This is a genomic window from Cupriavidus sp. C2SS-8b (genome assembly GCF_057073745.1).
This window is the reverse complement of sequence record NZ_CP172716.1, coordinates 507981-736355: the sequence shown is the minus strand read 5'-3', so window position 1 is coordinate 736355 and position 228375 is coordinate 507981. Positions and strand designations below refer to the sequence as shown.

The following is a 228375-nucleotide window of genomic DNA, read 5'->3' as shown; positions in this document are numbered from 1 at the left end:
GCCCAGCGGGTAGACATGCGTCTGGTTCAGCGTACGGGCGCGGAATTTCAGCATCTCGACCAGGCCGGGCTCATCCAGCACGGGATCTGTGTCAGGCGGGCAGAGCAGACTGGTCACGCCACCGGCGGCCGCCGCTGCAACTTCGGATTCGAGCGTGGCCCGGTGTTCGGAGCCGGGCTCGCGCAACCGCGCCGAGAGGTCGACCAGACCCGGGCACACGATCAGGCCGCGGGCGTCGATGGTCTTGTTGGCGGTGAAATCCGCCGGCGCGCTGCCAACGCCGACGATCTTTCCGGCGGCGATATAGAGGTCCTGCTGGGCGTCGAGGTTCGCGGCCGGGTCGATCAGGCGGCCGCCCTGGATGTGAATCTTCATAGCTTGGCTTGTCGTGTCGCTGGGCGTGTTCGTGAGGTTCGGGCTCGAAGTCGGCATCGCGCGGTCAGTCACTGTTTCCTGCCACGATTCCCATCACCGCCATGCGCACGGCAATGCCGAACGTCACCTGGTTCAGGATCACCGATTGCGGGCCATCCGCCACGGCGGAGTCGATCTCCACGCCACGGTTCATCGGCCCCGGATGCATCACGATGGCATCGGGCGCGGCCAGCGCCAGGCGCTCCGGCGTCAGGCCGAAGGCCTTGAAGTACTCCTGCGCCGACGGCAGCAACGCCCCGCTCATGCGCTCATTCTGCAGCCGCAGCATGATGACCACGTCCACCCCCTTGAGGCCCTCTTCCATGTTGTGGAAGACGCGCACACCCATCTGCTCCAGGCCGGACGGCAGCAGCGTGCGCGGGCCGATGGCGCGCACTTCCGGCACGCCCAGCGTGGTGAGCGCGTGGATATCCGAACGCGCCACGCGCGAGTGCAGGATGTCGCCGACGATCGCCACGCGCAGTTGCGTGAAGTCCTTCTTGAAGTGCCGGATCGTGTACATGTCCAGCAGCCCCTGCGTCGGGTGCGCATGGCGGCCATCACCCGCATTGATCACGTGCACGTGGGGCGCCACATGCTCGGCGATCAGGTACGGCGCGCCGGAACTGGCGTGGCGGACCACGAACATGTCGGCCGACATGGCCGACAGGTTGTTGATCGTGTCGAGCAGCGACTCGCCCTTGCTGGTCGACGAGGCGTTGATGTTCAGGTTCAGCACGTCCGCCGACAGCCGCTTGGCGGCGATCTCGAAGGTGGTGCGGGTGCGCGTGGAGTTCTCGAAGAACAGGTTGAACACGCTCTTGCCGCGCAGCAGCGGCACCTTCTTCACATCGCGGTCGGAGTCGGACAGCGACACGAACTGGCTGGCGGTATCCAGGATGTGCGTGATCATGTCACGCGACAAGCCCTCGATTGACAGCAGGTGCTTCAGTTCGCCGTTCTTGGTCAGCTGCGGGTTGCGGAACGTCTTGGTCATGGGTGGTCAGGCGCGGGCAGAAATCGGGGTGTTATGGGTCTCGGGGTCTCGGGGTCTCGCGGTCTCGGGGCCGGTGAACGAAAAATTGGCCGGTTCAACCGGCCGAGGATTCGGTGGAGAAAGCAAAGGTCGCCTGCGCGCCCTCGCCCTGGCGCGACAGCACGAGCGTGGCCTCGCGCGGCAGCTCGGTCTGCAGCGCGACCAGGTCCGCCGCGATCGGCAGCTCACGGCCGCCGCGGTCCACCAGCACACCCAGCGCGACACGCGCCGGGCGGCCATAGTCGAACAGTTCATTGACCGCCGCACGGATGGTGCGGCCGGTGGCCAGCACGTCGTCGATCAACAGGATCTTGCGGTCCTGCACGTCGAACGGCAGCGTGCTCGGCTGGGCCTGGCTGTGCAGGCCCTTCTTGGCATAGTCGTCGCGGTGAAAGGCAACGTTGATGACGCCATGGTCGGGCAGTCCCAGGTCCGCCGCCAGCCGCTGTGCAATCCAGGCGCCGCCGGAGTGGATGCCGGCGACGGACCACTGCGCACGATCGGCCTGGATCAGCGCCTGGGCCTGGTCGAGCAATGCGCGGTAAAGCGCCTCGGCGTCGGGATTGGTAGTTCGGGTCATAGCGGAAGCTGGTCGAAATACTGTTGCAGGATGATGCGCGCGGCCTCGGCATCGAGTTCGCCGCGGCGCGCGCCGGCCATGGCGGCCATGCGCGAGGAATAGCGTTCGTCGACCCACTCCACCGGCAGACTGAAGCGTCCGTTGAGCTGGTTGCCAAAGCGGCGCGCAAGCCGCATGGAAGGTTGCTCGCCGCCTTCAGGGTTGACCGGCATGCCGACAATCAGCTGCACCGGGTTCCATTCGCGGATCAACTCGCCCACGACCTGGAAGCGGCCCTCGACGGACAGGTTCGGAAGAATGGTCAGCGCGGCGGCGTGGCGCGTGACGAAGTTGCCCAGGGCAACGCCGATTTTTTTCTCGCCGTAGTCGAATGCCAGGACCGTGCCGTCGCGGGGCAGTTCGCGCCCCACGCCGTCAGGCATGCCCGGCCTCGCCGGAAAGCATGGTGAAGTCGATGCCCAGCAGGCGCACGGCCGCCGCAAACCGTTCTTCCGGCGGCACGCTGAAGATGATCTCGGGATCGGCCTGGACAGTGAGCCAGCCGTTGCGCGAAAGCTCTTCTTCCAGCTGACCGGCGCCCCAGCCGGAGTAACCCAGCGTCAGCAGGAAACGGTGCGGGCCGCTGCCGTTGGCCACGGCTTCCAGGACATCCTTGGAGGTGGTCATCTCCAGTCCGCCGGGCACCGCGAGCGATGACACGTAGATGCCCACGGGGTCATGCAGCACAAAACCGCGCTCGGTCTGCACCGGACCGCCGAAATAAACGGGCTGATGGGCCACGGGCTGGATTTCCAGCTTGAGGTCGATCTTGTCGAACAGCGTGGCCATATCGATATCGATCGGGCGATTGATCACCAGCCCGAGCGCGCCGCGCTCATTGTGTTCGCAAAGGTAGACGACGGAGCCCGAAAAGGTCGGATCGGCCATGCCAGGCATGGCAATCAGGAACTGATTCGTCAGATTGATGGGTGCTTCGGGCTTGACCATATCTGGCATTTTATCAAATCGCAGGAGGGCTTCCGGAAAAGAATTGGACGACGCTGCAGTGCAGCAACCGTTTGCTCACTCCTTGCTGGTCAGGGCCGCCAGGTCCTCCGCGGTCAGCCAGCGCCACTCGCCTTCAGGAAGCTCCGGATCCAGCTTCAGGCCGCCCACCGCGCTGCGATGGAGAGCAGTCACATGGTTGCCGGCCGCGACCACCATGCGCTTCACCTGGTGGTACTTGCCCTGCACCAGCGTCAGCCGCAGGCTGTGTTCGCCGGTGATTTCGCAGTCTTCCGCGGCGATCGGCGCGGGTTCGTCGTCGAGTTGCACACCGGTTCGCAGAGCCTCGGCCTGTTCCGGCGTTACCGGCTCCGCCGTCGTGACTTCATACACCTTGGGCACCTTGCGCTTGGGCGAGGTGTGCGCGTGGATGAACTGGCCATCGTCGGTCAGCAGCAGCAGGCCGGTGGTGTCGTGATCCAGCCTTCCCACTGCCTGGACCTCGCGCTGGCGCAGCGGCACCGGCAGCAGGTTGTAGACGCTCGGATGGTTGCGCGGACGCTGCGAGCACTCGTAGCCGGCCGGCTTGTTCAGCATCAGGTAGGCCTTGGTGCAGGCCACCCACGCCTCGCCATCGACGGTCAGTTGCAGGCCGTCGACCTCGAACTGGGCGCGCGGGTCTTCGCAGAGTTCGCCGTTGACCTCCACCAGCCCGGCGCCGATCAGGTCGCCACAGTAGCGGCGCGTGCCGAAGCCCTGGGATTGGAGGATGCGATCAAGGGTCATGGAAATGGAATCGTCAGTGAAATGATTGTGGAGCGGCGCAGCCGTATCGCTATGGTAGGGTATCGCCCGGCTTTTCCCTTCCTCCAGGCACCATGCTAGTCGCAGACCCATCCGCCACAGGCCGTCCGCCCTACCGCATTGGCCGTCGGTTCGACAGCGGGCTCGTGTGGTTCCGCCGCGACCTGCGGGCCACGGACCACGCGGCGCTGCATTATGCCCTCAAGCACTGTGCCCGGGTGTGGTGCGTGTTCGTATTCGACCGGGATATCCTCGATCCACTGCTGGCTCGCGGCCTGAAAGCGGACCGCCGCGTCGCGTTCATCCGCGAGTCGCTGGCGGAGCTGGACGCCACGCTGCGCGCGGCCGGCGGCGGCCTGATCGTGCTGCACGAGGCTGCCACCACCGCCATCCCGGCGCTGGCACGCGAACTCGATGCCCAGGCCGTGTTCGCCAACCACGACTACGAGCCCGCCGCCGATACGCGCGACGCCGCCGTCCGCCACTCGCTGGCCTCCGACGCTCGCGCTTTCTTCACATTCAAGGATCAGGTGATCTTCGAGCGGGACGAGATCCTGACCGGCCAGGGCAAGCCCTTTTCCGTATTCACGCCGTACAAGAATGCCTGGCTCAGGACGGTACAACCGTTCGACCTGCGGCCCTACCCGATCGAGCCATACCTGGACGCGTTGGCGCCGCCGCCCGAACGACGGCAGGCGCCGATGCCATCGCTGGAAGCCCTCGGCTTCGCCCCGAGCAACCTGCCGGACATCGCCATGCCAACAGGCAGTTCGGGCGGATACGCATTGCTGGACGAGTTCACATCGCGCATCGGCGACTATGCCCGCCGGCGCGACTTCCCCGCCCTGCGCGGCCCGAGCTACCTGTCCGTGCACCTGCGGTTCGGCACGGTGTCGATCCGCACCCTCGCCCGCGCAGCGCACGAGGTAACGCTGCGCGGCGGCGCGGACAGCGCCGGCGCGGCCACGTGGTTATCGGAACTGATCTGGCGGGATTTCTATTTCATGATCCTGCACCACCATCCGCGCGTGGCTGCCGGCGCAGCCTTCCACGCCACCTATGACGTCATCCGCTGGCGCAGCGGCACGACCGGCGAGCGCTACTTCGAGGCATGGCGCAACGCCGCCACCGGCTATCCGCTCGTCGATGCCGCGATGCTGCAGATCCGGCAAAGCGGCTATATGCACAACCGGCTGCGGATGGTGACGGCCAGCTTCCTCGTCAAGGATTTGGGCGTGGACTGGCGCCGTGGCGAGCAGTATTTTGCCGACCAGCTCAACGACTACGACCTGGCGGCCAACAACGGCGGCTGGCAATGGGCCGCCTCGACGGGATGCGATGCGCAGCCGTGGTTCCGCATCTTCAACCCGGTGACGCAATCCGAGAAGTTTGACCCGCAAGGCCGCTTTATCCGCAAGTACCTGCCGCAACTGGCCGCGCTGCCGGACAAATACATCCATGCGCCGTGGACCGCCCCTGAAGACGTGCTGGCGACCGCGGGCGTGCGGCTTGGAGAAAACTATCCACGCCCGCTGGTGCAGCATGACGTGGCACGCAAGGAAACGCTGGAGCGTTATGCGGTGGTGAAGGCGGCTGCCGGCAAGATGAAGGCCGCGCAGGATTGATTCGCGGCAGCCCCGGCAGGCTGCCCGGGGTCGATCTCAGGCGGCCAGCATCGCGCTTTCGCGGTAGTGGCGCTGCGCTTCCTCGGGCCGCTCGGTTTCCTCGAACAGGCGGGCCAGCGCCAGGTGGGTACGCACGCGCAGACGGCCCTGGTGATTGCGGTCCGCATATTTCAAGGCGCGTTCGAAGCTCGACTGCGCCTTGCCCCAAAGCTGTTCGCCGAGGCAAAGCACGCCGAGTGTGTAGTAGAGATCCGCGTCCGCCGGATGCTCATTGATCCATTTTTCCGCCTGCTGGATCTGCGGCAGTGCCTGCCCGGCCTTGGCGCAGTCGGGATAGCGCAGCACCAGGCGGCTGTCCCAGTTGACCTTGAGTGCATCTTCAATGATGCGGCGTGCTTCGTCCTGCCGGCCGAGCGCGGCAAAGTAGCGCGCCGCCGGCTCGGCGATGCGCGCGGCACGACGCTCATCGGCTGAAAGCGTGCGCCAGAAGGCTGAGAGCGCCTCGGCATCGTGGCGGCGCTCGTCCAGCATGGCCTCGCAGGCCATTTGCTTGAGTCGCAGCGCGAGTACGGGATGCAGCGCGTTGCGTTTTTCCAGCGAACGGGCCAGGCGCAGCACCTCTGACCAGTTCTTCAGATGCTGGTGCGCGCGCAGCGCAATGCGCTGCACGTGAATCTGGCGTCCGCCCTGGGCCTGCAGTTGCGCGATGGTTTCCAGCGCGCCCTCTGCATCGCGCGCGTCGACCAGCAGTTCGGCCATCGATACCAGCCGGGCCTGCTCGCGCTCGGGGTCGGTGACCTGCGCCATCCAGGCGTCGCGGCGCTCGGTTTCCTGCATGCGATGCGCGGCGCGGGCGCCAACCAGCGCAGCGGTCTGCGCCTGCGCCTCCCACGACTGCGCTTCGCGTGCCGCGCGCTCGGCGCGGGCAAAGCGGCCGGCGAACAGGTTCTCGATCGATTCACGCAGCGCCGCCTGGGCCTTGTTCATGCGGCTGCGCTCGCGATAGGCCGCGGCGCGGCGCGGCATTTCCGACAGATGCCGCACCGTGGACAGCACGGTCCACACCACGAAGAACAGCAGCAGCAGCAACGCCAGCGCCAGGTTCAGCGACAGCTCAACCCGGTACGGCGGGTAGAACAGCACGACATTGCTGTGATTGAACTGCGTGAACAGAGCCAGTCCGACGGCCCCACCAAACAGCACCGCGACCCAGAACAGAAGGCGCATGCTTACTCCTTCTTCAGCGCGTGCAGCGCGCCAAGGCTTTCCGCCATGGTCGGCAGCTGCACCGTCACCGCGCCGGCCTGCGCCTGCTTGAGCAGCGTCAGCACGGTCTGCACGCGCCGCGATTTGGTGTCGAAATAACGGCCGATCATGGCCTGCGCCGCGGCCAGGTCATTGCGGAAGACCGGCTCGTTGCGCGACAGCAGCGCCAGACGCGCATTGAGCATGCGCAGCTTGACGTTCTCGCGCAGGAACCAGCCCTGGTCGCCCGACAGCAGCAAGGCCTCGGTGTCATCGACCTTGCGGATGCGGATGACCTGCGCCATTTCCTCGCGCATGTAGTCCCACAGCCGGGTGAACCAGTTTCCGGTCACAGCCGCTGCCTGCGCGGATCCCTTGGCTCCCTTGGCCGCACCACGGCTAGCATCCTGGCGGTCCCCCGCTTCGGTACGTTCGAGCATGCGTTCGCTTGACAGCAACGGCAGCGAATCGATCTGGTTGATGGCCTCGTCCAGCTTGATCGCCGCGCCGGTCAGGTCGGTGTCGGGCACCGCCTTCATGCGGGCGATATCGCGTGCCAGCGCGCGGCGCAGCAGGTTGTACTGCGGCTTGTCGGTACGGGCCAGGCGCGCATCGGCGCTCTGCAGCGCGGCCAGCGCGACCTGCACATTGCCGGTGAGCTGGAGCTGCTGGCCGGCGTTGGTCAGCAATTGCTGGATCTCTGCGATTTCCCAGTCGTCGCGGTTGCGCATCAGGTCCTGGTAGACCTGCTCGAGCGCGACCTGCTTGTCGCGGGTTTCGCCGACCTGGCCGTCCAGCGAGCCGACCTTGGCTTGCAGTTCCTTGACCGTGTCCTGCGCATTGCGCGACAGCACACGGGTCTCCTGCACCAGCGCGTCGTTGCTCTGCTGGCGCCGAGCCAGTTCTTCGGTCAGGCGGTCAACCCGCTGCTGCAGCCACCAGAAGCCGCCGGCAGTCGCTACCACCAGGACGGCTACCAGCGCCCACAATGCGGCGTTACGGCGCGGCGCGGTAAACGACGGGGCCGGCCCGGCCGAAACCGTGCCAGCGGGGGGAATGGTGGTTGAGGAGGACGTAGATTCTTGCGTCACGCGTTCGACCCTGTTTGTCATGGCGGGCGGCGGCTCGGGCTTTGGCGCCGGCGTTGCTGCGGGCGCCGTGGGCCTCGCAGGCACCGGTCCGGCATAAGCATCGGCCCACTGCTTGCATGCCGCAAGCAAGCCGGCATCGCCTGGCGCCGCACGAAGGATCCGTGTGAAGCCGAGCGCCTCCGCCTGTTCGGCGATTCTCGCATGCGGCGCGATGCACTGCACCTGTTTCAGGGCGTCCAGTTCCTGCGGCGACAGGTTCTGTCGCGCCAGCGTATCGAGGTTGCGTACGGCTTCGGAGCTGGTCAGCAGCCAGGCCTGCGGCGCAGCGCCCGCGCTCAGGCCTTCGCGCACGGCCTGCCATTGCATGGCGCCGGGCTCGGGCAAGGTGCGTTGATAGGCCTCGACCGCCGTGACGCTGGCGCCCGCTTCCCGCAGGCGGTCGCCCAGCCAGTCGCGGCCGCCGTTGCCACGCACGATCAGCACGGCGCGCCCATGCAGCGAGGCGGGGTCCAGCTGCGCCCACAGGGCTTCGGAATCGAATCGCGGCTCTTCGCCGGCGGCGCCACCGTTCGTGTCATGGCCGTTGCCGTCGGCGCCGGCCGGCGCGATCACGCGATGGTTGGGCGCGGCAATGCCGCGCTCGGCCAGGGCCGTGACGCTCGCGGGCCCGACCACGGCCACCGGCACGCCGGACGGCCACTGAGCCACCGCATTGCCCTGCACTGTCGCGAGCGCATCGAACGCGTACTGAATCGCATTGGGACTGACAAAGACCACCAGCGCGAATTCGCCCAGGCGCGCCAGCGCTGCGCGCAGCGGCGCGTCATCGTCGGCGGGACCAATCGCGAGCAGCGGAAAGCCCAGCACGTCCAGGCCCGCGGCCTGCAGGGCCTCGGTCAGTTGCCGGGACTGCCCGGCGGGTCGTGTGACAACGACAGTCGGGCGGGGCATGGGCCGGCCTCAGGCGGGAGCTTGGGGATCGGGTGTATCAGCCAGCGCGGCGAGGATATCGGCCGCACCTTGCGCCAGCAGGTCGCGCGCGACGGATTCGCCGAGGGCTTCAGCCGCCGCGACATCCGACGCGGGACCGGCCGCCGTGGCGCGCGTCTGGCGCGTGCCGTCGGGCATGGCCACGAAGGCGTCGAGCCGCAGCTGGTCGCCGTCCCAGCGCGCATGCGCGGCCAGCGGCACCTGGCACGATCCGCCCAGCATGCGCGACACGGTCCGTTCCGCGGTCACGGCGAGCGCCGTGGGCTGATGGTTCAGCGGCGCCAGCCATGCGGCGACGTCCGGACGCGTGGACAGGATCTCGATACCAAGCGCGCCCTGCCCTGCGGCAGGCAGCGAGGCCTCCGGCGCGATCAGCGCGCGGATGCGGTCGCCCAGGCCCAGGCGCTTCAGACCCGCCGCAGCCAGGATGATCGCCCCATATTCGCCGCGATCGAGCTTGCCCAGCCGGGTATCCAGGTTGCCGCGCAGCGGCTTGATAACCAGGTGCGGATAGCGTGAGCGCAGCGCGGCTTCGCGGCGCAGGCTCGAGGTGCCCACCACGGTGCCGGCCGGCATGTCGTCGAGCGACGCGAACGCCGACGACACCAGTGCATCGCGCGGGTCTTCACGCTCCATCACGGCCGTCAGGGCGAAACCTGCAGGCAGTTCCATCGGTACATCCTTGAGCGAATGCACCGCCAGGTCAGCCCGCCCTTCGGCGATCGCGAATTCCAGTTCTTTGACAAACAAACCCTTTCCGCCGACTTTCGACAAAGTCCGGTCTAGAATCTGGTCTCCGCGCGTGGTCATGCCAAGAATGGACACATCGCACGCGGGATAGTATTGTTGCAGTGCAGCACGCACATGTTCAGCCTGCCACATGGCCAGACGGCTCTCGCGAGAGGCAATGACAAGCTTGTGTGGAAGGCTGCTGGACACGGCGGTAGAAGAAGTCGGAAAGGCGGATGCTTGCATTCGTCAATGTTAGCACGCGACCCAATCGCCGCTCCGCACCATCGGACAGAGTAAAGCAAGAGGAGATTGCATGACGCAGCACGCTGCGCGCCCCGGCCGACGCACGGTCAATCGAGAAGTCCCCTCCCAGGCCTCAGGCCAGAGTGACGCAAACGGCGCCCCTACCCGCAAGACCGCTTCCAAAGCCACCCGTACCAAACAGATTACCAAGGCAAACCTGATGGTCGTGCCCGCCAATGGCGCCGTGAACACCAGCCCTGCCCGCCGCTCCGCCGCCGACAAGGACCTGCCGCTGCGCGAGGACATCCGCTTCCTTGGCCGCTTGCTGGGCGAATGCCTGCGCGAGCAGGAAGGCGACGCCACCTTCGAGGTGGTGGAGACCATCCGCCAGACCGCCGTGCGTTTCCGCCGCGAGAACGACCGCGCCGCCGGCACCGAGCTGGACCGCCTGCTCAAGCGCCTGTCGCGCGACCAGACCAACCAGGTCGTGCGCGCGTTCAGCTATTTCTCGCACCTGGCCAATATCGCCGAGGACCAGCACCACAACCGCCGCCGCCGCATCCACGCGCTGGCCGGCTCGCCGCCGCAGGACGGCAGCCTGCAGCATGCGCTGGAGAAGATCGACGCTGCCGGCGTCACCGGCAAGCAGCTGCGCAAGTTCCTGGACGAGGCGCTGATCGTCCCCGTGCTGACCGCGCACCCGACCGAAGTCCAGCGCAAGAGCATCCTGGACGCCGAGCGCGAGATCGCCCGCCTGCTGGCCGAGCGCGACCTGCCGATGACCGCGCGCGAGCGCGACCAGAACACCGCGCAGCTGCGCGCCAAGGTCACCACGCTGTGGCAGACCCGCATGCTGCGCGACTCGCGCCTGACGGTGGCGGACGAGATCGACAATGCGCTGTCCTACTACCGCACCACCTTCCTGCACGGCATCCCGCAACTGATGAGCGAGCTGGAAGAGGACATCGCCGCAATCTTCCCGGCCTCGCGCAAGGCCAAGGGCAGCGCGGCAGAGCCGGCGCCGCTCGCGCCGTTCATGCAGATGGGTTCGTGGATTGGCGGCGATCGCGACGGCAATCCGAACGTCACGGCAGAGACCCTCGATCACGCCGCCACCCAGCAATCGCAGATGATCTTGGGCTGGTATCTCGATGAAGTGCATGCACTCGGCGCCGAGCTGTCGATGTCGTCGCTGATGGTCGACGCGAGCCCCGAGCTGCTGGCACTGGCCGAGGCCTCTCCCGACCATTCCGCGCACCGCGCAGACGAGCCCTACCGTCGCGCGCTGATCGGCATCTACGCGCGCCTGGCCGCGACCAGCAAAGCGCTGACGGGCCACGCCGCACCGCTCCACCCAGTGGCCGAGGCCGAGCCGTACGGCAGCGCAGAAGCCTTCGCCGCCGATGTGCAAGTCGTGATCGATTCCCTGCGCGCGCATCATGGCCGCGCACTGGCCAGCACGCGCATCGATGCGCTGGTGCGCGCCATCGCCGTGTTCGGCTTCCACCTGGCATCGGTCGATATGCGCCAGGTCTCCGACGTGCACGAAGCCGTGGTGGCCGAGCTGTTCGCGGCGGCGGGCGTCGAGAAGGACTACGCCGCGCTGCCGGAGTCGCGCAAGCAGGAACTGCTGCTGGCCGAGCTGCGCCAGCCGCGCCTGCTGACGCTGCCCTGGCACGAGTACTCGGAACAGACGCGCAACGAACTTGCGATCCTGGCGACGGCGCGCGAACTGCGCGCGCGCTATGGCAAGCGCGTGGCGCGCAACTACATCATCTCGCACACGGAAACGTTGTCGGACCTGGTCGAGGTCATGCTGCTGCAGAAGGAATCCGGCATGCTGCAGGGCACGCTGGGCAGCAAGACCGACCCGGCGCGCATGGAGCTGATGGTCATTCCGCTGTTCGAGACCATCGAGGACTTGCAGAATGCCGCGGGCATCATGCAGTCGCTGCTGGACCTGCCCGGTTTCGACTCGGTGATCGAGCACCATGGCGTCGAGCAGGAGGTGATGCTCGGCTATTCCGACTCCAACAAGGACGGCGGCTTTCTGACCTCCACGTGGGAGCTGTACAAGGCCGAGCTGGCGCTGGTGCAGCTGTTCGAGCAGCGCAAGGTCAAGCTGCGCCTGTTCCACGGCCGCGGCGGCACGGTTGGCCGCGGCGGCGGCCCGACCTACCAGGCCATCCTGTCGCAGCCGCCGGGTACGGTGAACGGGCAGATCCGCCTGACCGAGCAGGGCGAGATCATCAACAGCAAGTTTGCCAATGGCGAGATCGGCCGGCGCAACCTGGAAACGGTGATCGCCGCCACGCTCGAAGCCTCGCTGCTGCCGCAGCAGAACGCACCGAAGGAGCTGAGCACCTTCGAGGGCATCATGCAGCAGCTGTCGGACCGTGCCTTCGGCGCCTACCGCAACCTGGTGTACGAGACCCCGGGCTTCAAGGACTACTTCTTCGCGACCACGCCGATCACCGAGATCGCCGACCTGAACCTGGGTTCGCGTCCGGCCTCGCGCAAGCTGATGGACAAGAAGAACCGCCGTATCGAAGACCTGCGCGCGATTCCCTGGGGCTTCTCGTGGGGCCAGTGCCGCCTGCTGCTGCCGGGCTGGTACGGTTTCGGCAGCGCGGTCAAGTCGCTGCTGGACACCGCGCCGGACGACAAGGCGCGCAAGGCGGCGGTGGCCACGCTGCGCAAGATGGTCAAGACCTGGCCGTTCTTCTCCACGCTGCTGTCCAACATGGACATGGTGCTGGCCAAGACCGACCTGGCCGTGGCCTCGCGCTACGCGCAGCTTTGCGATGACGCGGCGCTGCGCAAGAACGTGTTCGCGCGCATCAGCAAGGAATGGCACCTGACCTGCGAGATGCTGGCGCTCGTCACCGGCCACCAGGAGCGGCTGGCCGACAACCCGCTGCTGGCACGCTCGATCAAGAACCGCTTTGCCTACCTGGACCCGCTCAACCACTTGCAGGTCGAGCTGCTCAAGCGCTATCGCTCGGGCAAGGACGGGGACGATATCCGCGTTCGCCGCGGCATCCACCTGACCATCAACGGGGTGGCGGCGGGGCTCCGTAATACGGGTTGATCCCAGCCTGATCCACTGAGTCAGAAACGCCCGGACGGCTTGCCGTCCGGGCGTTTGTCCATCTGACCCTTGTTGCCTGGCTCAGCCCACAAACGCCCCCGGCACCGGATCTTCGCCGAGCGCATGCAGCAGCACGGCCCAGTGCATGGCCTCGTCGCCGAGGATGCTGCCCGCCGCCTTGGTCAGGTCACGGTTGTAGAAATTCGGCAGCACGCCGAGATACGCCGCGGTGGCGCCCTTTTCCAGTCCGGCGGCAAAGCGCAGCACGTCCGCCTGCGTCTTGAGCTGCGCGGTCGGGAACGAATACTCCGACGGCTTCTTCGCCATCACCGGCGACCCGCCGAGCTTCGATACCGTGCCGGCCAGCACCTGCGCATGCGCCTTGTGGTGGTTCTGGAACTTCACCGCCGTATCGAGCACGGGCTTCTGCAGCAACCCGCTTTCCGCCCCGACCTGGTAGGCCGCAATCGCCTGATACTCCAGCCCGAGCGCGACGTTCAGGATCCTGATGTCGTCCTTCGTGCTGCCCGACTCCGTCTGCGCCCAGGCCGGCATCGACTCGCCCAGGCTCAGCACGGCGAGCGACCCTAGCGCGAACAGGCCCGGCACCTTGAGCAGGCCGCGTCGGCGCTCGTCGGGCAACGTGACGATGGAAACGTCCGCGGATTGAACCAGCCGGCGGTCCGGCGTCTTGGGCATGCGTTCCATGGTGTTCTCCAGTGAGGGATCAAGGGGCAGCGTCCGCTGTGCGGCTTGCCTGACCCTTTTACGCAGGCACTGGACGATCGGATGCACCGGCGCTGCCTATAATCCGGCAGAGCCCTCCGTCGGAAGCCGCCGCGTGTCTGCCTCCCCTGAACCGTCCTTTGCCCCCTCGGCCGACAACGACCGACTGGCGGCGTGGCTGCAGGCCGTGGCGCTCGGCGACCGGCAGGCGCTGCGCGCGCTCTACGATCAGACCGCGACGAAACTGTTCGGCCTTGCGCTGCGTATCACTGGCAGGCGCGACTGGGCGGAGGACGTTGTGCAGGAAAGCTTTGTCAGCATCTGGCACCACGCCGTCGACTACCGGCCGCACCTGTCCGCGCCGATGACCTGGATGACCACCATCGTTCGCAACCGCGCGCTCGACTGCCTGCGCCGCGCGGCCGCCGCACGGCTGCCGCAGACCGTGGAGCTGGGCGAGGAACTGGGGGAATGGCTGGCCGACGAGGCCGCCGGACCGGCCGAACTCGCACTGGCCAGCCAGCAGGCGCGCGCGCTGAACCGCTGCCTGCAGCGACTGGAGCAGGCGCAGCGCCAGGCCATCGTGCTGGCCTACCTCCACGACCTGAGCCACGCCGAACTGGCGCAGCGGCTGAGCATGCCGCTGGGCACCGTCAAATCCTGGATCCGCCGCGGCCTGGAGCGCCTGCGCACGTGCCTGGAGAGCGCGCCATGAGGCTGAGCCGCCACCCCGACCTGCTCGATCGCATCGCCGCGCAATATGCGCTCGGCGTGCTGCGCGGCGGCGCGCGGCGCCGGATGGAGCAGCTTGCGCGCGAGGAACCCGCCGTGCGCGCCGCGATCGGCCACTGGCAGGTCAGGCTGTCCGGCATGGCCGAGCTGCAACCGTCCTCCGAGCCGGTGGAGGCGGTGTGGTGCGGCATCGAACAACGGCTCGGCTGGAAACCTGTGCCTTCGGCCAAGACAGCCGAGCCGCCATCGTGGCAAACGCTGTGGACGGCGCCGGCGTTCTGGCGCGGCGCAGCGGCGGCAATGGCCGTTGTCGCGGTGCTGGCCGTGGGCATTGGAAGGCAAATAGCGCAACGCCCGCTGGTCGAGACCGCGGTGGTCGCCGTGCTGAACAATGCACAGTCTCAACCCGCCCTGCTCGTGTCATGGGATGCCGCGGCCCGGCAGCTGGTCGTCCAGCGGCTCGACGACACGGTCGTGTCCGGACAGCAGGTCCTCCAACTGTGGGCGTTGCCCCAGGGCGGCAAGCCGCAATCGCTCGGCGTGATCGGCCGCGAGAGGGCTGCCCGGCTGGCACTGGACGGGTTCCCCGCAGCCGTGCCGGCCCTGGCGGTCAGCGTCGAACCGCCCGGCGGATCGCCGAATCCCGACGGCCCGAGCGGTCCTATCGTCTTCAAGGGACCCTTGATCCACTCGCCGCTCTGAAGCCCGCTCTCCCATCCCGCGCGGGCGATATAATCCACGTTTCCCCGAAATCCGCTCGCGCCCGCCCCGCATGGTCATGCACCGGCCGCACGCCGCGCGAGCCACAGCCCTGACGTCCATGACGACCTCCCAACTTGCCAAGAAAGGCGAAGCCTGGTCCGCCCGCTTCTCCGAACCGATGTCCGACCTGGTGAAGCGCTACACCGCCTCGGTGTTCTTCGACAAGCGCCTGGCCCTGTTCGACATCCAGGGTTCGCTGGCCCACGCGGCCATGCTGGCAAAGCAAGGCATCATCGCCGAGGCCGACCGCGCCGAGATCGCGCGCGGCATGGCGCAGATCCAGGGCGAGATCGAGGCCGGCAGCTTCGAGTGGAAGCTCGACCTGGAAGACGTCCACCTGAATATCGAGGCGCGCCTGACCGCGCTGGTCGGCGATGCCGGCAAGCGCCTGCACACCGGCCGCTCGCGCAATGACCAGGTCGCGACCGACATCCGCCTGTGGCTGCGCAGCGAGATCGATAACATCGTGGCCCTGCTCGGCGCGCTGCGCGTGTCGCTGCTCGACCTGGCTGACCAGAACGCCGACACCATCCTGCCCGGCTTCACGCACTTGCAGGTGGCGCAGCCGGTCACCTTCGGCCACCACCTGCTGGCCTACGTGGAAATGTTCACGCGCGATGCCGAGCGCATGGCCGACTGCCGCAAGCGCGTCAACCGCCTGCCGCTGGGCGCCGCCGCGCTGGCCGGCACGAGCTACCCGATCGACCGCGAATTCGTCGCGCAGCAGCTCGGCTTTGACGGCGTGTGCCGCAATTCGCTCGACGCCGTCTCGGACCGCGACTTCGCCATCGAATTCTGCGCCGCCGCCGCGCTGGTGATGACCCACGTGTCGCGCTTCTCGGAAGAGCTGGTGCTGTGGATGAGCCCGCGCGTCGGCTTCATCGACATCGCCGACCGCTTCTGCACCGGCAGCTCGATCATGCCGCAGAAGAAGAACCCCGACGTGCCCGAACTGGCGCGCGGCAAGACCGGCCGCGTCAACGGCCACCTGATCGGCCTGCTGACGCTGATGAAGGGCCAGCCGCTCGCGTACAACAAGGACAACCAGGAAGACAAGGAGCCGCTGTTCGACACGGTCGATACCGTGGTCGACACGCTGCGCATCTTCGCCGACATGGTGCCTGGCATCACGGTCAAGCCGGAAGCCATGCGCGCCGCCGCGCTGCAGGGCTACGCCACCGCCACCGACCTGGCCGACTACCTGGTCAAGAAGGGCCTGCCGTTCCGCGACGCGCACGAAGCCGTGGCCCACGCCGTGCGCGCCTGCGACAGCCGCCAGTGCGACCTGGCCGACCTGAGCGTGGCGGAGCTGCGCGACGTGTCCGGCCTGGGCGACAAGGCCGCGCTGATCGGCGACGACGTGCATGGCGTGCTGACGCTCGAAGGCTCGGTCGCCGCACGCAACCACATCGGCGGGACCGCACCGGACCAGGTGCGCGCCGCGATTGCGGTTGCACGCCAGGCGCTGGACAACTGACCCGGGGCCACCCCCCCTCCGTCAGGAGGGTAAAGGAAGCGGCGTTTCGCGACGAAGAAGGGGAGCACATGCTCCCCTTCTTCGTCGCCCAGGCTTGCGTACCCCCTTTTCTGGCACGGCGTGCCGGCGACCATGCCGCCGCCGGAAGTCCGTCCTCCGCATAGCCAGGGAAAGCCGGTAAATGTGACTTACTGGGGAATTACCCTAGCGATAGTGACGCACGAACACCGTAGACTATTGCGCCACCCCCGTATTCGCGAAATAGGACGATCACATGTCTTTCCTCATGAGGCTGTCACGGCTTATCGACGCCGTGAATGCGTTCATCGGGCAGTGGGCGAAATGGCTGATCCTGCTGGCCGTGCTGGTCTGCGCAGGCAACGCCATCGTCCGCTACACCTTCAGCATCAGTTCCAATGCATGGCTTGAACTGCAGTGGTATATGTTCGCCGGCGTGTTCCTGCTAGGCGCGCCTTATACACTGCGGCGCGACGAGCACGTACGCATCGACGTCGTCGCGGGCCGGTTCTCCGAACGCACGCAAGTGTGGATCGATATCTTCGGCATCCTGTTCTTCCTGCTGCCGATCAGCATCATCATCCTCCGCCTCTCCATTCCTTATTTCTGGCTGTCCTACGCTGGCCATGAAATGTCCGGCAATGCCGGCGGCCTGATCCGCTGGCCCGCCAAGTTCCTGATCGTCGCGGGATTCTTCCTGATGATCCTGCAGGGGTTGTCGGAGCTCATCAAGCGCTTTGCCTACCTGAGGGGTGAGCTGTCCTTCTCCGCGTTCCGCAAGCACGCCCACGACCCGGCGGAAGACGTTGCGGCCATTTTGATGGCCAACCAGTCCGATCCGACCAAAAAACAATAAGAGGCGCGCGAAATGACCCAATTCCTGATCGCGAACATGGCGCCAATCATGTTCGCCTCCCTGGTCGTATTCCTGTTGTCCGGGTTTCCGATCGCGTTCGCGCTGGCGGCAAACGGGCTGCTGTTCGCCTTCGTCGGCATTGAACTTGGCATGCTGCCGCCCGAACTGCTGCAGGCATTGCCCAACCGTCTGTTCGGCATCATCGAGAACGACACCCTGCTGGCCATCCCGTTCTTCACCTTCATGGGGCTGATCCTGGAGCGCTCGGGCATGGCCGAAGACCTGCTCGACACCATCGGACAGCTGTTCGGCCCGATCCGCGGCGGCCTGGCCTATGCGGTAATCTTTGTCGGCGCCCTGCTGGCGGCGACGACCGGCGTGGTCGCGGCATCGGTGATTTCGATGGGCCTGATCTCGCTGCCGCTGATGCTGAAGTACAAGTACGACAAGCGGCTAGCTTCGGGCGTCATCGCAGCATCCGGCACGCTGGCCCAGATCATTCCGCCTTCGCTGGTGCTGATCGTGCTGGCCGACCAGCTTGGCCGCTCGGTTGGCGACATGTACAAGGGCGCATTCCTGCCCGGCCTGATCCTCACCGGCATGTACATGGGCTATGTGCTGCTGATGACCTTGATCAAGCCCGCCGCTGCACCCGCCCTGCCGCCGGAAGCACGTGTCTTCCGCGAAGCGAGCGGCAAAAGCGGCGCCGCGTCGGTCCTGGTGCTGACCGCGCTGTCCGTGGCGGTAGGCGTGCTGGCGGACAAGTACTACAAGCCCGAGGCACCGCTCGACGAACGCCTGGTGATCTCGGTCGGTGCGGCCATCCTGTTTGCCTTCGTGGTGGCAGTCATCAACCGGACGCTCAAGCTTGGCTTGCTGTCCAAGATGGCCGAGAAGGTGACCTTCGTGCTGATTCCGCCGCTGGCGCTGATCTTCCTGGTCCTGGGCACGATCTTTCTCGGCGTGGCTACCCCGACCGAAGGTGGCGGCATGGGTGCACTGGGCGCCCTTATCCTGGCGATGATCAAGCGGCGCCTGAACCTGGACCTGACCAAGCAGGCCATGGAATCCACGCTGAAGCTGTCGGCCTTCGTGATCTTCATCCTGATCGGCGCCCGCGTGTTCTCCCTGACCTTCTACGGTGTCGACGGCCACCTCTGGGTGGAACACCTGCTGACCGCGCTGCCCGGCGGACAGACCGGCTTCCTGATCGCGGTAAACGTGCTGTTCTTCCTGCTGGCGTTTTTTCTGGATTTCTTCGAACTTGCGTTCATCCTCGTGCCGCTGGTCGGACCGGTGGCGGACAAGCTCGGCATCGACCTGATCTGGTTCGGGGTGCTGCTGGCCGTCAACATGCAGACGTCGTTCATGCACCCGCCTTTCGGCTTCTCGCTGTTCTACCTGCGCTCGGTCGCACCGCGCGAGATCAAGACAACCGATATCTATTGGGGATCGGTGCCCTTCGTGCTCATCCAGCTGCTCATGGTCGGGTTGATCATCCTCTTCCCTGGCGTCGTCAGCACAGGCACTGCCAAGCCACAGGCCGGCCAGGTGACGCGCGACCTCTCCCTCGACCTGCAACAGGAACGGCCTGCGGCAAGCGCCCCCGCAACCGCTCCGGGCAGTGCAACGCTGGAACTGCCCACGGCACCGGCCGACGCTGAGCCCGCCTCACCAACATTCGAGTTCGAGAAGAAGAAGTAAGCCACGGCGGCCAAAAGACCCTGCCAGGACCTGCCAGGACCTGCCAGGACCTGCCAGGATCTGCCAGGATCTGCTTCGAGGGGTAATGCCGTTCAGTTCGGTCTGGACGGCATTTTTCTTTGCAGGGTGGAAGTCGAACGCGTTCTGCACGCCCTCTCCGGGACCTTCCGCCGGGCTGCGCGACTCCCCTGTCCGGGCGCGGTCGTCACCATGGCCTAGTTCGTAGTCGTCACCAGCACATCCCCCCGCCGCGCCACCACGTTCACGACAACGCTGCTGCCCGAGCGCCGCAGCATCAGGTCGACGGACGCATCGCCAATGGACAGCCCTTGCAGCGCCAGGTCTTCCATGAAGGACGGCAGCGCCGGATAGTGGAAGCTGATCTCGCGCGCGCCCACGTTGAAGTCCAGGTTCAGGCACGTTTGCAATAGCGACAGCGGCGTGGCTGCCGCCCAGGCCTGCGGGATGCAGGCCACGGGATAGAGCGTCGGCCCACGGTTGCGCCGGCGCACGAAGCCGCAGAACAGCTCGGGCAGGCGCCGCAGGTCCATATGGGTGGACGCGGCGAAGAGGCCATCGAAGATGCGCAACGCCGCGTCGCGCAAGCCGTAACGAACCATCCCCGCGGCGATGAGGGCGTTGTCATGGGGCCAGACCGAACCATTGTGATAGCTCATCGGGTTGTAGCGGCTTTCGCTGGACGCAAGGGTCCGCACGCCCCAGCCCGAGAACGATGCGCTGCCCATCAGGGCCGCGGCCACCGCCGGCGCGCGCTCGGGCAGTGCGATGCCCGTATAGAGCGCGTGGCCCGCATTGGAGGACAGCACGCGGCATGGCCGCTTGCTGCCATCGAGCGCGATCACGTACGTGCCCAGCTCCTCGTCGAAGAACGCTTCGTCAAAGCGCTGCCGCAGCTGCGCGGCACGCGTTTCGAGTGCGGTGGCGCGCCCGTTGTGGCCCAGGTTGCGCGCCATCCGCGCGGCCGCCATCCAGGCCGCGTACACGTAACCCTGCACCTCCACCAGTGCGATCGGACCCTCGGCCAGGGTGCCGTCCGCATGGAAGATCGAATCGTGGCTGTCCTTCCAGCCCTGGTTGAGCAGCCCGTCGCTGGTGCGCCGGCCGTACTCGACAAAGCCGTCGCCGTCGCGGTCGCCGTACTTGTCGATCCAGCGCAGCGCCGCCTCGATGGCAGGCCACAACGATCGGATGGTCTCTACGTCATGCGTGCGGTCCAGGTAGGCGCCTGCGAGCATGACGAACAGCGGCGTGGAATCGATGCTGCCGTAGTAGCGGCGGAACGGCACCTCGCCAAGGTTTGCCATCTCGCCCTTGCGGCTTTCGTGCAGGATCTTGCCCGGCTCGGCATCGGCGGACGGGTCGGAAGTCGTCGCCTGGTTCGCTGCCAGGTAACCCAGCACACCGCGTGCGATGCCCGGATCCAGCCACAGGGTTTCCATCGCGGTGATCAGCGCATCGCGGCCGAAGAAGGTGCTGAACCACGGAATGCCGGCATAGGGATACGGACCGTAAGGGGTCTTCGTGATCAGCATGTAGAGATCGGACAGGCTGCGGCCCACGGCTTCATTGAAGATCTCGTTGGAGGTGGTCACACTGGCGGCCTCCGCGGACAGCGCCTGCAGCGAGCGGCGCGCGGCCCGCAGGGCCGACGGGAAAGCGCCGCGCGGCGGGCGCTTGTCGTGCCGCGCCTTGTCACAGCAGACTTCGACGTAGAGCAGGTGCGTCCGGTGCGGCATCAGCTCCAGCTCGAACACCGCCATGTCGCCACGCAGCTGCGTCGGCGCGGGATCGAACGTCAGGTGCGTGGTGCGCACGCAATCATCGAGCCCGGTGTAGGCGAGCTTCGCACCGTTGTCGGTCAGCTCGGGTGGATGCGTCTGACCGCGCTGCGCGCGCCTGGCCCCGCGCACCTCGAACAGGTCGGCAAAGTCCGCTTCGAACGCCAGCTCCAGGCTGATGTGCCGCGGCGTTTCGTCGAAATTGCGTACCGCCAGCCGTTCATAGCAGGTGCCCTCCCAAAGAAAGCGCGAACGGCGCACATGGATCACGTCGTGAGGCATGACCATCTCGCCCTGCGCATCGAACAGGTCCGGGTTGGTCAGGTCGCAGCTGAACGCGGCGTCGTCGTCGCGCAGGACCGAACTGAGCAGCACGGGGCGCCACCCGTTGATGGTCAGTTGGAAGTGCGACAGGTGCCGCGTGTCGCAACAAAAGATGCCGTCCGAGCCACTGGAACCGGCAATGGCGTCGCCATGCTGGTCGAACACGGCGAAGGTGTCGCCTTGCTTGAGCGTGCGGGGCTGGGTCAGACGCAGTGAGTGCGTCGCGGCGATGACGATGGGCGCGCCGGGTGTCGCGTCCGGCACCAGGCCGCGCCGGCCTTCGGGGGCGTCGAGCATTGTTTTTCTCCAGGTTCAGGCCGCGACGTGCAGGCCCGCATCCGCCTGGGCGGACGGGTCTGGATCCGCGCCACCGTCCGGCGACGATCTGCGCAGGCGGCCATAGAGTGCCAGGTAGTCGTGCGCCATGTGTTCGGCGCTGAAACGCGCCAGGAACGCACGGCGCACGGCGCGGCGGTCGATGTCACCGATGCGCCTGACTGCCGCCACGGCCTCGTCGACACTGTCGACGACAAAGCCGGTGACCCCGTCATCGATGACTTCCGGGACGGAACCGCATCGGAACGCGATCACCGGGGTGCCACAGGCCATGGCTTCGATCATCGCCAGGCCAAATGGCTCGGGCCAGTCAATCGGGAACAGCAGCGCACTTGCGCCACCGAGAAACCGTGCCTTTTCCCGCTCGCCGATTTCTCCAAGATACTCGATATTGGCGTGCCGGCTGACCAGCGGCGCGATGTCGGCATCCCAGTATGCGCGGTCGACGCGGTCGATCTTGGCGGCGATCTTCAACGGCATGCCGCTTCGCACGGCAATCTTGATGGCGCGGTCGGGGCGCTTCTCGGGCGAAATGCGTCCGAGGAAGGCGAGGTAGCCCCCGCGCGCCACCGCATGAAACGGCAGCAGCCGTGCGGGCAGGCCATGATAGACGTTGCCGAGCCAGTGGACTGGCGGCATGGGGTCGCGCTGCGCCAGCGAGATCGATACCAGCGGCACCTTTGCGAAGGCAGCATAGAACGCCGCCAGGTCCGGAAGGTCCTGCCTGCCATGCAGCGTCGTCACCGTGCGGTCGGCCAGGCGCCGCGCCAGCGGGAAATGCAGCAGGTCGGTGTGGAAATGCAGGACGTCGAAATCGTCCGCCTGCCGGGCCACTTCGTCGATCATCATCACGTGATACGGCACGATGTCGCGCACCGACGGGTCGGTGCGCAAGGCGCGCGGCGCGCAGCTGACCAGCCTGGCGGCAGTCGATGAGTCGCCGCTGGCAAACAGCGTGACGTCGTGCCCCTGCCGGACCAGTTCGTCCGTCAGGTACGCCACGACGCGCTCGGTACCGCCGTATTGCCGTGGCGGGCATGCTTCCATAAGCGGGGCAATTTGGGCGATTTTCATCGACAGGCTATGCCTTTGCAGAAAAGTTTGACCACCGGTTGCAAGGACCGCCTTCGCCGCGCAGCCGGCGCGATGCGCTGCTCCGTCCCATCGAAAGACAGCCCACGCCGGCAAGCAGATGCCGGCGCTGCCACGGCAGCCTTGACCGCCTCATTCCGTCGCGGCAAGAGAACTGGCTGTCGCTGGCGCCACCTCTGACAGGCTTATTGCTCACCGGGAACCCTGCCGCGCCGCCGCAGCAAGATTCCCTGCACCGGCTGTCCGGCAATCGATCTCAGGCCTGAACCCCTGACCTTGCAAACGCCATGCCCGGCAGCCTGCGCCGATTGCTATGCTAGGAATCGTCCACATCGAACGCTGTGGCGTTACCGAAAAAGGGAGCCTCGTGTCCAACCACCCCCTTAGCCCCCCGGCACGCAAGTCGGCGAAAGCCCCTTCCACTTCCGGCTGGCTGCACTGGCTGCCGGGCCTGCAGATGCTGCGCACGTATCAGGCTGCCTGGCTGCCGCGCGACCTGGCGGCGGGGCTGGTGCTCACGACCATGCTGGTGCCGGTCGGCATCGCCTATGCCGAGGCATCGGGCGTGCCAGGCATCTATGGCCTGTACGCCACCATCGTCCCGCTGCTCGCCTACGCGCTCTTCGGCCCGAGCCGCATCCTGGTGCTGGGGCCCGACTCAGCGCTGGCGGCGCCGATCCTCGCCGTGGTGGTGCAGCTGTCCGCCGGCGATCCGGCGCGCGCCATCACCATCGCCAGCATGATGGCGGTGGTATCAGGCGTGGTCTGCATCGCCGTCGGCCTGTTGCGGCTGGGCTTTATCACCGAGCTGCTGTCCAAGCCGATCCGCTATGGCTATATGAACGGCATCGCGTTCACCGTGCTCGTCAGCCAGTTGCCCAAGCTGTTCGGCATTTCGATCGAAGATGCGGGGCCGTTGCGGGAGCTATGGAGCCTGGGCACCGCCGTGGCGGCCGGCAAGGCCAACCTGTACAGCGTGGCCGTGGGCGGCGCGAGCCTGGTGCTGATCCTGCTGCTGAAACGGTTCGAGCGCGTGCCCGGCGTGCTGATCGCGGTGGTGCTGGCCACGCTTAGCGTGAGCCTGTTCGGTCTCGATGCACACGGAGTCAAAGTGCTTGGCAAGATGCCGCAAGGCCTGCCCGCCTTCGCCTTGCCGTACCTGAGCGGGGTCGATCTCACCCATATCGTGGTGGGCGGCTGTGCCGTCGCCCTGGTCGCGTTCGCCGATACCAGTGTGCTGTCGCGCACCTACGCGGCGCGCCTGAAATATCCGGTCGATCCGAACCAGGAAATGGTAGGGCTGGGCGCCGCCAACCTCGCTGCCGGATTGTTCCAGGGCTTTCCGATCAGCAGCAGCGCGTCACGCACGCCGGTGGCCGAAGCCGCCGGTGCGCGCACGCAGCTGACCGGCGTGGTCGGCGCGCTGGCGGTGGCGGCGTTGCTGCTGTTTGCGCCGGACCTGATGCGCTACCTGCCCAGCAGCGCACTGGCCGCCGTCGTCATCGCGGCGGCCATCGGCCTGTTCGAGTTTGCCGACCTCAAGCGGATCTACCGCATCCAGCAGTGGGAATTCTGGCTGGCGATGGCATGCTTTGCCGGCGTTGCGGTCTTCGGCGCGGTGCCGGGCATCGGCCTGGCCGTGGTCATCGCCATCATCGAGTTCCTGTGGGACGGCTGGCGTCCGCACCACGCGGTGCTCGGCCGCGCCGACGGCGTTCGCGGCTACCACGACGTGGAGCGCTACCCGAACGCGCGCCGCGTGCCGGGCCTGGTGCTGTTCCGCTGGGATGCGCCGCTGTTCTTCGCGAATGCCGAGCTGTTCCAGGAATGCGTACTGCGCGCCGTCGATGCCTCGCCCACGGCAGTGCGGCGCGTGGTGGTGGCAGCCGAGCCGGTGACCAGCGTCGACGTGACCTCGGCGGACATGCTGCGGGAACTCGACAAGACCCTGGACGAGCGCAGCATCGAACTCCACTTCGCGGAGATGAAGGATCCCGTCAAGGACAAGCTCAAGCGCTTCGAACTGTTCGACAACCTGGGTAAGGATGCTTTCCATCCCACGGTCGGCGCGGCAGTGGATGACTACCTGAGCGACTTCGGGGTGGACTGGAAGGCGTGACGAGCCAAATAGACATCAAAATTCCGACGCCCTGCTCCCCTCTCCCATAAATGGGCGAGGGGAGACAACCCTCGGAATGTCGACTGCCCCGCAAACGAAAGCGGCGGACCACCTGTTGGCAGTCCGCCGCTTTTGCGACGTCAGCGTAAAGCTCAGCTGCCCTGCTTCACGCAATCCACGAAGTAAGCCTTCTGGCCGTCGACCTCTTCCAGCACCAGCCCGTGCACGTCCGTCTCGAAGCCCGGGAAGAGCTTGTTGAACTCGCGCGCGAACTTCAGGTACTGGACGATGATGCGGTTGAAGCGCTCGCCCGGGATCAGCAGCGGGATGCCCGGCGGGTACGGCGTCAGCAGGATGGCGGTGACGCGGCCTTCCAGCTCGTCCACCGGCACGCGCTCGATCTCGCGGTGCGCCATCATGGCCCACGCATCCGACGGCTTCATCGCCGGCTCCATGTCCGACAGGTACATCTCGGTGGTCACGCGCGCCACGTCGTTGGCCTTGTAGACGCTGTGCACGGCGTCGCACAGGTCACGCAGGCCCATGCGCTCGTATTGCGGGTGCTTGCCGACGAACTCGGGCAGCACGCGCCACAGCGGCTGGTTCTGGTCGTAGTCGTCCTTGAACTGCTGCAGCTCGGTCACCAGCGAATTCCAGCGGCCCTTGGTGATGCCGATGGTGAACATGATGAAGAACGAGTACAAACCCGTCTTCTCGATGATGATGCCGTGCTCGGCCAGGTACTTGGTGACGATGGCCGCAGGGATGCCGCGCTCGCTGAACTCGCCGTCCACGTCCAGCCCCGGGGTGATGAGCGTTGCCTTGATCGGGTCGAGCAGGTTGAAGCCGTCGGCCAGGTCGCCGAAGCCGTGCCAGCGCTCGTTGGCCTTGAGCATCCATTCCTCGCGCTCCGGCATGCCCTCTTCGTTCAGCGTGTCGGGACCCCAGACCTTGAACCACCAGTCGCCGTTCTGCCCGGCGTCGTAGTCGCCCTCCACCTTGCGCATGGCGCGGCGGAAGTCCAGCGCTTCCTGGATGCTTTCTTCCACCAGCGCGGTGCCGCCCGGCGCTTCCATCATCGCCGCGGCCACGTCGCACGAGGCGATGATCGAATACTGCGGGCTGGTCGAGGTGTGCATCAGGTACGCCTCGTTGAAACGGTAGCGGTCCAGCTTGCGCGTCTCGGAATCCTGCACGAGGATCTGCGACGCCTGCGACAGCCCGGCGAGCAGCTTGTGCGTGGACTGCGTGGCGAACACCAGCGCGTCCTTGCTGCGCGGGCGGCCGCGGCCGATCGCGTGCATGTCGTGATAGAAGTCGTGGAACGCGGCGTGCGGCAGCCAGGCCTCATCGAAATGCAGCGTGTCGATTTCCGACGCCAGCATCTCCTTGATCTGCTCGGCGTTGTACAGCACGCCGTCATAGGTGCCCTGCGTGATCGTCAGGATGCGCGGCTTCTGGTTTTTCGCCTTGCTGGCAAACGGGTGGCTGGCGATCTTCCGGCGAATGGTCTCCGGATCGAACTCGCTCTTCGGGATCGGGCCGATGATGCCGTAGTGGTTGCGCGTGGGCATCAGGAACACCGGGATCGCGCCCGTCATCATGATCGCGTGCAGGATCGACTTGTGGCAGTTGCGGTCCACCACCACGATGTCGCCCGGCGCCACGTTGGCGTGCCACACCATCTTGTTCGATGTCGACGTGCCGTTGGTCACGAAGTACATGTGGTCCGAATTGAAGATGCGCGCGGCATTGCGCTCGGATGCCGCCACCGGGCCGGTGTGGTCCAGCAGCTGGCCAAGTTCATCGACCGCGTTGCAGACGTCGGCGCGCAGCATGTTCTCGCCGAAGAACTGGTGGAACACCTGGCCCACCGGGCTCTTCAGGAATGCCACGCCGCCCGAGTGGCCCGGGCAGTGCCACGAGTACGACGAATCCTGCGCGTAGTCGATCAGCGCCTTGAAGAACGGCGGCGCCAGCGTGTCGAGGTAGACCTTGGCTTCGCGGATGATGTGGCGTGCCACGAATTCGGGGGTGTCCTCGAACATGTGGATGAAGCCGTGCAGCTCGCGCAGGATATCGTTCGGGATATGGCGCGAGGTGCGGGTCTCGCCGTACAGGAAGATCGGCAGGTCGGTGTTGCGGCGGCGCACTTCGTTGACGAACGCGCGCAGCTTCTCGATGGCGGCCACTTCGGGACGGTCATCGGCGGTCACGAACTCGTCGTCGTCGATCGACACGATAAAGGTCGAGGCTCGGCTCGACTGCTGCGCGAACGAGGTCAGGTCCCCGTAGCTGGTGAGGCCCATGACCTCCATGCCTTCTTTCTCGATCGCTTCGGCCAGCGCGCGGATGCCCGAGCCGGAGATGTTCTCGGAGCGGAAGTCTTCGTCAATGATGATGACGGGGAAGCGGAATTTCATCGGGCATCCTTGATGGGAAAGCAGGACATAAAGGACTGAGCCACATGGCCGGCAGGGGTTCCCCTGCGACGGCGGCATGTGGCTCTCACGTCAGTTCTTGGCGCCCGCGCGTCGATCTATCGCGGGCCGTCCGTTCCGGCAAACGCCGGCATTGTAATGCGCTCAGGTCTTCGGCAGTGTGACGCCGTGCTGGCCCTGGTACTTGCCGCCCCGGTCGGCGTACGAGGTCTCGCAGACTTCGTCGCTTTCAAAGAACAGCACCTGGGCGCAACCTTCGCCGGCGTAGATCTTGGCGGGCAGCGGCGTGGTGTTGGAGAACTCCAGCGTCACATAGCCTTCCCATTCGGGCTCGAACGGCGTCACGTTGACGATGATGCCGCAGCGCGCATAGGTGCTCTTGCCCAGGCAGATGGTCAGCGTGCTGCGCGGGATGCGGAAATACTCCATCGTGCGCGCCAGGGCGAACGAGTTCGGCGGGATGATGCAGACGTCACCCTTGAAATCCACGAAAGATTTCTCGTCGAAGTTCTTCGGGTCGACGATGGTGCTGTTGATATTGGTGAAGATCTTGAATTCGTCGGCGCAGCGGATGTCGTAGCCGTAGCTCGACGTGCCGTACGAGACGATCTTGCGCCCGTCGGCCTCCCGCACCTGGCCGGGTTCGAACGGCTCGATCATGCCGTGCTGTTCCGCCATGCGGCGGATCCACTTGTCGGATTTGATGCTCATAGGGTCGGGAGGGTAAACGCTTAGGCAGAGTGCGCCGAATTGTACAACCAATCGGCCCGCGCGCCCCTCAATTGAAATGCTGCCTATGCGACCACTTCCTCGGACAGCCGGTGATGGAAGCGTTCGTTCCCGGTGTAAAGCAAAAAGTGCTTGCCCGTACACCTCGCGAAGAGCGTCAGGTTGACCCGCTGCGCCATCTGGTAGCCCATCTGCGTCACCCCCGAGCGCGACAGCAAGAACGGGATGCCCATCTGCGCGCCCTTGATCACCATTTCCGAGGTCAGGCGCCCGGTGGTGTAGAAGACCTTGTCGTCGCCGCGCATGTCTTCCAGCCACATGCGTCCCGCGATCGCATCGACCGCATTGTGGCGGCCCACGTCCTCCACGAACATCAGCAGCTCGCTGCCGCGGAACAGCGCGCAGCCATGCACCGAGCCCGCCTGCTTGTACACCGACTGCTGCAGGCGGATGGTGTCGATGATGCCGTACAAGGTGTCCTGGTCCAGCGTGGCCCCGGCCGGCAGCCGGACATTGTCGATCTCGTCGAGCAGCGAGCCAAATACCGTGCCCTGCCCGCAACCCGTGGTGACCACGCGGCGCGCGGTGCGTTCCTCGATGCGGTCAATGCCCGTCCGGGTGGTCACGGCAGCCGATTCGGTCTCCCAGTCCACCTGCACGGCGGCGATGTCCTCGATCGACTCGACCAGACGCTGGTTGCGCAGGTAGCCGAGCACCAGGTGTTCGGGCGCCCCGCCCAGCGTCATCAGCGTGACCAGTTCGCGCTTGTCGAGATAGACCGTGAGCGGGCGCTCCCCGGGCAGGTAAGCCGGGCGGGCGCGCCCCAGTTCATCGACGACCTCCACTTCTTCGATCAGGGGAACGGCCGCGTGGGTGAGTTCGGGACGCAGGGGCATGGGTGGCGAAGTCGGGCTGCTCAGGTTTGCCCCACGCCGGCTTTCAAGCGATGGGGCCAGGGTTAAGGCGCCTTTGCGGTCGATTGTACTGCCGCTGCGGCGGCCGGTGCCTGGGGCGCCGCGTACGGCCCGGGATCGGCACAAGCAGCGGTCTGCACGGGATCGTGCGTGGCATTGCCGCGGGCTTTCATGTCGCCGTAGTAGCGCGCCGCGATCCTGTCCTGCGACTTGCATAGCTGGAACGCCGCAACCTTGTCAGCCCAGGCCGTACGCGCCTTGGTTTCTGCGGCCTTGGCCTGCTGCGCATCGGTCGGCGGCGGCAGCTTGGCTAGCGCGCCCTGGGTACCCACGGCGCCGGCGGCCAGGGCAATCAGCATCAGCATGCGTTTCATGGTCTGTATTCGGTGAAAGGGTGCCATGCCGGTGCCTCAAGCTTCGCCGGGATTGCGCCGGCGCGCCGCCTTGGGCTCCGGCGTCGCCGAGCGCTGGACCGGGATCTTGCCGGCCTTGATGTCGTCATACCAGTGCTCGTGATGCTCCTTGGCCCAGGCCTCGTCGACCCAGCCGTCGCGCATGGCACGGTAGGCGCCTTCCATGCCGATGGTTCCCATGTAGATATGGCCCAGCGACATCGCGATCATCAGCACCGCGGCGATGCCGTGGATCACGTTGGCGATCTGCATGGTGGCCCGGTAGTACTCGAGCCCGGGCACGATCATGTCGAGCACCCAGCCGGATGCGGACAGGATCAGGCCGAAGATCACCAGGCCTGCCCAGAACCACATCTTCTCGCCGGCGTTGAAGCGGCCGCTCGGCACATGCTTGCCGCTTGCCAGGCCACCGAGGCTGGTCAGCCAGTGCAGGTCATCGCGGCTTGGCAGGTTGCTGCGCACAAAGATCACGAAGGCGACGATGATCGACAGCGTGAACACCGGGCCGGCCAGGTTATGGATGTTCTTCAGCAGGTAGGTGAGCCAGCCGAACAGCGTATGGCCCATCAACGGCAGCAGGAAATGCTTGCCGAACAGCATCACGATGCCCGACACCGCGAGCAGCACGAACGCGATCGCCATGGTCCAGTGGACGATGCGCTCGAACGGCGTAAAGCGTTCGATCATGCGTCCGGTGCGCGGCTCGCGCAGCGGAATGGTGCCGCGCCACAAAAAGAAGCCAAGAATCGCCAGCGGCACCACCACCAGCAGCCAGCCGCCCCACACCGTGATCACGCCATTGCGGAACAACCGCCACTGCTGCCCCGTGCGCTGGATCAGCACGCCGGCCTCCTTGTACGGCAGGCTGCTGTAGTGGGCCTGGTCGGAATTGACTTCGCGCCAGACCGGCGCATTGTTGCCGGGCTGCGTCAGCGTGCGCTCCTTCTGCGACCGCGCCTCATTGGCGATGTCGCGGCGCGGCACGTTGAAGATGTTCTCCGAGGCAATGCCGGCATACGGCTGCACAGGATGCGTGGCCGGATTGTTCGCGTCAGCCGCTTGTGTGGGCTGAACCTGCGGGGCCTGGGCGGCTTGCGGCGCGGAGGCGGGCGCCTGCGCGGCAGCGCCACCGCTGGCGAACGTCAACATGGCCAGGGCGCCTGCGGCAAGCCAGGCACGCCAGCCGCACATATTCTGCGTGGGCCTCATATGCGCTCCTTCGGGTCGTCACCCCGCCCTGCCTGCGGTGCAGTCATGGCGTGCGGTTGTATTCGTTCTGCAGCTGGTTGCGCTGTCGGATCTGGTTGGTCCAGCTGGTCTTGTCACCGGCGGTCCAGCCCTTGACGACGAACGGGTCGTCCGGCGCGCCCTGGTAGGCGACCGCATCCGACTTCTTGTGCGAGGCCGTCGTGGTCTGCGGCTTCTCGCCACAGCCGGCGAGCAGCAAGCCGGCCACGGCCAGCATGGCCGCCATCGGAATGCGCGTCATGATGGTTGCCCTCCGTTGCCGCTGGCAGGCGCCGGGTTGGCCGGTGCGGCAGGTGCCGCCGGTGCAGCGGGCGCCTGCTGGGCGCCAGCACGATTCCCGTATGCAGTGCCCCAGCCCCACACATCGCCGCCCTTGCCGCGCTTGATCACGCGGTTGCGCAGGATGTCGGCGATCACGTCGCCGTCGCCGCCGAGCAGCGCCTTGGTCGAGCACATTTCCGCGCACAGCGGCAGCTTGCCCTCGGCCAGCCGGTTGCGGCCGTACTTCTCGAACTCCGCTTCAGAGCCGTTCTTCTCGGGACCGCCCGCGCAGAAGGTGCACTTGTCCATCTTGCCGCGCACGCCGAAGGTGCCGGTGGACGGAAACTGCGGTGCGCCGAACGGGCACGCGTACGAGCAGTAGCCGCAGCCGATGCAGACGTCCTTGTCGTGCAGCACCACGCCGTCCTCGGTGCGGTAGAAGCAGTCGACCGGGCAGACCGCCATGCACGGCGCATCCGAGCAGTGCATGCAGGCCACGGAGATCGACTTCTCCGCGCCGACCATGCCGTCGTTGATGGTGACCACGCGGCGCCGGTTGACGCCCCATGGCACCTCGTTCTCGTTCTTGCAGGCGGTGACGCAGCTGTTGCACTCGATGCAGCGTTCGGCGTCACAGATAAATTTCATGCGTGCCATGGTTTCATCCTGCCCTTATGCAAAGCGTTCGATCTGGCAAATGGTGGTCTTGGTTTCCTGCATCATCGTGACCGAGTCATAGCCGTACGTGGTGGCCGTATTGACCGCCTCGCCGCGCACCACCGGCATCGCGCCATCCGGGTAGTACGCCTTCAGGTCCTTGCCCTGCCACCAGCCCGAGAAGTGGAACGGGATGAAGGCGGTATCGGGGCCCACGCGCTCGGTCACGAGCGCTCGTACCTTGATGGTGGCGCCCGTCGGCGTCTTGACCCAGCAGAAGTCGCCATTGCGGATGCCGCGCTGGGACGCGGCGACCGGATTGATCTCGACGAAGTTCTCCTGCTGCAGTTCGGCCAGCCACGGATTCGACCGGGTTTCCTCGCCGCCGCCCTCGTATTCCACCAGGCGGCCCGAAGTCAGGATGATCGGGAACTTCTCGTAGACCTTGTTCTCGACGTTGCGCTGCTGCACGGTCTTGTACAGCGTGGGCAGGCGCCAGAACGCCATCTTGTCGTCGTGGGTCGGGTACTTCGCGACCATGTCGGGCCGCGTCGAGTACAACGGCTCGCGGTGCTGCGGAATCGGGTCCGGGAAGTTCCACACCACGGCACGCGCCTTGGCGTTGCCGAACGGATGGCAGCCATGCACCTTGAGCACCACGCGCTGGATGCCGCCCGACAGGTCGGTCTTCCAGTTCTTGCCTTCGGCGGCTTTTTTCTCGGCGTCCGTCAGGTCGTCCCACCAGCCCAGCTTCTTGAGCAGCACGTGATCGAACTCGGGATAGCCCGTGGTGATCTCGGCCCCCTTCGAGTACGAACCGTCCTCGGCCAGCAGGTTGACGCCGTCGCGCTCCACGCCGAAGTTCGCGCGGAAATTGCCGCCGCCTTCCATCACATGCTTGCTGGTGTCGTACAGGTTGGGCGAGCCCGGATGCTTGAGTTCCGGGTTGCCGTAGCACGGCCACGGCAGGCCGAAGTAGTCGCCGGTCAGGTCATAACCGGTCTCGGCATCCTTGCCGCCCTTGCAGAGCAACGTCTTCACGTCGAACATCTGCATATTGCGCATATGCGCCTTGAGCCGTTCCGGCGACTGGCCGGTGTAGCCGATGGTCCAGTTGCTGCGGTTGATTTCGCGCAGGATCGACTCGATCTCCGGCTCCATCCACGTGCGGCCGGCGCGCTTCACCTCGATCATCTTGTAGTTCTTCGACAGCTCCTTGCCAAAGCCGAGCTTGTCCGCGAAGGCCTGCATGATGGTGTGGTCGGGCATCGATTCGAACAGCGGCTCGATCACCTTGTCGCGCCATTGCAGCGAACGGTTGGACGCCGTGCACGAACCCGAGGTCTCGAACTGCGTGCAGGCCGGCAGCAGGTAGACCGCGCGGTTCGGGTTGACCTTTTCGCCTTCGGCGCCCGGCATGTTGGCCATCGCCGCGGTGGCTGACGGATACGGGTCGACCACCACCAGCAGGTCGAGCTTGTCCATCGCCTTCTTCATTTCCAGGCCGCGCGTCTGCGAGTTCGGCGCATGGCCCCAGAAGAACACGCCGCGCACGTTGTTGTCCTGGTCGAGCAGTTCGTTCTTCTCGGTGACCAGGTCGATCCAGCGCGACACGGTCGAGCCGGACTTCTCCATCATGGCCTGCGAGACGAACTGCTTCTTGATCCATTCATAATCGACGTTCCACACCGCCGCATAGTGCTTCCACGCGCCGGTGGCCAGGCCGTAGTAGCCCGGCAGCGAATCGGGGTTGGGCCCGACGTCGGTGGCGCCCTGCACGTTGTCATGGCCGCGGAAGATATTGGCGCCGCCACCGGCGACGCCGATATTGCCCAGGGCAAGCTGCACGATGCACGACGCGCGCACGATCGCGTTGCCGATCGAGTGCTGGGTCTGGCCCATGCACCAGACCAGCGTGCTGGGCCGGTTCTTCGCCATGATCTCGGCGACCATCTTCACCTGCGCCTCGGGCACGCCGCAGACTTCCTCGACCTTGTCCGGCGACCACTTGGCCAGGATGTCTTCCTTGACCTTGTCCATGCCGTAGACGCGGTCGTGCACGAACTTCGGGTCGTCCCATCCATTCTGGAAGACGTGGTACAGCACGCCGAACAGGAAGGCGATGTCGGTGCCCGAGCGGATGCGCACGTAGTGGTCGGCCTTCGCGGCCGTGCGCGTGAAGCGCGGGTCCACCACGATCACCTTGCAGCCATTCTCCTTCGCATGCAGCAGGTGCAGCATCGACACCGGGTGCGCCTCGGCCGCGTTGGAGCCGATATACAGAGCCGCTTTCGAGTTCTGCATATCGTTGTACGAATTCGTCATCGCCCCGTAGCCCCAGGTGTTCGCCACGCCCGCCACGGTGGTGGAGTGGCAGATGCGCGCCTGGTGGTCGGTATTGTTGGTGCCGAAGAACGACACCCATTTGCGCATGAGGTAGGACTGCTCGTTGCTGTGCTTGGACGAGCCGATGAAGAACATGGAATCCGGTCCGGTCTGCTGGCGGATCTCCTTCATCTTCGCGGTGATCTCGTCGAGCGCCTGGTCCCAGCCGATACGCTGGTACTTGCCGTTGACCAGCTTCATCGGGTACTTCAGGCGATATTCGCCATGGCCGTGCTCGCGCAGCGCGGCGCCCTTGGCGCAGTGCGCGCCCATATTGATGGGCGAGTCGAACACCGGCTCCTGCCGCACCCAGACGCCGTTCTGCACCACGGCATCGACCGCGCAGCCCACCGAGCAGTGGCCGCACACGGTGCGCCTCACCACGATGCCGCCCTTGCCTTCGGCGGCGGCGACGGTCTTGTCGTCCGCGGCATCGGCCTTGCGCAGCAGCGTCAGTTGCGAGGCCGCCAGTCCGGCCCCGACACCAATGCCGGAGCGCTTGAGAAAACTGCGCCGGTCCATGGTCGGCATGGCGCCGGCCAGGCCCGCGGCAAGTCGAGTGGAAAGCCGGCCTGGTGTTGCCGGCGTATTCGTCTGTGCGAGGCTGTCAGCCAGCCGGGTAGATGTGCCCTGCGCCGCGCGCTTGCGGGTCAAGATCATGTCTCACCTCAACAGAGGAAAGCAGCAAATGCCAACTGGCGGTGCCGGATGGGCCGGCCCGCCCGCGTGCTCACACCAGCGTGGTGCGGTAGTACTTGCGAATGTGCTCGGACACCCGGTAGCCCGCTTGGTCCGACGGCACGTCGGTGGGCTCCGGGATCGCCGCGCCCTGGACCGGCACAGCCGGACCCCGCGCGGTCAGCGACGCTGCGCCGGCAGCGGCAGCGACAACTCCAGCGCCCGCAAGAAAGCTGCGGCGCGCGACCCTGGGTTGCGTCTCTTTCATGTGAGGCACTCCTCGGTTCGGCACGGGCATGCCGATGATTCAGCCGTTATGCGTTGTTATGCATATTCTAGGTGCAATATCGCTGAAAAACCATGGAGTTACCGGGTTAATCCCTATTACCGAAGACAATGCAATCAATGCATTTCGAGCGCCATGGCCTCGACATCTGCGAAGGCCTGCATCAATCCGGCAACGCTGCGATAGAAGCGCGCTTTCGGATGGCCGCTTAGTGCATCGCACAATTTCCCGATCCACGGCTGCAGGTGCTGCGCGTAGAAGCGCTGTTGTTCGCCGAGATTGGACACGGCGACATCATCGCCCGCCACGAGGAAACGCATCACCTCGCACAGCGCGGCGACGTGGTCCTCGGTTTCGCTGACATTGTCGTGCCGGACCAGCCCATAGCGGGCCAGGTCGTCGCGCAGGACCACCAGCGGCCGCTCGTTCAGGAAGCCGGTGAGGTAAAAGGAGCCGTACAGGAAGACCTCCTGACGCCCCACGCCGAGGAACAGTTCACGGTACTCGTCGGCGGCCTCGGCCTCGCTGGTGGTCGATGCCGCATCGCACAACGCATTCCACGCCTGGCCGAGTATCGTGCCCGAATTTTCGTCCGGCGCGCGGTTGGCGGCGATGTGGTGAAGCAGCGCCGCGTCCGGCGCGCGATAGAACAGCGTGGCCAGCAGGCCATACAAATCGGCGCGGGCAATGTCCTCGGTATCGTCTTCGGGCGCGGCGGTCAGCTGGATCGGCTGGAAATCTGTCATATCGTGATGTTTTTTGTCTGGGCGGAAACGCTTACCGGAGCGTGGCGCCGCTGATCGCCCCCGGGTCGCGCTCCATCATGTCGACGACCCGGCAATCGGGGCACATTTTGAGGCGCTCGGCGGCCGCGCCGGCAAACGCTGGATGTCCGGCCAGGCGCACCAGCATCGACTCCACCATCTGCGCGGTGCCGAACGGCTTGGCGCAGCGCACGCAGTGGAACGGCTGCGATTCATTGAGCGTGACGGCGCGCCGAGCGGCATCGCCGGCCAGCAGGCGCGGCACGAGCGTGATCGCGTTCTCCGGGCAGGTCTTCTCGCACAGGCCGCACTGCACGCAGTTGCGCTCCAGGAAGCCAAGCACCGGGCGCTCGGGGTTGTCGCGCAGGGCCTGGGTCGGGCACGCGCCCACGCAGGCCATGCACAGCGTGCAAGCCGCCGTGTCGACCGCCACCGCGCCGAACGGTGCCGCTGCAGGCAGCGGCACGATATCGGCCGGCACCGGCGCGTGCCGCACGAGGTGGTCGAGCGCGAACTCGAGCATCTCGCGCTTGGCGGCCACGGCACCGAATGGCGCAGGCGGCAACGCTTGCCGCGCGGGGCGCAGCGCGGCAAGCCCCTGGTCCAGCGACGCCGTATCGTTCGCCTCGACCAGCGACACGGCCTCGCCGTCGTAGCCGAGCCCGGCCAGCAGCGACCGCGCGACATCGATCTGCCCGATCAATGCGGTGCGGTACTGCGGCGCCTCGTCACCGGTCAGCAGCACCGCCACGCGCGCCGCGCCCCAGCACAGCGCCGCGAGCCAGAGTTCCAGCCCGGCCGAAGCCGGATGAAACACCTGCACCGGCATCACGTTCGGCGGCACGCCTTGCGCCTGCCCGGCGCGCGCGGCACGCCCCAGCGCCAGGATGGCCGGCGTGCCGGTCGCTTCCCCGTGCAGCAACACCACGGCATCGCGCCCGCCCGCTGAACGGTAGGCCGACAGCAGCGTGCGCAAGCGCGTGCCCAGCATCTCCGGCCCCGGATACGCGTAGCTGATCGCGCCGCTCGGGCAGACCGTGGTACATGCGCCGCAGCCCATGCAGAGATTGGGCGTGACCTCGATGCGGCCCTTGCCGTCATGCCATTGCGAGCGGATGGCCTGCGTCGAGCAGATGTCGATGCACGCGGTGCAGCCGGTGGTCTGGTTGCGGCCGTGGGCGCAGAGGCTTTCCTTGTAGCGGAAGAACTTGGGCTTCTCGAACTCGCCGACCAGTTGCGTCAGCGCCAGCGCCTGTTGCTGCTGGCGCAGCGCATCGGCGCCGGCATGCAGGTAGCCTTGCGGCGGCTCGTGCATGGTGAAGGCCGGTGCATCGTTGAGATCGAAGACGAGGTCGAAGCGGCCCTCGGAGATCGCCGGCGGCCGGTCGAAGTCGATTGCGGCCGCGGCGCCGCATGCCCGCACGCAATCGCGGTGCGCGCGGCAACGGTCCAGGTCGATCTGGTAGCTGAAGTCGATCGCCTGTTCCGGGCAGGCTTCGATGCAGGCATTGCACCGCGTGCAGAGATCGAGATCGATGGGATTCGCGCGGCCCGCACCGGTCTCCCAAGTGGCCGCAAAGGCGCCGAGCCAGCCGGCCAGGGTCTTCAGCGTGCCGCTGTGGACGGGGTAGGCGCGATCCGCGGGCGCGATACCCGGTTCCACGCGGCTATGTGGCGTGGCACCGGAAGGCAGCAGCACGGTGACTTCGAGCGCCATGGCCGCGAGACGCCCGGCCCACGGCAAGGCGCGGTCGGCGGGGCCCATCACGAGCACGGCGCCTTCGGAGCGGTAGTCCACCACCGGCACGGGATCCGGCTCGGGCAAGGCGGCCACGGCCAGCAAGGCGGCGATCTTCGCGTTGGCGGTTGCGGGATCGCGCTTCGCGCCCCGGGACCAGCCCCCAGTCTCGCGGATGTTCACGAAGCGCACGGGCGCTACCACCACGGCACGGCCATCGGCGCCGCGCGCAGCCTGGGCCGCGACTTCGGCGAACAGGTGTCGCTCCTGCGTGCAGGCGACGATCACATCGTCGGTGCCGTCGAGTGCGGCGGTGAAATCGCCGATTTCCCTGCGGCACAGCAGGCGGTGAACCTTCAGCGGCTCACCGTTGGCCTGGGACAGCGCCGCCCCGTCAAGCGGCATGGTGTCATTGCAATTGCAGATCAGCGTCGGCATGGCGAATGCGGCTGACCGGCCCGGGCACCCTTTCTTGCGAGGGTCTGCAGGCCGGGAATTGTGGGAGACCTATTGTAGGCCGGGCGTATGCCGGCGAGCTACGCGTGTTTGTCCGGGTCTGGTGCGGTCACTGGGACAGGTTGCGGGAGTACTCCGGCATCGTCCGATCCTTCGTCCGGCAAGGCCGCGGCGGCCTCTGCCGAGGGCCGCGGCAACGCCGGAGACTCCGCCGCGGCCGGCGCTTCCTCGTCATCGAACAGTCCCAGCGCCTTGGACTGGGTCAGGCGCCGCAGCACATCCGGCGGAATGGGGTCAGGCTTGCCGTAGTCGTCGATATAGGTGTCGAGGCCATCCATCACATTGAAGTGCGGATCGGCAAACAAGGTCTTGAGCGCGGCACGCTTGACGCCCTCGTCCACGCCGCGCGCGACAAAGCGCGCAATGTTGTCGCCGGGTCGCAGCAGCGCCACATCGGCCATGGTGGGGAGATCCACTGGCGCTTCGGTGGGCGTTGCTGGGACCTGAGCTTCGGCGGCGGGCAGCGGCCCGGGCTGAACCGGTTCAGCAACGGGCGGCTCGTCCGGCACGGAAGCGCCCTCCCGCACCGCGGCCTTGCGGCGCGACCAGCGTGACAGGAAGGACGATTCGCTCATGGCCGGCAGCCGTCAGTAGCGCGCGCGATCCTGCGGCGCCTTGAACGACTCGGGCCGGCGACGCTGCTTCGGTTCGGGACGGTAGTTCTGGTCGACGTAAGCCTGCAGCCATTCGCGCTGTTCGGGTGCAAGCGGCACGTTCTCCACGGTTTCGCCGGCATCGAGCCAGCGCCCCGCTTCGTTGTAGGACAGCGACACGGTGACGGGCACGGGCCGCGCCTCGTCCGCGGGAAGCTCTTCCTGCATGCGCCAGTGCACGAACCAGCAGGGCTGCGTCGAGGTCAGGTTGAGGTAGTAGCCTTCGCCCTGGTCATGGAACAGCGCGACCTCGAAACCGGGATAGAGCCAGCGCGCGCCGTGCTCGTCCTGTTCCAGGCACATGGGCGCGGCGCCGAACTCGCCCAGGTCGGGCCAGACCGCTTCGAGTTCCCATTTCCAGGACTGCCAGCGGCTTGCCAGCGCCACCCTTCGCATGACTACCGCCATGGTGACGGCGGGACGGGCTTGCGGCGCGGGCATGTCCATGGCGTTGGCCTCAGGTGTTCTGCACGACGATGCTGGGGAACTTGCTGGTCATGTCGCGCGCCTTGTCGGCCACCTTGATGGCCACCTTGCGCGCGATGCCGCGATACAGCTCCGCCACAGGGCTGTCCGGATCGGCCACCACCGTCGGGCGGCCCGAATCGGCCTGCTCGCGGATCGACAGGTTCAGCGGCAGGCTGCCCAGCAGGTCCACGCCGTAGTCGGCGCACATCTTCTCGCCGCCGCCCTGGCCAAAGATATGCTCGACATGGCCGCAGTTCGGGCAGCAGTAGACCGCCATGTTCTCGACGATGCCCAGGATGGGAATGCCCACCTTCTCGAACATCTTGAGGCCCTTCTTGGCGTCCAGCAGCGCGATGTCCTGCGGCGTGGTGACGATCACCGCGCCTGTCACGGGCACCTTCTGCGACAGCGTGAGCTGGATGTCGCCGGTGCCGGGGGGCATGTCGACGATCAGGTAATCCAGGTCATGCCAGTTGGTCTGGCGCAGCAGCTGTTCCAGCGCCGACGTGACCATCGGGCCGCGCCATACCATCGGGTTGTCCTGTTCGATCAGGAAGCCGATCGAGTTGGCCTGCAGGCCGTGGCCTTCCAGCGGCTCCATGGTCTGGCCGTCGGAAGACTCAGGGCGGCCGTCGATGCCCAGCATCATCGGCAGGCTGGGACCGTAGATGTCGGCATCGAGCATGCCCACGCGCGCGCCTTCAGCGGACAGGGCCAGTGCCAGGTTGACCGCCGTGGTCGATTTGCCGACACCGCCCTTGCCCGAGGCCACGGCGATCACGTTTTTCACGCCGCTCAGCAGCTTGACGCCGCGCTGCACCGCATGCGCGACGATCTTCATGCTGACGCTGACGCTCACATTGCTGACGCCGGGCAGTTGCCGCACGGCAGCGACCACCAGCTTGCGGATCGGCTCGACCTGGCTCTTGCCCGGGTAGCCCAGTTCCACCTCCAGCGACACGTCGCCGCCGTCGACGCGGATATTCCTGGCCGAGCGGGTGGACACCAGGTCCTTGCCCGTGTTGGGGTCGATGACCGTACGCAGGACTTCCGTGACCTGTTCAGTGCTGAGGCTCAAGACAAACTCCGCTGTGATGGTGAGGGGTGGGGACGAACTAATGTATCAAAGTATGCAGCAGCGGCCATCAGGACCGCGAATCGGCGCCCAAGCCCTTTCGGGCTTTGTGGGATTACAGACATTTACAAATCTCACAAGCTTGCACTTGTGCGCGCGCCGCCATATCCATATTGTAGTGCCGCAGTGTCTGCACAAGGCCCCGCCCTGCCTGTCCGCAACGGTGCCGGGGCACGTCGCGTGCGCCGGGCGTTACTATCAGCGTTACCATCCTCGTTGCAGCAATCCAAAATACTTCGGGAACATTCAGAAGGAGAAAGCATGAAATTCAAGTTCGCCACCATCTCGCTCGCCGCGGTCACGGTTCTGGCCGCCGGCTGTGCCACCGAACAACAGACCCACACGGCCGTCGGGACCGGCGTGGGCGCTGCGGTCGGCGCTGGCCTGGGCAACCTGATCGGCGGCAATACCACTGGCACGCTGGTCGGCGCGGCAGTGGGCGGCGCTCTCGGCGGTACTGCCGGCTACAACTGGAACGCCATCCGCGGCAAGCTGAACAAGGACACGGCCGGCACCGGGACGCAGATCACCGAACAGCCGGACGGCTCGCTCAAGGTCAATATCCCGAGCCAGGTCACGTTCGATACCGACAGCGCCACCATCAAGCCGTCGTTCCGCTCGGTGCTGGACCAAGTGGCCCAGACGCTGGGGCAGCACCAGGACGTCAGCGCCAACGTCGTCGGCCATACCGACAGCACCGGCAACGCGCAATACAACATGCAGCTGTCCCAGCGCCGCGCCCAGAGCGTGGCGGGATACCTGGGTGACCGCGGGGTCGCCCGCAACCGTCTCTCCGCCGAGGGCCGCGGCCAGACCCAGCCCGTGGCGGACAACGCCACCGAGGCGGGACGGGCACAAAATCGCCGCGTTGAAATTTTTTTGAAACCAATTCAGGGATGACCCGGTCATAGAAACAGGTACCGCTTGCCACCGTTGCTGGCTCGCGATGGGTGGCTGACCTCCCGGGCGGTACCTGATTTCTCCTCCTTTTCCGTTGTGGAAAGCTGCGCCGGCGCTGACCGGCGCTTTTTTTTGGCCGCAGCACATCAAGCGCCTCAGGCATCACCCTTCTGTCACCGCCAGTTTCACCATGCGCAATACCGGCCACGCCGTGCGGTGCTTGCTAGAATAGCCCTTTCGCGGCCGGCGCCCGGCCTCGCCGCGGCTGCCGTCGCAGATCGCTTCCCCGTCATTCCCACCGGCTCTTTTCCATGACCGCACGTCGTATCCTCGTTACATCTGCCCTGCCCTATGCAAACGGCCAGATCCATATCGGCCACCTGGTGGAGTACATCCAGACTGACATCTGGGTGCGCTTCCAGCGCATGATGGGCAACGAGGTCTACTACGTCGGCGCCGACGACACGCACGGCACGCCGGTGATGTTGCGGGCCGAGAAGGAAGGCATCACGCCGAAGCAGCTGATCGACCGCGTCTGGACCGAGCACAAGCGCGACTTCGACAGCTTCCTCGTGTCGTTCGACAACTACTACAGCACCGACGCCGAAGAAAACCGCGCGCTGTGCGAGAAGATCTACCTGGCCCTCAAGGCCGACGACCTGATCGCCGAGCGCGAGGTCGAGCAGTTCTTCGACCCGGTCAAGAACATGTTCCTGCCGGACCGCTTCATCAAGGGCGAGTGCCCGAAGTGCGGCGCCAAGGACCAGTACGGCGATTCGTGTGAAGTGTGCGGCACCACCTATGTGCCGACCGACCTGAAGAACCCGTACTCGGTGGTGTCCGGCGCCACGCCGGTGCGCAAGTCGTCGACGCACTTCTTCTTCAAGCTGTCCGACCCGCGCTGCGAGACCTTCCTGCGCGAGTGGGTGGCCGACCTGGCGCAGCCCGAAGCCGCCAACAAGATGCAGGAATGGCTGGGCAGCGAAGGCGAAGCCTCGACCCTGTCCGACTGGGACATCTCGCGCGATGCGCCCTACTTCGGCTTCGAAATCCCCGGCGCGCCGGGCAAGTACTTCTATGTGTGGCTGGATGCACCGATCGGCTACTACGCGAGCTTCAAGAACCTGGCCGAGAAGAAGGGTATCGACTTCGACGCCTGGGTCGGCCCGCACTCCACGGCCGAGCAGTACCACTTCATCGGCAAGGACATCCTGTATTTCCACACGCTGTTCTGGCCGGCCATGCTGCGCTTCTCGGGCTACCGCACGCCGACCAACGTGTTCGCGCATGGCTTCCTGACGGTGGATGGCGCCAAGATGAGCAAGTCGCGCGGCACCTTCATCACCGCGCAGAGCTATGTCGACACCGGCATGAACCCGGAGTGGCTGCGCTACTACTTCGCCGCCAAGCTCAATGCGAGCATGGAAGACCTGGACCTGAACCTGGACGACTTCATCGCCCGGGTCAACAGCGACCTGATCGGCAAGTACGTCAACATCGCCAGCCGCGCGGCCGGTTTCCTGGTCAAGCGCTTCGAAGGCAAGGTCGATGAAGCCGCGCTGGCCCACCCGCTGCTCAAGCAGCTGCGCGAAGCCGCGCCGCAGGTCGCCCAGCTGTATGAAGCGCGCGAGTACAGCAAGGCGCTGCGCCTGGTGATGGAACTGACCGCCGCTGTCAATGCCTTCGTCGATACTGAAAAGCCGTGGGAACTGGCCAAGGACGAAGCCAAGCGCGCCGCGCTGCACGCCGCATGCTCGGTGTCGCTGGAAGCGTTCCGCCTGCTGACGGTCTACCTGAAGCCGGTGGTGCCGGCGATGGCCGCCGGCGTCGAGCGCTTCCTCAACGTCGAGCCGCTCGACTGGCGCGCGATCGACAAGCAACTGTCGGCCGCGAGCCCGGTGCAGCCGTACCAGCACCTGATGACCCGTGTCGATGCCAAGCAGGTCGACGCGCTGCTGGCCGCGAACCGCGAATCGCTGCAGGCCACGGCGCCGGCCGCGGCGGCATCGGCCGCATCGATCGAGCCGGTCGCGGAGACCATCACGATCGACGATTTCGCGAAGATCGACTTGCGCGTGGCCAAGATCGTCGAATGCCAGAAGGTCGAAGGCTCCAGCAAGCTGCTGCAGCTCACGCTCGACCTGGGCGAAGGCCGCACGCGCAATGTGTTGTCGGGCATCCAGGCGGCCTACTCGCCGGAACAGCTGGTGGGCAAGCTGACCGTGGTGGTCGCCAACCTGGCGCCGCGCAAGATGAAATTCGGCGTGTCGGAAGGGATGGTGCTGGCCGCGTCGGCGGCGGATGAGAAGGCCAATCCGGGGCTTTACATTCTGGAACCGCACAGTGGCGCGGTGCCGGGAATGCGGATTGGGTGATTGGCTGATTGGCTGATCGATCTCGCGGAATGCAGAACGGCGGCGCCCTCGGGTAGCCGCTTTTTTTTTTGATTCCTCGGCAAGTTGCGGGGCCGTTGTGCTTGGCAGGCGCGGCTGTTTCGCAGGCGTAGCCTGCGAGTCACTTCTTGTCCAAGCGACAAGAAGTAACCAAGAAACGCGTTTTCCTGCGGGCATAAGCCCAAGCCCGTAGAACCCACCTCCTTCGAAATCGCTGATCTGGGAGTGGCGCCCCTCGTCGGCGCCTGAGTCATTCCGGTCTCTCCCCTTGGGGCCGCCCATTTCGGCAAAACGATTAAAATCCAGGATTCGCTTCCGCTACTGCCATGCCAGCTCCTTTCGACGCCATCCTCACCGCGCCCTTTGGCAAGGTCGGCGTACGTGCCGACGATGCGCAGATCCGCGAGATCTTTTATTTGCCCGCGAGCGTCGAAAGCGTAGCGCCGCGCAGTGGAATCATCCTTCGGCTGGCCGCGCAACTGGACGCCTATTACGACGATGCGGATGCGTCCTTTGACGTGCCGCTGGCCATTGCCGGTACGCCGTTCCAGCAGCAAGTGTGGCAGGCGATTTGCGCGGTGCCGCGCGGCGGGCTGACTACCTATGGCGATATCGCGCGCAAGCTCGGCGGCGTGGCGCGCGCGGTCGGCCAGGCCTGCGGGCAGAACCCGCTGCCGATCGTGATCCCCTGCCATCGTGTCGTGTCCGCAAGCGGCATCGGCGGCTTCTCCCATCATGCCGAGGACGGCTTCCACCTGGAAGTGAAACGCTGGCTGCTGCGCCATGAAGGCGCAATGCTGATATGAAGCGCCCCGCCGGGACCAGCCGGACGACACGCAAGCCGCGCGCGGTGCCCGCCGACGCGGAATCCGCCGCGCTCGATGCCGCCATCGCCCCCGAACTCGACCTGGTCAGCCGCTTCTGTGATGCCCTGTGGCTGGAAGACGGCCTGTCGCGCAACACCATGGACGCCTACCGGCGCGACCTCTCCCTGCTGGCGCGCTGGCTGCACCAAACCGGCAACGGTGGCCTACTCGGCGTCGGCGACACCGAACTAAACGCCTACTTCCTCGCGCGCCACCCCGAGACCCGCGCGTCGTCCTCGAACCGCCGCCTGGCCGTGTTCCGCCGCTTCTACCAGTGGGCGCTGCGCGAGCAGATGATCCAGGCTGATCCGTGCATCCTGCTGCGCCCCGCCAAGCAGCCGCCGCGCGTGCCCAAGACGCTGTCCGAAGCGCAGGTCGAGGCCCTGCTCGAAGCGCCCGATACCGGCACGCCGCTCGGCCTGCGCGACCGCACCATGCTGGAGCTGATGTATGCGAGCGGGCTGCGCGTGTCGGAACTGACCCAGATGAAGACCGTGGAGATCGGGCTGAACGAAGGCGTGGCGCGCGTGGTCGGCGGCAAGGGCGACAAGGAACGCCTGGTGCCGTTCGGCATGCAGGCCGGCGACTGGCTGCGCCGCTACCTGGCCACCGCGCGTCCCGCGCTGCTGGCCGGCCGCGCCTGCGACGCGCTGTTCGTCACGCAGCGCGGCGAAGGCATGACGCGCCAGGCCTTCTGGCACCTGATCAAGCGCCATGCGTTCGAAGCCGGCATCAACGTGCCGTTGTCGCCGCACACGCTGCGCCATGCATTTGCCACGCACCTGCTCAACCATGGCGCCGACCTGCGCGTGGTCCAGCTGCTGCTGGGCCACGCCGATATTTCCACGACACAGATCTACACCCACGTGGCGCGCGAGCGGCTGCGCGAACTGCACCAGCAGCACCATCCGCGCGGCTAACGTTCTGTTGCCCCGTCCTAGACATGAGCAAATCGAAACATATCTCGGAAACCCCGGCTACCCAGTTCCTGCGCCGGCAGGGCGCCGCCTTCGGCGAGCATCCGTATGAATACGTGGACCACGGCGGCACCGGCGAATCGGCGCGCCAGCTGGGCGTGCCCGAACATGACGTGGTCAAGACCCTGATCATGGAAGACGAGCGCGCGCAGCCGCTGGTGGTGCTGATGCACGGCGACTGCTCCGTCTCGACCAAGAACCTGGCGCGCCAGATCGGCTGCAAGAGCGTGCAGCCGTGCAAGCCCGAAGTCGCGCAGCGGCACAGCGGCTTCATGGTCGGCGGCACGTCGCCGTTCGGCACCAAGAAGCGCATGCCGGTGTACGTGGAGGCCACCGTGCTGGCGCTCGACAAGATCTATATCAACGGCGGCCGCCGCGGCTACCTGGTCAGCCTGGACCCGAAGCTGCTGACCACGCTGGTCGATGCCAAGCCCGTGGAATGCGCGCTGCCTGACTGACCCGCGCGCGCCCGTGGCGGATATTGGGGAAGTCACGCTCGTGGCGAACCCGCCGCCGCGCTACAATCCCGCCAATTCCAGACAAGGCAGCCACTGCCCGCGCATCCCCTCATGGCCAACCTGCTATTCGCCCTTGCCGCCTACCTGATCGGGTCGGTCTCCTTTGCGGTCGTCGTCAGCAAGGTCATGGGCCTGCCCGATCCGCACAGCTACGGGTCCGGCAACCCGGGCGCGACCAACGTGCTGCGCACCGGCAACAAGAAGGCGGCGATCCTCACGCTGATCGGCGACGCGCTCAAGGGCTGGCTCGCGGTCTGGCTGGCGACCCGTTTCGGGCCCGCCTACGGCGTCGATGACAACGGCCTCGCCATGGTGGCGCTGGCCGTATTCCTCGGCCACCTGTTCCCGGTATTCCACCGCTTTGCCGGCGGCAAGGGTGTCGCCACGGCGGCGGGCATCCTGCTTGCCATCAACCCGATTCTTGGGCTGGCCACGCTGGCCACCTGGGTCATCATCGCGTTCTTCTTCCGCTATTCGTCGCTGGCCGCGCTGGTCGCTGCGATCTTCGCGCCGTTCTTCTACGTGCTGATGGAAGGCATCGACACCATGGCCGGCGCGATCCTGGTCATCGGCATCCTGCTGATCGCGCGCCACCGCCAGAACATCACCAAGCTGCTCACCGGCAAGGAAAGCCGCATCGGCGAGAAGAAGAAAGTCTGAGCACCGCGCGGCTCTACTCCGCTACTCAGCCAGCGCCGGACCGAAATGCCGCCACGGATCAAATGGCGTCGCGGCTGACTGCCTGGCTGCAATGAAGATCATGCGCGAGCGTGCCGGCGACTGCGGCAGTGCCGGCGCCTCCAGCGTCCAGCGCTTGCCGCAGATCTGCAGTAGCCTCGGCGCATCCTCACCCTCCAGGAACACCATGCCCTTGCCGCGCAACACGTGCGCCGGCAAGGCGTCGAGCGCGCGCTCCAGCTCGGCACGCCGGAAGCGGATCGACGAGGCAAAGCTGCTGCCGGCGAACACGTCGGCATGGTCGGCCCCGATCGTCGCGGCTTCATTGCCGATACCGCCCGCCATCGCGATTGCGCCCAGGTCCGGCCCCAGGATCAGGCTCGGGTCGACTTCTCCATGCCGGCATGCGTGCACACGCGCATCCGGCACCTCCGCAGCGAGCCAGTTGCGCACGGCTTCCAGCGATGGCGCATCGACCAGATCCGCCTTGTTCAGCAGCACCAGGTCGGCCGCGCGCAGCTGCGCGCGCACCGTGTCGCCGACATAGCGGTCGGCAGCCAGGCGCCGCACGGCTTCGGCGTCCGCCACCGTCACCACGCCTTCGCAGCGAAAGCCGGCATTGGCACGGCCGATCTGTGCGATGCGGGCCGGATCGCCCACCCCGCTCGCTTCGACGAGTACGCGCGCGGGCGGGTCAGGCAGCTGCAGCACCTTCAGGAAGGCCTGCATCAGGTCGCCGCCGACTGCGCAGCACACGCAGCCGTTGGTCAGGCTGATGACGCCCTCGGGCATGCCCGGCGCACCACGGGCGATCAGTTCGGCGTCGATGTTGATGGCGCCGAAATCATTCACCATCACCAGCACGCGCTCGCGCTGCTGCGTGCGCAGCAGGTGGTTGAGCAAGCTGGTCTTGCCAGCGCCGAGAAAGCCGCCGAGCACCGTCAGCGCAATGTCCGGCCGCTGCATCAGGCATTCCCCGGCGCCGGAAAGACCTTGCCGCCCAGCACCGTGCCCCAGACGGGCACGTCGCGCAGGTTCGCTGGCGGCACCGCGAGTGGATCCTCTTCCAGCACCGCGAAATCGGCATGCTTGCCCACCTCGATGCTGCCCACCAGATGATCCATGCGCAGCGTATAGGCGGCGCCCAGGGTCATCGCGTGCAAGGCATCCTGCACCGAAATGCGCTCGCCCTCGCCCAGGACGCGGCCGCTCGCGGTCTGGCGATTGACCGCGCACCAGGCCGTGAACAGCGGCCCGATCGGCGTGATCGGCGCGTCCGAGTGCAGGGAGAACGGCACGCCGCTGCGCAGCGCGCTTTGGGCGGCGTTCATGCGGTTGGCGCGGTCCGGCCCGACCGTCATGGTGTAGTGCGCATCGCCCCAGTAGAACAGGTGGTTGGCGAACAGGTTGGCGCACAGGCCCAGTGCCGCCATGCGCCGGAACTGCGCGGGGGACGCAAGCTGGCAGTGCTGCAGCGTATGGCGGTGGTCCCAGCGCGGATGCTTGCGCAGCACGCCTTCGACCGCATCCATGGCCAGCTCGGTGGCTTCGTCGCCGTTGGTGTGGATATGCACCGTCAGGCCAGCGCGGTGATAAACGGCCAGCACCTCTTCTACCTGCTGCGGGGGCATCACCCACAAGCCGTTGGCGGCGCCGTTGTAGTAGCCAGGCCAGCTCATGCGCGCGGTAAAACCCTGGATCGATCCGTCGATCACAAGCTTGACCAAACCGAAGTGCAGCTTGTCGGTATTGCCCTCCATCGCCTGCGCCACGCGCTGCGCGCCACCGCCTTCCTGATCGCGCAGCGGCGCATAGGCCGGCACCATGCGCACGGGGAAGTCCGGGTCCGCGGTGACCCGGCCCAGGTTGAAGACCGCCTCCGCATCGAGGCTGTTGACCAGATCGGTCGCCGTGGTCACGCCGGCCTGCTGCGCCACGCGGCCGAAGTTGCGAATGCCCTCCTCGGTCTGCCCGGCATCGAAGAACACATTGCCGAGCAGCCTGAACACCAGGAACATCGCGGCGAATTCCTGCAGCTCGCCAGTCGGCAAGCCGTCGCCGTCCTTCGCGATGCCGTCCACCGGCGTCGCGGCATCGATGCCGGCCGCCTCCAGCATGGCGGTGTTGACGTTCATCAGGTGCATGCTGGCATGCATGACCACGATTCGGCGCGTGGCGGAGACCTGGTCCAGGTGCCGCGCGGTCATGCGCGCGCGGCCAAAGTGGATCGGATCGAAGCCCCATGCCAGCAGCGGCTGTTCGGCGTCCTGCAACTGTGCCTGCGCTTCTCGCAGGCGCTCCACCACGGTGTCAAAGTTCTTCAGGCCGGGCCATACGCGCCCGTCCGGGCCGCGCCGGTCGTAGTAGCCGACATAGACGAACTTCCACATGCCGCCTTCGAGCAAATGCGAATGCCCTTCGATCATCCCGGGCATCAGTACCTTGTCGGCAAAGCGCGTGTCGAGTGTCGCCGCACCCCAGCCGGCCAGGTCCTCGGCACAACCTACGCCCAGGATGCGGCCGTCGCGCAAGGCAACATGCGTGGCGACTGGCTGCATCGGATTCATGGTGAGGATCTTGCGCGCCGCGTAGACGGTGATGGGCGACTGGCTCATAGGGGTCTCCGTTTATTCGTGTTGAACGTGGTTGATGTCGTTGCGACTCACGCCGCGGCCAGCGCCGGCTTGCTTGCCGGCGCGCAGCCGGCCATTGGCGAACGCGGCATGCCCTGGACCAGCTCGACGCGGTGGCAGGCCACGGCATGGTCCGCGCCAAACTGGCGCAGCACCGGCGCCTCCGTCCGGCAACGGGCCTCCGCGACGGGGCAGCGTGTATGGAAGTGGCAGCCCGCAGGCGGATTCAGCGGGCTGGGCGGATCGCCCTCAAGCCGGATGCGCGCACGGCTGGCCCGTTGCGCCGGGTCCTTCACCGGCTCCGCGGACATCAGCGCATGCGTGTACGGATGCAGCGGCGCGCCGAACAGCCGCGCGCGGCTGCCGCGTTCGACGATGCGGCCCAGGTACATCACTGCCACCTCGTCGCACAGGTGCTGCACCACTGCCAGGTCATGCGAGATGAACACATAGGTCAGGTCGCGCTCGCGCTGGATGCGCGCGAGCAGGTTGATCACCTGCGCCTGGATCGCCACGTCGAGCGCCGATACCGGCTCGTCGCACACCACCAGCGACGGATTGACCGCCAGCGCGCGCGCAATGCCGATGCGCTGCCGCTGCCCGCCCGAGAACTGGTGCGGGAACAGTTGCTTCTGGTCTGGGCGCAGGCCGACCAGACCCATGAGTTCGTCGACGCGCGCATCGATTTCACGCGCATCCATGTTCGTCAGCTGGCGCATCGGCTTGGCGATGATGGCCTCGATGCGCTGGCGCGGATCGAGCGATGAGTAAGGATCCTGGAAAATCATCTGGACCCGCCGGCGCATTTCCATCTGTGCCGATCCGCGCTCGCGCAGCAGGTCGATGCCGTCGAGCGTGGCGTGGCCACCCGTGCTCTGGATCAGCTGCATCAATGCCAGCGCGGTGGTGGACTTGCCGCAGCCGGATTCCCCCACGATGCCAAACGCGCTGCCGCGCCGCACCTGGAAGCTGATGCCGTCGACGGCATGGACCTTGGGCACCCTGGCGAACGGATGCGGCCGGCGCAGGTTGTAGTGCACGCGCAAATCGCGCACGTCGAGCAGGACATCCTGGTTCGAAGGCAATGGCATGGTTCAACCCTCCGCGGCCACGGTGGCCGGTACAGCGCCGGCAGCTTCGCGCAGCCAGCAGGCAGCCAGGTGGCCGCCGTTGTCGAACATCGGTGGCCGATCGCCGCAGCGGCTGGCCGCGCGCGTGCAGCGCGGCGCAAAGGCGCAGCCGGCACCGAGCTGGTCCAGCGCCGGCACCACGCCCGGAATCTCCGGCAGCGGCGCGGGCCTGGCATCGCGCATCGCACTGGCGGCATCCACATGCAGCACGCAGTCGAGCAGCCCGCGCGTGTACGGATGCGAGGGCCGCGCCAGCACGGTATCGACGCGCCCTTCTTCGATCTTGCGGCCCGCGTACATCACCATCACGCGGTCGGCCAGTTCGGCAATCGCGCCCATGTTGTGGGTGATCAGGATGATGGCGGTGCCGAGCTGGCGCCGCACGTCGCGCAGCAGGTCGAAGATCTGCGCCTGCACGGTCACGTCCAGCGCGGTGGTGGGCTCGTCGGCGATCAGCACCTTGGGCTGGCCCGCCAGCGCCATGGCGATCATCGCGCGCTGGCGCATGCCGCCCGACAGCTCGTGCGCATACTGGTCGACGCGCCGGGCCGGCTCGGGAATCTTCACGGCGTCCAGCAGCGCCACCGCTTCGGCGCGCGCGGCGCGCGTGCCCATGCCACGATGGCGCACGATGGTCTCGACGATCTGCTGGCCGACGGTGAAGACCGGATTGAGCGCGGTCATCGGCTCCTGGAAGATCATGCCGATGTCCCGGCCGCGCACGTCGCGCATGCGTGCGGGCGGCAGCGCGAGCAGGTCCTGGCCGCCAAGGCGGATGGTGCCTGCGGTGATGCGGCCGGGCGCTGGCACCAGTTGCAGCAGCGACAGGCTGGTCATGCTTTTGCCACAGCCCGATTCGCCGACGATGCCCAGCACCTCGCCGGCATCCAGGTGGAATCCCACATCGTCCAGGACGCGCACGGGTCCCTTGGCGGTGCGGAACTCCACGCACAGCCCCTCCACTTCCAGCAACGGCTTGCGGTCTCTTTCCATGCGGGCTCCTTCAGCGCTGGCGCAGTTTCGGGTTGAGGGCATCGTTGAGGCCATCGCCCACGAGACAGATGGCCAGCACCGTGAAGAAGATGGCCATGCCGGGGAACATCACCGACCACCACGCTTCGAAGATCTGGTCGCGCGAGTTGCCGATCATGTAGCCCCAGCTGGTGATATCGGGATCGGACAGCCCGATGAACGCCAGACCGGACTCGAACAGGATGGCCACGCCGACGTTGAGCGCCAGCGCCACGATCAGCGGCGGCGAGGCATTCGGCAGGATCACGCGGAAGATGATGTTGGCGTTGCTGGTGCCGATGGCGCGCTCGGCACGGACGAACTCGCGCTCGCGCAGCTTGAGGAATTCGGCACGCGTCAGACGCGCCAGCGGCGGCCAGCTGACCAGCCCGATCACCACGATCACCGTGCCGATCTTCGCGCCGAACACCGCGACCAGCACCATGGCCAGCACGATGGGCGGCAGCACCTGGAAGAACTCGGTCACGCGCATCAGCACGGTGTCGACCCAGCCGCGGTGATAGCCGGCAAGCGCGCCCACCAGCACGCCAATTACCAGCGTGGTTGCAGTGGCAGCCAGGCCGATGGCCAGCGTCACGCCGGCGCCGTGGATCAGGCCGGCGAGCACGTCGCGGCCGAGGTAGTCGGCGCCCAGCGGCGCATCGGCCGATGGCGGCGACAGCGGCGCGGCCACCACGTCCTGCGGATTGACGGCGTACAGCGAGGGCCCGATCAGGCCGGCCAGCGCAATGGCCAGCAGCACCAGCGCGCCGAGCACCGCGCCACGGTTATGCAGGAACAGTTTCCATCCGGTGTTCATATCAGTCTCCGGTGCGAATGCGGGGGTCGAGCAGGCTGTACAGGTAGTCGGTCAGGATGTTGGCCACCACCACCATCGCGCTGGACATCAGCAGGATGCCGAGCATCAGCGGATAGTCGCGGTTGAGCACGGCGTCCGAGGCCAGGCGGCCCAGGCCGGGCCAGTTGAACACGGTCTCGACCAGCACCGCGCCGGCCAGCGCATGCGAGAACTGCAGCCCGGCCAGCGTGACGATCGGCAGCAGCGTGTTCTTGAGCGCATGGCGGTAGACCACCACGCGCTCGCTCATGCCCTTGGCGCGCGCGGTGCGGATATAGTCCGCGCCGAGCACGTCGAGCATCGTGGCGCGTGCCTGCCGGCTGTATTGCGCCAGGTAGATCATCGCCAGCGAAACGACCGGCAGCACCAGGTGGTGCAGCACGTCCGCGGCCAATGCCCAGCCCTCGGCGCGCTGGCCCATGGTGTACATGCCCGACGCCGGAAACACCGGCAGCCAGTAGGCGAAGGCGATCAGCAGCATCATGCCGCTCCAGAACACCGGCGCGGCAAAGCCTGCCAGCGACAGGAACGTCACCAGCCCGCTGACGGCGCCGCGCGGACGATGCGCCGACAGCGCGCCGAGCAAGGTGCCGATCACCACGGCGAGCAGCAGCGCGGGCAGCACCAGCATCAGGGTATTCGGCACGCGATCGAAGATCAGCGTGGTCACCGGCTGGTGGAAGAACAGCGAGTCGCCCAGGTGTCCGGACAGCACGTTGCCGACATAGGCCACCAGACGCTGGCCGAGCCCGGCATCCAGGCCCATCTGCGTGCGCAGGGCCGCGAGCTGCTCGGCGGTCGCGCCGCCGGACTGCGCCGCGATCACGTCCGCCACATCGCCGGGCGCGGCCGACAGCAACAGGAAATTGAGCACCACCACGGCCAGCACCATCAGGGCGCCGGCGCCGAGACGGCGCGAGAGGTAGATCAGGGTATGCATGCGGAGCGGCCCCTTGGTTGACGATCAACGTGAGCGACGTGAGCGACGTGAGCGGCCCGCCGCGCCCATGGCACGGCAGGTCCCTTATCCCTTCGGTACGGCCGGGCCTATTTGGCCCAGTACACTTCGTCGAACGGCGCGAATGCACCCCAGATGCTGTCCGGCAGCCCGCGCAGTTTCTTGTTGGCGACCGAACTCACCGGCGCGGTGTTGAGCCACGCGACCGGTACCTCGCTGTTGAGGATCTTCTGGAAGCGGTCGTACAGTACGGCGCGTTTGGTGGCGTCGGTCTCGGAGGCAGCCTCGGCAAGGATCTTGTCAACCTCGGCGTTGGCATAGCCCTGCGTGTTGGACCAGATCACGCCCTTCTTGATATTGCCCGACTGGTAGGTGCGCGCAACGCCGATCACCGGATCGCCCCAGTTGAAGACCGAGTCGGTGGTCATGTCGAAGTCCCAGCTGGCGATGCGCTGCGACCAGGTCGGGAAATCCGGCGAGGGGCGCAGTTGCGCCTGGATGCCGACCTTGGCCAGTTGCGGGCGCAGGTACTCGGCCACCAGTTGCGAGGTGTCCGGAGCGCCCGGCAGGAAGTCCAGGCGCAGCGCGAAGCGCGTGCCGTCCGCCTTCTTTGGATAGCCCGCCTCATCCAGCAGCTTGTTGGCGCGTGCCAGGTCCACCTTGTAGGGGTCCAGCGTCTTGCTGTAGAACGGGCTGGCCGGATGAACCGGTCCCCAGGCCGGCTGCGAGCGGCCGCGCTGCAGCTTCTGCGAGATGAAATCGCGGTCGATGGCGTAGGAGATGGCCTGGCGCACCTTCACGTTGGCAAGCGGACCCTGGCGCGTGTTGAAGGCCAGCCAGTTCAGCGAGCCCACGCCCTCGTAGCCGCTGCGGGTGACGGTGAGCTTCGGATCGGCCGCGAGGCGGTCCACATCGGCGATGCGGAATGGGGCGAAGGCAACGAAGTGAATGTCGCCGCGCTGCATGGCCAGCGCCGCCGCCGCGCGATCGGGCACGATGCTGTAGGTGATCTTGTCCAGATACGGCTTGCCCTTGCGGAAGTAGCCGTCAAAGCGCGCCAGCGTGAGGTATTCGCCGGGCTTGTACTCGACAAAGCGGAACGGACCCGAGCCGACCGGCGCGTTGTTCTTCGGGTTCTGGCGGATCGGGCCGTCGCTGTAGACATGCTTGGGCAGGATCGGCATCAGTGCCGGAGTCGAGCAGGCCAGCAGCAGCGCCGGATTGGGCTGCTTGAGCCGGAACACTGCAGTGTGAGCGTCCGGTGTCTCGACTTTGTCCAGCGCTGCCAGCATCGCGGGGCCGAACGGATGATTGGCCTTGACGGTCTCGGCCGAGAACGCGACGTCGGCAGAGGTGATCGGCTTGCCGTCGTGGAATTTTGCGTCCTTGTTGAGCTTGAAGGTGTAGGTCAGGCCGTCGGGCGACACGCTCCAGCTGTCGGCGAGATACGGGTGGAACTGCCATTTTGCGTCGGCCTGCAGCAGGCTGGCGAACAACTGCGATGCGGGCACACCCGTTGCCACACCCGACTGGATGGCCGGGTTCAGCGAGTTGATCGCGGTGATCGAAAGCACATTGAGACTGCCGCCGCGCGTGACTTCCTGGCTGTGCGCGTGGACAGCGGCGGACATCAGCAAGGCGGCGGTGCCGAGGCGCGCGCTGGCACGCACGATCTGTTTGAAGCTCGTCAACATCGGTTCTCCCTTCGTATCCGGCGTGCCGGCGCAAGGCGCCGTCCATGCCAGACCTGGCACGACCTAGAGGGTCCGTCCGCCCGGCAATGCGGCGGCGGGGATATCACTGACTTGAGGCGGGATCGAAGCGTGCTGATTTGCACCGGCCCTCTGGTCTTATAGGCGAGGCGGCGCTGGACTCGATAGGTCCAGTTAAGGGGATTCATTGGGGCCAGTGTCAGCGTGCCGTGAGCTATTCGTTGCAGGAGCGAGGCTGAGAGGAGATCGGCGGGTTGTCAATCGAGGAAATCCTGAGCCGCCTGTTTCTGCCCTGCTTCTTCTTCCGTCATATTCCGCTCGAAGCAACGGACACGAACTGAGTTCTTGCTTCGCGTCTTCCGCCAGGCACTGCAGAAATTCCTGCAGTGCAAATTCGAGTATTCCCCATCCATTTCGAAGCCGGTTTCGCCATTCTCGACCTGATGCGTGGCGCAGGCACTTGCTTGTTCACGCGCCCGACTAGTTCCCTGGCATCGAGACATGAACAAGAACGCCTTTCGCCTGGTCTTCAGCGTCGTGCGCGGCATGCTGGTGGCAGTACAGGAGACTGCGGTTGGACGCGGCAAAGGTCGCCAAGGCAGTGCCGACCGTCAACGGCAACGCACGATGTTCTATCACCCGTGCTGTGGCTGACGACCATCGCGGCATCGATGATGGGCTTGTCCCTGATCGTGGAGCCATCCGCGCATGCCCAGACCTTGCCGATCCAGGTAGACAAGAACGCGCCGGGCGCGCGTCCAGTGGTTGGCGTGGCTGCGAATGGCGTGCCCATCGTCAACATTGGCGCACCGAATCGCAATGGCGGCACCAGCGTCAATCACTTCATCCAATTCAACGTCGGACCTTCCGGCGTCGTGCTGAACAACTCTGGGCAAAACAGCCAGACGCAGATCGCGGGTTGGGTCTAGGGTGCGACGTGCGCATCGTGCCAGGCGCGCGGCTCCAGTCTCAAGGGGCCGCGACCGTTACCGGCATCGACAATGCAGGCACCGTCACGGCGCGCGGCGGCATGGTAGCCACCACGTCGGGCACGCTGACCAACAGCGGCTTGCTGTCGGCCGGCGGCGATGTGCTTGCGGAGGCGAGGCAGATCGTCAACAGCGGCACGATTGGCGCGGGCGTGGACGCCAGTGCCAACGTGACGCAGGCAGGCAATCGAACCTCGCGGCAACTATGCTGCACTCGTCTGTCCGCAACGCATTCGTGATCTGTTAGTCGAGCACTGCGTCACGGGAAATCGGTTTACCGCGGTGAGCTAGCGAAGCGGTCGTGGCTTGGAGCCCCCCTCCCCTACGCCACCGCGCCCCCAAACAACATCTCAACCCTAAACCCCCCATCCTCCGGATTCACAAGGTTAAGCTTCCCCCCCGCCTGCCGCACAAGCCGATCCACGATAGCCAGCCCCAGCCCCGAATGGGCATTCCCGCCACGCGCCGGATCCAGCCGCACGAATGGCAGCGTGACGCGTTCCTTGTCCGCTTCAGGAATCCCCGCCCCCTGGTCTTCCACCACCAGCAGATACCCGTCCGGCGTGCGCGTTGTCGCGATGCATACCGGCGGCTTGCCATATACATAGGCGTTATCGACCAGATTGCCGATTATCCGATCCAACTGCGTGGCGATCATTCGAAATCCATCACCCGCACCCAGCGACAGCACCACCTGCCGCTCCTGCTCCGCCAGCGAGGCGGCCAGTTCATTCACGCGACGGTCCACCGGCACCGGCCGCGCAGTCGGCTCACTCGTCTGTGCAAAGCTCAGAAACTGTTCCACGATAGCCGCCATCGAATCGACATCGCGCGTCACGCCCGCCGCGGCCTTCGGGTCGGACAACATCTCCGCGCGCAGCCGCAGCCGCGCCAGCGGTGTCTTCAAATCATGCGCAATGCCGGCCAGCATGGTGTTGCGCTCCTGGTCGATGCGCGTCAGGTCCGCCACCATGCGGTTGAATCGCTCGATCAACTGGCGTAGCTCATGCGGCCCGCGCTCGCGCAGCGGCGCTACCGGCTGCTGCCGGGACAACTGCTCCGCAGCCGCCGCCATGTCGCGCACCGGCCGCTGGATCTGCCACGCGATCAGCAGCGCAAAGATGATGGCCACGCCCACGACAAGCATCACGCCCGGCACGAGCCGGTTGTCGGGCGGAGGGTTGTGAACCCACAGGATCGGCATGGCGATCCAGTCCCCGCGCGTCGGCAGCTTGATCCACAGCCGCGGCGTGGCTTCATCCTCGACCCGGATCTCGGTGCCTTGCGGCAGGCGGGTGATGAACTGCTCCACCAGCCGCCGCGAGCGGCCCTTGGGCACGATGGTGTGTTCTTCGGCGCTGGCCTCGCTGGCCACTTCCACCAGGCTCGGCAGCGGCACGGGCGGGCGCGCATCGAGCGCGCGCTGGATGCTGGCGAACTGGAACAGCATCTGCTCGACCGAATAGTCCACCTGCTGCTGGCGCCGATCCATGCGCAAGATGGCAAGCCAGGAGAAATGGCTGATGACCAGCACGGCAGCGATCAGCAGCGCGATGCGGCCGAACAGGGTATCGATACGCAACTTCATGTCGGGGCTCGTCGTTGCCGCCATGCCGTCAGACCGACAGCCGAAGCGGCATGGGCGTCACTGCGGAATGTCTTCGGCTTCGTCGGGCACGAACGTGTAGCCGCGCCCGCGCACGGTCTGGATGTAGCGCGGCCGCTGCGCATCTTCGTCGAGCAGCCGGCGCAGGCGCCAGATCTGCACATCGATGCCGCGATCGCTGATGCCGCTGGCAGTGCCGTACATCAGCTCGACGATGCGCTCGCGCGAAAGCACTTCGAGCGGATGCATCAGCAGCAGCTTGAGCAGCGCGAACTCGGTATCGCTGATCGACAGCACCTGGCCCGCGCGCTGCAGCGAGCGCTGGCGGAAATTCACGCGGAACGGCCCGAAGGCGATCGACTCGCGGTCTTCCGGCGCGGCCGCCGGACGCGCCAGCTTGCGGCGCAGCACGGCATTGATGCGCGCCAGCAGTTCGCGCGGCGAGAACGGCTTGCCAAGGTAGTCGTCGGCGCCGATCTCCAGGCCGACGATGCGGTCGATCTCGTCGCTGCGCGCGGTCAGCAGGATCACCGGGATATCGTCGTTCTTGGCCCGCAGGTTGCGCAGTGCAGTCAGGCCATCGACCTTCGGCATCATCAGGTCGAGCACGATCAGCGCCGGGCGTTCGCGCTCCAGGCGCGCCTGCAGGCCGTCGCCGTCATGCAGCACCGAGACGGCAAAACCTTGCTGGGTCAGGTACTCGCGCAGCAGGTCGCGCAGTTCAGGGTCGTCGTCGACGACAAGGATCTGGGTGGGCTGGTTCGTTCGCATAGGCACATGATAGTCAGGCTGGCCGCTCTCCTGCCGGATCGGGCTTGCGGCTTTGTTTCCGGAGATTACACGGGAGGCGCTGGTAATCCTCTGTAATAAACCGGAGCCGCGCTGAAACACGTGCATCCGGCGTCTCACATTATCCTTGCGGCATGGCATGCCTTTGCGCTGCCCGGCCTACCCGCAGGCCGCTGCCCCACTTGGGCAGAACCCCACGCCAGATGGGGCTAGTGCCGCACCTGATGCGGCATACTGCCAGCATCGCCGCGCCCGAGACCGCGCGAAGAACGCCGGCGCATATCGCGCCGCTCCCAGGATTCCGGAAATGTCCCACCCCGAACAAGGCCAACAACCTAACCCGCCGTCCCCCCCCCCCCAGGACCCACGCTCGTCCCGCCGCAGGCTGATTGCCGCGGCGCTTGTCGTGCTGCTCGCTGGCGGCGGCTGGTACTGGTACAGCCACCGGGGCGCCAGCTCGGATGCGCAGGGGGCACCGGGCGCGCGCGGCCCCGGTGGCGGCGCGAGCGGCCCGGGTGCCGCGGGCCGCGGTGGTCCCGGCGGCCCCGGTGCGCCGCGCTCCCCGGTGGTGGTATCCACGGTGGCGCAGCGCGACATGGACGTGGTCCTGAACGGGCTAGGCAACGTCACGCCGGTGTCCAACGTCACCGTGCGCGCACAGGTGTCGGGCCCGCTGCTCAAGGTGCTGTTCAAGGAAGGCCAGATGGTCAAGGCCGGCGACGTGCTGGCCGAGATCGATCCGCGCCCGTTCCAGGCCGCAGTGGACCAGGCCGTCGGCCAGCTGGCGCGCGACCAGGCGCTGCTGCAGAACGCGCGTCTCGACCAGAAGCGCTACAAGACCCTGCTGCAGCAGGACTCGATCTCCAGCCAGCAGGTCGATACGCAGGATGCGCTGGTGCGCCAGTATGAAGGCGTGGTCAAGACCGACCAGGGCAATGTGGACAATGCGCGGTTGCAGCTGGGCTACACGAAGATCGTCGCGCCGGTGTCGGGCCGCATCGGCCTGCGCCAGGTGGACCCGGGCAATATCGTCAATACGTCCGACACCAACGGCATCGCGCTGATTACGCAGATCCAGCCGATTGCCGTGCTCTACACCATCCCCGAAGACAACCTGCCCGCGGTGCTGAAAAAGCTCAACACGGGCGAGAAAATGCCGGTGCAGGCGTGGGACCGCCAGATGCGCAACCAGCTCGGCGACGGCGCGCTGCTGACCACCGACAACCAGATCGACACCACCACCGGCACGGTCAAGCTCAAGGCGATCTTCCCGAACGCCGACGGCATGCTGTTCCCGAACCAGTTCGTCAATGTGCGCACGCGCGTCGACACCCTGAAGGACGCCACGGTCATTCCGGTGGCGGCCGTGCAGCGCGGCCAGCAAGGCACCTTCGTCTACGTGGTCGACGACAGCAGCAAGGTCAAGGTGCAAGTGGTCACGCTGGGGCCCGGCGACGGCACCCGCACCGCCGTGCTCAAGGGCGTGGAGCCCGGCCAGCGCGTGGTAGTCGATGGCGCCGACCGGCTCAAGGAAGGCATGACCGTGGAAGCCGTGGACCCGGCCGCACGCGCGGCCCAGTTGGTGCCGGCCAGCCAGCCGCGCGGACGCGGACGCCGCCGCGACGGCAGCGGTTGGGGCGGTGCGAGCGGGGCGCATGCCGAAGGCGGCGCGAGCGCACCGCAAGGCGAACACCGCCGCCAGCGTGAAGGTGCCGGTGCCAGCGGCGCGGCGGCCGAGGCCCCCGCCGCGCGCCGCCAGCCGTAAGGAACCCGCATGAACCCGTCACGCCTGTTCATCGAGCGCCCGGTAGCCACGGCGCTGCTGATGCTGGCCATCCTGCTCTCCGGGCTGGTGGCCTACCGGCTGCTGCCGCTGTCCGCGCTGCCCGAGGTGGACTACCCCACCATCCAGGTCACCACGCTTTATCCGGGCGCGAGCCCCGATGTGATGACCTCGTCGATCACCGCGCCGCTCGAACGCCAGTTCGGGCAGATGCCCGGGCTCAAGCAGATGTCGTCGTCCTCGTCGGGCGGCGCGTCGGTGATCACGCTGCAGTTCGAGCTGACGCTGCCGCTCGACGTGGCCGAGCAAGAGGTGCAGGCGGCCATCAATGCCGGCAGCAACCTGCTGCCGTCCGACCTGCCGATGCCACCGGTCTACAGCAAGGTCAACCCGGCCGACGCGCCGATCATGACCATTGCCATGACCTCCGACACGCTGCCGCTGCCCAAGCTGCAGGACATGGTCGACACGCGCGTGGCGGCCAAGATTTCGCAGATCCAGGGTGTGGGCCTGGTCACCATCAGCGGCGGCCAGCGCCCCGCGGTGCGCATCCAGGCCAACCCGACCGCGCTGGCGTCGCTGGGCATGTCGATCGACGACCTGCGCACCGCCATCGGGGCGGCCAACGTGAACGGCGCCAAGGGCAGCTTCGACGGCCCGGCGCGCGCGTCGACCATCGACGCCAACGACCAGCTGCGCTCGGCCGACGAGTACAAGCAGATCATCATCGCCTACCAGAACGGCGCGCCGATCCGCATCACCGACGTGGCGGACATCGTCGACGGGCCCGAGAACAGCCGCCTGGCAGCGTGGGCCGGCGGCAACCCCGCCATCATCCTCAACATCCAGCGCCAGCCCGGCGCCAATGTGATCGAGGTGGTGGACCGCATCAAGACGCTGCTCCCGCAGCTGCGTACCGCGCTGCCGGCGTCGGTGCACGTGCAGCTCATGACGGACCGCACCACCACCATCCGCGCGTCGGTGCACGATGTCCAGTTCGAACTGTTCCTGGCCATCGCGCTGGTGGTGATGGTCATCTTCGTGTTCCTGCGCAATGTCTCGGCCACGATCATCCCCGGCGTGGCGGTGCCGCTGTCGCTGGTTGGCACGTTCGGCGTGATGTACATGGCCGGCTTCTCGATCAACAACCTGACGCTGATGGCGCTGACCATCGCCACCGGTTTCGTGGTCGATGACGCCATCGTCATGATCGAGAACATCATGCGCTACATCGAGGAAGGCGATTCCCCGATGGCAGCCGCGCTCAAGGGCTCGAAGCAAATCGGCTTCACCATCATCTCGCTGACGTTTTCGCTGGTGGCCGTGCTGATCCCGCTGCTGTTCATGGGCGATGTGGTCGGCCGCCTGTTCCGCGAGTTCGCCATTACGCTGGCGGTATCGATCCTGATCTCCGCCGTAGTCTCGCTGACGCTCACGCCGATGATGTGCGCGCGTCTGCTGCGCCACGTGCCGGAGGCACAGCAATCGCGCTTCCACAAGGCCACCGGGCGCTTCTTCGACAACGTGATCCGCCGCTACGGCGTCGCGCTCGAGTGGGTGCTGGACCGCCAGAGGGCCACGCTGGTGGTGGCCATCGCCACGCTGGTGCTGACCGTGCTGCTGTACCTGCTGGTGCCCAAGGGCTTTTTCCCGGTGCAGGACACCGGCCTGATCCAGGGCATCACCGAAGCCGCGCAAACCACGTCGTTCCAGGCCATGGGACTCAAGCAGCAGGCCGCGGCCAAGGTGGTGGCCGAAGACCCGGCCGTGGCCAGCGTGTCTTCCTTCATCGGCGTCGATGGCTCCAACACCACGCTCAACGCCGGGCGCATGCTGATCAACCTCAAGCCCAAGGGCGAGCGCGAATCGATCGACGTGGTCTCGCAGCGACTGCAGCACGCGGTGGAGAAACTTGGCGGCATTTCGCTCTATACGCAGCCGGTGCAGGACCTGACGATCGAAGACCGCGTGTCGCGCACGCAATACCAGTTCACGGTGGAAGATCCCGATCCGAAGAACCTGTCAACCTGGGTGCCGCGCCTGGTCGAGCGCCTGCGCCAGGAGCCCGAACTGCGCGATGTGGTCAGCGACCAGCAGAACAACGGCCTGCGCGCCTATGTCGACATCGACCGCGATGCGGCCGCGCGCTTCGGCATCACCACGGCGGTGATCGACAGCGCGCTGTACAGCGCCTTCGGCCAGCGGCTGGTGTCGACCATCTTCACGCAGTCTAGCCAGTACCGCGTGGTGCTCGAAACCATGCCCGAATTCCGCAAGGACCCGCAGTCGCTCGCGGAACTGCGCCTGCCCTCCTCGTCCGGCGGACAGGTGCCGCTGGGCGCGTTCGCGCGCATCAGTGAACGCACGGGCCCGCTGGTGATCAACCACCAGGGGCAGTTCCCGGCCGCAACGATCTCGTTCAACCTGGCGCCGGGCGAATCGCTGGGTGCGGCGGTCGACAAGATCACCAAGGTCGAGCAGGAGCTTGGCCTGCCGATCTCGATGCAGACCGAGTTCCAGGGCGCCGCGCTGGCGTTCCGCGCCTCGCTGTCGAACACGCTGTGGCTGATCCTGGCCGCGGTGGTGACGATGTATATCGTGCTGGGCGTGCTGTATGAAAGCACCATCCACCCGGTGACCATCCTGTCGACGCTGCCGTCGGCGGGCGTGGGCGCACTGCTGGCGCTGCTGCTCGCCGGGCAGGACCTGGGCATCATCGCGATCATCGGCATCATCCTGCTGATCGGCATCGTCAAGAAGAACGCCATCATGATGATCGACTTCGCGCTCGAGGCCGAGCGCGAGGGCGGCATGGCGCCGCGCGACGCCATCTTCCAGGCCTGCCTGCTGCGCTTCCGCCCGATCCTGATGACCACCATGGCCGCGCTGCTGGCCGCGCTGCCGATGATGCTCGGCACCGGCATCGGCTCGGAACTGCGCCGCCCCCTGGGCGTGACCATGGTCGGCGGCCTGCTGGTGAGCCAGGTGCTGACGCTGTTCACCACGCCCGTTATCTACCTGGCCTTCGACCGCGTCGCCTATCGCCTCAAGGACTGGCGCAAGCGCCGCTTCGGCGATCCGGAAGAAGGCGGCACGGATGAAGGCGATCCGTCGGCAGCGGGGCCGCGATGAACCTGTCCGCCACGTTCATCCACCGGCCGGTCGCCACGGCGCTGCTCACCATCGGCATCCTGCTGGCAGGGCTGGCGGCGCTGCGGCTGCTGCCGGTGTCGCCGCTGCCGCAGGTGGATTTCCCGACCATCTCGGTCTCGGCCTCGCTGCCCGGAGCAAGCCCGGAGACCATGGCCGCCACGGTGGCCACGCCGCTGGAGCGCGCGTTGGGCACCATCGCCGGCGTGACGGAAATCACCTCCAGCAGCTCGCTTGGCTCGACCCGCGTGACGCTGCAGTTCAACCTGTCGCGCGATATCGACGGCGCCGCGCGCGACGTGCAGGCGGCCATCAATGCGTCGCGCGCCACGCTGCCGACCAGCCTGCCGAACAACCCGACCTACCGCAAGGTGAACCCCGCCGACGCGCCGATCATGATCATCGCGCTGACGTCGCCGACCATGACGCGCGGCCAGCTCTATGACGCGGCGTCGACGATCCTTTCGCAGAAACTGTCGCAGGTGGAAGGCGTGGGGCAAGTGACGATCGGCGGTTCGTCGTTGCCGGCGGTGCGCGTGGAATTGAACCCGACAGCGCTGAACAAGTACGGCATCTCGCTCGAGGACGTGCGCAATACCATCAGCGCCACCAATGCCAACCGGCCGCTGGGCACGCTGGAGAACCGCTCGAACAACTGGCAGGTCTACGCCAACGACCAGGCGATGAAGGCGAGCGACTACATGCCGCTCGTCATCCGCTATGCCACGCCGGGCACGTTCTCGTCGGCGTCGGCCGGCGCGCTGATCGCCAGCACCGCCAACGCCGCGGCCATGGGCGGCGTGAGCACGAAGGTGGTCAATGGCGTGACCGTGACCACGATCACCACCAGCAGCGGCACCACCACCGTGACCAGCGGCGCCACCGGCGGCAACAACGCCACCAAGGGCCCCAACGCCTTCGCCGTGCCCGTGCGCCTGCAGGACGTGGCCAGCGTGGTCGATTCCGTGCAGGACATCCGCAACGCGGGCTCCGCCAACGGCAAGCCGTCGGTGCTGCTGGTGCTCAACCGCTCGCCGGGCGCGAACATCATCGAGACCGTCGACCGCGTGCGCGACATGCTGCCCAAGCTGCAGAAGATGATCCCCGCAGCCATCTCGATGGACGTGATGATGGACCGCACCCCGACCATCCGCGCGTCGCTGCGCGAGGTCGAGCACACGCTGATGATCTCGGTGGCGCTGGTGATCATGGTGGTGTTCCTGTTCCTGCGCAATGTGCGCGCAACGTTCATCCCCAGCGTAGCCGTGCCGGTATCGCTGATCGGCACGTTCTCGGTGATGTACCTGGCCGGGTTCTCGCTGAACAACCTGTCATTGATGGCGCTGACCATTGCCACCGGCTTCGTGGTGGACGACGCCATCGTGGTGCTCGAGAACATCTCGCGCCATATCGAGGAAGGCATGAAGCCGCTCGCCGCCGCGCTGCGCGGCGCGCGCGAGGTCGGCTTCACGGTGCTGTCGATGAGCCTGTCGCTGATCGCGGTGTTCATTCCGCTGCTGATGATGGGCGGCATCGTCGGGCGCCTGTTCCAGGAGTTCGCCATCACGCTGTCGGTGGCCATCCTGGTGTCGCTGGTGGTGTCGCTGACCACCACGCCGATGATGTGCGCGCGACTGCTGCGCCCGGCGGTGCCCGAGGAAGAGCAAGGCCGCTTTTTCCGCGCCAGCGAACGCGTGTTCCGCTGGCTGCATGACAGTTATGCACGCACGCTGGCCGTGGCGCTGCGCTACAGCGCGGTGGTGTGGCTGGTGCTGCTGGCCACGGTGGCGCTCAATGTGTGGCTGTACGTGATCGTGCCCAAGGGCTTCTTCCCGCAGCAGGACACGGGCCGCCTGATCGGCTTCATCCGCGCCGACCAGGCCACCTCGTTCCAGGCCATGCAGCCGAAGCTGGACAACTTCATCCGCATCGTCCAGTCCGACCCGGCCGTGGAAAACGTCACCGGCTTCACCGGCGGTTCGCAGCGCAACACCGGGCAGATGTTCGTCACGCTCAAGCCGCTGTCGCAGCGCAAGGAGAGCGCGGACGCGATCGTCGCCCGGCTGCGCGTCAAGCTGGCGAAGGAGCCCGGCGCGAGCCTGTTCCTCACGCCCGTGCAGGACATCCGCGTCGGCGGCCGGCAGAGCAGCTCGCAGTACCAGTTCACGCTGCAGTCGGACGACCTGCAGGTGCTGCGCGACTGGGAACCGAAGATGCGCGCGGCCATCTCGAACATCAAGGGTATCGAGGACGTCGACACCGATACCAATGACAAGGGCCTGCAGACCTCGGTGATCATCGACCGCGATGCCGCATCGCGCCTGGGCGTCACGGCGCAGCAGGTCGATGCGGTGCTCAACGACGCGTTTGGCCAGCGGCTGGTGTCGACCATCTACAACCCGCTCAACCAGTACCGCGTGGTCATGGAACTGAGCCAGGAATACCTGCAGGGGCCGCACGCGCTGAACGACATCTACGTGGTCACCGGCAACGGCCGCCGCGTGCCGCTGTCGGCGTTCGCCACGGTCATGCCTACCAGCACGCCGCTGGGCGTGAACCACCAGGGGCAGTTCGCCGCGTCGACGATCTCGTTCAACCTGGCCGAAGGATTCTCGCTGTCGCAGGCGACCGATGCGGTCAAGCGCGCCATGGCCCAGATCGGCGCGCCAGAGACGCTGCAGGCCAACTTCCAGGGCGGCGCCAAGGCGTTCCAGGATTCGCTCAAGAGCCAGCCGATCCTGATCCTGGCGGCCATCATCACGATCTACATCGTGCTGGGCATCCTGTATGAAAGCTATGTCCACCCGCTGACGATCTTGTCGACGCTGCCGTCCGCGGGCGTGGGCGCGCTGCTGGCGCTGCTGGCGTTCAAGACGGAGTTCAGCATCATCGCGCTGATCGGCGTGATCCTGCTGATCGGCATCGTGAAGAAGAACGCGATCATGATGATCGACTTCGCCATCGATGCCGAGCGGCGCGACGGCCTGTCGCCGCGCGACGCCATCCACCGCGCCTGCCTGCTGCGTTTCCGCCCGATCCTGATGACCACCATGGCGGCGCTGCTGGGCGCAGTGCCGCTGGCCATCGGCCGCGGCGACGGCGCCGAGCTGCGCGCGCCGCTGGGCATCTCGATCGTGGGCGGGCTGGTGGTGAGCCAGTTGCTGACCCTGTACACCACGCCGGTGGTCTACCTGACGCTGGACCGCTGGCGCCTGAAAGTGAAGGCCTGGCGTGAACGCCGCCGCGGCGGCCCGCGCGATGCCGCGCCCGCTACCGGCACTGAATCATGAAGACGATGATGAACTCCCTCTCCCGCCTCCTCACCCTTGGCGCGCCGGTGCCGCTGGCGTGCGCGCTGCTGCTCGCCGGATGCGCCGTGGGTCCCGACTACAAGCGGCCCGATGCGCCGGTCTCGCCCGCGTTCAAGGAAGCGCCTGCCGACGCCGAAGCCTGGACCGGCGAGTGGAAGACCGCCGAACCGCAGGACGCCCACGCGCGGCCGCAGTGGTGGCAGGTGTTCGGTGACAGCCAGCTCGACGCGCTAATGTCGCAGGTGCAGATTTCCAACCAGAACATCAAGGCTGCGGAAGCGCAGTACCGGCAGGCGCTGGCCTCGCTGCAGGCCGCGCGGGCGGGCTTCTTCCCGACCGTGGATGCGCAAGCGGGCGTCTCTCGCGCGCGCGGCGCGAGCGGCAACACGCTCAATGGCCAGAGTGCGACGCTGGGCGCGACCTGGGAACTTGACGTCTGGGGCCGCGTGCGGCGGCAGGTGGAAAGCAGCGAAGCAACCGCGCAGGCCAGCCAGGCGGACCTGGCCTCGACCCTGCTGTCGACGCAGGCGACGCTGGCGCAGAGCTATTTCCTGCTGCGCATTGCGGATGCGCAGAAAGCGCTGCTGGACCGCACCGTGGCCGACTATGCGAAGTCGCTGCAGCTCGTGCAGAACCAGTACAAGGCCGGCACCGCGCAGCGCTCCGACGTGCTGCAGTCGGAAACGCAGCTCAAGAGCGCGCAGGCGCAGCAGCTCGATATCCAGATCACGCGTGCGCAGCTTGAGCATGCGATCGCCGTGCTGGTGGGCAAGCCGCCTGCGGACCTGACACTCGGGCAGGCCGATCTCGCCAACGCCCCGCCGCGCGTGCCGGCGGCGGTACCTTCGCAACTGCTTGAGCGGCGGCCCGACATTGGCGCAGCAGAGCGTCGCATGGCATCGGCCAACGCACAGATCGGCGTGGCGCAGGCCGCTTATTACCCGACGTTGTCGCTGTCGGCCAGCGGTGGGCTGACGGCCAGCACGCTGGCGCGCTGGATGTCACTGCCCGATCGCGTCTGGTCACTCGGCGCGGGGCTGGCCGGCACGCTGTTCGATGGTGGCCTGCGTAGCGCGGCCAAGGCGCAGGCCGTGGCCGCCTATGACCAGACCGTTGCCAATTACCGGCAGACCGTGTTGGGCGCGTTCCAGGAAGTCGAGGACAACCTCGCCGCGCAGCGGCTGCTCGAACAGGAATCGGTAGTGCAGAACGATGCGGTGCGGGCGGCGCGCGATGCGCTGGCGCTGGTCAATAATCGCTATCGGGCTGGGACGGCAAGCTTGCTTGATGTGCTGGTCGCACAGACTACGGCTTATACGGCTGAACGGACGGCGCTGACGTTGATGGGCAGGCAGTACACGGCTAGCGTGGTGCTGATCAAGGCGTTGGGAGGTGGGTGGCATCAGGAGGAATTGGGCGGTGGGGCGGCGGCCGCTACAGTTGGGCAAAGGTAAATGTAGCTGCCATCGGTAGGACGCCTACGGGGGCGCTGCGCGCGGCTCGGAGCCCGGATTTTTTGGCCGCGGGGGCCTGTCAGAAATTTTGTGTTTAGGGCATAACATGTCGCCAAGGAGCATGTCATGCCACGTAGAAACAAGACGAGTCAGGCCGCCGATCGTGAGCTGCCGATCATTCCCGAGGATCTGATCGCCCATTTCGTAAAGGGCCCGATGACTGCCGAGGCCGTGCAGGACGCCTCAATGGCATTCAAGAAGGCCCTGATCGAGCGGGCCTTGGGCGCTGAACTCGGTCATCATCTGGGCTACCCGGCTGGCGCTGAGCGCCCAGCCGGCACAGCCAATCAACGCAATGGCAAGAGTGCTAAGACGGTTTTGACCGAGGACGGGCCGCTGCGAGTGGATATTCCGCGCGACCGCGACGGCAGCTTCGATCCGATCCTGATTCCCAAGCACGAGCGGCGCTTCACCGGGTTCGACGACAAGATCGTCGCCATGTACGCCCGCGGCATGACCGTGCGCGAGATCCAGGCGTTTCTGGCCGAACAGTACGGCACCGAGGTGTCGCCAGAATTCATCAGTTCTGTAACTGATGCAGTCATGGACGAGGTCACCACCTGGCAAGCCCGCCCGCTGGAGGCGATGTACCCGGTGGTGTTCTTCGACGCGCTGCGGGTCAAGATGCGTGAGGACGGCGTGGTACGCAACAAGGCCGTCTATCTGGCCTTGGGCGTGCTGCCCGACGGCACGCGCGACATCCTGGGCCTGTGGATCGAGAGCACCGAAGGCGCCAAGTTCTGGATGAAGGTGTTCAACGACCTGAAGATCCGCGGCACGCAGGACATCCTGATTGCAGTGACCGACGGGCTCAAGGGCATGGAACAGGCCCTGAACGCGGTGTTCCCGGCCACGACGCTACAGACCTGCATCGTGCATCTGATCCGAAACAGCTTGAGCTACGCCGGTTGGAAAGAGCGCCGGACCGTGGCTGCGGCGCTTAAGCCCGTGTACACCGCGCCCACTGTTGAGGCGGCGCTGGCCGAACTGGCGGCGTTCGAGCAGAGCGAATGGGCTAAGAAGTACCCCCCGATCGCCGCGTCCTGGCGTCGCGCCTGGGATCAGGTGATCCCGTTCTTTACATTCCCACCGGCGATCCGCAAGATCATCTACACGACGAACGCGATCGAGAGCATCAACGCGCAACTACGTAAGATCATCAAGACCCGGGGGCACTTCCCCAGTGACGAGGCGGCAACGAAGCTGCTATGGCTGGCCCTGCGCAACATCACCGGTAAGTGGGGCAGCTCAACGCATGACTGGAAGGCTGCCATGAACCAGTTTGCGATTCTCTATGAGGAACGCTTTACCCACCCGCATCACTGAGATAATCCTGGCTCACCGGTTAAGTCGACGGTGCGCCTTTAACTGCCCTGAACACAAAAACGCTGACAGGCCCGGCATCTTTGTTCTGGACCTGCGCCAGCAGTTGATCGATCAGTTCATCAGGGAACAGCTTGGGTGCCTTCGGGCTCTTGCTCTTCTTGGTCACTGTTGTGTCGGTCATAGGACGTTTCCGTAATCGTCTCATGACCTCGTCACACTAAAAATCTGACAGGCTCGGCCGCGGCAATGCCTGCCCGCAAATCCTCTCCCGTAACCACCGCGCCGCCTTGCCAGGCGGGCGCTGCTTCTGCCACACCAGTTCCAGCGCCACCGGCCAGTCCTGTTCCTGGAACGCCAACGGCGGCGACACAAGCTGCGCCGCCGCCGGTGAATTGGCCACCACGTGCCACGGCACGAATGCCCATCCAAGCCCCCGTTTGACCAATTCGACAATCACCCACTGGCTTTCGACCCACCAGACGTCCGATGCCACGCGCAGCCGCATCTTCTCCTCACTATCGGTGCGCGTCGCGACCATGAGCTGGCGGTAGCGCTTCAGTTCTTCCCAGTCGACGCGCTGGCCGCCCGCCAGCGGATGATCGGGCGCGCACAGAATCTTCATCGGCACCCAGCCCAGCGCGTGGAAACCTAATGCCGGCGGCAAAATCTCCTGCCGCCACATGATGCCCAGATCCGCGCCGCCTTCAATCACCAGCCGGCTGACGTCCTCCATCAAGGGAAACAGCAACTCCAGCTCGACTGCGGGAAAGCGACCGGAAAATTCCTCAAGCAGCATGCCGAGCGTTTCTTCGGGATACAACTCGTCCACCGCCAGGACCAGCCGCGTCTCCACGCCCTCGCCCAGGCTCATGGCCACGCCACGGAAATGCTCGCAGCGCTCCAGGATCACGCGCGCCTCGACCAGCAGCCGTTCGCCGGCCGGGGTCAGCACCGGATAGCGGCCGGAACGGTCGAACAGCGCATTGCCAATATCGATCTCGAGATTCGCCACCGCCGCGCTGATCACCGACTGAGCCTTGCCCAGCCGACGCGCGGCGGCGGAAAAGGAACCCGTATCGGCGGCTGCGGCGAAGGCCTGAAGCTGTTCAAGGGAAAGGGACATGACAAGGGTCGGCGGTCGATGTATCGGTTTTGACGATACTACCTAACTTGGCATTCCCGGCAAAGCAGATAGACTCCAACCCCATCGCTTCATATGCAGGAGAGCCTTATGCGCAACACCCGTGACCGGATCCGCCACGCCGTCGGCTTTGAAGTCATCGGCCTGCTGGCGTTCGCGCCGCTTGCCAGCGTGGTGTTCGGCTACGAGTTGCACCAGATGGGACTGATCGGCGCGGTCGCGTCGCTGATCGCAGCGGGCTGGAACTACGTCTACAACGTGCTCTTCGACAAGGCCATGCTGCGGTTCACCGGGCAGCTGCGCAAATCGGTCTTCGTGCGCGTGCTGCACGCCGTGCTGTTCGAGCTTGGCCTGCTGGTGGTGTTCCTGCCGTCGGTGGCCTGGTACCTCGATATCAGCCTGGTCGACGCGCTGATCATGGACATTGCCGTGGCCGGCTTCTATATGGTCTATGCGCTGATCTACAACTGGCTCTACGACATCGTCTTCCCGGTGCCGTCGCTCAAGGCCGACAAGCGCGAAAGCGGCGCCGCGCTGGGCTGACGTCCCGCCCGCGCACGCGGGTATTTCCCGAGCCCGAGACGCCTTGTCCGGCCGGATCGAATAGTTATACTCCGTAACTAAATTCGAACCGGTCGGGCAAGGCGTCTTTTGCTTTGCCCCGCCGGCGCGCCATGACGGGGAATCCACATGAAGATCGCAATCGCCGGCGGGGGCATCGGCGGACTGACGCTGGCGCTGCTGTGCCACCAGCAAGGCATCGAGACTGAAGTCTGGGAAGCCAGCGAAAACCTGCGCCCGCTGGGCGTGGGCATCAACCTGCTGCCGCACGCGGTGCGCATCCTGTGCGCGCTGGGCCTGCGCGACGCGCTGGCCGGGATGGCGGTCGAGACCTCGTCGCTGTCCCATTTCAACAAGTTTGGCCAGCGCATCTGGCATGAGCCGCGCGGCCTTGCCGCCGGCTATGACTGGCCGCAGTTCTCGATCCATCGCGGCGAGTTCCAGATGCTGCTGCACCGCACCGCCGTCGAACGTCTCGGCGCGGATCGCGTGCATACCGGCCACGCGTTCGAGTCGGTACTGAGCACCGGCGCGCGCGCCGGCGAGCCGGTGCGCTTCAGCCTGCGGCGCCGGCACGACCAGGCCGAGGTGCAAGCCAGCGCCGACATCCTGGTCGGCGCGGACGGCATCCATTCGGCGGTGCGCCGGCAGTTCTATCCGACGGGCGACGCGCCGCGCTTTTCGCGCCGCATGCTGTGGCGCGCCGTCACCGAAGCGCCGCCTTATCTCGATGGCCGCTCGATGTTCATGGCGGGACACCAGGACCAGAAGTTCGTCGCGTATCCCATTTCCGAGCCGCTGCGCCGGCAGGGGCGCTCGCTGATCAACTGGATCGCCGAGCTGCGCGTTCCGGGCGATGTCTCCGACACGCCGCCGCGCAGCGACTGGAACCGCCAGGTCGACAAATCGGTGTTCCGCGACGCGTTCGCGGGCTGGCAGTGGGACTGGATCGACATTCCCGCGCTGATCGACGGCGCCGCCGCCATCTACGAATTCCCGATGGTCGACAAGGACCCGCTGCCGCGCTGGACTTTCGACCGCGTCACGCTGCTCGGCGATGCCGCGCACCCGATGTATCCGATCGGCTCGAACGGCAGCGCCCAGGCGATCCTCGATGCGCAGTACCTGCTGCAGAGCCTGCTCGGCACGCGCGACATGGCCTATGCGCTGCGCGAGTACGAGGCCGAGCGCCTGCCGCGCACCGCCGGCATCGTGCTGCGCAATCGCATGAACGGCCCCGAGCAGGTCATGCAGCTGGCAGAGGAACGTGCGCCGCAGGGCTTTGCCGAGATCGACCAGGTGATTCCGCGCGCCGAGCTGGAGGCGATCGCGCTGGGCTACAAGCAGCTCGCGGGCTTCGACCCGCAGTCACTGCAAGCGGCCCGGCGCTGAAGATCGATACAAGATTCACGAGCCATAACAACGAGAGGAGACACCCACCATGACGCCCCTGCGCCCGCGCATCCTTCCCCTGCTGATCCACTTGGCTGCGGCCGCGGCACTGTCCGGCGCGGCCGGCGTGGCGATGGCCGACGTGACCGTCGGCGTGAGCCTGTCGACGACCGGACCATCGGCGTCGCTGGGCATTCCGCAGAAGAACAGCATGGCCTACCTGCCGGAACGCATCGGCGGCGAAGCCATCCGCTACGTGGTGCTCGACGATGCGTCGGACCCCACGCAGGGCACCAAGGTGGCGCGGCGCTTCGTCACGGAGGACAAGGTCGACATCATCCTCGGCTCGTCGGCGGTGGCGCCATCGATCGCCATTGCGGAAGTGGCCGATGAGAGCCAGACCGTGCAACTCGCGTTCTCGCCGATCGAACTGAAGCCCGGACGCGGGGCCTGGACCTTCCGGCTGGCCCAGCCGGTGCGCCTGATGGCGGAAGCACTGGCCGCCACGGCAAAGGCCAATGGCGTGAAGACCATGGCCTTCATCGGCTTTGCCGACGCCTATGGCGAGACGTGGCTCAAGGACTTCACGACAGCCGCGAACGCGGCCGGCATCCGCCTGGTCGCCACCGAGCGCTACGGCCGGGCCGATACCAGCGTGACGGCCCAGGCCATCAAGCTGATCGCGGCCAAACCGGACGCCATCATGATTGCCGGCGCCGGCACCGGCGCGGCGCTGCCGCACACCACGCTGCGCGAGCGCGGCTACAACGGCCCGGTCTACCACACCCACGGCGCGGCCACCAAAGACCTGATCCGCATCGGCGGGCGCGCCGTCAATGGCGCCATCCTGCCGGCCGGGCCGGTGATCGTGCCGGAGCAGCTGCAAGCCGGCAATCCGGTACGGCAGCCGGGGCTGGACTATGTCGGCCGTTACGAAAAGCAGTACGGCGCGGAAAGCCGCACGCAGTTCGGCGCGCATGCCTATGACGCCGGACTGGTGCTGCAGCGGATCGTTCCGGTCGCGCTCAAATCCGGCAAGCCGGGCACGCCGGAATTCCGCCAGGCGCTGCGCAAGGCGCTGGAGACCGAGCGCGACATCGTGGTGTCGCACGGGGTACTTAACTACAGTGGGCAAGACCACTATGGCTTCGACCAGCGTGGGCGCGTTATGCTGATAATCGAGAACGGCAACTGGAAACTGCTCAAATGAGCCCTGAACCGTCAGACGCCCCCGTCGACATGGCACCGCATCCGGTCGCGACGGCCGCCGCCGAGCGCGGCACGCCAAAGCGCACGCGCGCCGCGGCCCCGCGGCGCAAACCCCGCGAGCCTCTGGCGCCCGATCCCGCAGCGCCCGGGACGGCGGCCGACAGCGGCTTCGACCCGCATGTGCCCGATATCGACTACGGCGTGCTCGACACCCTGGTCGGCTACGCGATCCGCCGCGCGCAGATCCGCATCTACGAGGACTTTGTCGCGTCGCTGGCGCATTGGCAGATCACGCCGCCGCGTTTCTCGGCACTGGTGATCATCTCCCGCAACCCGAAACTGAAGCTCACCGAACTGGCCCGCATCCTCGGTATCGCGCGCTCCGGGGCGGTGTTGCTGGTCGATGCGCTGGAAGAGATGGGCCTGGTCGCCCGCCGCCCCGCTCCCGAGGACCGCCGCGCCTACAGCCTGGTACTGACACCGACCGGCAAGCGCACGCTCGCGGCCGCGAAGCAGGCGGTCGTCGCCCATGACGCGCACGTGGCCTCGGCACTGACCGAGCAGGAGCAGGCCACGCTCAAGTCGCTGCTCGGACGCCTGGCGCCGCCGCGCGCGCAGTAATCGGGCCGATACCCGATGGCTGCCGGACGTGTCATCCGGCAGCCATCGGCCATGCGTTAACATGGCCGCCATGCCAAGAAGAATCACCGTATTTTGCGCGGCCGCCGCCCTGCTGCTTGCCGCCGCCCAGCCTTCCGTCCTCGCCCGTCCCGCCAAGGCCGCCAGAACTTCCGCCAGCACGCGGCCCGATGCCGCGCTGGTGCGCGCGGGCCTGCCGGCCCAGGTCGCCGCGGCGCTGCAACGCGCGCACGTGCCGGCCAGCGCGGCCAGCTTCTACGTGGTCAAGGTCGGTGCCCCATCGGCGCGCGCGAGCTGGAACGCGCAGCAGCCGATGAACCCGGCGTCGACCATGAAGCTGGTCACCACCTTTGCCGGCCTGCAGCTGCTTGGCCCCGACTACCGCTGGCAGACTTCGCTCTACGCCGACAGCCAGCCGGACGGCTACGGCACCGTCAACGGCAACGTCTACCTGCGCGGGCGCGGCGACCCGAAACTGGTGCCCGAGGAAATGGCCAAGCTCGTGGCCAGCGCGCGCGCGGGGGGCGCCACCACGATCAATGGCGACGTGGTCCTCGACCGCAGCTACTTCGCCGACGGCCTGAACGGCAACGGCACCATCGACGGCGAAGTGCAGCGCGCCTACAACGTCGGCCCCGACGCGTTGCTATACGCGTTCAAGACACTGTCGTTCACGCTGACGCCCGATGACGCGAACCGGTCCGTGGCAGTGACGGTCACGCCGGCCCTCGCGCAACTGCGATTGGACAATCGCCTGACGCTGACCAACGGCCGCTGCGGCGATTGGCAATCGAGCGCCACGCCGACCGTGGCGCCGCAAGGGGACGGCACGGTGGTGGCGTCGTTCTCGGGCGCCTATGCGAGCGATTGCGGCGAACACGTGCTCAATATCGCCGCGCTGTCGCACAGCGAATTCACCTGGGGTGGTTTCGTCGCCGAATGGCAGGCCGCGGGCGGGCGCTTCGCGCACCTGCCGGCGCTGCGCGGCGGCACGGTTCCGCGCGGCGCGGTGCTTCTGGCCCGGCACTACGGCCAGCCGCTGGGCGCGATCGTACGGGACATCAACAAGTACTCGAACAACGTGATGGCGCGCCAGCTGTTCCTGACCATCGGCGCCGAAATGGATCGCGGCGGCCCTGCCAGCACGGCCCGCTCCACGCGCGTGGTGCAGCGCTGGCTGAGCCGCCAGGGCCTGGACATGCCAGGGCTGGTGCTCGACAACGGCTCGGGCCTGTCGCGCGAGGAACGCATCAGCGCCTATGACATGGCGCGGCTGCTGCAGCAGGCGGTGGCCAGCAATGTCGGCCCGACGCTGCTCGATTCGCTGCCGATCCTCGGCGTCGATGGCACGCTGCGCAACCGGCTCACGCGCGCCAACGCGGCCGGCAATGCCTATCTGAAGACCGGCACGCTGCAGGACGTGCGCGCACTGGCCGGCTATGTGGATGCGCTCAACGGCGACCGCTATGTGGTGGTGAGCTTTATCAACCACCCAAATGCGTCGCAGGCGCAGGAAGCGCACGATGCGCTGATGCAGTGGGTGTATCGCGGCGCACCTTGACGCGTTGTCATCGCGTCCCCCATGGGTTACAGTGCCTGGCATGAACCCGCTTACGATCCTCCGCACCGATGCATTCATGGATTGGCTTGCCGGTCTGCGCGACAAGTTGGCCAAGGCGGCCATCGCCCTGCGCCTTGAGCGTGCCGCGCAGGGAAATCTCGGAAAACGTGAAACCGGTTGGCGAAGGCGTGTCTGAAATGAAGGTGGACGTAGGGCCGGCTACCGAGTGTATTTCGTGCAGCGCGGCGCGGTGCTGGTCGTCGTGCTTTGCGGTGGCGACAAGTCATCGCAACAGCGCGACATTGAGCGTGCCAAGCAACTGGCGAAGCAACTGGAGGACTGAACCGTGAAAATCAGCGAACTGAAGGAATTCGACGCCGCCGAAGTGCTCACGGATGAAGAAACGATCCGACATTACCTGGCACTGGCATTCGAGGAGGGCAATCCCCATGCTATCCAGGTGGCACTTGGCACCGTCGCTCGTGCGCGCGGCATGAGTGCGCTGGCGCGCGATGCCGGCGTGAAGCGCGAAGCACTGTACCGCGCGCTGTCGGGCACCGGCAATCCGGAATTCTCGACCATCATGAAGGTGCTCAGCGCGCTGGGACTGCACCTGACCATCGCGCCGCCCGGCACGCCAGCCGAACACGCCAGCGCATGAAATAGCTTGAGCGTGGCGGCGCCTTCCTTCATGGCTTGCACGCTCGCGTTTCCACTGCACCCCGATTCAGGGGCACGCGCCGTGGACAGATCCACGACCTCGCAGGCGAATGCCAGGGGCCAGTCAACGCTGGCCTAGATTTTCTTAAGCGCCCACTTACCAAACCGCCAAGCGCCCCTATAATGGCGCAATGCCGGCAGCCCCCGCTGCGCCGGCGCCCTCCGCGCAGTTTCCCCGACATTGCCCATGAATTCCCCACAACCCTCGGCCTGGTTGCGCCTCTGGCATCGCATTGCACCGGCCGAGCGCGCCTCGTTTATCGAAGGCGTGCGCTTCTTTGCACCGTCGCTGCCCGCCGTGTTCTCGTGGGGCCTGGTCACGGGCGTGGCGATGAGCAAGTCCGTGATGACGGTGCCCGAGGCCATCGGCATGTCGCTGCTGGTCTATGCCGGCTCGGCGCAGCTCGCGGTGCTGCCGCTGTTCGCGGCCGGACTGCCGTTGTGGACGGTGTGGCTGACCGCGGCCATCGTCAACCTGCGCTTCGTGATCTTCAGCGCGGGCCTGCAGCCCCATTTCAGCTATATGCCGCTGTGGCGCCGTACGCTGCTGGGCTCGTTCAACGGCGACCTGCATTTCGTCTATTTCATGCAGCGCTACAGCACGCCGGGCTACGAGCCCGGCAAGGAAGGCTATTTCTGGGGCATGGCGCTGGCCAACTTCGCCATGTGGCAGACCTCGTCGATCATCGGCATCGTGCTGGCGAGCCTGTTCCCGGACAGCTGGGGCCTGGGGCTGGCCGGCACCATGGCGCTGATCCCGGTGATGTTCGCCACCATCAATTCGCGCTCGACGCTGCTGGCCGTGGTGGTATCGGCCATCCTCGCGCTGCTGTGCTTCGACCTGCCCTACCGGTTGAGCCTGGTGGTGGCGGTGATCGGCGCCATTGCCGCCGGCATGGCCAGCGACGAGCTGGCCGCGCGCGCCACGCTGCGCCGCATCTACAGCCGCAAGACTTCGGCGCAGTCCTCGGGCGAGTCGGCGGTCACGCGGGCGGAACAGGGAGACCGGGCATGAGCCATACGGAAATCTGGATCGCGCTCGCCGGCATGGCGGTGGTCACCATCGTCACCCGCGCGCTGTTCCTCATGGCGGGCGAACACGTGACCGTGCCGGACCGGCTGCAGCGCGCGCTGCGTTATGCGCCGGCAGCCGCGCTCGCGGCCATCATCCTGCCCGACCTGATGACCTGGCACGGCCATTTCACGCTGGCGCCGTCCAACTACAAGCTCGTGGCCGGCATCAGCGCGGGCGTGTTCTACCTGTTCACGCGCCGCATGGTAGGCATGATCGCGGCGGGCATGGCGGTCTACACCGCACTACGCCTGCTCGCCTGACGGAGCCTGCCCGGCGCCGAGCACCACGCCAAGCCGCGTCAGCAGGTGCGCCAGTTGCGCCTGCGTGCCGGTGCCGGTCTTGGTGAAGATCGCCTTGAGCTGCGTGCGGCTGGTCTCGCGCCGGATGCCGAGCTGCTCGCAGGCCTCCGGCAGGCCGATGCCCGTGGTCAGCAGCATGGCCAGCCGGATCTCGGCGGGCGTGAGTCCGTACAGTTCGCGCAGCACGCCGGCAATGCCCATGGCCTGCGCGCCGGCCTCATGCACCGCAACCAGCACGGCCGGGTGCTGCCAGTCGACGGCAAGATGGTGGGCCACCGGCAGCGGCAGCACCACGACCTGGGCCTCGCGGCCGTCCGGGCCGGTCGCCCGCAGCGCCTGCGCCGGCTGCACGATGGCCGGATCGACGGCGGCGCGCAGCACCTCCGGGAACGGTCGCGACAGCCGCCATTCTTCGGCCTTGGTCGATCCACCGGCGGCGCCGGCCCCAAGCGCCGCAATGGGCAGCAGCCGGCGGCTCCACGCCTCGCCGGCCTGGTTCGCCAGCAGGACCTGGCCGTCCTCGGTAAAGACAATCACGGCAAAGGGCAGCCGCTCCAGCAACTCCGCCGAGACATGCGCGAGCGTCGACACCTGGCGCGTGCGGTCGCGCAGCGCGATGGCGTGGCGCACGTGCGGAATGGCCCAGTCCAGCGCACGGGCATCTTGCGTCGAATAGCGCGCACCGCCCTGTGGCCGCTGCAGCGACAGGAAAACCTCGTAGTGCGGCTGCCGCTCGATCAGGCAGGCCATCAGCGACGACAAGCCGTACTGCCGGAAGAATTCGCCATAGAACGGCAGGCTGCGCATGGCCTGCTCGCCCAGCTCGCGCGAGTCGATGTACCAGTCGCCCACGGTCAGCTGCGAGACGAACGGGATCGCCGGATCCAGCGCCTCGTAGTAGTCGCGGTAGGCGGCGACTTCTTCGGGCACCGGGTTGACCACCTGGTTGACCAGCACACGGTCGCGCACCGTATCGCGCACCACCAGCGCCGCGTGGATGCTGCCGCTGGACTGGCACAGCGCGGCCAGGCTGCGCTGCCAGGCATCGGCATCGAAGATGCCCTGGTAGAGCGCGCGAATGGTGTCGTGCATCTCGTCTTCGTTCATTGCCTTTCCTGCTTGTTCTTGTCAGGGCAATTGCCGGGCCGCGGCGGGTTCAGTCCCCTTCCAGTGCCGCCGCCAGCCGGGACAGCAGGTGCGAAAGCTGCGCCTGGCTGGTCGTGCCGGTCTTGTGGAATACGGCCTTGAGCTGGGTGCGGGCGGTCTCGTGACGGATGCGCAGCTGCTCGCTGGTTTCGGGCAGGCCCTGCCCGGTGACCAGGGCGGTGGCAAGGCGGGTCTCGGCGGGCGTGAGGCCGTACAGTTCGCGCAGCACCGTGCCGAGCTTCGGCGGCGTGGGGCCGTCTTCATGCACGACCACGAGCGCGGCCGGCTCCTGCCATTCTGAAGCGAAGGCGTGTGCCGGCGGCAGCGGCAGCACGATCACCTGTGCGCCATGGCCGTTGCCATCGGTGGCGCGCGCGGCCTGGGCCGCGGCGGCGCGCTGCGGATCGCAGGCGGCCTGCAGCATCTCGTCGAACGGGCGCGACAGCGTCCATTCCGATACCTTGCCGGCCGGGTGCAGGCGCCGCGCCCACTGCTCGCCGGCGCGATTGCCCATCAGCACCTGCCGCCGCGGCGACATGACCAGCAGCGCGAAGCTCAGGCGCTCCACCAGCTGCGACGACAGGCTGGCCAGCGTCGACAGGCTGTGCGTGCGGTCCCGCAGGGCCATGGCGCTGCGCATGTGCGGGACCACCCACGCCAGGCCGCGCGCATCGTCGCTCGAGAACACCGGCTGCGACATGGCGCGCTGCATCGAGAAATAGACCTCGTAGTGCGGCTGCCGCGCGACGAGGCAGGCCACGTAGGAACGCAGGTCGAAGCGGTTGAAGAAATCTCGGTAGAACGGATGGCGCGACATGGCACCCTCGCCCAGGTCGCGCGCATCGATATACCAGTCGCCCGGCTTCATGCGCGGCGCGAAATGCTTGGCCGGATCGATGGACTGGAAGTTGCTCTCGTATTCGCCGAACAGCTCCGCCACCGGATTGACGATCTCGTTGACGGTGACCTGGTCGCGCACCGTATCCCACACCATCATCGAGGCGTGCGCGGTACCTGCCATCTCGGTGAGGGTGCGCAGGCTCCCTTGCCACGCACCAGGGTCAAGAATGCCCTCGTACAAGCCACGGATCGCGCCATGCATGTCCGCTTCGTTCATCTGCTTCCCCTGCATTCACGACGAATTGTCCGCCCGGCAGGCTTGTGGCTTGCCCGGTGGCTTATTGTTGTTATGGCCGCTGTAGACCGGCTCTGTGCTCCTACGTGTCTGACATTGCAGACTTTGCATACATTACCGCACTCGGGGCAGGAGCACGATATACCCGGCACCCTGCTTTCGTGGGGAGCGATGTCGGCCAGCACACCCTCCAGACCCGGCTTGTGCATAAATAAGCACATCAAAGGTGCGGGTTGGTCCGGAATCGTCTAGGCAATGACCACGATCAGGTAAAATGCTTGTTTCCCCGAAATTTCAGCGAAATCTCGCGCCATCACACCGTCATGACCTCCGTCCTGCGTCTATCCGACCTCATCTCCCAAGGCAAACTCTCCGGCAAGCGTGTGTTCATCCGCGCCGACATGAATGTGCCGCAGGACGACGCCGGCAACATCACCGAGGACACCCGCATCCGCGCGTCGGTGCCGGCCATCGAGGCCTGCCTGGCCGCCGGCGCCGCGGTGATGGTCACGTCGCACCTGGGCCGTCCGACCGAGGGCGAATTCAAGCCGGCCGATTCGCTGGCGCCTATCGCCAAGCGCCTGTCGGAACTGCTCGGCAAGCCGGTGCAGCTGGTGCAGAACTGGGTCGATGGCGTCGAAGTCGCGCCGGGCCAGGTGGTGCTGCTGGAAAACTGCCGCGTGAACAAGGGCGAGAAGAAGAACAGCGACGAACTGGCACAGAAGATGGCCAAACTGTGCGACGTCTATGTCAATGACGCCTTCGGCACCGCCCACCGCGCCGAAGCCACCACGCACGGCATCGCCAAGTACGCACCGATCGCCTGCGCAGGCCCGCTGCTGGCCGCCGAGATCGACGCGCTGGGCAAGGCCCTGGGCCAGCCGGCGCGTCCGCTGGTGGCGATCGTGGCCGGCTCCAAGGTTTCGACCAAGCTGACCATCCTGAAGTCGCTGGCCAGCAAGGTGGACAACCTGATCGTCGGCGGCGGCATCGCCAATACTTTCCTGCTGGCCGCCGGCCTGAAGATCGGCAAGTCGCTGGCCGAGGCCGACCTGGTCGCAGACGCCAAGGCCATCATCGACATCATGGCCGCGCGTGGCGCCTCGGTGCCCATTCCCGTGGACGTGGTCTGCGCCAAGGAATTCAGCGCCACCGCCGCCGCCACGGTCAAGGACGTCAAGGACGTGGCCGATGACGACATGATCCTCGACATCGGTCCGAAGACCGCCGCGCAACTGGCCGAGCAACTGAAGGCCGCCGGCACCATCGTCTGGAACGGTCCGGTGGGCGTGTTCGAATTCGACCAGTTCGGCAACGGCACCAAGGTGCTGGCCGAGGCCATCGCTGATTCGAAGGGCTTCTCGATCGCCGGTGGCGGCGATACGCTGGCCGCCATCGCCAAGTACGGCATTGCCGACCGCGTGGGCTATATCTCGACCGGCGGCGGCGCGTTCCTGGAATTCCTGGAAGGCAAGAAGCTGCCCGCGTTCGAAGTGCTGGAGCAACGCGCGGCCGGCTGAGGCCAGATTCGCCCATGTCCGCACAAGGATCTCCGCCATGACCCGCTCGACCAAGATCGTTGCCACCATCGGCCCCGCCTCCAGCTCGCTGGAGGTGCTGACGCGCATGATCGCGGCCGGTGTCGACGTGGTGCGGCTGAACTTCTCGCACGGCACCGCGCAGGACCATATCGACCGCGCGAAGCTGGTGCGCGAAGCCGCGCAGGCGTGCGGGCGCGAGGTGGCCATCATGGCCGACCTGCAGGGCCCGAAGATCCGCGTCGGCAAGTTCGAGAATGGCAAGATCACGCTCAAGCCGGGCGATCCGTTCGTGCTCGATTCGGCCTGCCAGCTCGGCAATGAAGGGCGCGCCGGCCTGGATTACAAGGACCTGCCGCGCGACGTTGGCCCCGGCGACCTGCTGCTGCTCAACGACGGCCTGATCGTGCTGGTGGTGGACCGCGTGCTCGGCAACGAGATCTTTACCACGGTGCGCATCGGCGGCGAGCTGTCCAACAACAAGGGCATCAACCGCCAGGGCGGCGGGCTGTCGGCGCCAGCGCTGACGGCCAAGGACATGGACGACATCAAAACCGCCATGGCCCTGGGCGCGGACTATGTCGCGGTGAGCTTCCCCAAGAATGCCACCGACATGGAAATGGCCCGCCAGCTCGCGGCGGTGGCCGGCCAGCCGCACGGCCACAAGGCGCGCATGATCGCCAAGATCGAGCGCGCTGAGGCCATCAATCCGGGCGTGCTGGAAGAAATCCTGCTGGCTTCGGACGGCATCATGGTCGCCCGCGGCGACCTGGCCGTGGAAGTCGGCAATGCCGCCGTGCCGGCGTTGCAGAAGCGCATGATCAAGCTGGCGCGCGAGGCCAACAAGCTGACCATCACCGCCACGCAGATGATGGAAAGCATGATCGTGAACCCGGTGCCGACGCGCGCCGAGGTCTCCGACGTGGCTAATGCCGTGCTCGACGGCACCGACGCGGTGATGCTGTCGGCCGAGACCGCCGCGGGACGCTATCCGGTGGAAACCGTCGAGGCCATGGCCGCGGTCTGCATCGAGGCCGAGAAGTCCGAGGTGGTGCAGCTCGACACGGACTTCCTCAACCAGACCTTCTCGCGCATCGACCAGTCGGTGGCGATGGGCGCGCTGTTCACCGCCTATCACCTGCAGGTGAAGGCGATTGCCGCGCTGACCGATTCGGGCGCGACCGCGCTGTGGATGAGCCGGCACCGCATCCACGTGCCGATTTATGCGATGACGCCGAACGTGGCGTCGCAGCGCAAGATGCAGCTGTACCGCAACGTCGTGCCACTGCCGCTGCAGGCCAGCACTGACCGCGACACCGCGCTGGAGCAGGCCGAAGAGCTGCTGCTCGCGCAGGGCGTGGTGCAGCGCGGCGATTTCATCGTGCTGACTATTGGCGAGCCGATGGGCCAGCCCGGCGGTACCAACACCCTCAAGATCGTCAGGGTGGGAAGTTGAAGCCATGTGTGCGGCGGCAGGCAGAGGCACGGCGGCAAGCGGTTCAGAATGGCCTGTCCGGCAGCCGCGGTGAAACCCGCCAGCAGAACAAGATCCAGAGACACCCCATTTACCTTCAGGAGTTTTGACATGCCACTCGTATCGATGCGCCAGCTGCTCGACCACGCTGCCGAAAACGGCTATGGTCTGCCGGCATTCAACGTGAACAACCTCGAGCAGGTCCAGGCCATCATGCAGGCGGCCGACGAGGTCAATGCCCCGGTCATCATGCAGGCCTCGGCAGGCGCCCGCAAATACGCCGGCGAACACTTCCTGCGCCACCTGATCGAAGCCGCGGTCGAAGCCTACCCGCACATTCCGGTGGTGATGCACCAGGACCACGGCCAGTCGCCGGCGATCTGCCAGGCCGCGATCGACCTGGGCTTCTCGTCGGTGATGATGGACGGCTCGCTGCGCGAAGACGGCAAGACGCCGGCCGACTACGAGTACAACGTCGACGTGACCCGCAAGGTCGTGCAGCTGTCGCACGCAATCGGCGTGACCGTCGAAGGCGAACTGGGTTGCCTGGGCTCGCTGGAAACCGGCGAAGCCGGTGAAGAAGACGGCATCGGCGCCGAAGGCAAGCTGGACCACTCCATGCTGCTGACCGACCCCGAGCAGGCCGCCGACTTCGTCAAGGCCACCCAGCTCGACGCGCTGGCCATCGCCATCGGCACCTCGCACGGCGCCTACAAGTTCACGCGCAAGCCGACCGGCGACATCCTGGCAATCAACCGCATCAAGGAAATCCACGCGCGCATCCCCAACACCCACCTGGTGATGCACGGCTCGTCGTCGGTGCCGCAGGAACTGCTGGAAGAAATCCGCAAGTTCGGCGGCGACATGAAGGAAACCTACGGCGTGCCGGTCGAGGAAATCCAGGAAGCGATCAAGTACGGCGTGCGCAAGATCAACATCGACACCGACATCCGCCTGGCCATGACCGGCGCGATCCGCCGCTTCTTCGCCGAGAACCCGAGCAAGTTCGATCCGCGCGAATACCTGAAGCCGGCCCGCGAAGCCGCCAAGCAGGTTTGCAAGGCCCGCTACATCGCCTTCGGCTGCGAAGGCCAGGCCGGCAAGATCAAGCCTGTGTCGCTGACGGATATCGCCAGCCAGTACAAGTCGGGCAAGCTTGCCCAGGTTGTGCAGTAATGTCCCCTGACCGCCATCCGCGCATGTGGATGGCGGTTTGACGTTCCGGCCGCCGCGGCAGCATTCAGTGCCCGGCGGCTTCGCCGTTTTAACGGAACCACCATGCCTAACGCTCTCTACCAGTCCTCCATCCAATCGCTGCCGCTGCTTGGCCACGGCAAGGTGCGCGACAACTACGCCGTCGGCGAAGACAAGCTGCTGATCGTCACCACCGACCGCCTCTCGGCCTTCGACGTCATCATGGGCGAGCCGATTCCCGACAAGGGCCGCGTGCTGAACCAGATGGCGAACTTCTGGTTCCGCAAGCTCGCGCATATCGTGCCGAACCATGAGACCGATGTCGCCGCGGAAACCGTGGTGAAGCCGGAGGAAGTCGCGCAGGTGCAGGGCCGCGCCGTGGTGGTCAAGCGCCTGAAGCCGATCCTGGTAGAAGCCGTGGTGCGCGGCTACCTGGCCGGCAGCGGCTGGAAGGACTACCAGGCGACGGGCAAGGTGTGCGGCATCGAGCTGCCGGCCGGCCTGCAGAACGCGCAGAAGCTGCCCGAGCCGATCTTCACCCCTGCCGCCAAGGCCGAGATGGGCGAGCACGACGAGAACATCTCGTTCGGCGAAGTCGAGGAACGCATCGGCGTGGCACTGGCCCGCCAGATGCGCGACATCTCGATCCGCCTGTACAAGGAAGCGGCCGAGTACGCGGCCACGCGCGGCATCATCATCGCCGACACCAAGTTCGAATTCGGCCTGGACGAGAACGGCACGCTGACGCTGATGGACGAAGTGCTGACCGCCGATTCGTCGCGCTTCTGGCCGGCCGATTCGTACCAGGTCGGCACCAACCCGCCGTCGTTCGACAAGCAGTTCGTGCGCGACTGGCTCGAAGCCGTGCGCATCGACGGCAAGCCGTGGCCGAAGACCGCGCCCGCGCCGAAGCTGCCGGACGACGTGATCGAGAAGACGGCGGCGAAGTACCGTGAGGCGCTGACGCGTCTGACGGGCGAAGAACTGAAGTAAATCGGGCCACCGGCTCCGGTCAACCAACGGTGTTCTCCCTCTCCCCTCAGTGGGAGAGGGGAGCAGACAGGAAGGATCTAGAAGTGAGCAATACGCAAAAGCCGCTCGTCGGCGTCGTAATGGGCAGCAGTTCCGACTGGGACGTGATGCAGCACGCCGTGGCCATGCTGAAGGATTTCGGCGTGCCGTTCGAGGCGCAGGTGGTCTCAGCGCACCGCATGGCCGACGACATGTTTCGCTATGCCGAGACCGCGCGTGGCCGCGGCATCCGCGCGATCATCGCCGGTGCCGGCGGTGCCGCGCACCTGCCGGGCATGATCGCCGCCAAGACCATCGTGCCGGTGTTTGGCGTGCCGGTGCCGTCCAAGTACCTGCGCGGCGAGGACTCGCTGCTGTCGATCGTGCAGATGCCCAAGGGCGTGCCGGTGGCGACATTCGCGATCGGCGAAGCCGGTGCTGCCAATGCGGCGCTGCATGCCATCGCCACGCTGGCCACTACCGACGACGCGCTGGCCAGCGCGCTGGAAGCATTCCGCGCGAAGCAGACCGAAGCTGCGCGCGCCATGACGCTGCCGCTGTAATTCTCGCGCTGCCACCGCGCTGTCATCCCGGAAACCACGGAACCGAGCAATGCCGACCGATATCCACCCCTACCTCTCCGAAGCCCACACGCCGGAGTCGCGCGCCGAGTTCGGCGTCGACAACCCCAGCGCGCCCATCCTGCCCGGCGCCTGGCTCGGCATGCTCGGTGGCGGTCAGCTTGGCCGCATGTTCACGCATGCCGCGCAGAGCATGGGCTATCGCGTCTGCGTGCTCGACCCGGACCAAGAGAGCCCCGCCGGCTCCGTGGCCGACAAACATATCTGCGCGCCTTACACCGACGAGGCCGCGCTGACCGAGATGGCCAAGCTGTGCCAGGCCGTCAGCACGGAATTCGAGAACGTGCCGTCGCTGTCGCTGGATCGCCTGGAACAGCTCGGCTCGTTTGTCGCGCCGCGCGGCTATTGCGTGTCGATTGCGCAGAACCGCATCGGCGAGAAGAAGTTCTTTGCCTCGTGCGCCGAACGCACCGGCGTGCCGACCGCACCGCACTGGGTCATCCAGCATGATGCGGATGTGGACCAGCTGCCCGACACGGTGCTGCCCGGCATCCTGAAGACTGCCCGCATGGGCTACGACGGCAAGGGGCAGGCCCGCGTGAAGACGCGCGACGACGTGCGCGCCGCGTGGAAGGCCATGCAGCACGTGCCGTGCGTGCTGGAAAAGATGCTGCCGCTGGCCTACGAGGTCTCGGTGCTCGCCGCGCGTGCCGCCGATGGCAGCACCGCCACCTGGCCGCTGGCCGAGAACGTGCACCGTGACGGCATCCTGTTCTCGACGACAATGCCGTCGACCAGCGTATCGGCCGACATTGCCGACCGCGCCCGCGCCGCCGCTGCCACCATCGCGACCGAGATGGGCTATGTCGGCGTGCTGTGCATCGAGTTCTTCGTGCTGACCGATGGCTCGCTGATCGCCAACGAAATGGCGCCGCGCCCGCACAACTCCGGCCACATCACCATGGATGCCTGCGAGACCAGCCAGTTCGAGCAGCAGGTGCGCGCCATGGCCCGCCTGCCGCTGGGCAGCACGCGCCAGCATTCGGCCGGCAAGATGCTGAACCTGCTGGGCGATGTGTGGTTCGAGTTCGGCCTGGAGCGCACGCCGGCATGGAATGAAGTGCTGGCCCAGCCCGGCGCCAAGCTGCACCTGTACGGCAAGAGCGACGCGCGTCCGTCGCGCAAGATGGGCCACGTGAACTGCATCGGCGACAACGCCGAGGCTGCCGAGCAGGCTTTCCAGGTGGCCGAGCAAGCGCTGCATATCCCCGTCTGAACCACCCGCAACTCTGCCACGCAAGCTTTTAGGAATACGATGTCGCGCATGCCCACGGCCGCCGAACTGGATGAAGCGGTCCGCCTGCTGGAGGCCGGCCAGTTGGTCGCCTTTCCCACTGAGACCGTCTACGGGCTCGGCGCCGACGCCGAGAGCCCGGAAGCCGTGGCGCGCATCTTCGCGCTCAAGGGCCGGCCGTCGAACCATCCGGTCATCGTGCACGTGGTGGATGGCGCGGACATTGGCTATTGGGTCGACGAGGTGCCGGAAGCCGCGGAAAAGCTGATTGAAGCGTTCTGGCCCGGTCCGCTCACGCTGATCCTCAAGCGTGCCGCGCATATCGATGCGGCGGTGGCCGGCGGCCAGGACAGCATCGGCCTGCGCTGCCCTTCGCATCCTGTTGCACAAGCGCTGCTGTCGCGCTTCAAGCGCGGCCGTGGCGGCATTGCCGCACCCTCGGCCAACAAGTTCGGCCAGGTCAGCCCGACCACGGCGCAGCATGTGCGCGACGAGTTCGGCGATGCGGTCTATGTGCTCGAAGGCGATGGCGTGGAAGTTGGAATCGAATCCACCATCGTCGACCTGTCGCGGCTGGACCAGGGCATTGGCCCCGTGCTGCTGCGGCCGGGAGCGATCACGCCGGCGATGATGGCGCAGGTGTTGGGCGAAGCGCCCTTGCCTCCCGACGCTGCGGCACCGCGTGCGTCGGGAACGCTCAAGGCGCACTACGCGCCGCATACTCCTCTGATGCTTGCCGATGCGGCTGAACTGGCGGCACAACTGCCCTCGCTCGGCGCCGATACGCGCGTGGCATGGGTGGGGCGTGCGCCGATCGACGATGCGCGCTGCACGTGGGTGCAAGCGCCTGCAGATGCTACGGCCTATGCCCGCGAGCTATATCGGCTGCTGCGCAAGCTGGACAAGCAGGGGTACACGCGGCTGGTGTTTGAACCGCTGCCGGAAGGGCATGAATGGGCGGGGGTCAGGGATCGGTTGCAGAGGGCGGCAGCGGCGTTTGGGGGGTAGGACTGGAGAATCGGCAACGTGGCTCATCGCGAAACGCTTACGCTTGTGCCTGACCTGGAAGCAGCCTGCCTGGCAGCGCAGTCTACGTTTGAGGGTATGAAGCGTACGCTCATCGAAATGCTTCCATCTTCCGCCGAAATCCTTCATGTTGGCGCCACTGCCATCCCAGGCTGCTTGACGAAGGCGACCTCGACATTCTTATCCGAGTCAGTCAAGCCGAATTCGAGCGTTCCGATGGCATTCTCGCCGCGCGTTTTGCCCGAAATGCTGGCTCAGCTAGGACCCAGGAATTCTCGGCCTTCGAGGATTTGGCGCAAGCGTTACACGTTGGAATTCAATTGGTGGCCAGAGATGGTTCCTTCGATTTCTTCCACCGTTTTGTGGATGCGTTGCGAGCCAATCCAGATCTCGTCCGTCGTTACAACGCTCTCAAACTCGCCTTCGATGGCAAGTCGATGGCCGACTACCGCAAGGCGAAGGACGCCTTCATCGCGGACGCGTTCCGGTTTTAGCAGTTGTGCATTGCGGCCGAAGAGCCTCGCTCCCGTTAGAAATTCGTTCGCCCGCTTTGCGCGGGCGCTTCCTTCAAACCCCCATCAATCGATCGAAGCCCCCACCGTCTTCACCACCCCCGCCCACTTCTGCCGATCCGCCTTCACCGTCGCACGGAACTGATCCACGCTTTCCACGCGCGGCGAATTTCCCGCGTCGATCAGCTTCTGGCGGATAGCCGGCGTCTCCAGCGCGACCTTCACCGCATCGTTGATCTTGCGCGAAATCTTCGGGTCCAGTCCCTTCGGCCCGAAGAAGCCAAACCAAATCGTGCTGTTGAACCCGGGCACCCCGCTTTCCGCGATGGTCGGCACTTCAGGCACCACCGGCACACGCTTGCTCGTGGTTACGCCAAGCAAGCGGACTTTGCCCGCGCGATATTGCGGCAGCACGCTCTGGACCTGGTTGAAGATGCAGCAGACCTCGCCCTTGAGCACCGCCTGCAATGCATCGGGGCCGCCCTTGTACGGGACGTGGACCATATCGAGACCGGCGCGCGCGTTGAACTCGGCGAATGCCAGGTGCGTGCCAGTGCCGTTGCCCGTCGACGCATAGTTGTACTTGCCCGGGTTGGCCTTCACCTTCTCGATGAACTCCTTGACCGACTTCACGTCGATCACGGCCGGGTTGATGGTCAGCACGTTGGACACTTCGACCAGCGGCGCGATCGGCGTGAAATCGGCGTCGGCATCGAACGGCAGGCTCTTGTACAGCGCCGGGTTGATGCCGTGCGTGGCGGCCGTGCCCAGCAGCAGCGTGTAGCCGTCCGGCTTGGCATGGGCCACGACCTCCGAGGCCACGTTGCCGCCGGCGCCCGGACGGTAGTCATAGAGGATCGTGGTCTTCAGGGACTTCTGCAGCGATTCCTGCAGCGCGCGGCCCACCATGTCCACGCCGGATCCGGCGGTGAAACCCATCAGGATCGTTACCGGCTGGTTCGGCCATTCGCCTTGCGCCTGGGCGGGCGCCGCAATGGCGCAGGCGGCGGCCAGGCCGGCAGTCAGCTGGAGAGCGGAACGGAACGAGAAGCGCAAGGCGAGGCGGGACATAGGGGGCACCGTCGAAGGAAAGGAATGACAAGGGCGCCGGAACCAGCGCGACGCCGTCACGAGCCAGGGTCTTGGCGCCCTGGACCGAAAGCCACACGATAGCAATGTTCGGGCCAAAACCAAACGACCGAGTTCGCTTGAAGGTATGCCGAGCCGGCATATGGTCGTGCCTCAGCAACGCTCAGCGCCGCAGCAGCCCGACCAGCTCATCGACGTCAGGCAATGCCGCGCCGATGCCGGCTACGGCGTCCTCGTCAGCTTCCAGCACGCCATCGGCCAGCGCGCGCTTGTCCTTGTGCAGCTCGACAATGCGCTCTTCGATCGTCCCCGCCGTAATCAGCCGGTACACCGTGACGGGACGCAGCTGGCCGATGCGGTGGGCGCGGCCCATGGCCTGGTCGTCCGCCGCGGGGTTCCACCACGGGTCGGCGATGATCACGTAGTCGGCAGCCGTCAGGTTCAGGCCGAAACCGCCGGCCTTCAGGCTGATCAGGAAGACATCGCACTCGCCGGACTGGAAGGCCGCCACGCGCCGCGTGCGCTCCACGGCCGGCGTGGCGCCGTCCAGGTACTGCAGCGCCAGGCCCGCACGCTCCAGCCCCTGCTTGAGCAGACGCAGGAAGTCGACGAATTGGCTGAACACCAGCACCTTGTGCCCGTTGGCCGCGAGTTCGCCGGCCAGCTCGACGAAGGTGCGAAGCTTGGCGCCCTCCTGCCCGATCTCGGGCGTGACCAGCCGCGCATCGCAGGCGGCGCGGCGCAGCCGCATCAGTTGCGCCAGCACGTGGATGCGCGCCTGCGCCTGGAACTGTGCCTGCGCGACAGCCCGGGCCCGCGCGCCTTCCGGTGCGCCGCGCGTGGCCTTGCGCGCGGCTTCGACACGTGCCAGCGCGGCTTCGGCGTCGGACTGGGCCTGGCGGCGCAGCGCTTCGTAGTGGGCGGCCTCGACCGGCTCCGGCTCCACGCGGATGACGACCTCGGTGCGCGCCGGCAGATCGTCGAGCACCTGGGCCTTGGTCCGGCGCAGCACGAACGGCGCGATCATGCGCCGCAACCGCTGCCGGACTTCCAGCGCGCCGCTGCGCTCGATCGGATTGGCGAAATGCTCGTTGAAACGAGCCAGCGATCCGAGCAAGCCCGGATTGCAAAAGCGCATCACCGACCAGAGCTCCGACAGCCGGTTTTCCACGGGCGTGCCGGACAGCGCCATGCGAAAGCCCGACGGCAGCTCGAACAGCGCCCGCGCGCGGCGGGAAGCGGCATTCTTGATGGCCTGCGCCTCGTCGGCCACGACGGTGTGCCACTCGCGCGCACAGAACGCCTGGTGCGCCTGCTGCAGCAGCGTGTAGGAGACGATCACGAGGTCGCCGGCCCCGGCTTTGGCGAGCAGGGTCTCGCGCTCGCCCTCGGCATAGACATGCACATTCAGCGTCGGCGCGAAACGCCGCGCTTCGGCGGCCCAGTTGCCGCACACGGAGGTTGGTGCGACCACGAGCCCCGCACCACCGCCCGCGCGAGCCAGCAGCACCGCCAGGGCCTGCAGCGTCTTGCCCAGGCCCATGTCGTCGGCCAGGCAGGCGCCGAGCCCGGCCGCGGCCAGCGTCATGGCCCAGCGGAAGCCGTCATGCTGGTACGGGCGCAGTTCTGCTGCCAGGTTGGCCGGCACGGCGATGTCCGCCTCGCGCGCGGCGCGCAGCCGGGCGAGCCGCTGGCGGAAATGCGCATCGGGATCGACGCCCGCGCCGGCCAGCACGTCGTCCAGCCACGGCGTCGCCATCAGCGGCACGCGGATGCCGTCGGGCACACGGTCGGCCACGCTGGCCAGGTCGCGCAAGCGGCCGCGCAGAGTGCGGGTGAGTGCGATGTAGACGCCCTGCCCCATCGGCACGAAACGCCCGGCGTGGCTGCCGGTCCAGTCGATCAGCTTGCCGAGTTCGAGCACGAGCCCCTCGGCCACGCGCAGCTCGCCCACCAGCCGGTACCACGCATTGCGGGTTTCGACGGCCACGCTCAACTGCGGCAGGTCCGCGGCCACCACGCGCATCTCCTTGCCGCGCGGCCACTCCAGCGCCTGCACACCGGGCAGGCGCGGCAGCGCTTCGACGACGGCCAGTGCGTCTTCGGGATCGTCGAGCATCCAGTTGTACTCGCCGCCGGGCGGGGCCAGCGGCACCAGGAACGGCAGTTCGGCGAAGACCTCGGCCACGTGGGCCAGCTCCGCCTCCAGATCGCGCTGCGTGGCCAGCGTTTCGCCGCGCACGGTGGCCATCAGCCGCTCCCGTCCCGAACCGGGCGCCAGGCGCGGGCCAAGCGGCCCCAGCGGCGTGACCACCAGCCGCAGCGCGATGCCTTGGCCACGCGGCGCCACTTCGGCGCGCAGACGCGACTCGGGCTCCAGTTCGCGCACGGCGCCGGTCGGGTCCGCCTCGACCTGGAAATGCCCGGCCAGCGCGCGCAGCGTGCGATCCAGCTGCGCGCGGCCGGCTTCCGGGATGGCCAGGCCGTCGGCAATCAATCGTGCCGCGCCTTGTTGCGCGGGCGTGAAGCGAATCACGCGCAGCCGCTGCGGCCCATCGCGCAGCACCGTGATCTGCCGCAAGGCCTCGGCATCCTGTCGTGCCGCAGCGGGCAAGAAGGCGTCCATGTCTGGCGCTTCGCGCAGCGGGGGATAGATGCGCAGCACATAACGGCCATCGGTATGCACGGCCTCCAGCGCGGGCGATCCTTCGATCACCTCCAGCGACTGCTCTGGCGATCGGGCCAGCACCACGGCCGGATGTCCGATCAGTGCGACGATGGCCGCGGCCCGGTCCAGCACGTAGCGCCGGTTGTGCGACTGGTCGCGCCGGATGGCTTGCGCGACGCGGCCATCCCACGGCTGCAGTTGACCGTCCTCCGCCACGCGCGACAACGCTACCGGCCGGGGCTTGCCCCAGCCGCGCGCGCCGCGCGTCTGCTCCAGCGGCTCGATCGCGGCGACCGCGCCATCGGCATCCAGCGTCAATGCCCATAGCAAGCGGCGATCAGGCGCGTTGCCGACGGCGGCGCCGTCTCCGGCGAGCCCCTGGAGCGCTTCCAGCGCCTGTTGCCAGGCCGGCAAGCCGCTGTCGGGTCCTGCTGCGGGGCTGGGAGTGAGGGCGGATGGCACGGGAACGGGTTCGGACAGAGGAATTTGGGGAAGAACGACGGGAAAGCGGGCATTTTAGACCGCCTTTCCCCGCCTGCCGCGTTGGCACCCATGTCCCCGCAGCTTACAATGTGTGCTTTTGCCGCAGCCGGGTTTCCGGTGGGATCGGCAAACCAGACAAGAAGTGGCTGACGTTCCATCCGGCCTGGCCGGCACGGCGACAGCCCGACCCAATCCGAAGCACGACACCCCGCAACACCATGACGCAAACCGCCAACATCGTCGAAATCGGCGCTGAAGACATTCCGCTGCACTGCCCCACCGCCAACACGCCGGCCTGGAACTACCATCCGCGCGTCTTCCTGGATGTGGCCGATACCGGCGAAGCCAAGTGCCCGTACTGCGGCACGGTGTACAAGCTCAAGCCGGGCACCGTGCTGAAGGGCCACCACTGAGCGGCCCGCGCCGCTCCCGCAGCACCCCGACGCTCCGGGCCGCCTGGCGGCGCTCCGGGGCGTTGACGTTTCCGCCCGTCGCGCTCAGGCGCGGGCAAGCTTCGCCCCATTCATGAAAAAAGCCCTCGTCATCGCCCCCGACCGGATCAGCGACGCGCTGATGGCCCAACCGCTGCTGGCGCTGCTCAAGGCACGCCATCCCCGACTGGTCATCGATGCCCTTGCGCCCAAATGGGTCGGCCCCGTGCTGGCACGCATGCCGGAGATGGGCAGGGTCTTTCCGAGCGACCTGACGCACGGCAAGCTGCAGCTCTCAGCCCGCTTCATGTTTGCCCAGCAGCTCAAGAACGAAGGCTATGACATGGCCTACGTGCTGCCGGAGACGCTCAAGTCGGCGCTGATACCATGGCTCGCCGGCATCCCGCTGCGCGTCGGATACCGCGGCGAGGCGCGGTTCGGCATGCTGAACGTGAGCCACGCCAACCCGCCGCGCAACGGCCGCCCGGTCATGGCGGATCACTACGCGCGCCTGGCGCTGCGGCCCGGCGCCAAGCCGCCGGCGGAGTTGTCCGAGCCACACCTGCGCACCGACCCGACGCGCATTGCCGCCACCGCGCAGCGCTTCGGCATCCCGCCGCAGACGCGCCTGATCGCCTTCTGCCCAGGGGCCGGCTTCGGCCCCGCCCGGCGCTGGCCGGCCGCGCATTTCGCCAGGCTGGCGCAGATGCTGCGACGCTCGTACCCGTATGCCCAGATGATCACGCTGGGCGCGGCAGCCGACGCGGACGCCGCGGCCGAGATCACGAAAGAGGCGCCCTTCGTGCGCAACCTGTGCGGACAGACCTCGCTCGACGACGCCATCGACCTGCTTGCGCTGTCCGAGGCCGCGGTCTGCAACGATACCGGCCTGATGCACGTCGCCGCCGCGCTGAACCGGCCGCAGGTGGCCGTGTTCGGCTCCAGCGATCCGCGCCAGACGCCGCCCCTGTCACAGGCTGCGAGTATCATGTGGCTGCAACTTGAATGCAGTCCGTGCCTCAAACACGAGTGTCCGCTGGGACACCTGCGCTGCCTGAAGGACATCGAACCCGAGATGGTGTTCGTCGAGCTGCGCAAGCTGCTGCACCGGCCCTGACTCCTGACATCGCGACCATGCCCCGTTTTGCCCGTCTGTTCGATTCCGCGGAAGACATTGTCCAGGCCTTCCGCGAGGCCATGAAACTGCGCGATGCCGAGGGCGCGCTGCGGCTGTGGCTCGACGAAGACTCGATCACCTGCGTCATGCCTGACGGACAGCGCCTGATCGGCCATGAACACCTGCGCCAGGCGTTCTCGCAATTGCTGGAAGAACAGCCGGTGCTGATCGATGCCATCGAGACCAGCAGCCATGCGTCGCTGGGCGTGTCGATCTTCGACGTGACCGAGGCCCTGCGCTTCGGCGCGGACCGGGTCGAGGCCGACCTGTACGTGCACACCACCTACGTGCTGATGCAGAACCACGAGGGCTGGCGCCTGGCGCATATCCACTGCAGCCCGGCCAATGCCGTCCAGGTCGCCTCCGTGGCCGCCGCGCCGGGACAGGCGCTGCACTGAACGCCGCCACCAGCCGCGCGCCTGCGCGCGCGGTCCTTCGCATGATCCAGCCGGCATGACGCAGCTTCCGCACCATCGCCTGCCCTCCACCACCCAGGCCATCCCATCCGCCCACGCTTATGGCGATGGCATCGCCATGCCGTGGTGGCTGCGTGGCGGGCACGCCCAGACCATCATTCCCGCGCGCTTTACACAACGGCCGCCGCGCGTGCACTTTCGCCGGGAGCGCTGGGAAACGCCTGACCAGGACTTCATCGAGCTGGACTGGACCACGCACGCCGTGCGCGCCAACACGCCGCTGCTGGTGATGTTCCACGGGCTGGAGGGCGACTCCGGCAGCCACTACGCGCAGGCGCTGATGCACGCGCTGCAGCCGCGGGGCTGGCAGGGCGTGATCCCGCATTTCCGTGGCTGCTCGGGCGAGCTCAACCGCGCGCCGCGCTTCTATCATTCGGGCGATTCCGCCGAGATCCGCTGGGTACTTGAACGCCTGCGCCGGGAGCATTGCGCCGATGGCAGGCCGATGCTTGCGGTGGGCATCTCGCTGGGCGGCAACGCTTTGCTCCGTTACCTTGGCGAACAGGGCAGCGCGGCTGGGTATCTCGGCGCTGCCGCGGCCATCTCGGCGCCGCTGGACCTGGCTGCCGGCGGCGCGGCGCTGTCCGCCGGGTTCAACATGCTTTACACGCGCATGTTCCTGCAGACGCTCAAGCGCAAGTCTTTGGCCAAGCTGGAGCAGTTTCCCGGCCTGTTCGATCGCTACGCCATGATGGCAAGCCGCGACCTGTACGCGTTCGACAACATCGTGACCGCGCCGCTGCACGGCTTTCGCGATACCGACGACTATTGGAAACGCGCATCGAGCAAACCCGTGCTGGGCGAGATTGCCGTGCCCACGCTGGTGCTCAATGCGCGCAATGACCCGTTCCTGCCGGCACAGTATCTGCCGGGCCCTGCCGACGTCAGTCCGCAGGTCTGGCTGGAGCAGCCCGAGCACGGCGGGCACGTTGGCTTCATGACACCGCGCGCGGGCCTGCTGGGACAGTTACCGCTGCTGCCGTTCAGCGGGCATATCGAATGGCTGCCTGCACGGATCCTGCGCTTCTTCGACAGCGTGTCCTGAAGCCGGCAAGCAACGAGGAGACGATGATGGATGAATCCGTCCGCCAGGCGATGGCGCGCTGGCCCGATGTACCGAACTGCTACGGCTGGCTCGCACTGGACCGCCGTGGTCAATGGCGCCTGCGCAACGAGTTCGCGCAACAGCACGGGCTGTCCGGCGATCCGATCCGGCACGAAACGCTGGTGGCGTTCATCGAGCGCAACTACCTGCATGACGAGCGCGGCGCGTGGTACTTCCAGAACGGGCCGCAGCGCGTTTTTGTTTCGCTGGCCTATGCGCCGTGGATCGTCCGCCTGCATGAAGGCGGCCTGCGCACCACCTCGCAGGCCGCGTTTGCCGTGCAGAGCTGCTTTGCCGACGAGCAGGGCAATATCGTACTGGCGGGAAGGATTGAAGGCGAAGACGGCGATTCGCACGCAGCGCTGCTGCACGACCACGACCTTGACCTTTTCAGCAGCGCGTGTGACTGGCACGGGGACGCATGCGGCGCGGACTTCGGCATGTTCCACCACGATGGCCGCGACATCCCGATCGAACCGATCACCGCCGACGAGGTGCCGAAGCGTTTCGGCTTCATGCGGGATCCGCGCGCGCCGGCTGCCTGAACAAGCCAGCCCGACTCAGTTAGGCATGCCTTTGTTGTCCTGCCGTTCCTCGCGGTACTGGCGCTGGAGTTGGTGCAGCCGGGCATCGACCTCGGACAGCGTGTAGAAATCGCCGTCGCCGGCCTTGCGCGCAATCTGCAGCTGTTCGATCGCGGCCTGGTAGGCGCCATCCATCGCATATTTTTCCGCCAGCGCCTGGTGCTGCTGCACCCGCTTGCCTTGCCCGGCGTAGGCGCGCGCCAGCATGTCCCACCATTCGCTGCGCCCGGTCTCCTGGCGCGTGCGCTCGCGCAGGAACGTGACCGCCGCATCGTACTGGCCGGTGCCGAGCAGCGTGTCCGCATAGGCAAGCGCCACCGCGTGCGACAGCGGGAAGGCCTTCATCGATGCCGTGGCCTGGCTCATCGCCTCCGGCACGCGGCCCTGCTGGCGCGCGAGTTCGATCGCCATCACGTCTAGCATCGGGCTGCCCGAACTGGCGCCGGGAATGTTGCCGTACAGGCGGCGCGATTCGGCGAGTTCCTGCTCGGCGGCCGGGTAGCGGCCCAGGCGCTGTTCGATGAAGGCCAGGCCGTAGTGCAGCGCGGGCAAGCGCACCACGGAGGCGCTGGCCAGTTGGGCACGTATGGCAGTGCGCAGATTCTGCAGATCGCTGGGCGAGCGTTCCTGGATGACGCGGGCACGCACGCGCGCAAACTCGTAATCGGGCGTGTTGGATACCTTGCGGGCCATCACGTGGCTGACGCGATCCTGCATGTCGGCAATCCGCTCGGACGTAAGCGGGTGGGTGCGTACATAGGAGGGCACCGAATTCTCGGCCGTACCCGATGAGCGCTGCAGCCGCTGGAAGAAGTCGGGCATGCCCTGCGGATCGAACCCGGCCGCCGTCATGATCTGGAAGCCGACGCGATCGGCTTCGCGCTCGGCGCCGCGCGAGAAGGACAGCTGGTTGGCAATGGCCGCGCCCTGCCCGCCCATGGCGAGCGCGGCGGCGGCATCGGGACTGCGCGTGGCCGCCAGCCCGGCCAGCACCATCGAGGCCAGTGCGATCCACATCGACTGGTCCTGCTGGGTGATGCCGCGCGCGATATGGCGCTGCATCACGTGGCCGATTTCGTGGCCGAGCACCGACGCGAGTTCCGACTCGGTCTCTGACTGCACCAGCAGACCGGTATGCACGCCGACATAGCCGCCCGGCAGCGCGAAGGCGTTGATGCTGCGGTCGCGCACGGCAAACAGGTCGAAGCCGGTGGCGAAGGTCCCGGAGCCGTTCGAACCCGAGATGCTCTGGCGCCGCGCGGCCTGCACGAGCCGGTAGCCCAGCGCGTTCAGATAGTCGGACAGCAGTGGGTCGGCCACATAGGCCGGATCGCGCCGGATATCGCGGATGATGCGGTCGCCCAGGCGCTTTTCCATGTCCGGCGACAGCGCCGCCGTGGACGGATCGCCCATGTCCGGCAACTGGACGCCGCCCACATCGACTACCGGATTATTGGTGCGCAGCCCGAACTCGGATTTCTGCCCCGCCTTGACGCTGCGGTTGAGGTTGTCGTAGACCTGGTCGCTGGTTTCGACGGGGGGCGCGATCGCCACCTTGGCCGCGGCGCCCGACGCCCCTGCCGGCGCGCTGCCCTGCGGCCACGCGGGCGTGACCATGGTCAGCGCGATCAGCGCCACCAGCGAGCGGCGCCATGGCCTCGCATGCCGTGCCGGGACATGTGATGCCGGGCCGGCAGGCGCAGCGCCTGGCCGTCCGCAAAGGCCGGCGCGGCCGGGCCTGCGAAGCAATGGGGTCTTGGGCATGTTGCTATGATAGCGGCCTCCGCAACCCGTTCCCATTAGCGGTTTGCCGCACGTTGCCGTACAGGAACCCGCCATGACGCAGCTCACCCATTTCGATACCGCCGGACAGGCCCACATGGTCGATGTCGGCGACAAGGCCAGCACCCATCGCGTGGCGGTGGCCACCGGCACCATCACCATGCTGCCCGATACCTTTGCGCTCGTGCGCGACGGCACCGCGAAGAAAGGCGACGTGCTGGGCATCGCGCGGATCGCCGCGATCATGGCGACCAAGCGTACCGCCGACCTGATTCCGCTGTGCCACCCGATCGGCCTGACCAAGGTGGCGGTGGACTTTGCGCTGGACGAGGCGAACGCCAGCGTGACCTGCACGGTGCGCACCGAAACGCGCGGCCAGACCGGTGTGGAGATGGAGGCGCTGACCGGTGTACAGGTCGCGCTGCTGACCATCTACGACATGTGCAAGGCGGTGGACCGGGGGATGGTGATCGGCAATGTCCACCTGCTGGAAAAGCATGGCGGCAAATCCGGCGACTGGGCGGCGAACCCTTGATTCATAGGGCTTTCCAGACGTTTCCGCATGGCTTGGCCGTGCTGAACCGTGTTTCACCTGCGGCCCTTCTGATGCATCGATGTTAATGACAAAAAGGCACAAAAATTCGATCTTGCTCCAATCCTGCTCCACTGAGGACAGGAAATGGCTTCTATATCCCGCAGAGACGACCGATGGCAGGTACGTGTTCGTCGCAAAGGTTTCCCACTTGAAGTAAAGACATTCACCACTCGCCAAGATGCCGAACGGTGGGCGCGGTCCATCGAATTGGAGATGGACAGGGGAAATTACGTCAGCCGAAGCGAAGCCGAATCGACCACCCTTGGGGATGTTCTCCAACGGTACATCGTCGATGTATGCCCATCGATGCGCGGTGGCACTGAAGACACCATCAGGCTACGTGCGATGTGCCGAACCAGACTTGCCAAATTGAGCATGGCTGCATTGACCCCAATGGCAATCGCGGCGTATCGGGACGAACGACTGAAGCAAGTACAGCCGGGGACGGTGATCCGCGAACTGGCTTACCTGTCCGCCATCATCAACCACGCCCGGCGCGAATGGGGTATCAACATCACAAACCCTGTCGCATCTGTTCGCAAACCACCGTCACCACAGGGGCGAGACAGGGTACTGTCGGCAGAAGAAGAATGCCGACTGCTTGCCGCGTTGGCACCAACCGGTCGCAGGAATCCGTGGCTGCGACCAATGGCAATCCTTAGTCTGGAAACGGCAATGCGGCGTGGTGAACTTCTGCAACTGCGCTGGCAGAACATCGATCTCGTAAGCCAGACGGCGTTCCTGCCGATGACCAAGAACGGAGCATCACGAACTGTGCCGCTGTCCCGGAGGACAGTAGACCTGTTGAGAGAACTACCACGGTGCATTGATGGAAGCGTATTCCCGATAAATGCACCAGCGCACCATAAGGCGTTCGAACGGGCATGCAAACGGGCCGGACTGGTTGACTTGCACTGGCACGACCTTCGTCACACGGCCATCACCCGGCTGGCGACGAAGCTGCCAAACCTAATCGAACTGGCGGCAGTATCCGGGCATCGCAGCCTGACCATGCTGAAGCGGTACTACCATCCATCTGCTGCGGACTTGGCAAAGAAGATTGGCTAACCGTCCGGCCATCCATGTCGGCGAGACAATCGGTACACTGACGTCTCGCCCCGCCACCAGTTCCGCAGTGCCTGCCCGATATGACCGAAGAAAAACTACTCACTGCAATCGACCGGACTGCGCAGCTACATGAAGCAGTGGCGGCGCATGTGGACGGTCTCATCCCCTTCCCTGAAAAACGTTTCGTCGTCTCATTCCAAGCCGGACTGCTGTCACTGGACCACGCAAGGGGTGCGCTGATACTGATTGGCAACCGTCTGGGTACTTCCGCCTTATCCCTACTGCGCCCTCAGTACGAATCCCTTGTTCGTGGCATCTGGCTGCTTCATGCCGCCACCGACAATTGGGTGGACAAGCTCAGTGAACCGCTGACAGTGGAGAGTGCCCGCAGGGCGGACGAAGGCCCGATGTTGGCGGAAATGCTGAAGCAGTTGGATACCAGCGATGCCCCCGCGCATCTGATTGATCAACTGAAGCAATTCAAGGATGTGTCGTGGAAAGCACTGAGCAGCTACACTCACGGCGGGCTTCACCCGCTGGCAAGGACGCTCTCCGGCTTCCCTGTCCAGCTTGCAATTGACGCCATGCGGAACTCCAATACGCTTGTCTGCATCGCGGCACAATTGACCGCCATTCTCACTGGCGATCCGCAAAGGAACATGCCCGCCGTCCGCAAGTTGCACGTGGACTTTGCGGACTGCATACCGATCATCAAGCCCCACGTGGAAGCCTGATCCGGCACCCCTTCGAGTAATTTCGACAGCCCCAGAACGGTCCGCCCTTTCCGTCTCGCGCCACCAATTTCACACCGCAGGCCGCACAGGTCGGGGTCTGGTAATCACCTTCAAACGCCCGTGCCAGCAGCATTGCTTGTTTGTCGGCGTCCAAGGCACCGATGCGCTCAACAATGCCAGCGCCATCCAGCAACTGGATACCAGCTTCGGCGGCATAGGTCTGCACCGGCTGCCCGATAAAGCCTGCCAACGACCAGAAGACGCCCCGCTTCACTTTCGTTGAGTGCATGCTTCCACCAAGTGCACGGACCGGTTCCACCTTGACAGGCGACCGCCACGCCTTGCACTGGACGACGGCGATTGGGGCAGCCATCCCATCCTTGTACAGCGTGGCATCGATACCGCCATCGGCCCCATGCGGCACCGTCTTGACGGTGAACCCCATCGCCTCGTAGTACCACACGCATAGCATCTCAAATCGCTTCCATTCAAGTTGTCCAAGTGCATGAATGGTCCATTCCGTGGGCTTTGCGTGTGCAGTTTGTTGACCCGACGCCAAGACGGCTTCGTCAATTCGGTCTGTTGCCGCTGGATTGACCTTCGTGACTGGCGCACTGGTGCGGACAACACGGAGAGTGCGCTCTTTCCGCACAGGCCGTGCCCGGCCAGAGGCCGAACTGCCTTCCTCATGCCGCTTCCGGGTGCGAAGGTATGCCAGCAGCCCAAGGAAGCCGAACATTGTTGCCGGAACCCATGCGAGGGACCGACTTGTCATGGCAAGACCGATCAGAAATGGATTTCTGGCAAAGGCAGCCGGAACTACGGCGTGAAAGGCGATGTAGCTGCCCAACGCCAGCGCAGCCGAAACCCACCACGGTGCGTCCAACAGTATCTCGCTGAGAGACGGCTCCTTTCTTCTCCGACCCATTGACCCACCTCATTTTTTGTTCAAATCGTCTGGGTGTCGAATCTAACAGAAGAGATTCGATGTACCGGTTGCTGCAATCCAACACCCCACTGCCGGGCTACTACCGATGACTGGCATGATCCACAGCAGACGGCGTCATGCGACTGGCGTTCAATGTCGTCAATGCGGATCGGTCGCATCGCTGACGGGGGACCCCGCCAGTCTCGACTTGATTTTGCTGGGGTGCTGCCAATTGGAGAGCGCGAATGGAAGACCACACAGTCACCGGACTGAACATCACGCTAACTGCGATCAGTGCGTTCGCGGCCCTTTGGAATGCGTACTTGGTCCTTAGCCCGCGACGTGTTCGACTCAGCGTTGTCCCCGATATTCCACAGGGCACTGCCTATGCGGAAGACCCGAACAGTCATGAAATCCGTATACAGGTCACCAACCTTGGGATGTTTCCTGTGTATCTGACCGCAGTGGGGCTTTCATACCGCCAGAAACGCGCCGGTGACCTTGCATTTCCGGCCCCAGAAGGGAGTCCCTACCCAATCCTTCTGAATGTCCGCGAATCGGTACGGTTGCTACCGCGCCAAGACGACTACATGCGGGTCTCGACAGGTCGTTTTCGCAATGCATATGCACGGACCACGTGTGGCCGTGTGCGTCGTGGTACCAGCCCGACCTTGATACAGCAAGAACTGAATGTCTTAGAAGGCAAGAACCAGAACACTTGGGTCCGCCGCATTCTGTCGAGAGTATGGCTTCTGGGACTGACGATATCGGCACGCATCCGCAGCGTTTTCTGATCCTCGACCTCGCCTGCGCTCCCCAGAAAAACAAAAGGATGCCGCACAGGCATCCTTTATCGTTCGTGGGGCGGTCAGTTATGACGCCGACAGCTTCTGGATTCGATCCGCTGTAACCTTCAGCAGACAGGCCGAATCTGCACAGGCGTTTCTTTCATCTTTCATCCATTGCAACTGCTGTGCCTTCAGGACGTTGATGTCGGAGGACTTCGCTTTGGCGGCGCTGTAAGCGGATGCCAGTCGCTTGCCGGCAGCCGCAGTCTCCGGCGACGAACAGATCAACTTCTCTATCTTGGACGCCGCCTTGGCACAGTCAAACGATGCTTCGATGACAGTCTTCTCCGGGGTGAGTGATGCCGTGGCGGCGGTCGCCGGTACTTCCTTGGCTTCAGGCACTACCGGTGCCGGTGCTGCCGGTTCTTGAACAGCCGGTTGCTGTACCACCGTCTTCGCCATGTCGATCCAAGCCAGTGGCGATAAGATCATGGGCACCCATCCTCTTTCGAAGGCACCATGACGGACCGAATCCTCGAACAATTTGACCAAGCAATGCGTGGTATCTACGACGCCGCACTGAAACTGAAGCCGCCGTATCGAGCAACCTACTTCCTCGGTATGGTGAATAGGCATGGTGGGAAGGAGACTGCAAATCGGCTGCTGGCAACGAACAAGCCATCAGAAGGCTTCACCGAACTTTTTCTCCGAGGTCCTGAGAACCTTCGTCTCAGCGTGGAGTATCTGGTTCTTCAAGGTCCGTGGCGCGACCTGTTCACCACCGAACAGCTTGCGATTGCAAGGAAGCGACTGATCGAAGTCAAGTGTCCGCTGCCTGCGGACGATCAAGGCTAAGTACCGGGCTACGATCGAGTGATTGATCCGACACGCGACTTAGGCTATTGACAACGGAATGGGGCCATCGCCCCGACAGCTACATCAAACAAAAGAATATCTCACATCCATGCCCGGAGCCGAAGAATCTCAGCGCACATACAATATCCTAGCCTTGGGAATTGAAAGAAAGGGGCTAACTGCACCGGAGGAACCTCTTCGAACACGGAATTTTTCGATTTTCTTCGAGAAGTACAACACGCCTCGCCGTCTAAATGAGTACGACGGAGTAATTCTCTTTCAAGGAATATTTGAGAAATTTAAAAGCGAAAGTCATTATATGGGTTCCTACGTCACCCATACGTATGATCAGGATGAACTGGACAAGCGAAAAAAAGAAGCAGCCATCTTAGTCGCCCAAGGGGGGTTCATTTGCTTCCTTCTGACTGACCCATTTATTGATCGAAACGATAGGCAAGACCTTAGCAATACCGACCTTGCAAAGCACCATCTCAACTATGCTCATCTCTATCGTGAAAATTTCAGGAACCGCATCGCCCACGTCACTTGCCTCCTTGATGAGTTTAGGCGGTTTCTAGACATCTACGGGGCGGCAAACAGCCACATTAAGAATCATAATAACTCTCTCGAACTTCGCGTGATCGCAGAAGTGCAGGGAGCGCCGGTGGGTTACGTCATTGGTCGCCATGAGTATTTCATACCATCCCTTGTGCCTGATAATAGACCAAATAATATTAACGAATATTTTGAACTATTAACCGATGCGTTAACGGCATCCAACAATAAACTTCGGCAAGACTTACCAGAATGGATTTCCTCATTTCGATTTTCCGAGGAAAACGCCCTGCTTGGCGAACGCACCTCTCTAGACGAGAAAATTGAGATAATAAACAAGCAACTCGATAAACTCACTCAATATAAAGCTGCACTGATTCATACCGGGGTGGATCTGGTTGCCGACGTGAGCCGCATATTCGACAACGGACTTGGGATCAAGGTAGACGCAGTTGATGACTTCCGAGAAGACATCAAGCTACTTGATGAGAACGACCAGCCAATTTGCGTGTGCGAAGTGAAGGGCATAAATCGCGGGATCAAACGCGAAAATATTAATCAAACAGATTCACATCGCGAGCGATCCGGTTTCGATAGCAACTTCCCCGCACTACTCGTAGCAAACACAAATATCAAGGGCGCCCGATCAATCGAAGAGAAAGAGCAGGAAATTGCGGATGAGCAAGTGAGACACGCCGCTCACCTCAATGTGCTTGTAATGCGAACGATTGATTTACTAGGACTACTAGAACTCGTTCTGTCCGGGAAAATTTCGCGAGCAGAGGCACTTCGCTTACTGTTGTCCGGGAAGGGGTGGCTGCGTGTGCAAGGGGGGCAAGCCACCATATTGACGGGCGATTAGCGCCGGGGCATCCCCTTATACAGCGGTACCAGTTGGGATTTAACCAGTTGTGTAGGGGAGTGTAGGTAAATATCTATTTTCCAAGAAATCCTTATAGAACGAAAATGGAATAGAAATATCAAAATCATGGGTTCCCCTACACACCCTACACCGTTCAACCCGTCAACCCGTCAACCCGTCAACCCGTCAACCCGTCAACCGTCAACGTCAACCGGTCAGCTGTAGGTCGAGGTAAATCATCCCACGACCATCGCGCCGCGTGCGAAGGCCAGCACCAGCCAGTTTCCGTCCAAATGCCGAACTGTTCATACTGAAGAAACCGTTTTCTTCGGCCCACTTCTTGAACGAGTGATACAGAACATTGGCGCGAATCTCATTACCAGCCAGCGTTGCAGTACATTGCTGCTTCCACTGACCGACAATGTCCATCTCTTCGCGATATGCAAAAGATTCGCGTTCAACGACCTTCGGGATTACCAAGCCTTCGGCTTGGTAGATGCGCCAGCCTTCGAGCGCCCAATTCAAGATTCCGGGCAGTTCGCCCCCAAGTTTCCGGGTCAAACCAGTATCGGGATTATCTACATTTGCAAAGAACGGGACCATCAAGACACGACGCCAGAACCCGAAATCAGTACCCTTGACAATCGGCTTATGATTTCCCGTTACGGCAAGCTTCAGATTGGGATGAAATTCGAAATTTTCGCGGTATAGATACCGGGCAGTGATCTTATCCCCGCCCGTCAATTGCTTGATCAGATTCTCGTCAAACACGCGCCCTTCTTGTAGTTCGACCGAAGTTACCAACCGCGCCCCGGCAAGCCGTGCGATGTCATTGTTCGCACCGCCACCGCCCGATTTGAGCATCAGACTTTCGGGGTTCATCGTCATGGCGTAGTCTTTCAGCAGCGCGTTGATAATGTCGATAAACACGCTCTTGCCGTTACGACCACCGCCAAACAGGAACAGGAAATATTGCTGTTCCGTCAGCCCGGATAGGGTATAACCGACCCAGACCTGCAAAAACCGCGCCAGTTGGCGATCCCCGCATGACCAGTCCATGATCGATTTTTCCCACAAGGGGCAACGTGCATCTGCCACGTATTCCGCGCCAGCCAGCTTCGTCACCTTGTCCGTGGGAACAATATCGCGAATAGTCAATGTCTGTAGATCGGCACATTTGCCGCCATGAAAACCAATGACGTAAGGGTTCGCATCGAACTCACTCTTGGTAACCTGAATGCCTACCAGCGACTTCAGCAGCGACAGGGTTCCGTTGATGAAACCATTCCTTTCAGCTTTACGGACACCGGCCAGAATTTCCTGACCGTATTTGTATTGCCCCTGCCCGATCAAATCGGCAGCATACTCGGCCCGCCGCTGAATCTGTTCGAGTGCCCAGCGGTTTACCTGCCCGGTGGCATCTTCTTTCCAGACATTGGACGTGGGATCAAGCAGCATCCATTTTCCGGTTTCTGCCACGAAATGAAATTGGCCGCCGTGAAGCTGCGCCACTTCCTGCGCGAGGCTCAGTTCCGTAATGGTCGTCTCAACGCGGGCAAGGACGGTTGTTGATTTGTTTGACGGCACCAAGGCATTGCCTTGCGGATAACTGCATACAGATTTGACGATGCCCATAACTTCACCAACGTCGAGCGGCGGAACGCACAACTGCTCATTCTTCGCCAACAGTTCCGCCTTGATTTCATCGTCACCCAGGCCGCGACCACGCATCGCCGCACCAATTTGAAACAGGTCCTTATTGCGCGAACCCTTGGAGATCAGTGTCTGGGAATCGGATAACACTGCCGACCAATTGTACGGTTCGCCTTCTTGCCCCTCGAACTCAAAATGTTCGAGCTGGCCAGAAGGACAAGACGGGAAATACATAATTTGACTAGGGGAAAATCCCGCAGAATCGACGATACCTATCAACTTCACAAACCGCTTTGCGAAATTCGTTGCAACCATTTTGTATTGTGCTGCGGGAATAGGGGCGTGGATTGCGATGACGACCCGGAAGCGGTTACCCTTCCCCGGCATTTTGTGACTGTGTGTGCTGTAGGTGAAAGCAAGCAAGCCTGACACACAATCAAGCACGTCTTCAGCCATTATGTGGTCCGGCAGGTCGTCCAAATCGAACGCCAGAAAATGGCATTCTTGGGCATTCTTGCTGTTGCGATAGGCAGGTGCAAAGGTAGCCGGACAGAATGCCGGACCGTTTTTGTCTTCGCGAATAATAGGTTCGCAGCACCGCTCTGCCAGCGAATAGAACGATTCAGTAACCCGCTCTGCGATAGTATCAGTGTAACTTTCGAACCGCGAATAAGTGACCAGCGAAGCAGACTGCTCAGCAAACGGTTGAAGCGGGAGAGGGGTTGCTACAGTCCTATCGACTTGTTGAATGATTTTCAAGGTGAATTCCTTGTTCGTTGTTGGAATTCACATTTTCTCGCCGATTACTGATTTTCCCGATACGGGCGTGCCTTAGCGTGTCTTGGCGTGCCGTAGCGTGGCTTACCGTGCCGCTGCACGCCGCAGACGTTCACGAAGGCTACGTTTCTTAAAGAAGGCAACTGTTCCGCTTGCATCGTATTTCACATCACCTTCAGCGACCCCAAGCAAGCATCCTCTCCGTGCATCTGCTAGTTTGAGGAGTTCTGCCCACACGCTGTTTGCGTCGTTCGGGTCAAGCGCTGCCCTTCTTGCCATCTCGATTTCCACGTCGAGAACCTGCACACGGTCTTTCAGCTTGTTCTGGACAGTCCGAAGTTCATTGGGTGCAGACTCCTGACAGACTCCATTTTCATCCTCATAGCGTTCGATTTCCGGCCACACAAACCGGAATCGTTTCCAGTCGGCACTGCCGATGTGCGCCGCGTGGTCGAGGTAAAACCACTTCTCTGTATCACCGGGATAAGGGCTTTCGCTGACAAACTGGAACAGGTAGCCACTGTTTCCATCGTCAACCGGGCAGTGACAGAAGACTAGCCGCTTGCACTGAGGACAATTCTCATAGTGATTATCCTGATCGATAATCGTTCCGACGTAGTATTCGCTGTAGCTTTTGTGCTTCGCGTTGTCGATGTCTCCAACGAGATAACCGCCACTGAATTCACCGCCGACGTATCGTTCCGCGTCCGACAGCGCAATTTCAGGGATGATCTTGGCGGTGTGGATTAAATTGTGGACATATTCTTCGGAATAACCCCACCTGCTTGCCAGGTCGCCGAGGGAAAGATATTCCGGTCTTGGTAGGTTCATACTTTGGTTGGCTTTGTTGCTGCATCCGCCCTACGGATTCACCACGGCCAGCACGCTGGACCGTGAGATGCCATAGTCGCGTGCCAAGGCGCTGACCGTCTCGCCCGCCGCATACTTCGTCTTCATCTCATCACGTTGCGATGGCGTGGTCTTGGATGGTCGGCCAAGGATTTTCCCTTCGGCTTTCGCACGTGCCAGTCCAGATTGTGTCCGTTCGATCAGCAACGAACGCTCCATCTCCGCGACAGCAGACAGCATCGTCAGCATCAGCTTCCCGGCAGTTGACCCAAGGTCCATCTTCCCAAGCTGAAGCACGATGACTTCAATCTTGCGTTCGGCCAAGGTCCGCACAGTGCGCAGCACGTCTTCCGCATCCCTGCCAAGGCGGTCAAGGCGGGAAACAACCAGCGTCTCACCGTCCCGAATCTTGCCGAGCATAGCGACGAACTGCGGGCGTTGGGTCGCATGGGTCTTTCCGCTGATGCCCTCATCGGTGAACCAGTAGTCCACCTTGAAGCCAGCCGCTTCGATTTCCAGACGTTGGTTCTCAGTTGTCTGGTCCTTGGTGCTCACCCTGCCGTACCCGAAGATCGCCATTGTGCCCCGCGACGTGTTGGAAAAGGGTGTCAGAATATCATCTGGTGTTGGAATTGGTCAACCCTATATTTCCAACAGTCTTATTGGTTATGTCGGCTACGTGTTGGGAAACGGTCGATTAGTAACGGTGGGTCGCACGGCGATCACTTGATGCTAGGGGCCAACAGTCTCCGCTTGTGGCCGAAATGTCGCGGCGGGCGGGCATAATGCTGAACCTTGCCAAAATGTATCCGCACAAAAATGACGGCTCTCGAACAGCTTCTGGACACCTTCCGCTCCGCCGCAGTCACCGAACGTGAGAAAGGAACTTACTTCGAAGAACTGATCGTTTGCTACCTGAGGAACGAAGCCACTTACCGCGACCTGTACAGCGATGTGTGGACTTATGCACAGTGGGCGGACCTGCAAAAGTTGGATAAGCGGGACTCCGGCATTGACCTCGTTGCCAAGACCCAAGGTACAGGCGAGTACCACGCCATTCAATGCAAGCTGTATGCGCCGGACTACCGCCTGCAAAAAGGCGACATCGACAGCTTCTTCACCGCATCCGGTAAGAAGCCCTTTGCGCGTCGCATCATCGTCAGCACGACGAACCACTGGTCCGAACACGCCGAAGATGCGCTGATCGATCAGCAACCGCCTGTCAGCAAAATCGATCTGACGGCCCTTGAAGAAAGCCAGATCGATTGGTCGAAGTACCAGTCCATGGCAGCACCTGTCTTCAAGGACAAGAAGCAATTGCGGGACCATCAGAAGAACGCCCTGAACGCGGTCGCGCATGGTCTGGCAGACGCCGACCGGGGCAAGATGATAATGGCCTGCGGCACCGGTAAGACCTTCACCAGCCTGAAGATTGCCGAAACCCTCGCCGGATCAGGCAAACGCGTGCTGTTTCTGGTGCCAAGTTTGTCTCTGTTGTCCCAGACCCTGACTGAATGGACGCAGGAATCGGAAACGCCGCTGCACAGTTTCGCTGTGTGTTCCGACAGCGACGTGGGCAAGAAGCGCAAGAAGGACGACGACGCCGTTCAGACCTTCGTTCATGAACTGCGGTACCCGGCGACCACCGAACCAGCGCGCCTTGCATCGGAAATGAACAAGCGGCACGACGCCCAACACATGAGCGTCGTGTTCAGTACCTACCATTCCATCGATGTCATCAGCCGTTCGCAGAAGGAATGCGGCCTACCGGCGTTCGACCTGATCGTCTGCGACGAGGCACACCGCACCACTGGTGCCACCTTCGACAGCGAAGATGAAAGCGCCTTCGTCAAGGTTCACGATGCCAACTTCATCCGTGCCGCCAAGCGCCTATACATGACCGCCACGCCGCGCATCTATGGCGATTCAGCTAAGGCCAGCGCGGAGAAAGACAATGTGGCCCTGTGTTCGATGGACGATGAAGCATTGTATGGCGAGGAATTGTTCGTTATCACCTTCTCAGAGGCCGTCAAGCGTGGCCTGCTGGTCGATTACAAGGTCATCGTGCTGGCAGTGGAAGAAGCCCACGTCAGCCGCCGCCTGCAAGGATTGCTGAAAGACGAGAACAACCAACTCAAAGTTGATGACGCCGCCAAGATCGTTGGCTGCTGGAAGGCGCTGTCCAAACAGGGACTGACGGAAGACCTCATCGGCGATGGCGATCCGATGCGGCGTGCGGTGGCCTTCTGTCAGGTCATCGAAGTTTCGAAAGGTACCAAGGCCCACAAGGTCAGTTCCAAGCAGATCGCAGGCATGTTCCAAGCCGTAGTCGAGGAATATCAGGAAAAGGAAGAGTTCGAACAGATCACCCGCCTCACCTGCGAAGCCGAACACGTGGACGGCAGCATGAACGCCAGCGAGAAGGAAGAAAAGCTGGCTTGGCTGAAGGCCGAAACGCCGGAAAACACCTGTCGAATCCTGAGCAACGTCCGGTGCCTATCTGAAGGCGTGGATGTACCGGCGTTGGACGCCGTCCTGTTCCTGACGCCGCGCAATTCGCAAGTAGACGTGGTGCAGTCGGTGGGACGCGTCATGCGAAATGCACCCGGCAAGAAACGGGGTTATGTCATTCTGCCTGTGGTCATCCCCGCTGGCGTCGAGCCGCACGAAGCCCTGAACGACAACAAGACCTATGCCGTGGTGTGGCAGGTCTTGCAGGCGCTGCGTTCGCACGATGACCGCTTTGACGCGATGGTCAATAAGCTGGACTTGATCGGCAAGGACACCAGCAAGATGGAGATCATTGCTGTCACAGATAAAATCCAGAAGAAGCAGGGGAAGAAGTCAAGGGGTGATAGGGCCAAGGATGCTGCAAAGGGCGGCTTCACCATTGGCGAGAAGGCAAAGCCACGCACCACGCAGGAACAGCACGAAATGGAGTTCGAGATCGGTGAGATCGAGAAGGCCATCTACGCCAAGCTGGTGCAGAAGGTCGGCAATCGCCACCATTGGGAAGATTGGGCCAACGATATTGCCAAGATCGCCCGGACCCATATCGACCGCATCACCGGCATCATCGAGAACCCGGCCAACACCAAGGAACGTGAAGCCTTCGACGCCTTCACACACGAACTGCGCGACGACCTGAACGGCAGCATCACAGATGGCGAAATCATCGAGATGCTAGCGCAGCATCTCATCACCAAGCCGGTGTTCGACGCCCTCTTTGCGGACTACAGCTTCGCCCAGCACAACCCGATGTCCATCGCCATGCAGAACGTTCTGGATGTACTGCATGAACACCGGCTGGAAAAGGAAGCTGACACGCTGGAGAAGTTCTATGAAAGCGTGAAGCTGCGGGCGGAAGGCATCGACAACGCGGCGGGTAAACAGAAGATTGTTGTGGAGTTGTACGACAAATTCTTCCGCAATGCATTTCCAAAGATGACCGAGCGGTTGGGGATCGTCTACACGCCGGTCGAAGTGGTGGACTTCATCATCCACAGTGTCGCCCACATCCTGCAAGCCGAATTTGGGCAGACCCTTGGCAGCAAGGGCGTACATATCATCGACCCTTTCACCGGCACTGGCACCTTCATCACCCGCCTACTGCAAAGCGGCTTGATCAAGCCGGAAGAACTGCCCCACAAGTACAAGCACGAAATCCACGCCAATGAAATCGTGCTGCTGGCCTATTACATTGCGGCGATCAACATCGAAGCGGTGTACCACGGTGCTGTTGGCGGGAAGTACCAGCCCTTCGAAGGCATCTGCCTGACCGATACCTTCCAGTTGTACGAAAAGGAAGACATGGTGGATGCGCTGTTGGCAAACAACAGCGCCCGCCGAAAGCGCCAGAAGAAACTGGACATTCGCGTCATCTTCGGCAATCCGCCATACTCGGCAGGCCAAGATAGCGCCAACGACAACAACCAAAACGTGGCGTATCCGCATCTGGATAGCAGGATTCGCAGCACCTATGCTGAGCGTTCCACTGCGACACTGAAGAACGCCTTGTATGACAGCTATGTCCGTGCTCTCCGGTGGGCGAGTGACCGTATCGGCAACAGCGGCGTCATTGGTTTCGTTACAAATGCTGGCTTCCTAGATTCGAACACGGCTGATGGTCTACGCCAATGCCTGGCCGACGAGTTTTCTAGTATCTATGTGTTCCACTTGCGCGGAAATCAACGCACATCTGGTGAACTTTCGCGGCGGGAGGGCGGCAAGATTTTTGGTAGCGGCAGTCGCGCGCCGATTGCCATTTCCCTGCTGATCAAGAACCCCAACGCAGCGCAGCACGGTCAGATTTACTTTCACGACATCGGTGACTACCTGACGCGCGAAGAAAAACTGGAAAAGATCGGCGCCTTCGCGAGCATTGCTGGGATCACCAATGCTCAGGGCTGGAAGATGGTAATGCCTGACCAGTACGGCGACTGGCTTAACCAGCGTGACGACACCTTCGGCGACTTTATCTCACTTGGGGAAAAGAAGGGCAAGAGTACCACCGTACTCTTCGAGAACTATTCCAGTGGAGTGAAGACCAATCGAGACGCGTGGGTTTATAACCATTCCCGCAAGAATTTGATTTCCACCGCAAAGGGGATGATCGGGTTCTACAATTTGGAGGTGGATCGGTACAAGGCCGCGTGCGCGGGGCGAAATAAGACGGACTGGCCAGATGTGGATACATTTCTTGACTTCGATTCGACAAAAATGAGTTGGACTCGCGAAGTCAAGCAGGATTTAGGGAGGCAGAAAACGAGGACGTTCTTGCCAGAAGGAATTGTTCCCGCAGCCTACCGACCATTCTCAAAGACATGGGTCTACTTCAACCAGCACTTCAATAACTGCGTCTATCAAATGCCACGCATCTTCCCAAGTGCGGTGGCAGAAAACCGAGTAATCTGCTTAACGGGTCTAGGCACGCCCAAAGAATTTTCCGTTGTCATGAGCGATGTCTTGCCTGATGTCCAGCTACTTGCAAACGGTCAGTGTTACCCACTGTATCTCTATAACACCTCCGAGAACGGAACCACCACTGAGGACGAGGAGCAAGCTGGTCTGTTTGGGGCATCACATACGGAGGAGCCACCGACCCAACGCCGCGATGCGATCACCGACGACGGACTTGCACACTTCCAGTCAGCCTATCCGGGCGAGAAGATCGGCAAGGAAGACGTGTTCTACTACGTCTATGGCCTGCTGCATTCGTCCGATTACCGGGACCGGTATGCCGACAACCTGAGCAAGGAACTGCCACGCATACCATGCATGAAAACCGCCGCTGACTTCTGGGCTTTCTCCAAGGCTGGCCGCAAGCTGGCGGACCTGCACGTCAACTATGAGACGGTGGAGAAGTACCCGTTGCAAATCGTTGGCGGCGGCCTGCTGTTGAACGATGCCGACTACCGTGTCGAGAAGATGCGCTATGGGAAGAAGGGCAAGGACAAAGACCTCACGACGCTGATCTACAACGACAAGATCACCCTGACCGGCATCCCACTGGAAGCCTATGACTACGTGGTCAACGGCAAACCGGCACTGGATTGGGTCGTGGAACGTCAGTGCGTGAAGACCGACAAGGACAGTGGCATCGTCAACGACGCCAACGATTGGGCTGTCGAGACTATGGGCAACCCTCGTTACCCGCTGGAACTGTTCCAGCGGGTAGTGACGGTAAGTCTGGAAACGATGAAGATCGTCCGGTCACTGCCACGTCTCGACTTCCAGCAGGCCGTACCTGTGGATGGGAAGTCGAAGCATGCCGATGGCGCACCTGCGTTGACCGTTGTTGCTGATAGTCACCGCCAGCAGAAACTGGATGAGGACATCGAACAGGGTGCGCTTGGCCCAGATGGCGTCCCATGTGCGGTTGTCGATTGGGACCGTTCGCGAGTACGCGCCAAGAAGGGCGAGCGGTAACGTTTGCCATCCAATCCGGTCGTTGGGACGGTCCCCATTATTGCGTCGGGGACCGTCTCTTACCGGCAGAATCGGGCATCCCCAAGTTCAAGCGACACACTTGCGCCGCATCCCTGCCTTTTCTATGGAACAGCTAGAGAAATTCGAAGAAGACCTGAAGGCCATCATTGGCTTCCCGACGACCCTTCGTCCCTTCATATGCGACGGCTCACCGCTTGACTGCAGCGTTTTTTTCGTCGGACTGAACCCTGCGACCCCAATGAAGACTGGATTCTGGGACTTCTGGACACCGGGCGTCGGCTTTGACCGGGCGGCGTGGTTCACGACATACAAAGAGGAACGGATAGCTGCCGGACCCAAGCAGGGGAAGACACGTGTTCTCCCTGTCTCCCGCACTCGAAGGCTGGTCAATCACATGCTTGACGGACTTGGCAGCATCAAGGCACTGGAAACGAATATCTTCTCCACAGCGGCGCCGGCCTACCGTGATCTTCGACATGCCCAACGGGACACGACGCCTTTCGACTTTCTTCTGGATCGCATCAAGCCACGGCTACTAGTCGCGTTTGGAAAGGACGTACACCACCATCTTGCGGGGCGCAACGTGAACGCCCAAATTATCGAAATACCCCACTTCGCTGATCGCAAGGCTGGATGGTCGAACGCCAAGGCATATTCTCTCGGAGAAGAAGTGCACACCACTGTCAGGGCAGCGTGACATTCATCCGCGTTGTTCGTGGAACCGGGTGATCAACGGTTCCACCAGTTCATACCCGCGCAACTTTTGCAGCCAGCGAATGGGGATTGCCGACAGTCCATCGCGGCAGCCCACGAGGCCACCCGCGATAGCTGCCGTCGTGTCGGTGTCGTGACCGAAGAGGACGGCGCTCTTGACCACATCCGCGAAGGTTTCCTGTTCCATTGCGATACGGGCGCTCCAAATCGTATCGACACAATACCCTGTGCCCCTTGGCTTGCCGGTCTTCGGGAAGCTACGAAGGACATCTAGTTCGCGCAACAGGGTCTGCCGTTCCTGACCGTCGCTCCCGGTGTATATCTCTTCAAGACGGCTGTCTGCCCAGACCCACGGATCGGCAAGCCGGTGCAGATAGCCCCTCGCCACCAGCACGTATAAACCGCAGGCTACCAGCGACCGGGGGTGGGCATGGGTCACAAGCGACTGACAATGGGCGTCGTGGACCAAGTCTTCATCGGTGTCGGTGTGCCACAAGGCAAGCGGCAGAACACGCATCAGCGATCCGTTGCCATTGTCCATGACCGACGCACCGCCAGCTTCAAAAGGCGACACTCCGTCTCTAAGCCGGTCTAAGGCGCTTGAAGTTTGCGCCCCGATGTCGAACACGTCTCCATCCACCGCAAGATACCCTTCGTCGTACCAGCGCAGCAGGCGGTCAGCGAAGTCGGTCAATGAGAAGTGGCCTTGGTCAAGCAGACTGGCAAACAGGCAAAGACCCTGTGCGCCGTCGTCCGACCACGTACCGTCCGGCACGTCATGGGCACGCGAGAAGCCGACCGGGGGTGTCATCTCTATGAGGTCGCGGGTGGGAAGATTCTCTGGCGGATGAAATTCCCAAGGTACTCCAACGGCGTCGCCCACTAAGAGGCCAACCAAGCCCGCAACCGCCTTATCGCTGGCATGGTTCTGTAGCAGTGACTCGAATCCAGCCTTTATTTCGCTTCGGTTCGTCAAATGCGTCCTCCGTATTGGTGATGACTGGCCCCATCCGCCCAACTGAAGCGACCAACTGCCCCAATGATGGCAATAGGCAATGGTCCCATTGGATCATTGCCTACCAATGGCTGCCGGACCAACGGTTGTGCGACTGTGACATCCATTGGGGACTTACAAACGCCCGCACGCTGACAATGGTTTACAGCCCGCACTGCGAATGTCGGACTGTGTCCTGCTTTGACTGTGACCATTGCCAATGGCTGGGGGAAATGATCGAACACAGTCACCGACCGTAGCAGTGGAGACGTTGCAATGCACAGGCACCTCAATGGGCGTCGGCTATTCGTCAAGCTCGTCCACTGTCTTCGAATTGAAGTCGGCGGTGACAATCAAGGCCGAACGGTAACGTGGTTTTGTGATGCAAAGATAACATGACCGAAGCATTCCAGCAGACGCCATCGTTAGCAGAGACTGAAATTCACTTGGGGATAGGTCGATAACGGCCTGTAAAACCGGCTTGACAGCAATGATTGCGCCAATCGATGGCACTTCCTTCTGACCGACGACCGGGTTCGCATTGACATACGCCATGATGGAAAACTGCGAAGTTCCTGCTACTGGCTCTGTGAATTCACCCTCAATGTGCATGGTGATCATGGTCACACGTTCTGGCGGCAATGATCGAGGTCTGTCGGCGCGAACACCTAGACTGGCGCGAAGCCGTTTAATGTCGCCGTAACACGGTAGCAGTTCATCGCTTCTTTTCCTACGTGGGCGTGACATGGGCCGTCTCCGAATGACGACATGTGAACCGGCTTTTGATAACCATTGGGGACATGTGGAAGCGGACGACGCAGCAGCCGGTTTGCCGGTCGTAATGCAAACATCATCGACTGTAGCCGTGACCGTGCCGATAGACAGCTATCGCCAGTTGCAACGTCATCTCGTAAACTCATGGCTGGCGTTGGAGCGATTGCTCCATTTCTGCTCCACTTCTGCTCCAACACCGTTCCACTTGATCAACCGGATTGGTCAAGATCGAAGGTTTGAACGTTGACGGATGTTAGTAAGCACTCTCGCCCTATCCGCTGCACCGTGCGCACCGAGACCCGCGGCCAGACCGGCGTGGAGATGGAGGCACTGACCGGCGTGCAGGTGGCGCTGCTGACCATTTACGACATGTGCAAGGCGGTCGATCGTGGCATGGTGATGGGCGGAGTGCAGTTGCTGGAGAAGCACGGCGGAAAGTCAGGCGACTGGGTGGCTGGCGCTTAGACAGAAGCCGTGACAACCGGAAGCAGCCATCGGCGATTCGACGTGCCTCGTCTACGGCGCCTCGGTCCAGTCGGCAAGAAGCCGATGCCCGTCCGACGATCCTGAATCGTAAATCGTCAGCGGAAGAGAACCGGTCGCGCGCCCGATGGCTGCATCGGACCATTCGCTGCATCGGATACTGTTGCGGCCCGCTTCCTTGGCTTCATACAGCAGGGCGTCGGCTGCGGCAATCAAGGTCTTTTCGGTGGCACCGTGCCTCGCCACGGAAAAATCCACGGCCAGCACGCCAAAGCTGGCGGTAGTCGGGATGTTGCCGCTGGCGGCGTCGGCGGTCGGATTATCCACAATCGCCGCCCGCAACCGCTCGGCAACGGTCAAGGCACCGTCCAGGTCCGTCTGCGACAGGACCAGCAGGAATTCTTCCCCGCCGTAGCGCACCACGCTATCGACATGCCGGCGCGTCATCGCCTGAAGCAGGTCCGCCACATGTTGAAGCACGGCATCGCCGGTCTGATGGCCGAAGGTATCGTTGATGCGCTTGAAGTGGTCGATATCGCAAACCACGAGGGTCAGCCAATGCTTGTACCGCTCTGCCCTGGCAATCTCCATCGGCAGCAGCGTTTCATGCAAATGGCGCCGGTTGTAGCACCCGGTGAGATGGTCCCTGGTCGACTGGTGCTTCAGTTCGGTCAGCGACCGGTACTCGTCGCGCCATAGCCGGTGGTAGCGGCGGGCCGCCACCAGCCCGAAGCTGTTGGCCAGCAGCAAGAGCATCGTCATGGTCAGGGCATCCGACGGGCTCAGGTTCCCCTTCTCCACCGCGATCAGGATGAAGACCGCGGTGGCAGCGATAGCGATGCCCTTTGCAATGACCAGCCGGTTGGGAATGAAGATATAGACGACGATCAGCATGATGCACAGTGACATCGCGTGCCATGGGATCTCGGTGGGCCGGTACCAAACGATCAGCATGAAAGTTGCCATGCCCACGACCTCGGCAGCACTTGCGACGAACCAGTGCGCCGCGATGGATTCGGACTCGTCGCGCAGCAGATACAGGCCCATCACTGCCGTGATCGCGACCAGCATGCGGCCGACGAACAGGACCAGCGCCACGCGCCCATAGCCCAGCGCCGCGACATCCGTCATCGAAAAGGCCAGATAGAACGCCGAGCAGAACAGCAGTGTCAGATGAAGGGACGACCGGCTGCGCGTCAGGTGGTGGCGCTGGAATGCCAGCTCCGTTTCTGCCTGGCGAAACTCCACGCGCAACGGGTCAATGGCAAATTCAGATGGGGATTCGAGGTTCACGGTCTTGGCTGCGTGATAACTTCGAAACACTTTATTACAAATCTCGCCGCAGCGCGGTGAAGTATGAAAATCAAAGCGTCTTTTGCAACGCCTCGTCGCTCGACCGAACACCATGCGTACGGCTGGCGCACCGTGCCGTAATAAAGGTAACGACGCATTTCATGGCGCCGTGCGCCGCCGCCGGCAGGCGTAAATTGGTATTCAATACCAATCAGGCCAGCATGGCCGGACAGGCCGCGGTACCGCGGTACCGCGGTGCCGGCGCGGCCTGGCGCATTCGCATAGGGTGAGTTCGATGAACGGGCGCAAGCTTTGCCAGTTGGCGCTGGCTCTGGCGGCGGTCACCACCAGCGGCGCGGCAGTCGCCGGCCGGGCCTATTACCATGGCGGCGGCTATCACGGCGGCTATTACCACGGCGGTTACTATCGCGGCGGCTACTACCCTGCGCGTGTCGGCGTGGGCGTGTATTTCGGCCCGGGATTCGTGTACGGCGGGTATCCCTATGGCTACTATCCGTACCCGTACTACTATCCGCCCGCGGTGATGGCGGCGCCGGCGTCACCGCCGCAATACATCGAACAGGGTCCCGACGGACCGGTCGCCGCGCCCGGACCTGAAGGCGCCATGCCCTCCGAAGCACCGGCGCAGGCCTGGTGGTACCACTGCAACCAGCCCGAAGGCTATTACCCCTATATTCACGCTTGCCCTGGCGGATGGCAGAAGGTGCCGGCCCAGCCTCCGTCCGGTTCAGTCGCACCTGAATCGCCTGCGCCGGGGGTATCGTCATGAAGGCACGTGCTTACCTTATCCGTCGTTCGCAGGCTGTGGCACTGACTGTGGCGACACTGGCACTGGGGGCTTGCGCCGTGATGCCATCTGGCCCGTCGGTCATGGTGCTGCCGGGTACCGGCAAGAGCTTTGACCAGTTCCGGGCTGACGACGGCAACTGCCGGCAGTACGCATTCGGACAGGTAGGCGGCGTCAGTTCCGCGCAGGCGGCGAATACCAGCGCGGTGGGCAGCACGGTGGTCGGTACCGCGCTGGGCGCCGCCGCGGGCGCGGCATTCGGCGGCGGCGAGGGTGCAGCCGTGGGTGCCGGCGTGGGTCTGCTGACCGGTGCGGCATATGGCGCTGGCAATGCGCAGTACTCGGGCTACGGCACGCAGCGGCAGTATGACGCGGCCTACCTCCAATGCATGTATGCCAGCGGGCATCGCGTACCGGTCCACGGCAACATGGCGGTGGCGCGGCCGGGGCCGTCTTATTACTATCCGCCGCCCCCTCCGCCACCAGGGTACGGTGGATGGTATTGACCGGTCAGCCCTGTTCGGGCATGTGTCGCGCCTGCTCGCGCATCCATCGACAGAACTCGCGCGGCCGCGCCGCATGGTCGACGTCGCGACAGGCCTGATCGAGCGCGGCGTACTGGGCCGGTTCATCCCCCGCATAGTAGAAACGCAGGCGCTCCAGCCACGCGCGCCCTTGCGCGGCGTCTCCCGTCAGCGCCATCAGCCATGCGGTGCGGGCAATCATCGTCGGCGTCGGCAGCAGATGCACGGCGGCGATATGGGAAGGCAACAGTTGTGCGGCATTGGCGGGCGTGATGATCGCACGCTCGGCGACATCGGCTGACGCATACGGGCGGAACCAGTACGCGGGCATCGGCAGCGTGGCTCGACGCTCACGGCTGGCATACTCGCGCGCCTCGGCACGCCGGTAGTCCTGCCACATCGTAGCGAGCACGATCGCGCTGACCGCGGCGAACCCCGCCAGCAATCCTAGAGACAGCCAGCGCGGCATGTGCCATCGCCCGAAACCACTCGGCTCGAGCCAGCCCAGCATGAAGCAGAACGGCAGGAAGAAGTACAGGTAGTGCAGCGGGTACTCGAGCATCGAATGCGCGCACAGCATGGCCAGCCATGTCAGGACGACAACGGTTTGCGCCCTTTCGTCGCTATCCGCCTGCACCAGCCGGACACACACCACGCGCCACAACCATCCCGCCAACGCAATGGCCACGCCTGCGGTCCCGACAATTCCAGTCTTGGCCAGCAGGTCGAGTATCGCGTTGTGCGAATGCAGCGCCATCTCGACCTTCACGCCGACCTGCGGCAACTGCTGGAACTGCGCCCAGCCGAATTCGCCCCAGCCTACGCCGAGCCATGGATGCGTGCGGAACATGGCCCAGGCGTGGGTCCACAGCGCGCGGCGAGCGGATGTCTGGTCGGCGGACTTCAGTTGTGCGACGGTATCGAACAGGCGCCAGTCGAAGGCGTGGCTTGCGGCTTTGATGGTCGGCTGCAGCGCCAGCAGGACGATGACCGTGACGACTGCCGCAACCAGAAGGCCGACGGGTCGCTGCATCGGATCGATATCGCGACGCGCACCGCGCGCAAGCCATGCGGCGATGATGGCGTACAGCGCCGCGATGCCCACGTGCAAGACGCCTGTGCGTGAGCCTGACAGGACGATGCCGCTTTCCAGCAGGACCACGGCTGCCAGCCACATCGGGAAACGCAGCTTGCCGCGCGAGGCTAGCCATGTCGCGGCGACCAATGCCATGCCCTCTATGGTGGCCTGGTGATTGGGCTGGTTGACGTTGCCCCAGAGGCGGCGGTTGTCGTCGTAAAAATAGGCAGAGACAAGGCCGAAGCTATGGGACTCAAGGTGGAAGAGTTGGACCCACTGAGCCAGGGTGCCGAGCAGGCCTGCGAGGAGGAAAGCGGTGGCGAAGGCGTCTGCTACGGCACGGCGGTTGTTTGGCAACGTGGAAGCGCCATGACGCCACGCGGCGAGCATGACTGTTGCGCCGAGTGCCAGTGTGAGTTGCGTCGTGAAGCGACTGCCGGTCAGGTCATTGAGGCCGGAGGCTGATTGGAGTGCGCCGAGGGCGATCAGCCAGAGTGGAAGGCTTGCAATCGAGGAGATTTGGGAGTCGGACTTCGATCGGAGTGTCGATAACGTCAGCAAGCCAGTAAGCAGCAGGAATGCCGCCGCCGCTGCCCATTCGCCGTAGAAGGTGGCCTGCGGCAAAGTGTGCCGGGAAACCAGTAGCGGGAAAGCAATCGTGAGGACAAGAAAGATCGCCGGAACGGCGGTCTTGGGCTGCGGCATGCGACGCCTTGTTGGCAAAAGGCGCATGATAGCTTGAGGGACGGGCAAACAAAAAGCGCCCGAAGGCGCTTTGATCAGGAAGTAAGGTCTATCGCCCAAACGCAAAGACCTCGATCCAGTTACGGACAATCGCCCGAACCCGGCTTGAAGGCACGCGAGCTTGCTGATGCTGTAGTGCAAGTCGTGCCCGAATTCGTCCACGTCAGAGTATTGCTCCCGGCAGTGAACGTGGGCGTATCGACAATCGTAAGGTTCACGGGCGGGGTTGCTGTGTCGGTGGCACCAGTAGTCACAGTGATGACGCCATCCACTACTGCTGTCGCCGTGGCAACGGTGATGTTCTTCGTCACGTTGATACTCGGGATACCGTTGGCGCCCGAATCGCAAGCGGTAAGAGCCCCCAGTTCTTGGTAGCACATTGAGACGGCAGTTTTGACTGCAGCCAATTCGGCCATTGCACCGGCGGCCCGAGTACGCGAAGTGTAGTCGCTGTACTGGGGAATAGCGATCGCCGCCAAAATACCAATAATCGCCACAACGATCATCAGTTCGATCAGCGTAAAGCCCTTCTGAACCCGACGGCCCAGCTTTTTGATTTGTTGTACCCGTTGCATGAGATGACCCCTCGAAGAGATTTTAGGTTGATGCACTGCACGTCTTCGATCTGTGAAGTGCGGGGAGGATAGAGCAGTTACCGTGCCAAGCACCGATACCCCACTAACAGGGGGCCAGGCGACAAATTTCGTCACCCGGCAAATGAGCACCCATGTCCTAGCACCAAAAATTGTCAGTTGTCTGCCAATGTCTCCTGCCAGACCGACAAAATATGCGATAACTCACATAAGTTAGCCCCGCATTTCGGGGCATCCATCAGCAGAAAAGGGCAGCCACCAGGGCTGCCCTTTGCTATGCGGCGTTCAGAACGCCGGCTTCGTCAGGCTGTCTGTGCAGCGCGGCGGCTCATCAGCTTGCCGACCACGACCACCAGGAGCGCCCCGGCAATACCGAACACCAGGTGGGCATGCGGCACGTTGAGTTCGAACCAGGCGGCATCGACCGGATCGCTCACCAGCATTTCACCGGCCAGGTAGCCCAGCAGCGCAGCACCCAGCACGATGATGACCGGGAAGCGCTCCATGACCTTGAGCAGCAGCGTGCTGCCGAACACGATCAGCGGGATCGACAGGCCCAGGCCCAGGATCAGCAGCATCAGCTGGCTGCCCTCAGGACCCTTCTGCGCGGCAGCAGCCACGGCCACCACGTTGTCCAGGGACATGACGAGGTCGGCGATCAGGATGGTGCGGATGGCTTGCCAGATGTTGTCCTTGGCGTCGTGGCCGTCTTCGTCATCTTCGCCGGTCAGCAGTTGCACGCCGATATAGACCAGCAGCACGGCGCCGACGATCTTCAGGTACGGCAGGCTCAGCAGCTTGACGGCGGCCACGGTCAGCACCACCCGCATGATGATGGCGGCGGCGCTACCCCAGAAGATGGCCTTCTTCTGTTGCGCGGGCGGCAAGTTGCGCGAGGCGAGCGCGATAACGACCGCGTTGTCGCCGGACAGGACGATGTTGGTCAGGATGATCGATCCCAACGCAATCCAGAACGTGGTGGAAGACAGCAGTTCCACGGCAGTGCTCCTCGAGGTTTTCTATCTAATATGTCCGACCGCGCCCGATTGCGGCAGTTCGGATGTCTGAAAAAACAGACATGTATAGCGTGCGAACCTTTCGATTCGATTTCAAGTCAGCAGCAAACTTCTCGGGAAATACCCTAGGAAGCGCTTCGCCACAATGACATTGCCCCCGCACTTGGCGGGGGCAATCCCGCTCCAGCCACGCCGGAGCGGTTCCACACAGGGCCTTGCGCGCCGCATGAGCGCGCCGGGCCTGGATGTGTGACTTACAGCTTGGCCTTCAGCAGGCGAGCCATTTCCGACGGGTTCTTGGTCACCGTGATACCGCAGGCTTCCATGATTTCCAGCTTGGCCTGGGCGGTGTCGGCACCACCCGAGATCAGCGCGCCGGCGTGGCCCATGCGCTTGCCCGGAGGCGCGGTGACACCAGCGATGAAGCCAACCACCGGCTTCTTCATGTTGTCCTTGATCCAGTGGGCCGCATTGGCTTCGTCGGGACCGCCGATCTCGCCGATCATGACCACGGCGTCCGTATCCGGATCGTCGTTGAACATCTTCATGACGTCGATGTGCTTCAGGCCGTTGATCGGGTCGCCACCGATACCGACAGCCGACGACTGGCCCAGGCCCAGCGCGGTCAGCTGGCCCACGGCTTCGTACGTCAGCGTACCCGAGCGCGACACCACGCCGATGCGGCCCTTGCGGTGGATGTGACCCGGCATGATGCCGATCTTGATCTCGTCCGGCGTGATCAGGCCCGGGCAGTTCGGTCCCAGCAGCAGGGTCTTCTTGTTCTCGCGGCGCATGCGGTCCTTGACTTCCATCATGTCGCGCACGGGGATGCCTTCGGTGATGCAGACCACCAGGTCCAGGTCGGCGTCAACGGCTTCCCAGATGGCGGCAGCGGCGCCTGCGGGCGGCACGTAGATGACGGAAACGGTGGCGCCGGTCTGGGCCTTGGCATCCTTCACGCTGGCGTAGATGGGAATGCCTTCGAAGTCTTCGCCGGCCTTCTTCGGGTTCACGCCTGCGACAAAGCAGTTCTTGCCGTTGGCATAGTCACGGCAGCCACGGGTGTGGAACTGGCCGGTCTTGCCAGTGATGCCCTGGGTGATGACCTTGGTGTCTTTGTTGATCAGAATCGACATACGTTATTCCTTTGCTTGGCTCTGGCAGCACGGGCACGCAGCCACGCGCGCTGCCCCAGTCCGCTTGAATGTTTTCGGCGCCCGGATTACTTCTTGCCGGCGGCAGCAGCCACAACCTTCTGGGCGGCTTCTTCCATGGTGTCGGCAGCGATGATCGGCAGGCCTGAATCGGCCAGCATCTTCTTGCCCAGGTCTTCGTTGGTGCCCTTCATGCGGACCACCAGCGGAACCGTCAGGTTCACAGCCTTCGATGCCGAGATCACGCCTTCGGCGATCACGTCGCAGCGCATGATGCCGCCGAAGATGTTGACCAGGATGGCTTCCACGTTCGGGTTCTTCAGCATCAGCTTGAAGGCCTCGGTCACCTTCTCGGTGGTGGCACCGCCGCCCACGTCGAGGAAGTTGGCCGGCTCGCCGCCGAACAGCTTGATGGTGTCCATGGTGGCCATGGCCAGGCCGGCGCCGTTCACCAGGCAGCCGATGTTGCCGTCCAGCGAGATGTAGGCCAGGTCGAACTTCGAAGCTTCGATTTCGTTGGCGTCTTCTTCATCCAGGTCGCGGTAGGCGACGATTTCCGGATGACGGAACAGCGCGTTCGAGTCGAAGTTGAACTTGGCGTCCAGCGCGATGACCTTGCCTTCGCCGGTCAGGATCAGCGGGTTGATTTCGGCCAGCGAAGCGTCGGTGTCGTAGAACGCCTTGTACAGGCCTTGCAGGGCCTGGCGAGCCTGGGCCACCGAAGCGTCGGGCACGCCGATCTTGCGGGCGATGTCGTCGGCGTCAGCATCGGTCAGGCCGGTCGACGGCTCGATGATCAGCGTGTGGATCTTTTCCGGGGTGTGGGCAGCGACTTCCTCGATGTCCATGCCGCCTTCGCTCGATGCCATCAGGGCGATCTTCTGCGACACGCGGTCCACCACCAGCGAAACGTACAGTTCCTTCTTGATGTCGGCGCCTTCTTCGATCAGCAGGCGGTTGACCTTCTTGCCTTCCGGACCGGTCTGGTGCGTGACCAGCTGCATGCCCAGGATGTTGGTGGCGTAGGTCTTGACGTCGTCGATGCTCTTGGCAACCTTCACGCCGCCGCCCTTGCCGCGGCCACCCGCATGAATCTGTGCCTTGACCACCCAAACCGGGCCGCCAAGCTCTTCTGCGGCCTTCAGGGCCTCGGCAACCGAGAACGCGGGGATGCCGCGCGGAACCGGCACATTGTATTTGCGCAGGATTTCCTTGCCTTGGTACTCATGGATATTCATGCGTGTTTCCTTTCGGGTAGGCGTAAAAGGTAGAAGGGAAGAATCTGAAAGAAGACGAACTCTCTCGTCCGTGGCCGATCCTGAGGATCAGCCGGAAGTGCCGGTTGGCCGGTCGTACGGAACATTGCCGTGGCCGGCAGCCGCGTGCGCCTGAGGCGTGTTCGCAGCGGCCTGCTCCGCCTCGGCCCGAACCTTGGGCTTCGGCTGGTGACCATACCAGCGTGGGTAAAACTCTCGAACCACCTCGCCATCGAAACGCAGCGCGTGGCAGCCGTTCAACTGGTAAGGGGGTTCGGGATTGGGATCGTCGTCGGCACCATCGCGAATGCTGATGACTTCGCCGGCGAATGCCTGGATTGCGGCGCTCGGCAGCACGCCGGCGGCTTCGGTCAGGTGCGAGCAGCCCTGGATACCGGACAGCCGCTCGCGCACCGCCTTGCGGAAGCCCTTGCGCAGGTTCAGCCCGATCAGCTTGCGGTAAGCCGGGCCAATCTGGTCGCATTGCGTCGGATACGGCACCCAGTCGGAACAAGCCTCCGCATCCAGCACGTTGAGTTGCTCGTCGATCGTGACGCGCAGCCACAGGTCGTGCAGCGGCTGGCCCACCGGACGGATCCGGCCGCCCGCCAGGTCAATGTCACGCGGCTTGGTGTCGGTCAGGTTGACCTCGATGTCCCACAAGCCGTCTTCCCTGAGGTAAGCCTGGGCCGTAATGGCGCGGGTATGACGCGGGGAACGGTTGACGGGCTGGGAAAGAGGCATGACCAGACTGGGAATACGGGGGCAAGTACCGCGGGGGCAAGGTACCGTGGAAAGGCAACGGCGCCGAAAAACCCGAAGAGTTTAACATGCCGGACCGCTTTGCCCGGGAACATCCGCATGCGCCAAGTGTCGGCGTCGGATTGTCGGCCAACCGGAGCGGAAAACCGGCGGCTAAAAGCCATATGGCCGCTCCCGGTGCCGGATTCGGCCCACGGCGTAGCTGGCATACGGCCGAATACACTTGTCGCCAGTACTGGTATTGCCATGAACTCGGACCCGATACGCGGGCCGGCCGCCCTATTCCATCCCGTCCGGATACTCGTCCTCGGCCCCCTGGATCACCTTGCCGATGACCGAGCGCGAAAAACCGCGCGCCATCATGAAACGGATCTGCTTCGCCCGCTCTTCCGGCGTGGCGGGCGGAGTGCCAAAGCGCTTGCGCCAGACCTCGCGCGCGCGCTCGGGCTCGGACTCACGCAGGCGATCTCGCAATTCGCCCAACTGCTCGCTGCCAAGCTGGTGAGTCTTGGCCTCCTGGATGACGCGGGCGGCACCGTAGCGGCTGCCGCGCCGGTGCAGCAGGCTATCGGCAAAGCGCTGGTTGGACAGCCAGTTCTCGCGCTCGAGCGCGTCGAGCAGCTGTTCGAGCTGCTCCGGGGATTCCGCGTGCGGCGCCAGCTTGCGCGCCAGTTCGGCCCGGCTGTGCTCGCGGCGCGACAGGTAGCCTACGGCGCGGGCCTTGAGGGAAAGCGGGGGTCGGGTGGCCATCGGCGCAATTCAGAATTCGGAATTCGGGTAAGGCGGGAAATAAAAAAGGCTGGCGCATCGGCAATGCGCCAGCCCTGGAGCGTACCTGTCGGCAGCGCTCAGTCTTGTTCCACGACCGCGGCCGCCTGCACGCCATTCATCGGCGCCACGCCCAGCGCGGTGCGGACCTTGTTCTCGATCTCCTGGGCAATGTCCGGGTTCTCGCGCAGGAATTCGCGCGCATTGTCCTTGCCCTGGCCAATCTTGTCGCCGTTGTAGCTGTACCAGGCGCCCGATTTCTCGACGATCTTGGCGTCCACGCCCAGGTCGATGATCTCGCCCTGGCGCGAAATACCCTGGCCGTAGAGGATATCGAAGAAGGCCTCGCGGAACGGCGGCGACACCTTGTTCTTGACCACCTTGACCTTGGTCTCGTTGCCGATCACGTCGTCGCCCTTCTTGATCGAACCGATACGACGGATATCCAGGCGCACGGAGGCATAGAACTTCAGTGCATTGCCGCCCGTGGTGGTTTCCGGCGAACCGAACATCACACCGATCTTCATGCGGATCTGGTTGATGAAGATCACCAGGCAGTTGGTGCGCTTGATGGTGCCGGTCAGCTTGCGCAGCGCCTGGCTCATCAGGCGGGCCTGCAGGCCGGGCAGCGAGTCGCCCATTTCGCCTTCGATTTCGGCCTTGGGGACCAGCGCGGCCACCGAGTCGATGATGATCAGGTCGACCGAGCCCGAGCGCACCAGCGCATCAGTGATTTCCAGCGCCTGCTCGCCGGTGTCCGGCTGCGAGATCAGCAGGTCGCCGACGTTCACGCCCAGCTTGCCCGCGTAGTTGACGTCGAGCGCGTGCTCGGCATCGATAAAGGCGCAGGTGCCGCCCAGCTTCTGCATTTCGGCCACGACCTGCAGCGTCAGCGTAGTCTTGCCCGACGATTCCGGACCATAGATCTCGACCACGCGCCCGCGCGGCAGGCCGCCGACGCCAAGGGCGATGTCCAGGCCGAGCGAACCGGTTGACACCACCTGGATATCCTTTTCGACCTCGCCATCGCCCAGGCGCATGATCGAGCCCTTGCCGAACTGCTTCTCGATCTGGGAGAGCGCGGCGGCAAGCGCCTTCTGCTTCTCGGCGCTCACGCCGGCACCTGCCTTCTTGTCGTCCATGGTCGTCCTTGAGTCAAATGTTGAGTCAATGGTGGTATAAAGGGTCGAATGTGGCGCGGCACCGGCATTTCAGACTTTTCCGATTGCTGCCGATCGGTTTACCGGTCTTGCGCCTCAACTACAAAATCACCCGACTGCCTGCACAGCCGCCTTCTGCTGCGGCGTGCGCGGAATGTGCGGGTACTGTATAAAAAAACAGTATGCTTGGCAAGCCCTGTCCGCATTGTTTGCGAGGCCGCTGGCAATGCCGGCCGTGGTGGAGACAACCATGCGCATTCTGATCGCCGAAGATGACGATGTGCTGGCCGACGGCCTGACGCGCTCGTTGCGCCACTCGGGCTATGCGGTCGACCATGTCACGAATGGCCTGGAGGCCGATTCCGCGCTGTCGACCCAAAATTTCGACCTGCTGATCCTGGACCTGGGCCTGCCGCGCATGCCGGGCCTGGAAGTCCTGAAGCGCCTGCGCGCGCGCGGCGCCATGCTGCCCGTGCTGATCCTGACCGCCGCGGACAGCGTGGGCGAGCGCGTGAAGGGCCTGGATCTGGGCGCCGACGACTATATGGCCAAGCCTTTCGCGCTGACCGAACTCGAAGCCCGGGTGCGCGCGCTGGTACGACGCGGCGCAGGCGGCGGCGCCACGCTGATGCGACATGGCCCCCTCGCCTTCGACCAGGTGGGTCGCATTGCCTATATGAACGACCAGATGCTGGACCTGTCGGCGCGCGAAGTCGGACTACTGGAAATCCTGCTGACGCGCAGCGGGCGGCTGGTCTCCAAGGAGCAACTGGTCGACCACCTGTGCGAATGGGGCGAGGAAGTCAGCAATAACGCGATCGAGGTCTACGTGCACCGGCTGCGCAAGAAGATCGAGGTCGGCGGCATCCGCATCGCCACGGTGCGCGGACTGGGCTATTGCCTGGAAAAATTCCAACCGGCCGTGACCGCCCCGAACTAAGGCGCTTGCGCGCCGTTCCCGCCCACGCAGCCGATCACTCGACCGAAACCGCCACACTCCTTTGCCGAGATGAGCTTGCTGCGACTGCCATGGCGGCATCGGCCCGCCCAGGATCCCGCGCCCCCTGCCAGCGGCGGCGATCCGCAAGATCCGGACGACCTGGCCGACGCCCTGCCGCACCTGGAGGAGAGCACCGCCCACCCTGCCCCGCGCTCGCTGTTCGGCGAGATCCTGGACTGGATGCTGGCGCCGCTGCTGCTGCTCTGGCCGATGAGCATCGCCGTGACATACCTGGTCGCCAAGTCGATCGCCAACGGGCCGTTCGACCGCGCGCTCGAAGCCAGCGCCATCGTGCTGTCACAGCAGGTCCGCGAAGTGAACGGGCGTGTCACGCTGCAACTGCCGTTGTCCGCGCGCGAGATCCTGCGCGCGGACGAGACCGACAACATCTACTACCAGGTCGTCGGCAAGCGCGGCGAGTATGTCGCCGGTGACCACGACCTGCCGCTGCCGTCCGAAGAAGACCAGGGCCATCCCGGCCTGGTCTCGCTGCGCGATGACCGCGTGGCGGGCAACGACGTGCGCGTGGCCTACACCTATGTCGATCTCAAGAACGTCGGCGGTACCCAGCCCGTGCTGGTGCAGGTGGCCGAGACCCTCGACAAGCGCGCGCGGCTTGCCAACGAGATCATCAAGGGCGTGATCCTGCCGCAGTTCGTGATCCTGCCGCTGGCCGTGGTGCTGGTGTGGTTCGGGCTCACGCGCGGGCTGGCGCCACTCACGGCGATCCAGCAGCGTATCCGCGCGCGCAATCCCGGCGATACCAGCCCCATCGACGAGCGCGCCGCGCCGCAAGAGATCACGCCGCTGGTCGCGTCGTTCAACGAGATGCTGGCGCGGCTGGACCAGTCGGTGCAGACGCAGAAGCGCTTTATCGCCGATGCCGCGCACCAGATGAAAACCCCGCTCGCGGGACTGCGCATGCAGGCCGAACTGGCGCAGCGCGAACAGTCGCCAGAGGAATTGCGCCGGTCGCTGGCGCAGATTGCGGGCAGTTCCGAACGCACGGCGCACCTGGTCACGCAGTTGCTGTCGCTCGCGCGCATGGAGAACCTGGCTGGCGCGGGCAGCATGGCCGCGCTTGACCTGACTGCGCTGGCGCGCGACGTGGTGAAGGACTGGCTGCCGCGCGCCTGGGCCCGGCAGATCGACCTGGGGCTCGATGCCAGCGACCATCCGGTCATGGTCCAGGGCAATCGCCTGATGCTCACCGAAATGCTCAACAACCTGATCGACAACGCCATCCGCTACACGCCGCCCCACGGGCATGCCACCGTGCGCGTCAGCGCCGATGCGTTCGAGCCGTTCGCCTATCTCGATGTGGAGGACACCGGGCCCGGCATTGCGCCGGCGGATCGCGAGCGCGTGATGGAACGGTTCTATCGCGTGCTGGGCACCAATACCGAAGGCAGCGGCCTGGGCCTGGCCATCGTCCGGGAGATCGTGCAGCAGCATGGCGGCGAAGTCGGGATCGACGACCACGTCTATCAGCAAGAGCCGCGGCTGGCCGGCACGCGCTTTCGCATCACGCTGCGGCAGCCCGCACCGGAGCTGCCGGCATGAGCGCGCATCCGCCCCCCGATCCGGCGCTCAAGCGCGCCTGGCGGCGCAACCAGCGCTGGATCTGCGCGCTGCTCGCGGTCTGGTTCGTGGTCACCTTCGTCGTCAGCTGGTTCGCACGCGACTTGCGCTTTGACTTCTTCGGCTGGCCGTTCTCGTTCTGGATGGGCGCCCAGGGCGCGCCGGTGGTCTACGTCCTGATGACCGCGCTCTATGCCTGGCGCATGAACCGGGCCGACGACCAAGCTGACGAGGGCGCCGCCGACGCTCCCCCACCTTCGCAGGGCATGAATGCAGACGCCGGCAAGGATGCTGCTTAGCACCAAGCCGGCAGAGCGCCAGCGCATGGCGCTCGCCGCATTTGCCCCCTCGCAATGCAGCAACGAAAGTGCCGGCTTATGCGCTGCGCGGGCTAGCGTATACCCCGACGCTTTGCGCGCCAGACAGCGGAAATCTGTCAGAACTCAGTAAGTTTCGCCTCCCAGAATCCATACAGCTCCGGTGCCTATGGCTCCGCAGCGCGCCATGTCTTGCGGTGCGTCCGCGGCCTCGCCGGTGAACCATTTCAGACGGAGGAGACAACAACATGGCAAGCCCGCAGAATGTAGCGATGCCTGGAGGCAGCGCGCAGCATGCACCGATGACACGCGAGGAGAAGAAGGTCATTCTGGCCTCGTCGCTCGGCACGGTGTTCGAGTGGTATGACTTTTACCTGTACGGCTCGCTGGCGGCAGTGATCGCCAAGCAGTTCTTCGCCGGCCTGGATCCCACCTCCGCCTTCATCTTCGCACTGCTGGCCTTCGCCGCCGGCTTTATCGTGCGCCCGTTCGGCGCGCTGGTGTTTGGCCGCCTCGGCGACATGATCGGCCGCAAGTACACCTTCCTGGTGACGATCCTGATCATGGGCCTGTCGACGTTCATCGTCGGCCTGCTGCCGGGCTTTGCCACCATCGGCTGGGCCGCCCCGATCATCCTGATCGCCCTGCGCATGCTGCAGGGCCTGGCGCTCGGCGGCGAGTACGGCGGTGCCGCCACCTACGTGGCGGAACACGCGCCGCACGGCAAGCGCGGGTCCTACACGGCCTGGATCCAGACCACCGCAACGCTGGGCCTGTTCCTGTCGCTCATCGTGATCCTGCTGTGCCGTGAACTGACCGGCGCCAATTTCGACGCCTGGGGCTGGCGCATTCCGTTCCTGGTCTCGATCCTGCTGCTGGCGATGTCGGTGTACATCCGTCTGTCGATGAGCGAATCGCCGGCGTTCCAGCGCATGAAGGCCGAAGGCAAGACCTCGAAGGCCCCGCTGACCGAATCCTTCGGCCAGTGGCGCAACCTGAAGATCGTGATCCTGGCGCTGCTGGGTCTGACCGCCGGCCAGGCCGTGGTCTGGTACACGGGCCAGTTCTACTCGCTGTTCTTCCTGACCCAGGTGCTGAAGGTCGATGCCAAGACGGCCAACCTGCTGATCGCCGGCGCACTGGTGATCGGCACGCCGTTCTTCCTGTTCTTCGGCTCGCTGTCGGACAAGATCGGCCGCAAGTGGATCATCATGATCGGCTGCGCGCTGGCCGTGCTGACCTACTTCCCGCTGTTCAAGGCGATGACCCACTATGCCAACCCGGCACTGGAACGCGCCCAGCAGTCGGCACAGATCGTGGTCACCGCGGACCCGGCAAGCTGCTCGTTCCAGGGCAGCCCGATCGCCCGCGAGATCGACTTCCGCAGCTCGTGCGACATCGTCAAGCGTACGCTGGCCCAGGCATCGGCCAGCTATGAAGTCGTGCCGGCCCCGGCCGGTACGGTGGCATCGGTGAAGATCGGCGACAAGGAAATCAAGTCCTTCGACGCCACGGTGACCAAGGGTGCGTTCGACGACGCCAGCAAGAAGCAGATCGCCGAGTTCAAGAAGGCCGTTGGCGCCGAGATGTCCGCGCACGGCTACCCGACCAAGGCGGATCCGGCCCAGATGAATACGATCATGGTGCTGGTGATCCTGGTGATCCTGGTGATCTACGTAACCATGGTCTACGGCCCGATCGCGGCGATGCTGGTCGAGATGTTCCCGACGCGCATCCGCTACACCTCGATGTCGCTGCCCTACCATATCGGCAATGGCTGGTTCGGCGGCTTGCTGCCCACCATCTCGTTCGCGCTCGTGGCGCAGAACGGCAACATCTACTACGGCCTCTGGTACCCGATCATCATCGCCGCAGTCACCTTCGTGGTCGGCGCGCTGTTCGTGCGCGAAACCAAGGACGTGGATATCTACGCGAACGACTGAGCCAACCCTTTGAGGCAAGACCGATCCGGTAATCGGTCGCTCCAGCCGGCAGGCCGCAAAGCCTGCCGGTTTTTCTTTTCACGCCCGTGTCATCATCTTTTCAAAGAGGTGTTGACAGGTCGTAAATTCTCGGTAAAATAGCGGTCTCTGTTGGCGAATTAGCTCAGTCGGTTAGAGCGACGGAATCATAATCCGCAGGTCCGGGGTTCGAGTCCCTGATTCGCCACCATCTATTTGAAAAGCCGCGCTCCCGAAAGGGTTCGCGGCTTTTTGCTTTGGTTTGCCGCGCACGGTTCAGCATAAGGGTGCGGCGCTACAAGCCCCAGGAGGTGGTGCGGGCGAGCCTGCAAGGCGCAGGACGGAAGTTACTTCGTGAGCTTGCTGTCGATGCGCTCCAGGCGCAGCTCGATCGTGCTCAGGCGGCCGTCGATCGAATCGAGGCGCGCATTGACCTTCTCGAGCACCTTGTCATTGGAGTCGAGTCGGCCAGTGATGCGCTTGTCCATTTCGCTGATCTGCACGTTCAGCGGCGCAGTGCCACGGTCGACCTTGTCCTGGGTGTTCGATGACATGTAAGTCAACGCCGTGAAGATGACCGCGAGAGCGGACCCCACGGCTGTGAAGATTAGCGCCCACGGCGTTTTGGCGGCGTCGCGCCCGTCCGCGGATTGCTCGCGCAGCATCTTGTAGAGAACTTCCACTGGAATGCCGTCTTCAGTTCGATAACGGCGGAACTTGCGGGCGTGCATCGTCCTCGGGTCATTGTGGCCCGACTCCTCAGCAGCATGCTTGTCGTCGTTATCGTGAACGGTGGTCATGTTCATATTCTATACACAGGGCGGGCAGCGCCCAGTATTGCGCGGGGCGTGTGGCTGCGAAGCAGCCCGCGCACGGCGTGAAATGCGGATTCGCCCACCTGCAAGGTCATCCATTATGACGCCGGCCATCTAAGGACAGGTCCTGGCTCCTCGGCGTGGCCCGGTGGCACCCGACCTACCGGGACTCCATCACAGCAACCGGTACCGGCGCGCACAGTCGACCATCTCGACGACGGACTCCACATTCAGCTTGCACATGATGTTGGTCTTATGGGTGCTCACGGTCTTGCTGCTGATCAGCAGCAGCGCGGCGATCTCCTTGTTCGAGTGTCCGCGCGCCAGGTACTGGAGCACCATGAGTTCGCGCTCGGTCAGCCGCGCCAGCCTGCCGGCAGACGGCAGGCGCAGCAGGCGTGCGGCTTCCAGCGTCTGCGTGGGAAACACCAGGTAGCCCGACATCACGCCCTGCGCGGCCTGGACCATTTCCGCCAGGTCCCGCTGGCGCGGCACGAAGCCATGGGCGCCCGCGCGCAGCGCCTGCACCGGCGCCATCGTGGCATCGCTGTCGGACAACACCAGCAGCCGCACCGCCGGATAGCCGGTGGCCAGCCGCCTGATCAGCGCGATGCCGGCCTGGCCCAGCGTGTCCAGCTCGATCACGACCAGCCGGGGCTGGCGATCACGCACCAGCTGCCGGGCCAGCCGCACGTTGTCGGCCAGCATCGTCCGGCGCGCGCCGAGCGCTTGCACGATTTGCCACGATGCCTCGCCCGGCGGCGCGGGCCGTGCATCGACGATCAGGGCTTCATCGAACGAGGTGGGATCCAACGCGCGGCTCCTTGTTGAAGGGACTACCGCGAAGATTAGGTCGTGGGCTCCACGCCGGATCGGCGAAACGGCTGCATTTGCATGCGTACTTGTCGCAAATGAGCTGGAGAATTTCTGCGTCCCGGGCGGGCTATACGCCCACCCGCCACGCGGTCAGCTCGCGCTCAGGACGGCTTGGCCGGCGAGAAGCGCGGTGCCGGCGTGGAGCGCGCGACTTCGCGATCGCCCTGGCGGTGCAGGCGGTAGGTGCCGCGGGCCTGGTTGTGCGGGTGGCGTGCCGCTTCGTCCAGCGTGAGCACGCGGGCAAAGCAGACGTCGGTGCCGCCGAGCAGCGATTCCCAGTGCGTGCTGGGACGCGAAGCGATCAGCGCGGCGATGCGCGCCTTCACCGTCGGCCACTGCGCACGGTCATACTGCGCGGCCGGATCGATGTCCGTGAGTTCGAGGCGCTCGAGCAGTTCGCGGTAGAACTGCGGCTCGAGCGCGCCGAGCGTGATGGCGCGGCCATCGGCACACGCATAAACGTCGTAGAACGGGGAGTCATGGAAGGCGCTGGGCTGCGGGCCGCCCAGCGTGCCGGCCGCGCGCGACACCTGCACCAGCGAGCCAAGCATGGCGACGATATCGGTGATCGCCGCATCCACCACGCAGCCCTGCCCGCTCGAACGCGCATGCAGGATGGCGCTGGTGATGCCGAACGCCAGGCCGAGCGCTCCCGTGGCATCGCCGACGACCGTAGGCGGCACCATCGGCAGCGCGCCGTCACGCGCGGCCATCGACAGCAGGCCGGTCAGCGCGATGTAGTTCAAGTCATGCCCGGCGCTCTGCGCGAGCGGGCCAGTCTGGCCCCAGCCGGTCATGCGGCCGTAGACCAGGCGCGGGTTGCGCGCATGGCATTGCGCCGGACCCAGTCCCAGGCGCTCCATGGCGCCGGGGCGCAACCCTTCGATCAGCGCGTCGGCGCCGGCCACCAGGTCCAGCGCCTTAGCCACGTCCTCCGGAGACTTCAGGTTGAGCTGCACCACGGTCTTGCCATGCTCGAGTTCCATCTCGGCCGGCACGTTCTGGCCGCGCAGGATCCGCCGGGCATCCGGGGCGACCGGACGGGCCACCAGCGTAACTTCCGCGCCCAGGCCAGCCAGCATGGCACCGCACAGCGGGCCCGGACCGATCCCTTCGAATTCCACTACCTTGACGCCACGCAGTGGCAGGAGGTTGCCGCTTTCGCTCATGTTTGCTGTCTCCGTCTGGGCGTCCGGCCCGCCGGATCGCCTGATGTTCTGGGGTAGAAAGGCCGGGCGCCATATCACGGCAGCGCCAGCCGGGCTGGGCACATGCTAAGCGGGGTTACCAGTGGGCGGCAATGGCTAAATGTGTCAGGCGCCTTGACATATCCTGCTGCATTTCCGCGAAAGGAAATTTCCGAGTCACTTGATCTAAATCGGATTGTGGCGAAAGACTTGCTGCCATGATGGTGACGGACGGCTCGCCGCCGCTTCATCGATCCGCGGCGCCGATCCTGCCTATCCTATAACCTGGCGTGTCCGTTCAGCGCCCCCTCCAGGAGATTCCCGCCATGACCAATATCGTGCTCGCCACCGACGGATCGGCCTTCAGCGACGCGGCCGCCCGCTTCATCGCCGAAGGGAAGCTGTTGCAAAGCGGCTTTACCGTCCATGTGGTGCACGTCGCGCCCGAAGTCAGCGGACAGGTCCGCGCCTTTGTCAGCAAGGAAACCATCGATGCCTGGCATCAAGAGGCCAGCGACAAGGCCATGGCCGGCGTGTGCGAGATCCTGTCCGCGGCCGGCATTCCGTTCGAGCGCCATGCGCTGCACGGGTTCGCACCGGAGCGCATCGTCGCCTACGCGCGCTCGGCGGATGCTCAGGCTATCGTCATGGGGACGCACGGCCGGGGTTCGTTCTTTGATGCGGTGATCGGATCCGTGGCCGGCCGCGTGCTGGCGCAGGCGCCCTGCCCGGTGCTGCTGGTCAAGGCGCCCGAAAAGGCCTGAGCGGGGGCGGGCCGACCGCTACCGCACCGTTTCAGCAGAGTCTCAGGCGCCCCACAGGGGCGCTTCTTCCATCAGCGCGACTTGCTCGCGCAATTCCAGGATGCGGTCCTGCCAGTAGCGCGCCGTTCCGAACCACGGGAACGCCGCCGGGAAGGCGGGATCGCGCCAGCGGCTGGCCAGCCAGGCGCTGTAATGGAGCAGCCGCAGCGTGCGCAGCGCTTCCACCAGCCACAGTTCGCGTGGCGCGAACTCGGCAAAGTCTTCGTAGCCCGCGACGATATCGGCCAGCTGGTCCTGCATGGCGGCGCGGTCGCCTTCGAGCAGCATCCACAGGTCCTGCACGGCGGGCGCCATGCGGCTGTCGTCGAAATCCACGAAATGCGGACCTGCGGCGGCGAGGCCGGTGGACCGGGCATCATCGCCGTCGATCCACAGCACGTTGCCGCGATGGCAGTCGCCATGCACGCGCAGCAGGCGCACGTCGCCGGCGCGGTCATAGCAGCGGCGCACGCCGTCCAGCGCAAGGTCCACCACCGCCTGCCACGGTTCGCGCAGATCGGCCGGGATGCAGTCGTGCGCGATCAGCCAGTCGCGCGATGCCACGCCGAAGGTCTGCGCGTCGAGCACCGGCCGCGCCTGGTACGCATGGGTAGAACCCACGGCGTGGATGCGCCCGATGAAGCGGCCAAGCCAGGTCAGCGTGTCGGAGCGGTCCAGCGCGGGTTCGCGGCCGCCGCAGCGGGCAAAGACGGCGAAGCGGAAACCTGCGTGGCGCTGCAGCGTGCTGCCGTCCGGTCCGGCCAGCGCCGGGACTGCGGGAATCTCGGCATCGGCGAGCTGCTGCACGAACGCATGCTCTTCCAGGATGGCGGCATCGGTCCAACGGCCAGGCCGGTAGAACTTGGCCACCACGGGCGCGGCGTCCTCGATGCCGATCTGCCAGACCCGGTTCTCGTAGCTGTTGAGTGCCAGCAGCCGGCCGTCAGGGCGCATGCCCGCCGACTCGAGCGCATCGAGGATCAGCTCGGGCGTCAGCCCCGCGAACGGGATGCCGCTGTCGCCGGATGCCTGATGTGCGCTCATGCCTTCGGGCCTGGAGGGCTCAGCGCCCGCGCTTGGCCGGCGTGCCGCCAAGCAGCGCGGCCTGCGCCGGGCGACGGTTGCGTGCGGGAGCGCCAGCGCCTTCCTGCATCGGCCGCGACTGGGCGCCGCTGCGTGGCTGGCTGCGCGACTGGGCCGGCGCGGCATTGCGGCTCGCGCCACCCTGGCCACGGGCGGATTCGCCGCCGGCATGGCCCGCGCCGCCACGCGGCGCATTCTGGGCAGGACGCTGGCGCGGTTGTGCCTGCGCCGGCGTAGCCGCCTTGGGCTGGGCGCGGCCACGTCCACCGCCCTGTCCGCCGCCGCCCTGGCCACGTTGCTGGCGGCCCTTCTGGATCGGCTCCGCCGCGATGCTCGGATCCACCTCGAAGCCGGGCAGTACCGTCTGCTCCAACTTGCGCTTGATCAGGCGTTCGATATCGCGCAGCAGGCCGTGCTCGTCCACGCAGACCAGCGAGATCGCCTCGCCCTCCGCGCCCGCGCGGCCGGTACGGCCGATGCGGTGCACATAGTCCTCGGGCACGTTGGGCAGGTCGAAGTTGACCACGTGCGGCAACTGGTCGATGTCGATGCCGCGCGCGGCGATATCGGTCGCCACCAGCAGGCGCAGCGTGCCGGCCTTGAATTCCGACAGCGCGCGCGTGCGTGCCGACTGGCTCTTGTTGCCGTGGATCGCCAGCGCCGACAGGCCATCCTTGGTCAGCTGCTCGGCCAGGCGGTTGGCGCCGTGCTTGGTGCGCGTGAACACCAGCACCTGGTGCCAGTCATGCTGGCGCACCAGGTGTGCCAGCAGTTCGCGCTTGCGTTCGCGGTCCACCGGGTAGACGCGCTGCTCGACGGTCTCGGCCGTGGTGTTGCGGCGCGCGACCTCGATCGAAGCCGGGTTGTTCAGCAGCCGGTCCGCCAGCCCGCGGATCTCGTCCGAGAACGTGGCCGAGAACAGCAGGTTCTGGCGCTTCGGCGGCAGCACGTTGAGCACCTTGCGGATGTCGTGGATAAAGCCCATGTCGAGCATGCGGTCGGCTTCATCGAGCACCAGCAATTCGACGTGCGAGAGGTCGATCGTGCGCTGGGACACATGGTCGAGCAGACGGCCAGGCGTTGCCACGACGATGTCCACGCCGCGCCGCAATTGTTCGATCTGCGGGTTGATGCCGACCCCGCCGAACATGACCATCGAGCGCAGCTTGAGGTGCTTGCCGTAGTTGCGCACGCTTTCTTCCACCTGCGCGGCAAGCTCGCGCGTGGGGGTCAGCACCAGCGCGCGCACCACCGGCCGGCCCGGGCGCTGCGCGCCGGATTCCGACAGCAGTTGCAGCATCGGCAGCGTGAAGCCGGCGGTCTTGCCGGTACCGGTCTGGGCACCGGCAAGCAAGTCGCCGCCTTTGAGGATGGCGGGAATTGCCTGGGCCTGGATGGGAGTCGGGGTGGTGTAGCCCTGTTCGGCCACGGCCCGCACAAGCTTGTCGGACAAGCCGAGTTCGGAGAAAGACATGAATGGATGCTTCGGCCGTCTGCTGCGCGCTGGGCGCGCCAGCCAGCAGGCGACCTGTGAGATCTGAAACAACACCGGTCGGGGGACCGGCGAAGCGGGGGCCGGCGGCATCCGCTTACGAAGGTCGGTAGTGTAACAGCCGCGGGCAAACCTATTCGGCACATGGGCATGGGGCGCCGGCTGATCCACACCGGTACGCGCGCCCGGGTGTGGCGCTGCGCTATCATGCGGCCACCACCTGTTCTGGACCACGGCGCGCGGTAGCGCGACCGATGCAAGCACCGATGCGGTTCCGATTCCTCGAAGACCAGGAAGTCACGCTGTTCGCGGCGATTCCGGTCGGCATTCTGGCAGCCATAGCGACCACCCTGTTCAAGGAAGCCCTCGAACGGGCCGGCGTTGTGATCTTCTCCAGCGACGCGGACGTCGTCGCCGTGTTTGCGGGCCTCGCGCTGGCCTGGCGCATCGTGGTGCCGGCAGCCGGCGGCGCTCTGGCCGGCCTGCTGCTTTCCGCGGCCAACCGGTTCGCCGGCAGCGGCGGCGCGACCGATTACATGGAAGCCGTGGCCAACGGCAGCGGCCGCCTGCCGGTGCGCGTCACGCTGCTGCGCTCGCTGTCGTCGTTCTGCTCCATCGTCAGCGGCAGTTCCGTCGGCAAGGAAGGCGCGATGATCCAGCTCGCCGCGCTGTGCGGCTCGCTGTTTCCATCGACACGCATCGGCCGGCCCGATGGCGCATCGAATATGCGCCGCATGCTGACCGCCTGCGGCGCAGCCGCCGGCCTTGCGACGGTCTACCACACGCCCCTCTCTGCCGCCGTGTTCGTCGCCGAAGTGGTGTTTGGCGCACTGGCAGTTCAACGGCTGATGCCGCTGTTCCTGGCCTCGGTGGCAGGCGCCATGGTCAGCCAGTGGCACGGCGGGCTGCAGCCCTTGTATCCGGGCCTGCACATCGACCCGGACCTGCGCCCGCAGCTGATACTGGCCGCGGCAGGCCTCGGCGTGACCGCGGGCATCGTTGGCGCGCTGTTCCTGCGCGCCGCGAGCAAGGCGCGCGGGCGCTTCGCGCAGGTGCCCGGCGGCCCAGTGGCGCGGCTGGCGCTGGGCGGCGCGCTGGTGGGCGTGCTGGCCATGGCCGTGCCCGAAGTCGTCGGCAATGGCTTCTCGACGATCCAGACCATCCTGCAGGAACAGCCGCTGACGGTTTCGGTGGGCCTGGTGCTGCTGGCCAAGCTGGCCGCGACGGTCATCAGCATGGGCTCCGGCGCGGTCGGCGGCGTGTTCACGCCTTCGCTGTTCGTCGGCGCGGCGCTGGGCCAGTTGCTGGCGATCGTCATGCAGGCCGTGGTGCCCGGCGCACCGGCCTCGCCGGTGCTGCCGCTGGTCGGCATGAGCGCCTTTCTTGCGGCGACCAGCCAGGCGCCGCTGATGTCGGTGCTGATGGTGTTCGAGATGACGCTGGCCCCGGCGCTGCTGCTGCCCTCGATGATCGGCGCCGTGGCGGCGTACTACACGGCTTCACGCTGCCAGACGCTGTCGCTCTACAGTGTGATTGCCGAGCGCGCCGAGGCCTCCGCCGCCGAAGAGCACGCGCGTGCCATGACGCTGGCCGGGCTGTGCGATCCGACCGATACCACGCTGGCACCAGATGCCTCGCTGGCCACTGCGGCGGACAAGTTTGCCGAGACGGGCACCCGCTACCTGTATCTGGTCGAGCCCGATGGCCGCCTGCTGGGCGCGCTGTCGATCCACGCGCTGCAACGCGCGCAGCGCGAAAACTCCGCCCCCGGCGTGCTGGCGCTGGCCGAGCGCGACTTCCCGTCGCTGACCCCGGAATCGCGGCTGCGCGACGCGCTGGAAGTCTTTGCCGCGCACGGCATCAACCGCATTCCGCTAGTGCGCGATGCGGGCAGCCGCGAGCTGATGGGCACGGTCTCCAAGCAACGTGTGCTGCAAGAGGCATCCTGTCTGTTCTAGGCGATGCGGCCAACGGGCACGGCACGGTGCCGGTCGAACGGGGTAAAATACGCGGTTGCGCTTCCGCCCCCATCTCAACCTGAGCTGCGCCCTTTCCGGAGCCAATATGCCCGCTGGCCGTTCCCTGCGTCAGAGTGCCTCATCGCGTTTTCTCAAGCCGCTGCTGGTCCTATCGCTGGGCACGGCACTGTGGCTCGGTGCCGCCGGCGCCATGGCGCAGCCGATCCGCGTGATCCCGGTCGATGCGCCGCAGGCGAAGCTGGTTGTCGCCGCGCCATCGGCCGGCGCGCCGCAGACGGTCACGCTCGATGGCAAGACCATCGGCGTGGCGCCGGGCCTGCGCGTGTTCAGCACCGACAACGAGCTGATGAACATGGCTGCCATCGCCGGGCAGAAGCTGCCGGTGCGCTACAAGCTCGACCTGTACGGCCAGCTCCTGACCGCATGGGTGCTCAGCGAACAGGAACAGAAGGCGCTGAAGGCGAAGTCCTGACCCACCGAAGTGCGGCGGCGCATGCGCCGTCCGTGTTGTTGCCACACCCTGATGCCCCCAGGTGAACCACTGAGACCGGCATGAAGAAAGTATTTGTGAAGACGTACGGCTGCCAGATGAACGAGTATGACTCGGACAAGATGGTCGACGTCCTGAACGCCAGCCAGGGGCTGGAACCCACCGACAACGTCGAAGATGCCGACGTGATCCTGTTCAACACCTGCTCGGTGCGCGAGAAAGCACAGGAGAAGGTGTTCTCCGAACTGGGCCGCATGAAGGCGCTCAAGGCCGCCAAACCCGACCTCGTGATCGGCGTGGGCGGCTGCGTAGCCAGCCAGGAAGGCGCGAGCATCGTTTCGCGCGCGCCGTATGTCGACGTGGTGTTCGGCCCGCAGACGCTGCACCGCCTGCCCGACCTGATCGCGCGCAAGCAGCGCACCGGCCAGTCGCAGGTCGATATCTCGTTCCCCGAGATCGAGAAGTTCGACCACCTGCCGCCGGCCCGCGTGGATGGCCCAAGTGCCTTTGTCTCGATCATGGAAGGCTGCTCGAAGTACTGCAGCTACTGCGTGGTCCCGTACACGCGCGGCGAGGAAGTCTCGCGCCCGTTCGAGGACGTGCTGGCCGAAGTGGCAGGCCTGGCCGAACAGGGCGTGCGCGAAGTCACGCTGCTGGGCCAGAACGTCAACGCCTATCGCGGCGCCATGGGCGGCACCAGCGAGATCGCCGACTTCGCGCTGCTGATCGAATACGTGGCCGAGATCCCCGGCATCGAACGCATCCGCTACACCACCAGCCACCCGAAGGAATTCGCGAGCCGCCTGGTCGAGCTCTATGGCCGCTGTGACAAGCTCGTCAACCACCTGCACCTGCCGGTGCAGCACGCCTCCGACCGCGTGCTGATGGCAATGAAGCGCGGCTACAGCGTGCTCGAGTACAAGAGCATCGTGCGCAAGCTGCGCGCGCTGCGGCCTGACATGTCGATGTCGTCGGACTTCATCATCGGCTTCCCCGGCGAAACCGAAGCCGACTTCGACAAGCTGATGGCGATGGTCGAAGAGATCGGCTACGACACCTCGTTCTCGTTCATCTTCAGCCCGCGCCCCGGCACGCCGGCGGCCAACCTGCACGACGACACGCCGCATGAGGTGAAACTGCGCCGGCTGCAACACCTGCAGGCCACGATCGAAGAGAACGTGCAGCGCATCAGCCGCAATATGGTCGGCTCGGTGCAGCGCATCCTGGTCGAAGGCCCGTCCCGCAAGGACCCGACCGAACTCCACGGCCGCACCGAGAACAACCGCGTGGTCAACTTCGCGCTGCCGGGCGTACCGCAAGCGCAGCGCGACCGCATGATCGGCCAGATGGTCGACGTGTCGGTCACGCAGGCGTTCCCGCACTCGCTGCGCGGCGAGATCGTGGTGCGGCAATGAGCGAAGCCACCCCACGCGCCAGAATGAAGATTCCTACCGCAGAATTCGTCGCCCCGCGCGACGACAACACGCGGCTGCAGAACCTGTGCGGCCCGCTCGACGAGAACCTGCGCCAGATCGAACAGGCGCTCGACGTGACCATCCAGCGCCGCGGCCATCGCATGACGGTGCGCGGGACCAACGCGCAGGATGCCGCGCTTGCGCTGGAGCGCTTCTACAACGAGGCGCGCACCGCGCTGTCGATCGACGACGTGCAGCTGGGCCTGGTGGAGACACGCCAGATCTCGGCGCACGGCAGCTACCTGCCGCAGGCCGACAACGAGAACGGCGCCACCGAGTTCGAGGACAACTCCCCGGTACTGCATACGCGGCGCTCGGGGCTGCAGGGCCGCACCGCCACGCAGCGCGAGTACCTGCGCCACATCCTGTCGCACGACCTCACGCTCGGCGTGGGCCCGGCGGGTACCGGCAAGACCTATCTCGCCGTGGCGTGCGCGGTCGATGCGCTCGAGCGCGACACGGTCAAGCGCATCGTGCTGACGCGCCCGGCCGTGGAAGCCGGCGAGCGCCTGGGCTTCCTGCCCGGCGATCTCGCGCAGAAGGTCGACCCGTACCTGCGTCCGCTGTATGACGCGCTGTACGACCTGCTCGGCTTCGACCGCACGCAGAAAATGTTCGAGCGCCAGATGATCGAGATCGCGCCGCTGGCGTACATGCGCGGGCGCACGCTGAACCATGCCTTCATCATCCTCGACGAGGCGCAGAACACCACGCCCGAGCAGATGAAGATGTTCCTCACGCGCATCGGCTTCGGCTCCAAGGCGGTGATCACCGGCGACACCACGCAGATCGACCTGCCGCGCGGACAGAAGAGCGGCCTGGTCGAGGCCCAGCACGTGCTGCGCGATGTGCGCGGCGTCGCGTTCTCGCGCTTTTCCAGCATCGACGTCGTGCGCCACCCGCTGGTGGCCCGCATCGTCGACGCTTATGACGAATACCACGCCCAGCACAAGGACGCGTAAGTGAAATCCAAGAAAGCCCAGTCTTCCGGTTCCGGTTCCGGTATTAGCCTGACCCTGTTCGATGGCGAAGGCCGTGCGCGCAAGAGCGCCGCCCACGCCGTGCGCGTGCAGCTGCCCGATGGCCGCAGCCTGACCGTCGACCTGTCGCAGGCCGCCGACGGCGTGGTGGCCCTGCTGGCCGAGCACACCGACACGCGTCAGCAGGCCGGCCTGCTGGTGCGCCCCGACAATAACGATGCGCTGTCGGTGGCCGTCACCGCGACGCCGGTCGTCACCACGACGGGCACGCCCGCCACGCCGCCGGCGCTGGAACTGGAAGTGCAACAAGGCGACGGCGTCGGCAAACGCGCCGGCCTGCCCTCGCGCAAGCAGATCGAGACCTGGGTGACGTCGGCGCTGTACGCGGACGCCGCCCTGACCGTCCGCTTCGTCGGCGAGGACGAAGGCCGCCAGCTCAACAGCACCTATCGCGACAAGGACTACGCCACCAATGTGCTGACGTTTGCCTACGCGGAGACCGAGGACGACCCGGTCACCGGCGACATCGTGCTGTGCTGCCCCGTGGTGGAAGCCGAAGCGCGCGAGCAACGCAAGCCGCTGGAAGCGCACTATGCGCACCTGATCGTGCATGGCGTGCTGCACGCGCAAGGCTACGAGCACGATGACGACGGTGAAGCCGAGGAAATGGAAGCGATCGAGACCGAAACGCTCCAGGCCCTCGGCTATGACGATCCGTACCGCGACGACCGCAGCCCGGTCGCGCACTGAACGCCCCTCGGTGACTCGGCTTCGCGCCTGAAGTGAGCCCGCCCGCACACAGCCTGCCGCCCTGGCGGGCTGTGTCACAGGGATCGACGGGCTTTTAGTGTATCCTTCAGACGATCTCCACCACGCGCTTGCCGCGAAATGAACGACCCCTATCCCAGTTCGAAGCCTGCCCAATTCAGGCAGTCCGATCGTCCCCGATCGCTCCTCGAACGCCTGACCGACCTAATTTCCCCCGAGCCCGAATCCCGAGCGGAGTTGCTTGCCGTGCTTCAGGATGCGCATGAGCGCAACCTGATCGACGCCGATTCGCTCTCCATGATCGAGGGCGTGTTCCAGGTCTCCGAACTGACCGCGCGCGACATCATGGTGCAGCGCTCGCAGATGGATATGGTCAATATCGCGGACGCGCCGCAGACCTTCATCCCGTTCATGCAGCATACGGCGCACTCGCGCTTCCCGGTGTATGAAGGCAGCCGCGACAACATCATCGGCATCCTGCTGGCCAAGGACCTGCTGCGCTACTACACCGACGAGCAGTTCGACCTGCGCGAGACGCTGCGCCCGGCGGTGTTCATTCCGGAATCCAAGCGCCTGAACATCCTGCTGCGCGAGTTCCGCAACAACCGCAACCACATTGCCATCGTCGTCGACGAATACGGCGGCGTGGCCGGGCTGGTCACCATCGAAGACGTGCTGGAGCAGATCGTCGGCGACATCGAAGACGAGTTCGACCTCGACGAGGATCAGGACAACATCCTGCCCCTGCCCGATGGTGGCTGGCGCGTGCACGGCCTGACCGAGATCTCGCAGTTCAACGAGGTGTTCGGCACGGCGTTCTCCGACCACGACGTCGATACCGTGGGCGGCCTGCTGTCGAACCATCTCGGCCACGTGCCGCATCGCGGCGAGATCATCACGTTACCGCCCGTCAGCTTTGAAGTGCTGCGCGCCGACGCGCGCCAGGTCCACCTGCTGCTCGTGCACCGCGAGTCGCCCGCGAATCACCTGGCCGACGCATGAAGCGCCCCGCCCCGGTGCTGGCCGGCACGTCCGGCGCGGCGCGCGAGCGCGTGTCCACCGCGATCCTCACCCGCTTGCTGCTGGCCGGCATGCTCGGCATTGCCCACACCCAGGCCTTCGCCCCGCATGACTGGTGGTGGCTGCAGATCCTGTCGCTGGCCGGCCTGGCCGCGCTGATCGCCGATGCCCCGCGCGCGCGGGTGGCGGCTGCCACCGGCTATGCCTTCGGCCTGGGCTGGTTCCTGTCCGGCATCTGGTGGCTCTACATCAGCATGCACGTCTACGGCGAGATGCCGGCCTGGATGGCCGCGCTTGCCGTGGTGCTGTTCAGCGCCTTCCTGTCGCTCTACCCGGCGCTGGCCGGCGCGGCCTGGCATCGCCTTGCCACGCGCCTGCCGCGGCTGTCGATCTGGACCCCGCTGGCGTTCGGCGCGGCCTGGGGACTGTCGGAATGGCTGCGCGGCGTGGTCTTCACCGGCTTCCCGTGGCTGTCGGGCGGCTATGCGCATGCCGATGGCCCGCTGGCCGGCTTTGCGCCGCTGTTCGGCGTGTATGGCATCGGCGCGCTGGCCGCTACCGTGGCGGCGCTGCTGGTGCTGGCCGTACGTGCATTCGGGCATCGTGCCGGCGGCCACGGCCTTGTGGCCGCCGCGTTCGTGGCGGCGCTGCCGATCGCCGGCGCGGCGCTGGCACCGATTGCGTGGACCACGCCTGCGGGCAGCCCGATCACGGTCAGGCTGCTGCAGGGCAACGTGCCGCAGGACATCAAGTTCGAGCAGGCCGGCGTGCAGCGTTCGATCGAGCTGTACCGCGACATGATTACCGCCACGCCGGCCGACCTGATCGTGACGCCCGAAACCGCGTTCCCGGTCATCCTGCAGGATCTGCCGGTCGAAGTTGCGGTCGCCATGCGCGATTTCATGGAAAAGTCCGGCACCGCCGTGCTGTTCGGTGCCGCCGGCGCCGATTCGCCGGTCGATTTCACCAACAGCGTATTCGGCATCGGGCCGCTGTCGCGCGGGCTTTACCGCTACAACAAGCACCACCTGGTGCCGTTCGGCGAATTCATCCCGCTCGGTTTCCACTGGTTCGTCGACATGATGAAGATGCCGCTCGGCGACTTCCGGCGCGGCGGCCTGGAACAGGCGCCGATGCCGGTGCGCGGCATCCGCGTGGCGCCCAATATCTGCTACGAGGATCTGTTCGGCGAGGAAATCGCCCAGACGCTGCGGCACCAGGCCGAGCCCGCCAACATGATGGCGAACCTGACCAACCTGGCGTGGTTCGGCGACACCATCGCACTGGACCAGCATCTGCAGATTTCACGCATGCGCGCGCTGGAAATGCGTCGCCCGATGCTGCGCGCGACCAATACCGGCATGACAGCCGTGGTGGCGCCCGACGGCAAGGTGCAGGCACGCCTGCCGACCTTCACCATCGATACCCTGACGGCCTCCGTCCAGGGCATGGACGGGTTGACGCCTTATATTCGTTGGGGGAATGTGCCGGTGCTGGCGTGGTTCGCGGCCGTACTGGCGCTGGCCGCGTGGCGCGCGCGGCGCGCACGCTGAACTGGCTGCCTGGTCACAGGCAGCAGGTTCGCCAGGGCGCGTCCGTCACGGGTAGTGCGGTGCGCGTCCAGGCCCGGCATCGCCGCGGTGTTGCCTGGCTATGCCGTCTGCTTCCAGTCGCCGCCAAATCAGGCGAGCAGGCTCGTCACAGCTGCCGCGGCGATCATGACCGCGATGGCGAGCAGATAAGGTTTGCGAGAAAGTAATGCCATGACCGTGTCCCCATCATTTGGTAGTTCTTAGCAACTCTGACAACTGGTTGCTTACTCATACTGTATACAAAAACGTTATCGGCAAGGGCACCCCAAGCCTGAATCCCCCGTCGGTGTTTTCCCCATGCGTTGCGAAAGCCCGACATGCCGCCGCGGCCCGCAAAGGCAGGCCGGCGCCCAAAAACCCGATAGAATTCAGGGTTTGGCACCAACCGTATGCGTCGCCCGCTGCACTTTGACTGCAGCCCGCGCCCTGAATGGCGCGGCATCGCGGCGGGACTCCCGATCTAGTCTTCCTATGCTGACCTTCCAACAAATGATTCTGACCCTGCAGGCCTACTGGGACCGGCAGGGCTGCGCACTCTTGCAACCCATCGATCTGGAGGTCGGCGCGGGGACTTCGCACGTGCACACGTTCCTGCGCGCGATCGGCCCGGAGCCTTGGCGCGCGGCCTATGTGCAGCCGTCGCGCCGCCCCAAGGACGGCCGCTACGGCGAGAACCCGAACCGCCTGCAGCACTACTACCAGTACCAGGTGGTGCTCAAGCCCGCGCCGGAGAACATCCTCGAGCTGTACCTCGGCTCGCTCGAAGCGCTGGGGCTGGACCTGAAGCAGAACGACATCCGCTTCGTCGAGGACGACTGGGAGAACCCCACGCTGGGCGCATGGGGCCTGGGCTGGGAAGTCTGGCTCAATGGCATGGAGGTGACGCAGTTCACCTACTTCCAGCAGGTCGGCGGCATCGACTGCAAGCCGATCACGGGCGAGATCACCTACGGCATCGAGCGCCTGGCCATGTACCTGCAGAAGGTCGAGAACGTCTATGACCTGGTCTGGACCGAGTGGCAGGAGAACGGCGAAACGCGCCGCCTGACCTATGGCGATGTCTACCACCAGAACGAAGTCGAGCAGTCCACGTACAACTTCGAGCACAGCAACACCGAAATCCTGTTCCGCCATTTCGCCGAACATGAGAGTGAAGCCAAGCGCCTGATGGGCAATGCCGGCGAGACAGCCGACAGCGGCGCTCAAGCGCAAACCGGCACCGGCGCGCGCCTGGCCCTGCCCGCCTACGAACAGCTGCTCAAGGCCGCTCACACGTTCAACCTGCTGGACGCGCGCGGCGCGATTTCCGTGACCGAGCGCGCCGCGTATATCGGCCGCATCCGCAACCTTTCGCGCCAGGTCGCGCAGGCCTATTACGATTCGCGCGAAGCGCTGGGCTTCCCGATGTGCGGCGGGGCCAAGGCATGAGGATGCTGACGCGCAGCGCGCTGTGCTGCGCCATGGTCATGGCAGTGCTGGGGCTGACGGGCGGTGCCGCCGCGCGCGCCAAGACCCAGCCCGCGCGGAGCCCGCAGGCGCTGCTGCTGCCGGCCGACCTCTCCAATGTATGCGAAGCCGAACCGCAGGCACTGCAGGTCGCCATGGCGCGCCACTGGCAGCCGTCGCTGAACTCGCTCGACCAGTGGACCCAGCTGGTGCGTTCGTTCGCGTGCGACCTGTCGGGCTCGCGCGATCTCGGCTGGCACCGCGTGCCGCTGCGCGCGTATGAAAGCGCAATTCGCTATCCGCTGACCTGGACCGATACGGAAATCCGCAACGGCAAGCCGCGCCGCGTCATGCGCACCTACTATTCGGCCGCGCAGCTGCCGCCGAAGATCGACTTCTGGGTGGGCGGGCGCATCGACGAGATCCGCTACGACAAGCGCCTGCGCCGTATCGAAGCGCGCTTTCCGGCCGCTGGCAGCCGCGCCGCCGGCAACGGTGCGGCAAGTGCCGTCGCCGTGCCGCAATGCGCGTTCACCACCCTGCAATTCCGGCAACAGAACGGCCTCTGGCTGCTCTCCGGTGTAGAACCTAATCTCGAGCCGCACTGCTGATTGCAGGGCGTGCCACAACTTGTTGGAAACGATTCATGTCGCAACCCATGACCGACTCGCTGCTGATCGAACTGTTCACCGAAGAGCTGCCGCCCAAGGCCCTGTCGCGCCTGGGCGACGCCTTCGCGCAGGGCCTCTTCGCCGGACTGCGCGAGCGTGACCTGCTTGACGACGGTGCCGCCGTCACGCCCTATGCCTCGCCGCGCCGCCTGGCCGCGCTGGTATCCGGCGTGCGCCGCAGCGCGCCGGACCGCGAGCAGCGCGAGAAGGTCCTGCCGCTGACGGTGGCGCTGGACGCCAACGGCGAACCGACCGCGCCGCTGGCCAAGAAGCTCGCCGCGCTGGCCAAGTCCGTCGGCGTGCCGGAAATCGACTGGCAGTCGCTGGAGCGCGCCTCCGACGGCAAGGCCGAGGCCTTCTTCTATCGCTACACCGCCCGGGGCGCGGAACTGGCCGCCGGCCTGCAGGCCGCGCTGGACGACACCATCGGCAAGCTGCCGATTCCGAAGGTGATGAGCTACCAGCGCCCGAGCGGCGACACGGTCCATTTCGTGCGCCCCGCGCACCGCCTCGTGGCCCTGTTCGGCAGCGAGATCGTGCCGGTCTCCCTGCTTGGCCTGCAGGCCAGCAACCTGACGCAGGGCCATCGCTTCCTGTCGCATGGCGTGATCGAGATCCCGCACGCGACGCAGTATGCGGACGCGCTGCTGCAACAGGGCAAGGTGATCGCGAGCTACGCGCAGCGCCGCGAGTCGATCCGCGAACAGCTGCTGAAGGCCGCCGGCGCAGACCGGGTCGTCATGCCGGATGCGCTGCTCGACGAGGTGAATTCGCTGGTCGAATGGCCGGTGGTCTACGCCTGCCATTTCGAGGAAGCCTTCCTGGCGGTGCCGCAGGAATGCCTGATCCTGACGATGCAGACCAACCAGAAGTATTTCGCGCTGACCGACGCCGACGGCCATCTGCGCAACCGCTTCCTGATCGTCTCCAATCTCGCCACGGAAACGCCGCAGTCGATCATCACGGGCAACGAGCGCGTGGTGCGTCCGCGCCTGGCCGACGCCAAGTTCTTCTTCGACCAGGACCGCAAGAAGACGCTGGCGTCGCGCGTGCCGCAGCTGGCGAGCGTGGTCTACCACAACAAGATCGGCACCCAGCTTGACCGCGTGCAGCGCCTGCAGCAGATTGCCGGCCATATCGCCGACGCGCTCAACGCGGCTGGCGTCGCGGTGGATAAAGCCGCCGCCATGCGTGGCGCCGAGTTGGCCAAGGCCGACCTGCTGACCGACATGGTCGGCGAATTCCCCGAGCTGCAAGGCACCATGGGCACGTACTACGCCCGCCACGACGACGAAGCCGAGGACGTGGCGCTGGCCTGCTCCGAGCACTATCGTCCGCGCTTTGCCGGCGACGCGCTGCCCGAAGGCGCCGTCAGCACCGCCGTGGCGCTGGCCGACAAGCTGGAAACGCTGGTCGGCATCTGGGGCATTGGCCTGCAGCCGACCGGCGAGAAAGACCCGTTCGCGCTGCGCCGCCATGCGCTGGGCATCCTGCGCATGCTGATCGAGAAGCCGCTGGCGCTGTCGGTCGACGCGCTGCTCGCGCTGACCCAGCAGGCCTTTGCCGGCGTGCCGGCCGTCAAGGCGGCCCCGGAGGCGATTGCCGATTTCCTCTATGACCGTGTGCGTGGCTACCTGAAGGACAAGGGCTACACCACGAACGAAGTCGAAGCCGTGGTCAGCCTGCGCCCGCAGCAACTGCACGACGTGCTCGGCCGCATGGAAGCCGTGCGCGCCTTCGCCGCGCTGCCGGAAGCTGAAGCACTGGCCGCCGCCAACAAGCGCATCACCAACATCCTGAAGAAGAACGCCGACGCCGCGCAGGACATCGCCGCCGTCAACCCGGCCCTGTTCCAGGAAGATGCCGAGCGCGCGCTGCATGGCGCCATCGAACAGGTGCGCCCGGCCGTGGCAGCGGCCTTCGCCCGCGGCGACTTCACCAGCGCGCTGCGCGACCTGGCCCAGCTGCGCGAGGCCGTGGACGGCTTCTTCGACAACGTGATGGTGATGGCGGAGGACGCGCAGCTGCGCGCCAACCGCCTCGCGCTGCTGGCCTCGCTGCATGCGCTGGCCAACCGCGTGGCCGACATCTCCAAGCTGGCGGCCTGAACCAGGCCGCACGCCGCACCGGAAACCAGACATGCCGCAGACACCGCCCAAATTCATCGTCCTCGACCGCGACGGGGTGATCAACCTCGACAGCGACCAGTTCGTGAAATCGGCCGACGAATGGGTGCCGATCGAAGGCAGCCTCGAAGCCATCGCCATGATGAACCAGGCGGGCTACCGCGTGGTGGTCGCCAGCAACCAGTCCGGCATCGGCCGCGGGCTGTTCGAGATGAGCGCGCTCAACGCCATGCACGAGAAGATGTACAAGGCGCTGGCCCACCTTGGCGGGCGTGTCGACGCCGTGTTCTTCTGCCCGCATACCGCGGCCGACGCCTGCGACTGCCGCAAGCCGAAGTCCGGTCTGCTCGAACAGATCAGCGAACGCTTCGGCATCGAACTCAAGGGCGTGCCCATCGTCGGCGACTCGCTGCGCGATCTCGAGGCCGGCGTGGCGGTCGGCTGCACCCCGCACCTCGTACTGACCGGCAAGGGCCAGAAGACCCTGGACAAGGGCGGCCTGCCGCCCGGCACGCGCGTTCACGACGATCTGCGCGCCTTCGCCCGCTGGCTGGCCGGTGGCGACGCCGCGCCGCGCCCGGCGTCTTCCTGAATTCCCTGCTGACCCCCATCAAGCGCCCCCTCGATGACTTTTTTGCGTTCCCTTCTGTTTGCGCTGTACCTGCTGGTGCTGACACCACCCTACGCAACCGTCTGCTTTATCGTGTTCCCGTTCATGAATGCCGCGCGGCGCTTCGATTTCGTGCGCGGGTGGACCCGCCTTGCGATCGGCGCGGCACGTGTGATTTGCGGCATCCGCTACCAGATCGAAGGGCGGGAGCACATGGACACCATGCTGGACAAGCCCGTGGTGCTGCTCTCCAAGCACCAGTCCGCATGGGAGACCATCGCCTATGTGGCCTTGATGCCCAAGCCACTGTGCTTCGTCTTCAAGCGCGAGCTGCTGCTGGTGCCGTTCTTCGGCTGGACCCTCGGTTTGCTGAAGATGGTGCATATCAACCGCAAGGAAGGCATCAAGGCGTTCTCCTCCGCCGCGCGCCAGGGCCGCGAGCGCCTGGCCGAGGGCGCGTGGATCATCATGTTCCCGGAAGGCACGCGCACGCCGTCGGGCCTGGAGAACCCGCGTTACAAGAGCGGCGGCGCCCGCCTCGCGGTGGAAACCGGCGCATGGGTGATTCCGATGGCCGTCAATTCGGGCCGGGTGTGGCCGCGCAATTCGTTCTTCAAGTACCCGGGCATGATCACGATCTCCATCGGGCCGTCGATCCCGTCGGCCAACAAGACGGCCGACCAGCTCAACCAGGAAGTGCGCGACTGGATCGAGCGCGACATGCGCCGCATCGACGCGCCAAGCTACGCTAGCGGACAGGCCGCATGAGCTTGCTGCGTCCCGCTCCCGATGCCCCCGGCGCACAGCTGGAACTGCCACTGGCCGACAGCGCGCAGGGCATCGTGGCCGGGTCGGCGCCGCAGCCGCCCGCGACTGGATGGCCGGCACCGCAACCGGATGGCCGCCGGCTCCAGGTGGGCGAGCACACGCTGCACTACACCCTCAAGCGGTCGTCGCGCCGGACCATCGGCTTCACGGTCGATGACCGCGGCCTGTCGATCACGGCCCCGCGCTGGGTCACGCTGGCCGATGTCGAGAGCGCCATCCGCGAAAAGCAGCGCTGGATCCTGAACAAGCTTGGCGAATGGCGCCAGCGCGAAACGCGGCGCGTGCTGCCCACGGTGCAATGGCGCGATGGCGCCACGCTGCCGTTCCTTGGGCAGACCATCACGCTCATGCTGGAATCGCCGATCGGCGCGGTGCTGTTCAATGGCGAGACGCTGGTGCTCCACCTGGCCATGCCGGCGCATGCCGACGAGCAGCAGATCAAGGATCGCGTGCAGAGTTGGCTGCAGCAGCAAGCCCGCCGCTTGCTGCCGCAACGGCTCGACCTGTATGCCGAGCGTCTGGGCGTGCGTCATAGCGGATTCGCGCTGACCTCCGCCGCCACGCGCTGGGGCAGCTGCACTGCCGACGGCAAGATCCGCCTGAACTGGCGGCTGATGCACTTTCCGATGTCGATGATCGACTATGTCGCGGCGCACGAGCTGGCGCATCTGAAGGAGATGAACCATGGCCCGCGCTTCTGGGAAACCGTGGAATCGATCTTCCCGGAATTCCGCGATGCCAGGGCACAGTTGCGTGCCCATCCGCCCGAGTTGCTGCCGACGTTCTGAGCGACGGTCCTGCATAGCGGCGGCACGCCCGGCCGCGCCGGTGCGTTTCACGCAAACGCACTAAAATGTCGCATTCCCCTCAAGAACGACCCACAGGGCATCTCAAATGCGACTCCTCCATACCATGCTGCGCGTCGGCGACCTGCAGCGCTCCATCGACTTCTACACCCGCGTGCTCGGCATGCAGTTGCTGCGCGAAAGCGACAACACCGAGTACAAGTACCGCCTGGCGTTCGTCGGCTATGGCCCGGAAAGCGAAACCGCGGTGCTGGAGTTGACCTACAACTACGGCGTCGACAAATACGACCTAGGCACCGCCTATGGCCACATCGCGCTGGAAACCGACAACGCCGCCGCGGCTTGCGACCGCATCCGCGTGGCAGGTGGCAAGGTCACGCGCGAAGCCGGCCCGGTCAAGGGCGGCACCACCGTGATCGCGTTCGTCGAAGACCCGGACGGCTACAAGATCGAACTGATCGAGCGCAATTCCACGCGCGACGCCAGCCGTCCCTGAGCGCGCGGCATGGATGCGCAAACCCTGAGCCGGCGCCCGCTGGACGGCGCCGCGATCGGCCTGATGGTGGTGCTGTGCGCGTCCTGGGGGCTGCAGCAGGTCGTGATCAAGCTGACCGCGCCGCTGATGGGCGCGGTGCTGCAGGCGGGCGTGCGCTCGGCCATCGCGGCGCTGCTTGTGTTTGGCTTTGCCGCGTGGCGCGGCACGCCGATCTGGCAGCGCGACGGTACGCTGCGCGCGGGCTTGCTGGCGGGGTTGCTGTTCGGTGCCGAATTCTTCTGCATCTTCGTCGGGCTCGGCCACACCACGGCATCGCGCATGGCGGTGTTCCTGTACACCGCGCCGATCTTCACCGCGGTCGGCCTGCATTTCGCCGTCGCGGGCGAGCGGCTGCGCGGGGCCCAGTGGCTGGGCGTGGTGCTGGCCTTCTGCGGCATGGTGCTCGCCTTTGCGGACGGCATAACGGCCGCCTCCGCGCATGGCAGCACGCTGGCCGGCGATGCGCTGGGCGTAGTGGCGGGGCTGCTGTGGGCAGCGACCACCGTGGTGGTGCGCGCCACGCCGCTGGCCAGCGCTCCGGCCAGCAAGACCCTGCTCTACCAGCTCGCGGTATCGGGCGTGCTGCTGCTGGCCATGGCCCTGATGGGCGGCCAGGCGGACAGTGTCCAGCTCAACGGCGCAGTGCTCGCCAGTCTCTTCTACCAGTCGGTGCTGATCGCGTTTGCCAGCTACCTGGCGTGGTTCTGGCTGTTGCGGCGCTACCTGGCCTCGCGGCTTTCGGTATTTTCGTTCCTGACGCCGCTGTTCGGCGTCGCCTTCGGCGTGGTGCTGATGCAGGATGCGGTGGGACCGCGCTTTGCGGTCGCAGCCGTGCTGGTGCTGGCGGGGATCGTGCTGGTGAACCGCCGCGGCTGAGATACGCGGTGCGGAAATAAAAAACGCGCGGAGCTTTCCGCGCGTTTTTTTATCGGAGCCTAGCCAGCTTTCAGCGGCTGCCGAACGAGAACATGCCCAGCGCCTCGCGCACCTCGTCCAGCGTCTGCTGGGTGATGGCCTTGGCCCGGTTGGTGCCATCGCGCAGCAGGTCGAACACATAGTCCGGATCCTTGGCGAGCTGTTCGCGGCGCTCGCGGATCGGTCCCAGCAGCTCGTTCAGCACGCTTTCGACGCGGCGCTTGAGCACCATGTCGCCCAGCCCGCCACGGCGGTAATGCGCCTTGAGTTCTTCCACTTCTTCCGTGTTCGGGTCGAAGGCGTCGAGGTAGGTGAACACCATATTGCCCTCGACCTTGCCCGGGTCCGAGACCTTCAGGTGATCCGGGTCGGTGTACATGCTGTGCACGGCCGCCTTGATCTGCTCGGGCGCAGCGCCCAGCGCAATGGCATTGCCCTGCGACTTGCTCATCTTGGCCTTGCCATCGACGCCCGGCAGGCGGCCGAACTTCGGGATCAGCGCCTGGCATTCCTTCAGCACGTCGCGGCCGACCTGGTGGTTGATGCGGCGCACGATCTCGTTGGTCTGCTCGATCAGCGGCGCCTGGTCCTCGCCCACGGGCACGATGTCCGCCTTGAACGCGGTAATGTCCGCGGCCTGCGCCGCCGGGTAGCACATGAAGCCAGCCGGAATGTCCCGGCCGAAGCCGCGCGCCTGGATCTCTTCCTTGATGGTCGGGTTGCGCTCCAGGCGCGATACCGTGACGAAGTTCAGGTACATCAGCGTCAGTTCCGCCAGCGCCGGCAGGTACGACTGCACGGTGATGGTCGTCTTCGCCGGATCGATGCCGACGGCCAGGTAGTCCAGCGCCACTTCGAGCACGTTGCGGCGGACCTTGTCGGGATCGTGCGCGTTGTCAGTCATGGCCTGCGTGTCGGCCAGCAGCAGGTATTGCTCATGCGTGTCCTGCAGCTGCACGCGCGTCTTGAGCGAGCCAATGTAGTGGCCGAGGTGCAGCGGGCCGGTGGGACGATCGCCGGTCAGGATGACGGGTCGCTTGTTGGTTTGCGTATTGGCGGTCATGACGGAAATTCGCGGAAATTTCGGGATGTAATCTATCTTGCGATCAGGCGGCCGGCCGGTCGGACGCGGCACCGCCCAGGCGGCGCGCCAGTTCGACGTACTCGCCGACGGGCACCTCTTCGGCGCGGCGGCCCAGGTCGAAGCCGATGGCCTCGAAATCGACCTGGTCCCGCAGGAACGATAGCGTATTGCGCAGCACCTTGCGTCGCTGCGAGAACGCGGCAGTGACCAGGTCGCCGAGCACGGTGATATCGCAATCGGCATGCGGAGAACGCAGGCGGCCGTCCACCGTGCGCGGCCACGGGATCATGCGCACCACCGCGGAATCGACCTTCGGCGGCGGGTTGAACGAACCCGGCGGCACGTCGAGCACGTGCTCCATGTGGTAGCGCACCTGCAGCATGATCGACAGCCGGCCGAAGGCCTTGCTGCCGGGCTCGGCCACCATGCGGTCGACCACTTCCTTCTGCAGCATGAAGTGCTGGTCGCGCACGTGGTCGGCGTACTCCATCAGGTGGAACAGCAGCGGGCTGGAAATGTTGTACGGCAGGTTGCCGACGATGCGCAGCGGGCGCCCTGCCATCGCCAGCCGGCTGAAGTCGAACGCCAGCGCGTCGCCCGCGTGGACCAGCAGCCGGTCGCCATAGCGGCGGCGCAGCCGTTCGACCAGGTCGCGGTCCAGTTCGACCACCTGCATCTGCGGCACGCGCTCGAGCAGCGGGTCGGTCAGCGCGCCCAGGCCCGGGCCGATCTCGACGAGCACATCGTCAGGCGTCGGATTGATGGCATTGACGATGCCGTGGATGATCGAATCGTCGACCAGGAAGTTCTGGCCGAATCGCTTGCGGGCCACGTGGCCCTGGTGCATGTTTGAACGCATGGAGGATTACACCACTAGTGCGATGCCCTGGCCGTTGCATGCCTGCCGTTGGCATGCCCGGCCATGGTGACCGCACTGCGGATCGCCTCGATCATGCTGCCATGTTCGGCCTGGCCACTGGCGGCCAGGTCGAGCGCGGTGCCGTGGTCGACCGAGGTGCGGATGAAAGGCAGGCCCAGCGTGATATTCACGCCGTGCCCGAACGTGCCGTATTTCAGGGGCGCCAGCCCCTGGTCATGGTACATCGCCAGCACGCAGTCGGCGTCGCGCAGGTGGCGCGGCTGGAACAGCGTGTCGGCCGGGTACGGGCCGCGCGCGTCGATGCCGGCATCGCGCGCTTGCGCCAGCGCCGGTTCGATGATGTCGATCTCCTCGCGGCCCATGTGGCCGCTCTCCCCGGCATGAGGATTGAGACCGGTCACGAGGATGCGCGGCCGCGCAATGCCGAACCAGCGCCGCAGGTCGGCGTCGATGATCGACAGTGTCTGCAGCAGCAGCGGTATGGTCAGCGCGTCGGGCACCGCGCGCAGCGGCAGGTGCGTCGTGGCCAGCGCCACGCGAAGCATGGCGTTGTCATGCGCCGGCTGCGGGCCGGCCAGCATCATCACCACGCGCGGCACGCCGGCCGCCTCGGCAAGGTATTCGGTATGGCCGGTGAACGGCACGCCGGCATCGTTGATCGTGCTCTTCTGCACGGGCGCCGTGACCATGGCCGCGAAACGCGCGGGGCTGCCCTGTTGGGCGCGGCAGCCGGCAATGGCGGCGTCAAGCATCGACAGTACGTAGGGACCGTTGCGCGCATCGAGCCGGCCCGGGTCGCAGGCAACCGCCAGCGGCACGTGATGGACGACCACGTCGCCCTCGGCCAGCAGGCGCTCCCAGGCATGGGCCACGCCGAGCGCGGCGGCGCGCGATGCCAGCAGTTGCGCATCGCCAAGCACATGGTAGCGGCAGTGGCCATTGTCACCCGCGAGCCGCAACAGCGCCCCGATGGTGATGTCGGGGCCGATACCGGCGGGTTCGCCGGTCGAGATAGCTAGCGCAAGCGGGTCGGGCATGTCGGGGTCGTGCGGCGGGGCCTCAGCGCTGTCGGTTGACGCGGTACTCGACGTACGCCGCCGAACGCAGCTGGCGCACCCAGTCATCATAGGCCGCGCGCAGCTTCTGCTCGCGGATTTCGGCACGCGCGAAGTCGCGCTGCTTCTCGGGCGCCATCTCGGTTTCGCGGCGGTTTTCCACCTGGATCAGGTGGACGCCGAACTGCGTCACCACCGGCTCGGAGATCTCGCCGGGGCGCAGCCGGTTCATGGCCTGCTCGAATTCCGGCACCAGCTCGCCCGGCGACACCCAGCCCAGCTCGCCGCCGGCCTGGGCCGAGCCGTCCTGCGAGAAGCGCTTGGCGGCGTCGGCAAAATCACCGCCATGCGTAAGGCGGTCGCGCAGCGTGCCGAGCTGGCGGCGTGCCTCCGCTTCCGGCATGTTCGGGCCGGTGCGGATCAGGATGTGGCGGACCTGGGTCTGCGTGATACGCGAGGCCGCGGCCGGGCTGGAGGCGGCCGCAGCCGGCGCCGCGCGCTTGGCAGTCAGCTTCAGGATGTGGAAGCCATTGGCGCTTTCCACCACCTCCGGCGCGACTGACCCCGGCTGCAGGTCGACCACCGCATTGGCGAAGATGGCCGGCAGGCGGCCGATCTCGCGAAAGCCCAAGGAGCCGCCCTGCGCCGCTTCCGGCGCCTGCGAATTCGCTTGCGCCAGCTGCGCGAAATCGGCCCCGCCCTGCGCTTGCTTGAGCAGCCCTTCCGCCTTGGCCTTCAGCGCCTGCTTCTGCGCGTCGGAGGCATCTTCAGGCACGCGCACGAGGATCTGCGCGACGTTGAACTCGGTCGGCCCGGTCGCTGCCGCGCCCTGGCCACCACGCGCGGCAAGGTAGTTGTCGATCTCGCCGTCATAAACCTGTACCTTCGAGTCCACTTCGCGCTCGCGCAGGCGGATCACCTGCACCTGCTTGCGCAGTTCGTCCCGGTACTTGGTCCAGGTCATGCCGCTGGACTCGACGCGGCTGCGCAGCTCCGTGGGGCTCAGGCGGTTCTGCTGCGCCACCGATTCAATCGCACGGTCCAGTTCCTGGTCGGTCACCTTGATGCCGGCATCCTGCGCGGCCTGGGTCTGCACGCGCTCCATCACCAGGCGCTCGAGCACTTCGCCAAGCAGGTCGGCGCGTGCGGGCGCCGGGCGGTTGGCGGCGCGAAGCTGGCTTTCGATCTCGTCGGCGCGGTCGAGCAGTTCACGCCGCGTGATCACGCTGTTGTTGACCACCGCGACGACCTCGTCAACCAGCTGCGAACGCTTGCCGCTGCTGCCCGGTTGCGGCACGCCAAGCTGCGGCTGGCTCGACGGGACGGCCACGTCCGAGGACTTCGGCACGAAGATGCCGGTGGTGCGCGGCCCTTGCGAAGGCGCCTTGAGCTGGGCCAGGGCCGGCCCGGCCACGGCGGCCAGCACGGCCGACAGCAGCACGCGGCGCCAGGGCGACGAGACCAGGGAAAACACGGCAAATTCTTGACGTTTCATCGTAATCCGTCATTCATAGTGATCGAACTGGGTCGTCGGCACCGGCTTGGCGGTGACAGGTTCGTACCCAGGAACATTCAGGCGCAGGATATCCAGCGGATTCGAGCCGATCTTCGACAGCCCGCGGAACTCCACCTGCAGGAAGATGCGGCCGGTGTAGCCCTGCGAGGTGTTGCGGAAGCGCTGGTAGACCACACGGCCGACCCAGCAGTCGGCGGCATATTCCACGCCGGCCAGCGCATCGACCATCTGGTTGGCGTTCCGGTCGAAGGCGAACCGCCCGATGCCATAGGCGCGCTGGGCAATCGGCCACTGACCGGAAATCTCGAACTGGTCGATGGCGGTATTGTCCGTCACCGACGTGGCGCGCCGGTAGCGGTAGCCCACGTTGAGCAGCTTGCGCGCCTCCGGGCGCCAGGCAAACGCCACGTTCGAGTAATTGACGTGCTCGGAGTCCGGATTGTACTGGATCCCCGCGTCGACGTAGTAGCCGCGGAACAGCTGGATCGTGGTGGCGGCCAGCAGGTCCGAGCTGCCCGCCTTCGGGTCCTGCAGCGTGCCGTTGATCTGCACGCGCTGGCCGGTGAAGTCGTAGCGCTGCGCGATCGTGCCGCGGAAACGTTCCACGCCGGTATCGGCTTCGATCAGGCGCGTGGTCACGCCCGCGGTCAGCTTGTTGTTGTCGGCGACCCGGTCGTAGCCGGTGAACGGGTTCTCGGAGAAGATCTGACCGTAGCCGAAGTCCGACTGCACGGTATCGAACAGCGGGAACTGGCTCTGGTCGCGGAACGGCGTGTAGACATAGAACAGCCGTGGTTCGAGCGTCTGCAGGTAGTTGACCCCGAACAGTCGGCTCATCGTTGGCGCAGTGCGCTCGAAGGTCATGCCGGAATCAAGGCTGACGGTCGGCACCGTCCGCGAGAAATTGGTCTGCGCGGTCGGCGTGTTGCTTTGCGCCTCCATCTGGTATTGCGCCGCATTGAAGATGACCTTCGGCGTCACATACCAGCCCGGGCGCACGATCGGATAGCTGATCGTCGGCTGCACGAACATGCGCTCGCCCTGCGGCTGCTGGAAGCCGTTGGACAGCGGAATGCGGAAGCGCGTGTAATCCGTTTCCACCTGCACATCGAAGCCGCCCAGGTCATAGCGGATGTACTTGCCGTTGAGCTGCGGTTCGCGCTCGTAGGACGGCCCGCTCGGCAGCAGCGTCTGGAACTTCTGCACGCGCGCCAACACCGTGAAGTCCTGCCAGTTGTAGGTGACGCCGCCTTCCTGCGTGTACTGCCGCAGCGTCGATTGCGACACCGTGCGCGTCAGGTCGTCCGGATACTTGTCGTCCGATACGCGGTTCAGGTTCAGGTAGGCGTTCAGCCCCTTGGCAAGGTTCTGGATATGCTGGAACGAGTAGGACCAGCGGTTGGTGCCGGTCTGGCGATCATCCGGCAGGATTTCCGCGCGCAGCCGGCCCGAATAGCCTTGCCCCAGGTACCGGTAATCGCCGCCGAGCATGAAGCCGCGCGACGTCATGATGCGCGGATAAAGCGTCAGGTCGCGGTTCGGCGCGATGTTGAAGTAATACGGCAGCGTGACATCGAGCCCCGATTTCGAGCCGTAGCCGAACAGCGGCGACAGGAAGCCGCTGCGGCGCTCGTCGGTCAGCGGGAAACTGAACACCGGCGCGGCCGCGATTGGCACGTCGAAGAAATGCAGCACGCCGCCGTAGGCCACGCCGACCTGGCGATCGCTGTCCAGGTCGAGCTGACGCGCGCTGAAGTACCAGTCGGCATTGTCGGGCGAACACGTGGTGTACGTGGCTCGCTTGATCACGCTGCGGTCCTTGTCGACGAAATCGATGCGTTCGGCCTTGCCCGTGCCGCCGGTCTGCTGGAAATAGTAGTCGGGCGAGAGCATGTAGCCCTCGTTCGCCTCGATCTTCATGCGCGCCTCGGGGCCCACGGCCAGCGCGCCGCCGCGCGACACGCGGGCATTGCCGTGGACGAAGGCCTCGTCGGTATCCTGGTCGTAGGTCAGCTTGTCGCCCTTGACCACGGCACCGCCACGGCGCAGCTCGGCATTGCCTTCGATTTCCACGCCACGCTCGCTGTAGCCGTTGAGCCGGTCGCCGGACACGAATGCCGGCGGATTCTCGCCGGGCTCGCCCGACTTGGACGGCTCGGCCAGGCGCGGCACGAGTTCGCCGGACACCGTGGGCGCGGGCGGCGCCTGGGGGGCGACTTCGATAAGGGGCTCGGTCTGGTCTATGTCGGGGATGGCGGAACTCGACATCTGCGCGTGCGCGCCCACCGACAGGCCGGCCATGGCCAGCACCAGCGGCCGCAGGGCGCCGGCAGGCAGCCGGCCAGTGCGGCTGGAAGGGCCGGAAAGCGCAGGCGGCTTGTTGGCTCGGTGGTTCGTTGATCGTCGTTGTTCGGTCATGCGAGCGGGTTTTCAGTCACGTCGTCGGTGGCGGCTTGCCTGCGAGCCGCCAGCCCCGTCGAAACAGGCTGCGGGGGCAACCGAAGGCCCCTCCCGGGGGCCGCCCGGCGCCCGGGTCTGGTCGGGTATTATACGGGGCAACCAATACTACCTTTCCGGCATGGCAGCACTTCCTCACGACCCGCGCCTGGACCAGCTCAAATCCTGGGTATCCGGACTCGGTCCGGACTGGTCCGTCGATCCCGACTCCTGCGCTCCCGCTTCGGCCGACGCCAGCTTCCGGCGCTACTTCCGCGTCAGCACGGCCAACGCCGCGCATCCGACCGCCATTGTGATGGACGCGCCGCCCGCGCACGAGGACTGCCGGCCGTTCGTCCATGTCGCGGCGCTGTTCGGCGCCGCCGGCGTGACGGTGCCCACGGTCCTGGCACAGGACCTTGAGCAGGGCTTCCTGCTGCTGGCCGACCTGGGCAGCCAGACCTACCTGTCCCGGCTCGACGATTCCTCCGCAAGCGGCATGTACGCCGACGCCGCGGTCGCGCTGGTGCGCATCCAGGCCGCCACGCGTGCCGGCGAACTGCCGGCCTACGATCGCGCCCTGCTGCAGCGCGAACTGGACCTGTTCCCGCAGTGGTACATCGCGAAACACCTGGGCGCGACGCTCACGGACGCCCAGCAGGCCGACCTGCGCGAAGTGATGGATGTGCTGCTGGCCAACATCCTGGCGCAGCCGCAGGTCTACGTGCACCGCGACTATCACTCGCGCAACCTGATGGTGCTGCCCGGCGGCGCCAACCCCGGCGTGCTCGATTTCCAGGACGCCGTGATCGGCCCCATCACCTACGACGCAGTGTCGCTGTGGCGCGATGCCTATATCGAATGGGATGAGGAGCAGCAGCTCGACTGGCTGATCCGCTACTGGGAGCGCGCGCGCAAGGCCGGGCTGCCGGTGAACGCCGATTTCGGCGAGTTCTACCGCGATTTCGAGTGGATGGGCCTGCAACGCCACCTGAAGGTGCTCGGCATCTTCGCGCGCCTGTACCACCGCGACGGCAAGGACGGCTACCTCGCCAACCTGCCCCTGGTGCTCAAGTACACGCGCCAGGTCGCGGGCCGCTACACGGAACTGCGCAAGCTGATCCGCCTGCTCGACGCGCTCGAAGGCGCCGCGAGCCCGGCCGGCTATACGTTCTGAGCGGGGCTTGCGCAGTGCCCCCGCCGGACCATCCCGACAACCCCGGCGCCATCACGCGCTCGGGCGAATGGTGGGCGGGCGTACGCGCGCTCGCGCCCATGCTGCTGGGCGTGGTGCCGTTCGGACTGATCTATGGCGTGCTGGCGGTCGGCGCAGGCATGCCCGCGTGGCTCGCCTGCGCCATGAGCGCCATCGTGTTCGGCGGCGCTTCGCAGATGATCCTGACGCAACTGTGGTCGGCCGGCACGCCGGCCCTGGTGATCGCCGTCACCGTCGCCATGGTGAACCTGCGCCATGCGCTCTACTCCGCCACCATCGCCCCCACGCTGGCGCACCTGCCGCGCCGCTGGAAAGCGCTGGTCGCCTACCTGCTGACCGACGAAGCGTTTGCCGCCATGACGCACCGGCTGGCCGACACCGGTCCGCGCGCGCGCTACCGCCACTGGTTCTACTTCGGCGGCGGATTCGCGCTGTGGGCCAGCTGGCAGGTGTCGACGCTGGCCGGCGTGCTGGTCGGCGCCCAGGTGCCGCGTGACTGGCCGCTGGACTTTTTCCTGCCGCTGACCTTCATCGGCATTATCGTGCCGGGGCTCAAGCACCGCGCGCAGGTTGCCGCGGCGCTGGTGGCGACGGCCCTGGCGGTGGCGTGCTTCGGCATGCCGCATAAGCTCGGGCTGATGGTCGCCGCACTCGGCGGCATTGCCGCCGGCATGCTGCTGCTCGGCCGTGGCAACCTGTCCGGCGAACGCCCGGCCGGCAAGGACGCCGCCGTCGGCAAGGAGCCGGCATGAACTCGCTGACCTTGCTGTGGGTGTTCATTGGCGCGGGGCTGGCCACCTTCCTGATCCGCCTGTCGTTCATCGCGGTCGAAGGCCGCGTGCGGCTGCCGGCGTGGTTCCGCACCGCGCTGCAGTTCGTGCCGGCCGCCATGCTGTCCGCGCTGATCGCCCCCGACCTGCTGATGCGCGGCGGCGAGCTCTACGTGAGCCCGCTCAACGCGAGGCTGGTCGCCGGCCTGGTCGCGATCGTGATCGCGGCGCGCACGCGCAGCATCGGCTGGACCATCGTCGGCGGCATGGCCGCCCTGCTCGCCATGGAGACCCTGATTTGAAAGCCATGATCTTCGCCGCCGGCCGCGGCGACCGCATGCGTCCGCTGACCGACACCTGCCCCAAGCCGCTGCTGACCGTGGGCGGCAAGCCGCTGATCTTCTGGAAGATCGAGGCACTGGTGCGCGCCGGCCTGCGCGATATCGTCATCAACCATGCCTGGCTCGGCGAGCAGATCGAGGCCGCGCTCGGCGACGGCAGCCGCTTCGGCGCGCGCATCGCCTATTCCGCCGAGGGCACCGCGCTGGAGACGGCCGGCGGCATCGCAAAGGCACTGCCGCTGCTGTCGCAGGCGCCTCACGCGGAGCACGGCGAGATCTTCCTGGCCGTTTCCGGCGATATCTTCTGCGAGTACGACTTCCGCGCCCTGTTGCCGCGCGCCCGCGAGATGGCCGGTGCGCCGGTCCCTCGCATGCATCTGGTGATGGTGCCCAACCCGCCGTTCCACCCGGCGGGCGACTTCTCGCTGTGGCCCGACGGCCGGCTGGCGCTTGACCCGGCGCCGGGTGCCGAGCGCCTGACCTTCGGCAACATCGGCCTGTATGACACGCGCCTGTTCCGCGATATCGCCCCCGGCACCAAGGTGGCGATGACGCCCTGCTATCGCGCCGCCATCGCAGCGGGCGCCGCCAGCGGCGAGCGCTTCGACGGCCGCTGGGAAAACGTCGGCACGCCGGCCCAGTTGGCCGCGCTGAACGACGCCGTCGCCGCGCATGGCACGGCCACCGCGGGCGGCGCCTGAGCCGCCTGCCTGCGCCGCCGGGCCTCCTGCCCGGTCGGCGTTAGAATCTGAGTCATTCCCCCATCCAGTTGGCAATCCTATGTCCGCACCCGATACAGCCCTTCTGGCGTCTTGCCGCGACCGTCGCGCGCGCGTGCTGCAGCACCTGCGCGCCGGCGGCGGTGGCGTGGCCATCCTGCCCACGGCGCCGGAAGCCATGCGCAACCGCGACAGCGACTACCCGTACCGGCATGACAGCTATTTCTATTACCTGACCGGCTTCACCGAGCCCGATTCCGTGCTGGTGCTGGTCGCCGGCCAGGGCACCGAAGCCGACCGCAGCATCCTGTTTTGCCGCCCCAAGCATGAAGAGCGCGAGATCTGGGACGGCTTCCGTTACGGCCCCGACGGCGCCCGCGCGGCCTTCGGCTTCGATGAAGCCCATTCGGTCGAGGAGATCGACGCCATCCTGCCCGGCCTGCTCGCCAACCGCGTGCAGCTGGCGTATCCGCTGGCCGCGTCGACGCGCACCGACATGCAGGTGCGCCGCTGGCTGGATGCGGTGCGCATGCAGGGCCGTGCCGGTGTCGCGGCGCCCGCGGTCGCGCAGGATATCCGCACGCTGCTCGACGAGATGCGCCTGATCAAGGATGCCGGCGAACTGGCCACCATGCGCCGCGCCGGCGAGATCTCCGCGGGCGCCCACGTGCGCGCCATGCAGGCGACCCGCCACGGCCTGCGCGAGTACCACCTGGAAGCCGAGTTGCTGTACGAATTCCGCCGCCACGGCGCGCAGAGCGTGGCCTACAACTCGATCGTCGCGGCCGGGCCCAACGCCTGCGTGCTGCATTACCGCGCCGGCCCCGCCGAACTACGCGACGGCGACCTGTGCCTGATCGACGCCGGCTGCGAGCTGGACGGCTACGCGTCCGACATCACCCGCACCTTCCCCGTGTCCGGACGCTTTTCGCCGGCCCAGCGCGAGCTGTACGACCTCGTGGTGGCCGCGCAGGAAGCTGCGATTGCCGAGACGCGCGTCAGTGTCCCCTATAACGTGCCGCACGATGCCGCGGTGCGCGTGCTCGCGCAGGGCATGCTCGATACCGGCCTGCTCGACCGCAACAAGGAAGGCACGCTCGACGACGTGCTGGCGAGCGGCAGCTACCGGCGCTTCTATATGCACCGCACCGGCCACTGGCTCGGCATGGACGTGCACGACGTGGGCGAGTACCGCGCGGCCGCGCCCGCCGTGGACGGCGAACGCCCGTGGCGGCCGCTGGAGCCGGGCATGGTCGTGACCGTGGAGCCGGGCATCTACGTGCGTCCGGCCGAGGACGTGCCGGAACGCTACTGGCATATCGGCATCCGCATCGAGGACGATGCCGTAGTCACCAGTGGCGACTGCGAGATCATTACGCGCGGCGTGCCGGTCAAGGCCGACGAGATCGAGGCCTTGATGCGCGACCGCAATAGCATTACCGGAGGCAAAGCATGATCGGATGGCTGCGACGACTGTTTCCCGGCGCCGGAACACCGCACAACGCGCCCACGAAACGCCACGTCGATCCGAACGAACCGTTCGTGCTCAACCTCTACGACGACCGCGTGGTGGTGCACCGCCCCGATGGCCAGCGCGAGGAGGTCATGTGGGATTCGCTCGAACGCGTGGTGGTGCGGGTTTCCAGGGCCGCCCCCTGGGCCGGCAAGGCCTGGCTGATCCTGGTGGGCGCCGCCGACAGCGGCCAGGGCTGCGTCGCGCCGATGGACGCGGCCAACGCCAGCGCCCTGCTGGAGCGCCTGCAGGCCCTGCCCGGCTTCAACCAGCAGAAACTCGACAACGCCCTGCGCGATGCCGAGGCCGGCAAGTCGCGCTCCGACGCGATCTGCTGGAAACGCGGCGCGCCCGAGCAGGCGCCGGATCTCAATACGGACGGGAGCGCCGGCAATGACCCAGGCCGAGCCTGAAGTCAGGGATATCGCCATCGTCGGCGGCGGGCCGGTAGGCCTGGCGCTGGCCTGCCAGTTGCTGCTGGCGACCGAATGGCGCATCACGCTCATCGATGCGGCCACGCCAGCGCGGGCGGCCCGCGACCCGCGCGCGATCGCGCTGTCGCATGGCAGCCGGCAACTGCTGGAGCAGGTCGGTGCTTGGCCGGTGGCGGGCACGGCGATCGAACATATCCATGTTTCGCAACGCGGCCATCTCGGCCATGTGAAGCTCCACCATGAAGACTACGGCGTACCCGCGCTGGGCTATGTGGTCCGCTACGGCGAACTGTGCAACGTGCTTGAACGTGCACTGGGGCGCGCCGTCCAGCAGGCCGGTGCCTCCCGCCTGCTGCGCGTCTTCGAGACCCGCATCGACGAGCTGCGGCAGGACCCGCTGATCGGCGGGGACTTCGACGGCCTGGACGCCATGGCCGGCGCCGTGCACCTTGCCGGCACGACGGCCGACGGGCAGGCGGCGCGCTTTGCCGCGCGCATTGCCGTGCAGGCTGAAGGCGGCCTGTTCCACCAGCAGGTCGCGCATGCGGGCCAGGGCGCGCGGCATCGCGATTACGGCCAGACCGCCGTGATCGGGCACGTTGCCTGCTCGCGGCCACGGCCGGGCTGGGCGTGGGAGCGATTCACCGCCGAAGGGCCGCTGGCGCTGCTGCCCTACGACGAACATGGCGTCGACGGCTACGCGCTAGTCTGGTGCTGCCCGCCCGAACAGGCGGCACGCCGGCTGGCGCTGTCCGACGCCGATTTCGCGGCCGAGCTTGGCGAGGCATTCGGCGACCGCCTGGGCCGCTTCACGCTGGCTGGCAAGCGCCACGCGTTCCCGCTCGGGCTCAACGCGGCGCCGGTCACGGTCGACGGCCGCATTGCAGCGGTGGGCAATGCCGCCCAGACCCTGCACCCGGTGGCGGGCCAGGGGCTCAACCTCGGACTGCGCGATGCCTTCGCGCTGGCCGACTCGCTGCGCACGGGCTGCACGCCGCGGGCGCTGCGGACCTTTGCCTCGCGCCACCGCCTGGACCGGGCCGTGACCATCGGCGTGACCGACCTGTTGCCGCGCGCATTCGGCGTCAACTACCCGATGGCCGCCCATGCGCGCGGGGCTTCGCTGGCGGCGCTGGCCTGCCTGGCGCCGCTCAAGCACGCGCTGGCACGGCACATGATGTTCGGCATGCGCCGCTGAAAGGCCCTGCGAAAGCCGCGCATGCGGCTTTCGCCACTTTTCGCCCAGCCGGGCCTATCGTTTTCAGATGCCACCTATTGTCTTGATGCTCAATTCTTGGGCAGCGGCAGTCGTTTGGCGTTAGAATCCAGCCCTCGCTCATGCCCGTGAAGATTGCCGACAGCTGTTTCGGCGCGGGCGTGTTTTTCCGTTTCACTCCAGAACCACGCAGCCGGGCCGACCTGCTCCGCATTGCGCCATGCGCATGCCGCCGGGAGCCGTGGCCGCCGGAATCACCGGAATCGCCGCCTCAACGTGCAGATCGGACCCCATCAGCTTCGCAACAACCTGTTTGTCGCCCCCATGGCGGGCGTGACGGACCGCCCTTTCCGCCAGTTGTGCAAGCAGCTCGGCGCGGGCTATGCGGTGTCGGAAATGGTGGCGTCCAATGCACAGCTCTGGAAGAGCGAAAAGACCATGCGCCGGGCCAACCATGCCGGCGAAGTGGAGCCCATCTCGGTCCAGATCGCCGGCGCCGAGCCGGCCATGATGGCCGAGGCCGCCCGCTACAACGTCGACCGCGGGGCGCAGATCATCGATATCAACATGGGCTGCCCGGCCAAGAAGGTCTGCAACGTGGCCGCGGGCTCCGCGCTGCTGCAGAACGAGCCGCTGGTGGTGCGCATCGTCGAGGCCGTGGTCGGTGCCGTCGGGGATCGTGTCCCGGTCACGCTGAAGATTCGCACCGGCTGGAACCGCGAGAACCGCAACGCCCTGCGCGTCGCGCGCATGGTGGAAGACGCTGGCATCAGCATGCTGACCATCCATGGCCGCACGCGGGCCGACCTGTACCACGGCGACGCCGAGTACGAGACCATCGCCGCGGTCAAGGCCACCATCGGTATTCCGGTGGTCGCCAACGGCGATATCACGACACCGCAAAAGGCAAAGCAGGTGCTGGCGCTGACGGGCGCCGACGCCATCATGATCGGCCGTGCGGCGCAGGGCCGGCCGTGGCTGTTCCGCGAGATCGAGCACTTCCTGGCCACCGGCGAATCGCTGCCGCCGCCGGAGGTGGCCGAGATCCGCGCCATCATGAACGCGCACCTGGAAGACCACTACGATTTCTACGGCGAGTTCACCGGCGTGCGTACCGCGCGCAAGCATATTGCGTGGTACACGCGCGGACTGCGTGGCGCGAACGTGTTCCGCCACCGCATGAACACGCTGGAGAGCACCGGCGAACAGCTTGCCGCGGTCAATGCGTTCTTTGACGAGCAGGCGCAGTGGTCCGACCGGCTGGTCTATGTCGATGAAGCCGGTGCGGGCGAGGGGGAAGATGAAACGGACAACAACAACAAAAAAGGGGAGTTGCTTGCCGCATGAGCCGCAACGCTATCGACCAGTGCATCCGGGACAGCCTGGACAGCTACTTTCGGGATCTGGATGGCGAAGAGCCGTCCAATATGTACAACATGGTGCTGGAGGCCGTCGAGCGCCCGCTGCTCGAAGCCGTGATGGTGCGCGCCGAGCGCAACCAGTCGCTGGCCGCCGCCTACCTGGGCATCAATCGCAATACGCTGCGCAAGAAGTTGCAGCTGCACGGTTTAATTTGAATTTGAAGCGTTTCGCACAGCCATGATCAAGCAAGCTCTCCTTTCCGTTTCCGACAAGACCGGCATCGTCGAATTCGCGCGCGAACTGAACGCGCTCGGCGTCACGCTGCTTTCCACCGGCGGTACCGCCAAGCTGCTGGCCGACAGCGGCCTGCCCGTCACGGAAGTGGCCGACTACACCGGCTTCCCCGAGATGCTCGACGGCCGCGTGAAGACGCTGCACCCGAAGGTGCACGGCGGTATCCTGGCGCGCCGCGACCTGCCCGAGCACATGGCCGCGCTGGCCGAGCACAATATCCCGACGATCGACCTGCTGGTGGTGAACCTGTACCCGTTCCAGCAGACCGTGGCCAAGGATGACTGCACGCTGCCGGACGCGATCGAGAACATCGACATCGGCGGCCCGACCATGCTGCGCTCGGCGGCCAAGAACCACCGTGACGTGACCGTGATCGTCGATCCGGCCGACTACGCCGTGGTGCTCGACGAAATGCGTGGCAATGGGAACAAGGTCGGCTACGACACCAACTTCCGCTTGGCCACCAAGGTGTTCGCGCACACCGCGCAGTACGATGGCGCGATCACCAACTACCTGACCAGCCTGGGTACCGACAAGTCGCACCAGGGCCGCAGTGCCTACCCGCAGACGCTGAACCTGGCGTTCGACAAGGTGCAGGAAATGCGCTACGGCGAAAACCCGCACCAGTCGGCCGCGTTCTACCGCGACCTGAAGGCCGTGGATGGCGCGCTGGCCAACTACGTGCAGCTGCAGGGCAAGGAACTGTCGTACAACAACATCGCCGACGCCGATGCGGCGTGGGAATGCGTGAAGTCTTTCGACGTCTCGACGCCGGCTTGCGTGATCATCAAGCACGCAAACCCGTGCGGCGTGGCTGTCGGTGCGAATGCGCTGGAAGCGTATGACAAGGCTTTCAAGACCGACTCGACTTCGGCCTTCGGTGGCATCATCGCCTTCAATGTGGAACTCGATGAAGCTGCGGCGCAGGCCGTGGCGAAGCAGTTTGTCGAAGTGTTGATCGCGCCGTCGTTCAGCGCCGCTGCGCGCGCCGTGTTCGCGCCCAAGCAGAATGTGCGTCTGCTTGAGATCCCGCTTGGCAAGGGTGTCAACCAGTATGACTTCAAGCGCGTGGGCGGCGGTCTGCTGGTGCAGGGCCCGGATGCCAAGAACGTGAAGCCGTCGGAACTGCGCGTGGTGACGCGCCGCCATCCGACGCCGAAGGAAATGGATGATCTGATGTTTGCATGGCGGGTTGCCAAGTACGTCAAGTCGAACGCCATCGTGTTCTGCGGCGGCGGCATGACGCTCGGCGTCGGCGCCGGGCAGATGAGCCGGGTGGATTCGGCGCGCATCGCCAGCATCAAGGCACAGAATGCGGGGCTGACCCTGGCCGGTTCGGCGGTGGCGTCGGATGCGTTCTTCCCGTTCCGCGACGGGCTCGATGTGGTGGTGGACGCTGGCGCGACTTGCGTGATTCAGCCGGGTGGGTCGATGCGGGATGATGAGGTGATTGCGGCGGCGGATGAACGGGGTATTGCCATGGTGCTGACTGGCACGCGGCATTTCCGCCACTGATTTGATTAGGTTGTCGTGCTTGGCATGCGCCGCTGTTTCGGCGGCGTAGCCGCCGAGTCACTTTTTGTCCGAGCGACAAAAAGTAACCAAAAAACGCGTCGCTTGCCCTAACGGGCGAATATTGATCGTAGCGTGCGAAGAATTTCGTACGGGTATTCGCTTCAGAGCATGCCCGGCTGCCTGCCGCGTGGAGCGCGTCCGTATGCAGGCTCTCCGACAATGATTGAACGAGCCCCGAACCTGTCCGTGGCCCGGGCTCTCCAGCTATATCGCATCATCGCCTTCGGCTGCGCTACGCGCGGCTCAGTAGTCTGAGCGCGCAGGCCGGAGCTGAAGACCAAGACAATGGCCCGTGTCAGTGTGCGGCAGCAATGGTGATGCGCCAGCTAACAGACTAGTGAGCCGCGTAGCAGCCGTAGGCGATGATGCGACAGCGTTGGCAGTGTCGGGCCACGGACAGGTTCAGGGCTCGTTCAATCATTGTCGGAGAGCCTACATGCGGGTGCGCACCATGCGGCAGGCAGCCAGGCAGACTCTGAAGCGAATACCCGTACGAAATTCTTCGCACACTACGATCAATATTCGTCCGCTAGGACAAGTAAACGCGTTTTTTGGTTACTTTTTGTCGCTCGGACAAAAAGTGACTCGCCGGCTCCGCCGGCGAAACAGCGGCGCCTGCCAAGCACTCCCCCATCCCAAATAGCCCCAAAAACCAGCCCTCCCCAAATGCGCATTTTAGGCATCGACCCCGGCCTCCGCACCACCGGCTTTGGCGTATTAGAAAAGCATGGCAACAAGCTTTCCTACATTGCCTCGGGCACCATCAAGAGCAATGGGGACACTGACCTGCCTGCGCGCCTGAAGACGTTGTTTGACGGCATCAGCGAGGTAGCCCGCACTTACGCCCCGGACTGCGCGGCGATCGAAAAGGTGTTCGTCAACGTCAACCCGCAGTCAACGCTTCTGCTAGGCCAGGCCCGCGGCGCGGCGATCTGTGGGCTGGTGGGGCAAGGCCTCCCGGTATTCGAATACACCGCCCTGCAACTGAAAGTAGCCGTAGTCGGCTATGGCCGCGCCAACAAGGAGCAGGTGCAGGAGATGGTGATGCGACTGCTGAGCCTGCCGGGGCGTCCGAGCACCGATGCCGCCGATGCTCTCGGCGTCGCCATCTGCCACGCCAACGGCGGCGACACGCTGGGCACGCTGTCCGGCCTGGCCCCCGACCTCGTCCGCAAGGGCATGCGCGTGCGCCGCGGGCGGCTGATCGGCTGACAAATACCGCGGCAAGAGCCCAACACTCCCGTCTCTTACAATCGAGGGCATTTGCCGCGCGGCGGCCACGAACCCTCAGCCATGCTCCGCTTCCGAATCTGTCTTCCCGCAACCCTGGCAACCATCATGCTGGCCGGCTGCGCCACGAAGCTGCCCCCGCCTTCCGCACCCAAGCCTACCACCGCAGCCAAAGAAATCCCCGCGCCCGCACCGGCCAGCAAACCGCTGGTCATCGCGCACCGCGGCGCCAGCGCGCTGCGCCCCGAGCACACATTGGCCGCGTATGCCAAGGCCATCGAAGACGGTGCCGATGTCATCGAACCCGATCTCGTCATCACCCGCGACGGTGTTCTCGTGGCGCGCCATGAAAACGAAATCAGCGGCACCTCCAACGTGGCCGAGATGCCGCAGTTTGCCGACCGCAAGCGCACCAAGATCATCGACGGCGAACGCCTGACCGGATGGTTCACCGAGGACTTCACGCTGGCCGAACTCAAGACGCTGCGGGCCCGCGAGCGCATCCCGAAACTGCGCCCGGCCAATGCCCGCCTCAACGACCAGTTCGAGATCCCGACCTTCGACGAGATCGTGCGGCTCGCCGAACAGGCGTCGCTGCGCACCGGCCGGCAGATCGGCCTGTATCCCGAACTGAAACACCCGAGCTACTTCCGCGGCATCGGCAAGCCGCTTGAAGACAAACTGCTCGAGGCACTGCGCGGCCAGCCCTACCTGCGCGAGGCGCCCATCTTCATCCAGTCTTTCGAGGCCGGCGCCCTGCGCGAGGTGCGCCGGGCCCTGGGCAACGGCATGCCCAATGTCAGGCTGGTGCAACTGATCGGCAACCCGAAGCAGACCCCGCCCGACTGGCGGCTGTCCGGCGACACGCGTACCTATGCCGACATGCTGACCCGGACCGGCCTGCGCGAGGTAGCTACCTATGCCGACGGCATCGGACCCGAGAAGAACAGCGTGGTGCCGCGCGATGCGCACGGCGGCCTGGGCGCGCCTTCCGCCGTCGTGCGCAACGCGCATGCGGCCGGCCTGCTGGTGCATCCCTATACGTTCCGCCCCGAGAATGCCTTCCTGCCCAAGGCCTTCCAGACTGGCGGAGACGCCGCCACGCGCAGCCCCGCGGGCATGGTGCGCGAGGTGGAGGCCTTTGTCGCCGCCGGCGTGGACGGTGTCTTCACCGACGACCCCGCGCTCGGCCGGCGTGCCATCGACGCCGGGAACCCGTGAGGGGCGGAGGCGCTGCTGGGCTACACTTGCGGCCTTCCGCAGGACCGCAAGACCGCAAGACCGTTGAACCGACCCCGCCCCCTCCCCTTACCCCTAAAGCAAACCCAAACACCATGATCGGACGCATCGCCGGCACCCTTGTCGAGAAGAATCCTCCGCACCTGCTCGTGGACTGCCACGGCGTCGGCTACGAGATCGATGTGCCGATGAGCACGTTCTACAACCTGCCCGCGACCGGCCAGCCGGTGACGCTGCTGACCCAGCTCATCGTGCGCGAGGACGCGCACCTGCTCTACGGCTTCGGCACGGCGACCGAGCGGAATACGTTCCGCGAGCTGATCAAGATCACCGGCATCGGCGCGCGCATGGCGCTGGCGGTGCTGTCCGGCATGTCCGTGCAGGAACTGGCGCAGGCCATCACGCTGCAGGAAGCCGGGCGCCTCACGCGCGTGCCGGGCATCGGCAAGAAAACCGCCGAACGCCTGCTGCTCGAACTCAAGGGCAAGCTCGGCGCGGAACTCGGCCATGCGCCGGGCGCAACCCCCATGCATGACAACGCGGTCGATATCCTCAACGCGCTGCTGGCGCTCGGCTATTCGGAAAAGGAGGCCGCCGCGGCCATCAAGCAGGTGCCCGCCGGCACGGGCGTTTCAGATGGCATCAAGCTGGCGCTGAAGGCCCTGTCCAAGGCGTGAAGCGTAAAATAGCGCGACACCTGACGCCGCCGACATGATTGAAACCGACAAGTTCTCCGCCCCCGACCGCGTGATCGCCGCCACGCCCGCTTCCTCGCACGAAGAGGCGTTCGAGCGCGCGCTGCGGCCCAAGCTGCTCGACGAATACGTCGGCCAGGAGAAGGTGCGCGGACAGCTGGATATCTTCATGCACGCGGCACGCAACCGCCGCGAGGCGCTGGACCACGTGCTGCTGTTCGGCCCGCCGGGACTGGGCAAGACCACGCTTGCGCATATCATCGCGCGCGAAATGGGCGTCAACCTGCGCCAGACCTCGGGCCCGGTGCTCGAACGCCCGGGCGACCTGGCCGCGCTGCTGACCAACCTCGAAACCAACGACGTGCTGTTCATCGACGAAATCCACCGGCTCTCGCCGGTCGTCGAGGAAATCCTGTACCCGGCGCTCGAGGACTACCAGATCGACATCATGATCGGCGAAGGCCCGGCGGCCCGTTCGGTCAAGCTCGACCTGCAGCCGTTCACGCTGGTCGGCGCCACCACCCGCGCCGGCATGCTGACCAACCCGCTGCGCGACCGCTTCGGCATCGTGGCGCGGCTGGAGTTCTATACGGCCGGCGAACTGGCTCGCATCGTCACGCGCTCGGCCCAGTTGCTGGGCGCCCGCATCGACCCGCAGGGCGCGCTGGAGATCGCCCGCCGCGCGCGCGGCACGCCCCGGATTGCCAACCGGCTGCTGCGCCGCGTGCGCGACTATGCCGAAGTCAAGGGCGACGGCACCATCAGCCGCGAGATCGCCGATGCCGCGCTGGCCATGCTGGACGTGGACGGCGTGGGCTTCGACCTGATGGACCGCAAGCTGCTGGAGGCCGTGCTGCAAAAGTTCGGCGGCGGCCCGGTCGGCGTCGACAACCTGGCCGCGGCGATCGGCGAGGAGCGCGACACCATCGAGGACGTGCTGGAGCCCTACCTGATCCAGCAGGGCTACCTGCAACGCACGCCGCGCGGCCGCGTCGCCACGGCGGCGGCCTACCTGCACTTCGGCCTTCCAGCGCCCGACAGCGGCGGCACCGGCGAACTGCCCGGCTGAGGAACCCCAGCCATCGAGGTGATTGCTGCGCCGCAATAACCCCCGGCCTGGCGCCTCCCTGGTCGCCAATTAAACTTTTTTGTCCGGCATCCCAAATTTTTTCGAAGTGGATTGCTGGCCCATGTCCGATTGTCCACAATGGCTTCAACGGCACCCAAGCCAGGGTGCCCCGGCAGCCGTGCCGATTGGCATGGCCCCTCACCATCGCCAAGGAAAGCCATGATCCGTCGTCCGTCCTCCCTGCCAGTCGCGGTGTTTGCGGCTGCCATGCTTATCGCCACCAGCGCCTACGCCCAGCGTCCGCAGGCTCCGGTCGGCGTTGCCGAGGAGGCCGTCGTCAGCGGCAAGATCATCGATATCGATCCGAACACCAAGGCTGTGCTGGTACAAGGCCCGCGCGGCAACGTCGTCGAACTGGTGGGCGGCGACGAAGTGAAGAATTTCGGCCAGATCCACAAGGGCGACATCCTCACCATCGCGCGTGGCGCGGCGCTCGTGGCATCGCTGGAACCGGTGGACAGCAAATCGTCCGCGCTGGCGGAGTCGGTGGAGCGGACCTCGCGCGCGGCCGAAGGCAGCAAGCCCGGCATCATGCGCGAAGTCACCACCACGGTGACGGCAGAGATCACGAAGGTCGAGCCGGCCAAGCACCTGGTCACGTTCCGGGGCCCGCGCGAAACCTTGCGCACAGTCAAGGTAGAAGATCCTGCCATCGATCTCAGCAAGATCCAGCGTGGCCAGATGGCAAAGATCGTCTATCGTGAAGTCGTAGCCATCACGGTCAGAGCCCCGGCTGCATCCGCAGCCAATTGACCACCAAGCCAGACGCGGTACTTTACCCCACCAGGAGGTTACCTATGAATCGACGCCATTTTGTTACCCGGGTTGCCGGATCGGGGCTGCTCGTCGCCACCGCGTTCACGGTTGGCTGCACGACGACAGGCACCAAGGCCTCGTCCGATCCGGCAGCGAAAAGACAGGAAATCGATGCGGGTGTGGATGGCGCGTTGAACCGCCTGTATTCCTCGACCAAGGGCTCGCACGAACTTGCCAATCGCGCGCAGGGCATCCTGGTATTCCCGCGCGTCATCTCGGCGGGCCTGGTGGTCGGTGGCGAATACGGCGAAGGGGCCCTGCGCTCGCACGGTTCGACCGTGGGCTACTACAGCACCGCGCAAGCTTCAGTTGGCCTGACCGCCGGTGGCCAGTCCAAGGCCGTCATCATCATGTTCATGACGCCCGAGGCGTACAACAAGTTCGTGTCGAGCAAGGGCTGGACGGCAGGCGCCGATGCGAACGTGGCACTCGCCAAGATCGGCGCCAATGGCCAGCTCGATACCCTGACCAGCCAGCAGCCGGTGGTGGGCTTCGTGCAGACCAATGCTGGCCTGATGTTCGATGCGTCGATCAACGGCGCCAAGATCTCCAAACTGGATATCTGATCCGGTGGCGCCGACCCGCGGCTGCATAGCCGCAGGGCCCGGCACACTACTGCATCCCGGCTACGGCCGGGATTTTTCTTGCTGCACGGCAAGGCACGTCTCCGGCTGGCATAATCGCGCCAAAAACGCAGGCGCGGAAAGCGCCGCCCAACCGGGAACCTCGATGTCCGCCCTGCCCACCGCCCCCACAGCCGCCTCCACCCATACCGGGCGCGTCTACCGTTACTACGATCTCGTCATGGTGGCCTTCGTCACCGTGCTGCTGTGCTCCAACCTGATCGGGGCCGCCAAGGCGGCGCAAGTGACAGTCCCACTGCTGGGGCCAGTTACCTTCGGGGCCGGCGTGCTGTTCTTCCCGATCTCGTACATCTTTGGCGACGTGCTGACCGAGGTCTACGGCTATGGCCGCGACCGCCGCGTGGTGTGGGCGGGCTTCGCGGCCCTGGCGTTTGCGACGTTCATGAGCCTGGTGGTGCTGCACATGCCGGTGGCGCCGTTCATGGCCGACTACCAGAAGAGCCTCGAAGACGTATTCGGCAATACCTGGCGCATCGCGTTAGGGTCGCTGATCGCCTTCTGCTGCGGCAGCTTCGCCAACAGCTATGTGCTGGCCAAGATGAAGCTGTGGACAGGCGGACGCTGGCTGTGGACCCGCACCATCGGCTCGACGCTGGCCGGCGAGCTGGTCGACTCGTCCCTGTTCTACGTGATTGCGTTCTACGGGATCTGGCCGCTGGAGAAGGTGCTCCAGGTTGCGGTGGCGCAGTATGTGCTGAAGACCGGCTGGGAAGTCGTGATGACGCCGGTCACGTACAAGGTCGTGAACTTCCTCAAGCGCGCCGAGAACGAGGACTGGTACGACCGCAACACCAACTTCACGCCGTTCCGCCTGCGCGTCTGAGGCCGGCGTCCTGCCCGTGGCGTCCCGTCAGGGAACGCGCCGGTCCACTTCATCGAGCGCCAGCGCTTCCAGGTGGGTCACATCGCCCCACTGGGCCAGCGTCAGGTGATGGCTGTCGCTACGCAGCCGGTTGATGCTGGCATTGAGCAGTTCATGCTGGCGCGGCGCTTCCAGCGTCATGCCGGTGGCCTCGCGGTAGAGGCAGTCGAGCACGCCGCCGTGGGCCACCAGCGCGATGCGCTCGCCCGGATGACGGCGCGACAACGACAGTGCGATCTCGACCGCGCGATCATGGAACTGCGCCAGCGACTCGCCCTGCGGCGGCGCGTAGTCGGGCACGCGCGCCTGCCAGCGGGCGAAGTCCTCGGGCAGTTGCTCGGCGACCTCGGCGTAGGTCTTGCCCTGCAGGGTGCCGTAGCTGCGCTCGCGCAGGCGCGGCTCCGACCTCACCTTCAGGCCAAGCGCCTCGGCCAGGGGCGACGCCGTCTGCATGGCGCGGCCCAGGTCGCTGGAGTAGACCGCGTCGATCGGCTCGCCTGACAGCGCCGCGGCGAGCGCCCGGGCCTGGGCTTCGCCAGTCTCGTTGAGCGGGATGTCGAGCTGGCCTTGCAGCCGGCGCTCGCGGTTCCAGGCCGTCTCGCCATGACGGATCACGATCAGGTGCGTGTAGGCCAGCGAATGCGGCCCGGAGCTTTGCAACATGCCCTTTCCTTGCGTTTCCTTGCCCGGCGCGGACGCCGGGCACACGACCTCAGCCGGCCACCTTGGGGTTGAGCGTGTAAGTGCCCGTCAGGCTGGCCTGCGCCAGCACATGGCCGCGGATGGCTTCCAGCACCTGGGCGCCCGTGAACTTGCCGTCCAGCGGCACTCGCTCCAGATCCAGCGCGTAAACCGTGAACACGTAGTGGTGCAGCAGCGTGTCGTTCCACGGCGGGCACGGACCGTCGTAGCCGTAGTAGTCGCCCTTCATGTCGGCGTCATTGGCGAACCAGCCGGTGTAGTCGTTGATGCCGTGGCGCAGGCCGCCGGCGGTGGCCGTGCCGCCGGCCGCTTCGGGTCCCGGCTTGCCGCGCGCGATCACGCCGTCGCTGTGCGAGCCGGCGGCGATCGTGGTGAGGCCCGGCGGAATATCGACCAGCGCCCAGTGGTAGAAGTCCACGCGCGGCAGCGATGCCGGCACTTCGCGGCCTTCCTTGTTGACGTCGTCTCCTTTGCTCGGGACATCGCGGTCATGGCAGATCAGGACGAAGGACCGCGTCTGGGCCGGCGCGTCTTCCCAATGCAGGTCTGGATTGCGGTTGCTCGACAGCGCCACGTGGGTATCGGCGTCGGGCACGCAGAAGGCGAACTCGCCGGGAATCGGCGTGTTGTCGGCGAAGGACTTGCTCCAGAGTTTCATTTGTCTCTCCTGTCTGTGGATGGCCAGCGCGGACGCGGCCATCGTGGTTTCCTGCTGTCTGTCCGGGCTGCAACGGTCTGCGGCGGGCTCAGGCGTTGCCGGGCGGCGGCACGCGCAGCCAGAACGTCACCGGTCCGTCGTTGGTCAGGCTCACTTGCATCATCGCCCCGAACTCGCCCGTCTGCACGTCCGGGAGCGACGCGCGCGCCCGCTCGACGAAATACTCGTACAGGCGGCGCCCGTCCTCGGGCGACGCCGCAGGCGTGAAGCTCGGCCGGGTACCGCTGTTGGTATCGGCCGCCAGCGTGAACTGGGACACCACCAGCAGCCCACCCGCACCGCCGTTGCCGTCCATATTCTGCACCGGCAGGTTCATCTTGCCGTCCGCGTCGGAAAACACGCGATAGGACAGCATCTTGGCCAGCAGACGGTCGGCCTGCGCCTCCGTATCGCCGCGCTCGGCGCAGACCAGCGCCAGCAGCCCGGCGCCGATCTCCCCGGTGGTGCGGCCGCCGACGGTCACCCGGGCCTGCGCTACGCGCTGGATCAGTGCGATCATCGTCCGGCTCAGGCCAGCGTCACGCGGGCAAAGCGGCGCTTGCCCACCTGGACCACGTAGGTGCCCGCTGCCACCTTGACGGCCTTGTCGCTGACCGTGGCACCGTCGATCTTCACGCCGCCCTGCTCGATATTGCGGTTGGCCTCCGAGGTGGACGGCACCAGGTTGGCCTGCTTGAGCAGCTGTGCGATGCCCAGCGGCGCGCCCGCCAGGCTGACGGCCGGGATGTCGTCCGGCACGCCGCCGCGCGCGCGGTGGTTGAAGTCCTCGAGCGCCTTCTCGGCATCGGCCTGGCTGTGGAAGCGCGCCACGATCTCCTGCGCCAGCATCACCTTGCAGTCGCGCGGGTTGCGGCCAAGCGCGATTTCCTGCTTCATCAGGTCGATCTCGGCCAGCGGGCGGAACGACAGCAGCGTGTAGTACTGCCACATCAGGTCGTCCGAGATGCTCATCAGCTTGCCGAACATCTCGCTGGGCGCTTCGGTCACGCCGACGTAGTTGCCCTTGGACTTCGACATCTTCTCGACGCCGTCCAGGCCCACCAGCAGCGGCATGGTCAGGATGCACTGCGGCTCCTGGCCGTATTCCTTCTGCAGCTCGCGCCCGACCAGCAGGTTGAACTTCTGGTCGGTGCCGCCGAGTTCCAGATCGGACTTCAGCGCAACAGAATCGTAGCCCTGCATGAGTGGATAAAGGAACTCATGGACCGAAATCGGAATCCCAGACCGGAAGCGTTTGGTGAAGTCGTCGCGCTCCATCATTCGGGCCACCGTGTACTTGGCGGCCAGCTGGATCATGCCGCGTGCGCCGAGCGGGTCACACCATTCGCTGTTGTAGCGGATTTCGGTGCGCGCCGGGTCGAGCACCAGGCTGGCCTGGCGGTAGTAGGTCTGGGCGTTGGTCTCGATCTGCTCGCGCGTCAGCGGCGGCCGGGTGCTGTTGCGGCCCGACGGGTCGCCGATGGTCGAGGTGAAGTCTCCGATCAGGAAGATCACCTGGTGACCCAGGTCCTGGAGCTGGCGCAGCTTGTTCAGGACCACGGTGTGCCCGATGTGGATGTCGGGTGCGGTGGGGTCCAGGCCGAGCTTGATGCGCAGGGGCACGCCGGTCGCTTCGCTGCGGGCCAGCTTCTGGGCCCATTCGGCTTCAATCAGCAGTTCGTCGCAGCCACGCTTCGAGACCTCAAGCGCGTGCATGACCGACGGCGTGAGGGGATATTTGGCCGCGGGGCCGGAGGATGCTTCAGTCATGACGTAAGTCTTTGAAATACATGAAAATTTGGCGGATGCGCCACTCGGCCCCGGGCCGATTCTTGGTATAATCCGCGCTTCCCGGCGCCAAGCGGTACCAAGCCCGCGCGCCACCCGCCATTCTAGTGCCGACACCAGGTGGCAAATAAATTTGAATAGCACGCGCCGCACCTCGGGGGAGGAAGGCAGACGACAGACATCGTCGCGGCAGCGGTGCCCAGACCAAGGCTGAATTTTACGTGATGTGGTCCAGACTCCGCGAAGTTTTCGCGCGTGAGCTGGTGGTTCTCGTCGACCCGACCAACCCCCAGCACGCGCGACGGCGCAAGCAGCTCACCGCTTCGGTGGGCGCGATTTTCACGCTCGGCATGGCTGCCGCCATGGGCGTGGCGCCCCGCAGCGCCTTCAACGACCCGGATGCGCCGCGCGTCAACGAGACGCTGCGCATGCCTGATGTGCGCGAACAGCTCGCGCAGCTTGTCGATGTCGATTCCGATGCCGTCTACGTGCGCCAGGAGCGCATGCAGCGCGGCGACACCATTGCGTCGCTGCTGCGCCGCCTGGGCGTGGACGATCCCGACGCGCAGGCGTTCATCCTGAAGAACCCGACCGCGCGAGGGCTGTTCAACCTCAACCCGGGCCAGACCGTGCAGGCGCAGATCGACGACAGCAATATGCTGGTGTCGCTGCAGGCCAACCTGGGCGGCGACGCCGCAACCTCGCGCGAACTCGTGATCGAGCGCGCCGGGCCGGCAAAGGCAACTGGCACGGCGGGCTACAAGGCGCGCGTGCAGAACGTCGACAACGACCTGCGCTATGAAATGGCGTCCGGCTCGATTGCCGCGGGCGGCTTCTTCAAGGCCATGGACGCGGCCAACGTGCCCGACGACATCGTGCACCAGATGCTGTCGATCTTCTCCGGCGTGATCGACTTCCAGCATGACATCGCCAGCGGCGACCGCTTCCGCATCATCTACGAAGCCGGTTTCCAGGACGGCTCATTCATCCGCAACGGCCGCGTGGTGGCGATCGAGCTGATCAACCGGAACCAGCTCCACCAGGCGCTCTGGTTCGCGCCCGAAGGCGAGAGCAACGGCGCCTACTACACCTTCGACGGCCGCAGCATGAAGCGCCCGTTCCTGCGTTCGCCGGTGGAGTTCTCGCGCGTGTCGTCGGGCTTCGGCGGCCGCGATCATCCGCTGCATCACGCATGGACCCAGCACAAGGGCGTCGACTTCGCCGCGCCCACGGGAACCAAGGTGCTGGCTACCGGCGAAGGCGTGATCGACTTTGTCGGCAGCCAGAACGGGTACGGCAACATCATCATCCTGAAGCACGCCAACGGCTACTCGACCTACTATGCGCACCTGTCCGGCTTTGCCGGCGTGCAGCAGGGACAGCGGGTAGCGCAGGGACAGGTCATCGGCTATGTCGGCCAGACCGGCTGGGCCACGGGGCCGCACCTGCACTACGAGTTCCGCCTCAACGACGTGCCGCAGAATCCGCTGAGCATCGCATCGCTGATGGAAGCCCCTGTGCTGACCGGCAAGTCGCGCCAGGAATTCCTGGGCTATACCAGCACCATGCTCAGCCGCATCAACGCGCTGCGCACCTATAACGTCCTTACCGCGGCCAACTGACAGCCGCTCCGCCCGGAGAATCCATGCGCGCCCACGGCGACCGCTATATCGGCATCATGTCTGGCACCAGCATGGACGGCGCGGACGCCGTGCTGGTGGACTTCAGCGGCGATCGCCCCGCGGTGCTGGCCGCCGCGCACGAACCCTTCCCCGAGGCGCTGCGCGCGGATTTCGGCCAGTTGCAGCAGCCCGGCGACAACGAGATCCATCGCGAGGCGCTGGCCGCCAATGCGCTCGCACGCGTCTATGCGAGCTGCGTGAGCTCGCTGCTCGGACAGGCGGGACTGCAGCCGGATGATGTTGCAGCGATCGGTGCGCATGGGCAGACCATCCGCCATCGGCCAGGCCTTTACGACAAGATCGGCTATACGCGGCAAAGCCAGCATCCCGCGCTGCTGGCGGAACTGGCGGGCATTGACGTGGTGGCGGATTTCCGCAGCCGCGACGTGGCGGCGGGCGGCCAGGGCGCGCCGCTGGTGCCGGCGCTGCACCAGGCGCTGTTCGGCGACGGGGCCGAGGCGCGCGTGATCTGCAATATCGGTGGCATCTCCAACATCAGCGTGCTGCCCGGCAACGGCGGCGCCGTGATCGGCTTCGACTGCGGGCCGGGCAATGCGCTGCTCGACTACTGGATCGGCGAACAGCTCGGCATGCCGTTCGACAACGACGGCGCGTGGGCCGCAAGCGGACGCGTCGACGACGCATTGCTGGCCGAATGCCTGGCCGACCCTTATTTCAATGCCGCACCGCCCAAGAGCACGGGCCGCGACCAGTTCCATCCCGCATGGCTGGAAGCGCGCCTCGCGACGCGCGGCAATCCCAAGCCGACGCCGGCCGACGTGCAGGCGACACTGGCGGCGCTGACGGCCGAGGCGATCGCGCGCGATGTCCGGGCCCACTCACCCCAGGCGCGACGCCTGATCGTCTGCGGCGGCGGCGCCCGCAACGGCTACATCATGCGGCGCCTGGCTCAGGCCCTGCCCGGCCTGTCCGTGCAGACGACCGAAGACTTCGGGGTGCCGGTCTCGCAGGTGGAGGCCATCGCCTTCGCCTGGCTGGCGCGCCAGTGCCTGCTGCGCCTGCCGGGCAATGTCGCCACCGTCACCGGCGCGGCCGGTCCGCGCGTGCTTGGCGCAATCTATCCAGGCTGACCCCACCATCGGACACTGGCCAGGTTCGTTTCGAACCGCGTAGCCGGTGGGGTGCTTTGGTTATGACCGGGTCATCGTTCTTGGCAGACGTGGCTCTTTCGCCGGCGTAGCAGGCGAGTAACTTCTTGTCCAAGCGACAAGAAGTCACCAAGAAACGCGTTTACGTGGTCGACGAACGGCTCAATGGGTAAAGACGGTAAAGGGCATAGCCACACTGCCTGCCGCGTAGATGATCAGGATAGACACCTCGAATGATCGAACCCGGATTACTTGGTGGCCCCTCGTAACCCCGCCTTCAGTAGGACGCCTAAGGCTGCGCTGCGCGCACTCAGCAGAAAACCGAGGGCGGGAACAAATGGAAGCACCAGCATCGGCGCCGTTGATGTCGTCCCGCCCTCCGACTAGTGCGCCGCGTAGCAGCCGAAGGCGATGATGCGATATCGCGGGCAGTGTCGAGCCACGGACAGGTTCGGGGCTGGTTCAATCATTGCTGGAGAGCCTGCAGGCGGACGCGCTCCACGCGGCAGGCAGCCGGGCATTCTCTGAAGCGAATACCCGTACGAAATTCTTCGCACACTACGATCAATATTCGTCCGTTAGGACAAGCCAACGCGTTTTTTGGTTACTTTTTGTCGCTCGGACAAAAAGTGACTCGCAGGCTACGCCTGCGAAACAGCGGCGCCTGCCAAGAGCGACGACCCAGTCATAAACCTCAAACCCCGCCTGATAAGCACGACGCCCCCGCCATTCGCAAAAGAGCCAAAAAAAACGCACCCGAAGGTGCGCTTCCTTTCCAACGTCCAACCTCAGACCGAGAACGACGAGCCGCAACCGCAGGTAGTGGATGCGTTCGGGTTCTTGATCACGAACTGCGCGCCGTTGATGTCTTCCTTGTAGTCGATCTCCGCGCCGACCAGGTACTGGTAGCTCATCGAGTCGATCAGCAGGGTGACGCCGTTCTTGACCATCGTGGTGTCGTCTTCGTTGACTTCCTCGTCGAACGTGAAGCCATACTGGAAGCCTGAGCAGCCGCCGCCCTGCACGAACACGCGCAGCTTCAGCTCGGCATTGCCCTCTTCCTCGATCAGCTGCTTGACCTTGTCGGCGGCGCTGTCGGTAAAGACGAACGGTGCCGGCACGTCCTCGGTTACGGGTGCCTCTGCGACTGCGTTCATGGGGTTCTCCTGATTAGATACGCCTGTATTCTAAGCGCTACTGGAAAATCGTGCCGAAACCCTTGGTTTTCAAGGGCTTCTGCGAAAGATTGCACGTGGCGCTCAGGCCGCTTTCCCGGCTTCGGCAACGTCGAGCGAGGCATCGGCGCCTTCAATGTCCTCTTCGGCACCTTCGGCGGCCAGAAGTTTCGGGACCGTCTTGAGTTCTTCCTGGCCCAGCGGCACTAGCCGCCCTTCCACCAATGCGCCCTGATGCATCTCGAGCGCGGCATAGCGCACCTCGCCCAGCACGCGTGCGTGGGGCTGGAGTTCCAGCAATTCGCCCGCATGGACCGGGCCTTTCACCGTGCCATTCAGGATCAGGTGGCCGACGGCGATCTCGCCTTCCACCATGCCCTTTTCGCTGATGACCAGCATGCTGGGCTTGTCTCCGGCGGCGCGGATATTGCCACGCACCTTGCCGTCGAGCCTCAGGCCACCCGAAAACACCAGATCGCCATCGATGGCGGTGCCTTCACCGATCAGCGTATCGATCGAGAGCCCCTTCTTCTTGGAAAACAACATCCTTCACTCCTTGATGGATTCTAAAGCGCTCTGCCGTCAACATGCGGGGCGCATTGTAATCGGTGAAGCAGTCATTCTCCCCACAAAAGTAGGGCCCAAAATTGTGACTTTTTCCGCAGGCAGGAACCGCTCCCCTCCGCCACGGACGAAAAAAAACCGCACGACCAGCGTGCGGCTTTCTTGCTTCGCGCGATCCGGCAATGCCGGACCGGCGAACACACATCAGCGCTTCGAGAACTGCTTGCGGCGACGTGCCTTGTGGAAACCGACCTTCTTACGCTCGACTTCACGCGCGTCACGGGTGACGTAGCCAGCCTTCGACAGGGCGGGCTTCAGCGTTGCGTCGTAGTCGATCAGGGCGCGGGTGATGCCGTGACGGACGGCACCGGCCTGGCCGGTTTCACCGCCGCCGGTAACGTTGACCTTGATGTCGAACGTTGCGGCGTGTTCGGTCAGTTCCAGCGGCTGGCGCACGATCATCAGGGAAGTTTCGCGAGCGAAGTATTCCTTGATGGGCTTGCCGTTGACGATGATATCGCCCTTGCCCGACTTGATGAAGACACGTGCCACGGCGCTCTTGCGGCGGCCAGTACCGTAATTCCAGTTACCGATCATGGATTGGCCTCCTTAGATTTCCAGCGCCTTGGGCTGCTGCGCTTCGTGCGGATGCTCGGCTTCGGCGTAAACCTTCAGCTTCTTGATCATCGCGTAGCCCAGCGGACCCTTCGGCAGCATGCCCTTCACAGCCTTCTCCAGGGCACGGCCCGGGAAGCGCTGCTGCATCTTGCCAAACGTCGTTTCGTAGATACCGCCCGGGTAACCCGAATGGCGATAGTACTTCTTGTCCGTTTCCTTGGTACCCGTGACACGCAGCTTGGCTGCATTGACGATGATGATGTAATCACCCGTGTCGACGTGCGGAGTAAATTCCGGCTTGTGCTTGCCGCGCAGACGGCGTGCCACTTCGCTGGCAACACGGCCGAGGACTTTGTCCGTCGCGTCAATCACGTACCAGTCGCGCTTTACCTCATGAGGCTTGGCGGAAAAGGTCTTCATGATTTTTCCTGACTATTAGAGAACTGCCCGATTTACTGACTCGCGAAGGCTTGTACTCGCCCCTGCAAATCTCGTCGGCCGATCCTGTGGACCTGGCCTTCCTGCTTGTCTTCGCAGGCTCTCCCTACTTCTCTTCCCGCGGGCATGGCGGAAAAGCCGTAGATTATACTGTCGAACGCGAGCCGGGCACAAGCAAAGTCAAGGGATTTCGTCAAGATCGCCATACCGCCGCTGACAATGAATGCGACGGGCCGAGGCGCTTGATGCACTTGCCGGGTACAGGCGAAAAAAAACCCAAGCCGGTTGAGGCCTGGGTTTGAATCCACCAAAGGAGGAGGGTGGAGGAGACACTGGGAGATCGACGGTGTTCAATGCGGGTGGTGCGGAGGACTGGGCCGGTGGCTTCGTTTTCGCACTCTGGCGCGCTGTCTGCGCCGTCGTTCAATGAAAGCAATTATACATGGGGTAATCCCTGATGCAAGAGAAATTTGCAGTGCGAAATGCGATTCCACATCATGGGATGAAGACCGCTCGACGAAAAGCTGATATTTTTCTTTTAAAATCAGTAACTTGATCAGCGAACCACGCTGTCACCTGACTGACACATTAGAAGAAACCCTCAGTTTCCTTAGGGATATCGGCATCATCCGCCAGCACTTTAAGATGCCGTATCCTGGAAAAAGCAAGATTCAAGATCACGCGCTTGTGACCGCAAACATACGACTCAGATAACAGGAACGAACAAAATGGAATGCAAAGTGACATGGATGGGCACCGAGGGCATGAGTTTCGTCGCCCAGACCGGCAGCGGGCACATCGTCGCCATGGACGGCGCACCGGAAGGCGGCGGCCATAACCTGGCGCCGCGTCCGATGGAGATGGTGTTGCTGGGTACCGGCGGCTGCACCGCCTATGACGTGGTGCTGATCCTCAAGCGCGGCCGCCAGGAAGTCAGCGGCTGCAGCGTGAAGCTCGAAGCCGAGCGCGCCAGCGAAGACCCCAAGGTCTTCACCCGCATCAATTTCCACTTCGTGGTGACCGGCAAGAACCTGAACCCGGCCACGGTCGAGCGCGCCATCAAGCTCTCGCACGAGAAATACTGCTCGGCGTCGATCATGATCGCCAAGACCGCAGAGATTACCCACACGATGGAAATCGTCGAAGGCTGACGAAGTGCGGATGCCCGGGCAGTCCGAGACTGGCCGGGGCAAACATCGGAAGATAAGTGCAAAGCAGGCCGATAAGCCGGATTCTGTGCACGCCACCGCACCTTGCGGCGGGCGGCGCGTGACAACCATTCCTCTAGGCCGGCTGTTACCAGCCGGCTCCAGCTCCCTACCCGCAGGCTCAGCGGGCCGCCTCGATGCCTGCCTATTTGGGATTGCTCCAGGTGGAGGTTACCGCGTTTCACCCTTCCCGCCAGGAAGACCTGGCGGCAAGACTCGTCTCTGTGGCCCTATTCCGCACGTTGCCGTGGATGGCTGTTAGCCAACACCCTGCCCTTTGGAGTCCGGACTTTCCTCCCCTTGCACCTTGCGATGCAAGCAGCGATTGTCTGGCCTGCTTTGCGGCCCGAAGTCTAACACCATTGCGGGCCGCCGGTCAGTCCACGATCGACTGTCGCCGGCCCGGCCGGAAAACCGTCGTGTCCGCGTAGAACGTCGCATCGGCATTGGCATCGCACCAGCCGGGAATGCCCATGACGGGCAGCGGCGCGAAGCTTCGACCGCCGCGCAGTGTGCCGGCGTCGGCCGCCGTGCACAATGACACGGCCAACGCATCATCGAGCATGGGCGATCCGGCCGCTGCCGCCGGCAGCGCCAGCGGCCAGGCATGGGCCGTGACAGCTTTGTACGGATCCACCAGCTTTTCGAGCAGTGCGTGTCCGAACGGCACCACCGTGCAATGGCGGCCCCAGTCTTCCCTGCGCCCGACGAACAACTCCTGCCACCCAAACCCGCGCAGCGCCGCCTCCAGGCCGGCGTCAGCGCTGAGGAACAGTACGGCGTTCTCGTCGAACAGCGTTGCGGCATCCCGCACGCCGCCACGGCCGGCCTTGACTCCCGCGCATCCGATCACCTCGGCCTGGATCGCATTGAGCCGTGCCTTGGCCCGCGGAAAATGCAGCCAGATCAGCGCGTTGAAGAAATCGTGGAGGTTGTCGCGGGTCGGCACCGCGCCGGTGGCGTGGATATGTGCTTCATAGGCGGTACCGGCCGGCAACGCCTCTTGCGCGATGAAACTCAGCGGGAGGTCGCGGATATTGCGCAACTCCGCCCGGACTGCCTGCTCGTTCAGGCTCGCGTGCAAGGAGGCACCATCCGCCACGACGCCGGCCAGGCCCGCGCCGATGGCTGCGAATGGCTGGAACCACGGCCGCGTCCAGTCGATCGCCGAAAGAGAAGCGGCGAACGCCAGGTTCGCCGCTGATGTGACTGCGCTCAATGCCTTGCGCTTCAGCGCGCCTTCCAGCGCAGCGTTTCGCCTGCGCGCAGCGGCACCAGCGTGGCATCGCCATACGGCAGCTCGGCCGGCAGTTCCCAGTCTTCACGCTCCAGCGTCAGCGTGCCGGTATTGCGCGGCAGGCCGTAGAACGCCGGGCCATTGAAGCTGGAGAACGCTTCCAGCTTGTCGAGCGCGCCAGCGGCATCGAATGCTTCGGCATAGAGTTCCATCGCGTGCAGCGCGGTGTAGCAGCCGGCGCAGCCGCAGGCATGTTCCTTCAGCCCGCGCGCGTGCGGGGCGCTGTCGGTGCCCAGGAAGAAGCGCTCGCTGCCGGACGTCGCGGCGGCGACCAGCGCCTCGCGGTGGATCTCGCGCTTGAGCACCGGCAGGCAGTAATAGTGCGGGCGGATGCCGCCGGTGAAGATGGCGTTGCGGTTGTACAGCAAGTGGTGCGCCGTGATGGTCGCACCCACCGGGCCGCTGGCATCGCGCACGTACTGGGCCGCGTCCTTCGTGGTGATGTGTTCGAACACCACCTTCAGTTCCGGGAAATCACGGCGCAGCGGCGTCATGACGCGGTCGATGAAGACGGCTTCGCGGTCGAAGATGTCGATATCGCCATCGGTCACCTCCCCGTGCACCAGCAGCGGCATGCCTGCGCGCTGCATCGCCTCGAGCGCGGCCGCGCAACGGCGGATGTCGGTGACGCCGGCATCGCTGTTGGTGGTGGCACCGGCCGGGTACAGCTTGACGCCGTGCACGAAGCCGCTCGCCTTGGCCGCGACGATTTCCTCGGCCGGGGTGTTGTCGGTCAGGTACAGCGTCATCAGCGGCTCGAAGCTCATGCCGGCCGGCAGCGCGGCCAGGATGCGGGCGCGATAGGCCTGCGCCTGCTCCACCGTGGTCACGGGCGGCTTCAGGTTCGGCATGATGATGGCGCGGCCGAACTGGCGCGCGGTATCGGGCAGCACGGCGGCCAGGGCGGCGCCGTCGCGCAGGTGCAGATGCCAGTCGTCCGGGCGGGTAATGGTGAGCTTCTGGGTCATGGCTTGCTGGGCCTGCCGCCGCGAGTGCGGCAGGCGGTCTGGAAGTTAGAGAATCAGGATGGCGCGGTAATCGTTCACATTGGTGCGCGTGGGGCCGGTCACGACCAGGTCGCCGATGGCATCGAACAGGCCCCAGGCGTCGTGTGCATCGAGCTGGCGACGCGCCGGCACGCCAGCCGCCTCGGCACGTGCCAGAGTGGTTGGGTCCGCGAGCGCGCCCGCATTGTCCTCGGAACCGTCGATGCCGTCGGTATCGGCCGCGATGGCGTGCACGCCTTCCATGCCTGCCAGTTCGATCGCCAGCGACAGCAGGAATTCCGAGCAGCGCCCGCCCCTTGCCTTGCCGCTGCCGCCGCCGGCCGGCAATGTGACCGTGCATTCACCGCCCGAGATCAGCGCCACGGGCGGGGCGAACGGCGCATTGTACGCGCGAATTTCGCGCACCAGCGCGGCATAGACCCGCGCGACCTCCTGCGCCTCGCCGGTCACCGTGTCGCCGAGGATCACCGGGGTGATGCCGCGTTCGCGGAACTGCGCCGCGGCGGCCTGCAGGCTGCCATGCGCGGTGGCGATCATGCGGTTGTCGACGCGCCCGAACAGCGGATCGCCGGGCTTCGGCGTTTCCGGGATCTCCCCGCAGGCGCCGCGCTCCAGGTGCGACTGCACGCTCGCCGGAACGGTGGCGCCATAGCGCCGCAGGATATCAAGCGCATCGGCAAACGTGCTCGGGTCTGCCACGGTCGGCCCTGACGCAATCGCGCTGGGGTCATCTCCAGCCACATCCGAGACGATCAGCGTGGTCACCGGCGCCTGGCTGGCCTGCGCAAGCCGACCGCCCTGGATACGCGAGATATGCTTGCGCACGATATTCATCTCGGTGATCGGCGCGCCACAACGGAGCAGTTCCTTCGTCGTCGCCTTGAGGTCCGCGATCGGAATGCCTTCGGCCGGCAGCGACAGCAGGCTCGAGCCGCCGCCGGACACCAGCACCAGCAGGCGGTCTTGCGGCGTCAGCGCCGACACGCGGGCCAGGATCTCGGCCGCGCCCTGTTCGCCCGACTCATCCGGCACCGGATGCCCGGCCTCGATCACGCGCACATGGTCGGTCGGCAGCCCATGCGCGTAGCGCGTGATCACCAGTCCCTCGATCTGCGTCTTGCCGGCATAGGCCTGCTCCACTGCCATCGCCATCGACGCCGCGGCCTTGCCCGCGCCGACAACCAGCGTGCGGCTGCCAGCCTGCGGCGGCGGCAGGTGCACGGCCACGATCTTGAGCGGATCGGCAGCCGCAACCGCAGTCTGGAACGTCTCCAGCAGCAGCGCGCGCGGATCGCCCTTGAAACCGCCCGCCGCCATCACAGTGCCTCCGCGATCGCGCGGCCGAGGTCCGCCGTACCGGCCTTGCCGCCGATATCGCGCGTCAGCGGCGCGTGTTCGGGCCCGGCGGCCAGCACCTTCTCGATCGCGCCCAGCACCGCCGCGCCGGCCTCGTCATGGCCAAGGTGCTCCAGCATCATGGCGCCACACCAGATCTGGCCGATCGGGTTGGCCACGCCGCGCCCGGCGATATCCGGCGCGGAGCCGTGCACCGGCTCGAACAGGCTCGGATACGTGCGGTCCGGGTTGATATTGCCCGACGGCGCGATGCCGATGGTGCCGGTGCACGCGGGGCCCAGGTCGGACAGGATGTCACCAAACAGGTTGCTCGCCACGACCACGTCGAACCAGTCGGGATGCTGGACGAAGTGCGCGGTCAGGATATCGATGTGGTACTTGTCGACCTTCAGGCCAGGGTAGTTCGCCGCCATCGCCTCGACGCGCTCGTCCCAGTAAGGCATCGTGATCGAGATGCCGTTGGACTTGGTCGCCGAGGTCAGGTGCCGCTTCGGACGCTTCTGCGCCAGTTCAAACGCGAATCTCAGGATGCGGTCGACGCCGACCCGGCTCATCACCGTTTCCTGCATGACGATCTCGCGCTCGGTATTCGGAAACATGCGGCCGCCGATGCTCGAATACTCGCCCTCGGTGTTCTCGCGCACCACGTAGAAATCGATATCGCCGGGCTTCCGGTCAGCCAGCGGGCTCTTGATGCCAGGCATCAGCCGCACCGGCCGCAGGTTCACGTACTGGTCGAACGAACGGCGGAACTGCAGCAGCGAGCCCCACAGCGACACGTGGTCGGGCACTGCATCGGGCCAGCCGACGGCGCCAAAGTAGATCGCGTCGTATTTCACAAGCGTGTCGAACCAATCGTCCGGCAGCATCTTGCCGTGGCGGGCGTAGTAGTCGCAGCTGGAGAAATCGAAGTGGTCGAACTGGAAGTCGATGCCGAACTTGCGCGCGGCGGCGTCCATGACGCGAATGCCTTCGGGGATCACTTCCGTGCCGATTCCGTCTCCGGGAATCACGGCAATCTTGTATTGGCTCATAGCGGTCGGGAGGCGTGTTGCGGGATGGCCGGAGGCACCCTTGGGGCATGCGCTTGGCAGCGGCCCGGGGGCGTTGGATAATGTCTGCATTCTATTGCAAAGCGGCAGCCCCCTGCCGCCCCGGTGCCCCGCCATGTGCCAGCTGCTAGGCATGAATTGCGCCACGCCGACCGACGTGACGTTCTCCTTCACCGGTTTCGCCGCCCGCGGCGGCGTGACCGATCACCACTCCGACGGCTTCGGCGTGGCGTTCTTCGAAGACAAGGCCTGCCGGCTCTTCATCGATAACCAGTCGGCCGGCACCTCGCCCGTCGCGGACCTGATCAAGCGCTACCCGATCAAGTCCAAGAACGTCATCTCCCACATCCGCAAGGCCACGCAAGGCACGGTGCTGCTCGAGAACTGCCACCCGTTCATGCGCGAGCTGTGGGGCCGGCACTGGATCTTCGCGCACAACGGCGACCTGCTGAACTTCGCGCCGTTCCTGTCCGGCGTCTACCAGCCCGTGGGCGACACCGACAGCGAACTCGCCTTCTGCACGCTGATGCAGGGGCTGCGCAAGCGCTTCCCGGGATCGCAGCCGCCGCTGAACGAGTTGTGCCATGCGCTGGCGGACATCACCCGCGAGATCACCACGCACGGCGTCTTCAACTACCTGCTGTGCAACGGGCAGGCCTTGTTCGCGCACTGCTCGACGCGCCTGTACTACATCGTGCGGCAATGGCCGTTTTCCACCGCGCACCTGATCGACGCCGACCTGTCGATCGACTTCGCCCAAGTCACCACGCAGGATGACCGGGTCGCGGTGATCGCCACCCAGCCGCTGACCGACAACGAGACCTGGACGCGCTTCGAGCCGGGCGAGCTGATCATGTTCATCGACGGACGCCCGGAGATGACGCTGTCCGTGCCGATCCCACCCGAAGTGCAGGCGAAGAACGCGGCCAATACGGCCTGCACCTGACGCCGGACGCCGGACAGATCAGCCAACAAGAAAGGGACGCCATGGCGTCCCTTTCTTGTTGCGGCGTGCTAAGGCTCAGCGCAGGCTCAGTGCTGCAGGATCTTCGACAGGAATTGCTTCGCGCGATCCGAGCGCTGCTCGATATTGCCGAAGAACTCTTCCTTGGCGCAGTCCTCGACGATCTTGCCCGCGTCCATGAAGATCACGCGATTGGCCACCTTGCGTGCGAAGCCCATTTCGTGGGTCACGCACATCATGGTCATGCCTTCCTGCGCAAGCTGCACCATCACGTCCAGCACTTCGTTGACCATCTCCGGGTCCAGCGCCGAAGTCGGTTCATCGAACAGCATGCAGATCGGGTCCATCGACAGCGCGCGCGCGATCGCCACGCGCTGCTGCTGGCCGCCCGAGAGCTGGCCCGGGTACTTGGCTGCCTGGCTCTTCAGGCCCACGCGCTCCAGGTACTTCAGGCCCTTGGCCGTAGCCTCTTCCTTCGAGCGGCCAAGCACCTTCATCTGCGCGATGGTCAGGTTTTCGGTGATCGACAGGTGCGGGAACAGCTCGAAGTTCTGGAACACCATGCCCACGCGCGAACGCAGCTTGGGCAGGTTGGTCTTCGGGTCGCCGACCGAGGTGCCGTCCACCAGGATATCGCCCTTCTGGAACGGCTCCAGCGCGTTGACAGTCTTGATCAGCGTCGACTTGCCCGAGCCCGACGGCCCGCAAACCACCACGACCTCGCCCTTGGCAACCCTGGTGGTGCAGTCGGTCAGCACCTGGAAGGAGCCATACCACTTGGAAACATTGTTGATTTCAATCATAGGGCCACCTTTTTCTGGTAACGCTTGACCATCAGCGAAACGGAATAGCAGATAACAAAATACACAAGGCCGGCGAACAGCAGCATTTCCACGATGCGGCCATCACGCTCGCCAACGCCGTAGGCCTGGCCAAAGAAATCGGCCAGCGCGCTCACGTAAACCAGCGACGTATCCTGGAACAGGATAATGCCCTGCGTCAGCAGCAGCGGCACCATGTTGCGGAACGCCTGCGGCAGGATCACCAGCTTCATGGTCTGTGCGTAGGTCATACCGAGCGCCTGCGCGGCGAACATCTGCCCGCGCGAAACGCTCTGGATACCCGCCCGGATGATCTCCGAGTAGTACGCCGCCTCGAACAGCGAGAACGCGATCAGCGCGGATGTCATGCGCAGGTCCGATGCCGGCGACAGGTTGAAGGCGCTCTGCAGCAGCTGCGGAATAATCAGGAAGAACCACAACAGCACCATCACCAGCGGGATGGAGCGGAAGATGGTCACGTACCCCTGCGCAAACCAGTTGAACGGCTTGATGGACGACAGCCGCATCATCGCCAGGATCGTGCCCCAGACGATACCCACCAAGATGGCCGTAACCGTGATCTTGAGCGAGACCAGCATGCCCTCGCCCAGCACATCGAGCGTGGCCGGGGTGATGGAACTGAAATCAAATTCGTATGCCATGGCGCCCCCTTACTTGCTGCCGATGAAACCGGGCACGCGGCTGCGGGCCTCGACCCAGCGCATGATCAGCATGACGACGATATTGATGACCGCGTACATCACCGTCACCGCGATGAACGACTCATACGGGCGCGCGGTGTAGTCCACCAGCTGCCGCCCCTGCGCCGCCAGTTCGAGCAGGCCGATCGTCGACGCCACCGCCGAGTTCTTGAAGATGTTCAGGAACTCGGACGTCAGCGGCGGCACGATGACGCGGAAGGCCATCGGCAGCAGCACGAAGCGATAGGTCTGCGGCAGCGTGAAACCCATGGCCAGGCCCGCGTTGCGCTGGCCGCGCGGCAGCGAATTGATGCCCGAGCGCACCTGCTCGCAGACCCGGGCCGCGGTGAAGGTGCCCAGGCACAGCATGGCGGCCAGGAACTGCTGGGTGAACGGGTTCATCTGCTTGATGGCCTCGCCGCCGGGCAGCAGCTCGGGGCCGACGAAGTACCAGATGAACAGCTGCACCAGCAGCGGAATGTTGCGGAAGATCTCGACATAGGCCGCGGCAATGCCCGACAGCCACTTGTTGGGCACGGTGCGCAGCACGCCCAGCACGGAGCCGATGGCGAGCGCAATGACCCAGGACGATAGCCCGAGCGCGACCGTGACCTTCAGCCCGGAAATCATCCAGTCCAGGTAGGTCTCGTTCTGGGCCGCCTGCTCGAGGAATACTCCCCAATGCCAGTTGTAGTTCATGATGCGTCCTCAAAAAGAAACGGAAGGACTCGCCTTCCGTTTCGCGCGCCTGATTTCAGCAGGTCAGTCGAGCGCCTTGTCGTTCGGGTTCTTGATGAGCGCCTTCATGTCGTCCGACAGCGGGAAATCGAGATTCAGCCCCTTCGGCGGCACCGGCTGCATGAACCACTTGGTGTACAGGGTGTTGATGGAGCCGTCCTTCATCATGCCGGCGATCACGTTGTCGGAAACCTTCTTGAACTGCGGGTCGTCCTTGCGGATCATGCAACCATAGGCCTCGCGCGATTGCGGCTTGCCCACCACGATCCAGTCGGCCGGGTTCTTGGCCTTGGCGCGCTCGCCGTACAGCAGCGCGTCGTCCATCATGAATGCCACCGCGCGGCCCGATTCCAGCGTCAGGAACGACTGGCCATGGTCCTTGGTGCTGATGATGTTCATGCCCAGCTTCTGGTCATCGTTCATCTTGCGCAGCAGGCGCTCGGAGGTGGTGCCGGCCGTGGTCACCACGTTCTTGCCCTTCAGGTCGGCCCAGTCCTTGATGCCGCCATCCTTCTTCACCATGATGCGCGTGCCGATGATGAAGATGGAATCCGTGAAGGCAACCTGCTTCTGGCGCTCAAGGTTGTTGGTGGTCGAGCCGCACTCGATGTCGATGGTGCCGTTCTGCAGCAGCGTGATGCGGTTCTGCGAGGTGATCGGGATTTCCTTCACCTGCAGGTTCGGCATCTTGAGCTGGTCCTTGATGGCTTCCACGATCTTCATGTTGATATCGTAGGAATAGCCGACCTGACGCACGCCGCCGAGGTTGTAGTTGAACGGGATCGACGAATCGCGCACGCCAAGCGTGATCACACCGGTATCTTTGATCTTCTTCAGCGTGCCCGTCAGTTGCTCGGCTGCCTGTGCGGTACCGCACACCAGGCCAGCGGCCAGCATCAGGGAAGCCAACTTGGCAAATTTCATAACATCTCCTTGACCATGAAGAGAGAAAGGCGGGATTCTAATGACGAATGTCCCACAGATGAAACAGTATTGCGCAGCATCCCGCTCAAAACAACTGGGTTTTACTCCTAGAAGTGGAATTCACGGCATAGGTGCGCACTCGCTGCCGGATACGACAACGCGGCCCTCGGACAAATCCTCGGGCCGCGTCAGGCGGTGGTTGCCAGGTTGCTGCGCCGCAACAGTCAAAGTCACGGCGCAACGGCGTTCGCATCAGGGATACAGGCCACGCATTTCGCGCGCTTGCAGGATCCGCGAACAGGCCACGATAAACGCGGCCGTGCGCAGCGTTACCTTGTTGTCCTGCGCCACCTGCCAGATCGCGCGGAATGCCTCTTGCATGATCCGTACCAGGCGCTGGTTGATTTCCTCTTCGGTCCAGAAGAAGCTCGAAAAGTCCTGCACCCACTCGAAATAGGACACGGTCACGCCGCCGGCGTTGGCGATGACGTCCGGAGCCACCAGGATATTGCGCTCGCGCAGGATGTCATCGGCCTGCGGCGTGGTGGGGCCGTTTGCACCTTCGATGACCAGCTTGGCCTGGATATGGGGCGCGTTCTGCGCCGTGATCTGGCCTTCGAGCGCAGCCGGGATCAGGATGTCGCAGTCCACCTGCCAGAACTGTTCCGACGAGATGACTTCGGCCTGGTAGCCTTCGATCGTGCCGCTGTGCGAGGCGTATTCCATCATCGCCGGCACGTCGAGGCCGGCCGGGTTGTACAGCGTGGTGCGGTGGTCCTGCACGGCCACAACCTTGGCGCCGGCTTCCTGGAACAGCTTGGCGGCGACCGCGCCGACGTTGCCGAAACCCTGCACCGCCACGCGGGCCCCCTTGATCTCCAGGCCGATATTGCGCGCGGCCTCGGAGCCGACCACGAACACGCCGCGGCCGGTCGCCTCGTGGCGGCCGAGCGATCCGCCCAGCGAGATCGGCTTGCCGGTCACGACGCCGGTGGACGTGCTGCCGGAATTCATCGAGTAGGTATCCATCATCCACGCCATCACCTGGGCATTGGTGTTGACGTCCGGCGCCGGGATGTCCTTGCTCGGCCCGATGATGATGTTGATTTCGCTGGTGTAACGGCGCGTCAGGCGCTCCAGCTCGGCGTGCGACAGCGTGCGCGGATCCACCCGGATACCGCCCTTGGCGCCGCCGTAGGGCACGTTTACCGCGGCGTTCTTCACCGACATCCACGCCGACAGCGCCATCACTTCCGACAGCGTCACGTCCTGGTGGAAACGCACGCCGCCCTTGCCCGGGCCGCGCGACAGGTTGTGCTGCACGCGGTAGCCCTCGTAGTGGGCGATGGTGCCGTTGTCCAGCTCGATGGGTACGTCGACGATCAGCGCGCGCTTGGGGCGCTTGAGGGTTTCAACCCAGCGTGCCAGCGAGCCCAGGTAGGGCGTGACACGGTCGACTTGTTGCAGGTAGATGCCCCAGGGGCCGAGATTGTCGGCGTTGAGGTAGGACGGCAGTGCGTGCTTTTGGCCAGCAATTTGAGTCGGTGCTGCGGAAGACATCTGGTGGGTTCCGGGGTGGAGAATGCCCGCAAGCTTAGGCGTGGGGCCAGTTCGGAATCCAATGCCGTTTGCTCATCCGGTCATGCAAAACGCGCATAACGTTTTCCAACCAATGATCAATTGAGTGTCGGCCGATGCAAACCACGAGCGTGCTCCCTCTCCCGCAAGCGGGAGAGGGCAGCAAACCGTCGCTAAGCCGGGGCCTGCGCCGGCACCAGCGTCGACCACACCTGATCCACCAGTTGCCGCTTCCTCCGTGCCGCCGTGGCCCGCCGGTCATTGCCGTTCTCACCCGGACGCTCGCGGTACAGCCTGATCTCCATGTCGATCGACAGCGGCAGCCCGCGCGCGGACTCTGCCCGCACCAGCCGGCCCTGTGCCACGTCGTCGCGCACCGCGCTCTCGGGCAGGAACGCCATGCCGTGGCCAGACAGCGCCATGACCTTGAGCGCCTCGGCCATGTCCGTTTCGTAGCATTTGTCGAGCTTGAGTTCTTCCGAGGTATCGGCCAGCAGCATGTCCACCATGCGGCCGAGGAAGGCATTGGGCGTGTAGCTCAGGAACGGCACCGGCTTCTTGTCCGTGCCGGGCAGCCGGTACAGCGGCTTGCCCGTGCCGTCGGGCACGCTGTAGGGCGACAGCCGTTCCATGCCGAGCACCAGCATGTCATAGCGTGATGGATCGAGCTGGATCGCCTGCCGCGCGTGGTGGTAGACCATCACCAGGTCGCAGCCGCCCTCCACCAGCATCAGCACCGCGTCGTGCACGTTGAGCGCGCGCAGCCGGCACGGCAGCGTGCCGACCTTGCGCTCCAGCGCCTTGAGCCATTCCGGGAAGAACGTCAGCGACAACGTGTGCGGCACGGCAAATTCCAGGACCTGCGCGTTCGATGAACGCTGGCCGCGCATCAGCGCCCTCGTCTCGCTGACCTGCGCCAGCATCGCCAGTGCCTGCTCGTAGAACACCTTGCCGGCGGCGGTCAGGCTGGTCGGGTAGCTGGAGCGGTCGATCAGCTCCGTACCGACCCACGCCTCCAGCGATTGGATCCGGCGCGAAAACGCCGGCTGGGTGACATGCCGCAGTTCGGCCGAGCGCGAGAAGCTGTGCGTCTCGGCCAGGCTGACGAAGTCTTCAAGCCATTTGATTTCCATGACGCGGATTATCCACCGGCCCGGGCGCCGGTGGCACTGGCATGCAACCTATTTCGTGGAAATGGGCTGGAGTGGAATGCCATTCTATCACTTGGTATATTGCTAGCATCTGATTGCACGGCTTCACCACATCCGATGACAGAATGCATGCCTTTGCTCCGGGGCCGCTCCTATGATTTCCCTATACCAAGAACGCCACGGAGCCCGCCATGCCACCCAGTCCAGCCGCCGCAGGCAGCACGCCCGCCGTCCACGCCGGCCCGCTGGGCCAGCTTGCGCTCAGCATGGAGGCCACTTTCGCGCACAGCGCCCGCATGGTGGCCAGCCATCTCGACAGCTGCCTGCCCGACGCCGACACGCTGCTGGCCTGCCTGCCGCCCGGCGCGCTGCTGGGCAGCCCGCACGCCTACACGCGCCACCTGGTCTATGCCGATCCGCTCGCGCGGTTCTCGGCCATGCTGCTGGTCTGGCGCCCCGGGCAGTCGAGCCAGGTGCATGGGCATCGCACCTGGTGCGCCTACCGCGTGCTGCAGGGCACGCTGAGCGAGCGCCACTACCAGTGGAACCCTTCCACCCGCCGCGCCGCGCAGAGCGGCAGCGTCGAGCGCCGTGCCGGCGCCACCTTCAGCGTGCCGGCAGGCCTGCAGCACATCCACGCGCTCGGCAATGCCAGCGACACCGTTGCCGTGTCGCTGCATGTGTACGGCGTGGACCAGGACCACATCTCCACCGGCGTCAACCTGCTGGTTGACACCATCGACGCCTGACACGCCGCCCGGTGGCGGCGCCAAGGCTGCCACGACTTACGGGAACACGCATACACCGATGGACCGCTACGACAAACAGATTCTTGCCATCCTGCAGGAAGACGCCACGGTGCCGGTGGCCGAGATCGGTGAACGCGTCGGGCTGACTTCCACGCCGTGCTGGCGCCGCATCCAGAAGCTCGAGGAAGCCGGCCTGATCCGCAAGCGCGTGGCGCTGCTCGATGCCGCAAAGCTGAATGCCGGCGTGACGGTGTTCGTCTCGGTCCGCACGAGCCAGCACAACGTCAAATGGCTCAAGCAGTTCCATGCGCTGGTGGCCTCGATTCCGGAAGTGACCGAGTTCTACCGCATGGCCGGCGACACCGACTACCTGCTGCGCGTGGTGGTGCCGGACATCGCCGCCTATGACCGCGTGTACAAGAAGCTGATCCAGGGCTCGGAACTCGCCGACGTGAGCTCCAGCTTTGCGATGGAGCAGATCAAGTACACCACGGCGCTGCCGCTTGATTATGCGTAGTGTCGGCGCTCAGGCGTCCTGCGTGGCGTCGCCGACGTCGATCGCCAGTTCGTCCCGTACCGCCTCGCCGCGTGCCGCACTGCGCGCCTGGATTTCCCACATCTCCGCATAGCGGCCGCCCGCGCGCATCAGCTCGGCGTGGGTGCCGCGCTCGACGATGCGCCCATGGTCCATCACCAGGATCTGGTCGGCATGAACCACGGTGGACAAGCGGTGCGCGATCAGGAGCGTGGTGCGGTTCTGCGCGAGCCGCATCAGTTCCGCCTGGATGGCCTGCTCGGTGCGCGAGTCAAGCGCGGAGGTTGCCTCGTCGAACACCAGGATCGGCGGATTCTTCAGCAGCGTCCGTGCGATGGCCACGCGCTGCTTTTCCCCGCCCGACAGCTTGAGGCCGCGCTCGCCGACGGGCGTGTCGTAGCCCTGCGGCAGTTCGCGGATGAACTGGTCGATCTGTGCAGCGCGCGCCGCCGCGATGACTTCGTCATGCGTGGCATCGGGCCGGCCATAGGCGATGTTGTAGAAGATGCTGTCGTTGAACAGCACCGTATCCTGCGGCACGATGCCGATCGAGCGGCGCAGGCTGTCCTGAGTGATCTCGCGCATGTCCTGCCCGTCGATCAGGATGGCGCCGTCGCTGACGTCATAGAAGCGGAACAGCAGGCGCGCGAGCGTCGACTTGCCCGAGCCGCTGTGTCCCACCACCGCCGTGGTGGTGCCCGCGGCGATCGTGAAATCGACATCGTCGAGAATCACCCGGCTCGATTCATAGCCGAAGCGCACATGGCGGAAGCGCACTTCCGCGCCCTGCACCCTCAGCGGCTGCGCGCCCGCAGTGTCGGCCACCTCCTGGTGCGTGCCCAGCAGCACGAACATGCGGTCCATGTCGGTGGTGGCCTGCTTGATCTCGCGGTAGATCACGCCGAGGAAGTTCAGCGGGATGTAGAGCTGGATCATCAGCGTGTTGACCAGCACCAGGTCGCCCAGCGTCAGCTTGCCCGCCACCACGCCCACGGTGGCGCGCCACAGGATCAGGATCAGCCCCGCCGCAATGATGGTCTGCTGGCCGAAATTCAGGAACGAGAGCGAGTTCTGCGAACGGATCGCCGCGGTGCGGTAATTGCGCAGGTTCTCGTCATAGCGCTGCGTCTCGTATTCCTCGTTGCCGAAGTACTTGACCGTCTCGAAGTTCAGCAGCGAATCGATCGCCTTCTGGTTCGCGCGCGAATCGAGCTCGTTCATCTTGCGGCGGAAATGCGTGCGCCATTCGGTCACGACGATGGTGAAGACGATGTAGCCCACCAGCGCGCAGCCCGTGATGGCGGCAAACCAGATGTCGTAGTGCAGCACGAAAAATCCGAGCACCAGCGCCATCTCCACCAGCGTCGGCAGGATGCTGTACAGCGAGTACGAGATCAGCGACTGGATGCCGCGCGTGCCGCGCTCGATATCGCGGCTCATGCCGCCGGTCTGCCGGTCGAGGTGAAAGCGCAGCGACAGCGCATGCAGATGCCGGAACACCTGCAGCGCGATTTCGCGCACCGCGCTTTGCGTGACCTTGGAAAAGAGGATTTCACGCAACTCGGTGAACAGCGTCGACGAGAGCCGCAGCACGCCATAGGCCACGATCAGCCCGACCGGCACCACCAGCAGCGCACGGGGGTCGCCCGCGGTGATGTTCATGCTGTCGATCAGCCGCTTCATCAGCACCGGCACGCCCAGGTTGGCGACCTTGGCCGCCACCAGGCAGACCAGCGCAAGCATCACGCGCCACTTGTAGTGCCAGACATAGGGCACCAGGTTGCGTACGGTCTGCCAGTCGCTGCGCGGCTGACGTTGGCCGGGGAACAGCGTGGCGGGCTTTGCGGGGGGCGGTTCCGCGGTCGTGGAATAGCTGCGCATACGATAGAATTCAGACTAATGGCCGATTGTCGCAGAGATCGCGCCGGCCGGCAGGGCGCCTCCCGGCTGCGTCCCCTCGGCGCGATTGCCGCCTTCCCTCCCCTTTCCGGTCTCCCGCAATGAACTCGCCCCATACCGTCCCCGCCCTGCCAGCCGGCAAGAGCCCCGCCCTTCGCGTTGTCCCGATGCCCGCCGATGCCAATGTGCATGGCGACGTGTTCGGCGGCTGGATCATGGCGCAGGTGGACATCGCCGGATCGATTCCCGCGGTCGAGCGCGCCCAGGGCCGCGTGGCCACGGTGGCCGTGAATTCCTTCCTGTTCAAGCACCCCGTGTTTGTCGGCGACCTGGTGAGCTTCTATGCCGAGATCGAGAAGACCGGCCGCACCTCGATCACGGTGGCGGTTGAGGTCTATGCGCAGCGCATGCGGCACAGCAATGAGATCGTCAAGGTGACGGAAGCCACGCTGACGTATGTGGCGACGGATGAGAGCCGTCAGCCGAGGGTGTTGCCGGCGGAGTAAGGCAGAAGATCGGCAGAATCATCTGCCGATTGTTGTCTCCCCCAACCCCTCTCCCGCAAGCGGGAGAGGGGAGCAAGCCGGCGGTAGAGGAAACGCCCTCAGCCGCTCAACTGAACTTCGTAAAATCCGGCTTGCGTTTCTCGAAGAAAGCCGTGAACGCCTCCTTCGCTTCCGGTGCCACCAGCATGCGCCGGAACACCTCGCCCTCCTCGGCCATCTTCTTCTCGACGGCCGCCACGTCGTTACCCTTCATCAGCCGCTTGGTCTCGCGCAGCGACGAGGCCGGCAGCGCGGCGAGCTTGCGCGCCTGCTGCAGTGCAAAGTCGTGCAACTCCGCCACCGGCAGCACGCGTGTGAAAAGGCCAAGCTGGTGCGCTTCCTGCGCGCCGAACGGCTCGCCCAGCATCAGCTTCTCGGCGGCGCGCTGGTAGCCGAGCAGCCGCGGCAGCAGCAGGCTCGATGCCGCCTCCGGGCACAGGCCCAACTGCGTGAACGGCAGCGACAGCTTTGCCGTTTCCGATGCATAGACGAAATCGCAATGCAGCAGCAGCGTGGTGCCCACACCCACGGCCGCACCGCTGACGGCCGCGACGATCGGCTTGCTCGCGTGGCTGATCTGGTCCAGGAACTGGAACACCGGTGCCGGCTCCGTGCCTTCACCGCTTGTCGGCGGGCGCTGCATGAAGTCTTCCAGGTCGTTGCCGGCGGTGAAGATCTCGTCCTTGCCGCGGATCAGGATCACGCGGACCGCGCTGTCTGACTCGGCCGCGCGCAGCGCGTCGGCCATAGCCTGGTACATCGATGCGGTGATGGCGTTCTTCTTCTCGGCACGATCGAATTCGATCGTCAGGATGCCCTGGTCAATGCTGGTGCTGATGCTCATGGATGCCTCTCGTGGTGATACGTAGCTGCAATGGCTGGATGGGGCGCCGCCGAAGCAACGCCCGCGGCGCATCAGACGCGCTCGAAGATCCCCGCTGCCCCCATGCCCGTGCCCACGCACATGGTCACCATGCCGTACTTCAGGTTATGGCGACGCAGCGCATGCACCACGGTGGCCGAGCGAATCGCACCGGTCGCGCCGAGCGGGTGGCCCAGCGCAATGGCACCGCCCATGCGATTGACCCTGGCCGGATCAAGCTCCAGGTCGCGCATGACCGCCAGCGACTGCGCGGCAAAGGCCTCATTCAACTCGATCCAATCGATCTTGTCCTGCGTCAGCCCGGCCGCCTTCAGCGCCGCAGGAATCGCTTCCTTCGGACCGATCCCCATGATCTGCGGCGGCACGCCGCGCACCGCGAACGACACGAAGCGCGCGAGCGGCACCAGGTTGAATTGCTTCAGGATCTTCTCGGACACCAGGATCAGCGCGCCCGCGCCGTCCGACGTCTGCGAGCTGTTGCCGGCGGTCACGCTGCCCTTGTTGGCAAACACCGGGCGCAGCTTGCCGAGGCCTTCGAGCGAGGTATCCGGGCGCGGGCCTTCGTCCAGCGCGATGGTGCGCGTCTTGACGCTCACTTCGCCGCTGGCCAGGTTCGGGAACTTCTCGACGATCTCGATCGGCGTGATTTCGTCGTTGAACTCCCCGGCCTGTTGCGCGGCGATGGCCTTCTGGTGCGAGGCCAGCGAGAACGCATCCTGGTCCTCGCGGCTGACCTGCCATTGCTGCGCGACCTTCTCGGCCGTGAGCCCCATGCCGTAGGCGATACCAACGTTCTCGTCGCGCGTGAAGATGTCGGGCGACATCGACGGCGAGTTGCCCATCATCGGCACCATGCTCATCGATTCCACGCCGGCGGCGACCATCACATCGGACTCGCCCACGCGGATGCGGTCGGCGGCCATCGCCACCGCGCTCAGGCCCGAGGCGCAGAAGCGGTTGACGGTGATGCCGCCCACGGTGTTCGGCAGGCCCGACAGCAGCGCGCCGATGCGCGCCACGTTCAGGCCCTGCTGCGCTTCGGGAATCGCGCAGCCGACGATAGCGTCTTCGATCAGCGCCGGATCGAGCGACGGCACCTGCGCCACGGCGGCCTTCAGGATCATCGCCAGCAAGTCGTCCGGGCGCGTATTCTTGAACGCGCCCTTCGGCGCCTTGCCGATCGGCGTGCGGGTCGCGGCAACGATGTAGGCGTCTTGCAGTTGTTTCATGATGTCGGTTCCTCGCTGCCTTAGTTGCGGACGGGCTTGCCGGTCTGCAGCATGCCCATGATGCGTTCCTGCGTCTTGCTGGTGCCGAGCAGGTCGACGAAGGCCTTGCGCTCGAGCGCGAGCAGCCATTCCTCGCTCACCAGCGAGCCGGCCTCGACGTCGCCGCCGCACACCACTTCGGCAATGCGCGCGGCAATCAGGAAATCATGCGCGGAGATAAAGCCGCCGTCGCGCATATTGACCAGCGATGCCTTGATGGTCGCAATGCCCGAGCGGCCGGCCACCGGCACCAATGCCGGCAGGGGCGCACGATAGCCGGCATCGGCCAGCGCGCGCACCTGGTTCAGCGCCACGTGGAGCAGTTCGTGCACGTTGAAGACGATCGTGTCCGAGGCCTGCAGGTAGCCCATCTGGCGCGCTTCGAGCGCGGAAGCCGACACCTTGGCCATCGCCGCGTTCTGGAAGCGATTGGTCAGGAACTGCAGGTAATTGGTGCTGCCGGCTGCCTGCGCAGCGCGCGCTGCCGCCAACGCAGCTTCCTTCAGGCCACCACCGGCGGGCACCAGGCCCACGCCGACTTCAACCAGACCGATATAGGTTTCCAGCGCCGCCACGCGTGCCGCCGAATGCAGCATCAGTTCGCAGCCGCCGCCGAGTGCAATGCCCGATGCGGCCGACACCACGGGCACCGCGGAATACTTCACGCGCATCATGCCGTCCTGGAACTTCTTCACGAAGGGCTCGATGCCCTTGGCGCCGCCCATCATGAAGGCCGGCATCGCGGCTTCCAGGTTGGCGCCCGCGGAGAACGGGCCGCCCGGCGCGCCCAGCTGCAGCGAAGTCGGCTGCCACACGACCAGGCCTTTGTATTCGGCTTCGGCAAGATCGATTGCGCGCGTCAGGCCGTCGATCACGTCCGGTCCGATCGTGTTCATCTTGCTCTTGAACGAGACCACCAGCACATCGTCCTCGCCCTCGGCGACCCAGATGCGCACGGCGTCGTTCTCCTCGACGGTGCGGCCGGCCTTGCGTGGATCCACGGCGGCCGTGCCCGCCAGCGCGGCGCGGAATACCTGGCGCTGATAGACCGGCAGCGTGCTGCGCGCCACGAACTGCTGCGTGGCCGGTGCCCATGAACCTTGCGCGGCATGCACGCCCTGGTTCTCGGCCACGGGACCTTCGAACACCCACGCGGGCATCGGTGCCTTGGACAGTGCCTTGCCGGCGTCGATATCTTCCTTCACCCACTCGGCCACCTGATTCCAGCCGGCCGCCTGCCAGTCCTCGAACGGACCGGAGTTCCAGCCGAAGCCCCAGCGGATCGCCAGATCGATATCGGCCGCCGAACCGGCGATCTGTTCGAGGTAGACCGCGATGTAGTGGAACACGTCACGGAACACCGACCACAGGAACTGCGCCTGCGGATTGGTCGATTCGCGCAGCAGCTTGATGCGCTCGGCCGGCGCCTTCTTGAGCATGCGCACGACGATCTCCTCGGCCTTCTTGCCCGATTCGACATACTGGCCGGTTTTGGCGTCGAGCACCTTGATCGCCTTGCCTTCCTTCTTGTAGAAGCCCGCGCCTGTCTTCTGGCCGAGTGCGCCTGCATCGACAAGCCCTTTGAGCACCGCCGGAGTCTTGTAGACCGGCGCGAACGGATCTTCATGCAGGTTGTCCTGCATGGTCTTGATCACGTGGGCCATGGTGTCCAGTCCCACCACGTCGGCGGTGCGGAACGTAGCCGACTTGGCGCGGCCCAGTTTCGAGCCGGTCAGGTCGTCGACGATGTCGAACGGGATACCGAATTTCTCGGCCTCGGCGAACACCGCCAGGATTGAGAAGATGCCCACGCGGTTGGCGATGAAGTTGGGCGTGTCTTTCGCACGCACCACGCCCTTGCCGAGCGTGGTGGTCAGGAAGGCTTCGAGCTTGTCGAGGATTTCCGGCTGCGTGGTCGCGGTCGGGATCAGCTCGACCAGGTGCATGTAGCGGGGCGGGTTGAAGAAGTGCACGCCGCAGAAGCGCGCCTTCAGGTCGGCGTCGAAGCCGTCCGACAGTTCCGTAATCGACAAACCCGAGGTGTTGCTCGCGAAGATGGTATTCGCGCCAAGGTGCGGCGCGACCTTCTTGTACAGGTCGTGCTTCCAGTCCATGCGCTCGGCGATCGCCTCGATCACCACGTCGCAGTCCTTGAGCAGGGCGATATCGTCTTCGTAGTTGGCGGCCTGGATCAGGCCGGCCTCGTCCTTGATGCCCAGCGGCGCGGGGGACAGCTTCTTCAGGTTCTCGATGGCACGCAGCGCGATCCCGCTCTTGGGGCCTTCCTTGGCCGGCAGGTCGAACAGTACCACCGGCACGCGCGCATTGACGAGATGGGCGGCGATCTGCGCCCCCATGACGCCGGCGCCGAGCACGGCGACTTTCTTGACGATGAAATTGGACATGAGCGCTCCTAGGTCAGTGAGCGTTGAGATAAGAATTTTTCAAGCGTTTCGCGGGCTGACGGTTTGCTCCCCTCACCCTCTGAGAGAGGGGTAGCAAACCAGTGGGGGCAGATGCCCCCGGCGCATCAGAACAAGTCAGCGTCCAGCGCCATCAGCGTGGCCGAGCCGGCGCGCGCCTTGCGGATCTCGCCAGCCGTTTCCGGCAACAGCTTGGCGAAGTAGAAACGAGCCGTCGCCAGCTTGGCAGCGTAGAACTTGTCGCCACTGCTTTCCTTCTCCAGCGCGATCTTCGCCATGCGGGCCCAGAAGTACGAGAACACCAGGTGGCCCACCACGCGCAGGTACGGCACCGCCGCGGCGCCCACCTCGTCGGCGTTGCCCATGGCCTTCATGCCGATTTCCATGGTCAGCTTCTGCACCTTGTCGCCAAGGTCGGCCAGCGGATTGACGAACTCCTGCATGGCCTCGTTGGTGCCCTCTTCCTCGACGAATGCCTGCACGATCTTGCCGAAGGCCTTCATCTTCGCACCCATGTCGCCAAGGATCTTGCGGCCCAGCAGGTCCAGCGCCTGGATGGTGTTGGTGCCTTCGTAGATCATGTTGATGCGGGCGTCGCGCACGTACTGCTCCATGCCCCATTCGGAGATGTAGCCGTGGCCGCCGAACACCTGCATGCCTTCGTTGGTGCTGGTGAACGCGTTGTCGGTCAGGAAGGCCTTGATCACCGGCGTCAGCAGCGCCACCAGATCGCCGGCCTGCTTGCGCACGGCTTCATCCGGGTGCGACAGCTCGCGGTCGATCTGCAGCGCGGTCCAGTAGCTGAACGCGCGGCCGCCTTCGGCATAGGCCTTCTGCGTCAGCAGCATGCGGCGCACGTCCGGGTGCACGATGATCGGGTCGGCCGGCTTGTCCGGTGCCTTCACCCCGGTCAGCGAGCGCATCTGCAGGCGGTCCTTCGCGTAGGCCACCGAATTCTGGTACGCGACTTCGGTCAGGCCCAGACCCTGCGCGCCCACGCCCAGGCGCGCGGCATTCATCATCACGAACATGGCGTTCAGGCCCTTGTTGGCCTCGCCCACAAGCCAGCCGCGCGCGCCATCGAGGTTCATCACGCAGGTGGCATTGCCGTGGATGCCCATCTTGTGCTCGATCGAGCCGCACTGGATGCCGTTGCGCTCGCCCGGGTTGCCGCTGGCGTCGGGGATGAACTTCGGCACGACGAACAGCGAGATGCCCTTGGTACCCTGCGGCGCATCCGGCAGGCGCGCCAGCACCAGGTGGATGATGTTCTCGGCCAGGTCGTGCTCGCCGGCGGAGATAAAGATCTTGGTGCCGGTCAGCAGGTGGGAACCATCGGCCTGCGGTTCGGCTTTCGTGCGCAGGATGCCCAAGTCGGTGCCGCAATGCGGCTCGGTCAGGCACATGGTGCCGGTCCACACGCCCGACACCAGCTTGGGCAGGTACGCCTGCTGCAACGCCGGCGTGCCGTGCGCGTGCAGCGCCTCATAGGCGCCGTGCGACAGGCCCGGGTACATTGTCCACGCCTGGCTGGCCGAGTTCAGCATCTCGTACAGCACGTTGTTGACCACGATCGGCAGGCCCTGCCCCCCGAAGGCCGGGTCGCAGGCCAGCGCCGGCCAGCCGGCTTCCACGTACTGCTGGTAGGCTTCCTTGAAGCCGGTCGGCGCCTTCACCACGCCGTCGCCGACGTAGGTGCAGCCTTCGCGGTCGCCCACCTGGTTGAGCGGGAACACCACGTCCGAGCAGAACTTGCCCGCCTCTTCGATGACCTGGTTGATGGTGTCCGCGTCGATGTCCGCGTGCGGCGGCATCGCCTTGAGTTCGGCTTCGGCGCCGAGCAGTTCGTGAAGGACGAATTGCATGTCGCGCAACGGTGCGGTGTACTGGCCCATCAAAAGCTCCTTGGAGTTTCAAGATGCCGTCACGCCGCCCGTGCACTGCCCGACAAGGCGGGTGACACGGTCCGTACGCGACAGCCTCAGGTACGGTAAGACTGAATCAGTTTGTTGAGCGCGACCATGGCAAGCTCGGCGCTGTCCGGCAGGCGCAGGAAGCGGGCGTCGTGATGCAGGCCCAGTTCAAGGCTGTACATCTCGAACAGCATCAGGCGCGGATCGCTGTCCGCGCGCAGGTGCCCCTCTTCCTTGGCCTGGCTGATGGCACGCGTCAGCGCCGATCGCCAGATGCTGACGCTCTTGACCAGCTCGTCACGCACCAGACTTTCCGCGCGGTCGTCGTACTCGACCGCGCCGCTGATGTAGATGCATCCCGTCGTCACTTCCTGGATGCGCTTCTCCATCCACCGGCGCACCATCGACCACAGCCGAGGCAACCCGCGCGGCTCATGCAGGGAAGGGTAAAAAACCTCCTGCTCGAACCGCCGGTGATACTCGCGCACAACTTCCACCTGCAGGTCTTCGCGCGAACCGAAATGCGCGAAGACGCCGCTCTTGCTCATCTGCATGCGTTCCGCCAACAGCCCGATGGTCAGACCTTCGAGCCCGTCGCGGGACGACAATTCCAGTGCGGCATCCAGAATCGCCACGCGCGTCATTTCCCCCTTGCGCATCGGCGCGGGGGAAGCGGTGGCGGATTCGAGACGAGCTGACTGGTGTCGCATAATTAATTCTCCGTTCTTGTGGCGCCTTCACTGGGCGCCACGTATGACCCTGACGTTGCTTATTGCATGCGGCGGCCGCAGAAATGCCGGTTTTCGCCGCGAATGCACGCAGTCTAAGCCAAAAAAGAACGGTCGTTCAGATTATTCTGTCGTGACCCGTTGCCATCAAGCTTTTAATTAGACCCACGTTTCTAAACAGACTGCGTTGCAACATCATCGCGCCGCCTGTTGCCTCAAGCCACGCAGCCTGTATCGTGCTGCGAAGCAATACGCCATGCGCGCCTCAGTAGCGCCCGGTCACGCCGGCGATGACGACGCCAAGGCGCAACACCATGTATGCCGCCCAGTTCGCGACGCGCCGCACCGAGGAGCGGCGTGCATGGGCTTCGGGCATGACGCGCACGCTGCGCTGGGCGATGGCCCGCTCCAGTTCCGCACGCAAGCCGGCGGCGAAGGCCGGATCATAAATGCAGACGTTGGCTTCGCGCGCGAGCAGCAGGCTGAACGGATCCATATTGCTCGACCCGACCGTGGCCCACGACTGATCGACCACGCCGACCTTGGCGTGCAGGAAGCTTTCGGCGTACTCGTAGATCTCGACCCCGGCGTCCAGCAAGCTGGCATAGAGCGCATGCGTGGCGAAATGCTGGAGACGGTATTCGACCCTGCCCTGCAACAGCAATCGTACCCGCACGCCGCGCTCGCGGCACGCGAGCAGCGCGCGCCGCATCTTGTGGCCGGGCAGGAAATACGCGTTGGCCAGGATCACGTCGTCACGGGCCACGCCCAGCGCGCGCAGGTATTCGCGCTCGATGGTGCGGCGGTTGCGCAGATTGTCGCGCAGCAGCAGCGCCGCCAGCACGCCGCCCGCGGTGTCGCGCCGTGGCGGCAGGTCGGTGACGAGCGGGTAGCCGGCCGCCGCGCCCGCCAGCCCGACGCCGTGCAATTCGCCGCGCAGGGAGAGCCGCCACCACAGCCGTTCGGCCGTCAGTGCAATGCGGTCCACCAGCGGCCCGCTGACTTCGACGGCGAAGTCGTAGCGGGCCCCCAGCCCTTCGTGCTCGAACGGCCCGTGATTGTAGTCGTCGATGATGTTGATGCCACCCACGAACGCCACGCGCCGGTCAATCACCGCCAGCTTGCGGTGCAGGCGGCGCAGGTGCCGGCGCGCCAACCGAAAGCCGCTCAGGACGCGGTAGACCCGCAGTTGCACGCCACCGTCGCGCAGACGCTGCGCGAGCTCGGCGGACATGTCGCCGGCACCGAAACCGTCCACCGTGAGCCGTACCGATACGCCGCGCGCCACCGCTCGGATCAGCGCGTCGCTGACGGCGCGGCCGACGTCGTCGTCGGCATAGATGTAGGTCTCGACGATGACCTGGAAGGCCGCGGCATCGATGGCCTCGATCAGCGCCGGGAAGAAATCGCGCCCCCCGCTCAGCAGGCGTACCTGGTTGCCGCTCACCGGCTTGCTATGCCTTCCGGCCCAGCGCAGCAGGCGCCGCCGTCCTGCGGGCGCGGCCGTGGTGCCGGCGTCGCCATCCCGCGCCGCAACCTGCGCCACGGCGGCGGCACGCGTGGCGGCCAGCTTGTCGGTGTCGGATATCCGTGACATGACGCGATTATGGGACACAAGGCGCCATCTGCACATGGTGCGGCGCATCTCTGCTATCGTCGATGCACTCAGGCACCCAGGGACAGCACTGTGAAGGTATTCGGCATCACCGGCTCGTCGGGCAGCGGCAAGACCACGCTGCTCGACGCGCTGATCCCGCGCTTCGTCGCCGCCGGCATGCGGGTCAACGGCATCAAGCACACGCACCACGGTTTCGACCCCGATACACCGGGCAAGGATTCGTGGCGCATGCGCGAGTCCGGCTGCAGCAATGTGGTGCTGGTCGGCGCGCGGCACATGACGCTGATGCGCCATTACCCCGAGGATGTCCCGTCGCCGGAACTCGACGATGCGCTAGCCGTGCTGCCGGCGGATACCGACCTGGTCCTGGTCGAAGGCTACAAACGCAGCGATTTCCCGAAGCTCGAAGTGTTTCGCCCATCGCTGGGGCGTGCGCCCCTGTGGGATGAGGTGCCCGGCGTGGTTGCCGTGGCCACCGATGCGCCGGAAACCGTGGCGCAGATGACGTCCCTGCCGGTGCTGGACCTCGGCGATCCCGACGCCATCTTCCAGTTCATCCGCAGCCGGCTGGACCAGGCCGAACCCGGCTAGGCGGCCTTCCCGCCGGCCGCGCTGCCGTCATCGGCCTGCTGAGCCAGCTCCGCCACCAGCGGCACGTGGTCCGAGCGCTGCGCCCAGTCGCGCCCGGTCAGGGCATGCGCCCGCTCGATCTCGAAGCCGCGCACGTAGATGCGGTCGAGTTGCCACCACGGCATATGGCTCGGAAACGTATGCAGGCGCGCGCCGCGTGCGTGAGACGCTTCCACCGCGCCAAGCGTATTGCAGATCTGCGCGTCGAGCCGGTGGTTCCAGTCGTTGAAATCGCCGGCGATCACCAGCGGCGCCGAGGGCGGCACCACGTTGCGCACGCGCTCGACCAGCGCCTCGGCCTGGCGCGCCCGGCTGCGCGCGAACAGGCCGAAATGCACGCAGATCAGGTGGGCTTCCCTGCCGTTCACGTCGGCCACCGCGTGCAACAGCCCACGCTGCTCGAAGCGGTGATCGGAAATATCGAGGTTCTCCGACATCAGGATCGGATGCCGCGACAGGATCGCGTTGCCGTGGTGGCCGTGTTCGTAGACAGCGTTGCGCCCATACACGGAGTGCGGGTAAGCATCCGTGGCCAAGTAGTTCAGCTGCGTGTGTTCAGGGTCGAACAGCGCTGCGGCGACCAGACGGTCGTTGCGGTCCTGCACCTCCTGCAGGAACACGATATCGGCGTCCATGGCCTGCAGCCCTGCGCGCACGTTCTGGATTCGGGGGCGGCGCGAAATGCCGGTCACGCCCTTATGGATGTTGTAGGTGACCACGCGCAGCTTCATCAACCGGCTCCACAGACGGCAGGCCTGCCCGCGGCGCGCCAGGCAAGCTGGCGCACCGCCTCCGCGTTGCTGCTGGAGAAGCACTGCTGCGCGGCCGCCTCCCATCGCAGCCAGCGCGATTGCAGGTGCTCGCGTGGCGCGAGCGTCACGGGCAGCGGCCCGGATACGCACAGGCCAAACCAGTGTTCGGTATTGCGCGTGACGCCGGCCTCATACCGGTGGCGCCACTGCGGATAGATCTCGTACTGGATGGTGTGCTGCCAGTCGGCGAGCTGGTGCTCGCCGGCGATGATGCCGGTCTCCTCGAACACTTCGCGCGCGGCGGTCAGCGCCAGCGGCTCGTCATGGGTGTCCAGGCTGCCGGTCACGGACTGCCAGAAGCCCGGCCGGTCGGCACGTTCCAGCAACAGCACTTGGAGATCTGGCGTGTAGATCACGACCAGCACGGATTCAGGAATCTTGTAGGGCATGGAACATGGGTCCGATGGACACCCCCAAGGATAGCGCAGCCGCGCCGCGTTCAGGCGGCGTCGCGCTCGTTTTCGGGGTGCATCGGGTCGATGCTCAGCCAGGTGTCGAAGACGTCCGGCGCGTCGCCGTGCCCCCAGGCTTCGCGCAGCTGCTGCATCAGGGGCGCAAGCGCTTCGCGGTAGCGCAGCGCGGCGTCGCGCGCCTGGAACGCCAGGTCGTCGGCACTGCCCTGCGCCTGCTCGCGCAGGATGCCGCGCTGCTGGACGATTTCCTTTTCGCGCTGGCCCAGGGCGTTGTACTTCTGGATCAGGAAGCGCTGCTGATCGCCGGCTTCCTCACGCTGCGCCGCGCGGGCGTTCGCCTGTTCGAAGCGCATCACGATGCTGGCGGTCTCCTGCTCGACGTGGGCCGCCTCGGCTTCGAGCGCGTGGAGCGCGTCCTGCCGGCGCTGCGCGTCGCGGCGGCTGTCCTGCACGCGCGCGGCTTCTTCTTCGAAGGTGCGCTGCGCGAACAGGTAGGCCTGCACCACGGGCTGCGGCGCCACCACCAGCAGCGGATCGGCGCCGGCGGCACGCTGGCCGCTCAACAGGGCATCGTCGGGAATGCGCAGGTTGCCGAGCTCTTCCAGCCAGCGGCCGCGCGCCATCACGGCGGCCACGGTGTCCAGCGCCACGTGGCGCAGCGCGTCGGCGCGCTTCGATTCCACCGGCTCGGCCACTGCCCCCCCGCTGGTCGCCTGCGCGGCGGCGTGGGCAATGTCGGGCACACAGGCCGCCACGGTCGTCGCCACCGATTCCGACATGGCCCGCGCCGACTTGCGTACCGCGCGGCGCAACTCGAAGCGTGCCAGCAGCATCATGACCAGGCCGGCCACCAGCCATGTCAGAAGCGTTTCGGCATGGGCCAGCAGGAACTGGCGGATCAGGTCTGTATCCAGGTTCACGTTATTTTCCTCCCGCGCGCCGGCCCACCTTGGATGCGGGAGCTCGGTCAACGCCTAGATAAAAGAGACACTGCGAGCCCGGGTGATGTTCCGACCCGTAACAAATGGAAACTTTGGCGCGCTGACCGGCTCCGGAATCACTTCGACCAGAAACGAAAAAACCGCGCACATGGTGCGGTTTTTGTTGGTGAGGCCGTCAGGCTCAGACCGTGGTCTTCGGCTCGGCGGCGCGCAGGCGGATATGGAGTTCGCGCAGCTGCTTCTCGTCGACCGCGCTCGGCGCCTGCGTCAGCAGGTCCTGGGCGCGCTGGGTCTTCGGGAAGGCGATCACGTCGCGGATCGAATCGGCACCGGCCATCATGGTGACGATACGGTCCAGGCCGAAGGCCAGGCCGCCGTGCGGAGGCGCGCCATATTGCAGCGCATCAAGCAGGTAGCCGAACTTGGCACGGGCTTCCTCGTCGCTGATCTTCAGTGCGCGGAACACCTTGCTCTGGATGTCCGAACGATAGATACGGACCGAGCCGCCGCCCATTTCCCAGCCGTTCAGCACCATGTCGTAGGCCTTGGCAATGCACTTGCCCGGGTCCGTTTCCAGGTATTGCAGGTGCTCGTCCTTGGGGCTGGTGAACGGGTGGTGCATGGCGACCCAGCGGGCGTCTTCCTCGTCGTACTCGAACATCGGGAAGTCGACCACCCACAGCGGCTTCCACACGTCTTCGAACAGGCCGTTGGCCTTGCCGAATTCCGAGTGGCCGATCTTCAGGCGCAGCGCGCCGATAGCGTCATTGACCACCTTGGCCTTGTCGGCGCCGAAGAAGATGATGTCGCCGTCCTGGGCGCCGGTGCGCTTCAGGATCTCGGCAATGGCCGCGTCGTGCAGGTTCTTGACGATCGGCGACTGCAGGCCGTCACGGCCCTTGGCGACTTCGTTGACCTTGACCCAGGCCAGGCCCTTGGCGCCGTAGATGCCGACGAACTGGGTGTAGGCGTCGATCTCGCCGCGCGAAATCGCACTGCCACCCGGCACGCGCAGGCCGACCACGCGGCCGTTGTCGCTATTGGCGGGGCCCGAGAACACCTTGAAGTCGACGTCCTTCATCACGTCGGTCAGATCGGTGAATTCGAGCTTCACGCGCAGGTCCGGCTTGTCCGAGCCGAAACGGGCCATGGCTTCGCGGAACTCCATCACCGGGAACTTCGCGTCCAGGTCGACGTCGATGGCGTTCTTGAACACCACGCGCATCATGTCCTCGAACAGGTCACGGATTTCCTGTTCGGTGAGGAACGAGGTCTCGCAGTCGATCTGCGTGAATTCCGGCTGGCGGTCGGCGCGCAGGTCTTCGTCGCGGAAGCACTTGGTGATCTGGTAGTAGCGGTCGAAGCCCGACACCATCAGCATCTGCTTGAAGATCTGCGGCGATTGCGGCAGCGCGAAGAAGTGGCCCGGGTTCACGCGCGACGGCACCAGGTAGTCGCGCGCGCCTTCCGGCGTGCTCTTGCCGAGCATCGGCGTTTCGATGTCGATGAAACCTTGCGCATCGAGGAACTTGCGGACTTCCATCGCCACTTTGTAACGCAGGCGCAGGTTGTACTGCATCTGCGGACGGCGCAGGTCCAGCACGCGGTGCGTCAGGCGGGTGGTTTCCGACAGGTTGTCGTCGTCGAGCTGGAACGGCGGCGTGACCGACGGGTTCAGCACGGTCAGCTCATGGCACAGCACCTCGATCTTGCCCGAGGTCAGGTTGGTGTTCTCGGTGCCGGCCGGGCGCGGGCGCACCTTGCCGGTAATGCGGATGCAGAACTCGTTGCGGATCTCTTCCGCGGCCTTGAACATCTCCGGGCGGTCCGGGTCGCACACCACCTGCACCAGGCCTTCGCGGTCGCGCAGGTCGATGAAGATCACGCCGCCATGGTCGCGGCGGCGCTGCACCCAGCCGGTCAGGGCCACTTCCTGGCCCGAGAGTTGTTCGGTCACCAGACCGCAGTAGTGAGTACGCATGGAGGACATAAGATGTTTCCCGGTAATACGCGACCGCCCGCCGGGCGGCCCGTGATCAATTGGTATGCGAAGGATCGGCCGCCTCGACCGCTGCCGCGTGGCCGGCATCAGCGCCGGTCGCCCTGGCAGGGCTGACGGGATCCGCCGGGCGGCTCGGGCCGCCGTTTTTGCGGGGCAGGTCCGCCGGTGCCACCACGCCCATCGATACGATGTACTTGAGCGCGGCGTCGACGGTCATGTCGAGTTCGATGGTGTCGGCCTTGGGCATCATCAGGAAGAAGCCCGAGGTCGGATTGGGCGTGGTCGGCACGTAGACGCTGACGTATTCGCCCTGCAGGTGGTTCTGCACGTCGCCGCCCGGACGGCCGGTCAGGAAGGCGATGGTCCACGAGCCTTCACGCGGGTACTGCACCAGCAGCGCCTTGCGGAAGGCATTGCCCGACGACGACAGCAGCGTGTCGGAGACCTGCTTGACGCTGGTGTAGATCGGGCCCACCACCGGGATATGGCCCAGCAGCGCTTCCCACCAGCGCACCAGGCGCTGGCCGATGAAGTTGTGCGCGAGCAGCCCGACCAGCAGGATGCACAGCAGCGTCAGGATGGCGCCAAGGCCGGTCACGCGCTTGCCGAATAACAGCTGGTCCGGGCGCCACGCCTCGGGCAGCAGCGCCAGGCTCTGGTCCATGGTGCCGATGACCAGGCTGAGCACCCACAGCGTGATGCCCAGCGGCACGAGCACCAGCAACCCGGTCAGGAACCAGGTCTTCAGCGCGGAGGTTTTCTTAGCGACCACGGCCGTCCTGCGTTCAGTGGCAGGCGCAGGCGCTGCCGCAACCGCCAGCGGCGGGCGTCGAGGCAGCCGTGGTGCTGGCGGACGATTCGGTCGATGCCGCAGCCGTGCTTTCGGCGGCGGCAGGAGCCGCCGCGCCGGAGGTCGCCGCGGCGCTGGTGCCGCCGCTGCCGCCGCGGAAATCGGTCACGTACCAGCCCGAACCCTTGAGTTGGAAACCGGCCGCGGTCAGCTGCTTCTTGAAGCTTCCGGCTGCGCCGCAGGACGGGCAGTCGGTCAGCGGAGCATCGCTCATTTTCTGCAGCACATCGCGCCCGTGGCCGCAGGCGTCGCAACGGTAGGCATAGATCGGCATGGTATGTCTTTGGCGAAAAATCAGGATCGGAACAGCGCAGGCGTCGTCCGCGCGAGCGCGCGCGACGATGCAAAGCCTTGAATTATAAACCCTTACGGGGTTGCCTGACGGGCGGAAATACGGGCACAAAGCAGCACATCCAGCTACCAGTGACCGGCATCGTGCCATCAGGCAGCCGTCCCGCCGAGGTGCCGGTCAGGCGATATGCACTTCCTGGACCGGCGCGTGATCCGCAATCCATTGCGGCAGCAGCGATCCGACCACCATGCCGCTGATCGAGAACAGCAGGCCGACCATCTGCGGCGGCATGATCGCGTCGGCGAACGCGATCTCGCAGGTCAGCCAGGAACCGAGGCCCATCAGGATAGCCGCCAGGCCGCCCTGGCGCGTGGCGGACTTCCAGAACATGCCAAAGGCCAGTGGCACGAACGACGACACCAGCGTGACCTTGTAGGCATTTTCGACCATGTGGAAAATCGACAGGTGCGAGTTCAGGGCGAACAGGGTCACCATCCCCGTGAACACCAGCACGACCGTCTGCATCACGCGCAGGAACTTGCGGTCGTCGAGATGCCGGAAATACGGCCGCAGGATGTTCTCGGCAAACGTCACCGACGGCGCCAGCAGCGTCGCCGAGGCGCAGCTCTTGATGGCCGACAGCAGTGCGCCGAAGAACATGACCTGCGCGAACATCGGCGCGTGCTGCAGGATCAGCTGCGGCAGGATCAGCTGCGAATCCGAGTTGATGTATTTCGCCACCATGCCCGGATCGATCAGCGTGGCCGAATAGGCCAGGAACATCGGGATAAAGGCGAAGAAGAAATACAGCACGCCGCCCAGCACCGACGCGCGCCCGGCAATCTTTTCGGTGCGCGACGACGTGACGCGCTGGAACACGTCCTGCTGCGGAATCGAACCGAGCATCATGGTGAACAGCGCCGCCGCAAACCCGATGATCTGCACCAGGTCCAGCGAAGGCAGGAACTCGAACTTGCCGGCCGCCGCCGCGTGCGATACCACCGCCACCACGCCGCCGGCCTGGCCGCTGACCTCATAGCCGATGTAGAGCATGCCCACCACGATGATGATCATCTGGAGGAAGTCCGTCACCGCCACCGCCCACATGCCGCCGAACAGCGTATACACCAGCACGCTGGCCGCGCCGATCATCATGCCGGCGTCCTGTGACAGCGCGCCGTCGGAGACCGTGTAGAACACCAGCCCGAGCGCCTTGATCTGCGCCGCCACCCAGCCCAGGTAGGACACCACGATGCACAGCGTGGTCAGCACCTCGGCCAGCCGCCCGTAGCGGTTGTGGTAGTAGTCGCCGATGGTGAGCAGGTTCATCCGGTACAGCGGCCGCGCGAAGAACAGGCCTACCAGGATCAGGCACAGCGACGAGCCGAACGGGTCCGAGACCACGCCGGACAGGCCTTCTTTCAGGAATACCGCGGGAATGCCCAGCACGGTTTCGGAACCGAACCAGGTGGCGAAAACGGTGGCGGTGACGACGTAGAACGGCAGGCTGCGCCCGGCCACGGCGAAATCGGCGGTGTTGCGCACGCGCAGCGCGGCCCACAAGCCGATGCCGACCGAGATTACCCAGTAGATGATGACGAACCAGATCAGCATGCCGCTGCCCTATGCAGAAAGTGCCCTTGTGGCGAGAAACCGAATGCCGGGGCGCAGGTGCTGGCCTGCTGTCCCAGAGTCCAATTCATCGGTCGGGGCCGCTTGAGGGGCATGCGACGCCGGTCCCCTGAGCGGGATGGCGCACTTGGCCTGCGGTCGTAGCCGAATCAAAACGCGGATTATAGCGACGCAGACCCTGGCGGGCGAAAAAAATTCCCGCACCGGGCTGGATTGGGCTGGCGCTGCATCGTAACGGCCACAGCCGGGCCGGCGGACTGTTGCGCCGGCGCCAGTATCAGCCCCGGCGGCGCCAGACCTGCCAGCGCTCCTGCCCTGCGAAGACCGGCAGCGGCGCGGCGGACGGGCGGTCATCGATACGTTCGAAGGCGGGCTCCAGCAGGTCATCGAGGTCGGACGCCAGCATCGCGAACGGCGGCCCGCCGCGCTTGTCGCCCAGGAAGAAATAACCGGCCAGCAGGCCACCGGGCGGCAGCAATGCCGCCACGCGTTCGGCGTAGGCTTCGCGCAGCGCCGGCGGCAGCGCGCAGAGGAACGCGCGCTCATAGATCAGTTCGCAGCGCGGCTCCGGCGTATAGGCGAAGAAATCCGCTTCACGCACGATTGCAGCGGCCGGGCCCAGCGCGCGGCGGGCCGAGGCCACGGCCTGCGGCGAAAAGTCGATCGCCGTGACCGGCCAGCCGCGCTCGAACAGCCAGCCAGCCTCCCAACCGTTGCCGCAGCCGGGTACCAGCGTCGGGCACGGCGTCTTGCCGTTTACGAACTGCTGGAACTCCGCCGGCACGCCTTGCAGGTCCCAGGGCGTGAAGCCTTGTTCGAAGCGCTCGTCCCAGAACGCCGGGTCCGCGGCATTGCGGGTGGTGAAGGACGGCGGGCTGGCTGCCTTGTCGGCCGGGTTCATGTGGTCTCTCCTTCGACCTGTCAGGAGCCGGCCCACGCCAGCAGATGGGTGAGCACAATGCCGGCCAGGAAGCCGCCGACCAGCAGCAGGACGGTGCCGACCAGCCGGTTGGTGCGGCGCTGCTCGGTGACGAGCATGGCCAGCAGACGCTCCTGCTCGCCATTGGTGTTCAGCGCGCGGCGTTCCAGGAACTGGTGCGCCAGCCGCGGGAAGTCGGGCAGCATCTTGGCCCACAGCGGCGCCTCGACCTGGATCCGTTCCCACGCGCCCTTCCAGCCGACCTGCTCGTGCATCCAGCGCTCAAGGAAGGGCTTGGCGGTTTTCCACAGGTCCAGGTCCGGGTCGAGCTGGCGGCCCAGGCCTTCGATATTGAGCAGCGTCTTCTGCAGCAGCACCAGCTGAGGCTGGATTTCGACGTTGAAGCGGCGCGAGGTCTGGAACAGGCGCATCAGCACCATGCCCAGCGAGATTTCCTTGAGCGGCTTGTCGAAGTACGGCTCGCAACAAGCACGCACCGCGCTTTCGAGTTCCTCCACGCGGGTATCGGGCGGCACCCAGCCGGATTCCACGTGCAGCAGCGCCACGCGGTGGTAGTCGCGCCGGAAGAAGGCGATGAAGTTCTGCGCCAGGTAGTTCTTGTCGAACTCCGACAGCGCGCCGACGATGCCGAAGTCCAGCGCGATATAGCGGCCGAAGGTTTCCGGCTGCACCGATACCAGGATGTTGCCGGGGTGCATGTCGGCATGGAAGAAGCCGTCGCGGAACACCTGCGTGAAGAAGATCTCGACGCCCTCTTCTGCGAGCTGGTGCATGTCGACGCCGGCCGCCTTAAGCGATTCGGTGCGCGAGATCGGGATGCCGTGCATGCGCTCCATCACGAACACCGTGCTGCTGCACCAGTCCCAGAACACTTCGGGCACCAGCAGCAGGTTGGTATCGGCAAAGTTGCGGCGCAGCTGGCTGGCGTTGGCCGCCTCGATCATCAGGTCCAGTTCGTCGTGCAGGTACTTGTCGAACTCGGCCACCACCTCGCGCGGCTTCAGGCGCTTGCCGTCGGCCCAGAAACGCTCGAGCCAGGTGGCCATGTCGCGCATCAGCGCCAGGTCGCTGTCGATCACCGGCAGCATGCCGGGGCGCAGCACCTTGACGGCCACCTCGCGGCCATGGTTCGGGCCGCCCCGCAGCGTGGCGAAGTGCACCTGCGCGATCGACGCGCTGGCCACGGGTTGATGCTCGAACGTCTCGAACAGTTCGTCGAGCGAGCGCCCGAGCGAACGCTCGACGATCCGCACGGCCACCGCCGAGTCGAAAGGCGGCACCTGGTCCTGCAACTTCGCCAGTTCGTCGGCGATATCCGGCGGCATCAGGTCGCGGCGCGTGGACAGGACCTGGCCGAACTTGACGAAGATCGGCCCAAGCTTGGTCAGCGCCAGCCGCAGGCGCTCGCCGCGCGGCATGTCCAGCTTGCGCCCCACGGTCATGACGCGGACCAGGAAACGGATCTTGCGGTTCTGGAAACCGGACAGCACAAGCTCGTCCAGCCCGTAGTACAGGATGACGAAGAGGATCTTGCCGAGGCGCAGAAGGCGGGTCATGCGACGAAATTCAGGAAGCGGTGGCGCTGCGCGAGGCGGGCGGCAGCAGAAATTGGCGTCATGCCGGCGGCGCGGTCAGCGATGGGCGGACGGCAGCGCCGAGGCCCCGGCGGGACGCGCGCGTTCGAGCCGCTCCAGGCGTTTCTCCAGGCGGGCCAGGTCATCGCGCAGGCGGCCCACGTCGGACCCAAAGCCGTCCAGCGCCCCATGGCGCACCAGCGTCGGCTTTTCATCCAGCAGGTACTCGGTGACGTTCTCGACGAGTGTGCGGCCGACGCGCGTGGCCTGCTCATGCGCCTGGCGCGCGCCATCGACCATGCGCTGGGCCAGGCTGTCGCTGAGCGGACCGCCGAGGATCCCGCGAAAGGCGCGCGACAAGTCCTCGGCCGCGTCCCAGCGCAGGTTGCGCGCGAGCATCGAAACCGTGTTGGCCAGCTCGGCGTCGCCTTCGATGCGTACATGGCGCATCGCCGCGGCCTGGCCGCCGTCCGCCACGTCGGCGGCGACAAGCGGCCATTGCTGCAGCGGCACCAGGATCGCGACCGCCGGCGCTTCGGCCGCGGGCGCCAGCTCGATGGCACCGTCCTCGGTCACGCGCAGCGACAGCGCGAACGCGGCCGCGTCGAGCCGGACCACGCGGCCGGCAAACGCCGCCAGTTGGCCACGGGCCCAGGGTTCCTGTTCGAGCAGGTGGTTCAGCGCGGCAACGGCGGGCGCGGCCAGGGCGGAAGGCAGAGGGTTCATGGCGATTGGCTTGCTGCGAACGGCTGGACTGGCAGGGCCGGCAAAAGCGCCGGGCGCCGCCTCCAAACGGAAAAGGCCCGCGCTTGCGCACGGGCCCTCCATTCTAAGCTACTCCCCGCTGGCGTCGCCGCCATGGGGCACTGACGGCACTCAGGATTCCTGCTGGATACCGGCCAGCAGCCAGCCGCCCGTTCCGGAAACCGGCTTGGCCAGGTTCCAGACCTCGGCGAACGGCTGCGCCGCTTCGCCGGCGCGCTCGCGGATCATGCCCGAGAAGCGCACGCTGGCCAGGTGCTGGGTCGGCGACGATTCAATGCCCAGCATCTGCCCTTCCAGCGTGACCACGTCCGTCTTGTTGACTTCGGTGCCGCGCTCGGCCAGGTCCATCTTGATCTCGGCAAACATTTCCGGCGTCGTGAATTCGCGGATGTCGTCGAGGTTGCCGGCATCCCACGCTGCCTGCAGGCGCACGAAATGCACCTTGGCATTGCGCAGGAAGGCTTCGGTGTCGAAGTCGGCCGGCACGCCCCACGGCTGCTGGGCCACAGCTTCGCCGGCGAGCGGCGCGGCGCTCGCGGCCGGCATCACCGGGTTCGCGGCCGGCGTCGACGTCTGCTGGCGCAGCATCGGCTCGGCGTTACCGCCCATGCCGCCCACATTGCCGGCACCGGCGTAGGCCGGCTGCTGGCTCCGCTGGCTGCCGCCACGGAACTTGCGGATCAGCCAGATCACCACGAACGCGACCAGGGCGATCAGGATCAGGTTTGCGAAGAAGCTGGCCGCCGCGCCGCCCAGGCCAAAGTGCGACAGCAGCGCCGCGATGCCCAGACCCGCGGCAAGGCCGCCGAGCATGCCAGCCCAGTTGCGCTTGGGCTTTGCCGCGGCCGCGGCTGCGCCGGCAGCCCCGGCGGTGGCCGGCGCAGCCTGCTGCGCAGGCTGCTGGGCCGGCTGTTGCGTCGGCGTTTGCTGTGCGGGTGCCTGCTGGCGCTGCTGCGTCACGGTGGACGATTGCTTGCCAATGCTGCGCGAACCGCCCATGCGCTTGGCATTGGCGTCCAGCGCCGAGCCGAGCGCGATCGCGGCAATCAGCGACCCCACCAGGAATTTTCCGCGAATTGAAGACATGTTCAGTGATCCCCTGTCAGTTTCCACTCAAATCCGGTCTCAAATGCCGAATTCAAGCCAGAAATGGCGATTTAGTACTTGCGCCCGACGTGGAGCGCCACGACTCCGGCCGTCAGATTGAAGTATTCGACCTTCTCCAGCCCAACTTGTTCCATCAAGCGTACAAGTGAAGTCTGGTCCGGATGCATTCTGATGGATTCTGCCAGATAACGATAGCTGGGGGCATCCCCCGCCACCTTCGCGCCGAGCCACGGAAGCACCTTGAACGAATAGATATCGTAGGCCTTCTCCAGCGGTTTCCACACCTTGGAGAACTCCAGCACCATGACTTTGCCGCCGGGCTTCACCACGCGGCGCATCTCGGCCAGCGCGGCGTCCTTGTGGGTCATGTTGCGCAGGCCGAAGGCCACCGTGACCAGGTCAAAGTAGTTGTCCGGGAACGGGATGCGTTCGGCGTCGCACAGCGCCACGGGCGTGACGATGCCCTTGTCGAGCAGGCGGTCGCGGCCCACGCGCAGCATCGATTCGTTGATGTCGGTGAGCCAGACCTGGCCGGTCGGGCCGGCCTGCTTCGCGAACGCCTTGGCCAGGTCGCCCGTGCCGCCGGCGATGTCCAGCACCTTCTGGCCGGGCCGCACGTTGGCCTGGGCGATGGTGAACATCTTCCACAGCCGGTGCATGCCGCCCGACATCAGGTCGTTCATTACGTCGTACTTGCTGGCGACCGAATGGAACACGCCGGCGACCTTGCCGGCCTTTTCCGATTCGTCGACCTTGTCGAACCCGAAGTGGGTTTCGCTCATATCTCAGACTCCAGGTACAGATCAGTGGTGATGGCCGCAGCCATGGCCGCCTGCGGCCACCATGGGCGTGTCGCGGTCGGCGCCGGCGGCTTCCAGGCGCTGCAGGTAGTCGTCCCACAGCGCATCCTGCTGGTCGCCCAGGCGATACAACAGTTCCCAGGAATAAATGCCGGTATCGTGGCCGTCGGTAAAGCGGATCTGGATGGCGTAGTTGCCCACGGGCTCGACGGCGGCAATGCCGACCTCGCGCTTGCCGGTCTGCAGCACTTCCTGGCCGGGGCCGTGTCCCTGCACTTCGGCCGATGGCGAATACACGCGCAGCAGCTCGAACGGCAGCCGGAAGCTGCGCCCGTTGTCGAAGCCGACTTCAAGCACGCGCGATTGCGTGTGCACCGTCAGCGCGGTGGGATGGGGAGTATCTTTTTCGAGGCCTGCCATAGTGGATTCGCCGGCGTGGGCGCCTGGTGGGTTGGCGTGATGCGACGTGTGCGGTTCGCGTTCACGCCTCGCATACGACCCGATAGCTTACCGCAGCGCCCTCGCCTTGCCCATCTTGGGTGCCGGCGCCGTCATCCGGCACATAGCGCAGGCGGCGGCCATGGAACGCCGCGACCGTGCTGCGGTGGGCAATGCTGATGATGGCGGCGTCGGGCAATGCGTCGACCACCATCCGGTACATGATGCCCTCGGTTTCCTCATCGAGCGCGCTGGTCGCCTCGTCCAGGAACAGGTAGCGCGGCTTCTGCAGCAGCGCGCGGGCGAAGGCCAGGCGCTGCTGCTCGCCGGGCGACAGCCGCAGCGACCAGTTGTCGAACACATCGAGCTGGTCCACGAGCTGCGGCAAACGCGCTTGTCGCAGCACCGCCTGCAGCGCGGCGGCAGGGTGGGCCGTGCCCGCGTCCGGATAGGCAAGTGCGTCGGCCAACGTGCCGATCGGCAGGTAGCTGCGCTGCGGCAGGAACAGCGTGCGCGCGTCAACGGGCATGGTGATGGTGCCGCTGCCGTATGGCCAGATTCCGGCCAGCGCGCGGAACAGCACGCTCTTGCCGCAGCCCGACGGCCCGTTCACGAGCCAGCGCTCGCCCGGCGCGATCGACAGCGAGAACGGCGCCACCAGCGGGCGCTGGCCGACGTTCGCGCCGCGCTGGGCACGCACCGGCAGCGCCAGGCCGAGGCCGTCGACGCGGATGCCGGCCTGCGGTTCGCCAGTGTGCTCGACCTCGATATCGCGCACGCCGGTATGCGACACGTCCTGCCGCTCGGCTACGCGGATCGCCTCCTGGAAATCGATCAGCCGGTTGGCCGCGGCCTTCCAGCCCACCAGCGTCGCGTAGCTGTCCACGAACCACGACAGCGCGCCCTGCACCTGGCCGAAGGCCGAGCTGGTCTGCATCAGGCCGCCCAGCGTCATCTTGCCGGCAAAGTAGCGCGGCGCGGCCACCAGGATCGGGAAGATGATCGCAAACTGCGCATAGCCGGAACTCACGAAGGTCAGCCGCCGCGTATAGCGCATCAGCTGGTTCCAGTTCGCGCGGATACGGTCGAAGCGCGCGCGCAGGCCGGCCTGCTCGGTCGGCTCGCCGCGGTACAGCGCGACGGGTTCGCTGTTTTCGCGCAGGCGCACCAGCGTGAAACGGAAATCGGCCTCGTATTGTTCCTGCTGGAAATTCAGGCCGATCAGCGGGCGTCCGACCACGTGCGCGATCAGCGAGCCGATCACCGCGTAGCCCGCGGCGAACCAAACCATGTAGCCCGGAATCACGATCTCATTGCCGCCCAGCGCCAGGCTGATCGGGCCCGACACCGTCCACAGGATGCCGACGAAGGACAGCAGCGTCACCACCGAATTGAGCAGGCCCAGCGATAGCGTCAGTGCGCCGTCGGTGAACTGGCGCAGGTCGTCCGAGATCCGCTGGTCGGGGTTGTCGGTGGTATGGGTCTGTTCGATCCGGTAGTACGCCTGGTGCCCCATCCAGTGGTCCATGAAGCGGCCCGTCATCCAGGTACGCCAGCGCATCTGCAGCATCATCGTGTAGTACTGCCGCGAGATCGCGGCCACAATGAAGAACGCCGCGATCCACGAGAAGCGCAGCAGCAGCACCTTGAACGACGCGTAATCGCGCTGCTCCAGCGCGTTGTAGAACACGCGGTTCCACTCGTTGAGCAGCACGTTGATATAGACGATGCCGAGATTAAGCGCGACCACCAGCGTAAGCAGCCCAAGGCCCGCCTTGCGGTCTTCGGACTTCCAGTAGGGCTTGATCAGCGCCCAGGTCGCGGCCATGCGCAGCCGGCTCTGGATCTTGAGGGCCCGGGCGGGAACGGCCGGGCCCGGTACAGTGACGGAAGTCGGTGTGGTGGACATAGCGGCAGCGGTACGCCCGCCGGCGCTGCGGCGGGCTTGTTCTTCTGGAATGCGCAACGGCCGGGACGGCCATTGCGATGACAACAGGATTCAGACGCGTCCCGCACGGCGCGGTTCCACGCAGCCGCCTGGTTCAGTCGTCGGTGGCGAGCGCCGAAAGTGCCGTACGCAGCGCAGGCAGCCGGCCTTGCAGCTCAGCCACGCGCGCCGCGTCAGCCGCGCGTTGCGGCGCGGCCCAGATTGCCTCGGGGAAATGCGTGTCCCAGCGGTAGCGCGGAATGATGTGCCAGTGCAGGTGCGGCACCATATTGCCGAACGCGGCCAGGTTGACCTTGTCCGGCGTCATGACCTCGCGCACCACGCGCTCGACCCGCGCCACCAGCCGCATCAGCCAGGCCTGGTCGCCATCTTCCAGGTCGGTCAGCTCGGCCGCATGGTCGTTCCAGACGATGCGGCAGAAGCCGGGGAAACGGTCGTGCTCGACCAGGATCACGCGGGCGCGGTCGCCCATCCAGATGAGTTCGCCGCCATCGGCTTCGCAAAGGGGGCAA

206 protein-coding genes, 1 tRNA gene, 1 other RNA gene and 2 pseudogenes (1 of these 210 cut by a window edge) are annotated in these 228375 nt (G+C 65.3%); 101 read left to right on the top strand and 109 right to left on the bottom strand.

Annotated elements, in window-relative coordinates; translation table 11 throughout:
• From ACIGJB_RS03360 to ACIGJB_RS03335, 6 genes are all read right to left on the bottom strand, one after another.
• Positions 1–375: the start of a dihydroorotase gene (locus ACIGJB_RS03360; protein ID WP_483731389.1), read on the bottom strand. 909 nt of this gene lie to the left of the window's left edge; only the first 375 of its 1284 coding nucleotides appear in the window; its start codon is at positions 373–375; its stop codon lies beyond the left edge, outside the window.
• A 64-nt stretch (positions 376–439) separates the two neighbouring features.
• Positions 440–1411, bottom strand: coding sequence for an aspartate carbamoyltransferase catalytic subunit (locus tag ACIGJB_RS03355; RefSeq protein ID WP_140949955.1), 972 nt, complete (start codon positions 1409–1411; stop codon positions 440–442).
• Between the two features lie 94 nt (positions 1412–1505).
• Positions 1506–2030, bottom strand: a complete 525-nt coding sequence (pyrR, locus tag ACIGJB_RS03350; protein ID WP_483731388.1) for a bifunctional pyr operon transcriptional regulator/uracil phosphoribosyltransferase PyrR — start codon at positions 2028–2030, stop codon at positions 1506–1508.
• Entirely contained in the window at positions 2027–2452 is a 426-nt protein-coding gene (gene ruvX, locus ACIGJB_RS03345; RefSeq protein WP_483731387.1) for a Holliday junction resolvase RuvX, read from the bottom strand. The genes pyrR and ruvX overlap by 4 nt, the downstream gene beginning before the upstream one ends.
• Positions 2445–3017, bottom strand: coding sequence for a YqgE/AlgH family protein (locus tag ACIGJB_RS03340; RefSeq protein ID WP_483708992.1), 573 nt, complete (start codon positions 3015–3017; stop codon positions 2445–2447). The genes ruvX and ACIGJB_RS03340 overlap by 8 nt, the downstream gene beginning before the upstream one ends.
• A 75-nt stretch (positions 3018–3092) precedes the next feature.
• The gene (locus ACIGJB_RS03335) at positions 3093–3800 is read right to left on the bottom strand and encodes a pseudouridine synthase (RefSeq protein WP_483731386.1); all 708 of its coding nucleotides are present in this window, start codon (positions 3798–3800) and stop codon (positions 3093–3095) included.
• 92 nt (positions 3801–3892) lie between these two features.
• Between ACIGJB_RS03335 and ACIGJB_RS03330 the strand changes: the two genes are divergently transcribed.
• Positions 3893–5443, top strand: coding sequence for a cryptochrome/photolyase family protein (locus tag ACIGJB_RS03330; RefSeq protein ID WP_483731385.1), 1551 nt, complete (start codon positions 3893–3895; stop codon positions 5441–5443).
• A 36-nt stretch (positions 5444–5479) separates the two neighbouring features.
• On the opposite strand, the gene ACIGJB_RS03325 is transcribed toward ACIGJB_RS03330, so the two are convergent.
• From ACIGJB_RS03325 to hemC, 3 genes are read right to left on the bottom strand one after another with little or no spacing between them, the layout of a single operon-like run.
• Complete coding sequence (locus tag ACIGJB_RS03325) at positions 5480–6670, bottom strand: heme biosynthesis HemY N-terminal domain-containing protein (RefSeq protein WP_483731384.1); 1191 nt, start codon at positions 6668–6670, stop codon at positions 5480–5482.
• 2 nt (positions 6671–6672) lie between these two features.
• Positions 6673–8730, bottom strand: a complete 2058-nt coding sequence (hemDX, locus tag ACIGJB_RS03320; protein WP_483731383.1) for a fused uroporphyrinogen-III synthase HemD/membrane protein HemX — start codon at positions 8728–8730, stop codon at positions 6673–6675.
• A 9-nt stretch (positions 8731–8739) separates the two neighbouring features.
• Entirely contained in the window at positions 8740–9744 is a 1005-nt protein-coding gene (gene hemC, locus ACIGJB_RS03315; protein WP_483731382.1) for a hydroxymethylbilane synthase, read from the bottom strand.
• 70 nt (positions 9745–9814) lie between these two features.
• On the opposite strand from hemC, the gene ppc reads away from it, so the two are divergent.
• The gene (gene ppc / locus ACIGJB_RS03310) at positions 9815–12835 is read left to right on the top strand and encodes a phosphoenolpyruvate carboxylase (protein ID WP_483731381.1); all 3021 of its coding nucleotides are present in this window, start codon (positions 9815–9817) and stop codon (positions 12833–12835) included.
• 81 nt (positions 12836–12916) lie between these two features.
• Here the strand turns inward: ppc and ACIGJB_RS03305 are convergent, their stop codons facing one another.
• Entirely contained in the window at positions 12917–13534 is a 618-nt protein-coding gene (locus tag ACIGJB_RS03305; RefSeq protein ID WP_483732247.1) for a ferritin-like domain-containing protein, read from the bottom strand.
• A 142-nt stretch (positions 13535–13676) separates the two neighbouring features.
• Here ACIGJB_RS03305 and ACIGJB_RS03300 point away from each other — a divergent pair, with 142 nt between their 5' ends.
• The 5 genes from ACIGJB_RS03300 to ACIGJB_RS03280 all read left to right on the top strand — a co-directional run bounded on the left by ACIGJB_RS03300 (position 13677) and on the right by ACIGJB_RS03280 (position 19110).
• A complete protein-coding gene (locus ACIGJB_RS03300) occupies positions 13677–14276 on the top strand; it encodes an RNA polymerase sigma factor (RefSeq protein ID WP_483731380.1) in 600 nt (199 codons plus the stop codon).
• Positions 14273–14995 (top strand): anti-sigma factor, encoded by a 723-nt coding sequence (locus tag ACIGJB_RS03295; protein WP_483731379.1) that lies wholly within the window; start codon positions 14273–14275, stop codon positions 14993–14995. Before ACIGJB_RS03300 ends, ACIGJB_RS03295 begins: the two co-directional genes overlap by 4 nt.
• A gap of 118 nt (positions 14996–15113) precedes the next feature.
• Positions 15114–16532 carry an argininosuccinate lyase gene (gene argH / locus ACIGJB_RS03290; RefSeq protein WP_483731378.1) on the top strand — a complete coding sequence of 473 codons (1419 nt, stop codon included), beginning with the start codon at positions 15114–15116 and terminating at the stop codon, positions 16530–16532.
• A 274-nt stretch (positions 16533–16806) separates the two neighbouring features.
• Positions 16807–17406, top strand: coding sequence for a TRAP transporter small permease subunit (locus tag ACIGJB_RS03285; protein ID WP_483731377.1), 600 nt, complete (start codon positions 16807–16809; stop codon positions 17404–17406).
• A 12-nt stretch (positions 17407–17418) separates the two neighbouring features.
• Positions 17419–19110, top strand: a complete 1692-nt coding sequence (locus tag ACIGJB_RS03280) for a TRAP transporter large permease (protein ID WP_483731376.1) — start codon at positions 17419–17421, stop codon at positions 19108–19110.
• A 215-nt stretch (positions 19111–19325) separates the two neighbouring features.
• On the opposite strand, the gene ACIGJB_RS03275 is transcribed toward ACIGJB_RS03280, so the two are convergent.
• Positions 19326–21530, bottom strand: a complete 2205-nt coding sequence (locus ACIGJB_RS03275; protein ID WP_483731375.1) for an amylo-alpha-1,6-glucosidase — start codon at positions 21528–21530, stop codon at positions 19326–19328.
• Between the two features lie 15 nt (positions 21531–21545).
• Positions 21546–22643, bottom strand: a complete 1098-nt coding sequence (locus tag ACIGJB_RS03270) for a glycosyltransferase family 4 protein (protein WP_483731374.1) — start codon at positions 22641–22643, stop codon at positions 21546–21548.
• A gap of 475 nt (positions 22644–23118) precedes the next feature.
• Here ACIGJB_RS03270 and ACIGJB_RS03265 point away from each other — a divergent pair, with 475 nt between their 5' ends.
• Positions 23119–24780: a SulP family inorganic anion transporter gene (locus tag ACIGJB_RS03265; protein WP_483732246.1), complete on the top strand. Its 1662-nt coding sequence runs from the start codon at positions 23119–23121 to the stop codon at positions 24778–24780.
• 152 nt (positions 24781–24932) lie between these two features.
• Here ACIGJB_RS03265 and ACIGJB_RS03260 read toward each other — a convergent pair whose 3' ends face one another.
• The 14 genes from ACIGJB_RS03260 to apbC form a co-directional block, all read right to left on the bottom strand.
• A complete protein-coding gene (locus ACIGJB_RS03260; protein ID WP_483731373.1) occupies positions 24933–27203 on the bottom strand; it encodes an Orn/Lys/Arg family decarboxylase in 2271 nt (756 codons plus the stop codon).
• Between the two features lie 162 nt (positions 27204–27365).
• Entirely contained in the window at positions 27366–27932 is a 567-nt protein-coding gene (gene dcd / locus ACIGJB_RS03255) for a dCTP deaminase (RefSeq protein ID WP_483731372.1), read from the bottom strand.
• Positions 27933–28015: 83 nt separating this feature from the next.
• Entirely contained in the window at positions 28016–28846 is an 831-nt protein-coding gene (locus ACIGJB_RS03250; RefSeq protein ID WP_483731371.1) for a formate dehydrogenase accessory sulfurtransferase FdhD, read from the bottom strand.
• A gap of 62 nt (positions 28847–28908) precedes the next feature.
• Entirely contained in the window at positions 28909–29238 is a 330-nt protein-coding gene (locus ACIGJB_RS03245; RefSeq protein WP_483731370.1) for a hypothetical protein, read from the bottom strand.
• Positions 29239–29274: 36 nt separating this feature from the next.
• Positions 29275–30486, bottom strand: a complete 1212-nt coding sequence (locus ACIGJB_RS03240; RefSeq protein ID WP_483731369.1) for a formate dehydrogenase subunit gamma — start codon at positions 30484–30486, stop codon at positions 29275–29277.
• 43 nt (positions 30487–30529) lie between these two features.
• Positions 30530–30766 carry a hypothetical protein gene (locus ACIGJB_RS03235; RefSeq protein WP_483731368.1) on the bottom strand — a complete coding sequence of 79 codons (237 nt, stop codon included), beginning with the start codon at positions 30764–30766 and terminating at the stop codon, positions 30530–30532.
• Positions 30763–31443 carry a formate dehydrogenase FDH3 subunit beta gene (gene fdh3B / locus ACIGJB_RS03230; RefSeq protein ID WP_483731367.1) on the bottom strand — a complete coding sequence of 227 codons (681 nt, stop codon included), beginning with the start codon at positions 31441–31443 and terminating at the stop codon, positions 30763–30765. The genes ACIGJB_RS03235 and fdh3B overlap by 4 nt, the downstream gene beginning before the upstream one ends.
• A 15-nt stretch (positions 31444–31458) precedes the next feature.
• Complete coding sequence (locus ACIGJB_RS03225; protein ID WP_483731366.1) at positions 31459–34488, bottom strand: molybdopterin-dependent oxidoreductase; 3030 nt, start codon at positions 34486–34488, stop codon at positions 31459–31461.
• Between the two features lie 70 nt (positions 34489–34558).
• Entirely contained in the window at positions 34559–34774 is a 216-nt protein-coding gene (locus ACIGJB_RS03220) for a formate dehydrogenase (RefSeq protein WP_483731365.1), read from the bottom strand.
• A gap of 134 nt (positions 34775–34908) precedes the next feature.
• Entirely contained in the window at positions 34909–35538 is a 630-nt protein-coding gene (locus tag ACIGJB_RS03215) for a TorD/DmsD family molecular chaperone (RefSeq protein ID WP_483731364.1), read from the bottom strand.
• A 31-nt stretch (positions 35539–35569) separates the two neighbouring features.
• The gene (locus ACIGJB_RS03210) at positions 35570–37732 is read right to left on the bottom strand and encodes a 4Fe-4S dicluster domain-containing protein (RefSeq protein WP_483731363.1); all 2163 of its coding nucleotides are present in this window, start codon (positions 37730–37732) and stop codon (positions 35570–35572) included.
• A gap of 98 nt (positions 37733–37830) precedes the next feature.
• Positions 37831–38385: a DUF3306 domain-containing protein gene (locus tag ACIGJB_RS03205; protein ID WP_483731362.1), complete on the bottom strand. Its 555-nt coding sequence runs from the start codon at positions 38383–38385 to the stop codon at positions 37831–37833.
• Between the two features lie 12 nt (positions 38386–38397).
• Positions 38398–38910, bottom strand: coding sequence for a DUF3305 domain-containing protein (locus tag ACIGJB_RS03200; protein WP_483731361.1), 513 nt, complete (start codon positions 38908–38910; stop codon positions 38398–38400).
• Between the two features lie 10 nt (positions 38911–38920).
• A complete protein-coding gene (gene apbC, locus ACIGJB_RS03195) occupies positions 38921–40009 on the bottom strand; it encodes an iron-sulfur cluster carrier protein ApbC (protein ID WP_483731360.1) in 1089 nt (362 codons plus the stop codon).
• 318 nt (positions 40010–40327) lie between these two features.
• Between apbC and ACIGJB_RS03190 the strand changes: the two genes are divergently transcribed.
• From ACIGJB_RS03190 to plsY, 6 genes are all read left to right on the top strand, one after another.
• Positions 40328–40966, top strand: a complete 639-nt coding sequence (locus tag ACIGJB_RS03190; protein ID WP_483709028.1) for a YiaD family glycine zipper/OmpA-like lipoprotein — start codon at positions 40328–40330, stop codon at positions 40964–40966.
• Positions 40967–41277: 311 nt separating this feature from the next.
• On the top strand, positions 41278–43341 hold the full coding sequence (gene metG / locus ACIGJB_RS03185; RefSeq protein ID WP_483731359.1) for a methionine--tRNA ligase: 2064 nt from the start codon (positions 41278–41280) through the stop codon (positions 43339–43341).
• A 344-nt stretch (positions 43342–43685) separates the two neighbouring features.
• On the top strand, positions 43686–44165 hold the full coding sequence (locus ACIGJB_RS03180; RefSeq protein ID WP_483731358.1) for a methylated-DNA--[protein]-cysteine S-methyltransferase: 480 nt from the start codon (positions 43686–43688) through the stop codon (positions 44163–44165).
• Complete coding sequence (xerD, locus tag ACIGJB_RS03175) at positions 44162–45145, top strand: site-specific tyrosine recombinase XerD (protein ID WP_483731357.1); 984 nt, start codon at positions 44162–44164, stop codon at positions 45143–45145. The genes ACIGJB_RS03180 and xerD overlap by 4 nt, the downstream gene beginning before the upstream one ends.
• Before the next feature lie 23 nt (positions 45146–45168).
• Complete coding sequence (locus ACIGJB_RS03170; RefSeq protein ID WP_483731356.1) at positions 45169–45660, top strand: aminoacyl-tRNA deacylase; 492 nt, start codon at positions 45169–45171, stop codon at positions 45658–45660.
• 111 nt (positions 45661–45771) lie between these two features.
• On the top strand, positions 45772–46380 hold the full coding sequence (plsY, locus tag ACIGJB_RS03165; RefSeq protein ID WP_483731355.1) for a glycerol-3-phosphate 1-O-acyltransferase PlsY: 609 nt from the start codon (positions 45772–45774) through the stop codon (positions 46378–46380).
• A gap of 21 nt (positions 46381–46401) precedes the next feature.
• On the opposite strand, the gene ACIGJB_RS03160 is transcribed toward plsY, so the two are convergent.
• From ACIGJB_RS03160 to ACIGJB_RS03130, 7 genes are all read right to left on the bottom strand, one after another.
• On the bottom strand, positions 46402–47364 hold the full coding sequence (locus tag ACIGJB_RS03160) for a CobW family GTP-binding protein (protein ID WP_483731354.1): 963 nt from the start codon (positions 47362–47364) through the stop codon (positions 46402–46404).
• The gene (locus ACIGJB_RS03155) at positions 47364–49013 is read right to left on the bottom strand and encodes an amidohydrolase (RefSeq protein WP_483731353.1); all 1650 of its coding nucleotides are present in this window, start codon (positions 49011–49013) and stop codon (positions 47364–47366) included. Before ACIGJB_RS03155 ends, ACIGJB_RS03160 begins: the two co-directional genes overlap by 1 nt.
• A gap of 47 nt (positions 49014–49060) precedes the next feature.
• The gene (locus ACIGJB_RS03150; protein WP_483731352.1) at positions 49061–50122 is read right to left on the bottom strand and encodes an ABC transporter ATP-binding protein; all 1062 of its coding nucleotides are present in this window, start codon (positions 50120–50122) and stop codon (positions 49061–49063) included.
• A 3-nt stretch (positions 50123–50125) separates the two neighbouring features.
• A complete protein-coding gene (locus ACIGJB_RS03145) occupies positions 50126–51154 on the bottom strand; it encodes an ABC transporter ATP-binding protein (protein ID WP_483731351.1) in 1029 nt (342 codons plus the stop codon).
• Between the two features lie 10 nt (positions 51155–51164).
• A complete protein-coding gene (locus ACIGJB_RS03140) occupies positions 51165–51992 on the bottom strand; it encodes an ABC transporter permease (protein ID WP_483731350.1) in 828 nt (275 codons plus the stop codon).
• Between the two features lies 1 nt (position 51993).
• A complete protein-coding gene (locus ACIGJB_RS03135; RefSeq protein WP_483731349.1) occupies positions 51994–52971 on the bottom strand; it encodes an ABC transporter permease in 978 nt (325 codons plus the stop codon).
• A gap of 107 nt (positions 52972–53078) precedes the next feature.
• Complete coding sequence (locus tag ACIGJB_RS03130) at positions 53079–54683, bottom strand: ABC transporter substrate-binding protein (protein ID WP_483731348.1); 1605 nt, start codon at positions 54681–54683, stop codon at positions 53079–53081.
• Between the two features lie 519 nt (positions 54684–55202).
• Here ACIGJB_RS03130 and ACIGJB_RS03125 point away from each other — a divergent pair.
• The 3 genes from ACIGJB_RS03125 to ACIGJB_RS03115 are packed head-to-tail and all read left to right on the top strand — an operon-like array spanning position 55203 to position 55929.
• Positions 55203–55355 (top strand): ESPR-type extended signal peptide-containing protein, encoded by a 153-nt coding sequence (locus ACIGJB_RS03125; RefSeq protein WP_483731347.1) that lies wholly within the window; start codon positions 55203–55205, stop codon positions 55353–55355.
• 26 nt (positions 55356–55381) lie between these two features.
• Positions 55382–55630, top strand: a complete 249-nt coding sequence (locus ACIGJB_RS03120; RefSeq protein ID WP_483731346.1) for a two-partner secretion domain-containing protein — start codon at positions 55382–55384, stop codon at positions 55628–55630.
• Positions 55631–55638: 8 nt separating this feature from the next.
• Positions 55639–55929, top strand: coding sequence for a hypothetical protein (locus ACIGJB_RS03115; protein ID WP_483731345.1), 291 nt, complete (start codon positions 55639–55641; stop codon positions 55927–55929).
• 83 nt (positions 55930–56012) lie between these two features.
• On the opposite strand, the gene ACIGJB_RS03110 is transcribed toward ACIGJB_RS03115, so the two are convergent.
• Entirely contained in the window at positions 56013–57278 is a 1266-nt protein-coding gene (locus tag ACIGJB_RS03110) for an ATP-binding protein (RefSeq protein ID WP_483731344.1), read from the bottom strand.
• Positions 57279–57335: 57 nt separating this feature from the next.
• Positions 57336–58067: a response regulator gene (locus ACIGJB_RS03105; RefSeq protein WP_483710538.1), complete on the bottom strand. Its 732-nt coding sequence runs from the start codon at positions 58065–58067 to the stop codon at positions 57336–57338.
• Positions 58068–58392: 325 nt separating this feature from the next.
• On the opposite strand from ACIGJB_RS03105, the gene ACIGJB_RS03100 reads away from it, so the two are divergent.
• The 5 genes from ACIGJB_RS03100 (at position 58393) to ACIGJB_RS03080 (ending at position 69169) form a co-directional block, all read left to right on the top strand.
• The gene (locus ACIGJB_RS03100) at positions 58393–59850 is read left to right on the top strand and encodes an MdtA/MuxA family multidrug efflux RND transporter periplasmic adaptor subunit (RefSeq protein WP_483731343.1); all 1458 of its coding nucleotides are present in this window, start codon (positions 58393–58395) and stop codon (positions 59848–59850) included.
• Between the two features lie 9 nt (positions 59851–59859).
• Positions 59860–63000, top strand: a complete 3141-nt coding sequence (locus ACIGJB_RS03095) for an MdtB/MuxB family multidrug efflux RND transporter permease subunit (RefSeq protein ID WP_483731342.1) — start codon at positions 59860–59862, stop codon at positions 62998–63000.
• Entirely contained in the window at positions 62997–66308 is a 3312-nt protein-coding gene (locus ACIGJB_RS03090) for an efflux RND transporter permease subunit (RefSeq protein WP_483731341.1), read from the top strand. The genes ACIGJB_RS03095 and ACIGJB_RS03090 overlap by 4 nt, the downstream gene beginning before the upstream one ends.
• A gap of 8 nt (positions 66309–66316) precedes the next feature.
• A complete protein-coding gene (locus ACIGJB_RS03085) occupies positions 66317–67783 on the top strand; it encodes an efflux transporter outer membrane subunit (protein WP_483732245.1) in 1467 nt (488 codons plus the stop codon).
• A gap of 126 nt (positions 67784–67909) precedes the next feature.
• Positions 67910–69169, top strand: coding sequence for an IS256 family transposase (locus ACIGJB_RS03080; protein WP_483730391.1), 1260 nt, complete (start codon positions 67910–67912; stop codon positions 69167–69169).
• Positions 69170–69188: 19 nt separating this feature from the next.
• Here the strand turns inward: ACIGJB_RS03080 and ACIGJB_RS03075 are convergent, their stop codons facing one another.
• The gene (locus ACIGJB_RS03075) at positions 69189–69350 is read right to left on the bottom strand and encodes a hypothetical protein (RefSeq protein WP_483732376.1); all 162 of its coding nucleotides are present in this window, start codon (positions 69348–69350) and stop codon (positions 69189–69191) included.
• Between the two features lie 36 nt (positions 69351–69386).
• Positions 69387–70292, bottom strand: a complete 906-nt coding sequence (locus ACIGJB_RS03070; RefSeq protein ID WP_483731340.1) for a LysR family transcriptional regulator — start codon at positions 70290–70292, stop codon at positions 69387–69389.
• A 108-nt stretch (positions 70293–70400) separates the two neighbouring features.
• Between ACIGJB_RS03070 and ACIGJB_RS03065 the strand changes: the two genes are divergently transcribed.
• The 9 genes and pseudogenes from ACIGJB_RS03065 (at position 70401) to ACIGJB_RS03025 (ending at position 77727) form a co-directional block, all read left to right on the top strand.
• Positions 70401–70853, top strand: a complete 453-nt coding sequence (locus ACIGJB_RS03065; protein WP_483731339.1) for a PACE efflux transporter — start codon at positions 70401–70403, stop codon at positions 70851–70853.
• Between the two features lie 147 nt (positions 70854–71000).
• Complete coding sequence (locus ACIGJB_RS03060; protein WP_483731338.1) at positions 71001–72263, top strand: flavin-dependent oxidoreductase; 1263 nt, start codon at positions 71001–71003, stop codon at positions 72261–72263.
• A gap of 49 nt (positions 72264–72312) precedes the next feature.
• Entirely contained in the window at positions 72313–73473 is a 1161-nt protein-coding gene (locus ACIGJB_RS03055; RefSeq protein ID WP_483731337.1) for an ABC transporter substrate-binding protein, read from the top strand.
• Positions 73474–73502: 29 nt separating this feature from the next.
• The gene (locus tag ACIGJB_RS03050) at positions 73503–74093 is read left to right on the top strand and encodes a MarR family winged helix-turn-helix transcriptional regulator (protein WP_483732244.1); all 591 of its coding nucleotides are present in this window, start codon (positions 73503–73505) and stop codon (positions 74091–74093) included.
• A 61-nt stretch (positions 74094–74154) separates the two neighbouring features.
• The gene (dacB, locus tag ACIGJB_RS03045; RefSeq protein ID WP_483731336.1) at positions 74155–75672 is read left to right on the top strand and encodes a D-alanyl-D-alanine carboxypeptidase/D-alanyl-D-alanine endopeptidase; all 1518 of its coding nucleotides are present in this window, start codon (positions 74155–74157) and stop codon (positions 75670–75672) included.
• A 40-nt stretch (positions 75673–75712) separates the two neighbouring features.
• Positions 75713–76015, top strand: a pseudogene (locus tag ACIGJB_RS03040) (type II toxin-antitoxin system RelE/ParE family toxin).
• A 3-nt stretch (positions 76016–76018) separates the two neighbouring features.
• Positions 76019–76333, top strand: a complete 315-nt coding sequence (locus tag ACIGJB_RS03035; RefSeq protein WP_483731335.1) for an addiction module antidote protein — start codon at positions 76019–76021, stop codon at positions 76331–76333.
• A 246-nt stretch (positions 76334–76579) separates the two neighbouring features.
• Entirely contained in the window at positions 76580–77407 is an 828-nt protein-coding gene (locus tag ACIGJB_RS03030) for an AzlC family ABC transporter permease (protein WP_483731334.1), read from the top strand.
• Positions 77404–77727 carry an AzlD domain-containing protein gene (locus ACIGJB_RS03025; protein WP_483731333.1) on the top strand — a complete coding sequence of 108 codons (324 nt, stop codon included), beginning with the start codon at positions 77404–77406 and terminating at the stop codon, positions 77725–77727. Before ACIGJB_RS03030 ends, ACIGJB_RS03025 begins: the two co-directional genes overlap by 4 nt.
• Here ACIGJB_RS03025 and ACIGJB_RS03020 read toward each other — a convergent pair.
• Positions 77710–78873: a helix-turn-helix transcriptional regulator gene (locus tag ACIGJB_RS03020; RefSeq protein ID WP_483731332.1), complete on the bottom strand. Its 1164-nt coding sequence runs from the start codon at positions 78871–78873 to the stop codon at positions 77710–77712. The genes ACIGJB_RS03025 and ACIGJB_RS03020 overlap by 18 nt on opposite strands.
• 49 nt (positions 78874–78922) lie before the next feature.
• Positions 78923–80029: a helix-turn-helix transcriptional regulator gene (locus tag ACIGJB_RS03015; protein WP_483731331.1), complete on the bottom strand. Its 1107-nt coding sequence runs from the start codon at positions 80027–80029 to the stop codon at positions 78923–78925.
• Between the two features lie 341 nt (positions 80030–80370).
• On the opposite strand from ACIGJB_RS03015, the gene ACIGJB_RS03010 reads away from it, so the two are divergent.
• From ACIGJB_RS03010 to ACIGJB_RS02975, 8 genes are all read left to right on the top strand, one after another.
• Positions 80371–81567, top strand: a complete 1197-nt coding sequence (locus ACIGJB_RS03010) for a phosphoglycerate kinase (protein WP_483731330.1) — start codon at positions 80371–80373, stop codon at positions 81565–81567.
• 37 nt (positions 81568–81604) lie between these two features.
• Positions 81605–83041: a pyruvate kinase gene (gene pyk / locus ACIGJB_RS03005; protein ID WP_483731329.1), complete on the top strand. Its 1437-nt coding sequence runs from the start codon at positions 81605–81607 to the stop codon at positions 83039–83041.
• A gap of 129 nt (positions 83042–83170) precedes the next feature.
• Complete coding sequence (fba, locus tag ACIGJB_RS03000; RefSeq protein WP_483710522.1) at positions 83171–84235, top strand: class II fructose-bisphosphate aldolase; 1065 nt, start codon at positions 83171–83173, stop codon at positions 84233–84235.
• A 102-nt stretch (positions 84236–84337) separates the two neighbouring features.
• Positions 84338–85246: a phosphoribosylaminoimidazolesuccinocarboxamide synthase gene (locus tag ACIGJB_RS02995; protein ID WP_483731328.1), complete on the top strand. Its 909-nt coding sequence runs from the start codon at positions 84338–84340 to the stop codon at positions 85244–85246.
• An 83-nt stretch (positions 85247–85329) separates the two neighbouring features.
• On the top strand, positions 85330–85827 hold the full coding sequence (purE, locus tag ACIGJB_RS02990; protein ID WP_483731327.1) for a 5-(carboxyamino)imidazole ribonucleotide mutase: 498 nt from the start codon (positions 85330–85332) through the stop codon (positions 85825–85827).
• A gap of 49 nt (positions 85828–85876) precedes the next feature.
• A complete protein-coding gene (locus ACIGJB_RS02985) occupies positions 85877–87121 on the top strand; it encodes a 5-(carboxyamino)imidazole ribonucleotide synthase (protein WP_483731326.1) in 1245 nt (414 codons plus the stop codon).
• A gap of 39 nt (positions 87122–87160) precedes the next feature.
• A complete protein-coding gene (locus tag ACIGJB_RS02980) occupies positions 87161–88147 on the top strand; it encodes an L-threonylcarbamoyladenylate synthase (RefSeq protein WP_483731325.1) in 987 nt (328 codons plus the stop codon).
• A gap of 125 nt (positions 88148–88272) precedes the next feature.
• Positions 88273–88659: a GrpB family protein gene (locus ACIGJB_RS02975; RefSeq protein ID WP_483732243.1), complete on the top strand. Its 387-nt coding sequence runs from the start codon at positions 88273–88275 to the stop codon at positions 88657–88659.
• Positions 88660–88743: 84 nt separating this feature from the next.
• Here ACIGJB_RS02975 and ACIGJB_RS02970 read toward each other — a convergent pair whose 3' ends face one another.
• Positions 88744–89748: a Bug family tripartite tricarboxylate transporter substrate binding protein gene (locus ACIGJB_RS02970; RefSeq protein ID WP_483731324.1), complete on the bottom strand. Its 1005-nt coding sequence runs from the start codon at positions 89746–89748 to the stop codon at positions 88744–88746.
• A gap of 181 nt (positions 89749–89929) precedes the next feature.
• Entirely contained in the window at positions 89930–92848 is a 2919-nt protein-coding gene (locus ACIGJB_RS02965; protein ID WP_483731323.1) for a DEAD/DEAH box helicase, read from the bottom strand.
• 287 nt (positions 92849–93135) lie between these two features.
• Between ACIGJB_RS02965 and ACIGJB_RS02960 the strand changes: the two genes are divergently transcribed.
• The 5 genes from ACIGJB_RS02960 to ACIGJB_RS02940 all read left to right on the top strand — a co-directional run bounded on the left by ACIGJB_RS02960 (position 93136) and on the right by ACIGJB_RS02940 (position 96651).
• Positions 93136–93330 carry a zinc-finger domain-containing protein gene (locus tag ACIGJB_RS02960; RefSeq protein WP_483731322.1) on the top strand — a complete coding sequence of 65 codons (195 nt, stop codon included), beginning with the start codon at positions 93136–93138 and terminating at the stop codon, positions 93328–93330.
• Positions 93331–93442: 112 nt separating this feature from the next.
• Entirely contained in the window at positions 93443–94465 is a 1023-nt protein-coding gene (waaF, locus tag ACIGJB_RS02955; RefSeq protein WP_483731321.1) for a lipopolysaccharide heptosyltransferase II, read from the top strand.
• A 17-nt stretch (positions 94466–94482) separates the two neighbouring features.
• Positions 94483–94923, top strand: coding sequence for a YybH family protein (locus ACIGJB_RS02950; RefSeq protein ID WP_483731320.1), 441 nt, complete (start codon positions 94483–94485; stop codon positions 94921–94923).
• Between the two features lie 55 nt (positions 94924–94978).
• Positions 94979–96046 carry a YheT family hydrolase gene (locus tag ACIGJB_RS02945; RefSeq protein ID WP_483731319.1) on the top strand — a complete coding sequence of 356 codons (1068 nt, stop codon included), beginning with the start codon at positions 94979–94981 and terminating at the stop codon, positions 96044–96046.
• Between the two features lie 26 nt (positions 96047–96072).
• Positions 96073–96651 (top strand): DUF2946 family protein, encoded by a 579-nt coding sequence (locus ACIGJB_RS02940; protein ID WP_483732242.1) that lies wholly within the window; start codon positions 96073–96075, stop codon positions 96649–96651.
• Between the two features lie 15 nt (positions 96652–96666).
• Here ACIGJB_RS02940 and ACIGJB_RS02935 read toward each other — a convergent pair whose 3' ends face one another.
• On the bottom strand, positions 96667–98454 hold the full coding sequence (locus tag ACIGJB_RS02935; RefSeq protein WP_483731318.1) for a beta-barrel assembly-enhancing protease: 1788 nt from the start codon (positions 98452–98454) through the stop codon (positions 96667–96669).
• A 73-nt stretch (positions 98455–98527) separates the two neighbouring features.
• On the opposite strand from ACIGJB_RS02935, the gene moaC reads away from it, so the two are divergent.
• From moaC to ACIGJB_RS02920, 3 genes are all read left to right on the top strand, one after another.
• Complete coding sequence (moaC, locus tag ACIGJB_RS02930; protein WP_483731317.1) at positions 98528–99007, top strand: cyclic pyranopterin monophosphate synthase MoaC; 480 nt, start codon at positions 98528–98530, stop codon at positions 99005–99007.
• Positions 99008–99151: 144 nt separating this feature from the next.
• On the top strand, positions 99152–100135 hold the full coding sequence (locus ACIGJB_RS02925) for a tyrosine-type recombinase/integrase (RefSeq protein ID WP_483731316.1): 984 nt from the start codon (positions 99152–99154) through the stop codon (positions 100133–100135).
• Between the two features lie 80 nt (positions 100136–100215).
• Positions 100216–100869 carry a DUF6988 family protein gene (locus ACIGJB_RS02920; RefSeq protein WP_483731315.1) on the top strand — a complete coding sequence of 218 codons (654 nt, stop codon included), beginning with the start codon at positions 100216–100218 and terminating at the stop codon, positions 100867–100869.
• On the opposite strand, the gene ACIGJB_RS02915 is transcribed toward ACIGJB_RS02920, so the two are convergent.
• A complete protein-coding gene (locus tag ACIGJB_RS02915; protein ID WP_483731314.1) occupies positions 100847–101755 on the bottom strand; it encodes a restriction endonuclease in 909 nt (302 codons plus the stop codon). The two genes, ACIGJB_RS02920 and ACIGJB_RS02915, sit on opposite strands and share 23 nt — an antisense overlap.
• Positions 101756–102042: 287 nt before the next feature.
• Here ACIGJB_RS02915 and ACIGJB_RS02910 point away from each other — a divergent pair, with 287 nt between their 5' ends.
• A complete protein-coding gene (locus tag ACIGJB_RS02910) occupies positions 102043–102591 on the top strand; it encodes a hypothetical protein (RefSeq protein WP_483731313.1) in 549 nt (182 codons plus the stop codon).
• Positions 102592–102669: 78 nt separating this feature from the next.
• Here ACIGJB_RS02910 and ACIGJB_RS02905 read toward each other — a convergent pair whose 3' ends face one another.
• Positions 102670–103077 carry a lysozyme inhibitor LprI family protein gene (locus tag ACIGJB_RS02905; protein WP_483731312.1) on the bottom strand — a complete coding sequence of 136 codons (408 nt, stop codon included), beginning with the start codon at positions 103075–103077 and terminating at the stop codon, positions 102670–102672.
• Between the two features lie 27 nt (positions 103078–103104).
• Between ACIGJB_RS02905 and ACIGJB_RS02900 the strand changes: the two genes are divergently transcribed.
• Both ACIGJB_RS02900 and ACIGJB_RS02895 read left to right on the top strand, forming a co-directional pair.
• Complete coding sequence (locus tag ACIGJB_RS02900; RefSeq protein WP_483731311.1) at positions 103105–103440, top strand: hypothetical protein; 336 nt, start codon at positions 103105–103107, stop codon at positions 103438–103440.
• Between the two features lie 109 nt (positions 103441–103549).
• Positions 103550–104857, top strand: a complete 1308-nt coding sequence (locus tag ACIGJB_RS02895; protein ID WP_483731310.1) for a hypothetical protein — start codon at positions 103550–103552, stop codon at positions 104855–104857.
• Between the two features lie 207 nt (positions 104858–105064).
• On the opposite strand, the gene ACIGJB_RS02890 is transcribed toward ACIGJB_RS02895, so the two are convergent.
• The 3 genes from ACIGJB_RS02890 to ACIGJB_RS02880 form a co-directional block, all read right to left on the bottom strand.
• Entirely contained in the window at positions 105065–107269 is a 2205-nt protein-coding gene (locus tag ACIGJB_RS02890; protein WP_483731309.1) for a phage/plasmid primase, P4 family, read from the bottom strand.
• A gap of 102 nt (positions 107270–107371) precedes the next feature.
• Positions 107372–108118, bottom strand: a complete 747-nt coding sequence (locus ACIGJB_RS02885; protein WP_483731308.1) for a hypothetical protein — start codon at positions 108116–108118, stop codon at positions 107372–107374.
• A gap of 30 nt (positions 108119–108148) precedes the next feature.
• A complete protein-coding gene (locus tag ACIGJB_RS02880; protein WP_483731307.1) occupies positions 108149–108715 on the bottom strand; it encodes a recombinase family protein in 567 nt (188 codons plus the stop codon).
• A 240-nt stretch (positions 108716–108955) separates the two neighbouring features.
• On the opposite strand from ACIGJB_RS02880, the gene ACIGJB_RS02875 reads away from it, so the two are divergent.
• Positions 108956–114064: a DEAD/DEAH box helicase gene (locus tag ACIGJB_RS02875; RefSeq protein ID WP_483731306.1), complete on the top strand. Its 5109-nt coding sequence runs from the start codon at positions 108956–108958 to the stop codon at positions 114062–114064.
• A gap of 100 nt (positions 114065–114164) precedes the next feature.
• Complete coding sequence (locus tag ACIGJB_RS02870) at positions 114165–114782, top strand: hypothetical protein (RefSeq protein ID WP_483731305.1); 618 nt, start codon at positions 114165–114167, stop codon at positions 114780–114782.
• A 3-nt stretch (positions 114783–114785) separates the two neighbouring features.
• Here the strand turns inward: ACIGJB_RS02870 and ACIGJB_RS02865 are convergent, their stop codons facing one another.
• Together ACIGJB_RS02865 and ACIGJB_RS02860 are read right to left on the bottom strand one after the other, a co-directional pair.
• Complete coding sequence (locus ACIGJB_RS02865) at positions 114786–115775, bottom strand: ADP-ribosylglycohydrolase family protein (RefSeq protein WP_483731304.1); 990 nt, start codon at positions 115773–115775, stop codon at positions 114786–114788.
• A gap of 321 nt (positions 115776–116096) precedes the next feature.
• The gene (locus ACIGJB_RS02860) at positions 116097–116414 is read right to left on the bottom strand and encodes a hypothetical protein (protein WP_483731303.1); all 318 of its coding nucleotides are present in this window, start codon (positions 116412–116414) and stop codon (positions 116097–116099) included.
• 426 nt (positions 116415–116840) lie between these two features.
• Between ACIGJB_RS02860 and ACIGJB_RS02855 the strand changes: the two are divergent.
• Positions 116841–117032: pseudogene (locus ACIGJB_RS02855) on the top strand (cyclic pyranopterin monophosphate synthase MoaC); the annotation flags it as partial.
• A gap of 51 nt (positions 117033–117083) precedes the next feature.
• Here ACIGJB_RS02855 and ACIGJB_RS02850 read toward each other — a convergent pair.
• Complete coding sequence (locus ACIGJB_RS02850; protein ID WP_483731302.1) at positions 117084–118343, bottom strand: GGDEF domain-containing protein; 1260 nt, start codon at positions 118341–118343, stop codon at positions 117084–117086.
• A gap of 295 nt (positions 118344–118638) precedes the next feature.
• Here ACIGJB_RS02850 and ACIGJB_RS02845 point away from each other — a divergent pair, with 295 nt between their 5' ends.
• Positions 118639–119133 carry a hypothetical protein gene (locus ACIGJB_RS02845; protein WP_483731301.1) on the top strand — a complete coding sequence of 165 codons (495 nt, stop codon included), beginning with the start codon at positions 118639–118641 and terminating at the stop codon, positions 119131–119133.
• Positions 119130–119657 (top strand): YMGG-like glycine zipper-containing protein, encoded by a 528-nt coding sequence (locus ACIGJB_RS02840; RefSeq protein ID WP_483731300.1) that lies wholly within the window; start codon positions 119130–119132, stop codon positions 119655–119657. Before ACIGJB_RS02845 ends, ACIGJB_RS02840 begins: the two co-directional genes overlap by 4 nt.
• Before the next feature lie 4 nt (positions 119658–119661).
• Here ACIGJB_RS02840 and ACIGJB_RS02835 read toward each other — a convergent pair whose 3' ends face one another.
• The 8 genes from ACIGJB_RS02835 to recA all read right to left on the bottom strand — a co-directional run bounded on the left by ACIGJB_RS02835 (position 119662) and on the right by recA (position 128188).
• Positions 119662–121458, bottom strand: coding sequence for a PglL family O-oligosaccharyltransferase (locus ACIGJB_RS02835; RefSeq protein ID WP_483732241.1), 1797 nt, complete (start codon positions 121456–121458; stop codon positions 119662–119664).
• Positions 121459–121577: 119 nt separating this feature from the next.
• Positions 121578–122072, bottom strand: a complete 495-nt coding sequence (locus ACIGJB_RS02830) for a pilin (protein ID WP_483731299.1) — start codon at positions 122070–122072, stop codon at positions 121578–121580.
• 320 nt (positions 122073–122392) lie between these two features.
• Positions 122393–123088, bottom strand: coding sequence for a TerC family protein (locus tag ACIGJB_RS02825; RefSeq protein ID WP_483731298.1), 696 nt, complete (start codon positions 123086–123088; stop codon positions 122393–122395).
• 272 nt (positions 123089–123360) lie between these two features.
• Positions 123361–124242 carry a succinate--CoA ligase subunit alpha gene (sucD, locus tag ACIGJB_RS02820; protein ID WP_483731297.1) on the bottom strand — a complete coding sequence of 294 codons (882 nt, stop codon included), beginning with the start codon at positions 124240–124242 and terminating at the stop codon, positions 123361–123363.
• A gap of 86 nt (positions 124243–124328) precedes the next feature.
• Positions 124329–125498 (bottom strand): ADP-forming succinate--CoA ligase subunit beta, encoded by a 1170-nt coding sequence (gene sucC / locus ACIGJB_RS02815; protein ID WP_011296719.1) that lies wholly within the window; start codon positions 125496–125498, stop codon positions 124329–124331.
• 87 nt (positions 125499–125585) lie between these two features.
• Positions 125586–126260, bottom strand: a complete 675-nt coding sequence (locus ACIGJB_RS02810) for a DUF2889 domain-containing protein (protein ID WP_483731296.1) — start codon at positions 126258–126260, stop codon at positions 125586–125588.
• 297 nt (positions 126261–126557) lie between these two features.
• Entirely contained in the window at positions 126558–127028 is a 471-nt protein-coding gene (recX, locus tag ACIGJB_RS02805; RefSeq protein WP_483710500.1) for a recombination regulator RecX, read from the bottom strand.
• Positions 127029–127126: 98 nt separating this feature from the next.
• Entirely contained in the window at positions 127127–128188 is a 1062-nt protein-coding gene (gene recA / locus ACIGJB_RS02800) for a recombinase RecA (RefSeq protein ID WP_483731295.1), read from the bottom strand.
• A gap of 268 nt (positions 128189–128456) precedes the next feature.
• Between recA and ACIGJB_RS02795 the strand changes: the two genes are divergently transcribed.
• The 5 genes from ACIGJB_RS02795 (at position 128457) to ACIGJB_RS02775 (ending at position 133276) form a co-directional block, all read left to right on the top strand.
• Positions 128457–129146: a response regulator gene (locus tag ACIGJB_RS02795; protein WP_483731294.1), complete on the top strand. Its 690-nt coding sequence runs from the start codon at positions 128457–128459 to the stop codon at positions 129144–129146.
• 69 nt (positions 129147–129215) lie between these two features.
• Positions 129216–130769 carry a sensor histidine kinase N-terminal domain-containing protein gene (locus tag ACIGJB_RS02790; RefSeq protein WP_483731293.1) on the top strand — a complete coding sequence of 518 codons (1554 nt, stop codon included), beginning with the start codon at positions 129216–129218 and terminating at the stop codon, positions 130767–130769.
• Complete coding sequence (locus ACIGJB_RS02785) at positions 130766–131086, top strand: DUF4212 domain-containing protein (RefSeq protein ID WP_483731292.1); 321 nt, start codon at positions 130766–130768, stop codon at positions 131084–131086. The genes ACIGJB_RS02790 and ACIGJB_RS02785 overlap by 4 nt, the downstream gene beginning before the upstream one ends.
• A 266-nt stretch (positions 131087–131352) precedes the next feature.
• Complete coding sequence (locus tag ACIGJB_RS02780; protein WP_483731291.1) at positions 131353–133047, top strand: MFS transporter; 1695 nt, start codon at positions 131353–131355, stop codon at positions 133045–133047.
• 152 nt (positions 133048–133199) lie between these two features.
• Positions 133200–133276, top strand: a tRNA-Met gene (locus ACIGJB_RS02775).
• Between the two features lie 136 nt (positions 133277–133412).
• Here the strand turns inward: ACIGJB_RS02775 and ACIGJB_RS02770 are convergent.
• From ACIGJB_RS02770 to ACIGJB_RS02760, 3 genes are all read right to left on the bottom strand, one after another.
• Positions 133413–133871: a hypothetical protein gene (locus tag ACIGJB_RS02770; RefSeq protein WP_483731290.1), complete on the bottom strand. Its 459-nt coding sequence runs from the start codon at positions 133869–133871 to the stop codon at positions 133413–133415.
• Positions 133872–134054: 183 nt separating this feature from the next.
• Entirely contained in the window at positions 134055–134693 is a 639-nt protein-coding gene (locus tag ACIGJB_RS02765) for a LuxR C-terminal-related transcriptional regulator (protein ID WP_483731289.1), read from the bottom strand.
• Positions 134694–134857: 164 nt separating this feature from the next.
• The gene (locus ACIGJB_RS02760; protein WP_483731288.1) at positions 134858–135925 is read right to left on the bottom strand and encodes a CaiB/BaiF CoA transferase family protein; all 1068 of its coding nucleotides are present in this window, start codon (positions 135923–135925) and stop codon (positions 134858–134860) included.
• 344 nt (positions 135926–136269) lie between these two features.
• Between ACIGJB_RS02760 and ACIGJB_RS02755 the strand changes: the two genes are divergently transcribed.
• Positions 136270–136707, top strand: coding sequence for a universal stress protein (locus ACIGJB_RS02755; RefSeq protein ID WP_483710492.1), 438 nt, complete (start codon positions 136270–136272; stop codon positions 136705–136707).
• A gap of 42 nt (positions 136708–136749) precedes the next feature.
• Here ACIGJB_RS02755 and ACIGJB_RS02750 read toward each other — a convergent pair whose 3' ends face one another.
• Both ACIGJB_RS02750 and ACIGJB_RS02745 read right to left on the bottom strand, forming a co-directional pair.
• Positions 136750–137790: a serine/threonine protein kinase gene (locus ACIGJB_RS02750; RefSeq protein WP_483731287.1), complete on the bottom strand. Its 1041-nt coding sequence runs from the start codon at positions 137788–137790 to the stop codon at positions 136750–136752.
• Positions 137791–137809: 19 nt separating this feature from the next.
• Positions 137810–139303, bottom strand: coding sequence for a DEAD/DEAH box helicase (locus ACIGJB_RS02745; protein WP_483731286.1), 1494 nt, complete (start codon positions 139301–139303; stop codon positions 137810–137812).
• A gap of 284 nt (positions 139304–139587) precedes the next feature.
• Between ACIGJB_RS02745 and ACIGJB_RS02740 the strand changes: the two genes are divergently transcribed.
• The 15 genes from ACIGJB_RS02740 to ACIGJB_RS02670 all read left to right on the top strand — a co-directional run bounded on the left by ACIGJB_RS02740 (position 139588) and on the right by ACIGJB_RS02670 (position 155523).
• A complete protein-coding gene (locus ACIGJB_RS02740; RefSeq protein WP_483731285.1) occupies positions 139588–141279 on the top strand; it encodes a ClcB-like voltage-gated chloride channel protein in 1692 nt (563 codons plus the stop codon).
• A 106-nt stretch (positions 141280–141385) separates the two neighbouring features.
• Positions 141386–141772, top strand: coding sequence for a hypothetical protein (locus ACIGJB_RS02735; RefSeq protein WP_483731284.1), 387 nt, complete (start codon positions 141386–141388; stop codon positions 141770–141772).
• An 80-nt stretch (positions 141773–141852) separates the two neighbouring features.
• Positions 141853–143205 carry a tRNA (N6-isopentenyl adenosine(37)-C2)-methylthiotransferase MiaB gene (gene miaB, locus ACIGJB_RS02730; protein WP_483731283.1) on the top strand — a complete coding sequence of 451 codons (1353 nt, stop codon included), beginning with the start codon at positions 141853–141855 and terminating at the stop codon, positions 143203–143205.
• A gap of 23 nt (positions 143206–143228) precedes the next feature.
• On the top strand, positions 143229–144227 hold the full coding sequence (locus ACIGJB_RS02725) for a PhoH family protein (protein ID WP_483731282.1): 999 nt from the start codon (positions 143229–143231) through the stop codon (positions 144225–144227).
• Positions 144228–144995, top strand: coding sequence for an rRNA maturation RNase YbeY (gene ybeY / locus ACIGJB_RS02720; protein ID WP_483731281.1), 768 nt, complete (start codon positions 144228–144230; stop codon positions 144993–144995).
• Between the two features lie 138 nt (positions 144996–145133).
• The gene (locus tag ACIGJB_RS02715; RefSeq protein ID WP_483710484.1) at positions 145134–146015 is read left to right on the top strand and encodes an HlyC/CorC family transporter; all 882 of its coding nucleotides are present in this window, start codon (positions 145134–145136) and stop codon (positions 146013–146015) included.
• Complete coding sequence (gene lnt / locus ACIGJB_RS02710; protein ID WP_483731280.1) at positions 146012–147586, top strand: apolipoprotein N-acyltransferase; 1575 nt, start codon at positions 146012–146014, stop codon at positions 147584–147586. The genes ACIGJB_RS02715 and lnt overlap by 4 nt, the downstream gene beginning before the upstream one ends.
• Positions 147587–148096: 510 nt before the next feature.
• Positions 148097–149053, top strand: a complete 957-nt coding sequence (gene glyQ / locus ACIGJB_RS02705; protein ID WP_483731279.1) for a glycine--tRNA ligase subunit alpha — start codon at positions 148097–148099, stop codon at positions 149051–149053.
• A complete protein-coding gene (locus tag ACIGJB_RS02700; protein WP_483731278.1) occupies positions 149050–149682 on the top strand; it encodes a hypothetical protein in 633 nt (210 codons plus the stop codon). Before glyQ ends, ACIGJB_RS02700 begins: the two co-directional genes overlap by 4 nt.
• A gap of 35 nt (positions 149683–149717) precedes the next feature.
• The gene (gene glyS, locus ACIGJB_RS02695; RefSeq protein ID WP_483731277.1) at positions 149718–151850 is read left to right on the top strand and encodes a glycine--tRNA ligase subunit beta; all 2133 of its coding nucleotides are present in this window, start codon (positions 149718–149720) and stop codon (positions 151848–151850) included.
• 31 nt (positions 151851–151881) lie between these two features.
• Positions 151882–152460, top strand: a complete 579-nt coding sequence (gene gmhB, locus ACIGJB_RS02690) for a D-glycero-beta-D-manno-heptose 1,7-bisphosphate 7-phosphatase (RefSeq protein ID WP_483731276.1) — start codon at positions 151882–151884, stop codon at positions 152458–152460.
• Between the two features lie 33 nt (positions 152461–152493).
• The gene (locus ACIGJB_RS02685) at positions 152494–153246 is read left to right on the top strand and encodes a lysophospholipid acyltransferase family protein (RefSeq protein WP_483731275.1); all 753 of its coding nucleotides are present in this window, start codon (positions 152494–152496) and stop codon (positions 153244–153246) included.
• Positions 153243–154094 carry a M48 family metallopeptidase gene (locus ACIGJB_RS02680; protein WP_483731274.1) on the top strand — a complete coding sequence of 284 codons (852 nt, stop codon included), beginning with the start codon at positions 153243–153245 and terminating at the stop codon, positions 154092–154094. Before ACIGJB_RS02685 ends, ACIGJB_RS02680 begins: the two co-directional genes overlap by 4 nt.
• Before the next feature lie 106 nt (positions 154095–154200).
• On the top strand, positions 154201–154608 hold the full coding sequence (gene gloA / locus ACIGJB_RS02675; RefSeq protein WP_483710476.1) for a lactoylglutathione lyase: 408 nt from the start codon (positions 154201–154203) through the stop codon (positions 154606–154608).
• Between the two features lie 9 nt (positions 154609–154617).
• Positions 154618–155523: a DMT family transporter gene (locus ACIGJB_RS02670; RefSeq protein WP_483731273.1), complete on the top strand. Its 906-nt coding sequence runs from the start codon at positions 154618–154620 to the stop codon at positions 155521–155523.
• A gap of 70 nt (positions 155524–155593) precedes the next feature.
• On the opposite strand, the gene trpS is transcribed toward ACIGJB_RS02670, so the two are convergent.
• Genes trpS through ACIGJB_RS02645 form a run of 5 tightly spaced genes read right to left on the bottom strand, consistent with a single transcriptional unit; the run spans position 155594 to position 162515 of the window.
• Positions 155594–156625 (bottom strand): tryptophan--tRNA ligase, encoded by a 1032-nt coding sequence (trpS, locus tag ACIGJB_RS02665; RefSeq protein WP_483731272.1) that lies wholly within the window; start codon positions 156623–156625, stop codon positions 155594–155596.
• Positions 156626–156668: 43 nt separating this feature from the next.
• A complete protein-coding gene (rsmA, locus tag ACIGJB_RS02660; RefSeq protein WP_483731271.1) occupies positions 156669–157505 on the bottom strand; it encodes a 16S rRNA (adenine(1518)-N(6)/adenine(1519)-N(6))-dimethyltransferase RsmA in 837 nt (278 codons plus the stop codon).
• Between the two features lie 14 nt (positions 157506–157519).
• The gene (gene pdxA, locus ACIGJB_RS02655) at positions 157520–158563 is read right to left on the bottom strand and encodes a 4-hydroxythreonine-4-phosphate dehydrogenase PdxA (protein ID WP_483731270.1); all 1044 of its coding nucleotides are present in this window, start codon (positions 158561–158563) and stop codon (positions 157520–157522) included.
• A 22-nt stretch (positions 158564–158585) separates the two neighbouring features.
• On the bottom strand, positions 158586–160076 hold the full coding sequence (locus tag ACIGJB_RS02650; protein WP_483731269.1) for a peptidylprolyl isomerase: 1491 nt from the start codon (positions 160074–160076) through the stop codon (positions 158586–158588).
• Positions 160077–160085: 9 nt separating this feature from the next.
• Positions 160086–162515 (bottom strand): LPS-assembly protein LptD, encoded by a 2430-nt coding sequence (locus tag ACIGJB_RS02645; RefSeq protein ID WP_483731268.1) that lies wholly within the window; start codon positions 162513–162515, stop codon positions 160086–160088.
• Positions 162516–162675: 160 nt separating this feature from the next.
• Between ACIGJB_RS02645 and ACIGJB_RS02640 the strand changes: the two genes are divergently transcribed.
• The 17 genes from ACIGJB_RS02640 (at position 162676) to ACIGJB_RS02560 (ending at position 178549) form a co-directional block, all read left to right on the top strand.
• Positions 162676–163710 carry an aminoglycoside phosphotransferase family protein gene (locus ACIGJB_RS02640; RefSeq protein WP_483731267.1) on the top strand — a complete coding sequence of 345 codons (1035 nt, stop codon included), beginning with the start codon at positions 162676–162678 and terminating at the stop codon, positions 163708–163710.
• A 98-nt stretch (positions 163711–163808) separates the two neighbouring features.
• On the top strand, positions 163809–164501 hold the full coding sequence (locus ACIGJB_RS02635) for an AzlC family ABC transporter permease (RefSeq protein WP_483732240.1): 693 nt from the start codon (positions 163809–163811) through the stop codon (positions 164499–164501).
• Complete coding sequence (locus ACIGJB_RS02630; RefSeq protein WP_211948850.1) at positions 164498–164821, top strand: AzlD domain-containing protein; 324 nt, start codon at positions 164498–164500, stop codon at positions 164819–164821. Before ACIGJB_RS02635 ends, ACIGJB_RS02630 begins: the two co-directional genes overlap by 4 nt.
• Positions 164818–165561 carry an N-acetylmuramate alpha-1-phosphate uridylyltransferase MurU gene (gene murU, locus ACIGJB_RS02625; RefSeq protein ID WP_483731266.1) on the top strand — a complete coding sequence of 248 codons (744 nt, stop codon included), beginning with the start codon at positions 164818–164820 and terminating at the stop codon, positions 165559–165561. The genes ACIGJB_RS02630 and murU overlap by 4 nt, the downstream gene beginning before the upstream one ends.
• Before the next feature lie 79 nt (positions 165562–165640).
• On the top strand, positions 165641–167035 hold the full coding sequence (locus ACIGJB_RS02620; RefSeq protein ID WP_483731265.1) for an aminopeptidase P N-terminal domain-containing protein: 1395 nt from the start codon (positions 165641–165643) through the stop codon (positions 167033–167035).
• Complete coding sequence (locus tag ACIGJB_RS02615) at positions 167032–167505, top strand: hypothetical protein (protein ID WP_483731264.1); 474 nt, start codon at positions 167032–167034, stop codon at positions 167503–167505. The genes ACIGJB_RS02620 and ACIGJB_RS02615 overlap by 4 nt, the downstream gene beginning before the upstream one ends.
• Positions 167486–168724 carry a UbiH/UbiF/VisC/COQ6 family ubiquinone biosynthesis hydroxylase gene (locus ACIGJB_RS02610; RefSeq protein WP_483731263.1) on the top strand — a complete coding sequence of 413 codons (1239 nt, stop codon included), beginning with the start codon at positions 167486–167488 and terminating at the stop codon, positions 168722–168724. Before ACIGJB_RS02615 ends, ACIGJB_RS02610 begins: the two co-directional genes overlap by 20 nt.
• A 294-nt stretch (positions 168725–169018) precedes the next feature.
• Positions 169019–170089 (top strand): tRNA dihydrouridine synthase DusB, encoded by a 1071-nt coding sequence (gene dusB, locus ACIGJB_RS02605; RefSeq protein WP_483731262.1) that lies wholly within the window; start codon positions 169019–169021, stop codon positions 170087–170089.
• A complete protein-coding gene (locus tag ACIGJB_RS02600) occupies positions 170086–170319 on the top strand; it encodes a Fis family transcriptional regulator (protein ID WP_211948844.1) in 234 nt (77 codons plus the stop codon). Before dusB ends, ACIGJB_RS02600 begins: the two co-directional genes overlap by 4 nt.
• 22 nt (positions 170320–170341) lie before the next feature.
• On the top strand, positions 170342–171913 hold the full coding sequence (purH, locus tag ACIGJB_RS02595; protein WP_483731261.1) for a bifunctional phosphoribosylaminoimidazolecarboxamide formyltransferase/IMP cyclohydrolase: 1572 nt from the start codon (positions 170342–170344) through the stop codon (positions 171911–171913).
• 726 nt (positions 171914–172639) lie between these two features.
• Complete coding sequence (gene ruvC, locus ACIGJB_RS02590; RefSeq protein WP_483710461.1) at positions 172640–173185, top strand: crossover junction endodeoxyribonuclease RuvC; 546 nt, start codon at positions 172640–172642, stop codon at positions 173183–173185.
• 81 nt (positions 173186–173266) lie between these two features.
• On the top strand, positions 173267–174424 hold the full coding sequence (locus ACIGJB_RS02585) for a glycerophosphodiester phosphodiesterase (protein ID WP_483731260.1): 1158 nt from the start codon (positions 173267–173269) through the stop codon (positions 174422–174424).
• Positions 174425–174537: 113 nt separating this feature from the next.
• Entirely contained in the window at positions 174538–175119 is a 582-nt protein-coding gene (ruvA, locus tag ACIGJB_RS02580) for a Holliday junction branch migration protein RuvA (protein WP_483731259.1), read from the top strand.
• 34 nt (positions 175120–175153) lie between these two features.
• On the top strand, positions 175154–176206 hold the full coding sequence (gene ruvB / locus ACIGJB_RS02575; protein ID WP_483731258.1) for a Holliday junction branch migration DNA helicase RuvB: 1053 nt from the start codon (positions 175154–175156) through the stop codon (positions 176204–176206).
• 219 nt (positions 176207–176425) lie between these two features.
• Positions 176426–177019 (top strand): hypothetical protein, encoded by a 594-nt coding sequence (locus tag ACIGJB_RS02570; protein WP_483731257.1) that lies wholly within the window; start codon positions 176426–176428, stop codon positions 177017–177019.
• Between the two features lie 44 nt (positions 177020–177063).
• Complete coding sequence (locus ACIGJB_RS02565) at positions 177064–177648, top strand: BPSL1445 family SYLF domain-containing lipoprotein (RefSeq protein ID WP_483731256.1); 585 nt, start codon at positions 177064–177066, stop codon at positions 177646–177648.
• A gap of 163 nt (positions 177649–177811) precedes the next feature.
• Positions 177812–178549 carry a queuosine precursor transporter gene (locus tag ACIGJB_RS02560; RefSeq protein WP_483731255.1) on the top strand — a complete coding sequence of 246 codons (738 nt, stop codon included), beginning with the start codon at positions 177812–177814 and terminating at the stop codon, positions 178547–178549.
• A gap of 27 nt (positions 178550–178576) precedes the next feature.
• Here the strand turns inward: ACIGJB_RS02560 and ACIGJB_RS02555 are convergent, their stop codons facing one another.
• The 4 genes from ACIGJB_RS02555 to tyrS form a co-directional block, all read right to left on the bottom strand.
• Positions 178577–179251: a histidine phosphatase family protein gene (locus tag ACIGJB_RS02555; protein ID WP_483731254.1), complete on the bottom strand. Its 675-nt coding sequence runs from the start codon at positions 179249–179251 to the stop codon at positions 178577–178579.
• A gap of 49 nt (positions 179252–179300) precedes the next feature.
• Positions 179301–179948: a YbhB/YbcL family Raf kinase inhibitor-like protein gene (locus ACIGJB_RS02550; protein WP_483731253.1), complete on the bottom strand. Its 648-nt coding sequence runs from the start codon at positions 179946–179948 to the stop codon at positions 179301–179303.
• Between the two features lie 88 nt (positions 179949–180036).
• Entirely contained in the window at positions 180037–180507 is a 471-nt protein-coding gene (dtd, locus tag ACIGJB_RS02545; RefSeq protein WP_483731252.1) for a D-aminoacyl-tRNA deacylase, read from the bottom strand.
• 8 nt (positions 180508–180515) lie between these two features.
• Positions 180516–181757 (bottom strand): tyrosine--tRNA ligase, encoded by a 1242-nt coding sequence (tyrS, locus tag ACIGJB_RS02540; protein ID WP_483731251.1) that lies wholly within the window; start codon positions 181755–181757, stop codon positions 180516–180518.
• A gap of 242 nt (positions 181758–181999) precedes the next feature.
• On the opposite strand from tyrS, the gene ACIGJB_RS02535 reads away from it, so the two are divergent.
• Positions 182000–183397, top strand: coding sequence for a peptidoglycan DD-metalloendopeptidase family protein (locus ACIGJB_RS02535; RefSeq protein ID WP_483731250.1), 1398 nt, complete (start codon positions 182000–182002; stop codon positions 183395–183397).
• 23 nt (positions 183398–183420) lie between these two features.
• On the top strand, positions 183421–184548 hold the full coding sequence (locus ACIGJB_RS02530; RefSeq protein WP_483731249.1) for an anhydro-N-acetylmuramic acid kinase: 1128 nt from the start codon (positions 183421–183423) through the stop codon (positions 184546–184548).
• Between the two features lie 806 nt (positions 184549–185354).
• Here the strand turns inward: ACIGJB_RS02530 and erpA are convergent.
• The 4 genes from erpA to rplM form a co-directional block, all read right to left on the bottom strand.
• A complete protein-coding gene (erpA, locus tag ACIGJB_RS02525; protein ID WP_010813904.1) occupies positions 185355–185723 on the bottom strand; it encodes an iron-sulfur cluster insertion protein ErpA in 369 nt (122 codons plus the stop codon).
• Positions 185724–185825: 102 nt separating this feature from the next.
• Complete coding sequence (locus ACIGJB_RS02520; RefSeq protein WP_483731248.1) at positions 185826–186287, bottom strand: bactofilin family protein; 462 nt, start codon at positions 186285–186287, stop codon at positions 185826–185828.
• Between the two features lie 222 nt (positions 186288–186509).
• Positions 186510–186902 (bottom strand): 30S ribosomal protein S9, encoded by a 393-nt coding sequence (rpsI, locus tag ACIGJB_RS02515; RefSeq protein WP_483710445.1) that lies wholly within the window; start codon positions 186900–186902, stop codon positions 186510–186512.
• A gap of 12 nt (positions 186903–186914) precedes the next feature.
• Positions 186915–187343, bottom strand: coding sequence for a 50S ribosomal protein L13 (gene rplM / locus ACIGJB_RS02510; RefSeq protein ID WP_010813907.1), 429 nt, complete (start codon positions 187341–187343; stop codon positions 186915–186917).
• Between the two features lie 746 nt (positions 187344–188089).
• On the opposite strand from rplM, the gene ACIGJB_RS02505 reads away from it, so the two are divergent.
• Positions 188090–188512, top strand: coding sequence for an OsmC family protein (locus tag ACIGJB_RS02505; protein WP_483731247.1), 423 nt, complete (start codon positions 188090–188092; stop codon positions 188510–188512).
• 56 nt (positions 188513–188568) lie between these two features.
• Here ACIGJB_RS02505 and rnpB read toward each other — a convergent pair.
• The 5 genes from rnpB to ACIGJB_RS02480 all read right to left on the bottom strand — a co-directional run bounded on the left by rnpB (position 188569) and on the right by ACIGJB_RS02480 (position 193263).
• Positions 188569–188910: RNase P RNA component class A (gene rnpB / locus ACIGJB_RS02500), an RNA gene on the bottom strand.
• A 35-nt stretch (positions 188911–188945) separates the two neighbouring features.
• Positions 188946–189788, bottom strand: a complete 843-nt coding sequence (locus ACIGJB_RS02495) for a DUF3025 domain-containing protein (protein ID WP_483731246.1) — start codon at positions 189786–189788, stop codon at positions 188946–188948.
• Positions 189789–189799: 11 nt separating this feature from the next.
• The gene (pyrC, locus tag ACIGJB_RS02490; RefSeq protein WP_483731245.1) at positions 189800–190834 is read right to left on the bottom strand and encodes a dihydroorotase; all 1035 of its coding nucleotides are present in this window, start codon (positions 190832–190834) and stop codon (positions 189800–189802) included.
• A gap of 45 nt (positions 190835–190879) precedes the next feature.
• On the bottom strand, positions 190880–192190 hold the full coding sequence (locus ACIGJB_RS02485; RefSeq protein ID WP_483731244.1) for a glycerate kinase type-2 family protein: 1311 nt from the start codon (positions 192188–192190) through the stop codon (positions 190880–190882).
• Positions 192190–193263, bottom strand: coding sequence for a tartrate dehydrogenase (locus ACIGJB_RS02480; RefSeq protein WP_483731243.1), 1074 nt, complete (start codon positions 193261–193263; stop codon positions 192190–192192). Before ACIGJB_RS02480 ends, ACIGJB_RS02485 begins: the two co-directional genes overlap by 1 nt.
• A 133-nt stretch (positions 193264–193396) precedes the next feature.
• Here ACIGJB_RS02480 and ACIGJB_RS02475 point away from each other — a divergent pair, with 133 nt between their 5' ends.
• On the top strand, positions 193397–194227 hold the full coding sequence (locus ACIGJB_RS02475; RefSeq protein WP_483710439.1) for a class II glutamine amidotransferase: 831 nt from the start codon (positions 193397–193399) through the stop codon (positions 194225–194227).
• 86 nt (positions 194228–194313) lie between these two features.
• Here ACIGJB_RS02475 and ACIGJB_RS02470 read toward each other — a convergent pair whose 3' ends face one another.
• From ACIGJB_RS02470 to ACIGJB_RS02445, 6 genes are all read right to left on the bottom strand, one after another.
• Positions 194314–195048, bottom strand: coding sequence for an amino acid ABC transporter ATP-binding protein (locus ACIGJB_RS02470; protein ID WP_483710438.1), 735 nt, complete (start codon positions 195046–195048; stop codon positions 194314–194316).
• On the bottom strand, positions 195045–195728 hold the full coding sequence (gltK, locus tag ACIGJB_RS02465; RefSeq protein ID WP_483731242.1) for a glutamate/aspartate ABC transporter permease GltK: 684 nt from the start codon (positions 195726–195728) through the stop codon (positions 195045–195047). The genes ACIGJB_RS02470 and gltK overlap by 4 nt, the downstream gene beginning before the upstream one ends.
• A gap of 9 nt (positions 195729–195737) precedes the next feature.
• Positions 195738–196466 (bottom strand): amino acid ABC transporter permease, encoded by a 729-nt coding sequence (locus ACIGJB_RS02460; protein ID WP_483731241.1) that lies wholly within the window; start codon positions 196464–196466, stop codon positions 195738–195740.
• Between the two features lie 63 nt (positions 196467–196529).
• Positions 196530–197429: a glutamate/aspartate ABC transporter substrate-binding protein gene (locus ACIGJB_RS02455; protein WP_483731240.1), complete on the bottom strand. Its 900-nt coding sequence runs from the start codon at positions 197427–197429 to the stop codon at positions 196530–196532.
• 252 nt (positions 197430–197681) lie between these two features.
• Entirely contained in the window at positions 197682–198989 is a 1308-nt protein-coding gene (locus ACIGJB_RS02450; RefSeq protein ID WP_483731239.1) for a Glu/Leu/Phe/Val family dehydrogenase, read from the bottom strand.
• 191 nt (positions 198990–199180) lie between these two features.
• The gene (locus tag ACIGJB_RS02445; RefSeq protein WP_483731238.1) at positions 199181–200140 is read right to left on the bottom strand and encodes a LysR family transcriptional regulator; all 960 of its coding nucleotides are present in this window, start codon (positions 200138–200140) and stop codon (positions 199181–199183) included.
• Positions 200141–200349: 209 nt separating this feature from the next.
• On the opposite strand from ACIGJB_RS02445, the gene ACIGJB_RS02440 reads away from it, so the two are divergent.
• Together ACIGJB_RS02440 and ACIGJB_RS02435 are read left to right on the top strand one after the other, a co-directional pair.
• Positions 200350–200907, top strand: coding sequence for a cysteine dioxygenase family protein (locus ACIGJB_RS02440; protein ID WP_483731237.1), 558 nt, complete (start codon positions 200350–200352; stop codon positions 200905–200907).
• Between the two features lie 58 nt (positions 200908–200965).
• Entirely contained in the window at positions 200966–201424 is a 459-nt protein-coding gene (locus tag ACIGJB_RS02435) for an Lrp/AsnC family transcriptional regulator (RefSeq protein WP_483731236.1), read from the top strand.
• Between the two features lie 9 nt (positions 201425–201433).
• On the opposite strand, the gene ACIGJB_RS02430 is transcribed toward ACIGJB_RS02435, so the two are convergent.
• Complete coding sequence (locus ACIGJB_RS02430) at positions 201434–203323, bottom strand: ABCB family ABC transporter ATP-binding protein/permease (RefSeq protein WP_483731235.1); 1890 nt, start codon at positions 203321–203323, stop codon at positions 201434–201436.
• A gap of 119 nt (positions 203324–203442) precedes the next feature.
• Here ACIGJB_RS02430 and ACIGJB_RS02425 point away from each other — a divergent pair, with 119 nt between their 5' ends.
• Positions 203443–203847, top strand: a complete 405-nt coding sequence (locus ACIGJB_RS02425; RefSeq protein WP_483731234.1) for an acyl-CoA thioesterase — start codon at positions 203443–203445, stop codon at positions 203845–203847.
• 106 nt (positions 203848–203953) lie between these two features.
• Here the strand turns inward: ACIGJB_RS02425 and ACIGJB_RS02420 are convergent, their stop codons facing one another.
• The 6 genes from ACIGJB_RS02420 to clsB all read right to left on the bottom strand — a co-directional run bounded on the left by ACIGJB_RS02420 (position 203954) and on the right by clsB (position 212698).
• Positions 203954–204730, bottom strand: coding sequence for an enoyl-CoA hydratase (locus ACIGJB_RS02420; protein WP_483731233.1), 777 nt, complete (start codon positions 204728–204730; stop codon positions 203954–203956).
• A 71-nt stretch (positions 204731–204801) separates the two neighbouring features.
• A complete protein-coding gene (locus ACIGJB_RS02415) occupies positions 204802–206001 on the bottom strand; it encodes an acetyl-CoA C-acyltransferase (RefSeq protein ID WP_483732239.1) in 1200 nt (399 codons plus the stop codon).
• Positions 206002–206018: 17 nt separating this feature from the next.
• Positions 206019–208442, bottom strand: coding sequence for a 3-hydroxyacyl-CoA dehydrogenase/enoyl-CoA hydratase family protein (locus ACIGJB_RS02410; protein ID WP_483731232.1), 2424 nt, complete (start codon positions 208440–208442; stop codon positions 206019–206021).
• Between the two features lie 125 nt (positions 208443–208567).
• The gene (locus ACIGJB_RS02405; protein ID WP_483731231.1) at positions 208568–210355 is read right to left on the bottom strand and encodes an acyl-CoA dehydrogenase C-terminal domain-containing protein; all 1788 of its coding nucleotides are present in this window, start codon (positions 210353–210355) and stop codon (positions 208568–208570) included.
• Between the two features lie 86 nt (positions 210356–210441).
• Positions 210442–211032, bottom strand: a complete 591-nt coding sequence (locus tag ACIGJB_RS02400) for a TetR/AcrR family transcriptional regulator (protein ID WP_211948946.1) — start codon at positions 211030–211032, stop codon at positions 210442–210444.
• Between the two features lie 334 nt (positions 211033–211366).
• Complete coding sequence (clsB, locus tag ACIGJB_RS02395) at positions 211367–212698, bottom strand: cardiolipin synthase ClsB (protein WP_483731230.1); 1332 nt, start codon at positions 212696–212698, stop codon at positions 211367–211369.
• A 90-nt stretch (positions 212699–212788) separates the two neighbouring features.
• Here clsB and mobB point away from each other — a divergent pair, with 90 nt between their 5' ends.
• Positions 212789–213310: a molybdopterin-guanine dinucleotide biosynthesis protein B gene (mobB, locus tag ACIGJB_RS02390; RefSeq protein ID WP_483731229.1), complete on the top strand. Its 522-nt coding sequence runs from the start codon at positions 212789–212791 to the stop codon at positions 213308–213310.
• On the opposite strand, the gene ACIGJB_RS02385 is transcribed toward mobB, so the two are convergent.
• From ACIGJB_RS02385 to ACIGJB_RS02315, 15 genes are all read right to left on the bottom strand, one after another.
• Positions 213307–214080 (bottom strand): endonuclease/exonuclease/phosphatase family protein, encoded by a 774-nt coding sequence (locus tag ACIGJB_RS02385; RefSeq protein WP_483731228.1) that lies wholly within the window; start codon positions 214078–214080, stop codon positions 213307–213309. The two genes, mobB and ACIGJB_RS02385, sit on opposite strands and share 4 nt — an antisense overlap.
• The gene (gene nudB, locus ACIGJB_RS02380) at positions 214080–214550 is read right to left on the bottom strand and encodes a dihydroneopterin triphosphate diphosphatase (protein WP_483731227.1); all 471 of its coding nucleotides are present in this window, start codon (positions 214548–214550) and stop codon (positions 214080–214082) included. Before nudB ends, ACIGJB_RS02385 begins: the two co-directional genes overlap by 1 nt.
• Positions 214551–214600: 50 nt before the next feature.
• Positions 214601–215494, bottom strand: coding sequence for a hypothetical protein (locus ACIGJB_RS02375; protein WP_483731226.1), 894 nt, complete (start codon positions 215492–215494; stop codon positions 214601–214603).
• Between the two features lie 202 nt (positions 215495–215696).
• The gene (gene aspS, locus ACIGJB_RS02370; protein WP_483731225.1) at positions 215697–217505 is read right to left on the bottom strand and encodes an aspartate--tRNA ligase; all 1809 of its coding nucleotides are present in this window, start codon (positions 217503–217505) and stop codon (positions 215697–215699) included.
• A 46-nt stretch (positions 217506–217551) separates the two neighbouring features.
• Complete coding sequence (locus ACIGJB_RS02365) at positions 217552–218289, bottom strand: DUF502 domain-containing protein (RefSeq protein WP_483731224.1); 738 nt, start codon at positions 218287–218289, stop codon at positions 217552–217554.
• 13 nt (positions 218290–218302) lie between these two features.
• Complete coding sequence (locus ACIGJB_RS02360; RefSeq protein WP_483731223.1) at positions 218303–218641, bottom strand: FmdB family zinc ribbon protein; 339 nt, start codon at positions 218639–218641, stop codon at positions 218303–218305.
• Between the two features lie 195 nt (positions 218642–218836).
• Positions 218837–220273 carry a high affinity choline transporter 1 gene (locus ACIGJB_RS02355; RefSeq protein WP_483731222.1) on the bottom strand — a complete coding sequence of 479 codons (1437 nt, stop codon included), beginning with the start codon at positions 220271–220273 and terminating at the stop codon, positions 218837–218839.
• Between the two features lie 295 nt (positions 220274–220568).
• Positions 220569–221192 carry a methyltransferase domain-containing protein gene (locus ACIGJB_RS02350; protein WP_483731221.1) on the bottom strand — a complete coding sequence of 208 codons (624 nt, stop codon included), beginning with the start codon at positions 221190–221192 and terminating at the stop codon, positions 220569–220571.
• A 20-nt stretch (positions 221193–221212) separates the two neighbouring features.
• Positions 221213–222787, bottom strand: coding sequence for a ubiquinone biosynthesis regulatory protein kinase UbiB (gene ubiB / locus ACIGJB_RS02345; protein WP_483731220.1), 1575 nt, complete (start codon positions 222785–222787; stop codon positions 221213–221215).
• A gap of 75 nt (positions 222788–222862) precedes the next feature.
• On the bottom strand, positions 222863–223531 hold the full coding sequence (locus ACIGJB_RS02340) for a ubiquinone biosynthesis accessory factor UbiJ (protein ID WP_483731219.1): 669 nt from the start codon (positions 223529–223531) through the stop codon (positions 222863–222865).
• 150 nt (positions 223532–223681) lie between these two features.
• Positions 223682–224656: a Tim44 domain-containing protein gene (locus tag ACIGJB_RS02335; RefSeq protein WP_483731218.1), complete on the bottom strand. Its 975-nt coding sequence runs from the start codon at positions 224654–224656 to the stop codon at positions 223682–223684.
• Positions 224657–224727: 71 nt separating this feature from the next.
• Positions 224728–225459: a bifunctional demethylmenaquinone methyltransferase/2-methoxy-6-polyprenyl-1,4-benzoquinol methylase UbiE gene (gene ubiE / locus ACIGJB_RS02330; protein WP_483731217.1), complete on the bottom strand. Its 732-nt coding sequence runs from the start codon at positions 225457–225459 to the stop codon at positions 224728–224730.
• A gap of 21 nt (positions 225460–225480) precedes the next feature.
• Positions 225481–225897: a gamma-butyrobetaine hydroxylase family protein gene (locus ACIGJB_RS02325; protein WP_483731216.1), complete on the bottom strand. Its 417-nt coding sequence runs from the start codon at positions 225895–225897 to the stop codon at positions 225481–225483.
• 61 nt (positions 225898–225958) lie between these two features.
• Positions 225959–227824: an ABC transporter ATP-binding protein/permease gene (locus tag ACIGJB_RS02320; protein ID WP_483731215.1), complete on the bottom strand. Its 1866-nt coding sequence runs from the start codon at positions 227822–227824 to the stop codon at positions 225959–225961.
• 133 nt (positions 227825–227957) lie between these two features.
• Positions 227958–228335 carry an HIT family protein gene (locus ACIGJB_RS02315; protein WP_483731214.1) on the bottom strand — a complete coding sequence of 126 codons (378 nt, stop codon included), beginning with the start codon at positions 228333–228335 and terminating at the stop codon, positions 227958–227960.
• Between the last annotated feature and the right edge of the window lie 40 nt (positions 228336–228375).

Excerpts from the sequence above, each read along its gene's own strand:
- ACIGJB_RS02670 (WP_483731273.1), top strand. The coding sequence starts at position 154,618 with ATGGATGCGCAAACCCTGAGCCGGCGCCCGCTGGACGGCGCCGCGATC.
- miaB (WP_483731283.1), top strand. The coding sequence starts at position 141,853 with ATGAAGAAAGTATTTGTGAAGACGTACGGCTGCCAGATGAACGAGTAT.
- ACIGJB_RS03110 (WP_483731344.1), bottom strand. The coding sequence starts at position 57,278 with ATGAAGTTGCGTATCGATACCCTGTTCGGCCGCATCGCGCTGCTGATC.
- ACIGJB_RS03325 (WP_483731384.1), bottom strand. The coding sequence starts at position 6,670 with ATGCGCCTTCTGTTCTGGGTCGCGGTGCTGTTTGGTGGGGCCGTCGGA.
- ACIGJB_RS03145 (WP_483731351.1), bottom strand. The coding sequence starts at position 51,154 with ATGGAAAGAGACCGCAAGCCGTTGCTGGAAGTGGAGGGGCTGTGCGTG.
- ACIGJB_RS03260 (WP_483731373.1), bottom strand. The coding sequence starts at position 27,203 with ATGAAATTCCGCTTCCCCGTCATCATCATTGACGAAGACTTCCGCTCC.
- clsB (WP_483731230.1), bottom strand. The coding sequence starts at position 212,698 with ATGTCACGGATATCCGACACCGACAAGCTGGCCGCCACGCGTGCCGCC.
- ACIGJB_RS02715 (WP_483710484.1), top strand. The coding sequence starts at position 145,134 with ATGAACGACCCCTATCCCAGTTCGAAGCCTGCCCAATTCAGGCAGTCC.
- ACIGJB_RS02560 (WP_483731255.1), top strand. The coding sequence starts at position 177,812 with ATGTCCGCCCTGCCCACCGCCCCCACAGCCGCCTCCACCCATACCGGG.
- ACIGJB_RS02410 (WP_483731232.1), bottom strand. The coding sequence starts at position 208,442 with ATGTCCAATTTCATCGTCAAGAAAGTCGCCGTGCTCGGCGCCGGCGTC.
- recX (WP_483710500.1), bottom strand. The coding sequence starts at position 127,028 with ATGGCCACCCGACCCCCGCTTTCCCTCAAGGCCCGCGCCGTAGGCTAC.
- ACIGJB_RS02735 (WP_483731284.1), top strand. The coding sequence starts at position 141,386 with ATGCCCGCTGGCCGTTCCCTGCGTCAGAGTGCCTCATCGCGTTTTCTC.
- ACIGJB_RS02910 (WP_483731313.1), top strand. The coding sequence starts at position 102,043 with ATGGAAGACCACACAGTCACCGGACTGAACATCACGCTAACTGCGATC.
- argH (WP_483731378.1), top strand. The coding sequence starts at position 15,114 with ATGACGACCTCCCAACTTGCCAAGAAAGGCGAAGCCTGGTCCGCCCGC.
- ACIGJB_RS02840 (WP_483731300.1), top strand. The coding sequence starts at position 119,130 with ATGAAGGCACGTGCTTACCTTATCCGTCGTTCGCAGGCTGTGGCACTG.
- ACIGJB_RS03090 (WP_483731341.1), top strand. The coding sequence starts at position 62,997 with ATGAACCTGTCCGCCACGTTCATCCACCGGCCGGTCGCCACGGCGCTG.
- ACIGJB_RS02570 (WP_483731257.1), top strand. The coding sequence starts at position 176,426 with ATGATCCGTCGTCCGTCCTCCCTGCCAGTCGCGGTGTTTGCGGCTGCC.
- ACIGJB_RS03130 (WP_483731348.1), bottom strand. The coding sequence starts at position 54,683 with ATGTTGACGAGCTTCAAACAGATCGTGCGTGCCAGCGCGCGCCTCGGC.
- dcd (WP_483731372.1), bottom strand. The coding sequence starts at position 27,932 with ATGAGCATCAAATCCGACAAGTGGATCCGCCGCATGGCGGAACAGCAC.
- ACIGJB_RS02620 (WP_483731265.1), top strand. The coding sequence starts at position 165,641 with ATGTCCGCACCCGATACAGCCCTTCTGGCGTCTTGCCGCGACCGTCGC.
- ACIGJB_RS02725 (WP_483731282.1), top strand. The coding sequence starts at position 143,229 with ATGAAGATTCCTACCGCAGAATTCGTCGCCCCGCGCGACGACAACACG.
- ACIGJB_RS03235 (WP_483731368.1), bottom strand. The coding sequence starts at position 30,766 with ATGACGCGCATTCCGATGGCGGCCATGCTGGCCGTGGCCGGCTTGCTG.
- purH (WP_483731261.1), top strand. The coding sequence starts at position 170,342 with ATGATCAAGCAAGCTCTCCTTTCCGTTTCCGACAAGACCGGCATCGTC.
- ACIGJB_RS02615 (WP_483731264.1), top strand. The coding sequence starts at position 167,032 with ATGATCGGATGGCTGCGACGACTGTTTCCCGGCGCCGGAACACCGCAC.
- ruvX (WP_483731387.1), bottom strand. The coding sequence starts at position 2,452 with ATGCCTGACGGCGTGGGGCGCGAACTGCCCCGCGACGGCACGGTCCTG.
- ACIGJB_RS03170 (WP_483731356.1), top strand. The coding sequence starts at position 45,169 with ATGAGCAAATCGAAACATATCTCGGAAACCCCGGCTACCCAGTTCCTG.
- ACIGJB_RS02895 (WP_483731310.1), top strand. The coding sequence starts at position 103,550 with ATGCCCGGAGCCGAAGAATCTCAGCGCACATACAATATCCTAGCCTTG.
- lnt (WP_483731280.1), top strand. The coding sequence starts at position 146,012 with ATGAAGCGCCCCGCCCCGGTGCTGGCCGGCACGTCCGGCGCGGCGCGC.
- ACIGJB_RS03155 (WP_483731353.1), bottom strand. The coding sequence starts at position 49,013 with ATGAGCCAGTCGCCCATCACCGTCTACGCGGCGCGCAAGATCCTCACC.
- ACIGJB_RS02900 (WP_483731311.1), top strand. The coding sequence starts at position 103,105 with ATGACGGACCGAATCCTCGAACAATTTGACCAAGCAATGCGTGGTATC.
- ACIGJB_RS03215 (WP_483731364.1), bottom strand. The coding sequence starts at position 35,538 with ATGACAGATTTCCAGCCGATCCAGCTGACCGCCGCGCCCGAAGACGAT.
- ruvC (WP_483710461.1), top strand. The coding sequence starts at position 172,640 with ATGCGCATTTTAGGCATCGACCCCGGCCTCCGCACCACCGGCTTTGGC.
- ACIGJB_RS03135 (WP_483731349.1), bottom strand. The coding sequence starts at position 52,971 with ATGCATACCCTGATCTACCTCTCGCGCCGTCTCGGCGCCGGCGCCCTG.
- sucD (WP_483731297.1), bottom strand. The coding sequence starts at position 124,242 with ATGTCGATTCTGATCAACAAAGACACCAAGGTCATCACCCAGGGCATC.
- ACIGJB_RS03075 (WP_483732376.1), bottom strand. The coding sequence starts at position 69,350 with ATGACCGACACAACAGTGACCAAGAAGAGCAAGAGCCCGAAGGCACCC.
- ACIGJB_RS02650 (WP_483731269.1), bottom strand. The coding sequence starts at position 160,076 with ATGAAACGTCAAGAATTTGCCGTGTTTTCCCTGGTCTCGTCGCCCTGG.
- ACIGJB_RS03085 (WP_483732245.1), top strand. The coding sequence starts at position 66,317 with ATGAACTCCCTCTCCCGCCTCCTCACCCTTGGCGCGCCGGTGCCGCTG.
- ACIGJB_RS02530 (WP_483731249.1), top strand. The coding sequence starts at position 183,421 with ATGCGCGCCCACGGCGACCGCTATATCGGCATCATGTCTGGCACCAGC.
- ACIGJB_RS02945 (WP_483731319.1), top strand. The coding sequence starts at position 94,979 with ATGACGCAGCTTCCGCACCATCGCCTGCCCTCCACCACCCAGGCCATC.
- pyk (WP_483731329.1), top strand. The coding sequence starts at position 81,605 with ATGACCCGCTCGACCAAGATCGTTGCCACCATCGGCCCCGCCTCCAGC.
- ACIGJB_RS03335 (WP_483731386.1), bottom strand. The coding sequence starts at position 3,800 with ATGACCCTTGATCGCATCCTCCAATCCCAGGGCTTCGGCACGCGCCGC.
- glyQ (WP_483731279.1), top strand. The coding sequence starts at position 148,097 with ATGCTGACCTTCCAACAAATGATTCTGACCCTGCAGGCCTACTGGGAC.
- ACIGJB_RS03015 (WP_483731331.1), bottom strand. The coding sequence starts at position 80,029 with ATGAACGAAGCGGACATGCATGGCGCGATCCGTGGCTTGTACGAGGGC.
- fba (WP_483710522.1), top strand. The coding sequence starts at position 83,171 with ATGCCACTCGTATCGATGCGCCAGCTGCTCGACCACGCTGCCGAAAAC.
- tyrS (WP_483731251.1), bottom strand. The coding sequence starts at position 181,757 with ATGACTGAAGCATCCTCCGGCCCCGCGGCCAAATATCCCCTCACGCCG.
- gloA (WP_483710476.1), top strand. The coding sequence starts at position 154,201 with ATGCGACTCCTCCATACCATGCTGCGCGTCGGCGACCTGCAGCGCTCC.
- ACIGJB_RS03220 (WP_483731365.1), bottom strand. The coding sequence starts at position 34,774 with ATGAAAGAGACGCAACCCAGGGTCGCGCGCCGCAGCTTTCTTGCGGGC.
- ACIGJB_RS02960 (WP_483731322.1), top strand. The coding sequence starts at position 93,136 with ATGACGCAAACCGCCAACATCGTCGAAATCGGCGCTGAAGACATTCCG.
- ACIGJB_RS03210 (WP_483731363.1), bottom strand. The coding sequence starts at position 37,732 with ATGCCGACGCTGATCTGCAATTGCAATGACACCATGCCGCTTGACGGG.
- ACIGJB_RS02440 (WP_483731237.1), top strand. The coding sequence starts at position 200,350 with ATGCCACCCAGTCCAGCCGCCGCAGGCAGCACGCCCGCCGTCCACGCC.
- ACIGJB_RS03030 (WP_483731334.1), top strand. The coding sequence starts at position 76,580 with ATGAATTCCCCACAACCCTCGGCCTGGTTGCGCCTCTGGCATCGCATT.
- ACIGJB_RS03280 (WP_483731376.1), top strand. The coding sequence starts at position 17,419 with ATGACCCAATTCCTGATCGCGAACATGGCGCCAATCATGTTCGCCTCC.
- ACIGJB_RS03340 (WP_483708992.1), bottom strand. The coding sequence starts at position 3,017 with ATGGTCAAGCCCGAAGCACCCATCAATCTGACGAATCAGTTCCTGATT.
- ACIGJB_RS03140 (WP_483731350.1), bottom strand. The coding sequence starts at position 51,992 with ATGAACACCGGATGGAAACTGTTCCTGCATAACCGTGGCGCGGTGCTC.
- ACIGJB_RS03100 (WP_483731343.1), top strand. The coding sequence starts at position 58,393 with ATGTCCCACCCCGAACAAGGCCAACAACCTAACCCGCCGTCCCCCCCC.
- ACIGJB_RS03010 (WP_483731330.1), top strand. The coding sequence starts at position 80,371 with ATGACCTCCGTCCTGCGTCTATCCGACCTCATCTCCCAAGGCAAACTC.
- ACIGJB_RS02480 (WP_483731243.1), bottom strand. The coding sequence starts at position 193,263 with ATGAGCCAATACAAGATTGCCGTGATTCCCGGAGACGGAATCGGCACG.
- ACIGJB_RS03020 (WP_483731332.1), bottom strand. The coding sequence starts at position 78,873 with ATGAACGAAGACGAGATGCACGACACCATTCGCGCGCTCTACCAGGGC.
- ACIGJB_RS02860 (WP_483731303.1), bottom strand. The coding sequence starts at position 116,414 with ATGATCACCATGCACATTGAGGGTGAATTCACAGAGCCAGTAGCAGGA.
- ACIGJB_RS02980 (WP_483731325.1), top strand. The coding sequence starts at position 87,161 with ATGTCGCGCATGCCCACGGCCGCCGAACTGGATGAAGCGGTCCGCCTG.
- ACIGJB_RS02680 (WP_483731274.1), top strand. The coding sequence starts at position 153,243 with ATGAGCTTGCTGCGTCCCGCTCCCGATGCCCCCGGCGCACAGCTGGAA.
- ACIGJB_RS03160 (WP_483731354.1), bottom strand. The coding sequence starts at position 47,364 with ATGCAGCGGCCGGACATTGCGCTGACGGTGCTCGGCGGCTTTCTCGGC.
- rpsI (WP_483710445.1), bottom strand. The coding sequence starts at position 186,902 with ATGATCGGTAACTGGAATTACGGTACTGGCCGCCGCAAGAGCGCCGTG.
- hemC (WP_483731382.1), bottom strand. The coding sequence starts at position 9,744 with ATGCAAGCATCCGCCTTTCCGACTTCTTCTACCGCCGTGTCCAGCAGC.
- nudB (WP_483731227.1), bottom strand. The coding sequence starts at position 214,550 with ATGCCCTACAAGATTCCTGAATCCGTGCTGGTCGTGATCTACACGCCA.
- ACIGJB_RS03065 (WP_483731339.1), top strand. The coding sequence starts at position 70,401 with ATGCGCAACACCCGTGACCGGATCCGCCACGCCGTCGGCTTTGAAGTC.
- ubiE (WP_483731217.1), bottom strand. The coding sequence starts at position 225,459 with ATGAGCGAAACCCACTTCGGGTTCGACAAGGTCGACGAATCGGAAAAG.
- ACIGJB_RS02810 (WP_483731296.1), bottom strand. The coding sequence starts at position 126,260 with ATGCCTCTTTCCCAGCCCGTCAACCGTTCCCCGCGTCATACCCGCGCC.
- ACIGJB_RS02920 (WP_483731315.1), top strand. The coding sequence starts at position 100,216 with ATGACCGAAGAAAAACTACTCACTGCAATCGACCGGACTGCGCAGCTA.
- rsmA (WP_483731271.1), bottom strand. The coding sequence starts at position 157,505 with ATGCGTTCAAACATGCACCAGGGCCACGTGGCCCGCAAGCGATTCGGC.
- ACIGJB_RS02315 (WP_483731214.1), bottom strand. The coding sequence starts at position 228,335 with ATGGGCGACCGCGCCCGCGTGATCCTGGTCGAGCACGACCGTTTCCCC.
- ACIGJB_RS02635 (WP_483732240.1), top strand. The coding sequence starts at position 163,809 with ATGCTGCTGGGCGTGGTGCCGTTCGGACTGATCTATGGCGTGCTGGCG.
- ppc (WP_483731381.1), top strand. The coding sequence starts at position 9,815 with ATGACGCAGCACGCTGCGCGCCCCGGCCGACGCACGGTCAATCGAGAA.
- ACIGJB_RS03125 (WP_483731347.1), top strand. The coding sequence starts at position 55,203 with ATGAACAAGAACGCCTTTCGCCTGGTCTTCAGCGTCGTGCGCGGCATG.
- ruvB (WP_483731258.1), top strand. The coding sequence starts at position 175,154 with ATGATTGAAACCGACAAGTTCTCCGCCCCCGACCGCGTGATCGCCGCC.
- ACIGJB_RS03275 (WP_483731375.1), bottom strand. The coding sequence starts at position 21,530 with ATGCTCGACGCCCCCGAAGGCCGGCGCGGCCTGGTGCCGGACGCGACA.
- ACIGJB_RS03060 (WP_483731338.1), top strand. The coding sequence starts at position 71,001 with ATGAAGATCGCAATCGCCGGCGGGGGCATCGGCGGACTGACGCTGGCG.
- ACIGJB_RS02770 (WP_483731290.1), bottom strand. The coding sequence starts at position 133,871 with ATGAACATGACCACCGTTCACGATAACGACGACAAGCATGCTGCTGAG.
- ACIGJB_RS02450 (WP_483731239.1), bottom strand. The coding sequence starts at position 198,989 with ATGTCTTCCGCAGCACCGACTCAAATTGCTGGCCAAAAGCACGCACTG.
- ACIGJB_RS02425 (WP_483731234.1), top strand. The coding sequence starts at position 203,443 with ATGAACTCGCCCCATACCGTCCCCGCCCTGCCAGCCGGCAAGAGCCCC.
- ACIGJB_RS02610 (WP_483731263.1), top strand. The coding sequence starts at position 167,486 with ATGACCCAGGCCGAGCCTGAAGTCAGGGATATCGCCATCGTCGGCGGC.
- ACIGJB_RS02600 (WP_211948844.1), top strand. The coding sequence starts at position 170,086 with ATGAGCCGCAACGCTATCGACCAGTGCATCCGGGACAGCCTGGACAGC.
- ACIGJB_RS03295 (WP_483731379.1), top strand. The coding sequence starts at position 14,273 with ATGAGGCTGAGCCGCCACCCCGACCTGCTCGATCGCATCGCCGCGCAA.
- ACIGJB_RS02880 (WP_483731307.1), bottom strand. The coding sequence starts at position 108,715 with ATGGCGATCTTCGGGTACGGCAGGGTGAGCACCAAGGACCAGACAACT.
- ACIGJB_RS02985 (WP_483731326.1), top strand. The coding sequence starts at position 85,877 with ATGCCGACCGATATCCACCCCTACCTCTCCGAAGCCCACACGCCGGAG.
- ACIGJB_RS03050 (WP_483732244.1), top strand. The coding sequence starts at position 73,503 with ATGGCACCGCATCCGGTCGCGACGGCCGCCGCCGAGCGCGGCACGCCA.
- xerD (WP_483731357.1), top strand. The coding sequence starts at position 44,162 with ATGAAGCGCCCCGCCGGGACCAGCCGGACGACACGCAAGCCGCGCGCG.
- ACIGJB_RS02430 (WP_483731235.1), bottom strand. The coding sequence starts at position 203,323 with ATGCGCAGCTATTCCACGACCGCGGAACCGCCCCCCGCAAAGCCCGCC.
- ACIGJB_RS02505 (WP_483731247.1), top strand. The coding sequence starts at position 188,090 with ATGGAATGCAAAGTGACATGGATGGGCACCGAGGGCATGAGTTTCGTC.
- sucC (WP_011296719.1), bottom strand. The coding sequence starts at position 125,498 with ATGAATATCCATGAGTACCAAGGCAAGGAAATCCTGCGCAAATACAAT.
- ACIGJB_RS02925 (WP_483731316.1), top strand. The coding sequence starts at position 99,152 with ATGGCTTCTATATCCCGCAGAGACGACCGATGGCAGGTACGTGTTCGT.
- ACIGJB_RS02905 (WP_483731312.1), bottom strand. The coding sequence starts at position 103,077 with ATGATCTTATCGCCACTGGCTTGGATCGACATGGCGAAGACGGTGGTA.
- hemDX (WP_483731383.1), bottom strand. The coding sequence starts at position 8,730 with ATGCCCCGCCCGACTGTCGTTGTCACACGACCCGCCGGGCAGTCCCGG.
- glyS (WP_483731277.1), top strand. The coding sequence starts at position 149,718 with ATGTCGCAACCCATGACCGACTCGCTGCTGATCGAACTGTTCACCGAA.
- moaC (WP_483731317.1), top strand. The coding sequence starts at position 98,528 with ATGACGCAGCTCACCCATTTCGATACCGCCGGACAGGCCCACATGGTC.
- ACIGJB_RS02335 (WP_483731218.1), bottom strand. The coding sequence starts at position 224,656 with ATGTCTTCAATTCGCGGAAAATTCCTGGTGGGGTCGCTGATTGCCGCG.
- ACIGJB_RS03355 (WP_140949955.1), bottom strand. The coding sequence starts at position 1,411 with ATGACCAAGACGTTCCGCAACCCGCAGCTGACCAAGAACGGCGAACTG.
- ACIGJB_RS02555 (WP_483731254.1), bottom strand. The coding sequence starts at position 179,251 with ATGTTGCAAAGCTCCGGGCCGCATTCGCTGGCCTACACGCACCTGATC.
- ACIGJB_RS02745 (WP_483731286.1), bottom strand. The coding sequence starts at position 139,303 with ATGTCTTTCTCCGAACTCGGCTTGTCCGACAAGCTTGTGCGGGCCGTG.
- ACIGJB_RS02360 (WP_483731223.1), bottom strand. The coding sequence starts at position 218,641 with ATGCCGATCTATGCCTACCGTTGCGACGCCTGCGGCCACGGGCGCGAT.
- ACIGJB_RS02470 (WP_483710438.1), bottom strand. The coding sequence starts at position 195,048 with ATGATTGAAATCAACAATGTTTCCAAGTGGTATGGCTCCTTCCAGGTG.
- pyrC (WP_483731245.1), bottom strand. The coding sequence starts at position 190,834 with ATGACCCAGAAGCTCACCATTACCCGCCCGGACGACTGGCATCTGCAC.
- ACIGJB_RS03070 (WP_483731340.1), bottom strand. The coding sequence starts at position 70,292 with ATGTCCCTTTCCCTTGAACAGCTTCAGGCCTTCGCCGCAGCCGCCGAT.
- ACIGJB_RS02780 (WP_483731291.1), top strand. The coding sequence starts at position 131,353 with ATGGCAAGCCCGCAGAATGTAGCGATGCCTGGAGGCAGCGCGCAGCAT.
- aspS (WP_483731225.1), bottom strand. The coding sequence starts at position 217,505 with ATGTCCTCCATGCGTACTCACTACTGCGGTCTGGTGACCGAACAACTC.
- ACIGJB_RS02340 (WP_483731219.1), bottom strand. The coding sequence starts at position 223,531 with ATGAACCCTCTGCCTTCCGCCCTGGCCGCGCCCGCCGTTGCCGCGCTG.
- ACIGJB_RS03055 (WP_483731337.1), top strand. The coding sequence starts at position 72,313 with ATGACGCCCCTGCGCCCGCGCATCCTTCCCCTGCTGATCCACTTGGCT.
- ACIGJB_RS02640 (WP_483731267.1), top strand. The coding sequence starts at position 162,676 with ATGGCAGCACTTCCTCACGACCCGCGCCTGGACCAGCTCAAATCCTGG.
- ACIGJB_RS03200 (WP_483731361.1), bottom strand. The coding sequence starts at position 38,910 with ATGGACATGCCCGCGCCGCAAGCCCGTCCCGCCGTCACCATGGCGGTA.
- ACIGJB_RS02750 (WP_483731287.1), bottom strand. The coding sequence starts at position 137,790 with ATGAGCGCACATCAGGCATCCGGCGACAGCGGCATCCCGTTCGCGGGG.
- ACIGJB_RS02685 (WP_483731275.1), top strand. The coding sequence starts at position 152,494 with ATGACTTTTTTGCGTTCCCTTCTGTTTGCGCTGTACCTGCTGGTGCTG.
- dtd (WP_483731252.1), bottom strand. The coding sequence starts at position 180,507 with ATGATCGCACTGATCCAGCGCGTAGCGCAGGCCCGGGTGACCGTCGGC.
- ACIGJB_RS02645 (WP_483731268.1), bottom strand. The coding sequence starts at position 162,515 with ATGACCGAACAACGACGATCAACGAACCACCGAGCCAACAAGCCGCCT.
- ACIGJB_RS03270 (WP_483731374.1), bottom strand. The coding sequence starts at position 22,643 with ATGAAAATCGCCCAAATTGCCCCGCTTATGGAAGCATGCCCGCCACGG.
- rplM (WP_010813907.1), bottom strand. The coding sequence starts at position 187,343 with ATGAAGACCTTTTCCGCCAAGCCTCATGAGGTAAAGCGCGACTGGTAC.
- ACIGJB_RS02830 (WP_483731299.1), bottom strand. The coding sequence starts at position 122,072 with ATGCAACGGGTACAACAAATCAAAAAGCTGGGCCGTCGGGTTCAGAAG.
- ACIGJB_RS02355 (WP_483731222.1), bottom strand. The coding sequence starts at position 220,273 with ATGCTGATCTGGTTCGTCATCATCTACTGGGTAATCTCGGTCGGCATC.
- ACIGJB_RS02585 (WP_483731260.1), top strand. The coding sequence starts at position 173,267 with ATGCTCCGCTTCCGAATCTGTCTTCCCGCAACCCTGGCAACCATCATG.
- ACIGJB_RS03150 (WP_483731352.1), bottom strand. The coding sequence starts at position 50,122 with ATGCCATTGCCTTCGAACCAGGATGTCCTGCTCGACGTGCGCGATTTG.
- ACIGJB_RS02885 (WP_483731308.1), bottom strand. The coding sequence starts at position 108,118 with ATGAACCTACCAAGACCGGAATATCTTTCCCTCGGCGACCTGGCAAGC.
- trpS (WP_483731272.1), bottom strand. The coding sequence starts at position 156,625 with ATGACCGCCAATACGCAAACCAACAAGCGACCCGTCATCCTGACCGGC.
- ACIGJB_RS02935 (WP_483731318.1), bottom strand. The coding sequence starts at position 98,454 with ATGCCCAAGACCCCATTGCTTCGCAGGCCCGGCCGCGCCGGCCTTTGC.
- ACIGJB_RS02630 (WP_211948850.1), top strand. The coding sequence starts at position 164,498 with ATGAACTCGCTGACCTTGCTGTGGGTGTTCATTGGCGCGGGGCTGGCC.
- ACIGJB_RS02970 (WP_483731324.1), bottom strand. The coding sequence starts at position 89,748 with ATGTCCCGCCTCGCCTTGCGCTTCTCGTTCCGTTCCGCTCTCCAGCTG.
- ACIGJB_RS03245 (WP_483731370.1), bottom strand. The coding sequence starts at position 29,238 with ATGAAACGCATGCTGATGCTGATTGCCCTGGCCGCCGGCGCCGTGGGT.
- ACIGJB_RS03205 (WP_483731362.1), bottom strand. The coding sequence starts at position 38,385 with ATGAGCGAATCGTCCTTCCTGTCACGCTGGTCGCGCCGCAAGGCCGCG.
- ACIGJB_RS02445 (WP_483731238.1), bottom strand. The coding sequence starts at position 200,140 with ATGGAAATCAAATGGCTTGAAGACTTCGTCAGCCTGGCCGAGACGCAC.
- ACIGJB_RS02485 (WP_483731244.1), bottom strand. The coding sequence starts at position 192,190 with ATGGCGGCGGGCGGTTTCAAGGGCGATCCGCGCGCGCTGCTGCTGGAG.
- ACIGJB_RS03225 (WP_483731366.1), bottom strand. The coding sequence starts at position 34,488 with ATGATCTTGACCCGCAAGCGCGCGGCGCAGGGCACATCTACCCGGCTG.
- ruvA (WP_483731259.1), top strand. The coding sequence starts at position 174,538 with ATGATCGGACGCATCGCCGGCACCCTTGTCGAGAAGAATCCTCCGCAC.
- ACIGJB_RS02875 (WP_483731306.1), top strand. The coding sequence starts at position 108,956 with ATGACGGCTCTCGAACAGCTTCTGGACACCTTCCGCTCCGCCGCAGTC.
- ACIGJB_RS02460 (WP_483731241.1), bottom strand. The coding sequence starts at position 196,466 with ATGAACTACAACTGGCATTGGGGAGTATTCCTCGAGCAGGCGGCCCAG.
- pyrR (WP_483731388.1), bottom strand. The coding sequence starts at position 2,030 with ATGACCCGAACTACCAATCCCGACGCCGAGGCGCTTTACCGCGCATTG.
- ACIGJB_RS02740 (WP_483731285.1), top strand. The coding sequence starts at position 139,588 with ATGCGGTTCCGATTCCTCGAAGACCAGGAAGTCACGCTGTTCGCGGCG.
- ACIGJB_RS03305 (WP_483732247.1), bottom strand. The coding sequence starts at position 13,534 with ATGCCCAAGACGCCGGACCGCCGGCTGGTTCAATCCGCGGACGTTTCC.
- recA (WP_483731295.1), bottom strand. The coding sequence starts at position 128,188 with ATGGACGACAAGAAGGCAGGTGCCGGCGTGAGCGCCGAGAAGCAGAAG.
- ACIGJB_RS02435 (WP_483731236.1), top strand. The coding sequence starts at position 200,966 with ATGGACCGCTACGACAAACAGATTCTTGCCATCCTGCAGGAAGACGCC.
- waaF (WP_483731321.1), top strand. The coding sequence starts at position 93,443 with ATGAAAAAAGCCCTCGTCATCGCCCCCGACCGGATCAGCGACGCGCTG.
- plsY (WP_483731355.1), top strand. The coding sequence starts at position 45,772 with ATGGCCAACCTGCTATTCGCCCTTGCCGCCTACCTGATCGGGTCGGTC.
- ACIGJB_RS02325 (WP_483731216.1), bottom strand. The coding sequence starts at position 225,897 with ATGGCAGGCCTCGAAAAAGATACTCCCCATCCCACCGCGCTGACGGTG.
- ACIGJB_RS03265 (WP_483732246.1), top strand. The coding sequence starts at position 23,119 with ATGCTGCGCACGTATCAGGCTGCCTGGCTGCCGCGCGACCTGGCGGCG.
- ACIGJB_RS03095 (WP_483731342.1), top strand. The coding sequence starts at position 59,860 with ATGAACCCGTCACGCCTGTTCATCGAGCGCCCGGTAGCCACGGCGCTG.
- ACIGJB_RS02405 (WP_483731231.1), bottom strand. The coding sequence starts at position 210,355 with ATGGGCCAGTACACCGCACCGTTGCGCGACATGCAATTCGTCCTTCAC.
- ACIGJB_RS02520 (WP_483731248.1), bottom strand. The coding sequence starts at position 186,287 with ATGTTGTTTTCCAAGAAGAAGGGGCTCTCGATCGATACGCTGATCGGT.
- ACIGJB_RS02785 (WP_483731292.1), top strand. The coding sequence starts at position 130,766 with ATGAGCGCGCATCCGCCCCCCGATCCGGCGCTCAAGCGCGCCTGGCGG.
- metG (WP_483731359.1), top strand. The coding sequence starts at position 41,278 with ATGACCGCACGTCGTATCCTCGTTACATCTGCCCTGCCCTATGCAAAC.
- ACIGJB_RS03240 (WP_483731369.1), bottom strand. The coding sequence starts at position 30,486 with ATGAGGCCCACGCAGAATATGTGCGGCTGGCGTGCCTGGCTTGCCGCA.
- ACIGJB_RS02455 (WP_483731240.1), bottom strand. The coding sequence starts at position 197,429 with ATGAAATTTGCCAAGTTGGCTTCCCTGATGCTGGCCGCTGGCCTGGTG.
- gmhB (WP_483731276.1), top strand. The coding sequence starts at position 151,882 with ATGCCGCAGACACCGCCCAAATTCATCGTCCTCGACCGCGACGGGGTG.
- ACIGJB_RS03190 (WP_483709028.1), top strand. The coding sequence starts at position 40,328 with ATGAAATTCAAGTTCGCCACCATCTCGCTCGCCGCGGTCACGGTTCTG.
- ACIGJB_RS02845 (WP_483731301.1), top strand. The coding sequence starts at position 118,639 with ATGAACGGGCGCAAGCTTTGCCAGTTGGCGCTGGCTCTGGCGGCGGTC.
- ACIGJB_RS02350 (WP_483731221.1), bottom strand. The coding sequence starts at position 221,192 with ATGAACCCGGCCGACAAGGCAGCCAGCCCGCCGTCCTTCACCACCCGC.
- ubiB (WP_483731220.1), bottom strand. The coding sequence starts at position 222,787 with ATGACCCGCCTTCTGCGCCTCGGCAAGATCCTCTTCGTCATCCTGTAC.
- fdh3B (WP_483731367.1), bottom strand. The coding sequence starts at position 31,443 with ATGGCACGCATGAAATTTATCTGTGACGCCGAACGCTGCATCGAGTGC.
- ACIGJB_RS02385 (WP_483731228.1), bottom strand. The coding sequence starts at position 214,080 with ATGAAGCTGCGCGTGGTCACCTACAACATCCATAAGGGCGTGACCGGC.
- ACIGJB_RS02475 (WP_483710439.1), top strand. The coding sequence starts at position 193,397 with ATGTGCCAGCTGCTAGGCATGAATTGCGCCACGCCGACCGACGTGACG.
- ACIGJB_RS02550 (WP_483731253.1), bottom strand. The coding sequence starts at position 179,948 with ATGAAACTCTGGAGCAAGTCCTTCGCCGACAACACGCCGATTCCCGGC.
- ACIGJB_RS02565 (WP_483731256.1), top strand. The coding sequence starts at position 177,064 with ATGAATCGACGCCATTTTGTTACCCGGGTTGCCGGATCGGGGCTGCTC.
- ACIGJB_RS03025 (WP_483731333.1), top strand. The coding sequence starts at position 77,404 with ATGAGCCATACGGAAATCTGGATCGCGCTCGCCGGCATGGCGGTGGTC.
- gltK (WP_483731242.1), bottom strand. The coding sequence starts at position 195,728 with ATGGCATACGAATTTGATTTCAGTTCCATCACCCCGGCCACGCTCGAT.
- ACIGJB_RS02940 (WP_483732242.1), top strand. The coding sequence starts at position 96,073 with ATGGATGAATCCGTCCGCCAGGCGATGGCGCGCTGGCCCGATGTACCG.
- ACIGJB_RS02700 (WP_483731278.1), top strand. The coding sequence starts at position 149,050 with ATGAGGATGCTGACGCGCAGCGCGCTGTGCTGCGCCATGGTCATGGCA.
- ACIGJB_RS03285 (WP_483731377.1), top strand. The coding sequence starts at position 16,807 with ATGTCTTTCCTCATGAGGCTGTCACGGCTTATCGACGCCGTGAATGCG.
- ACIGJB_RS02790 (WP_483731293.1), top strand. The coding sequence starts at position 129,216 with ATGAGCTTGCTGCGACTGCCATGGCGGCATCGGCCCGCCCAGGATCCC.
- ACIGJB_RS02760 (WP_483731288.1), bottom strand. The coding sequence starts at position 135,925 with ATGAGCGAAAGCGGCAACCTCCTGCCACTGCGTGGCGTCAAGGTAGTG.
- ACIGJB_RS02320 (WP_483731215.1), bottom strand. The coding sequence starts at position 227,824 with ATGTCCACCACACCGACTTCCGTCACTGTACCGGGCCCGGCCGTTCCC.
- ACIGJB_RS03080 (WP_483730391.1), top strand. The coding sequence starts at position 67,910 with ATGCCACGTAGAAACAAGACGAGTCAGGCCGCCGATCGTGAGCTGCCG.
- ACIGJB_RS03105 (WP_483710538.1), bottom strand. The coding sequence starts at position 58,067 with ATGCGAACGAACCAGCCCACCCAGATCCTTGTCGTCGACGACGACCCT.
- ACIGJB_RS03250 (WP_483731371.1), bottom strand. The coding sequence starts at position 28,846 with ATGCCCCTGCGTCCCGAACTCACCCACGCGGCCGTTCCCCTGATCGAA.
- pdxA (WP_483731270.1), bottom strand. The coding sequence starts at position 158,563 with ATGCCCGACCCGCTTGCGCTAGCTATCTCGACCGGCGAACCCGCCGGT.
- ACIGJB_RS02995 (WP_483731328.1), top strand. The coding sequence starts at position 84,338 with ATGCCTAACGCTCTCTACCAGTCCTCCATCCAATCGCTGCCGCTGCTT.
- erpA (WP_010813904.1), bottom strand. The coding sequence starts at position 185,723 with ATGAACGCAGTCGCAGAGGCACCCGTAACCGAGGACGTGCCGGCACCG.
- ACIGJB_RS02535 (WP_483731250.1), top strand. The coding sequence starts at position 182,000 with ATGTGGTCCAGACTCCGCGAAGTTTTCGCGCGTGAGCTGGTGGTTCTC.
- ACIGJB_RS02835 (WP_483732241.1), bottom strand. The coding sequence starts at position 121,458 with ATGCCGCAGCCCAAGACCGCCGTTCCGGCGATCTTTCTTGTCCTCACG.
- dacB (WP_483731336.1), top strand. The coding sequence starts at position 74,155 with ATGGCCGCCATGCCAAGAAGAATCACCGTATTTTGCGCGGCCGCCGCC.
- ACIGJB_RS02755 (WP_483710492.1), top strand. The coding sequence starts at position 136,270 with ATGACCAATATCGTGCTCGCCACCGACGGATCGGCCTTCAGCGACGCG.
- ACIGJB_RS02950 (WP_483731320.1), top strand. The coding sequence starts at position 94,483 with ATGCCCCGTTTTGCCCGTCTGTTCGATTCCGCGGAAGACATTGTCCAG.
- ACIGJB_RS03330 (WP_483731385.1), top strand. The coding sequence starts at position 3,893 with ATGCTAGTCGCAGACCCATCCGCCACAGGCCGTCCGCCCTACCGCATT.
- ACIGJB_RS02795 (WP_483731294.1), top strand. The coding sequence starts at position 128,457 with ATGCGCATTCTGATCGCCGAAGATGACGATGTGCTGGCCGACGGCCTG.
- ACIGJB_RS02400 (WP_211948946.1), bottom strand. The coding sequence starts at position 211,032 with ATGCGCAAGGGGGAAATGACGCGCGTGGCGATTCTGGATGCCGCACTG.
- ACIGJB_RS03180 (WP_483731358.1), top strand. The coding sequence starts at position 43,686 with ATGCCAGCTCCTTTCGACGCCATCCTCACCGCGCCCTTTGGCAAGGTC.
- ACIGJB_RS02420 (WP_483731233.1), bottom strand. The coding sequence starts at position 204,730 with ATGAGCATCAGCACCAGCATTGACCAGGGCATCCTGACGATCGAATTC.